Source organism: Streptomyces sp. KL2 (assembly GCF_046529545.1).
Lineage (GTDB): Bacteria > Actinomycetota > Actinomycetes > Streptomycetales > Streptomycetaceae > Streptomyces > Streptomyces radiopugnans.
Window position 1 is genome coordinate 4,204,971 of the sequence record NZ_CP127170.1, and the last position, 226,489, is coordinate 4,431,459.

The 226,489-nt window shown below is 72.9% G+C and carries 199 protein-coding genes, 1 tRNA gene, 1 other RNA gene, 6 pseudogenes and 1 riboswitch (1 of these 208 running past the window's edge); of the genes and pseudogenes, 93 read left to right on the forward strand and 114 right to left on the reverse strand.

The window, feature by feature from the left end; genetic code table 11:
• From mmsA to QPK52_RS18900, 6 genes are all read right to left on the reverse strand, one after another.
• Positions 1-691, reverse strand: the 5' end (the start) of a protein-coding gene (mmsA, locus tag QPK52_RS18875) for a multiple monosaccharide ABC transporter ATP-binding protein (protein WP_410538650.1). It extends 875 nt beyond the left edge of the window; only the first 691 of its 1,566 coding nucleotides appear in the window; its start codon is at positions 689-691; the stop codon falls past the left edge of the window.
• A gap of 35 nt (positions 692-726) precedes the next feature.
• Positions 727-1,866 carry a multiple monosaccharide ABC transporter substrate-binding protein gene (chvE, locus tag QPK52_RS18880; RefSeq protein ID WP_410538651.1) on the reverse strand — a complete coding sequence of 380 codons (1,140 nt, stop codon included), beginning with the start codon at positions 1,864-1,866 and terminating at the stop codon, positions 727-729.
• 5 nt (positions 1,867-1,871) lie between these two features.
• The gene (locus QPK52_RS18885; RefSeq protein WP_410538653.1) at positions 1,872-2,906 is read right to left on the reverse strand and encodes a hypothetical protein; all 1,035 of its coding nucleotides are present in this window, start codon (positions 2,904-2,906) and stop codon (positions 1,872-1,874) included.
• Between the two features lie 92 nt (positions 2,907-2,998).
• A complete protein-coding gene (locus QPK52_RS18890; RefSeq protein ID WP_410538654.1) occupies positions 2,999-4,054 on the reverse strand; it encodes a zinc-dependent alcohol dehydrogenase in 1,056 nt (351 codons plus the stop codon).
• A 304-nt stretch (positions 4,055-4,358) separates the two neighbouring features.
• Entirely contained in the window at positions 4,359-5,519 is a 1,161-nt protein-coding gene (locus QPK52_RS18895; protein WP_410538656.1) for a mandelate racemase/muconate lactonizing enzyme family protein, read from the reverse strand.
• A 112-nt stretch (positions 5,520-5,631) separates the two neighbouring features.
• A complete protein-coding gene (locus QPK52_RS18900; protein ID WP_410538657.1) occupies positions 5,632-6,573 on the reverse strand; it encodes an SGNH/GDSL hydrolase family protein in 942 nt (313 codons plus the stop codon).
• Between the two features lie 342 nt (positions 6,574-6,915).
• Between QPK52_RS18900 and QPK52_RS18905 the strand changes: the two genes are divergently transcribed.
• Positions 6,916-7,410 carry a DUF3145 domain-containing protein gene (locus QPK52_RS18905; protein ID WP_093654684.1) on the forward strand — a complete coding sequence of 165 codons (495 nt, stop codon included), beginning with the start codon at positions 6,916-6,918 and terminating at the stop codon, positions 7,408-7,410.
• A 282-nt stretch (positions 7,411-7,692) separates the two neighbouring features.
• Here the strand turns inward: QPK52_RS18905 and QPK52_RS18910 are convergent, their stop codons facing one another.
• The 9 genes from QPK52_RS18910 to QPK52_RS18950 form a co-directional block, all read right to left on the reverse strand.
• Positions 7,693-8,955 carry a beta-ketoacyl-[acyl-carrier-protein] synthase family protein gene (locus QPK52_RS18910; RefSeq protein ID WP_410538658.1) on the reverse strand — a complete coding sequence of 421 codons (1,263 nt, stop codon included), beginning with the start codon at positions 8,953-8,955 and terminating at the stop codon, positions 7,693-7,695.
• 87 nt (positions 8,956-9,042) lie between these two features.
• The gene (locus QPK52_RS18915; protein WP_093654688.1) at positions 9,043-9,291 is read right to left on the reverse strand and encodes an acyl carrier protein; all 249 of its coding nucleotides are present in this window, start codon (positions 9,289-9,291) and stop codon (positions 9,043-9,045) included.
• A 71-nt stretch (positions 9,292-9,362) separates the two neighbouring features.
• The gene (locus QPK52_RS18920; RefSeq protein ID WP_410538659.1) at positions 9,363-10,367 is read right to left on the reverse strand and encodes a ketoacyl-ACP synthase III; all 1,005 of its coding nucleotides are present in this window, start codon (positions 10,365-10,367) and stop codon (positions 9,363-9,365) included.
• A gap of 13 nt (positions 10,368-10,380) precedes the next feature.
• A complete protein-coding gene (locus tag QPK52_RS18925) occupies positions 10,381-11,337 on the reverse strand; it encodes an ACP S-malonyltransferase (RefSeq protein WP_410540387.1) in 957 nt (318 codons plus the stop codon).
• Between the two features lie 100 nt (positions 11,338-11,437).
• Complete coding sequence (locus QPK52_RS18930; protein WP_410538660.1) at positions 11,438-12,640, reverse strand: PucR family transcriptional regulator; 1,203 nt, start codon at positions 12,638-12,640, stop codon at positions 11,438-11,440.
• Between the two features lie 114 nt (positions 12,641-12,754).
• Positions 12,755-13,690: an aldo/keto reductase gene (locus QPK52_RS18935; RefSeq protein ID WP_410540388.1), complete on the reverse strand. Its 936-nt coding sequence runs from the start codon at positions 13,688-13,690 to the stop codon at positions 12,755-12,757.
• 228 nt (positions 13,691-13,918) lie between these two features.
• Complete coding sequence (locus tag QPK52_RS18940; RefSeq protein ID WP_410540389.1) at positions 13,919-14,380, reverse strand: DoxX family membrane protein; 462 nt, start codon at positions 14,378-14,380, stop codon at positions 13,919-13,921.
• Positions 14,381-14,695: 315 nt separating this feature from the next.
• Positions 14,696-15,211 carry a lytic polysaccharide monooxygenase auxiliary activity family 9 protein gene (locus tag QPK52_RS18945; RefSeq protein WP_410538661.1) on the reverse strand — a complete coding sequence of 172 codons (516 nt, stop codon included), beginning with the start codon at positions 15,209-15,211 and terminating at the stop codon, positions 14,696-14,698.
• A gap of 342 nt (positions 15,212-15,553) precedes the next feature.
• Positions 15,554-16,792, reverse strand: coding sequence for an MFS transporter (locus QPK52_RS18950; protein ID WP_410538662.1), 1,239 nt, complete (start codon positions 16,790-16,792; stop codon positions 15,554-15,556).
• Between the two features lie 58 nt (positions 16,793-16,850).
• Between QPK52_RS18950 and QPK52_RS18955 the strand changes: the two genes are divergently transcribed.
• The 3 genes from QPK52_RS18955 (at position 16,851) to QPK52_RS18965 (ending at position 19,386) form a co-directional block, all read left to right on the forward strand.
• A complete protein-coding gene (locus QPK52_RS18955) occupies positions 16,851-17,456 on the forward strand; it encodes a CGNR zinc finger domain-containing protein (RefSeq protein WP_410538663.1) in 606 nt (201 codons plus the stop codon).
• Positions 17,457-17,896: 440 nt separating this feature from the next.
• The gene (locus QPK52_RS18960) at positions 17,897-18,661 is read left to right on the forward strand and encodes a class I SAM-dependent methyltransferase (protein WP_410538664.1); all 765 of its coding nucleotides are present in this window, start codon (positions 17,897-17,899) and stop codon (positions 18,659-18,661) included.
• A 50-nt stretch (positions 18,662-18,711) separates the two neighbouring features.
• Positions 18,712-19,386, forward strand: a complete 675-nt coding sequence (locus tag QPK52_RS18965) for a pirin family protein (RefSeq protein ID WP_410538665.1) — start codon at positions 18,712-18,714, stop codon at positions 19,384-19,386.
• Here the strand turns inward: QPK52_RS18965 and QPK52_RS18970 are convergent.
• Positions 19,377-19,829 carry a hypothetical protein gene (locus QPK52_RS18970; protein ID WP_410538666.1) on the reverse strand — a complete coding sequence of 151 codons (453 nt, stop codon included), beginning with the start codon at positions 19,827-19,829 and terminating at the stop codon, positions 19,377-19,379. The two genes, QPK52_RS18965 and QPK52_RS18970, sit on opposite strands and share 10 nt — an antisense overlap.
• 668 nt (positions 19,830-20,497) lie before the next feature.
• On the opposite strand from QPK52_RS18970, the gene QPK52_RS18975 reads away from it, so the two are divergent.
• From QPK52_RS18975 to QPK52_RS18995, 5 genes and pseudogenes are all read left to right on the forward strand, one after another.
• A complete protein-coding gene (locus tag QPK52_RS18975) occupies positions 20,498-29,176 on the forward strand; it encodes a DNRLRE domain-containing protein (protein ID WP_410538667.1) in 8,679 nt (2,892 codons plus the stop codon).
• A gap of 129 nt (positions 29,177-29,305) precedes the next feature.
• Positions 29,306-29,752 carry a hypothetical protein gene (locus tag QPK52_RS18980; RefSeq protein WP_143071718.1) on the forward strand — a complete coding sequence of 149 codons (447 nt, stop codon included), beginning with the start codon at positions 29,306-29,308 and terminating at the stop codon, positions 29,750-29,752.
• A gap of 383 nt (positions 29,753-30,135) precedes the next feature.
• On the forward strand, positions 30,136-30,405 hold the full coding sequence (locus QPK52_RS18985) for a hypothetical protein (protein ID WP_410538668.1): 270 nt from the start codon (positions 30,136-30,138) through the stop codon (positions 30,403-30,405).
• A 226-nt stretch (positions 30,406-30,631) separates the two neighbouring features.
• Positions 30,632-30,817, forward strand: a pseudogene (locus QPK52_RS18990) (RHS repeat-associated core domain-containing protein); the annotation flags it as partial.
• A 299-nt stretch (positions 30,818-31,116) separates the two neighbouring features.
• Complete coding sequence (locus tag QPK52_RS18995; RefSeq protein WP_410538669.1) at positions 31,117-31,572, forward strand: hypothetical protein; 456 nt, start codon at positions 31,117-31,119, stop codon at positions 31,570-31,572.
• 751 nt (positions 31,573-32,323) lie between these two features.
• Here the strand turns inward: QPK52_RS18995 and QPK52_RS19000 are convergent.
• Positions 32,324-33,190, reverse strand: a complete 867-nt coding sequence (locus QPK52_RS19000; RefSeq protein WP_410538670.1) for an ISAs1 family transposase — start codon at positions 33,188-33,190, stop codon at positions 32,324-32,326.
• 14 nt (positions 33,191-33,204) lie between these two features.
• Between QPK52_RS19000 and QPK52_RS19005 the strand changes: the two genes are divergently transcribed.
• The 3 genes from QPK52_RS19005 to QPK52_RS19015 all read left to right on the forward strand — a co-directional run bounded on the left by QPK52_RS19005 (position 33,205) and on the right by QPK52_RS19015 (position 36,237).
• Entirely contained in the window at positions 33,205-33,714 is a 510-nt protein-coding gene (locus QPK52_RS19005) for a hypothetical protein (RefSeq protein WP_410538671.1), read from the forward strand.
• 382 nt (positions 33,715-34,096) lie between these two features.
• Positions 34,097-35,767: an RHS repeat domain-containing protein gene (locus tag QPK52_RS19010; RefSeq protein WP_410540390.1), complete on the forward strand. Its 1,671-nt coding sequence runs from the start codon at positions 34,097-34,099 to the stop codon at positions 35,765-35,767.
• A 131-nt stretch (positions 35,768-35,898) separates the two neighbouring features.
• Positions 35,899-36,237, forward strand: coding sequence for a hypothetical protein (locus QPK52_RS19015; protein WP_410538672.1), 339 nt, complete (start codon positions 35,899-35,901; stop codon positions 36,235-36,237).
• A 189-nt stretch (positions 36,238-36,426) separates the two neighbouring features.
• Here the strand turns inward: QPK52_RS19015 and QPK52_RS19020 are convergent, their stop codons facing one another.
• Positions 36,427-37,806 carry an IS1380 family transposase gene (locus QPK52_RS19020; protein ID WP_410540391.1) on the reverse strand — a complete coding sequence of 460 codons (1,380 nt, stop codon included), beginning with the start codon at positions 37,804-37,806 and terminating at the stop codon, positions 36,427-36,429.
• Positions 37,807-38,226: 420 nt separating this feature from the next.
• Here QPK52_RS19020 and QPK52_RS19025 point away from each other — a divergent pair, with 420 nt between their 5' ends.
• From QPK52_RS19025 to QPK52_RS19035, 3 genes and pseudogenes are all read left to right on the forward strand, one after another.
• Positions 38,227-39,030, forward strand: a complete 804-nt coding sequence (locus tag QPK52_RS19025) for a hypothetical protein (protein ID WP_410538673.1) — start codon at positions 38,227-38,229, stop codon at positions 39,028-39,030.
• A 528-nt stretch (positions 39,031-39,558) separates the two neighbouring features.
• Positions 39,559-39,753 (forward strand): annotated as a pseudogene (locus QPK52_RS19030) (RHS repeat-associated core domain-containing protein); the annotation flags it as partial.
• Between the two features lie 832 nt (positions 39,754-40,585).
• Positions 40,586-40,948, forward strand: a complete 363-nt coding sequence (locus QPK52_RS19035) for a hypothetical protein (protein WP_410538674.1) — start codon at positions 40,586-40,588, stop codon at positions 40,946-40,948.
• A gap of 89 nt (positions 40,949-41,037) precedes the next feature.
• Here QPK52_RS19035 and QPK52_RS19040 read toward each other — a convergent pair.
• The 3 genes and pseudogenes from QPK52_RS19040 to QPK52_RS19050 all read right to left on the reverse strand — a co-directional run bounded on the left by QPK52_RS19040 (position 41,038) and on the right by QPK52_RS19050 (position 43,220).
• A pseudogene (locus QPK52_RS19040) lies at positions 41,038-41,830 on the reverse strand (IS5 family transposase).
• An 18-nt stretch (positions 41,831-41,848) separates the two neighbouring features.
• Entirely contained in the window at positions 41,849-42,316 is a 468-nt protein-coding gene (locus QPK52_RS19045; RefSeq protein WP_410538675.1) for a hypothetical protein, read from the reverse strand.
• Between the two features lie 86 nt (positions 42,317-42,402).
• Positions 42,403-43,220 (reverse strand): IS5 family transposase gene (locus QPK52_RS19050; RefSeq protein WP_410538676.1). Its coding sequence is split into 2 segments (ribosomal slippage): positions 42,403-42,878 and positions 42,878-43,220, totalling 819 coding nucleotides; the frame shifts between segments, so codons are not numbered across the junction.
• Positions 43,221-43,305: 85 nt separating this feature from the next.
• Between QPK52_RS19050 and QPK52_RS19055 the strand changes: the two genes are divergently transcribed.
• Together QPK52_RS19055 and QPK52_RS19060 are read left to right on the forward strand one after the other, a co-directional pair.
• Positions 43,306-44,105 (forward strand): IS5 family transposase gene (locus QPK52_RS19055; RefSeq protein ID WP_410540393.1). Its coding sequence is split into 2 segments (ribosomal slippage): positions 43,306-43,641 and positions 43,644-44,105, totalling 798 coding nucleotides; the frame shifts between segments, so codons are not numbered across the junction.
• Positions 44,106-44,297: 192 nt separating this feature from the next.
• A complete protein-coding gene (locus QPK52_RS19060) occupies positions 44,298-44,690 on the forward strand; it encodes a hypothetical protein (RefSeq protein WP_410538677.1) in 393 nt (130 codons plus the stop codon).
• Between the two features lie 858 nt (positions 44,691-45,548).
• Here the strand turns inward: QPK52_RS19060 and QPK52_RS19065 are convergent.
• Positions 45,549-46,298, reverse strand: coding sequence for a transposase (locus tag QPK52_RS19065; RefSeq protein WP_410538678.1), 750 nt, complete (start codon positions 46,296-46,298; stop codon positions 45,549-45,551).
• Between the two features lie 342 nt (positions 46,299-46,640).
• On the opposite strand from QPK52_RS19065, the gene QPK52_RS19070 reads away from it, so the two are divergent.
• From QPK52_RS19070 to QPK52_RS19085, 4 genes and pseudogenes are all read left to right on the forward strand, one after another.
• On the forward strand, positions 46,641-47,837 hold the full coding sequence (locus QPK52_RS19070; RefSeq protein WP_410538679.1) for an IS110 family transposase: 1,197 nt from the start codon (positions 46,641-46,643) through the stop codon (positions 47,835-47,837).
• Between the two features lie 493 nt (positions 47,838-48,330).
• Positions 48,331-48,555: pseudogene (locus QPK52_RS19075) on the forward strand (RHS repeat-associated core domain-containing protein); the annotation flags it as partial.
• Between the two features lie 538 nt (positions 48,556-49,093).
• Entirely contained in the window at positions 49,094-49,594 is a 501-nt protein-coding gene (locus tag QPK52_RS19080; RefSeq protein ID WP_410538680.1) for a hypothetical protein, read from the forward strand.
• A 204-nt stretch (positions 49,595-49,798) separates the two neighbouring features.
• The gene (locus tag QPK52_RS19085; RefSeq protein WP_410538681.1) at positions 49,799-50,560 is read left to right on the forward strand and encodes a hypothetical protein; all 762 of its coding nucleotides are present in this window, start codon (positions 49,799-49,801) and stop codon (positions 50,558-50,560) included.
• A gap of 98 nt (positions 50,561-50,658) precedes the next feature.
• On the opposite strand, the gene QPK52_RS19090 is transcribed toward QPK52_RS19085, so the two are convergent.
• Complete coding sequence (locus QPK52_RS19090; RefSeq protein WP_410538682.1) at positions 50,659-52,242, reverse strand: N-acetylmuramoyl-L-alanine amidase; 1,584 nt, start codon at positions 52,240-52,242, stop codon at positions 50,659-50,661.
• A gap of 877 nt (positions 52,243-53,119) precedes the next feature.
• Between QPK52_RS19090 and QPK52_RS19095 the strand changes: the two genes are divergently transcribed.
• Positions 53,120-53,575, forward strand: a complete 456-nt coding sequence (locus QPK52_RS19095; RefSeq protein ID WP_410538683.1) for a hypothetical protein — start codon at positions 53,120-53,122, stop codon at positions 53,573-53,575.
• A 69-nt stretch (positions 53,576-53,644) separates the two neighbouring features.
• Here QPK52_RS19095 and QPK52_RS19100 read toward each other — a convergent pair whose 3' ends face one another.
• From QPK52_RS19100 to QPK52_RS19110, 3 genes are all read right to left on the reverse strand, one after another.
• Positions 53,645-54,997 carry an SGNH/GDSL hydrolase family protein gene (locus QPK52_RS19100; RefSeq protein WP_410538684.1) on the reverse strand — a complete coding sequence of 451 codons (1,353 nt, stop codon included), beginning with the start codon at positions 54,995-54,997 and terminating at the stop codon, positions 53,645-53,647.
• Positions 54,998-55,345: 348 nt separating this feature from the next.
• Positions 55,346-56,059: a type 1 glutamine amidotransferase gene (locus tag QPK52_RS19105; protein WP_410538685.1), complete on the reverse strand. Its 714-nt coding sequence runs from the start codon at positions 56,057-56,059 to the stop codon at positions 55,346-55,348.
• Between the two features lie 68 nt (positions 56,060-56,127).
• The gene (locus QPK52_RS19110) at positions 56,128-56,946 is read right to left on the reverse strand and encodes a serine hydrolase domain-containing protein (RefSeq protein ID WP_410538686.1); all 819 of its coding nucleotides are present in this window, start codon (positions 56,944-56,946) and stop codon (positions 56,128-56,130) included.
• Positions 56,947-57,045: 99 nt separating this feature from the next.
• Here QPK52_RS19110 and QPK52_RS19115 point away from each other — a divergent pair, with 99 nt between their 5' ends.
• Positions 57,046-57,543 carry a MerR family transcriptional regulator gene (locus tag QPK52_RS19115; RefSeq protein ID WP_410538687.1) on the forward strand — a complete coding sequence of 166 codons (498 nt, stop codon included), beginning with the start codon at positions 57,046-57,048 and terminating at the stop codon, positions 57,541-57,543.
• A 378-nt stretch (positions 57,544-57,921) separates the two neighbouring features.
• Here QPK52_RS19115 and QPK52_RS19120 read toward each other — a convergent pair whose 3' ends face one another.
• Both QPK52_RS19120 and QPK52_RS19125 read right to left on the reverse strand, forming a co-directional pair.
• Complete coding sequence (locus tag QPK52_RS19120) at positions 57,922-58,821, reverse strand: DUF4429 domain-containing protein (protein WP_410538688.1); 900 nt, start codon at positions 58,819-58,821, stop codon at positions 57,922-57,924.
• 293 nt (positions 58,822-59,114) lie between these two features.
• Positions 59,115-59,777: a TetR family transcriptional regulator gene (locus tag QPK52_RS19125; protein WP_410538689.1), complete on the reverse strand. Its 663-nt coding sequence runs from the start codon at positions 59,775-59,777 to the stop codon at positions 59,115-59,117.
• A 116-nt stretch (positions 59,778-59,893) separates the two neighbouring features.
• Between QPK52_RS19125 and QPK52_RS19130 the strand changes: the two genes are divergently transcribed.
• Together QPK52_RS19130 and QPK52_RS19135 are read left to right on the forward strand one after the other, a co-directional pair.
• Positions 59,894-61,495, forward strand: coding sequence for an MFS transporter (locus QPK52_RS19130; RefSeq protein ID WP_410538690.1), 1,602 nt, complete (start codon positions 59,894-59,896; stop codon positions 61,493-61,495).
• Between the two features lie 142 nt (positions 61,496-61,637).
• Positions 61,638-62,105, forward strand: coding sequence for a peptidase inhibitor family I36 protein (locus QPK52_RS19135; RefSeq protein ID WP_410538691.1), 468 nt, complete (start codon positions 61,638-61,640; stop codon positions 62,103-62,105).
• Here QPK52_RS19135 and QPK52_RS19140 read toward each other — a convergent pair.
• On the reverse strand, positions 62,086-62,907 hold the full coding sequence (locus QPK52_RS19140; protein WP_410538692.1) for a potassium channel family protein: 822 nt from the start codon (positions 62,905-62,907) through the stop codon (positions 62,086-62,088). The genes QPK52_RS19135 and QPK52_RS19140 overlap by 20 nt on opposite strands.
• A gap of 59 nt (positions 62,908-62,966) precedes the next feature.
• Between QPK52_RS19140 and QPK52_RS19145 the strand changes: the two genes are divergently transcribed.
• Positions 62,967-63,257, forward strand: a complete 291-nt coding sequence (locus QPK52_RS19145; RefSeq protein WP_410538693.1) for a hypothetical protein — start codon at positions 62,967-62,969, stop codon at positions 63,255-63,257.
• A gap of 104 nt (positions 63,258-63,361) precedes the next feature.
• Here the strand turns inward: QPK52_RS19145 and aceE are convergent, their stop codons facing one another.
• Positions 63,362-66,094, reverse strand: coding sequence for a pyruvate dehydrogenase (acetyl-transferring), homodimeric type (gene aceE, locus QPK52_RS19150; protein ID WP_410538694.1), 2,733 nt, complete (start codon positions 66,092-66,094; stop codon positions 63,362-63,364).
• Positions 66,095-66,514: 420 nt separating this feature from the next.
• Here aceE and QPK52_RS19155 point away from each other — a divergent pair, with 420 nt between their 5' ends.
• The 6 genes from QPK52_RS19155 (at position 66,515) to QPK52_RS19180 (ending at position 71,089) form a co-directional block, all read left to right on the forward strand.
• On the forward strand, positions 66,515-66,955 hold the full coding sequence (locus QPK52_RS19155; RefSeq protein WP_093654740.1) for a DUF3052 domain-containing protein: 441 nt from the start codon (positions 66,515-66,517) through the stop codon (positions 66,953-66,955).
• Positions 66,956-67,098: 143 nt separating this feature from the next.
• A complete protein-coding gene (locus QPK52_RS19160) occupies positions 67,099-67,557 on the forward strand; it encodes a peroxiredoxin (RefSeq protein ID WP_410538695.1) in 459 nt (152 codons plus the stop codon).
• A gap of 104 nt (positions 67,558-67,661) precedes the next feature.
• Positions 67,662-68,237, forward strand: a complete 576-nt coding sequence (locus QPK52_RS19165) for a TerD family protein (protein WP_410538696.1) — start codon at positions 67,662-67,664, stop codon at positions 68,235-68,237.
• Between the two features lie 143 nt (positions 68,238-68,380).
• On the forward strand, positions 68,381-68,956 hold the full coding sequence (locus tag QPK52_RS19170; protein ID WP_410538697.1) for a TerD family protein: 576 nt from the start codon (positions 68,381-68,383) through the stop codon (positions 68,954-68,956).
• Between the two features lie 70 nt (positions 68,957-69,026).
• Positions 69,027-70,196: a DUF475 domain-containing protein gene (locus QPK52_RS19175; RefSeq protein ID WP_410538698.1), complete on the forward strand. Its 1,170-nt coding sequence runs from the start codon at positions 69,027-69,029 to the stop codon at positions 70,194-70,196.
• A gap of 167 nt (positions 70,197-70,363) precedes the next feature.
• Positions 70,364-71,089 carry a Tellurium resistance gene (locus tag QPK52_RS19180; protein ID WP_410540394.1) on the forward strand — a complete coding sequence of 242 codons (726 nt, stop codon included), beginning with the start codon at positions 70,364-70,366 and terminating at the stop codon, positions 71,087-71,089.
• 73 nt (positions 71,090-71,162) lie between these two features.
• On the opposite strand, the gene QPK52_RS19185 is transcribed toward QPK52_RS19180, so the two are convergent.
• Positions 71,163-72,188 (reverse strand): TerD family protein, encoded by a 1,026-nt coding sequence (locus QPK52_RS19185; protein WP_410538699.1) that lies wholly within the window; start codon positions 72,186-72,188, stop codon positions 71,163-71,165.
• A gap of 180 nt (positions 72,189-72,368) precedes the next feature.
• Between QPK52_RS19185 and QPK52_RS19190 the strand changes: the two genes are divergently transcribed.
• The 4 genes from QPK52_RS19190 (at position 72,369) to QPK52_RS19205 (ending at position 77,693) form a co-directional block, all read left to right on the forward strand.
• Positions 72,369-73,538, forward strand: a complete 1,170-nt coding sequence (locus tag QPK52_RS19190) for an HpcH/HpaI aldolase/citrate lyase family protein (RefSeq protein WP_410538700.1) — start codon at positions 72,369-72,371, stop codon at positions 73,536-73,538.
• Complete coding sequence (locus QPK52_RS19195; protein ID WP_410538701.1) at positions 73,535-76,138, forward strand: phosphoribosyltransferase; 2,604 nt, start codon at positions 73,535-73,537, stop codon at positions 76,136-76,138. The genes QPK52_RS19190 and QPK52_RS19195 overlap by 4 nt, the downstream gene beginning before the upstream one ends.
• 128 nt (positions 76,139-76,266) lie before the next feature.
• Complete coding sequence (locus tag QPK52_RS19200) at positions 76,267-77,007, forward strand: HAD family hydrolase (RefSeq protein WP_410540395.1); 741 nt, start codon at positions 76,267-76,269, stop codon at positions 77,005-77,007.
• 14 nt (positions 77,008-77,021) lie between these two features.
• Entirely contained in the window at positions 77,022-77,693 is a 672-nt protein-coding gene (locus tag QPK52_RS19205; protein WP_410538703.1) for an O-methyltransferase, read from the forward strand.
• A 47-nt stretch (positions 77,694-77,740) separates the two neighbouring features.
• On the opposite strand, the gene QPK52_RS19210 is transcribed toward QPK52_RS19205, so the two are convergent.
• The 3 genes from QPK52_RS19210 to QPK52_RS19220 all read right to left on the reverse strand — a co-directional run bounded on the left by QPK52_RS19210 (position 77,741) and on the right by QPK52_RS19220 (position 80,225).
• Entirely contained in the window at positions 77,741-77,965 is a 225-nt protein-coding gene (locus QPK52_RS19210) for an FmdB family zinc ribbon protein (protein ID WP_410538704.1), read from the reverse strand.
• Between the two features lie 119 nt (positions 77,966-78,084).
• Entirely contained in the window at positions 78,085-79,392 is a 1,308-nt protein-coding gene (locus tag QPK52_RS19215) for a hypothetical protein (RefSeq protein ID WP_410538705.1), read from the reverse strand.
• Between the two features lie 50 nt (positions 79,393-79,442).
• Entirely contained in the window at positions 79,443-80,225 is a 783-nt protein-coding gene (locus QPK52_RS19220; protein ID WP_410538706.1) for a hypothetical protein, read from the reverse strand.
• A 172-nt stretch (positions 80,226-80,397) separates the two neighbouring features.
• On the opposite strand from QPK52_RS19220, the gene QPK52_RS19225 reads away from it, so the two are divergent.
• Both QPK52_RS19225 and QPK52_RS19230 read left to right on the forward strand, forming a co-directional pair.
• Positions 80,398-80,472, forward strand: a tRNA-Val gene (locus QPK52_RS19225).
• Between the two features lie 832 nt (positions 80,473-81,304).
• Positions 81,305-81,865, forward strand: a complete 561-nt coding sequence (locus QPK52_RS19230) for a cysteine hydrolase family protein (protein ID WP_410538707.1) — start codon at positions 81,305-81,307, stop codon at positions 81,863-81,865.
• Between the two features lie 171 nt (positions 81,866-82,036).
• On the opposite strand, the gene QPK52_RS19235 is transcribed toward QPK52_RS19230, so the two are convergent.
• Complete coding sequence (locus QPK52_RS19235) at positions 82,037-82,588, reverse strand: adenine phosphoribosyltransferase (protein WP_410538708.1); 552 nt, start codon at positions 82,586-82,588, stop codon at positions 82,037-82,039.
• A 148-nt stretch (positions 82,589-82,736) separates the two neighbouring features.
• Between QPK52_RS19235 and QPK52_RS19240 the strand changes: the two genes are divergently transcribed.
• Positions 82,737-82,961: an e9imm peptide gene (locus QPK52_RS19240; protein WP_410538709.1), complete on the forward strand. Its 225-nt coding sequence runs from the start codon at positions 82,737-82,739 to the stop codon at positions 82,959-82,961.
• Positions 82,962-83,092: 131 nt separating this feature from the next.
• On the opposite strand, the gene QPK52_RS19245 is transcribed toward QPK52_RS19240, so the two are convergent.
• From QPK52_RS19245 to QPK52_RS19260, 4 genes are all read right to left on the reverse strand, one after another.
• On the reverse strand, positions 83,093-83,716 hold the full coding sequence (locus QPK52_RS19245; RefSeq protein WP_410538710.1) for an SMI1/KNR4 family protein: 624 nt from the start codon (positions 83,714-83,716) through the stop codon (positions 83,093-83,095).
• Between the two features lie 174 nt (positions 83,717-83,890).
• On the reverse strand, positions 83,891-84,265 hold the full coding sequence (locus tag QPK52_RS19250; protein ID WP_410538711.1) for a VOC family protein: 375 nt from the start codon (positions 84,263-84,265) through the stop codon (positions 83,891-83,893).
• Positions 84,266-84,550: 285 nt separating this feature from the next.
• Positions 84,551-84,832: a hypothetical protein gene (locus QPK52_RS19255; protein ID WP_410538712.1), complete on the reverse strand. Its 282-nt coding sequence runs from the start codon at positions 84,830-84,832 to the stop codon at positions 84,551-84,553.
• A 133-nt stretch (positions 84,833-84,965) separates the two neighbouring features.
• On the reverse strand, positions 84,966-86,480 hold the full coding sequence (locus tag QPK52_RS19260) for an alpha/beta fold hydrolase (RefSeq protein WP_410538713.1): 1,515 nt from the start codon (positions 86,478-86,480) through the stop codon (positions 84,966-84,968).
• 85 nt (positions 86,481-86,565) lie between these two features.
• Between QPK52_RS19260 and QPK52_RS19265 the strand changes: the two genes are divergently transcribed.
• The 3 genes from QPK52_RS19265 (at position 86,566) to QPK52_RS19275 (ending at position 88,766) form a co-directional block, all read left to right on the forward strand.
• Positions 86,566-87,492, forward strand: coding sequence for a MerR family transcriptional regulator (locus QPK52_RS19265; protein ID WP_410538714.1), 927 nt, complete (start codon positions 86,566-86,568; stop codon positions 87,490-87,492).
• A gap of 139 nt (positions 87,493-87,631) precedes the next feature.
• The gene (locus QPK52_RS19270) at positions 87,632-88,042 is read left to right on the forward strand and encodes a RidA family protein (protein ID WP_410538715.1); all 411 of its coding nucleotides are present in this window, start codon (positions 87,632-87,634) and stop codon (positions 88,040-88,042) included.
• Between the two features lie 142 nt (positions 88,043-88,184).
• Positions 88,185-88,766, forward strand: coding sequence for a tellurite resistance TerB family protein (locus tag QPK52_RS19275; RefSeq protein ID WP_410538716.1), 582 nt, complete (start codon positions 88,185-88,187; stop codon positions 88,764-88,766).
• 65 nt (positions 88,767-88,831) lie between these two features.
• Here QPK52_RS19275 and QPK52_RS19280 read toward each other — a convergent pair whose 3' ends face one another.
• From QPK52_RS19280 to QPK52_RS19310, 7 genes are all read right to left on the reverse strand, one after another.
• Positions 88,832-89,650 (reverse strand): GvpL/GvpF family gas vesicle protein, encoded by an 819-nt coding sequence (locus tag QPK52_RS19280; RefSeq protein WP_410538717.1) that lies wholly within the window; start codon positions 89,648-89,650, stop codon positions 88,832-88,834.
• Positions 89,647-89,961: a gas vesicle protein K gene (locus QPK52_RS19285; RefSeq protein ID WP_093654800.1), complete on the reverse strand. Its 315-nt coding sequence runs from the start codon at positions 89,959-89,961 to the stop codon at positions 89,647-89,649. The genes QPK52_RS19280 and QPK52_RS19285 overlap by 4 nt, the downstream gene beginning before the upstream one ends.
• 69 nt (positions 89,962-90,030) lie before the next feature.
• A complete protein-coding gene (locus QPK52_RS19290) occupies positions 90,031-90,951 on the reverse strand; it encodes a gas vesicle protein (RefSeq protein WP_410538718.1) in 921 nt (306 codons plus the stop codon).
• Between the two features lie 10 nt (positions 90,952-90,961).
• A complete protein-coding gene (locus QPK52_RS19295; RefSeq protein WP_410538719.1) occupies positions 90,962-91,534 on the reverse strand; it encodes a gas vesicle protein in 573 nt (190 codons plus the stop codon).
• 99 nt (positions 91,535-91,633) lie between these two features.
• Positions 91,634-92,131, reverse strand: a complete 498-nt coding sequence (locus QPK52_RS19300) for a hypothetical protein (RefSeq protein ID WP_410538720.1) — start codon at positions 92,129-92,131, stop codon at positions 91,634-91,636.
• A complete protein-coding gene (locus tag QPK52_RS19305) occupies positions 92,128-92,607 on the reverse strand; it encodes a DUF6415 family natural product biosynthesis protein (RefSeq protein ID WP_410538721.1) in 480 nt (159 codons plus the stop codon). Before QPK52_RS19305 ends, QPK52_RS19300 begins: the two co-directional genes overlap by 4 nt.
• 215 nt (positions 92,608-92,822) lie before the next feature.
• Complete coding sequence (locus QPK52_RS19310) at positions 92,823-94,007, reverse strand: helix-turn-helix domain-containing protein (RefSeq protein ID WP_410538722.1); 1,185 nt, start codon at positions 94,005-94,007, stop codon at positions 92,823-92,825.
• A gap of 98 nt (positions 94,008-94,105) precedes the next feature.
• On the opposite strand from QPK52_RS19310, the gene QPK52_RS19315 reads away from it, so the two are divergent.
• Entirely contained in the window at positions 94,106-94,651 is a 546-nt protein-coding gene (locus QPK52_RS19315; protein WP_410538723.1) for a flavoprotein, read from the forward strand.
• Between the two features lie 129 nt (positions 94,652-94,780).
• Positions 94,781-95,647 carry an effector binding domain-containing protein gene (locus QPK52_RS19320; protein WP_410538724.1) on the forward strand — a complete coding sequence of 289 codons (867 nt, stop codon included), beginning with the start codon at positions 94,781-94,783 and terminating at the stop codon, positions 95,645-95,647.
• Positions 95,648-95,799: 152 nt separating this feature from the next.
• On the opposite strand, the gene QPK52_RS19325 is transcribed toward QPK52_RS19320, so the two are convergent.
• Complete coding sequence (locus QPK52_RS19325; protein WP_410538725.1) at positions 95,800-96,243, reverse strand: ATP-binding protein; 444 nt, start codon at positions 96,241-96,243, stop codon at positions 95,800-95,802.
• Positions 96,244-96,413: 170 nt separating this feature from the next.
• Between QPK52_RS19325 and QPK52_RS19330 the strand changes: the two genes are divergently transcribed.
• The 3 genes from QPK52_RS19330 to QPK52_RS19340 are packed head-to-tail and all read left to right on the forward strand — an operon-like array spanning position 96,414 to position 98,358.
• Complete coding sequence (locus QPK52_RS19330) at positions 96,414-97,253, forward strand: helix-turn-helix domain-containing protein (RefSeq protein ID WP_410538726.1); 840 nt, start codon at positions 96,414-96,416, stop codon at positions 97,251-97,253.
• 3 nt (positions 97,254-97,256) lie between these two features.
• Positions 97,257-97,493 carry a DUF397 domain-containing protein gene (locus QPK52_RS19335; protein ID WP_093654814.1) on the forward strand — a complete coding sequence of 79 codons (237 nt, stop codon included), beginning with the start codon at positions 97,257-97,259 and terminating at the stop codon, positions 97,491-97,493.
• Between the two features lie 43 nt (positions 97,494-97,536).
• Positions 97,537-98,358 carry an SAM-dependent methyltransferase gene (locus QPK52_RS19340; protein ID WP_410538727.1) on the forward strand — a complete coding sequence of 274 codons (822 nt, stop codon included), beginning with the start codon at positions 97,537-97,539 and terminating at the stop codon, positions 98,356-98,358.
• Between the two features lie 194 nt (positions 98,359-98,552).
• On the opposite strand, the gene QPK52_RS19345 is transcribed toward QPK52_RS19340, so the two are convergent.
• The gene (locus tag QPK52_RS19345) at positions 98,553-99,209 is read right to left on the reverse strand and encodes a DedA family protein (protein ID WP_410538728.1); all 657 of its coding nucleotides are present in this window, start codon (positions 99,207-99,209) and stop codon (positions 98,553-98,555) included.
• Positions 99,210-99,391: 182 nt separating this feature from the next.
• Here QPK52_RS19345 and QPK52_RS19350 point away from each other — a divergent pair, with 182 nt between their 5' ends.
• Positions 99,392-100,150 (forward strand): superoxide dismutase family protein, encoded by a 759-nt coding sequence (locus QPK52_RS19350; protein ID WP_410538729.1) that lies wholly within the window; start codon positions 99,392-99,394, stop codon positions 100,148-100,150.
• On the opposite strand, the gene QPK52_RS19355 is transcribed toward QPK52_RS19350, so the two are convergent.
• A complete protein-coding gene (locus tag QPK52_RS19355) occupies positions 100,116-101,945 on the reverse strand; it encodes an alkaline phosphatase D family protein (RefSeq protein WP_410538730.1) in 1,830 nt (609 codons plus the stop codon). The genes QPK52_RS19350 and QPK52_RS19355 overlap by 35 nt on opposite strands.
• 97 nt (positions 101,946-102,042) lie before the next feature.
• Positions 102,043-102,705: an HNH endonuclease family protein gene (locus QPK52_RS19360; RefSeq protein ID WP_410540396.1), complete on the reverse strand. Its 663-nt coding sequence runs from the start codon at positions 102,703-102,705 to the stop codon at positions 102,043-102,045.
• An 870-nt stretch (positions 102,706-103,575) separates the two neighbouring features.
• Between QPK52_RS19360 and QPK52_RS19365 the strand changes: the two genes are divergently transcribed.
• A complete protein-coding gene (locus tag QPK52_RS19365; RefSeq protein WP_410538731.1) occupies positions 103,576-104,157 on the forward strand; it encodes a TMEM165/GDT1 family protein in 582 nt (193 codons plus the stop codon).
• Positions 104,158-104,321: 164 nt separating this feature from the next.
• Here the strand turns inward: QPK52_RS19365 and QPK52_RS19370 are convergent, their stop codons facing one another.
• From QPK52_RS19370 to QPK52_RS19415, 10 genes and pseudogenes are all read right to left on the reverse strand, one after another.
• Positions 104,322-105,059: an HAD-IA family hydrolase gene (locus tag QPK52_RS19370; RefSeq protein ID WP_410538732.1), complete on the reverse strand. Its 738-nt coding sequence runs from the start codon at positions 105,057-105,059 to the stop codon at positions 104,322-104,324.
• A gap of 147 nt (positions 105,060-105,206) precedes the next feature.
• Entirely contained in the window at positions 105,207-105,986 is a 780-nt protein-coding gene (locus QPK52_RS19375) for a peptidoglycan-binding protein (RefSeq protein ID WP_410538733.1), read from the reverse strand.
• A gap of 264 nt (positions 105,987-106,250) precedes the next feature.
• Complete coding sequence (locus QPK52_RS19380) at positions 106,251-106,622, reverse strand: antibiotic biosynthesis monooxygenase family protein (RefSeq protein ID WP_410538734.1); 372 nt, start codon at positions 106,620-106,622, stop codon at positions 106,251-106,253.
• Between the two features lie 236 nt (positions 106,623-106,858).
• Entirely contained in the window at positions 106,859-107,464 is a 606-nt protein-coding gene (locus QPK52_RS19385) for a hypothetical protein (protein ID WP_410538735.1), read from the reverse strand.
• A complete protein-coding gene (locus QPK52_RS19390) occupies positions 107,461-108,150 on the reverse strand; it encodes a hypothetical protein (protein ID WP_410538736.1) in 690 nt (229 codons plus the stop codon). Before QPK52_RS19390 ends, QPK52_RS19385 begins: the two co-directional genes overlap by 4 nt.
• 36 nt (positions 108,151-108,186) lie before the next feature.
• On the reverse strand, positions 108,187-109,140 hold the full coding sequence (locus QPK52_RS19395; protein WP_410538737.1) for an ECF transporter S component: 954 nt from the start codon (positions 109,138-109,140) through the stop codon (positions 108,187-108,189).
• Positions 109,137-110,789 (reverse strand): ABC transporter ATP-binding protein, encoded by a 1,653-nt coding sequence (locus QPK52_RS19400; RefSeq protein ID WP_410538738.1) that lies wholly within the window; start codon positions 110,787-110,789, stop codon positions 109,137-109,139. The genes QPK52_RS19395 and QPK52_RS19400 overlap by 4 nt, the downstream gene beginning before the upstream one ends.
• Positions 110,786-111,966, reverse strand: a pseudogene (locus QPK52_RS19405) (CbiQ family ECF transporter T component). The gene QPK52_RS19400 and the pseudogene QPK52_RS19405 overlap by 4 nt, the downstream one beginning before the upstream one ends.
• A complete protein-coding gene (locus tag QPK52_RS19410; RefSeq protein WP_410538739.1) occupies positions 111,963-112,652 on the reverse strand; it encodes an SCO2322 family protein in 690 nt (229 codons plus the stop codon). The pseudogene QPK52_RS19405 and the gene QPK52_RS19410 overlap by 4 nt, the downstream one beginning before the upstream one ends.
• The gene (locus QPK52_RS19415) at positions 112,649-113,977 is read right to left on the reverse strand and encodes a prenyltransferase/squalene oxidase repeat-containing protein (protein WP_410538740.1); all 1,329 of its coding nucleotides are present in this window, start codon (positions 113,975-113,977) and stop codon (positions 112,649-112,651) included. Before QPK52_RS19415 ends, QPK52_RS19410 begins: the two co-directional genes overlap by 4 nt.
• Before the next feature lie 161 nt (positions 113,978-114,138).
• A riboswitch (cobalamin riboswitch) is annotated at positions 114,139-114,223 on the reverse strand.
• A gap of 494 nt (positions 114,224-114,717) precedes the next feature.
• Between QPK52_RS19415 and QPK52_RS19420 the strand changes: the two genes are divergently transcribed.
• From QPK52_RS19420 to QPK52_RS19440, 5 genes are all read left to right on the forward strand, one after another.
• The gene (locus tag QPK52_RS19420; protein ID WP_410538741.1) at positions 114,718-116,304 is read left to right on the forward strand and encodes a peptidoglycan-binding protein; all 1,587 of its coding nucleotides are present in this window, start codon (positions 114,718-114,720) and stop codon (positions 116,302-116,304) included.
• 337 nt (positions 116,305-116,641) lie between these two features.
• Entirely contained in the window at positions 116,642-119,386 is a 2,745-nt protein-coding gene (gene lanKC, locus QPK52_RS19425; RefSeq protein ID WP_410538743.1) for a class III lanthionine synthetase LanKC, read from the forward strand.
• Complete coding sequence (locus QPK52_RS19430; protein WP_093654844.1) at positions 119,383-119,508, forward strand: SapB/AmfS family lanthipeptide; 126 nt, start codon at positions 119,383-119,385, stop codon at positions 119,506-119,508. Before lanKC ends, QPK52_RS19430 begins: the two co-directional genes overlap by 4 nt.
• Before the next feature lie 159 nt (positions 119,509-119,667).
• Positions 119,668-121,497 (forward strand): ABC transporter ATP-binding protein, encoded by a 1,830-nt coding sequence (locus tag QPK52_RS19435; protein WP_410538744.1) that lies wholly within the window; start codon positions 119,668-119,670, stop codon positions 121,495-121,497.
• Between the two features lie 5 nt (positions 121,498-121,502).
• Positions 121,503-123,419 (forward strand): ATP-binding cassette domain-containing protein, encoded by a 1,917-nt coding sequence (locus QPK52_RS19440; RefSeq protein ID WP_410540397.1) that lies wholly within the window; start codon positions 121,503-121,505, stop codon positions 123,417-123,419.
• Positions 123,420-123,509: 90 nt separating this feature from the next.
• Here QPK52_RS19440 and QPK52_RS19445 read toward each other — a convergent pair whose 3' ends face one another.
• A complete protein-coding gene (locus QPK52_RS19445; RefSeq protein WP_410540399.1) occupies positions 123,510-124,115 on the reverse strand; it encodes a LuxR C-terminal-related transcriptional regulator in 606 nt (201 codons plus the stop codon).
• A 155-nt stretch (positions 124,116-124,270) separates the two neighbouring features.
• Positions 124,271-124,891 carry a TetR family transcriptional regulator gene (locus QPK52_RS19450; protein ID WP_410538745.1) on the reverse strand — a complete coding sequence of 207 codons (621 nt, stop codon included), beginning with the start codon at positions 124,889-124,891 and terminating at the stop codon, positions 124,271-124,273.
• 302 nt (positions 124,892-125,193) lie between these two features.
• Between QPK52_RS19450 and QPK52_RS19455 the strand changes: the two genes are divergently transcribed.
• The 3 genes from QPK52_RS19455 (at position 125,194) to QPK52_RS19465 (ending at position 128,451) form a co-directional block, all read left to right on the forward strand.
• A complete protein-coding gene (locus QPK52_RS19455) occupies positions 125,194-126,543 on the forward strand; it encodes a glycosyltransferase family 4 protein (RefSeq protein WP_410538746.1) in 1,350 nt (449 codons plus the stop codon).
• Positions 126,544-126,628: 85 nt separating this feature from the next.
• On the forward strand, positions 126,629-127,387 hold the full coding sequence (locus QPK52_RS19460) for a class I SAM-dependent methyltransferase (protein WP_410538747.1): 759 nt from the start codon (positions 126,629-126,631) through the stop codon (positions 127,385-127,387).
• On the forward strand, positions 127,384-128,451 hold the full coding sequence (locus QPK52_RS19465) for a prenyltransferase (protein ID WP_410538748.1): 1,068 nt from the start codon (positions 127,384-127,386) through the stop codon (positions 128,449-128,451). The genes QPK52_RS19460 and QPK52_RS19465 overlap by 4 nt, the downstream gene beginning before the upstream one ends.
• A gap of 132 nt (positions 128,452-128,583) precedes the next feature.
• Here QPK52_RS19465 and QPK52_RS19470 read toward each other — a convergent pair whose 3' ends face one another.
• The 6 genes from QPK52_RS19470 to QPK52_RS19495 form a co-directional block, all read right to left on the reverse strand.
• Complete coding sequence (locus QPK52_RS19470) at positions 128,584-129,510, reverse strand: DUF5336 domain-containing protein (RefSeq protein ID WP_410538749.1); 927 nt, start codon at positions 129,508-129,510, stop codon at positions 128,584-128,586.
• A gap of 116 nt (positions 129,511-129,626) precedes the next feature.
• Entirely contained in the window at positions 129,627-130,532 is a 906-nt protein-coding gene (locus QPK52_RS19475) for an N-acetylmuramoyl-L-alanine amidase (protein WP_410538750.1), read from the reverse strand.
• A gap of 22 nt (positions 130,533-130,554) precedes the next feature.
• Complete coding sequence (locus QPK52_RS19480) at positions 130,555-131,211, reverse strand: class I SAM-dependent methyltransferase (protein WP_410538751.1); 657 nt, start codon at positions 131,209-131,211, stop codon at positions 130,555-130,557.
• A 142-nt stretch (positions 131,212-131,353) separates the two neighbouring features.
• A complete protein-coding gene (locus tag QPK52_RS19485; RefSeq protein WP_410538752.1) occupies positions 131,354-132,451 on the reverse strand; it encodes a lytic murein transglycosylase in 1,098 nt (365 codons plus the stop codon).
• A gap of 225 nt (positions 132,452-132,676) precedes the next feature.
• Positions 132,677-132,835 (reverse strand): hypothetical protein, encoded by a 159-nt coding sequence (locus tag QPK52_RS19490; protein WP_410538753.1) that lies wholly within the window; start codon positions 132,833-132,835, stop codon positions 132,677-132,679.
• A 74-nt stretch (positions 132,836-132,909) separates the two neighbouring features.
• Positions 132,910-134,139, reverse strand: coding sequence for a hypothetical protein (locus QPK52_RS19495; RefSeq protein WP_410538754.1), 1,230 nt, complete (start codon positions 134,137-134,139; stop codon positions 132,910-132,912).
• A 172-nt stretch (positions 134,140-134,311) separates the two neighbouring features.
• Between QPK52_RS19495 and QPK52_RS19500 the strand changes: the two genes are divergently transcribed.
• Genes QPK52_RS19500 through QPK52_RS19510 form a run of 3 tightly spaced genes read left to right on the forward strand, consistent with a single transcriptional unit; the run spans position 134,312 to position 137,330 of the window.
• Positions 134,312-135,199, forward strand: coding sequence for a Nif3-like dinuclear metal center hexameric protein (locus tag QPK52_RS19500; protein WP_410538755.1), 888 nt, complete (start codon positions 134,312-134,314; stop codon positions 135,197-135,199).
• On the forward strand, positions 135,196-135,939 hold the full coding sequence (locus QPK52_RS19505) for a zinc ribbon domain-containing protein (RefSeq protein WP_410540400.1): 744 nt from the start codon (positions 135,196-135,198) through the stop codon (positions 135,937-135,939). The genes QPK52_RS19500 and QPK52_RS19505 overlap by 4 nt, the downstream gene beginning before the upstream one ends.
• Complete coding sequence (locus QPK52_RS19510) at positions 135,939-137,330, forward strand: bifunctional RNase H/acid phosphatase (protein ID WP_410538756.1); 1,392 nt, start codon at positions 135,939-135,941, stop codon at positions 137,328-137,330. The genes QPK52_RS19505 and QPK52_RS19510 overlap by 1 nt, the downstream gene beginning before the upstream one ends.
• On the opposite strand, the gene eda is transcribed toward QPK52_RS19510, so the two are convergent.
• Together eda and yaaA are read right to left on the reverse strand one after the other, a co-directional pair.
• The gene (eda, locus tag QPK52_RS19515; RefSeq protein WP_410538757.1) at positions 137,305-138,021 is read right to left on the reverse strand and encodes a bifunctional 4-hydroxy-2-oxoglutarate aldolase/2-dehydro-3-deoxy-phosphogluconate aldolase; all 717 of its coding nucleotides are present in this window, start codon (positions 138,019-138,021) and stop codon (positions 137,305-137,307) included. The two genes, QPK52_RS19510 and eda, sit on opposite strands and share 26 nt — an antisense overlap.
• A 93-nt stretch (positions 138,022-138,114) precedes the next feature.
• Complete coding sequence (gene yaaA / locus QPK52_RS19520; RefSeq protein ID WP_410538758.1) at positions 138,115-138,912, reverse strand: peroxide stress protein YaaA; 798 nt, start codon at positions 138,910-138,912, stop codon at positions 138,115-138,117.
• A gap of 147 nt (positions 138,913-139,059) precedes the next feature.
• Here yaaA and QPK52_RS19525 point away from each other — a divergent pair, with 147 nt between their 5' ends.
• The 3 genes from QPK52_RS19525 (at position 139,060) to rnpB (ending at position 141,567) form a co-directional block, all read left to right on the forward strand.
• Positions 139,060-140,424, forward strand: coding sequence for a DUF2254 domain-containing protein (locus QPK52_RS19525; RefSeq protein WP_410538759.1), 1,365 nt, complete (start codon positions 139,060-139,062; stop codon positions 140,422-140,424).
• A 196-nt stretch (positions 140,425-140,620) separates the two neighbouring features.
• On the forward strand, positions 140,621-140,977 hold the full coding sequence (locus QPK52_RS19530) for a hypothetical protein (protein ID WP_410538760.1): 357 nt from the start codon (positions 140,621-140,623) through the stop codon (positions 140,975-140,977).
• Positions 140,978-141,148: 171 nt separating this feature from the next.
• Positions 141,149-141,567: RNase P RNA component class A (rnpB, locus tag QPK52_RS19535), an RNA gene on the forward strand.
• Positions 141,568-141,620: 53 nt separating this feature from the next.
• On the opposite strand, the gene QPK52_RS19540 is transcribed toward rnpB, so the two are convergent.
• The 3 genes from QPK52_RS19540 to QPK52_RS19550 form a co-directional block, all read right to left on the reverse strand.
• Positions 141,621-141,797 carry a hypothetical protein gene (locus tag QPK52_RS19540; protein ID WP_410538761.1) on the reverse strand — a complete coding sequence of 59 codons (177 nt, stop codon included), beginning with the start codon at positions 141,795-141,797 and terminating at the stop codon, positions 141,621-141,623.
• Between the two features lie 510 nt (positions 141,798-142,307).
• On the reverse strand, positions 142,308-143,138 hold the full coding sequence (locus QPK52_RS19545) for an SDR family NAD(P)-dependent oxidoreductase (RefSeq protein WP_410538762.1): 831 nt from the start codon (positions 143,136-143,138) through the stop codon (positions 142,308-142,310).
• A gap of 116 nt (positions 143,139-143,254) precedes the next feature.
• Positions 143,255-143,386: a hypothetical protein gene (locus QPK52_RS19550; protein ID WP_410538763.1), complete on the reverse strand. Its 132-nt coding sequence runs from the start codon at positions 143,384-143,386 to the stop codon at positions 143,255-143,257.
• 509 nt (positions 143,387-143,895) lie between these two features.
• On the opposite strand from QPK52_RS19550, the gene QPK52_RS19555 reads away from it, so the two are divergent.
• The 3 genes from QPK52_RS19555 (at position 143,896) to QPK52_RS19565 (ending at position 145,924) form a co-directional block, all read left to right on the forward strand.
• Positions 143,896-144,486: a Uma2 family endonuclease gene (locus QPK52_RS19555; RefSeq protein WP_410538764.1), complete on the forward strand. Its 591-nt coding sequence runs from the start codon at positions 143,896-143,898 to the stop codon at positions 144,484-144,486.
• A 124-nt stretch (positions 144,487-144,610) separates the two neighbouring features.
• Positions 144,611-145,069 (forward strand): cupin domain-containing protein, encoded by a 459-nt coding sequence (locus tag QPK52_RS19560; protein ID WP_410538765.1) that lies wholly within the window; start codon positions 144,611-144,613, stop codon positions 145,067-145,069.
• 102 nt (positions 145,070-145,171) lie between these two features.
• Positions 145,172-145,924 (forward strand): HAD family hydrolase, encoded by a 753-nt coding sequence (locus QPK52_RS19565; protein ID WP_410538766.1) that lies wholly within the window; start codon positions 145,172-145,174, stop codon positions 145,922-145,924.
• A gap of 23 nt (positions 145,925-145,947) precedes the next feature.
• Here QPK52_RS19565 and QPK52_RS19570 read toward each other — a convergent pair whose 3' ends face one another.
• Both QPK52_RS19570 and QPK52_RS19575 read right to left on the reverse strand, forming a co-directional pair.
• On the reverse strand, positions 145,948-147,171 hold the full coding sequence (locus QPK52_RS19570) for a lactate 2-monooxygenase (RefSeq protein ID WP_410538767.1): 1,224 nt from the start codon (positions 147,169-147,171) through the stop codon (positions 145,948-145,950).
• 23 nt (positions 147,172-147,194) lie between these two features.
• A complete protein-coding gene (locus tag QPK52_RS19575) occupies positions 147,195-148,133 on the reverse strand; it encodes a PhzF family phenazine biosynthesis protein (protein ID WP_410538768.1) in 939 nt (312 codons plus the stop codon).
• A gap of 163 nt (positions 148,134-148,296) precedes the next feature.
• Here QPK52_RS19575 and QPK52_RS19580 point away from each other — a divergent pair, with 163 nt between their 5' ends.
• Positions 148,297-149,928: an alkaline phosphatase D family protein gene (locus QPK52_RS19580; protein ID WP_245769796.1), complete on the forward strand. Its 1,632-nt coding sequence runs from the start codon at positions 148,297-148,299 to the stop codon at positions 149,926-149,928.
• A gap of 105 nt (positions 149,929-150,033) precedes the next feature.
• Positions 150,034-151,389, forward strand: coding sequence for a multidrug effflux MFS transporter (locus QPK52_RS19585; RefSeq protein ID WP_410538769.1), 1,356 nt, complete (start codon positions 150,034-150,036; stop codon positions 151,387-151,389).
• A gap of 115 nt (positions 151,390-151,504) precedes the next feature.
• On the opposite strand, the gene QPK52_RS19590 is transcribed toward QPK52_RS19585, so the two are convergent.
• The 4 genes from QPK52_RS19590 to QPK52_RS19605 form a co-directional block, all read right to left on the reverse strand.
• Positions 151,505-152,722 carry an NAD(P)/FAD-dependent oxidoreductase gene (locus tag QPK52_RS19590; RefSeq protein ID WP_410538770.1) on the reverse strand — a complete coding sequence of 406 codons (1,218 nt, stop codon included), beginning with the start codon at positions 152,720-152,722 and terminating at the stop codon, positions 151,505-151,507.
• Positions 152,719-152,928: a ferredoxin gene (locus QPK52_RS19595; RefSeq protein WP_093654899.1), complete on the reverse strand. Its 210-nt coding sequence runs from the start codon at positions 152,926-152,928 to the stop codon at positions 152,719-152,721. Before QPK52_RS19595 ends, QPK52_RS19590 begins: the two co-directional genes overlap by 4 nt.
• Positions 152,929-153,023: 95 nt before the next feature.
• Positions 153,024-153,977 carry a pyridoxamine 5'-phosphate oxidase family protein gene (locus tag QPK52_RS19600; RefSeq protein ID WP_410538771.1) on the reverse strand — a complete coding sequence of 318 codons (954 nt, stop codon included), beginning with the start codon at positions 153,975-153,977 and terminating at the stop codon, positions 153,024-153,026.
• A gap of 97 nt (positions 153,978-154,074) precedes the next feature.
• A complete protein-coding gene (locus QPK52_RS19605; protein ID WP_093654901.1) occupies positions 154,075-154,539 on the reverse strand; it encodes a VOC family protein in 465 nt (154 codons plus the stop codon).
• Between the two features lie 146 nt (positions 154,540-154,685).
• Here QPK52_RS19605 and QPK52_RS19610 point away from each other — a divergent pair, with 146 nt between their 5' ends.
• The gene (locus QPK52_RS19610; RefSeq protein WP_410538772.1) at positions 154,686-155,282 is read left to right on the forward strand and encodes a CGNR zinc finger domain-containing protein; all 597 of its coding nucleotides are present in this window, start codon (positions 154,686-154,688) and stop codon (positions 155,280-155,282) included.
• A gap of 157 nt (positions 155,283-155,439) precedes the next feature.
• Here the strand turns inward: QPK52_RS19610 and QPK52_RS19615 are convergent, their stop codons facing one another.
• The 8 genes and pseudogenes from QPK52_RS19615 to QPK52_RS19650 form a co-directional block, all read right to left on the reverse strand.
• On the reverse strand, positions 155,440-156,171 hold the full coding sequence (locus tag QPK52_RS19615; RefSeq protein WP_410538773.1) for a maleylpyruvate isomerase family mycothiol-dependent enzyme: 732 nt from the start codon (positions 156,169-156,171) through the stop codon (positions 155,440-155,442).
• A gap of 95 nt (positions 156,172-156,266) precedes the next feature.
• Positions 156,267-157,955 (reverse strand): AMP-binding protein, encoded by a 1,689-nt coding sequence (locus QPK52_RS19620; protein WP_410538774.1) that lies wholly within the window; start codon positions 157,953-157,955, stop codon positions 156,267-156,269.
• On the reverse strand, positions 157,952-159,946 hold the full coding sequence (locus tag QPK52_RS19625; RefSeq protein ID WP_410538775.1) for an FAD/NAD(P)-binding protein: 1,995 nt from the start codon (positions 159,944-159,946) through the stop codon (positions 157,952-157,954). The genes QPK52_RS19620 and QPK52_RS19625 overlap by 4 nt, the downstream gene beginning before the upstream one ends.
• A 6-nt stretch (positions 159,947-159,952) precedes the next feature.
• Positions 159,953-161,284, reverse strand: coding sequence for a methylaspartate mutase (locus tag QPK52_RS19630; protein ID WP_410538776.1), 1,332 nt, complete (start codon positions 161,282-161,284; stop codon positions 159,953-159,955).
• The gene (locus QPK52_RS19635) at positions 161,281-161,781 is read right to left on the reverse strand and encodes a cobalamin B12-binding domain-containing protein (RefSeq protein ID WP_410538777.1); all 501 of its coding nucleotides are present in this window, start codon (positions 161,779-161,781) and stop codon (positions 161,281-161,283) included. The genes QPK52_RS19630 and QPK52_RS19635 overlap by 4 nt, the downstream gene beginning before the upstream one ends.
• A 167-nt stretch (positions 161,782-161,948) precedes the next feature.
• Positions 161,949-162,371 carry a cupin domain-containing protein gene (locus QPK52_RS19640; RefSeq protein ID WP_410538778.1) on the reverse strand — a complete coding sequence of 141 codons (423 nt, stop codon included), beginning with the start codon at positions 162,369-162,371 and terminating at the stop codon, positions 161,949-161,951.
• 287 nt (positions 162,372-162,658) lie between these two features.
• Positions 162,659-163,363, reverse strand: a complete 705-nt coding sequence (locus tag QPK52_RS19645) for a substrate-binding domain-containing protein (RefSeq protein WP_410540401.1) — start codon at positions 163,361-163,363, stop codon at positions 162,659-162,661.
• 48 nt (positions 163,364-163,411) lie between these two features.
• Positions 163,412-163,645, reverse strand: a pseudogene (locus QPK52_RS19650) (LysR family transcriptional regulator); the annotation flags it as partial.
• Between the two features lie 214 nt (positions 163,646-163,859).
• Here QPK52_RS19650 and QPK52_RS19655 point away from each other — a divergent pair.
• Together QPK52_RS19655 and QPK52_RS19660 are read left to right on the forward strand one after the other, a co-directional pair.
• Positions 163,860-164,474: a CGNR zinc finger domain-containing protein gene (locus tag QPK52_RS19655; protein WP_410538779.1), complete on the forward strand. Its 615-nt coding sequence runs from the start codon at positions 163,860-163,862 to the stop codon at positions 164,472-164,474.
• Positions 164,475-164,737: 263 nt separating this feature from the next.
• Complete coding sequence (locus tag QPK52_RS19660) at positions 164,738-166,093, forward strand: vanadium-dependent haloperoxidase (RefSeq protein WP_410538780.1); 1,356 nt, start codon at positions 164,738-164,740, stop codon at positions 166,091-166,093.
• A 138-nt stretch (positions 166,094-166,231) separates the two neighbouring features.
• Here the strand turns inward: QPK52_RS19660 and QPK52_RS19665 are convergent, their stop codons facing one another.
• Positions 166,232-166,882 (reverse strand): CGNR zinc finger domain-containing protein, encoded by a 651-nt coding sequence (locus QPK52_RS19665; RefSeq protein WP_410538781.1) that lies wholly within the window; start codon positions 166,880-166,882, stop codon positions 166,232-166,234.
• A 66-nt stretch (positions 166,883-166,948) separates the two neighbouring features.
• Here QPK52_RS19665 and QPK52_RS19670 point away from each other — a divergent pair, with 66 nt between their 5' ends.
• The 3 genes from QPK52_RS19670 to QPK52_RS19680 are packed head-to-tail and all read left to right on the forward strand — an operon-like array spanning position 166,949 to position 168,732.
• Positions 166,949-167,512 (forward strand): HPP family protein, encoded by a 564-nt coding sequence (locus tag QPK52_RS19670; RefSeq protein ID WP_410538782.1) that lies wholly within the window; start codon positions 166,949-166,951, stop codon positions 167,510-167,512.
• Positions 167,513-167,558: 46 nt separating this feature from the next.
• Positions 167,559-168,209 carry a pyridoxamine 5'-phosphate oxidase family protein gene (locus tag QPK52_RS19675; protein WP_410538783.1) on the forward strand — a complete coding sequence of 217 codons (651 nt, stop codon included), beginning with the start codon at positions 167,559-167,561 and terminating at the stop codon, positions 168,207-168,209.
• A 4-nt stretch (positions 168,210-168,213) separates the two neighbouring features.
• Entirely contained in the window at positions 168,214-168,732 is a 519-nt protein-coding gene (locus QPK52_RS19680; RefSeq protein ID WP_410538784.1) for a beta-class carbonic anhydrase, read from the forward strand.
• A 255-nt stretch (positions 168,733-168,987) separates the two neighbouring features.
• Here QPK52_RS19680 and QPK52_RS19685 read toward each other — a convergent pair whose 3' ends face one another.
• The 3 genes from QPK52_RS19685 to QPK52_RS19695 all read right to left on the reverse strand — a co-directional run bounded on the left by QPK52_RS19685 (position 168,988) and on the right by QPK52_RS19695 (position 170,586).
• A complete protein-coding gene (locus QPK52_RS19685) occupies positions 168,988-169,446 on the reverse strand; it encodes a type II toxin-antitoxin system VapC family toxin (RefSeq protein ID WP_410538785.1) in 459 nt (152 codons plus the stop codon).
• Positions 169,436-169,705 (reverse strand): type II toxin-antitoxin system prevent-host-death family antitoxin, encoded by a 270-nt coding sequence (locus QPK52_RS19690; protein ID WP_410538787.1) that lies wholly within the window; start codon positions 169,703-169,705, stop codon positions 169,436-169,438. Before QPK52_RS19690 ends, QPK52_RS19685 begins: the two co-directional genes overlap by 11 nt.
• 479 nt (positions 169,706-170,184) lie before the next feature.
• Entirely contained in the window at positions 170,185-170,586 is a 402-nt protein-coding gene (locus QPK52_RS19695) for an ATP-binding protein (RefSeq protein WP_410538788.1), read from the reverse strand.
• Between the two features lie 297 nt (positions 170,587-170,883).
• Here QPK52_RS19695 and QPK52_RS19700 point away from each other — a divergent pair, with 297 nt between their 5' ends.
• On the forward strand, positions 170,884-171,957 hold the full coding sequence (locus QPK52_RS19700; protein ID WP_410538789.1) for a small ribosomal subunit Rsm22 family protein: 1,074 nt from the start codon (positions 170,884-170,886) through the stop codon (positions 171,955-171,957).
• A gap of 117 nt (positions 171,958-172,074) precedes the next feature.
• On the opposite strand, the gene ddaH is transcribed toward QPK52_RS19700, so the two are convergent.
• The gene (ddaH, locus tag QPK52_RS19705) at positions 172,075-172,935 is read right to left on the reverse strand and encodes a dimethylargininase (protein WP_410540402.1); all 861 of its coding nucleotides are present in this window, start codon (positions 172,933-172,935) and stop codon (positions 172,075-172,077) included.
• 402 nt (positions 172,936-173,337) lie between these two features.
• On the opposite strand from ddaH, the gene QPK52_RS19710 reads away from it, so the two are divergent.
• Positions 173,338-174,075 (forward strand): bifunctional DNA primase/polymerase, encoded by a 738-nt coding sequence (locus QPK52_RS19710; RefSeq protein WP_410538790.1) that lies wholly within the window; start codon positions 173,338-173,340, stop codon positions 174,073-174,075.
• A gap of 55 nt (positions 174,076-174,130) precedes the next feature.
• On the opposite strand, the gene QPK52_RS19715 is transcribed toward QPK52_RS19710, so the two are convergent.
• The 4 genes from QPK52_RS19715 to map form a co-directional block, all read right to left on the reverse strand.
• Positions 174,131-175,084, reverse strand: coding sequence for a hypothetical protein (locus tag QPK52_RS19715; RefSeq protein WP_410538791.1), 954 nt, complete (start codon positions 175,082-175,084; stop codon positions 174,131-174,133).
• A gap of 220 nt (positions 175,085-175,304) precedes the next feature.
• Positions 175,305-176,951, reverse strand: a complete 1,647-nt coding sequence (locus tag QPK52_RS19720) for a cellulase family glycosylhydrolase (protein WP_410538792.1) — start codon at positions 176,949-176,951, stop codon at positions 175,305-175,307.
• A gap of 144 nt (positions 176,952-177,095) precedes the next feature.
• Positions 177,096-177,761 carry a heme oxygenase (biliverdin-producing) gene (locus QPK52_RS19725; RefSeq protein ID WP_410538793.1) on the reverse strand — a complete coding sequence of 222 codons (666 nt, stop codon included), beginning with the start codon at positions 177,759-177,761 and terminating at the stop codon, positions 177,096-177,098.
• 122 nt (positions 177,762-177,883) lie between these two features.
• Positions 177,884-178,741 (reverse strand): type I methionyl aminopeptidase, encoded by an 858-nt coding sequence (gene map, locus QPK52_RS19730; RefSeq protein ID WP_410538794.1) that lies wholly within the window; start codon positions 178,739-178,741, stop codon positions 177,884-177,886.
• 53 nt (positions 178,742-178,794) lie between these two features.
• Between map and QPK52_RS19735 the strand changes: the two genes are divergently transcribed.
• Positions 178,795-179,022: a hypothetical protein gene (locus tag QPK52_RS19735; protein ID WP_410538795.1), complete on the forward strand. Its 228-nt coding sequence runs from the start codon at positions 178,795-178,797 to the stop codon at positions 179,020-179,022.
• A 267-nt stretch (positions 179,023-179,289) separates the two neighbouring features.
• Here the strand turns inward: QPK52_RS19735 and npdG are convergent, their stop codons facing one another.
• A complete protein-coding gene (gene npdG, locus QPK52_RS19740; protein WP_093654946.1) occupies positions 179,290-180,006 on the reverse strand; it encodes an NADPH-dependent F420 reductase in 717 nt (238 codons plus the stop codon).
• A gap of 330 nt (positions 180,007-180,336) precedes the next feature.
• Between npdG and QPK52_RS19745 the strand changes: the two genes are divergently transcribed.
• Positions 180,337-180,609, forward strand: coding sequence for a hypothetical protein (locus QPK52_RS19745; RefSeq protein WP_410538796.1), 273 nt, complete (start codon positions 180,337-180,339; stop codon positions 180,607-180,609).
• On the opposite strand, the gene QPK52_RS19750 is transcribed toward QPK52_RS19745, so the two are convergent.
• The 3 genes from QPK52_RS19750 to panB all read right to left on the reverse strand — a co-directional run bounded on the left by QPK52_RS19750 (position 180,596) and on the right by panB (position 182,927).
• Positions 180,596-181,372, reverse strand: a complete 777-nt coding sequence (locus QPK52_RS19750) for a site-2 protease family protein (protein WP_410538797.1) — start codon at positions 181,370-181,372, stop codon at positions 180,596-180,598. The two genes, QPK52_RS19745 and QPK52_RS19750, sit on opposite strands and share 14 nt — an antisense overlap.
• Before the next feature lie 63 nt (positions 181,373-181,435).
• Complete coding sequence (locus tag QPK52_RS19755; protein ID WP_410540403.1) at positions 181,436-181,897, reverse strand: Hsp20/alpha crystallin family protein; 462 nt, start codon at positions 181,895-181,897, stop codon at positions 181,436-181,438.
• 166 nt (positions 181,898-182,063) lie between these two features.
• Positions 182,064-182,927: a 3-methyl-2-oxobutanoate hydroxymethyltransferase gene (gene panB / locus QPK52_RS19760; RefSeq protein WP_093654952.1), complete on the reverse strand. Its 864-nt coding sequence runs from the start codon at positions 182,925-182,927 to the stop codon at positions 182,064-182,066.
• 173 nt (positions 182,928-183,100) lie between these two features.
• Here panB and QPK52_RS19765 point away from each other — a divergent pair, with 173 nt between their 5' ends.
• The 4 genes from QPK52_RS19765 to QPK52_RS19780 all read left to right on the forward strand — a co-directional run bounded on the left by QPK52_RS19765 (position 183,101) and on the right by QPK52_RS19780 (position 188,344).
• On the forward strand, positions 183,101-184,846 hold the full coding sequence (locus QPK52_RS19765; RefSeq protein WP_410538798.1) for an MFS transporter: 1,746 nt from the start codon (positions 183,101-183,103) through the stop codon (positions 184,844-184,846).
• 17 nt (positions 184,847-184,863) lie between these two features.
• A complete protein-coding gene (locus QPK52_RS19770) occupies positions 184,864-185,454 on the forward strand; it encodes a TetR/AcrR family transcriptional regulator (protein ID WP_410538799.1) in 591 nt (196 codons plus the stop codon).
• A 314-nt stretch (positions 185,455-185,768) separates the two neighbouring features.
• On the forward strand, positions 185,769-186,815 hold the full coding sequence (locus QPK52_RS19775) for an endonuclease/exonuclease/phosphatase family protein (RefSeq protein WP_410538800.1): 1,047 nt from the start codon (positions 185,769-185,771) through the stop codon (positions 186,813-186,815).
• Positions 186,816-187,057: 242 nt separating this feature from the next.
• Entirely contained in the window at positions 187,058-188,344 is a 1,287-nt protein-coding gene (locus QPK52_RS19780) for an MFS transporter (RefSeq protein WP_410538801.1), read from the forward strand.
• 128 nt (positions 188,345-188,472) lie between these two features.
• Here QPK52_RS19780 and QPK52_RS19785 read toward each other — a convergent pair whose 3' ends face one another.
• Positions 188,473-190,227: an NAD+ synthase gene (locus tag QPK52_RS19785; RefSeq protein ID WP_410538802.1), complete on the reverse strand. Its 1,755-nt coding sequence runs from the start codon at positions 190,225-190,227 to the stop codon at positions 188,473-188,475.
• Between the two features lie 359 nt (positions 190,228-190,586).
• Here QPK52_RS19785 and QPK52_RS19790 point away from each other — a divergent pair, with 359 nt between their 5' ends.
• From QPK52_RS19790 to QPK52_RS19800, 3 genes are all read left to right on the forward strand, one after another.
• Positions 190,587-191,219, forward strand: a complete 633-nt coding sequence (locus QPK52_RS19790) for a GNAT family N-acetyltransferase (RefSeq protein WP_410538803.1) — start codon at positions 190,587-190,589, stop codon at positions 191,217-191,219.
• A 96-nt stretch (positions 191,220-191,315) separates the two neighbouring features.
• Positions 191,316-192,677 (forward strand): type I glutamate--ammonia ligase, encoded by a 1,362-nt coding sequence (glnA, locus tag QPK52_RS19795; protein ID WP_093654966.1) that lies wholly within the window; start codon positions 191,316-191,318, stop codon positions 192,675-192,677.
• Positions 192,678-192,744: 67 nt separating this feature from the next.
• A complete protein-coding gene (locus QPK52_RS19800) occupies positions 192,745-195,837 on the forward strand; it encodes a bifunctional [glutamine synthetase] adenylyltransferase/[glutamine synthetase]-adenylyl-L-tyrosine phosphorylase (RefSeq protein ID WP_410538804.1) in 3,093 nt (1,030 codons plus the stop codon).
• A 90-nt stretch (positions 195,838-195,927) separates the two neighbouring features.
• Here QPK52_RS19800 and QPK52_RS19805 read toward each other — a convergent pair whose 3' ends face one another.
• The 3 genes from QPK52_RS19805 to QPK52_RS19815 form a co-directional block, all read right to left on the reverse strand.
• On the reverse strand, positions 195,928-196,773 hold the full coding sequence (locus tag QPK52_RS19805; protein ID WP_410538805.1) for a phosphatase PAP2 family protein: 846 nt from the start codon (positions 196,771-196,773) through the stop codon (positions 195,928-195,930).
• A 36-nt stretch (positions 196,774-196,809) separates the two neighbouring features.
• Positions 196,810-197,880 (reverse strand): LacI family DNA-binding transcriptional regulator, encoded by a 1,071-nt coding sequence (locus QPK52_RS19810; protein WP_410538806.1) that lies wholly within the window; start codon positions 197,878-197,880, stop codon positions 196,810-196,812.
• A gap of 111 nt (positions 197,881-197,991) precedes the next feature.
• The gene (locus tag QPK52_RS19815) at positions 197,992-199,332 is read right to left on the reverse strand and encodes an extracellular solute-binding protein (RefSeq protein ID WP_410538808.1); all 1,341 of its coding nucleotides are present in this window, start codon (positions 199,330-199,332) and stop codon (positions 197,992-197,994) included.
• A 239-nt stretch (positions 199,333-199,571) separates the two neighbouring features.
• On the opposite strand from QPK52_RS19815, the gene QPK52_RS19820 reads away from it, so the two are divergent.
• The 7 genes from QPK52_RS19820 to pulA all read left to right on the forward strand — a co-directional run bounded on the left by QPK52_RS19820 (position 199,572) and on the right by pulA (position 213,387).
• The gene (locus QPK52_RS19820; protein WP_410538809.1) at positions 199,572-200,852 is read left to right on the forward strand and encodes an extracellular solute-binding protein; all 1,281 of its coding nucleotides are present in this window, start codon (positions 199,572-199,574) and stop codon (positions 200,850-200,852) included.
• 38 nt (positions 200,853-200,890) lie between these two features.
• Positions 200,891-201,910, forward strand: coding sequence for a carbohydrate ABC transporter permease (locus QPK52_RS19825; protein ID WP_410538810.1), 1,020 nt, complete (start codon positions 200,891-200,893; stop codon positions 201,908-201,910).
• A gap of 5 nt (positions 201,911-201,915) precedes the next feature.
• Positions 201,916-202,842 carry a sugar ABC transporter permease gene (locus tag QPK52_RS19830; RefSeq protein ID WP_410538811.1) on the forward strand — a complete coding sequence of 309 codons (927 nt, stop codon included), beginning with the start codon at positions 201,916-201,918 and terminating at the stop codon, positions 202,840-202,842.
• 57 nt (positions 202,843-202,899) lie between these two features.
• Positions 202,900-204,555, forward strand: coding sequence for a glycoside hydrolase family 13 protein (locus QPK52_RS19835; RefSeq protein ID WP_410538812.1), 1,656 nt, complete (start codon positions 202,900-202,902; stop codon positions 204,553-204,555).
• Positions 204,552-205,649 carry a LacI family DNA-binding transcriptional regulator gene (locus QPK52_RS19840; protein ID WP_093655010.1) on the forward strand — a complete coding sequence of 366 codons (1,098 nt, stop codon included), beginning with the start codon at positions 204,552-204,554 and terminating at the stop codon, positions 205,647-205,649. The genes QPK52_RS19835 and QPK52_RS19840 overlap by 4 nt, the downstream gene beginning before the upstream one ends.
• 448 nt (positions 205,650-206,097) lie before the next feature.
• Positions 206,098-207,807 carry a carbohydrate-binding module family 20 domain-containing protein gene (locus QPK52_RS19845; protein ID WP_410538813.1) on the forward strand — a complete coding sequence of 570 codons (1,710 nt, stop codon included), beginning with the start codon at positions 206,098-206,100 and terminating at the stop codon, positions 207,805-207,807.
• 186 nt (positions 207,808-207,993) lie between these two features.
• A complete protein-coding gene (pulA, locus tag QPK52_RS19850) occupies positions 207,994-213,387 on the forward strand; it encodes a pullulanase-type alpha-1,6-glucosidase (RefSeq protein WP_410538814.1) in 5,394 nt (1,797 codons plus the stop codon).
• Between the two features lie 108 nt (positions 213,388-213,495).
• Here pulA and QPK52_RS19855 read toward each other — a convergent pair whose 3' ends face one another.
• The 9 genes from QPK52_RS19855 to QPK52_RS19895 form a co-directional block, all read right to left on the reverse strand.
• Positions 213,496-214,371, reverse strand: a complete 876-nt coding sequence (locus QPK52_RS19855) for a DUF4253 domain-containing protein (protein ID WP_410538815.1) — start codon at positions 214,369-214,371, stop codon at positions 213,496-213,498.
• Between the two features lie 10 nt (positions 214,372-214,381).
• A complete protein-coding gene (locus QPK52_RS19860) occupies positions 214,382-215,077 on the reverse strand; it encodes a TetR/AcrR family transcriptional regulator (protein WP_410538816.1) in 696 nt (231 codons plus the stop codon).
• A gap of 139 nt (positions 215,078-215,216) precedes the next feature.
• Positions 215,217-218,402 carry an alpha-N-acetylglucosaminidase TIM-barrel domain-containing protein gene (locus QPK52_RS19865; RefSeq protein ID WP_410538817.1) on the reverse strand — a complete coding sequence of 1,062 codons (3,186 nt, stop codon included), beginning with the start codon at positions 218,400-218,402 and terminating at the stop codon, positions 215,217-215,219.
• A gap of 215 nt (positions 218,403-218,617) precedes the next feature.
• Positions 218,618-219,670, reverse strand: a complete 1,053-nt coding sequence (locus QPK52_RS19870) for a phosphatidylinositol-specific phospholipase C domain-containing protein (RefSeq protein ID WP_410538818.1) — start codon at positions 219,668-219,670, stop codon at positions 218,618-218,620.
• A 207-nt stretch (positions 219,671-219,877) separates the two neighbouring features.
• A complete protein-coding gene (locus tag QPK52_RS19875; protein WP_410538819.1) occupies positions 219,878-221,023 on the reverse strand; it encodes an alkaline phosphatase PhoX in 1,146 nt (381 codons plus the stop codon).
• 265 nt (positions 221,024-221,288) lie between these two features.
• Positions 221,289-221,732, reverse strand: coding sequence for a subtilase-type protease inhibitor (locus tag QPK52_RS19880; protein WP_410538820.1), 444 nt, complete (start codon positions 221,730-221,732; stop codon positions 221,289-221,291).
• A gap of 314 nt (positions 221,733-222,046) precedes the next feature.
• On the reverse strand, positions 222,047-223,690 hold the full coding sequence (locus tag QPK52_RS19885) for a phytoene desaturase family protein (protein WP_410538821.1): 1,644 nt from the start codon (positions 223,688-223,690) through the stop codon (positions 222,047-222,049).
• Between the two features lie 50 nt (positions 223,691-223,740).
• Entirely contained in the window at positions 223,741-224,298 is a 558-nt protein-coding gene (locus QPK52_RS19890; RefSeq protein ID WP_410538822.1) for a hypothetical protein, read from the reverse strand.
• Entirely contained in the window at positions 224,295-224,762 is a 468-nt protein-coding gene (locus tag QPK52_RS19895; protein WP_410538823.1) for an SRPBCC family protein, read from the reverse strand. Before QPK52_RS19895 ends, QPK52_RS19890 begins: the two co-directional genes overlap by 4 nt.
• A gap of 211 nt (positions 224,763-224,973) precedes the next feature.
• On the opposite strand from QPK52_RS19895, the gene QPK52_RS19900 reads away from it, so the two are divergent.
• Positions 224,974-225,909, forward strand: coding sequence for a Gfo/Idh/MocA family protein (locus QPK52_RS19900; protein ID WP_410538824.1), 936 nt, complete (start codon positions 224,974-224,976; stop codon positions 225,907-225,909).
• Here QPK52_RS19900 and QPK52_RS19905 read toward each other — a convergent pair.
• Positions 225,890-226,441: a hypothetical protein gene (locus QPK52_RS19905; protein WP_410538825.1), complete on the reverse strand. Its 552-nt coding sequence runs from the start codon at positions 226,439-226,441 to the stop codon at positions 225,890-225,892. The genes QPK52_RS19900 and QPK52_RS19905 overlap by 20 nt on opposite strands.
• Positions 226,442-226,489 lie beyond the last annotated feature (48 nt).

A 226,489-nucleotide genomic window follows, 5' to 3' on the forward strand; every position in this document is an offset into this window, starting at 1 on the left:
CGGGGGAGGGGCGGACGGCGAGCGTCTCGACCGTCCGCCCGTCGCGCAGGACGGTGACGGTGTCCGCCACCTCGCGGATCTCGCCCAGCTTGTGGGAGATGAGGATGCAGGCGATGCCCTGGGAGCGCAGCTCCCCGATGAGGCCCAGCAGCTTGGCGCTGTCCTCGTCGTTGAGGGCGGCGGTCGGCTCGTCCAGGATCAGCAGCCGCACCCTCTTGGCCAGCGCCTTGGCGATCTCCACCAGCTGCTGCTTGCCCACGCCGATGTCGGCGACGCGGGTCTGCGGGTTCTCGCGCAGCCCGACCCGCCGCATCAGCTCGGCGGCGTGGCGGACGGTCTCGTTCCAGCGGACGACGCCGCGGGAGGCGTGCTCGTTGCCCAGGAAGATGTTCTCGGCGATGGACAGGTAGGGCACCAGCGCCAGTTCCTGGTGGATGATGACGATGCCGCGCCGCTCGCTGGCCCGGATGTCGCGGAACGCGCACGGCTCGCCCTCGAAGAGGATCTCCCCCTCGTAGCTGCCGTGCGGGTGGACACCGCTGAGCACCTTCATCAACGTCGACTTGCCGGCCCCGTTCTCCCCGCAGACCGCGTGGATCTCCTTCGGCCGGACGGTGAGATCGACCCCGGACAGCGCCCTGACCCCGGGGAAGGTCTTGGTGATCGAGCGCATTTCCAGAACGCTGCTCATGGCTGCTCCTCGGTGGTGAGGCGGGGCGGACCGGGCTACTTGAGCTGGTCGGCGGTGTAGTAGCCCTCGTCCACGAGCAGCTCGGTGTTGGACTCGTCGATGCTGACCGGCTCCAGCAGGTAGGCCGGGACGGTCTTGACGCCGTTGTCGTAGGACTTGGTGTCGTTGACCTCGGGCTTGTCGCCCTTCAGCACGGCGTCGGTCATCCGCACGGCCTGCTCGGCGAGCTTGCGGGTGTCCTTGAAGACGGTCTGGGTCTGCTGGCCCGCGATGATCGACTTGATGGACGCCAGCTCGGCGTCCTGGCCGGTGACGACGGGGTAGGGCTTGGCCTTCGTGCCGTAACCGGCGCTCTTGAGGGCGGAGATGACGCCGATGGAGATGCCGTCGTAGGGGGAGAGGACCGCGTCCACGCGCTCGCTGCCGTAGTAGCGGCTGAGCAGGTCGTCCATGCGCTTCTGGGCGGTGCCGCCGTCCCAGCGCAGGGTGGTGACCTGGTTCATCTCCGTCTGGCCGCTGCGCACGGCCAGCCGCCCGTCGTCGATGCGGGGCTTGAGGACGCTCATCGCGCCCTTGAAGAAGAAGCCGGTGTTGTTGTCGTCGGGCGATCCGGCGAACAGCTCCAGGTTGTACTTCCCGCCTCCCTTCCCGCCGTCCTCCTCCAGCCCGAGGGCGTCGACGATGTAACGGGCCTGGAGCTCGCCGACCTTGAAGTTGTCGAAGGTGGCGTAGTAGTCGACGCTCCCGGTGCCGCGGATGAGGCGGTCGTAGGCGATGACGGGGATGCCCGCCTCCTCGGCCCGGCCGAGGACGTCGGTGAGCGAGGAGCCGTCGATGGCGGCGACCACCAGGGCCCTGTGCCCCTTGGAGATCATGTTCTCGATCTGCGCGACCTGGTTCTCCACCTTGTCGTCGCCGTACTGCAGATCGGTCTCGTAGCCCGCGGCCTCGAACCGCTTCACCATGTTCCGGCCGTCGGCTATCCACCGCTCGGAGGACTTGGTGGGCATGGCGATGCCGATGGTGCCGCCCTCGGCGGCGTCGCCGGCGCCGCCGTCCCGGCCGCCCTCGGAGTTCTGGCCGCAGGCGGTCAGGGACAGGGCGAGGGCGGCGCAGGCGCCGACGGCGGCTCTGAGCGCGCGTTTGCGGGTGCGGGTGCGGAAGCGGTCGGGCATGGTGGTCAGTTCCCTTCGGACGCGGCGGACACGGGGGACACGGCGGACACGGGGGGCACGGGGTTCCCGGGTTCGTCGGGGAAGCGGTTGAGGGGGCCGGGCAGCCGGGAGCCGGCCGGGGACATCCCGTCCCCGGCGCCGAGGCGGGCCAGCAGGTCCAGGGCGAGCCGGCCGCGGCGGACCCGCTCGCGGGCGGTGTCCAGGGTCGCGTCGCGCAGGTGCGCGCCGTAGGGGTAGATGGCGGGGGCCTTGCTGAGCCCGAACTTGAGGTAGACCGGGGCGCCGCGCCGGATCAGCTCGGCGGCGTCGTACATCCGCACATAGCCGCCGAGGTCGTCCGGGGCCTCCAGGTAGAAGTCCATCGGGGCGCGGCTGACCCGGCGGATCTCGGTCAGGTGCTCCAGGGTCAGGTCGGAGGGCACGTTGATCGAGTCGGCGCCCAGCCGCTCGAAGACGGCGTAGGAGGCCGGGTTCACCGGGCCGATCAGCGCCGACACCTTGAGGGTGGTGTCGGCCGGCAGGACGCCGCGCGTCCGCATCCGGTGCAGCGTGTGCAGTACGCCCTCGTCGGCCACCAGCAGGCAGCGCACGCCGAGTTCGGTGGCGCGTACGGCGTCCTCGACGCATCCGGCGAGCGCGTCGTGGCCGCGGGCGCGCAGCCCCGCGCCGCCGGAGGACGTACGGGTGCCGGCACCGGTGTCCCAGGTGCCGCGCGGACCGGTGAACAGGCACAGCTCGACGTTCCGTTCGGCGCAGGCGCCGGCCATCTCGGAGATCTCGGCGTCGGTCAGCATCCACACGCCGCTGCCCTGGCTGATCCGGTGGACGGGGACGTCCAGGGCCTCGGCCTCCTTCAGCACGGTGGCCAGGGCCTCGGGCCCCTCGACGGAGGGGATCTCGGTGCGCCAGGTGCCGCCGTCGGGGAAGGCGTGCGGGGAGGAGTCGGAGGGGCTCCGGTCGGGACAGGGGTGGCCGAGGGAGGCGAGGGCGGCCTCGCCGGGGCGGCGGGGGCCGGAGGGTTTGATGGACGCTTCGGTCACGATGCTCCCTGGTTCGATCTTGTTCGACATCTCGTACGGCGTTCGCGGTCGAGGGTGCGGGCCGGGGCCGCGGGCGGCCGGAAAGGGCGGGGTCAGGGCCGCAGCAGGACCTTGCCGACCCCGGGATCGCCGCCGCCGACCAGCGCGACGGCCGCGGCGAAGTCCTCCAGCGGCAACTCGTGGGTGATCAGGGGCGCGGGCGCGAGCAGCCCGGCGTCGAAGGCCCGTACCGCATGGGCCCAGGCGGCCGGCGGGGCGCCGAAGACGGACCGGACGGTGAGCTGGCTGACGGACAGGTGGACGGGGTCGATGCCCCGCGCGCCCGGCCCGGGCAGCCCGGTCAGCACCACCCGCCCGCCGCGCCGGGCCAGCAGACAGGAGTCGTGGGCGGTGGTGGGCGCGCCGGCGGTCTCCACCACCAGGTCGTAGCGGCCGTGCAGGCTGCCGGCCTCCGCCGGGGCGCACACCCCGGTGGCGCCCATGGGCAGCGCCTGCTCGGCGCGCCCGGTGCGGGGATCGACGACCAGCAGCTCGGCGGGGGAGACCGCGGCCAGCAGCTGCACGGCCAGCAGACCGAGCGTGCCCGCCCCGACCACGGCGATCCGCTCGCCGGAGCGCGGCCCGCCCGCCAGCACCGCCGCCGCCACCACGGCGGCAGGCTCCAGCAGGGCGGCCGAGCGCAGGTCGGCGCGGTCGTCGAGGACGTGCAGCAGCCGGGCGGGCAGGACGAGGAAGTCGGCGAAGGCGCCGGGCCGGGTGAAGCCGGTCTCGTCGTAGCCGCCGGTGCACAGGCTGGTGGCGCCCTCGCGGCAGCGGTCGCAGACCAGGCAGGCGCGGAACCCCTCGCCCACCACCTTCCGCCCCACCAGCGCCGGATCGGTGCCGGGGCCCACCGCCTCCACCGTGCCGGACCACTCGTGGCCGGGCACGACGGGGTAGCGGACGTAGCCCTCGGCCCGGGTGCCCGCGTACACCTCGCGGTCGCTGGCGCAGACCCCGGCCGCGTACACGGCCACCCGCGCCTCGCCCGGCCCGGGTTCGGCGCGGGGCGCCTCCACCAGCCGGTGGCCGCCGGGCCGCTCCACGAGGACGGCGCGCCCGGTACGGCGGACGCCGTCCGGCGCCGGGGCGTGTGCGGGTGCGTTCACCACTGGCTCCTCCCCGCGCCGCGCGGACCGCCGGCGCCCTGTGCGCCCGCCGGAAGGCGGACGGCCGCCCCCCGCAGTGGATTCTGCGCCGGATGCCCGGGCATGTCACCACCGCCCGCGAGACCGCCCCCCGCAGGACCGGGTGCCGCAGGACCGGACGCGCCGCACCGGCCCGCGCCGCACCGGCGGCCCCGGCGCGCAAGGGCCCGCGCGCCATCCCCGGCTGCCGGAGGCGCGCCCGCGCACCGGTGTGCGGCGGGGGCGTGAGGCCGGGCCGGTGCGAGCCCCCGGCACGCGCCCCGCCTCACGACTGCGCTCCGCGCGGATCCCGCTTCTCCCAGCCCTCGGCCCACAGGTCGAAGTGGGCCTGCTGCTGGGGGAACTCCGCGGCCGCGTCGGTGTCCAGCTCCACCCCCAGTCCGGGGGCGTCGGGGAGGGAGAAGTAGCCGTCCACGACCTCCGGCGCTCCCTTGACCACCTTCTTGATCTCGGCGTCCGCGAAGTCGTTGAAGTGCTCCAGGATCTTGAAGTTCGGTGTGCAGCCGGCCAGTTGGAGGGAGGCGGCCGTCAGCACCGAGCCGCCCACGTTGTGCGGCGCGACCAGCATGTAGTGGGTCTCGGCGGTGGCGGCGAGCTTGCGGGTCTCCAGGATGCCGCCGATGTGGCCCAGGTCCGGCTGGATGATGTCGGCGGCCTGGGACTCGAACAGCTCGCGGAACTCGATGCGGTCGTGGATGCGCTCACCGGTGGCGATGGGCATGTCCACCTTCTCGGCCACCTTGGCCAGCGCCTTGAGGTTCTCCGGCGGCACCGGCTCCTCCAGCCAGCTCGGCCGGAACGGCTCGACCTCGCGGGCGATGCGGACGGCCGTGGCGGGACTGAAGCGGCCGTGCATCTCCAGCAGCAGCTCGCACTCCGGCCCGATCGCGTCCCGCACCGCCTCCACCAGCGCCACCGAGCGCAGCGTCTCGGCGTGGTCCAGCTCGAAGTGGCCGGTGCCGAACGGGTCGAGCTTGAGCGCCCGGTAGCCGCGCCCGACGACCCTCAGCGCCGCCTCGTGGAAAGCCTCCGGGGTGCGCTCGACGGTGTACCAGCCGTTGGCGTACGCCTTGACCCGGTCGGTCACCCTCCCGCCCAGGAGCTGCCAGACGGGCACGCCCAGCGCCTTGCCCTTGATGTCCCAGCAGGCCATCTCCACGCAGGCGATGCCGGACATCACGATCTCCCCGGCCCGCCCGTAGTCGCCGTACTTCATGCGCCGCACCAGGTCCTCGACCGCGAAGGGGTCGGATCCGGCGATGTGGTTGGCCTCGGCCTCGCGCAGATAACCGACCAGGGCGTCGGTGTGCCCGAGCATCCGGGTCTCGCCGACGCCGGTGAGTCCCTCGTCGGTGTGGACCTGGACGTAGGTCAGGTTGCGCCACGGAGTACCGACGACATGCGTGCTGATCCCGGTGATGCGCACAGCGGCTGCCCTTCTCTGTCGTTCGATATTTCGTCAGACGTTCGAAATGCTGGCGCGAATGTAATGACGAGGCTCGACCGGCGTCAATGGGGCGGACGCGGATTTCCGCCGCTCAGGCGGGCGGACGCTCGGCGGTGATCTGCCGGTGGGCGATCTCGGCGAGCGCGCGCTGGCCTTCCAGTCCGGGGTGGAACCAGTCCCAGGCGCTCAGCTCGCGGGCGGTGAAGCGGTAGCCGTGCACCGCCCCGCCGTCGTGCCGGCAGCGTGCATCGCGCTCGCAGACCTCCGCCAGCGCGGCGTTGTACGCCCGCACCCGCGCCGACACCTTCGCCCGCCGCTCCGCCGCCGCGGCGTCCGAGGTCTGCGCACCGCCCAGCATCGACGGGCAGATGCCGAGCTTCCACACCTGCGCGGCCACCGGGTGGGACCGGCCCAGGGACCACAGCCGCTCCAGGTCCGGCACGCCGGCCACGTACACCTGGGTCTTCGGCGAGGCCCTGCGGAGGGTGCGCAGCGCCTCGGCGAAGTCGGCGCGGAACTCCTCCACCGGCGTCATCCGCTCCACCGTCGGCCGGCAGGCGTCGTTCGCGCCGATCAGCACCGTCACCAGCTCCGGCCGGTGCGCCGCCGCCTCGCGGGCCTGGGCGGGCAGCTCGGCCATCAGGGCACCGGAGCGCGCGTGGTTCCAGGTCGCGGTGGCCGGGACGCCCAGCCGCCGTGCCAGGCTGTCCACCTCCGGGGAGGTGCCGGTGGCCCAGGATGCCTCCGGGCAGTCGTCCAGCAGCGAGCAGGCGTCGAAGGCACGGGTGATGGAGTCGCCCAGGGCCGCCAGCGAACCCGGGCCGGTGTCCCAGGAGGGGGAGGGCGACGGGGAGGGGCGGGCGCCGGCGGACGCGCCCCGGGAGTGCGGCGCACCACCGCCGGAGCCGTCGCACGACACGGCGAACACGACGAGGGCCACGATGGCGGCGACCGCGGCGCAGACGGCGGCCGGCAGCCCTCCGCGGCGGGCACGTCCGGCCGGCGGACGGCCGGGCGGCGTGTTGTCTCGCACGTGTGCTCCCCCCGTTTCTTCCCGTGTCCCGGTGGGGTGATGGTTCGGACGGGTGGGTTGACCGCCTCGGCCGACGGTACGTCACCCCATGGGTGCCGTGGCACGGTAGCTTTTGCCATGACGGTCCGAAAATGGCCGCCGGACACGTTTGACAGATTACATCGCGTCACTTGCTGTCCCTTTTAGGGAGAATCGGCACGGATAGTGTTTACTGTTCGTAACTTCGGGAGCCGGAGGACACGTGACCGATGGGACAAGATGTCAACCGGTGACCCGGCGCATGGCCGGCAGGGATTCGAGGCCGCCACGGAAGGTCGCACTCGAACCACACAGGAGGTCCCGGTGACGACACGTGGAGTTCTGTACGTCCACTCCGCCCCCCGCGCGCTGTGCCCGCACGTCGAGTGGGCCGTGGCGGGAGTACTCGGCGCCCGCGTCAGCCTCGACTGGATCAAGCAGCCCGCCTCACCGGGCACCTGGCGTGCGGAGCTGTCCTGGCAGGGCGAGCCGGGCACCGCCTCCAAACTCGCCTCGGCGCTGCGCGGCTGGCGCATGCTCCGCTTCGAGGTGACCTCCGAGCCCTGCTCCACCGCGGAGGGCGAGCGCTACAGCTCCACTCCCGAGCTGGGCATCTTCCACGCGGTCACCGGCATGCACGGCGACATCCTCATCCCCGAGGACCGGCTGCGCGCCGCCGTGGACCGCGCAGCGCGCGGCGAGACCGAGCTGGAGGCCGAGATCTCCAAGCTCCTCGGCAAGCCCTGGGACGACGAGCTGGAGCCCTTCCGCTACGCGGGCGAGGGCGCCCCGGTGCGCTGGCTGCACCAGGTGGTCTGACACCGGCGCGGCCGCGCGGCGACGCGGCCGTACCCACCGGGCCCGGAGCCCGCCCGGACCGTACGCCCCGCCCGGCCGAGCCCGGCGGACCGGACGGTGCCCGCCCGTCCCCCGGCGCCGACGCCATGGGCGCGGTGACGGCTCACGGCCTCCCGCGCCGGCCCGGCCTCCGCCTTCTGCGACCGACCCCCGCCCGGCTCCGTGTCCTCCGCACGCCCGTGGGCCCGCCGGACGGTGTCCGGCGGGCCCACGGGCGGTGCTCAGGCCGTGCTCAGGCGGTGTTCACGCCGTGCGGAAGGCCACGACGACGTTGTGGCCGCCGAAGCCGAAGGAGTTGTTGATCGCCACCAGCGGGCCCTCGCCCAGCGGGCGCGGTCCGCCGGTCACGATGTCGGCGTCGATCTCCTCGTCCAGGTCGTCGACGTTGATGGTCGGCGGCGCCGTGCGGTGGTGCAGAGCCAGCACCGTCGCCACCGTCTCGATGCCGCCCGCGCCGCCCAGCAGGTGACCGGTCATGGACTTGGTGGCGGAGATGGCCACATGGTCCAGGTCGGAGCCCAGCACCTTGCGCAGCGCCTTGATCTCGGCGACGTCGCCCTGCGGGGTGGAGGTGGCGTGCGCGTTGAGGTGCGCGACCTCCGAGGGCTTCAGGCCGGTGGCCTCCAGCAGGCTCTGCAGGGCGTCGGAGATGCCCCGGCCGGTCGGCTCGGGCTGCGCGATGTGGTGGTTGTCCGCGGACAGGCCCTGGCCCAGCACCTCGCAGTAGACCTTCGCGCCGCGCCGGGCCGCGTGCTCGGCCGACTCCAGCACCACGACGCCCGCGCCCTCGCCGAGCACGAAGCCGTCGCGGGCCTTGTCGTAGGGGCGCGAGACCTTCTCCGGGTCCCCCTCGTTCTTCGACAGCGCCATCATGTTGGCGAACGCCGCGATGGGCAGCGGGTGGATGGCCGCCTCGGTGCCGCCCGCGACGACCACGTCGGCGCGTCCGGTGCGGATCATCTCCACGGCGTAGCCCACCGCCTCGGCGCCCGAGGCGCAGGCGCTGACCGGGGTGTGCACGCCCGCCTGGGCGCCCACCTCCAGGCCCACGTTGGCCGAGGGGCCGTTGGGCATCAGCATCGGCACGGTGTGCGGGGAGACGCGGCGTACGCCCTTCTCCTTGAGCACGTCGTACTGGTCGAGCAGGGTGGTGACGCCGCCGATGCCGGAGGCGACGACGGCGCCGAGCCGGCCCGGGTCCACCTGGCCGTTCTCCCCGGCCCTGCCCTCGAAACCGGCGTCCGCCCACGCCTCGCGGGCCGCGATCAGCGCGAACTGCGCCGAGCGGTCCAGCTTGCGGGCGAGCGGACGGGGCAGGACCTCGGACGGGTCGACCGCCGCCTGCGCGGCGATCCTCACGGGCAGTTCGGCGGCCCACTCCCGCTCCAGGGCCCTGACCCCGGAGCGGCCGGCGAGCAGGCCCTCCCACGTCGATGCGCTGTCGCCACCCAGCGGTGTGGTTGCGCCGATACCGGTGACGACCACGGTGTGGTGGGTCGCGTTCACAGGAATTTCTCCACTGGTAGGGGAAGTGCGGTCATCCGCCACCGCGGAACGGGTGGCGACAAACGCTTCAACGGGCGTGCGGACCGGTCAGTCCTGGTGGTTGAGGATGTAGTCCACCGCGTCGCCGACGGTCTTGAGGTTCTTGACGTCGTCGTCCGGGATCTTGACGCCGAAGCGCTCCTCGGCGGCGACGACGACCTCGACCATGGACAGCGAGTCGACGTCCAGGTCGTCGGTGAAGGACTTCTCCAGCTGGACGTCCTCGGTCGGGATGCCGGCGATCTCGTTGACGATCTCGGCGAGACCCTCGACGATCTCTTCCTTGGTGGCGGCCATGATGGCGCTCCTTCGTGTTGTGTTACGCGTGGTGTGTTGCGGTCCGGTGTGCTGCGATGCGGAACATCCGGCTAGGGGAGGGTAACGACCGTCGCCGCGTAGACGAGACCCGCCCCGAAGCCGATGACGAGTGCGGTGTCGCCGCTCTTCGCCTGCCCGGTCGCCAGCAGCCGCTCCATGGCGAGCGGAATGGATGCGGCCGAGGTGTTGCCGGTGGTCTCCACATCGCGGGCGACCGTGACGTGCTCCGGCAGTTTGAGGGTCTTCACCATCGAGTCGATGATCCGCATGTTGGCCTGGTGCGGGATGAAGACATCCAGGTCGTCGGCGGTTATGCCGGCCGCCTCCAGCGCCTGCTGGGCGACCTTGGCCATCTCGAAGACGGCCCAGCGGAAGACCGTCTGGCCCTCCTGGCGGATCGCCGGGAACTTCTCGACCTCGCCCTCGCGGTAGTCGTCCCACGGCACGGTCTGCGAGATGACGTCCGCCTTGTCGCCCTCCGAACCCCACACCGCGGGGCCGATGCCGGGCTCCTCGGACGGGCCGACGACGACCGCCCCGGCGCCGTCGCCGAAGAGGAAGGCGGTGGTGCGGTCCGTCAGGTCCGTCAGGTCCGACAGCCGTTCGACGCCGACGACCAGCACGTACTCCGCGCTGCCCTCCACCACCAGGCCCTTGGCGATGGTCAGGCCGTAGCCGAAGCCCGCGCAGGCCGCGGAGATGTCGAACGCGGCGGCCTTGCCGGTGCCCAGCCGGTGGGCGACCTCGGTGGCGATCGAGGGCGTCTGCTTGAAGTGGGAGACGGTCGAGACCACGACCGCGCCGATCTGCTCGGGGCCGATCCCGGCGTCCGCCACCGCCTTGCCCGCCGCGGCGAGCGTCATCTCGGCGACGGTCTCCTCCGGTCCGGCCCAGTGCCGGGTGGCGATGCCCGAACGGGAGCGGATCCACTCGTCGGACGAGTCGATGTGCTTGAGGATCTCCTCGTTGGGCACCACACGGGTCGGACGGTAGCCGCCGACACCGAGGATGCGCGCGTACGGCGCGCCCTTCGCGGGCCTGATCTTCGCGGTCATGCTCTCGGAGCTCCTATCGACTGCTGTCCGGCTGCTGGGCCGTGGGAGAGGCGTGCTCGGCGATCAGCTCACGGGCCGCGTCGAGGTGCTCGGGGGCCTTCAGGGCCAGAGTCTTCACACCCGGCAGGGCACGCTTGGCCAGGCCGGTGAGGGTGCCGCCGGGGCACACCTCGATCAGGGCGGTGACGCCCATCTCCCTGAACGTCTCCATGCACAGGTCCCAGCGCACCGGTCCGGCGACCTGCCGCACCAGCCGCCGCACGATCTCATCGCCGTCGGCGACCGCCCGTCCGTCCCGGTTGGAGACGTAGGGCACGCGCGGGTCCTTGGGCGACACGCCCTCGACGGCCTCGGCCAGCGCGTCGACGGCCGGGGCCATGTGGTGGGTGTGGAAGGCGCCCGCGACGGACAGCGCCTTGACCATCCGCGCCCCCTCCGGCTTCTCCTCGGCAAGGGCGGCGAGCTGCTCCGCGGTGCCGGCGGCGACGATCTGGCCGGCGCCGTTGACGTTGGCCGCGGTCAGGCCCAGCCGCTCCAGATGCGCCGTCACCGTCTCCGGGTCCCCGCCGATGACGGCGGCCATGCCGGTCGGGGTGACGGCGGCGGCCTCGGCCATCGCCCGGCCGCGGGTGCGCACCAGCGCCATCACGGCCTCGGGGGTGAGGACTTCACCGATCGCGGCGGCGGTCAGCTCGCCCACGCTGTGGCCCGCGACGGCGCCGAGGGAGTCCAGCGGGACGCCCTCCAGCAGCGCCTGTGCGGAGACCAGCCCCGCGGCCACCAGCAGCGGCTGGGCCACGGCCGTGTCGCGGATCCGCTCGGCGTCCGCCTCGGTGCCGTAGTGCACCAGGTCCAGGTCGATGGCGGCCGACCACTCACGCAGCCGGTCGGCGACACCGGGGAGTTCGAGCCAGGGAGTCAGGAAACCGGGCGTCTGGGCGCCCTGTCCGGGAGCGACGAGTACGAGCACTCTCACACTCTCTCTTGTCGACGGAGGTCCACGCCGGTGGGGACCAGCACGAAGAACGGTCAGGGGAATTGTGGAAGGCCGACAAAACCGATGGGCATGACTATATCTGCCCACCCCCGTCTGCCAGACGACCCAGGATCAGCGCGACGCGCAGCGTGAACGCCGAACGGACGTCCGAGGGAGACCATCCGGTGACGTCCGTCACACGTCGCAGCCGGTAGCGAACGGTGTTGGGGTGCACGAACAGCATCCGCGCGGCCCCCTCCAGACTGCTCGCCTGCTCCAGGTAAACACTCAAGGTCTCCAGGAGGGCGGCTCCGGCCTCCTGAAGCGGTCTGTAGATCTCCTCCACCAACAGCGCCCGCGCGGTGGGATCCGCGGCCATCGCGCGCTCGGGCAGCAGATCGTCCGCCAGCACCGGGCGCGGCGCGTCCGGCCAGGCGGCGCACGCCTTCAGCCCGGCGGCGGCCGCCTGCGCCGAACGCGTCGCCGACAGCAGGTCGCCCACCACGGGGCCGGCCACCACCGGGCCCGCGGCGAACGGGCCGATCAGCGACTTGGCGACGTGCAGCGGATCGTCCGAGCCGCCGGCGATGACCACCAGCCGGTCGCCCAGCACCCCGGTCAGCACCTGGAGCTTGGCGTGCCGGGAGGCGCGCCGGATCGCCTCCACCGTCAGCTCGCTGTCCCCGTCGGGCGCGGTGCCCAGCACGACGGTCACGTGCTCGGGGGAGTTCCAGCCCAGCGCCGCGGCGCGGGAGACGGCCCCCTCGTCGGCCTCCCCGGAGAGCACCGCGTTGACCACCAGCGACTCCAGCCGCGCGTCCCACGCGCCGCGCGCCTCGGCGGCCTGCGCGTACACCTGGGCGGTGGCGAAGGCTATCTCGCGGGCGTAGACCAGCAGCGCCTCGCGCAGCACGCTCTCGTCCCCGGGCGCGGCGACCTCGTCGATCGCCGCCTCCACGACCTCGATGGTGGTGCGGACCATCTCCACGGTCTGCCGCAGCGTGATCGCCCGCGTCAGTTCGCGCGGCGCGGTGCCGAACACGTCCGTACTGATCGCCTGGGGCGTCTCGGGGTGCCGGAACCACTCGGTGAACGCCGCGATGCCCGCCTGCGCCACCAGGCCGATCCACGACCGGTTCTCCGGCGGCATCGCCCGGTACCAGGGCAGTTGCTCCCCCATGCGCGTGAGGGCCGCGGCGGCCAGCTTGCCGGAGGACTGCTCCAGCCGCCGCAGCGTCGCGGGGTGCGGATGGGGGCGCTGCTTGTCGGGTGCTGGTGTCTGAGTGGGTTCTGGCACGGGACAAGACTGCCCTATTGGTACGGCCGTATGGGTGGCGGGTGTCGGATCCGTACAACGAAAGGGGGTGGCGGCGGGGGCGGGGACGCGGCCGGGCCGGCCCCGGGGCCCGCGTCAGGCCCATGGGAGCCGGGAGCGGCGGGCCCAGTACTCGCCCGGAGCCTCGGCGAGCCCGGCCAGCCGCGCCAGGTGCCCCTCCTCCAGGCGCACCTCCACCGCGCGCAGGTTGCTCTCCAGCTGTCCGGCGGTCGCCGCGCCGGACAGGACGGTGCCCGCCCACGGCCGGTGCAGGACCGCGGCCAGCGCGACGGCGTCGGGGGAGGCGCCCGTCTCGCGGGCGACCGCCTCCAGGACGGCCAGGGGGCGGGAACCGGGCTCCAGCAGCCGCCCGTTGGCCAGTCCCTCCTTGACGATGACCGTGCGGCCCGCCTCGTACGCCTCGGCCAGGGCGGGTCCGGCCGACGGCTCCAGGAGGTTCCAGGTGGCCTGCACGCTGCGGAAGAGCGGCTCGCCGTCCACGGTGACCTCCAGAGCGGCCCGTACGGCCTCCCCCTGGTCCGGCCCGCTGGTGCTCACCCCCACGGTGACGCCCTCGGCGGCGAGCGCGGCCAGCCGGCGGTGCAGGGCCGCGTCGGTGAGGGCGGGGCTGCCGGGGGTGACGGAGTGGACCTGGTACAGGTCCAGCCGGTCGCCGAGCAGGGCCCGGGTCTCGGCGAGCTGCCGGTCGTAGGTGGCCGGGCTGTGGTCCTTGACCTCGTGCACGGGCGCGTCCACCGACCAGTCGGCGGTGTAGGTGTAGCCCCACTTGCTGCCCACGACCAGTTCCTCGCGCCGTTCGCCGCCGGCGCGCAGCCAGTCGGCGAGGAACTCCTCGGCGCGGCCGTAGGAACGTGCGGTGTCGATGTAGCGCACTCCCGACTCCCAGGCGAGGTCGAGCAGTTCGCAGGTGCGGCGGCGCAGCTGAGCCACCGTCCGCCCGGCGGGCAGATCGCGCCCGCGCCCGAGGTTGATGTATCCGGGGCGGCCCACGGCGGCCAGCCCCAGTCCCATCCGCGAGGCGGGCGTGCGGTGCGGGCGAGCGGGATCCAAGGTCACGGTCGTCGGCCTCCCCGGTGTGCGGCTGCGTGCCCGCCCAGGCTATGCGGCTGTGCGGGCGCGGGGCGGGAGCGAGGCCGGACGAGGAGGTGCACTCCGGCGGCGGCGAGCCGGAGGGGCGTGATGCCCGGCGGCGAGTGCGGCGGCAGCCCGGCCGCCCGCGCCCCGCACGGGCCGACGGCCTTACAGGGGGCGTGACTTCCCGAACGCGAAGCCCCGCTTCGTTCTCGGACGACTCAGTTCTTCGGCCGCCACGGTGAGACAGGCGGCGACCAGGACGATGTTCTTGATGATGTACTGCCCTTCCATGGTCGGTACCACCGAGTCGCTCTGCCACATCTCGCCGGGAAGGACGAAGAGTGCGGAGAACACCCCGGTCATATGGGCGAAGAAAGCCGCGAGAGCCGGGCGGAGGAGGAATCCGGTGGTGAGCCCGATCCCTATCGCCAACTCGCACAACGCCAGTGATGTGCGCACCGTGTCCGGCTGCATCAGGCCGAAGGTGAGTTTCATGGCAGCCCTGACGGCGACACCCTCCGCAGGGCTGGTCGCCGGAAACAGCTTCAGTGCCCCGAACCAGAGGAACACCAGCCCCACCGAAATCCTCAGAATCGCGGTGCCGTGGCACTGGAACCGGTCGGCCAGAGCGCGTAAACGGTCGGATTCCCGCGAATTTCCCGGGGCGGCGGTTCCGTGTGGTGCGTGCTCCGTTCGCTCCGAGAGAGCTCCGCTTTCCCCGGGGAGGGGAGAACTTCGGAGAGGACTCCGCCCATCGGATTTCTTCAACATCGCCCGTACTCTCCCGTGGTTCGGTGCTCGCCGGTGAAACCGCCGTACCCGCGGTTCACGCGAGCGCTTCCCGTGCCGGTGATCACCGGCACGCCGGGGCTCCGCCCGGGCACCGGGCGCCCGGAACGCCGGCCGGCCGCCCCGCGCGGAGGCGGCCGGCCGGTCCCCGCGTCAGCGGATGGAAACGTCCACGCAGGCGTAGAAGGCGTTCGGGGTGTCGGCGATGTTCCACACCGCGAGCACCTTCTGCCGCCCGGTCAGGCTGCCGAAGTCCACCTGGTGGGTGACGGTCGAACCCGGCTGGGCGCCGCCGTCGTTGAATTCCGCGATCTTCCGGCCGCCCGCGTAGTACTGCCAGGTGCTGGTGGCGTGCCGCGCAGTCAGGCGCCAGTTGAAGCTTGTGGTGCGGCTGACCGGGGTGACTCGCCACCCCTTTCCGTCGTTGTCGAGTTCGGCGAACGCGGCGTTGCCGCCGCTGCAGCTCATCAGGCCCTTGGGTCCCTCGACGCTCTGCGGCTCGTACTTGATCGGGCCGCAGGAGACGATTCCCGCGGCGCACTGGGCCTGTCGGCTCGGGGGTGAGGAGACGTAGCCGTGCGCGTTCGCGGTACCGGCCGGCAGGCTCACGGCGAGAAGCGGGGCTATTCCCGCTCCGATGGCCGCGGCGAGCATCTTCCTGTTCCTCATGTCGGCTCCTTCGGGTCGGAGGCCCGGCTTTTCCCCCGTCGGGCCTCACCTTGGGCAGCGCAAGGACGAGGAAGCGCAATCGCGTGGGCGCGGCGACCGATCGTGGGGGCACCGGCAGACGACACTCCGCGACGCATTTCCTTTCCCCGCTTGGTCTAGACCATACTCTTTGATAATTCTCGGTCAAGAGGGCAGGGCGGACGAACCGTTACTTCCGCGAACCGGCGCGTAACCTCGGCGGAGGGCGGCGGGGCCGGTACCCCGCACCGGCGGCCGCACGGATCCGCGGACCCGCGAGGCGGGAGCGGGCAGCGGCTGCGCGTGCCCGCCCAGGCCGTGCGGCTATGAGGGCACCGGGAGGGAGCGAGGCCGGACGAGGAGGTGGACTCCGGCTGCGGCGAGCTGGAGGGCCGCGATGCCCAGCAGCGGCAGGTGCGGCGGCAGTCCGGCCGCGGCCCCGGCGAGAGCCGAACCGCAGGCCGCCGCCGAGATCTTCAGCCCGGCCCCGATGGTGAAGACCTGGGCCCGCACCCCGGGCGGGGAATGGTCGGCGCGGATGCGCAGCGTGGCGCTCAGCAGCGGCCCCTCGAAGACGCCCGCCACCGCGAACAGCGCCGTCTGCGCGGCGAACGAGGGCGCGGCAGCGGCGGCGGCCAGCCCCAGGCCCGCACCGGTCAGGCAGAAGGGGACCAGACGCCGGGCGGGGAAGGAGCGCAGCCACCGGGCCACCGCCAGGGAACCCGCCAGCGCCCCGAGCGCCAGCGCCGTCATCAGCACGCCTCCGGCGTCCGGGCGGCCCCGGTCGCCGGCGAGGAGCACCGCGGTGGTGGTCAGGCCGCCGACGCCGACGAAGGCCAGGGAGGTGGCTGCGGTGACCGCGCGCAGCTCCCGCACGTGCCACACCGCCGCCAGGCCGGCCCCGAGATCGGCCCGCAGCGCCGTCCGGGACTTCGGTCCGGGCGCCGCGGCCCCGTTCCCGTTCCCGTCCGCGCCCTCGTCCGTCCGCCTGTACGGCAGTGTCGCCGCGGTGGCGGCCGCGCCCGCCGCCGAAGCGGCCAGCAGCACCACGGCCGGGGCGGGCGAGACCAGCGCGGCGACCGTGCTCACCAAGGCGGGGCCGGCCACCGAGACGGCGTTGTAGGTGGCCGCGTCCAGGGCGTACGCGCGGTCGCGTTCGGCCCCCTCGGGCACCAGGCGGGCCACCAGGGCGGACAGTCCGCCGGTGGCCACCGGACCGCAACCGCCGCCGAGGGCGGCGACGGCCAGCACCACGGGCAGGGGCGCGCGTCCGGTCATCACCGCCAGAGCCGAGATGCCGGCAGCGAGACCGCCCAGCGCGCACAGGTAGAACAGCCGTGGGTCGCGGGCCCGTTCGGCCAGCGCCCCCGTCAGCGGCGCGGCCAGTACGTGCGGCGCCATCCAGGCGGTGAGCACGAACGCGCCCTGGGCGGCGCTGCCGGTGCGGTGCAGCGCCAGCATCACCACGGCCACCGCCATGCCCTCCTCGGCGAGCCGCGCGAGGAAGGCGGTGGCCAGATAGGGCCTCAGCCCGGTGTGCGGGCGCACAGGCACCTCCAGCATGTAACGCCATTTTGGAAAAAGACGTTACCCTGTGTGTGAGCGGCGAGGGGAGAGACAGGTGAACGACGTGGTCACCGGACGCGGATTCCAGCCGGCCCGGCGGCTGGTCGATCTCACCAACGCGCTCCGCGCCGACCCGGAGCTGCCGCGGGAGGAACTGGCCGAACTGCTCGTCCGCCACGGTGAGCGGCCCGAGGACCTCGCCGAGGAGGCGTTCCCGCCGGCCTGCGCGGCCGAACTGCGGTCCGCCGTCGCCCGTATGGCGGCCGTACTGGCCGAGACCGACACCGGCCGGGCCGCCCGCACGCTCAACGGGATCCTCGCCGAGTGCGGTGCCCGCCCCCGCCTGACCGACCACGGCGGACGCCACCCCTGGCACCTCCACGTCGACCGGGACGAGGACGCGGGCTGGGCCGACTGGTTCCTGGCCGCGAGCGCCCTGGCCCTGGCGCAGATCGTCACCGAGCACGGCCGCGCCGCCTGGGGCGAGTGCGCCGCCCCCGGCTGCTCCGCGTTCTATCTGGACACCGGCCCCGGCAGCGCCCGCCGCTACTGCTCGGCCACCTGCGCCTCCCGCGCCCGCGTCGCGGCCCACCGCCGCCGCCGGAGGGAAGGGGAGGGCAACCCGGCCGGTCGGCGGGAAGGGCGAGGCGATGTGAGGTGAGGTGAGGCGAGTGAAGCGGAAGAGTCGTCCGCCTTCCGGGAGCGCCGGCGGTCAGCGAGGGGCGTGCTCTCAGAGACCGAAAGCGGTCAGGTGCCGGGCGGCGAGGTCATCGCGCGATATGCCCGGGCGCTGGGCGGCAGTCTCACGGCGGTCGCCGTCTTCGACGACGGCGACCTGGGCAAGGTGGGCTGGGCCCGGCCGCTCGTCCGCACGGCGGGACCCGCGGAATCCGTGGAGAAAGCCGCTCCGGACGGGCCGGGAAAGGCACTGCGGCGGTCTTCGGCGGGTGCACCGGCGGAAGGCCTCACCGGGCCGGAGGTGTTCCCCCGACCGCCCCCGGCCGGCCCCTTCAGGCGGTCGCGCACGGGGCCGGGGCGAGCCGGCCCCGCTGGCGTCCTGAGCTCTCCGGGCATACGTTCCCCGTCGGGAGGGGGTGCGGTATGGACCGGAGCATCCGCACGGTGGAGGACGTACTGAGGCTGCTGGACGGGCTGTTCACTCCGGGGGCCGACCGCTGGACGGCCGGTGCCGCTTCATGGTGGGACGGCTTCTACGCGGACCGTTCGAAGCCGGTGCCGTTCTTCGCGGCGAAACCGGACGAGAGCCTGGTCTCGTACCTCGACCGTGGTCTGGTCGTCCCGGGCCGAGCCCTCGATCTGGGCTGCGGGCCAGGCCGCAACGCCCTCCACCTGGCCTCCGCCGGATTCGAGGTGGACGCCGTCGACGTCTCTCCGCGGGCCCTCGCCTGGGCCGAGGAGCGGGCCCGTGAGGCGGGAGCGGGGATACGGTTCCACCTCGGGGACGCCTTCACCCTCGCCGAGGACGAACTCTGCGGCCCCTACGACCTGATCTGCGACTCCGGCTGCTTCCACCACCTGCCGCCGCACCGCCGCGTCAGCTACCTCGCCCTGGTCGAGCGCGTACTGGCCCCCGGCGACCACCTCGCCCTCACCTGCTTCGCGGCCGGGCCCGGGGGAGTGGGCTGCGAGCTGCCGGACGCCGAGCTGTACCGCCCGTCCGGCTCCTCCGGCTCGCCCGTTCCACCCGGTCTCCACGGCGGTCTGGCCTACACACCGCAGTCGCTGCGCCGGATCTTCTCCGGGCTGACGGAGGTCGAGTCGCGCCGCATGCACGGCGAACCGCCCGAGTCCCCCCGCTTCGGCGAACCCTTCCTGTGGACGGCCCTGTTCCGCCGGGCGGCGTGAGGGCGGCGGCCGTCGTGTGGGATGTCCGGCCGTCCGCGTACCGTGGAGGAATGCTGCACATATGGCGCGATGCGGACCGTTACCGGGGCGGGGACCCGGCGGCCGGCATCGAGACACGGCACGCCTTCTCCTTCTCCGGCTTCTACGAGCCGTCCAACACGCGCTTCGGGCTGCTGGTCGCCTGCAACGAGGAGCGCCTCGCGCCGGGCGCGGGCTTCGCCGAGCACCCGCACGCGGACGTGGAGATCGTCTCGTGGGTGGTCGAGGGAGAGCTGACCCACGAGGACTCGGCCGGCCGCCGCGTGACCGTGCGGCCCGGGGACGTGCAGCGACTGAGCGCCGGCCGCGGCATCCGGCACGTGGAGCGCAACGCGGGGGGCGAGCCGCTGCGGTTCGTGCAGATGTGGCTGGTGCCGGGGGTGTTCGGGGGCGAGGCGGAGTACGAGGTCGTGCGCGGCATAGCGGACGGCACCCCGTACGCCCTGGACCGTGCCGACGCGGTGCTGCACGTGCGGCGGCTGGGCGCCGGGGAGCGCACCGCGGTGCCGGACGCGCCGTGGGTGTACGTGCACGTGGTGCGCGGCGGGCTGCGCCTGGGCGGTGAGTCGCTGGAGGCGGGCGACGCGGCGCGGATCACGGACGCGCAGGGGCTGGAGGCGTCCGGGGGCGGGACCGGGGCCGAGGCGCTGGTCTGGGAGATGCACTCCGAGCCGTCCTACGGCTGAGACCGCCCCTCCACGGCGGGCTCCACGGCGGAATCCCGTACGGCCGGCTCCGGGGCCGGGAGCGCGCCGGAGCAGGTGGCTCGCCCGTAGGACCCGAAGGCGGTGGAGCGCTGGACGTGCCTGCCGCGGATGGCGAGGGCGCAACTGGCCTCGCCGCCCTTCTCACCGAGGAGGATGCTGACGATGGGCTCCTTGCCCAGGGGCACCTCCACGGTCTTCTTCCACGGCAGCGTCACGTCCGAGGCGACGGTCGCCTTCCCGGCCTCGCTGCGGGCGAGATAGGTGATGTCGGCCGTGCCCTCCCCCCGCACCTCGTAGGTGACCTCGGCGGTGGGGACGGCCCGCTCCCCGGGCTCGTCCTCGGTGTTCAGGACGCCGTAGCCGACGAGGCCGGCGCAGGCGAGCACCAGGGCGGCGGCGACGGCCACCACGCGCCGGTCCACGCCCCGTTCGGACGTGCCCTCCGCGGTTTCGCCGCCGGCGGAATCGGCGGGACCGGTTTCCGGGATTTCCGTGGCATCGGATTTCTCCGCGCTTCCGGCCTTGTCCCTGACCTCCGTGACCTCCGGCGCCGGAATGTCCGGGCGGCCGGGCGAATCCCCGGGCCGCGCATGCGCCCGCGTGCGGTCCTTTTCCTCGTCCGGTGTGTCCGGGGGCCCGGACATGTCCTTGCTCATGACGATCCCCTTCCGAGAACGCGGACATGCGAACACGGCGTTCTACACCATGCGCGACGCCCGTGGCCAGTGGGGGAACAAAGCATCCCAATCCATCCCATCGATCCGTCTTGGTCTGCGGCGATGAGGTACTGAACCTGCGAAGTGCCCGTTATATCCGCACGCTTGACGAGGAATCTGAAACACGCGTAGAACCCTCCGTCGGCTGCGAGAGCCGTCGTGACCGGCGGGCGACGCATTCCTTGGCGGAATCCCTTTCCCGGGGTTCCTCCTGGGGGTGCTTCGTCCGGTCCCCACGCCGTAACGCCGATTTCACGGCCATGTTCCGTCCGTAGGCCGCCCCGTTTTCCGGGGTGGTTGCTTCGGCCTGCCCGCATTCCGCGCGTACGCGAGCGCGGGAGACGCGGGACCGGCCGGGAAAGGAATTCGGCAGGATGAGAAAGCGGTACCGAAGACTGCTTTCCGGACTCGTCGTGTCGGCCGTCATGGGCACCCTGCTGCCGCAGGTGGCGTACGCGGCCCCGGCGTCCGGAGACGGCGACGACGGCGGCAAGGGCGTCGTCGACACCGTCGCGGACTGGTTCTCCGGCGACGAGGACGACGGCGAGGCGGCCCCGCCCGCCGACGGCAGGGCGGCGCTGCCCAGCCGCGAGAAGCTCCCCAGGGGGAAGAAGGCGCCGGCGGCGAAGCGCGTCAAGGAGCTGACCGGCAAGCGCACCGCGCACGCCCGGTTCTGGCAGCTCTCCGACGGGCGAGTCGAGACCGAACTGTCGGCCGTCCCCACCTCCTACCGCTCCGGGTCCGGCGAGAAGGCGGAGTGGAAGTCGATCGACACCGCGGTGCGCCCCAGCGACGCCGAGGGGTTCGAGTTCGCCAACACCGCCAACACCGGCCGCAGCTGGTTCGGCTCCGACCCCAGGCGCCTGATGCGCTTCGCCAACGAGACCGGCCAGGGCGTGACGATCGGCCTCCAGGACGCGACGGGCGCGAAGCTCAAGCCCAGGGCCGAGGGCGACACCGTCACCTACGCCGGCGCCCTGCCCGGAGCCGACCTGTCCTACGAGGTGGGCCCGGGCCGGGTGAAGGAGAACATCACCCTGGCCGAACGACCCGACGAACCGGTGTCGTTCACCTTCACCCTGGACGTCGACAAGCTCACGCCCAAGGCGCGTGAGGACGGCTCGATCGCCTTCTACGGCGAGCACCCCGGCGTGCCCGTGATGGAGATCCCCGCCGCGTACATGACCGACGCGCGCAAGGACGCCTCCTCGCCCTACGGGTACGCACACAGCAACGACGTCACCCAGAAGCTCACCCGCCACGGCGACGACTGGCGGCTGACGGTGACGCCGGACGCCGACTGGCTGGCGGCGAAGGAGCGGCGGTACCCGGTGGTCGTCGACCCCACCGTCTCCATCGCCCCCACGCCGGCGCAGTCGCAGGACGTGATGGTCCTGTCCGACCAGCCGTCGGTCAACTTCAACGCCAACTGGAAGCTCGCGGCCGGCCGTACCGACACCGGAACCGCCCGCTCGCTGGTCAAGTTCCCGCTGGACGAGATCCCCGCCGGGGTGGAGGTCGACTCCGCCCGCCTGGAGATGTACTTCGACCAGACCCACACCACCGGCGGCACCGACGTGCCCGTCCGGGTGCACCGGGCCACCGGGGCGTGGGACGAGTCGACGGCGACCTGGTCCAGCACCAGCTCGCTGGTGGGCGAGCTGTCGGGCACCAGCGTCCAGGTCGACGACGGCGACCCGGCCACGGCCGCCTCCGGCTCCTGGCCCGCGTCCGGCTCGACGCTGACGCAGTACGCCGTCGGCGGCGACTACCGCTACAACAAGGACGGCACGGCCGGGGACACCTACGCCTGGCAGCCGAAGGTCGAGGACACCGCCACCTACCGGGTGGACGTCCACTACGTCGCGGCCACCGACCGCGCCACGAACGCCCCCTACACCGTCACCCACCGCGACGGCTCGGCGACGTACACCGTGGACCAGTCGGCCGGCACGGGCGGGCAGTGGACCTCACTGGGCGGCGGCAAACAGCTCCCCTTCACCAAGGGCACCACCGGCAAGGTCGTGCTCGGGGACGGTCCGGCCTCCACCTCCACCGCCGTCATCGCCGACGCGGTGCGGCTGGTGAACCCGGCCGAGATCTGGAAGAACGTCGGCGAGTACAACCAGTGGCACAAGTTCCCCGTCACCGACACCGTGCAGAAGTGGGTCTCGGGCACCGCGGCCAACCACGGCTTCGTGATCAAGGCGCGGGACGAGTCCTCCTCCGGCCCGCTGGGCGGCCCCCGCTACGAGGCGGCCGACGGCGACTACGGCGGTGAGACCTCGACCTACCCGCGGCTGACCGTCACCTGGGGCAAGACCGGCACCGCGCTGGACTCCCCGACCGTCGTCCACGGCACCGGCCCGGAGCTGCACTGGAAGGCGTACAAGAACACCAGCGGCGACTCCGGTCTGGACATCGTGGAGTACCAGCTGCACCGCTCCAGCCAGCAGACCTTCACCCCGTCGGCGGCCACCCTGGTCGCACCGGTGGACAAGGCGGTCACGTCCTTCACGGACACCACCGCGACCCCGACACCCGCCGACCACGCGGACGAGATCGGGCGGTCGTACTACTACCAGATCGCGGTCAAGACCAAGAGCGGCGAGCTGCTCGGTTCGCCCACCCGGGTCGTGGGCATCCCCAAGGCCGGCCGCACCATGAAGCTCATCCAGGCCGGGCAGAGCGACACCACCCTCTCCAGCGCCCAGCCGGACACCAACCAGGACACCATCGAGTCCTGGGGGGTCGGCCAGAAGTGGCTGAGCGTCGGCAACAACTCCGCCACCTACGGCACCACCCGCTCGGTGCTGGAGTTCCCGACCTCCGACATCCCCACCAGCGCCACCGTGCTGGAGTCCCGGCTGTTCCTGTGGGCCTCGCAGACCACCACCGGCAGCGACGGGGCGGTCTACGAACTGCGCCCGCTGACACGGGCCTTCGACGAGACCACCGCCACCTGGAACAAGGCGTCCTCCTCCACCGCCTGGTCCAACCCCGGCGGCGACTACGGCTCCACCGTCTCCGATACCACGGCACAGTGGGGCAACGAGGTCGGGCGCCACTGGTGGGACGCCACCTCGATGACGCAGGGCTGGGTGAGCGACCCGGCCGCCAACAAGGGCGCGATGCTCAAGCTCGCCGACGAGTCCTCCACCGGCCCGCAGGAACGCAGCCTGTTCCTGTCGGCGGAGGCCGCCGACCCGCAGCTCCGCCCGCTGATCCGCGTCATCTACGTCGACTCCACCGCCGAGAAGACCTACTACGCGCCGCAGACGCCGTCCCGGATGATCCCCGGTGACACCGACACCGTCGAGGTGACGGTCACCAACACCACCGGCTCGGAGTGGACGGCGACCGGACACGAGCTGTCCTACCGGTGGGCGCTGCCGGACGGCACCGACGCCACCACCGGCGGCAACCAGATCGCCACCGCCCTGCCGAGGAACCTCGCGCCGGGCGAGTCGGCGACGGTGCGGGCTCAGGTCAAGGCGCCGATCAACTCCGACTCCGGCAACAAGCGCCTGGACCACGTGCTCACCTGGGACGTGCGGAACAAGAGCACCGGCGCCTGGGTGTCGGACGGCGGGGGAGTCCCCGGTCTGGCCCAGCACGTGGCGGTGGAGGACCCGACCTCCAACCAGCTGGGCCTGGAGAAGTTCTACTCCTACGCGGGCAAGAACACCGGCGCCGGCTCGACGGTGATGAACAACCTGTACGCCGGCAACAACGTCTGGTCCTACAGCGCGTTCTCCAACCCCGGCCGCGGCCTGTCCACCTTCGCCCGGTTCTCCTACAACTCCCTGGACACCTCCGACACCGTCCTCGGCCACGGCTGGTCGGCGCAGCTGGCCGCGCCGATCCGTTCGGGCGCGGCGCTGGACTTCCACCCCAACCCCGACCCGACCACCGTCACCCTCCCCGACGGTGACGGCACCGCGCACACCTTCCGCAAGCAGGACGACGGCACCTGGAAGGCCCCGGCCGGGGTGCACTACCTGCTCCAGCAGAAGGCAGGAGTGGACTGCAGGCCGTCGGCCGACGGCGACCCGCGCGCCTGGTCGATGACGCGGCCGGACCGCACACAGTTCTTCTTCGACTGCGACGGCTACCTGTCGGCGATCACCGACAAGAACGGCAACACCCAGACCTACACCTACGAGGAGCGCCGCTCCAACAACAAGCCGGTCAAGTTCCTCAAATACATCACCGACCCGGCCGGCCGGCAGAGCCTGACGGTCGACTACTACGACAAGGGCCAGGACTACCCCTACATCGACGACGCCGGTGCGAAGCAGTCCGGCACCAACTTGACCAGCCCGAAGATCATCGACCACATCGCGTCGATGACCGACGTCTCCGGGCGGAAGCTGACCTTCGTCTACAGCGACAAGGGCCTGCTCGGGGAGCTGACCGACGGCGCCGGCAGCACGCAGCCGAAGGTGTTCCGCTTCACCTACGACGCCACCCAGGGCAACAAGAACGTCAAGCTCGTCAAGGTCACCGACCCGCGCGGCAACGCCACCTCCTTCGACTACTACGACCCCAGCGAGGGGGACGACCCGAAGTTCCACTGGGCGGCGCAGACCATCACCGACCGCCTCGGGCACGACACCGGCTTCGTCTACACCGACCCCGACGGCACGGCCGGCTCCACCATCCAGACCCGGGTGACGGATGCGGAGGGCAACGCCTCCACCTACCTCCAGGACGGCTACGGCCGCCCCACCCAGGTGACCAACGCCAAGTCCCAGACCACCAAGCTGTCCTGGGACGCGGACAACAACGTCACGCGCCTGGAGGAGAACAACGGCGCGGTCACCACCTACGCCTACGACCCCAAGACCGGCTACCCCACCGAAACCAAGGACGCCGAGGCCAACGCGGCCGGCACCCCGGGCACGACGATGGAGTACGCCACCTCGCTCAACGGCCATGCGGCCGACCTGTGGCGCAAGGTCTCCCCGGAGGGCCGTACCTGGCAGTTCGGCTACGACACTTTCGGCAACCTGACCTCGGTCACCAACCCCAAGGGCACCGCCACCACCACCGCCGACGACTACACCACCACCTACACCTACGACACCCGCGGCCAGCTGAAGACGGCCACCGACGCAGGCGGCAACACCACCACCCACGGCGAGTTCGGCCCGACCGGCTACCCGGAGCTGATCACCGACGCGCTGAACAACACCACCTCGTTCGTCTACGACGAGCGCGGTCAGGTGCTGGAGAGCACCGACGCGCTGGGCAAGACCACCACGCAGACCTACGACGTCTTCGGGCGTCCGCTGGTCTCCACCGTGCCCAAGGACCAGGATGCCGGTGAGGTGATCACCACCCCGGCCCCGGTCTACGACGCCAACGACAACGTCACCGAGTCCACCGCGCCCAACGGGGCGGTCTCCACGGCCGTCTACGACAGCGCCGACCAGCTCACCTCGGCCACCGCGCCGAAGGACACCGACACCTCGGACGAGCGCAGGACGACCTACGCCTACGACAAGGTCGGCAACCTCCTGACGACCACCGAGCCCAAGGGCAACCTGACCACCACGGCCGGCGACTACACCACCACCAACGCCTACGACGCGATCTACCAGCTCACCTCCGTGGTCAACGCGGCGGGCGACAAGATCAGCTACAGCTACGACGACGTCGGCAACCTGGTGAAGGTCACCGACCCGAAGAAGAACGCGAGCACCGATCCGGACGATTTCACCACCGCCTACGCCTACGACCTCAACCACCGCGTCACCACGGTCACGGACGCGGCCGGCCACACCACCTCGCGCGCCTACGACAAGGACTCCCTGGTCGTCTCCACCACGGACGCCGAGAACAACACCACGCTCGTCACCTACGACGAGCGCGGCATGACCACCGAGGTCAAGGTCCCGCACGCCAGGGACGCCTCGAGCACGATCACCTACCGCACGACGAAGTACGAGTACGACGAGGTCGGCAACCGCACCAAGGTGATCACCCCGCGGGCCACCGCGGCCGGGACGACGGAGGCCTTCACCGCCCGGACCGAGTACGACGCGCTGAACCGCCCGGTCAAGCAGTTCCAGCCCTACGACCCAGACGACTCCCGCTACAACGACCCCAACGTCTACACCAAGACGGTGTACGACGCGGCCGGCAGGGTGAAGTCGACCTCGCTGCCGCCCTCCCAGGGACAGTCGGTCCGCAACGACACCACCTACACCTACTACGACCACGGCCTGGTGAAGTCCTCCACCGACCCGTGGGACATCGTCACCACCTACGACTACAACGACCTGGGCCGGCAGACCGCCCGCACCCTCACCTCGGCCGGCGGCTCCTCCTCACGCACGATGGGCTGGGGCTACTACCCCGACGGCAAGCTGAAGTCCCGCACCGACGACGGCGTCCCGGTCGGCCGGCACGTGGTGCTGGTCGACAACTCCGACACCCACAACACCGACTCCACCGGCACCTGGACGAAGGCGGACGCCGACGGCCAGCAGGGCTACGACCACGCCGTCCACACGGCCGGCACCGGCACGGACGCCTTCACCTGGACCCTCAACATCCCCGCCGACGGCACCTACACCGCCTACGTGAAGTACCCGCAGGCGGCGGGCGCGGCCACCTCCGCGACCTACACCGTCACCCACGCCTCGGGCACCACCGAGGCGACGGTGGACCAGACCAGCGGCGCCGGCACCTGGGTCTCCCTGGGCTCTCACAGCTTCACCCAGGGCAACGCGGCCAAGCTGGAGCTGTTCGAGAACGACGGCGGCACGGTCGCCGCCGACGCGGTGAAGCTGGTGCGCGACACCAGCGGTGAGACCGACACCGAACAGCGCGACTTCTCCTACACCTACGACGCGAACGGCAACCTCACCCAGATCACCGACGGCTCCTCCGGCGCCGACATCGACACCTACCGGATCGCCTACACCGGCCTCAACCAGGTCCACCAGGTCGAGGAACTGGCCGCGGGCACGGTCAAGGAGACCACCTCCTACACCTACGACCCCAACGGCCTGACCAAGACGCTGACCAACCCCGACCAGTACTCCGCCTACGGCTACGACATCCGCGACCTGGTCGACGAGGTCTCCGTCGGGACCAGCCCCCTCGACACCGACCCCAAGGTCACCACCTTCACCTACACCCCCCGCGGCCAGAAGCTGCGCGAGACCAAGGACAACGGCAACACCGTCGACCACACCTACTTCCTCGACGGCGCGCTGAAGACCCAGGTGGAGAAGAAGGCGGGCGGCACCCTGGTCTCCTCCCACACCTACGCCTACGACCCCAACGGCAACAAGGCGCGGGACGTGGCGAAGAAGATGAACGCCGACGACCACACCGCCTACCTGGAGTCCACCACCGACTACACCTACGACCCGGTCGACCGGCTGGCCACGTCGGTCAAGACCGGCAACGGCGCCGGCACCGACACCTACGTCCACGACGCCAACGCCAACGTCATCAGCCAGACCGTGGGCGGCACCACCACCACCTACGCCTACGACCGCAACCGGCTGCTGAGCGCCACCTCCGGCGGCTCGACCGCCTCCTACGACTACGACCCGTTCGGCCGGCTGAGCTCGGTCACCTCCGGCGGCCAGATCATCGAGTCCAAGACCTACGACGGCTTCGACCACGTCACCGAGCACACCAAGCTCGACGACACCGGCGCGCGGAAGACCACCACCTACACCTACGACCCGCTGGAGCGCACCGCCTCCAAGACCGCCGACGGCACCACCACCGACTTCGACTACCTCGGCCTGTCCGGCGAGGTACTGGACGAGGAGGTCGCCGGCAAGGTCACCAAGTCCTACCAGTACAGCCCCTGGGGCCAGCGCCTGTCCCAGACCAAGCACAACGCCGACGGCACGGCCGAGGACGGGTACTACGGCTACAACGCCCACACCGACGTCGAGACCCTCACCGACGCCACCGGCGACACCAGGGCCACCTACGGCTACACCGCCTACGGCTCCAACGACACCTCCGAGTTCACCGGCATCGACAAGCCCGACCCCACCGACCCCACCAAGGAGGCATACAACCCCTACCGATACAACGCCAAGCGCTGGGACTCCGCCACCGGCACCTACGACATGGGCTTCCGCGACTACAGCCCCGGCCTGAACCGCTTCACCACCCGCGACATGTACACCGGGGCGCTGGCCGACATGCACCTGGGCACCGACCCCTTCACCTCCAACCGCTACGCCTTCACCGCCGGCAACCCCATCAGCCGCATCGAACTCGACGGACATCTTCCCTGTGCTGATGGAGTCAAGGCATCCTGTGGCATCGCTGCGGCTGGTGGTGCTGCATGTCTGATGGCCTGTCTGGCGAACCCTAATCCAGGAGCTTCTAAACCTCGCGCGAGCATACCCAAGGTAGATAATGGGAAATTGCAAAACATCATCGAGGAACTCTACCTGCGAAAGGGGGAGAATAAGGGCCTGGGGGATGGGAGAACATCGACGGCACTAATCCAGGAATTCAACACAGGAAAGCCCGCCAAGGACGGGTCGCGGAGATGGCACCTGGAGAAGGCGTCAAATAAACTGGCTGGACTCGCCTCCCTCCTGGAGGAAGACCGAAAGAGCCGAGAGAAGGGTAATGCACTCCTCTCCGACGCCGACTTGAAGGTGGCACGCAAAGAGGCAGCGGACCTATTCGATGCACTCAACTCGAATGATGTCACCGGCAAGGTGTCCCAGATGGTTCAGAATGATGCCGAGCTAAGGAAGACTCTGGTTACCAACAGAGAGAGGGTTTTGAAGGCGCAGTCGTTGAGCGACATCACGGGCCAGGACTTCAGGGCCGTCGGCAGGAATCCCGCTCCCAAGCCGCATGGAGAGCCCAAGAATGTTCGGGGGTTCTACAAGACCTTTGGCATAGCGGGAACAGGGCTTGGGCTCTTGCAGGCGCCAGAGTACATCAGGGAGTACGGCTGGATTGATGGCAGTTGGGAGATGATCAGGGACGGCATGGATCCCTTCGGGCTCCATGACCTACTAGAGCCGCAAGGACCGGCTCCTATGGCGTAGGAGCGATGGCGCACCCGGGTACCCGGCGTGGTGTGCCAGAGTGGTGGCGGCCCGTTCTCATGGAAGCATGACCGGGCCGCCGCCGTCGCGCCCTAGCAGTCCTGGTATTTCGATACTACCTTGAGGTGATTGGAAACTGTGGCAATTTGCAACAGAAGCAAGATTCCTGCCTTGTTGTTCAGAATGGTCCCGGAGAGCGGAGAGGCGATCTCCGTTTTCTTGGGGAGGCCAACCGAAGAGGTGATCACGGGAGAGATCGAGTGGTTCGATCTGTATGATTTCCTCTCTGGAGTGGCGTATCGAGGAATCATTCTCCCTGAACTTCGGAGGCAGGTCCGGAATGCGGAACTTCTTAGCAGGTGCTTTGAGTTCGTAGAGTTGCTTCTTATGAGCCCTGTAGACTCCATCCATGCCGCAGCCTACTTCGAAGTCATCGAACCGTTGCTCGGCGACGAGCAACTCGTTGTCGCTTCGCTTCCCCTATTGGGCGAGGAGGCCGCTCGGCTCATGCTGAGCGAATTGGATGCCACCAGGGTATCCGACGCCACCCGCAAGGCGATCGCGGAGTATCTGTAAACGAGATGCCTTATTCGCGAAAAATGGATCTTTCCCAACCTTATTGATCAGAAACGGTTCGGTTTCTGGGTCGTTGGGGACTGTAAAAAACGTTCGGGGCTGTTCCGTATTCGGTGGTGACGGTGAGTGCTCGTCTGTGATCATTGAGCGTGCACGATGCGGACATCCAGAATGTGGGAGCTTGGTATCAAGGAGGTCCTTACTCGGGAACCGGTCCTAGCTCTAGGGCATACGGCAGGAGGATCGTCGAATGGCAGCCGATGCTGACGGAGCTGCTTAACTGAGGTTCAACTCTGTGGTGCACGTCAATCTGCTTCGGCGCGCGCCACTGATTCTCGGCCGCATTCATTCAAAGGGTTGTCAAGGTGAGTAAGAGCGTAAGCTTGGAGCTTTGGCTGCGAGGCTTGTTCGCGGCAGGTGTTTACCTTGCGGCAACGGCCTTGATGGGTTTGTCGATCTTCGCTGTCGAGGGTGAGCAGACCGGCCCAGGCGAGGCTGATTCCACTGCGGGGGCTTATTTCTGCCTGGTGCTAGCAGCGGCGCTGCTTGCGCTCGTTACGTGGATGACCTGGAGAGGGAAGATCGCGCGGGTGTTCTGCCTGCTGTTGGCAGCGCTCATCGTGGTCATGTGGTTCCTGGTGTCAAGTGCCTGACCTGTTTTTCCGCCCACTGGACTCCGTCCATGACGGGCGGCGGCCTCTTGCTCTGGAAGTTTCGTCTCACAGGTTCTGGCGGGTCGATGACTGATTTGTTCGGAACCGACGTGTTCATCGCGCACTTGCAGTGCAGCGGCCACGGGTGAGGCACCGGATGAAGTAGGAGCCTCTGGGTGCGTTGACTCCCCCGGAGAGCCATGGCTCTCCGGGGGAGTCTTGCCGGGACTCCGCCACCGGCACCTACAGCATGGGCTTCCGCGACTACAGCCCCGGCCTGAACCGCTTCACCACCCGCGACATGTACAACGGCGCCCTGGCCGACATGTCCCTGGGCACCGACCCCTTCACCTCCAACCGCTACGCCTTCACCGGCGGCAACCCCATTTCATTTATCGAGCTTGATGGCCACAGAGAGGCCCCGATAGGTGACGGAAGCGCCGCCCTGACGCAAGGTAGTACAGTAGATGGCCGATCGGTTATATACGCGCCTTCGGCATTGGTCACATCCTCAGCGATGCGGCTGATAACGCGGAATCAGCAACCGCCCTCCAAGCGGTAAACGACGATCTCAGGGCAGCCGGGGTCTACTATGACCCGGCAACAGGAACGGGCGAGAGGTACTTCTTCCAGGACGATGCGAACCCGACGGGCAAGGGGGTCATCGAGGATGGAAACGGGAACCTGAGGAACCTAGGCACAACCTCCGACATGATCAGAGTATCTTGGGTCAATGGAGAAATAGTAGACGTACAGGATTACGACGCCACAGGAGCCAAGGCGAGTCAGAGCGTCGACATGATCGCACCGACCATAAGCAACAAGATGGACCCGAACAAGAAAAAGCAGGCGAACAACGTTATTTTTGTCGCGAAGACCGAGGCTCAGGCCGAGGCGGTGGCAGAACGCTTCAAAAACGATTCCCGCGTTAGAGTGATTCACTCAGGCAGCGGGTTCGATAGTGGGAGAGTTTTCAGCTCCGTGACCGGTGGCCCTAATGTGCAACGAATGAGCCCAAGGATGCGGGGTTTCCATGCGCTGGGCGTGGTGGGCAGCCTCATGCCCCTCGCGCAAGCCAACAGCTACTTCCGCAGCTTCGGCTTCTGGGGCGGGCTTCGAGAGATGGGCGAAGATGTCATCGACCCGTGGGGAGTTCTCGACACATAAGGCCCCCTCCGAGAAGTTCGGTGTGCGATCCTACGACGAAATACTGTGCGTGAGTGAATTTGGCGTAACGAGTTAGATGCCACCGCTGGACCGTGGTCCAGCGGTGGCATCCGTCGCTGTTTCAACTTTTCCAATTTCGATAAGGAGGATAAGATGGCGGGGATTAGAGTAGTGGCGTGCTTGCCTGCGGGCGCCGAAGAGAACCTTGAAGCCTTGCTAAGGGATTCTCTCGCTCCCTTTGAGATGTATTCTGGTTTTGAATGGCGAGAAATATGGGATCGATGGACGATTCGCGGTGGTAGCGACGCAACGGGATTCTTGATCGTCCCTGGCTTCGAAGATGATCCTAGGCTAATTCATGATTTCCCTCGCTACGATGGAAAGATCCTTCCGAGCCTGCCGGGCAGATGTGCCGGGGGGCCTAAGGGAATGCTTCGCGTTTCGGATTCCTGGGACGAATGGAATTCGAATCTGTTGACGCTTGACGGCTGGTGGATCGAGAGAGGAAACCCTGTGCATGGCGCCTGTGTATCCCCTGAACTCTGTCCACATATGCGAGATGGATGGAGGTATGAAAGGAATCCCCTCGGCTATCTGGAAAACTTGGATTCGAACGTGATCCTGGTGAAGCTTCTGTGTCACGGCTGACCTGTGCCATAATTTTGGATATCGAAACTATGTTTGTTTCGGTCAGTCACAGTCGCAGCCTCCGTGGCAAGGTCTTTGAGAAGTGATCTTGTGTCCGGGTTCGTCAGGTCAGTCCGAGGGTGGTGAGGGGTCGCTGGTGGTCACGGCCGGTGCGGCGGAGGGCGGCGACGATGTTGGTGTTGCCGTCCTGGCGGTGGACGCCGATGGCGAGGTTGCGCAGGCCGGCCATGATGCGCGGGAGACGGCCAGTACGGATCTTGGAGTCGTCCTCGCGGAAGATCCGGTCGCGGACGTGGTGCAGCAGGTTTTCAATCTTCCAGTGCCCTCTGATCCAGGCAGCCAGTTCGTTGCCGGTGACCGCGCCGGGCGGCAGGTTGGTGATCAGGTAGATGCGCTCGATGGTGAGCTTGCTGCTGGTGAAGTCATGCCTCCAGCGAACGATGTGGAGGGCCTGCTTCACATCGGGGTAGTCGATGTGGGCGAAGGCGACGGTCTTCAGGCGCCGGATCTCCGTGCGGTAATGGGACCAGGCGCGGTCGTGGTGGTCGAGCGTGATTTCCCGCCAGGGCAGCCGGTGGACGCGGTCGAACAGGCCGGGGTGGTTGGCCTTGACCTGGGCGATGTAGTGGGCGCCGCGTCCACGGAGGTAGGTGCCGTAGGTGTGCTGGGTGTGCAGGGCGTCGGCGGTGATGACCGTGCCGGTCGGGTCGATGGTGTCCAGCAGGGGCTGTAAGCGGGGGATCTGGTTGCTCTTACCGGTGACCTGTCGCTGGGCGAGGACGTGACCGGTGTGGCCCATTGTGGCGAGCAGGGTGACGTGCGGGGCGGTGGGAGTGCGTGAGCCGCGCAGAGCCTTGCCGTCGACGGCGATCGCCCGTAGCCCGGGCTCGGTCGGGGTGGCGCGGGTGGTGAGGAAGGCGCCGGTCGCCCGATCCAGGGCGTCGCCGTCGAGCTGGACAAGAAGAGACATCACAGGGTGTGGGGGTGCGGGACGACACCGTCTACACCTACTACGACAACGGCTGGACGCGGTCGGCCACCGACCCGTTCGGCATCACCACCAGCTATGACTACAACAAGCTCGGCCAGCAGACCCGCAACACCCTCACCTCCGCGGGCGGCTCCTCCTCCCGCACGATGACCTGGGACTTCTACCCGTCGGGCAACCAGAAGGCCCGCTCCGACGACGGCGTCCCGGTCGGTAGGCACGTGGTGCTGGTCGACTCCTCCGACACCCACAACACCGCCGTCCAGGGCGTGTGGGAGTCCTCCCAGGCCACCGACCAGTGGGGCTACAACCTGCGCACCCAACCACCCGGCCGGCGACGGCAGCGCACGGTTCGTGTGGCAGCTGACCATCCCCGCCGACGGCACCTACGAGGTCTTCGTCCGGCACGGCGACGTGACCGGCGCGGCCGACGACGCCCCGTTCACCGTCACCCACGCCTCCGGCGAGGCCCAGCACACCGTGGACCAGTCCACGCGGGCCGGTGAGTGGATCTCGCTGGGGTCGTACTCCTTCACCGAGTCCGCACCGCAGAAGATCACCCTGACCGACGGCGCCACCGGCACGGTCGTGGCGGACGCGGTCAAGCTGGTGCGCGACAACACCGGCGAGACCGACACCGAAGAGAAGGACTTCACCTACCGCTACGACGCCAACGGTCTGCTGACCGAGGTCAGGGACCTCTCCCCGAACGCGGAGATCGACACCTACACGATCTCCTACGACGGGCTCAACCAGATGGTGAAGGTGGAGGAGAAGTCCTCCGGCACGGTGCGCGACACCACCGCCATCACCTACGACGCCAACGGCAACATCACCAGCTCCACCCACGACCTGACCTGGTCGAAGATCGAGTACGACATCCGCGACATGGTCGCCAAGGTGATCAACGCCGACTCCCCGACCGCAGACAGGCAGCAGGTCTCCACCTTCACCTACACCGACCGACGCCAGCCGCTGAAGCAGGTCAAGCCCAACGGCAACACCGTCGACCACACCTACTTCCTCGACGGCGCGCTGAAGAGCCAGGTGGAGAAGAAGGCGGGCGGCACCCTGGTCTCCTCCCACACCTACGACTACGACCCGTTCGGCCGGCTGAGCTCGGTCACCTCCGGCGGCCAGATCATCGAGTCCAAGACCTACGACGGCTTCGACCACGTCACCGAGCACACCAAGCTCGACGACACCGGCGCGCGGAAGACCACCACCTACACCTACGACCCGCTGGAGCGCACCGCCTCCAAGACCGCCGACGGCACCACCACCGACTTCGACTACCTCGGCCTGTCCGGCGAGGTACTGGACGAGGAGGTCGCCGGCAAGGTCACCAAGTCCTACCAGTACAGCCCCTGGGGCCAGCGCCTGTCCCAGACCAAGCACAACGCCGACGGCACGGCCGAGGACGGGTACTACGGCTACAACGCCCACACCGACGTCGAGACCCTCACCGACGCCACCGGCGACACCAGGGCCACCTACGGCTACACCGCCTACGGCTCCAACGACACCTCCGAGTTCACCGGCATCGACAAGCCCGACCCCACCGACCCCACCAAGGAGGCATACAACCCCTACCGATACAACGCCAAGCGCTGGGACTCCGCCACCGGCACCTACGACATGGGCTTCCGCGACTACAGCCCCGGCCTGAACCGCTTCACCACCCGCGACATGTACACCGGGGCGCTGGCCGACATGCACCTGGGCACCGACCCCTTCACCTCCAACTGCTACGCCTTCACCGCCGGCAACCCCATCAGCCGCATCGAACTCGACGGCCACCGCCTCGCCGAATGCGACCAAGCCGGCTACAGCTGCACCATGAACAGCGCCGGCGGCTGGGACGTCAGCGTCAGCAATGAAAACATTTCCCCGGCGGAGGGAACAGCAAAGTATACAGGCAGCAAGGAAGATGCCGAACGGCTTCCCAAGGAAGTGGTTTCATGGGGCATCACATATGCTCGACACTATGGCGTCAATGAAGAGCTGACAGTCGCCCTGTTGATGCAAGAGCAACCCTTCTACACCGGCTGGCCGGGCGTGCTGGGAGACTTGACCGCGGAGGCTTACTCCACTCTAGGCGCGTGGACGAACAAGGCGGGAAAGGACCCCAGCGTGGGACCTGCGCAGATGAAGGCAGCGACGGCACGCGACACACTTCTGGAAGCAGGTTACTCAGATTTCAAGGAGGTCCCGCTTGCCACGATGAGGCACGCCCTATCGGTTAACGTCGAATTCGCCGTCTCCGTGGCTGTACTTAAGCTTAAGCTCGCACAGAAATCCGGGATGGACGACAAGCAGGCATATATAGGATACTCACTCAGCGACGATCAGGCGCAAAGGCTCCTCGACCCCGGATCGAAACTAGTGCAAAATAGCTCCATCCTGTCGAGTCGCTCTGCTCGATATGATGCGAACATCTCCCATCTCACAGGATCTGGTAAATCAATGACCGATTTGTTTGGAATCGGCAAGCTTCCAACACCGCAGTACGGTGATCCAGGTGGATTGTGCGTTAACCCTTTGCGAGGATGTTCATGAGCATGAGGAACAGGTGGTTCGGAGCAGGGGTGCATCGTGGCGCGCTGGTGGCTCTTGTGCTGGGGGCGGTGGTGCTGGGTGTTCTCGCCTACCGTGCTTGGTGGAGTGTTCCAGAGGCACCCAGACAGGCTGTGGAGGGGATCGAAGGGGGCGGTGTCCTGGTCGTCGCGCACGAGCAGGACACCAGTCCGGGCAACGACTGGACGGAGGACTACCTGCTGCTGGAGGTGAAGGGATCTTCTCCTCTCGACAGTGTCAGGCGCGCCCTGGAGGGGCAGGGCTGGGAGGTGCGCGAGCCGGAAGGTGGAGACCTCCTTCTGGTGGCGGACAAGCCCGAGGCCGGGCTGACGCTCAGCCGCTACTCCGAGGAGCGCTGCGGCATCCCGAGTGAGAAGTGCGGGATCTTCCGGGAGAAGGCCGCAGGCCGGTCCGGATCGCTTTTCACCGTATCGGTCATGCCTTACGTTTAAAACGAAAGGGTAGAAAAAGACGTTAGCCTGGATCTTTCGTGAGGGTCCGCCGACGGAGTCGGCGGACCCTCACGCGTTCTGTTTCTGAGTCCGGGCAGGCCGAGGGCCCGGCTGTCGCGTCGGGTGGGCGCCGGGTTCCACTGCTCCGGGTCGGGGTGGTGCTGCTCGTCGGGACGGGGAATCTGCTGGTCAGCCGGGGTTGGGCAGGAGTGCGAGCCGTTCGAGTGCGGCGGTGATGTGGCCGGTCCAGGGCCAGTGCCGGGCCAGGCGGAGGATGCGGCGCCGACCGGTGGTGACGAGCTGGCCGGCCGCGGAGAACAGGCGCAGCCGCAGGCGGCGGGGCTCCCAGAGTCTTACCTGGCCGGTCAGGGCAAGCATCGGCATCCAGGCCAGCAGATCCAGGGCGAGCTGGACGATCTCCAGCCAGACCTTGTTCTGGGCGGTGCGGTGCAGGGGCAGGTTGCGCAGGCCGGTCGCGCGGGCGGCCCGGATGCGGTCCTCGGCCCTCGCCCGCAGCTGGTGGCGCAGCTCCAGCTCGGCGATCGGCCGGTCGGCGGTGTTGGTGGCGAAGCAGGTCAGCCGATGGCCGTCCGCGTCGGTGATCCTCAACTGGGCCCCGGGGTGCGGTCTTTCCTTGCGGACGATCAGCCGCATGCCCGCCGGCCAGCCGGTGAGGACATCGCCGGCCAGTTCGGCGACCCAGGCCCCGTCACGGATCTCGCCGCCGGTCTCGACGGCCGGCGTCCAGGCCGAGGCCGGGATCTTCAGGACATGCTGGTGGATCGCGCCGGTGACCGTCATGCCGACCGAGTAGGACAGCCACCGCCCGCGCCGGGCGAGCCAGGCCACGAACTCATGGGTGCCGCCGGCGGAGTCGGTCCGGATCAGGGTCCGGCGTCCGCGCCGGTAGGTCTTGGGCAGCTGGGCCAGGGCGAGTTGGGCGGTGGTGATGTGGTCGGCGGCGGTGTTCGAGCCCGCGTTCCCGGGGCGCAGGAGGGCGGCGACCGGCTCGCCGGTGCCGCCCGGGCCGTGGTCGACGAAGGTCGTCAGCGGGTGGTGGCCGTAGGTCTTCTTCCAGGTCGCGGCCGCGTCCTGTTTGTCGGAGTGCGCGGTCACCAGGACCCCGTCCAGGTCCACGGTCACGTGTCCGTCGGTGTCCGGAGCCCGGTGGCCGACCAGGGACCAGACCCGGCTGCGGACCTCGGAGCGTGCGGACCGGATGGCGGTCAGGGCCTTCTCGCCGGAGGCGGCGAGGGTGTCGATCAGACGGGAGACCGTCGGGTCGGAGGCGACCGGGCCGAAGACGGCCGGCTCGGCCCGCAGCATGCCGACGTCCGCGAGGCAGTCCCCGCCCAGCGCCACCGCCAGGGCGACGTCCAGCAGGATCTTGCCCGGGTCGTGGACCGCCCGCGGCTTGCGCCACGGTGCCAGGGCTGCGGATATCGCGGTGTCCAGGCCGGTGGTGCGGACGGTCTCCACCAGCAGGACCGAACCGGCCTGCGAGACCACCGCCCGGCCGCCGCCCTCGAACGGCTCGCCCTCCTGCCCAACCCCGGCTGACCAGCGGATTCGCCTGTCCCTACGAGAAGAGGGCCCAGCCCGGAGCAGTGGAACCCGGCGCCCACCCGAGGCGACACTCGGGCCCTCGGGATGCTCGCCATCAGCCACCGAAAACGAGACGGTCCGCCGACTCCGTCGGCGGACCCTCACGAAAGATCGAGGCTAAGCATGTGAAGGGGTGAGGGCGGGGGTGTGCGCTGCGCACCCCCGCCCTTGCTTAGAAGCATATTGAAATATCCAGGCCGGCCTGGAGACAGGTGGACATCGAAAGGCGTGAGTGTCATGGTTAGTTCCAGTGCTGGGGGGACGGAACTCGGCCGGGGTCTGCTGGCCGAGTTGACCGTTCACTCCGACGATCCTGCTGTTCTTTTCCGAGTTGCGGAGGACTGGCTCACCAACGGTGTCATCTAAGCCTCCGGAGGAATCGGGATGGAGGACGTTGAATCATCGGTCAAGGTGTCTGCGAAGGGTTACAAGAAAATCCCCGCCGCCTTGCTGGTGGGAAGGCATGGAGGAGTGAGGGGTCTTGTCTCGGTATCGCCGAGCGACTCCTGGGATGTGCTGTACAACCCTTACATTCCCCAAGTTCGATCCTGGATCTCGCAAGAGATCGAGAAACGAGCGGAGTCGATCAGTGTCGACATTGGCTCCTTCCAAGGAGAGGGGGAATCTGGATCCCCCCACACGCGCATGTCTGTGGCTTTCGACGAGGACTTGGAAGAGTACGTAAGGCTTCGATACCATGTCGAGGAGGAAGCGTTGACTGATCCGGTCGCGGGTGCCTATTCTCAGCGGCGCGTGACGACGGTTCTCCGTGAATTCTCCAAGCGGTACCCGGTGGTTTTCGGTCACCTTTCCTATGATGATCCGGATGGGAAGACGGAGCTCGAAAAGTTTCTGCGCGGGGTCCAGGGAGACCCTGCCTCGAACATTCTGAAATCACCCGACAGGCTGCGGGGTTACTCCTGGGTCATGGTTGTCCCGGAGGAGATCGCAGCGGGGCTCGGGGGTGCCGACACGCTAGGCGGCGCAGAAGCGTTCACTGAAATCGAATCCCTTCCCAGTGGTTCACTTTGGCTGCAGGCAACGGGTGACTACACGGATTACTGCGGTGAGAGGGTCCGGAATGTCTGGCGGGCCGTACGGGGCTCTCTGATTCCCGGAGAACCGCAGCCTCCCAGAGTTGTACCCGGCGGTACGCCGACCCATATGGTGGTGTTCGGTGGCGACTGAGTCCGTGAAGGTGAAGTTCCTCAGAGTTTATAACACCGATCTGCTTCGGCGCGCGCCACTGATTCTCGGCCGTATTCATTCAAAGGGTTGTCAAGGTGAGTAAGAGCGTAAGCTTGGAGCTTTGGCTGCGAGGCTTGTTCGCGGCAGGTGTTTACCTTGCGGCAACGGCCTTGCTGGGTTTGTCGGCCTTCGCTGTCGAGGGTGAGCAGACCGGCCCAGGCGACGCTGATTCCACTGTGGGGGCCTACTTCTGCCTTCTGTTGGCAGCGCTCATCGTGGTCATGTGGTTCCTGGCGTCAAGTGCCTGACCTGTTTTTCCGCCCACTGGACTCCGTCCATGACAGGCGGCGGCCTCTTGGTCTGGAAGTTTCGTCTCACAGGTTCTGGCGGGTCGATGACTGTTTTGTTCAGAACCGACATGTTCATCGCGCACTTGCGGTGCAACGGCCACGGGCGAGGCACCGGATGAAGTAGGACCCTCTGGGGGCACTGACTCCCCCGGAGAGCCATGGCTCTCCGGGGGAGTCTCGCTGGGACTCCGCCACCGGCACCTACGACATGGGCTTCCGCGACTACAGCCCCGGCCTGAACCGCTTCACCACCCGCGACATGTACACCGGCGCCCTGGCCGACATGTCCCTGGGCGCCGACCCCTTCACCTCCAACCGCTACGCCTTCACCGGTGGCAACCCCATCAGCCGCATCGAACTCGACGGCCACGTCAACGCCTCCATGGACACCGGCGTTGCCGGCTGGACCGAGGTCGGCGGAGGAGACCTCACCGCACCCGGTGAAGGTAAGTACTACAAGAACGACACTCCGATTGACGCACCCAAGCAGAGAAGTTACGATGACCGCCCCTTTAATACGTCAAATTGGCTCACAAAGCTGCTTCACCATGACTACAACCTGCTACTGGCCTCGACTATGAGCACCGGTGCCAGCGCATTGCGTCACGTTTATGGATTTGAACGTGCCGCCGAAAACCTGGATCATTGGCTAAGCGCTTCGGGTGAAGCTAAGCAAATCAGCCCCAAGGAGATGCTGGACGAGTTGCCCAGCTTCAAAAAACTGGTCAACGAGCACATCACCAAAGGTAGGAAGTCTGGTGGAGACTTCGACAGTGGATGGCGGTCGGCTGAGGTCACCAAGTTCATGGCGCTGGGAGACAAGGGGCCAGAAGTGCAGGATTGGTGGTACGCGATGGACGGCTTCCAGTATCGAGTTCGGTCCGGCGACTCCAATAATACGATCACCGTAGAGGTGTTTAAGCGATACAACTGGGGTAACGTGGCTGGCGGTGAACCAAAAGGGAATGTGGGGCCCGGTCGCATGATCAACCAGAACGAGCTGGCGCGGTTGCACGCCGATGGCTATGCCCAGGACTTCAATGTTTGGGGCTCGTACAGTTACTCAGCGGGCGGATGAGATGACGTATCGTCGCTATTGGCGCGGAGTGGCCTGCACGGTAGTGGCAGTGGTATTGACTACTACCTCCTGCAAGCAGGAGGAGAATGAGAGCTTTCCGGGTGCCCTTCCAGGCTCCATAACAGACGTGAGTTCGAAACAGGCATTTCGCAATTACGGCATCAACATTCCGGAACGTGCAAGAAAACTGCGATATTATGCATGGGCCGCAGTTGATGCCTACCCGATGGCGACACTTTTCTCGGTAAAGTGCGAAGCCGTGCCGGAATTCGTCTCCGAGAACCGACTAAAGGAAGTTCCTGATCTTAGCCAGGAGACGATCGGGGTCGAAGTCTTCGCTAAGGATCACGGTTGGGTCGACTCCGGCACCGGGGACACCCGATACATCCGCGCTCCGAGCAGATCCCAGCCCCAGCGTGTCGAAGTGCTTATTCACCAGGCAGGTCAGGACTGCAGGGTGTACATCGACGCGCAAACCCCTACGGCTTGAACCATCTGTGCTGGACGAGGAGGTGGCCTTGCCGGCCACCTCCTCGTCCAGCACCTCACCGGACAGGCCGAGATGGTTAACAGGTCATCTCATTTGGTGAGTCGTCGGTAGCAGATGAGAGTGCAGGCGATGCTGGTGAAGGCCAGGAAGTGCTCGGCTTTGCGCTCGTAGCGGCGGTGGAGTCGGCGGCAGCCGGCGAGCCAGGCCATCGTGCGTTCGATGGTCCATCGGTACCGGCCCAGCCGATGCGAGGACTCGATGCCCTTACGGGCGATGCGATGCCGGATACCCCGCTGGGACAGCCATCGCCGCAGGTGAGCGTAGGCGTAACCCTTGTCTCCGTGGAGCCTGCCGGCCGGCGCCGGCCGCGGCGGGAGCGGATCGGCGGTATGCCCTCCACCAGTGGGATCAGGGCTTGGCTGTCGTGGGTGTTGGCGCCGGAGATGCCGACCAAGAGGGGCAGACCGGTCCGCTCGGTGATCAGGTGGATCTTCGGCCCGTACTTGCCCCGGTCGACAGGATTCGGACCGGTCAGGTCCCCCTTTTCATCGCCCGCATGCTCACCGAGTCGATCGCGCAGCGGGTCCAGTCCAGTTCACCCCGGCAGCCGAGTTCGTCCAGGACCAGGCGGTGCAGCTTGGCCCACACCCGGGCCCGGGTCCACTCGGTGAACCGGCGGTGGGCCGTCGCCCCGGACGGCCCGAACGACGCGGCGGGCAGCTGCTGCCACGTACACCCCGAGGTGGCCACGAACCCGATCGCGGCCAACACCTCCCGGTCGCCGTACCGGCGCCGGCCACCACCCTGCGGCCGCGACGGCGCCTCCGGCACCACCCGCTGGAACAGCTCCCACAGCTCATCCGGCACCAGCCGCTCAGCAATCCCCACGACCTGTCGCGCCTACGACTTGCTTGAGCAGTCGGCCTCGGTCCAGGTCGCCTGGAGGTCACGGCAGACAATGGTGAGCGTGCCGTCCCAGCAGGCGATTTCGTGACTGCAGCCGTCCCCGTGCGGCAGGATCTCGTCGAGAATCACAGTCCCGAGGTCCGTCCCTCGGCCCTCGTCGGCAGGATCGATGACGAATCTGGACACCCCTGCGTAGCGGATGACGAGGTCGTGGTCATGTTTCCAGCAGTTGTGCTGGAACTCGACCTCCATCTCCTCGCCGTCGGCGCCCCGGACGGCCCCAAGCTTCAAGTCCTTCACGCATCGCATGCTCTGGAAGTCGTAGTGATCCGTGTCAGTGGCGAAGGCCCGGGCGCCCGGCGGCAGATCACCAGAGATCGAGGGCAGGCGCTCCAGGTACCGAGCCGGGTCCAGGATCCCTGACAGGTTGCCGACCTGCGCATCGAGATTGACGTACTCCACTGGTCTTCGCCTCTGCTCGTGGCTTCCTACTGGCCGACGAATCGTCGCACGGAATCACCAAATGAGACGACGTCTTAGAGCGTGTCCTATGTGGTGAGGCGGATCAACCGCTTGTAGCAGCAGAGGGCGGCGGCCAGGCCGAGAAAGGCCAGGTAGTTGCGGGAATGGCGCTCGTAGCGGGGTGACAGGCGGCGGTAGCCGGTCAGCCAGGCCATCGTGCGCTCGATGACCCAGCGGTGGCGCCCCAACCGCTCACTGGAGTCGATGCCCTTGCGGGTGATCCGCACGGCGACGCGTTTGCCGCGGAGCCATCGGCGCAGGTCAGGGTTGTCGTAGGCCTTGTCGGCGTGGAGCTTGCCGAAGGTGTAGTCGCGGCCTCGGCCGGGGTCGTGTCTCGTGTGGAGACCGGCCAGCATGGGCCTCAACCCTTGGCTGTCGTGGGTGTTGCCAGTTGAGATGCCGACCACGAGGGGCAGTCCGGACCGGTCGGACAGGATGTGCATCTTGGTACCCGGCTTGCCCCGGTCCACGGGGCTCGGACCTGCAAGTTCGCCCCCCTTTTAGCCCGCACGTGGGCGGAGTCGAGAACGATGCGGGAGAGGTCCAGCAGGCCCTGGTCGGCGAGTTTGTCGAGCACCACCTGGTGCAGCCGGCCCCACACCCCGGCTCTGGACCAGATCAGGAAGCGGCGGTGGGCGGTGGACTTGGAGATCCCGAAGCACGGCGGCAGCGCCCGCCAGGCGCAGCCGGACACCAGCACGTAGATGATCGCGGCGAACACCGCCTCATCAGGAGTGTTCTGGGTCCCGCCGCCCTGCGGCCGCACCCTCGTCGGCGGCAGCAGCGGCCGCGCGAGCTCCCACAGCCCGTCCGGAACAATCCATCCCCACCGGTCACTCCCCATGCCCGGACAACGACCGGCCCGCCACATAGGACACGCTCTAAGAAGCTATCTCATTTGGCTGGGTAGGCTCTTGGCCGTGGCAGGGATCGTTGAGCGGCTGGTGCCGGATGAGTTGTGGGAGCTGTTCCAGCGGGTGGTGCCGGAGGCGCCGTCGCGGCCGCAGGGCGGCGGCCGTCGCCGGCACGGCAACCGGGAAGTGCTGGCCGCGATCATCTTCGTGGCCACCTCGGGGTGTACCTGGCAGCAGCTGCCCACCGCATCGTTCGGGCCGTCCGGGGCCACGGCCCACCGCCGGTTCACCGAGTGGACCCGGGCCCGGGTCTGGGCCAGGCTGCACCGCCTGGTCCTGGACGAACTCGGCGCCCGCGGCGAGCTGGACTGGTCGCGGTGCGCGATCGACTCGGTGAACATGCGGGCGATGAAAAGGGGGACCTGACCGGTCCGAATCCTGTCGACCGGGGCAAGTACGGGTCGAAGATCCACCTGATCACCGAGCGGACCGGTCTGCCCCTGTCCGTCGGCATCTCCGGCGCCAACACCCACGACAGCCAGGCCCTGATCCCGCTGGTGCAGGGCATACCCCCGATCCGCTCCCGCCGCGGCCGACGCCGTCGCAGGCCCGGAAGGCTCCACGGAGACAAGGGCTACGACTACGCCCACCTGCGAAGATGGCTGTCCCAGCGGGGTATCCGCCACCGCATCGCTCGCAAGGGCATCGAGACCTCGCAGCGGCTGGGCCGGCACCGCTGGGCCATCGAACGCACCATGGCCTGGCTCGCCGGCTGCCGACGCCTCCACCGGCGCTATGAGCGCAAGGCCGAGCACTTCCTCGCCTTCACCAGCATCGCCTGCACCCTCATCTGTTACCGGCGACTCACCAAATGAGATGGCTTCTAATTGGTAGCTGCCCTGTGCCGGAAGTTGACTAGGGTGTGAGTGATCGCTGATGGAGCGCCCCTTCAGGAATAGAACTCGAAGGGGCGCTCCGCTGAGAGATTTTTGAGGAGGTGTGATTCCTTGGTGGGAAGCTCGCAGAATGGCGAGTCAAGGAGCTCGCGTCCCACGGACTCTGCGCTGGTGCGAGGATTGCTTTGGGAGTTCTTTCCGGAACAGCGACTGGAAATCCTCGCCCTGGAGGAAGAGGAGCGGGAGTACGCCCTCTCGAGTGGTTGCGACCCGGTGGAAGTCGGAGCTTATACGCTCACCAGCGAAGTCTTCGTCCAAGGAGTGCTCGCGCCGCTCTTGGCCGCAACCCTTCCGCTGGACGAGGATGTCGCACATCGATGTGCTCAGTTTCTGGAGCACCTCCTGGGAAGTGGGAGGCCCTCCATCCGTGAGATGGTAAGTACTAGAGTTACCGACCACTTGCTGGGTTATCCGGAAAACTGGAAAAAATTCCGGAAGTATGCCGGCGATTTTTTGCTCCGTGAGGTGGGGGAGAGGCAGCGGTATTACAAGGGGCCATTTTGAGAGATTTCGACGGTCCGGCCTGGGTGATGGCTCCGACCCGGCTGGGACAGGCCTTCGTGTACCGTAGGGCGCGCCAGTGCTGTTTGAGCTCGGCAGCAGTTCGTTCGTCGATCGCGCGGACGCCGCGCAGTAGCCGGTTGTAGGCGCGGGTATCCGGCGCGAGTGGTAAATCGATGTCGGGGTGCGGACGGAACGGGGTGTGAATGCCCTTGCCGGCGCCGGTGTAGCCGACGTCGGCCAGTGCGGCAGCCCGGCGCGGGCCTCCGCGTGCAGGGCGGGCAGGGGGCGTGGATCCGAGCGGCACGCAGGTCGTGCTCGGCCGCCGCATACGGACCCCAGGGAAATATCGTGGACTCTTTCTCGTGCACGGCGGTCAACTTCCAGACCGGCATCGGCTCGAAGTGCTAGAAGGGGCACAGCGGTGGCTACTCTTTCAGAAATACAAACCCTGTTGGGTGAACCTCGGTTCAACTGGCCAGATCCGGCGCCGTGGATCGAGCTGGAGCAGGAACTCGGTATCGGATTTCCCGCGGACTTCCGTGAGATCGTGGACGCCTACGGTTCGATCGAGATCAACGGACAGTTGTATCTGAAGCATCCCGCCAGCCACCTTCTTCACGATCTGGGAACGATGATCAGGAGGGATCTCGACCTCTGGCGTGACGAGGATATGGTGGAATTTCTGCCGAGTCCGGTAGGGGCGAACCCCGGCGAATTGGTGCCGGTGGCGACGGCCACGACGGGCGAGACGGTTTTCCTGTGCGTTCCCGACACCCCATCGTCGCCCTGGCGCGTGGTGGTCCAGGAGTTCGACAGTCCGGCCTGGACTCTCTATGAGATGACGTTCAGTGAGGTTTTTCAGCGTTGCCGCTCCAGGGTGAGGACGGCTGCGGTGATTGACGACATTCGATTCGGGCTGCATCGGGCCCTGCGGAAGACCCGCCAGGACTTCAGTCGTGCCATGCCGCGTTCGACAGGGGCCCGAGCCTGAGCCAGCGCGCGGTTGACCGTGCGCTGGGTCGGCGACAGCTCGCCGCCGGGTGGCCGTTTGCGGCCGGTGGTCACCCAGGGGCCGGCACCCTGGTAGGCCCGGTCGGCCAGCACGGGTACCCCCTGCCGCTCGCAGATCCGGATGATCCGGTGGGTGCGGGCCGCGGTCAGGTCGTGGGCACGGCCCGGCAGGGCCGGCGAGATCCACAGCACATGGCCGGTCGGGTCGGTGACGACCTGCACGTTCACTCCGTGGCGCCGGTGCTTGGTGGAGTAGTCGGCCCGGCTGTTGCCGGTCCGGTCGCACTCGGCGAGGGTGCCGTCGAGCAGCACGTAGTCCGGATCGCTCTCGCGCAGGGCCTTGAGCAGGCCGGGGGCTCGGGTGGCGAGCAGATCGATGACCGCGGCGGTGTAGGCGTGGGCGGTGCCCACGGAGATGCCGAAGCCGGCGGCGATCTGCGCCAGTGTGTCGTGCTTGCGCAGGTAGACCAGACCCACCAGGGCGCGCTGGTGGGGCGGGAGCTTGCAGCGGCGGTCACCCTCCCGGGTGACGATGAGCATCGTGACCCACTCGACCAGCGCGTGCGGCAGGTCGAGTGCGGCAGGATAGGGAACCAACGAGGCTCCTGTGCCGATGGGTTGAGACGTCGAACACCTCCCTCAACGGTACGGGAGCCTTGTGCGTTGCGGCCGGCCCGCCCGTCACCCACACGGGGCCCAAACTGAAAGGGCTCCCTACCTTTCTGGTGGGTTCGGTCCCGGTCATTCGTAGGATCGGGAGGCCCTGAGGTCCGGGTGTGGCTCAAAAAGCTCATGCCGCTCGTGTGGCTTTCACTGATTGGCCGCCCGGCACCTCGCGACGACACGGCCACTCATTGGGATGCGCGAGCAGTCGCTTCGTAGGGACACGTCGGCGTGGTCGTCCGCAGGGCCGAACCGGGAACGGCATGAGGAGGCACGATGCCCGAGCTGTGGGCGGGGATAGACGCGGGGAAGGCCGAACACCACTGCACGGTGATCGATGCGGAGGGGGCCAAGGCACTGTCTCGGCGGGTGGCCAACAGCGAGCCGGATCTGCTGGAGCTGGTCGGCGATGTCCTGGAGCTGGCCGATGGCGGGCCGGTGACTTGGGCGGTGGATCTGAACGCCGGCGGGGCCGCGCTGTTGATCGCCTTGCTGACCGCGCACGGCCAACGGCTGCTCTACCTCCCCGGCCGGACCGTCCACCATGCCTCCGGCTCCTACCGGGGCGAGGGGAAGACGGACGCGAAGGACGCCTTCGTCATCGCCGACCAGGCGAGGATGCGTCGCGATCTGCAGCCGCTGCAGGAGTGGGACGAGATCGCCGTGGATCTGCGGATCCTCACCGCCCGCCGCTACGACCTGACCGCCGACCGCACCCGCACCATCAACCGGCTGCGCGCCCAGCTGCTGGAGTACTTCCCCGCCCTGGAGCGCGCCTTCGACTACAGCACTTCCAAGGCCGCCCTCACCCTGCTCACCGGCTACCAGACCCCGGCCGCGCTCCGCCGCATCGGCCAATCCCGCCTGGCCACTTGGCTCGCGAACCGCAAGGTCCGAAGCGCTCAGGCGGTCGCGGCGACCGCGGTCCAGGCGGCCCAGACCCAGCACACCGCCGTTCCCGGGGAGAGGACGGCCGCCCACACCCTGGCCAAGGAGCTGCTGGCCCTGGGCGAGGAAATCGCGCGGACCGACGCATTGATCGAGGCCCGCTTCCGCGAACACCGCCACGCTGAGACGATCACCAGCATGCCCGGCATCGGCACCCTGCTCGGCGCCGAGTTCCTCGCCTGCACCGGCGGCGACCTGGACGCCTTCGGCAGCCCCGGCCGACTTGCCGGGGTCGCCGGCCTGGCGCCGGTCCCCAAGGACTCCGGCCGCATCAGCGGCAACCTGCGCCGACCCCGCCGCTACCACCGCCGCCTGTTGCGCGTGTTCTACCTTTCCGCCCAGGTCGCCGCCCGCTGCTGCCCGACATCCCGGGCCTTCTACCAGCGCAAACGCATCGAGGGAAAGACCCACAAGCAGGCCGTCCTCGCCCTGGTCCGACGCCGCCTCGACGTGCTGTGGGCCCTCATTCGCGATCAGCGCACCTTCACCACCGAGCCGCCCCGACGCGACCTCGCGGCAACCTGAATCGCCCCACATGCCCGGCCAGCGAGCTTGACAACCACCATTGGGAATCAGTGAGTGGTTGCTGGCTTATCTCAAGGGTAGGGACATGACGTTGTGTTCTCGCAACCTCGCGTCTGACGGGCCGTTCTGGGAGTTCCTGCCCTGAGAGAACGCGGTGGCGCCCCTTCAGGAAAGGGGCGCCACCGCGTTCTTGATCCGAAGCTCGAAGGGTCCTGTTCGAAGACGCAGCGAACGTGCGGGCCGCCGAATATCCGCGCACGGTGTGCGGCTGGCGCTGGCGGCAGTGGAAGGAGCGGTGGTTCCCGGCGGCGAGCCGGTCCCGGGCCCGGCCGTGCAGAGGTACGCCGACGACCACTCGGCGTACCTATCCTCGACCACCACCTACACCTACGACGCCTTCGACCGCACGGTGATGGAGACCACCTCCGGTACCAGCGGCAAGACCAAGGCCTTCGTCTACCTGGCCATGGACGACCAGGTGCTGCGCGAGGAGGAGCCGTACAACGCCTACCGGTTCAACGGGCACCGCTGGGACGCCGCCTCGGGCACCTACGACATGGGCTTCCGCAACTACGACCCGGGCCTGAACCGGTTCCTGACCCGCGACCTGTACGGCGGGGCACTGGCGGACATGGGCCTGGCCACCGATCCGTTCACCAACAACCGGTACGCCTTCGCCGGCGGCAACCCCATCTCCTTCGTGGAGCTGGACGGGCACCTGTTCGGGATGTCGTGGTCGGACATCGGTCACGCCACGCTGGACGTGGTGGGCATGGTGCCGGTGGTCGGCGAGGCCGCGGACGTGGCCAATGGCCTGTGGTACATGGCCGAGGGCAACTACGTCGACGGTGCCCTGTCGATGGCCGCCGCCATCCCCGGCGTCGGCACCGCCGCGACCGCGGCGAAGTGGGCCGATAAGGGCGCGGGTGCCGCCGGCGCGGCCAACGACGCCCGCAAGACCACCAAGGCCGCGCCCCAGTCCAAGCCCGCACCCAAGCCGAAATCGGAGTCCAAACCCAAGCCGGCGAGCAAACCGAAGTGCGAGACCAACAGTTTCACCCCCGGCACGCGGGTGCTGATGGCCGACGGCTCCACCAAGAACATCGAGGACCTCAAGAGAGGACATCGGGGACGGCCTGGGGAAAATACTTCAGGAGAATAGAGACCTGCCCAGTCTGCCAGGGCCTCTACCCGCCCGAGAACTTCGTGTCCGGGGTGCTCTCCGCTCGCGAAGGACCATGGAACAGGAGGAGGCTGTGAAGGCGTGGCAGGTGGAGGCGGCGCGGCACGACTGGAGCGCTCTGCGGTGCGGGTGCGGTGAGACGGGCGCTCATCTGCCTCGGACGTTCGACTGGCTGATGTCGGCCCGGGCACCGGGGGAGGTGACGGAGGGCTTGCTGAGCGGTCATCTGGAGGAGCAGCCGATGCTCTTCCGGGTCGCCCCGTCGGCGGTCCCGGTGATCCTGGCGGCGTTGGCCGAGGAGCCGCCGCGATTCGTGCGTGGGCGTCTGCTGAGTGTCCTGGGCTATCTGGTGGCCGGGGAGTCGCACCGCAGTGAGGCGGAGGCCGGGTTCCCGGACCTGGCGGAGGAGTGCCGCAGGGCCGCCGGTGAAGGGCTGTGGGTGCTCTACCGGGAGGCGGCCTCGGGGGACGCGGAGGCGGCGCTGGACGTCCTGGAGTTCGCCGATCCGGACCAGCGCCGGTTCCACCACTTCCGCTCCGCCCTGGAGCGGTGCACGGGGGAGCGCCGCTCCTGAACCGGGCACTGAACCGGGCGGCGGGGTGCGCGGGCTTGATCGCTTGTCCGGTCCGCCGACGGTGTGACAGCGTGTGCCGACCGTGGAGCACGGAGCGACGGATGTTCCGCCGGGCGGCGGCCGGTGATCGTACGGGGCCGCCTCGGCGTTGGATCCCCGCGTGTGCGCGAGACGGTGAAAAGACAACGGGAGATGGGAAGTTCGGTGGGGAAGAGCAGAGTCCTCCTGGTGGCCGCGGCGGTGGCGCCGCTGCTGGCGCTCACGGCGGCGTGCGGTGGTTCGGACGACGCCCCCGGCAAGGACGCGGAGAAGCGGCCCGGGAGCGGGAGCAGCGCGTCGCCGGAGGCGGGGGAGCAGGATGGGAAGGCCGCGGGGCCGGTCCTCGACGAGGCGGCGCTGAAGAAGGCGCTGCTCGCCGACGGCGAGGTGAAGGGCTATCAGGTAGCCGCCGCCGACCAGGAGCCGCTGACGCCGGAGGCGGACCGGGCCGAGTGCCGGCCGCTGGCCGATCTGACCGCCTACGGCACCGGACGTACGCCCCGGGCGCGGGCGTTCGCCTCCCAGGGGTTCGCCGGGTCGGGGCAGGAGACGGCCGGGCGGATCGTGTCGGTGTCGCTGCTGTCCTACGACGGCGACGGCGCGGCCCGTACGGTGGAGGGCGTGCGGTCGGCGATCGAGGCGTGCGGCGACGGTTTCACCACCTCGGGCAACAACGGTGGGGAGACGATCCGCTACACGGCCGTGGAGGAGATCGAGGCGCCCGAGAGCGGTGACGAGGCGGTCGCGGTGAAACTGGTGGGTGAGGCGGAGGGCACCGAGGTGCCGATGCACTTCGCGCTGGTGCGTTCCGGGGCGTCGCTGGCGCAGTTCATGAGCCTGAACATCAAGTCGCCGTCGGGCGCTTCGATGCCGCGGGACATCGTCACCGCGCAGGTGGACAAGCTCGCCGGGGCCGCGGCCGGCTGAGGGGGCGGTAAGTGAGGGACCGGCCGCCCCGGTGTGCGGGGCGGCCGGTCCCGGTCCTGTTCCTGGTTCCGGTTCCGTTGTTCGGGCGCGGGGGTGGGTCAGGAGGACGCGGCGGCCTTGGTGCGGATGGCCGGGAGCTGCGAGTAGAGGTTCGCCCCCGGGCACAGGGTCGCGTAGCCGTCGCGGTGGCCGGAGATCCGGTACAGCGTCGCCCGCTCGCCCTTCTTCCAGACGCCGGTGTCGGCGGCCGCGGTGAGCGTCACCTTGCCGGCCGGGTCCGCGCCGTACAGGCCGAGCTTCCAGCCGGAGATCCGGGCGATGGCGTCCAGCGCGGCCTGGGTGGGCCGGCCGCCGTCCTCGTAGTTGCCGAGCAGGGAGACGCCCGCGGAGTAGCCGTTGAAGCCGTAGGTGTGGGCGCCCTGGACGGCCTTGTCGACACCGCCCGCGCGGCCCTCGAAGATCGTGCCGCACTTGTCGACGAAGAAGTTGTAGCCGACGTCGTTCCAGCCGTTGGTCTTGACGTGGTAGGTGAGGATGCCGCGGATGATCGAGGCCGACTGGGCGCAGGTGTAGTCGTTCGTGCCGGCGGTGTGGTGGACGAAGACGGCGTCCACCCGGCTCAGGTAGGAGGGCGGGTCCTCGACCAGCGACTCGTCGGCGCCCCACTGGGCGCGGCTGACGATCCGCGGTGCCTGCGTCCCGGACGGCGAGGGGGCCGGGGCGGTGGTGGACGGCTCACCGGTGGGTTCGGTGCTGGGCCCGGTCGTGGGGCTCTGGGTGGGTTCGGTGGAGGGTTCCGGGCTCGGCTCCCCGGTCGGCTCCCCGGTGGGTGCCGGTTCGGTGGAGGGTTCCGGGCTCGGCTCTCCGGTGGGTTCGATGGAGGGTTCGCCGGAAGGTTCCCCGGTGGGCTCGGTGGAGGGTTCGCCGGTGGGCTCGGTGGAGGGTCCCGGGCTCGGCTCCCCGGTCGGTTCCCCGGTGGGGGCCTCCGTGGTGGGCTGCTGCGAGGGCTCCGGGCTGGGCTCGGGATCCTCCGTGGCGGGGGCGGAGGCGGACGGCTCCGTGGAGGGCTCGCCCTGGCTGGGCTCCGGCTCCGGCTCCGGTTCCGTCGAGGGCTGCTGCGACGGCTCCTGCGAGTTCCCGCCCCCGCTCATGTCGCCGACCTTGCGCCAGCCCTTCCCGATGTCCTCGCCCAGGATGCCGGGGTCGATCATCACCAGGCGGAGTCCGCCGGGCAGTTCGGCCGACTCCCCACCGTCCGCCATGACCCGGGCCTCGACCCCGTCGGACGTACCGACCCACAGGGGCTCGGAGGCCCCGCGCACTCCGCTGTCGTCGCCCTCGTCGGTCTCCGGCGGCCGTATGTCGAGGTCGAGGTCCTGCCACCGCGTCCACTGTCCGGTCTCCGCGCTGCGGGTGCGGATCTGGGCGGTGCCGTCGAGTTCGGCCTCCGGGTCCTCCCAGGAGACGCCGAGCATGGAGAAGGGCCGGGTGTCCTTGCGCGGCACCGAGCGCTTCCCCGGATCGCCGCCCTGGAACGTCTCGGTGTAGGCGGCCACGGGCCGCATCCCCTCGCCCCGGGCCTGTTCGCCCGAAGTGCCCGAGGTGGCGGTGACGGCGACCGTCGTCACCACCGATCCCCCGAGCACGACGGAGCCGACCGCCAGCCAGGTCCGGCGCTTCATGCCCGCCGGCCTGCGGCTGCGGCCTCTGTTCGATCCCACGTGTTCCAAACCCCCTCTGGAAGATCCCGGTGCGTCCGGTGGCCGCCGCTCTGTCTCCGCCTGTTCGGCGGCCGGCGGTTCCGCGCCCGGACGCGGACAGTGGGCGGGCACGGCCGTACGAGCGGCACGGGCCGCGCGCGGCGACTCGTCGTACGCGCCGGGGTGCTGTGGACGCCGGCGGTTCCCGCCCCCCGCGGCCCGCCCTGCCGTCCCCGAGGCGCGGTGACGGGCCCCGGTCCAAGGCGGCGGCGCCGCGACCGGTACGTACGGCAGGCCGGCGGGGCGCGGCCGGCCGTCCACTGTCGGACGGGCCGGTTATACCCCAGAGGATCACCGTGCGTCACTCGTGGGGACAAAGGCCGGAAAAGGGTGCGAAGCGGTGTGGTGGGGAGGGGCGGGGGCAGACGGCCGCCGGTTCCGGTGCGGGCGGCGGCCGCCGCCCGCACCGGAACCGGGCCGGACGGGGAAGCCCGCTGCCATCAGGGGGTTCGCGGGATCCGTTACCGGGGGCCGAGATGGGCCCGGCGGACGGGACGAGGTTCCGCATGGCCGCCCGGGGGAGCGGACGCCCCGACGCCGCCAGGACTCCGCCGGGCCTTGTGTACGGCTGAAGTTCACGCGGAATTCCTCTGGGTGCGAAGGTGGCGCGGCCCCCTGCCCGGCCCGGCGCCGGAAGGCTTCGCTGACACCGCGTAAACGTGAATACCGCCACACCGCGAGGGCGTGACCAGGCAGTATGCGGCGGCGCTTGGTGAGGGGGAGGGGAATGGGCCCCTCCCTCGGGCGGCGTCCGGCGTACCGCTGCCCGGTGCCGAGCCGAATGCGAGGGGAGACGCTCATGGGCACGGAGACCGCGGCGAGACCCACGGCCGGAAGGATGCGCGGGCATGTGGCGGAGTTCGTCACGGACCTGACGTCGGGGAGGGCCGGGCATCGACTGCCCCTGGACTACTCCGTGGACAGCCTGCGCATCGTGGACGCGGTCATCGAGGGCATGCGCCGCCGGGGTGCGGAGCCCGCCGGACGTGTGGCGGAGGTCCTGTTCGGTCTGGGCGGATACCTGGGGGAGGTGATGGTCCGGCAGGCCGGGGCGGTGTGGGTGGACTTCGACACCGGGCAGCGCGAGCGGTTCGGGCAGCCGGTGGGCGTGCGGATGCCCGACGGGCGCGTGTGGAACCCGCTGGGCAGGGTGGCCAACCGCTTCGCGTACGGCTCGCGGGAGTCGGTGCGGACGTTCTTCCTGCTGCTGCACGGCCGGGACCGGCCCGGCGAGACCGGCTCCGACGCCGCCTGACGGCTCCGGCCCGTCCACGGCCGCACACGGCGGCCGTGGACGGGCCGGGAGCCGGTGGAACCGGCCGGATCAGCGGAACAGGCGCCCGGGTACGGCGGCGGCCAGCCGGCCGTAGCCGGCGGGGTTCAGGTGGAGCCAGTCGCCGTCGTGGAGGTCGGGGCGGAGCCGCTCGGGGTCGGCGGGGTCGCGGACGGCGCGGTCGAAGTCGATGACGGCGTCGAAGCGGCCGCTGGTGCGGATCCAGTCGTTGACCTTCCGCCGGGCGCTCTCGCGGTGCCCGGCCGGGTCGTCGTACATCTCGTTGCCGCCGAAGGGGAGCAGCGTCGCGCCGTGGACCTCGATGCCGTGGGCGTGGGCGCGGATGACGATCTGCTCGTAGGCGGCGATCAGATCGGCCGCGACCCGCTCCTGCGCGGCCTCGGTGGCCGCCGCGGTGCCGATGTCGTTGACGCCCTCGAAGACGATCAGCGACTCCACCCCGGTCTGCGCCAGCACGTCGCGGTCCAGCCGGGCCAGGACGTTGGGGCCCAGTCCGTCCTCGAGGACGCGGTTGCCGCCGGCGGCCTGGTTGAGGACGGCGAGGCGGGCGGTGCCGCGGCGGGCCTGGAGCCGGTCGAACCACTGGTCCGGCCAGCGGTCGTTGCCGTTGGTGGTGGAGCCGCGGCCGTCGGTCAGGGAGTCGCCCAGGACGGCGACCGCCCGGGTGGACTTCGCCGACCACGTCTCGACGCCGCTGAGGAAGTACCAGTGGTTCGTCGCCGTCGCGCCCGGCAGGTCCTCGGCCGCGACGTGGTCACCGCGCAGGAGGTGGGAGGTGGTCCGGGAGCCGGGGTGGGAGGTGATGTCGTTCGACGCCTGGCCGTCGGCCAGGTAGAGGGTGACGGCGAGGTTGGTCCCCGGAGCCACCTTCATGTCCACCGGGTCGGAGACGACCTGGGCTCCGACGGGGACGAGGGCCGAGGGCCTGCCGCTGAAGGTCAGCGGGCGGGAGGTGCCCGGGCGTATCGCGTCGGTCCCGGCCTTCCCGCCCTCGGGGAGGGCCACGGAGGCGGCGGTGATGGGCAGGCCGGTGCCGCCGAAGGCGTTGGAGAAGCGCAGCCGGACCCTGTCGCCGCCGACCGTGACGCGGACGGTCTGCCGCAGCGTGGTGTCGTCCATGACCAGCCCGTCCTCGGTGAAGGGGGCGGGCGGCATGTTGTGGGGCTCGGTGAGCTGCGGCATCGACGTCCAGGTGTTCACCCAGTGCCGTGCCGCTCCGCGGGCGTCCCGCGACGCGGAGTCGGCGGAGGCGTGGGTGCCGGTGCGGTCCCCGGTGCCGGGGGCCGCGGTGTCCAGGGCGCCGGTGGCCTGGGAGGTCAGAAGAACGGTCGCCGCCAGGGCTCCCGCGGTGAGCAGGCTCGTCAGGGACGATCTCCGTCTCATGGGCTGTCCGACCTCCAGGTTCCGTTGCCGTCCGGTGGGCGTGAGCGACCCTAATCGGCGCGGGCGGAAAGACAAGAGGAATTCGTGAACTCGCTTGATTAATTTGCTCGATGAGGCCGCGCAGAGGTGCCGGGGCCCTCGGACGGGGTCTTGAGGGCCGCCCGCGGCGGGGGAGGCGGGGGGTGTGCGGTGCCCGGGGGTGCGGCGGCGTAGAGCATCACGGTGGTGGCGGCGGGTACGCCGGCCCGCCCGGCAGGCCCCGGTCAGGAGGGTGGGAGTGGGGCGCCGACGGCGGGGAGAGCGTTTGCGGTCGTGTCCGCGACTTCGCCCGGCAGGGGCCGTACCGGCTCAGCCGCCGCGCACGAGCGAGGCGAAGCGGAGTGCGACCGTGCGCCACACCTCGGCCGACGCGGGCTCGTCGGCCTCCGCCCGGCGCACGGTCTCGGCGGGATCGAAGCCCAGGCGCCGCAGCCGCTCCGGATCCCACTCCCGCACCTGCGCGGCCGTCGCCTCGGGGTGGAACTGGGTACCCCACGCCCGGCCGCCCACGGCGAACGCCTGGTACGGGCACCGCTCGCTCCGCGCCAGCCACCGTGCGCCGGACGGGAGTTCGGTGATGGCGTCGACATGGTTCTCGATCGCGGCGGTACGCTCGGGCAGGCCGTGGAAGAGCGGATCGTCCGCCGCCTCGGGCCGCAGCGCCAGCGGTGTGCTGCCGATCTCCGGCTCGCCGTGCTCCCCCGCGACCGCGCCGCCCGCGACCTGGGCCAGCATCTGGCCGCCCAGGCAGATCCCGAACACCGGGACGCCGCCGTCCAGCGCCTCGGCGACCAGGGAACGGGCGGGGGCGAGCCAGGGGGCGCGCGCGTCGTCGTCCGGCAGATAACCGCCGCCGAGGACCAGGAGGCCCCGGTGGCCGTCCAGCCGGGCGGGCAGCGGCTCGCCGTCGTACGCGCGGACGACGTCCAGCGCCAGGCCGCCCTCGGCCAGCCAGGCGCCGAACCGGCCCGGCCCGCCGCTCGGGGTGTGCTGCACCGTCAGGACGCGCGGTCGCCCGCTCATTCGCCGCTCCTTCCCGTGTCGGGCCGTGCCGGCCCGCACCGTCGAGGCCGGTCCGTGTGCCTCGTGCCTCAGTTCCCTCGGAGCTCGGCCAGCACCGCGTCGGCGAACGGCGGCCACGCCTCGATCGCCCAGGGGCCGAACGCCCGGTCCGCCAGGGCCACACAGGCGGCGCCCGCGTCCGGGTCCACCCACAGGAACGTACCGGCCTGCCCGAAGTGGCCGAAAGTGCGCGGGGAGGAGGAGGCGCCCGTCCAGTGCGGGGACTTGCCGTCGCGGATCTCGAAGCCCAGGCCCCAGTCGTTGGGCTTCTGGTTGCCGTAACCGGGCAGGACGCCGGGGAGACCGGGGAAGGCCACGGACGTGGCCTCGGCGACGGTGCGCGGGTCCAGCAGGCGCGGGGCCTGGAGTTCGGCGGCGAAGCGGACCAGATCGGCCAGGGTGGAGACGCCGTCCTTGGCCGGAGAGCCCGGCAGGTCGGTGGCGGCCATGCCCAGGGGGACGAGGACGGCCTGGCGCAGATACTCGGGGAAGGGGATGCCGGTCGCCTTGGCGATGTGGTCGCCGAGCACCTCGAAGCCGGTGTTGGAGTAGATCCGGCGGGTGCCCGCGGCGGCCATCGTGCGGTGCTCGTCGAAGGCCAGGCCGGAGGTGTGGGCGAGCAGGTGCCGCACCGTCGAGCCCTCGGGACCGGCCGGCTCGTCCAGCTCGACCGCGCCCTCCTCGACGGCGATCAGCGCCGCGTACGCGGCCAGCGGCTTGGTGACCGAGGCGAGCGCGAAGCGGTGATCGGCGGGGCCGCGCGTTCCGGCCACCGTGCCGTCGGCGGTCACGACGGCCGCCGCCGCCGTCGTGACCGGCCAGTTCTCGATCGTGCGCAGGCTGTCCATGCCCCGAGCCTAACGTGGGGCGCCGCGGGCGGACGTGGCGGGACTTCACCCTCGTTATCCGCTTGCCTGGAGCGCACTCGAACTCCGTAGCGTTCCCCCATGACCGTGACGCAGACGCAGGTGCAGACGAGGACGGACACGGACGCCGGTGGGGAGGCCGGGGAGCTGCCGGCGGACGTGTGCGCGACGGCCGACGTGCCCCATCCGCGGCCGGACGGACGGGACCGCTACACGATCAGCGAGGTCGCCTCGATCACCGGTCTGAGCGCCCACACGCTGCGCTGGTACGAGCGGATCGGGCTGATGCCGCACATCGACCGCTCGCACACCGGGCAGCGCCGCTTCACCAACCGGGATCTGGACTGGCTGGCCTTCGTCGGCAAGCTGCGCCTGACGGGAATGCCGGTGGCGGACATGGTGCGCTACGCGGAGCTGGTGCGCGCGGGCGACCACACCTTCGAGGAGCGGCAGGAGCTGCTGCGCGCGACCCGCGAGGACGTCAGGCGCAGGATCGACGAGCTGCGGAGCACACTGGCGGTCCTCGACTGCAAGATCGACTTCTATGCGGACGCCCGGCGGGCGTCGGAGAGGTTCTGAGGGACCGGACGAGCCAGGAGAGGGCCGGACGGATCGCCGCGGCGCGGCTCGGCGCGGACGGCCCCGAGGCGGGCGTCCAGGGCTGGGCTGCACGGGCATGAGCTCCGCCTACGGGCCGGCGGACGCCGACGGGGCCCGCACCGCCCTCGAGCGGGCCCCGGAACCGGGCGTCGCGCTCTACGACACCGCCGACCTGTACGGCTTCGGCGAGAAAGGTGAGGTCGTCGCGCCCTTCCGGCCGCGCCGGAGCCGATCGCCGACCGCGTGGCCGACGGGCGCCACGCCGACCCGGGGTTCACCTCGGCGGGGCGGGAGTGGGGCAGGGACCCGGCGCACCTCGCGGTCCGGCGCGGTTCACGGCTCGGCACGGCTGACGGCTCACAGCTCGGCGAGGAGGTCGGCCTTCTTCGCGCTGAACTCCTCGTCGGTGAGCAGCCCGGCTCCGTGCAGCTCGCCCAGGTGCCGGATGCGGTCGGCGATGTCGGCGGGGGCGGGCCGGACCGTGGTGACCGGGTCCGCCGTGCGGGTGGCGGGAGCCGCAGCCGCCTCCAGGACCGGTGCGGGCTCGGCCGCCCGTACCGCCTCAAGCACCGCGGCCGCCAGCGGCAGCGACTCGTGCACCAGGCCGTAGCCCAGGCCGAAGACGACGGCGGCCGGGTCCTGGTCGGCCTCCGGGCGTTCCCGGTCCTCCGCCTCGCCGCGGCGGACCAGCCGCAGATGGCCGCCCACGACCTCCGGCGAACGCCACTGGACACCCCGCAACTCGCCGACCGGGAAAGACTGGTCGCCCGCCTTCCACTTCGCCGAGGAGGCCCCGGTCCAGAACCAGCGGAAGGACACCGCCCGGCCGTCGAAGGAGACCTTGCCGTCGTATGCCTTGAACTGCAGGGGAGCGGCGGGCGCGGCGACCAGGTGGCGGTCGGCCGGCTCCTGCGCCCGGGGGCCGAGGACGGAGGTCAGCTCGCTGACCCGGGCGGCGGCCAGCGGCTCGTGCTCGGCGGGGAGCACCAGGCGGTACGGGTCGCTGGTCTCCCTGAGCTGCCCGGCGGCGGCCTCCATCAGCGGATCGGCGCCCGGGCGCGGCTCGGCGCGCAGCACGACCGTGCCCCGTCTGGTGCCGGGGACCAGCTCGGCAGACCTCAGCGCCTCGTAGGGGACGCGCCGCTCACCGAGCACGTGGAACAGCTTCGGAGTGCGGATGCCCCGTTCGAAGCGGATGAGCACGGAGTCGGTGTCGAACTCCCAGGAGGAGTTAATTCCGGCCAGCACGTCACCCATACGGGTCATCGTATGCGTCGGTGCCCGGGTCTTCCTCTTCAGCCGCGCCGCATGCGTCACACCTCGTCCACCCGCCGGCAGCCGTCCGTACCGACGGCCGCCATGTTCGGCCGGGACGGCGGTGGCGCACACAGGGCGTACCGGGCGTACACGGGGAGCGCCGGGTGAGGGGACGGCCGTCACCGCCGCGCCGCCCCGGGGACGCCTGGTCGGACCCGCCCGCCGGGCGCCCCGTCCGCGTCTCGGGGGCGTGGATCCACCCGAGCGGGTGAACCGCGGTGGGGCGCCCGGTGTCACCCCCGGTGCGCAGGAGCGTCCTCCCCGCTTTTGCCGGCGGGCCGCCAGTCCTCCGCCAGAGCGGGGCCGAGCCGGTCGAGGTGCTCCTGGAAGACCCTGCGCGCGCCCTCCACCGTGATGTCCGGGCCGGCGGCCCAGCGGCGTCCCGCGAGCCGGAGCACGCCGGCGAAGGCGGCGACCAGTACCCGCGGCCGCGGATCGTGTTCGGGATCGACCCCGGCACGGCGGGCGACCTCGGCGGCGAGCCGCTCCTCCTGCTCCGTGGAGTGCCGCAGATGGGCCGCCACCAGGGCGGGGGTCGTCTCGATGACCTGCCACATCCTCATGTAGACCCCGAGCGGTACGACCTCCTGGATGGCGTCGCCGATGCGGTTCCAGGCGGTGCCGAGCGCGTTGCCCAGGACCTGCAGGGGCGCCTCGTCGGCGGGGCGCTCCCGGACGGCGGCGAAGAACCGCTCCTCGACCGTCCGCAGGAGGGCGAAGGCGACCTCCTCCTTGCTGGCGAAGTAGCGGAAGAACGTCCGCTGGGAGACGTCCACGGCGGCGGCGATCTCGTCGATCGTGGTGCGCTCGTATCCCTGGGCGACGAACAGTTCGTGCGCCGTGCGGACCAGCGCGTCCCGGGTGCGCTGCTTCTTGCGCTCGCGCAGTCCGGCCACCCGGCCACCTCCTGCCGTCTCGAAAGGTGCCGGTCACCCTACCTGTGAGCTGGGCTTAAACCGGTCGGCACATAATCGCTTCGAAAGTGTCAGCCGCTGACATTAGGCTCCCGGCCATGACTTCCAACACCGTCTCCGCCACTCCCGGCGCACCGGAGTCGGACACGGCGCCCGGCCGTGCCGGACTGCGCGGCCACCCCTGGCTGACCCTTCTCGCCGTGGCACTCGGCGTGGTGATGGTCACCCTGGACGGCACCATCGTCGCCATCGCCAACCCGGCCATCCAGAAGGATCTCGGCGCCTCGCTCGCCGAAGTCCAGTGGATCACCAACGGCTATCTGCTCGCCCTGGCCGTAGCGCTGATCACCGCCGGAAAAATCGGGGACCGCTTCGGCCACCGCCAGACCTTCCTGACGGGCATCATCGGCTTCGCCGCCACATCCGGCGTCATCGGACTGTCCGAGGGCGTCACGACGGTCATCGCCTTCCGGGTGCTCCAGGGGCTGTTCGGCGCCCTGCTGATGCCCGCCGCCCTGGGCCTGCTGCGCGCCACTTTCCCGGCCGAGAAGCTCAACATGGCGATCGGTGTCTGGGGCGCGGTGATCGGCGCCTCCACCGCGGCCGGGCCGATCGTCGGCGGCCTGCTGGTGGAGCACGTGAACTGGGAGTCGGTCTTCTTCGTCAACGTCCCCGTGGGGCTGCTGGCCGTGCTCCTGTGCCTGGCGATCCTGGTGGACCACCGGGCGGAGAACGCCCCCGGGTCCTTCGACGTCCCCGGCGTCGTCCTGCTGTCGGGCGCGATGTTCTTCCTGGTGTGGGCCATCATCAAGGCGCCCGAGTGGGGGTGGGGCGACAACGCGACGGTGTGGTCCCTGGTGATCGCGGCAGTGACCCTCCTGGCCTTCCTGGTCTGGGAGACCGTGTCGGGCGAACCCCTGCTGCCGCTCAGGCTGTTCCGCTCCGTCCCGCTCTCGGCGGGCACCGTGCTGATGGTCCTGATGGCCTTCGGTTTCATGGGCGGCCTCTTCTTCGTCACCTTCTACCTCCAGAACGTCCATGGGATGAGCCCGGTGGACAGCGGACTCCACATGCTGCCGCTGACCGCGATGATGATCGTCGCCTCGCCCGTCGCCGGAGGGCTGATCACCAAGGTCGGCCCACGCCTCCCGATGGTCGGCGCGATGCTGGTCACCGCGGTCGCGATGTTCGGCCTGTCCACCCTGGAACGGGGGACCGGCGCCCTCGAGATGTCGCTGTGGTTCGGCCTCCTCGGTCTCGGCCTCGCCCCGGTGATGGTGGGCGCCACCGAGGTCATCGTGGGCAACGCCCCGCTGGAGCACGCCGGGGTCGCCGGCGGTCTCCAGCAGGCCGCGATGCAGGTCGGCGGCAGCCTCGGCACGGCCGTCCTGGGCGCGGTGATGGCTTCCCGGGTGCACGAGACCCTGCCCGTGAAGTGGGCCGAGGCCCAGCTCCCCCCGCTGCCGCCGCAGGACGCCGAACGGCTGGGGAAGGCCGCCGAGCTGGGCATCGCCCCGCCCGCCCCCGACGGCACCCCGGCGCAGGCGGCCGAGGCCATGGCCCGGGCGGTGCACGGCTCCTTCCTCTCCGGCCTGGGACTGGCCTTCACCCTCGCCGGGATCGTGGCCGTCCTGGCCGCGGGCGTCGCGCTGTTCACCAAGGGCGGCCAGCATGACACGGCTCCCTCGGTGCATGTCTGACGCGGCGGAAAGCTGTGGACAACCGGGTGGTTGTGGACAACTCCGTTACCCGTCCCGGTGAAACGGCCGGTCTGCGCTTGGCAGGCCGGCCGACCCGTGTCGAAGCTGATCGCACGACGACCGACACGGGGGAGAGACCCACATGCGTCACGTACACCGCGCTCGCCGCGCCCACACCCGCCGCATCCACGCCAACCGCGTCCGCACCCTCGGCAACCGCGGCCGCAGGGTCCGCCGGGCCGCACTGCCCGCGGCCCTGGCCGCGACCGCCGCGGTGCTCACGGCGCTGACACCGCAGACCGCCGTGTCGGCGGCAGCACCGGCGCCGCGCCTGGGGGAGTGCGCGGCCGGGGAGCTGTGCCTGTGGGAGCGTGCGGACTTCAAGGGGCCGCGCCGCACCCATGAACTGGCGGACACCGACATCGAGAGCTGTGTGCCGCTGCCACGGGGCACCTCCGCCGCCTCGCTCGCCAACCGCACCGGGCGGCCCGTCACGGCCTACCAGAGCGCGGAGTGCGCCGAGACCGGCGAGTTCGACACCTATCCGTCGGGCAGTTGGGCGCCGCGGACGGACTACCGGGTGCGGGCCGTCAAGATCTGGGAGAGCTGACGTGGCCCGCCCCGTCCGCCACCGCCCTGTCCGTCACCGTCCCGTCCCCGGGCCCACCCGAGCCCGTGAGCCCGCCCCGCAGCTCCGCGACCTCCGCCCGCAGGGCGCGTACCTCGGCCGTCAGCTCCTCGATCGCCGCCGTCTGCTGCCGCTCGGCGGCGTCCTCCTCGTCGAACCGGGCGATGAACCAGGCGGCGATGTTGGCGGTGACCACACCGAGCAGAGCGATCCCGGAGAGCATCAGCCCGATGGCCAGCAACCGGCCCAGGCCGGTGGTCGGCGCCAGGTCGCCGTAGCCCACCGTGGTCATGGTGGTGAAGGACCACCACACCGCGTCACCGAGCGTCCTGATGTTGCCGTCCGGGGAGTTCCGCTCGACCTCCAGCACGGCCAGCGAGCCGAACACCAGCAGCCCCAGGCACGAGCCGGCCACATAGGTGGTCACCCGCACCCGGGAGGCCATCCGGGTCCGCTGCCCCACCAGCAGCAGCGCGGAGACCAGCCGCAGCAGCCGCAGCGGCTGGAGCAGGGGAAGCAGTACCGCCAGCAGCGCGAGCGGCTGGCTGCGCACGAAGGCCCACCGCCGCGGGGCCAGCCGGAGCCGTACCGCGTAGTCCAGCGCGAACGCCGCCCATACTCCCCACTCCACAATCCGGCACGCGTCCCGCACCCACGGAGCGAGGTTCGTGTGCACGATCGGTACGGCATAGGCGACGGCGAAGAGGACCGACAACAGCAGCAGTGGTCCCTGCGTCCGGCGCTCCCAGCGTTCCTTGGCCCGTATGTCCGCCATGCCCGGCATCGTACGGGGGTCCCGGGGTATCCGAAGCCTCAGCCGGTCCGACGACCCTGGGAGGGAAGATGACGGGCACGCGGTACTTCGAAGGCAAACGGCGCGGCGGCGGGGATCTCACCGGGGACGAGCGTTCGACGTTCGGTGTCATCGGCGCGGTCTGCGCGGTCGTCGGGCTCTTGGTGATGGGGTTCGTGCTCGGTCCCATCGCGATGGTCTGCGGCTGGCTCGCCATGGGGCGCCGCTGGAACACCCGGTCGAAGGCGGCGGTGGTGGCCGTGGTCCTGGGCGCGCTGGACACCGTCTTCGGCCTGATATGGGTCTTCGCCGCCTCCGGTTCGTGGGGGCTGTGGGCGTGACGGCGCGCTATGCGTGACATGCCTCGGCCCCGGCATGGAAGCCGGGGCCGAAGCATGTCACGCGGCACGTCGGCGCGGCCCGCGACCGCAGCAGCGGCCGGGGGTCAGGCGTCCCCGCCCGCCGGGCCCGGGTCGGCGGCGGCCACATCGAGCAGCCGGTACCGGTCGATGGCCTGCTTGAGCACCGAGCGGTCCACCTTCCCCTCCCCGGCCAGCTCGGTGAGCACGCCCAGGACGATCGACTCGGCGTCGATGTGGAAGAAGCGCCGTGCCGCGCCGCGGGTGTCGGCGAAGCCGAAACCGTCCGCGCCCAGCGACTGGTAGCGGTTCGGCACCCAGCGGGCGATCTGGTCGGGCACCGAGCGCATCCAGTCCGAGACGGCCAGCACCGGGCCCTCGGTCCCCTGGAGCTTGCGGGTCACGTACGGCACGCCCTGCTCCTCCTCCGGGTGCAGCAGGTTGTGCTCCTCGACCGAGACGGCCTCGCGGCGCAGCTCGTTCCACGAGGTCGCCGACCAGACGTCCGCCCGGACGTCCCAGTCCTCGGCGAGGATGCGCTGCGCCTCCACGGCCCAGGGCACCGCCACGCCGGAGGCGAGGATCTGCGCCGGGATCGACCCGGCCTCACCCTGCCGGTACCGGTACAGCCCCTTGACGATGCCCTCGACGTCCACGCCCTCGGGCTCGGCGGGCTGCTTGATCGGCTCGTTGTAGACGGTCAGGTAGTAGAAGACGTCCTCGGCGTTCTCGCCGTACATACGCCGCAGGCCGTCCTGCACGATGTGGGCGATCTCGAAGCCGAAGGCCGGGTCGTAGGCGACGCAGGCCGGGTTGGTGGAGGCCAGGAGCTGGGAGTGGCCGTCGGCGTGCTGCAGACCCTCGCCGGTCAGCGTGGTGCGGCCGGCCGTCGCGCCGAGCACGAAGCCGCGCGCGAGCTGGTCGGCCATCTGCCAGAACTGGTCGCCGGTGCGCTGGAACCCGAACATCGAGTAGAAGACGTAGACCGGGATCAGCGGCTCGCCGTGGGTGGCGTAGGCCGAGCCCGCGGCGATCAGCGAGGCCGTGCACCCGGCCTCGGAGATGCCGTCGTGCAGCATCTGGCCGTTGGGGGACTCCTTGTACGCCAGCAGCAGCTCGCGGTCCACCGACTCGTAGGTCTGGCCCAGCGGGTTGTAGATCTTGGCCGACGGGAAGAACGAGTCCATTCCGAAGGTGCGGTACTCGTCGGGGGCGATCAGCACGAACCGCTTGCCGATCTCCTTGTCCCGCATCAGGTCCTTCAGCAGCCGCACGAACGCCATCGTGGTGGCGACCTGCTGCTGGCCGGAGCCCTTCTTCACCGTGGCGTAGGTCTTGTCGCCCGGCAGCACCAGCGGCTTGGAGCGGTCCACGCGCCGGGGCGTGAAGCCGTCCAGCTCGCGCCGCCGGTCGTGCATGTACTGGATCTCCTCCGAGTCCCGCCCCGGGTGGTAGTAGGGGGGCAGGCCGGACTCCAGCTCCTTGTCGGAGATCGGCAGGTGCAGCCGGTCGCGGAAGCGCTTGAGGTCCTCGACCGTCAGCTTCTTCATCTGGTGGGTGGCGTTGCGGCCCTCGAAGTTCGGGCCGAGCGTCCAGCCCTTGACCGTCTGCGCCAGGATCACCGTCGGCTGGCCCTTGTGCTCCCGGGCCGCCTTGTAGGCCGCGTACACCTTGCGGTGGTCGTGACCGCCGCGACCCAGGTGCAGGATCTGCTCGTCGGTCATGTTCTCGACCATCTTCCGCAGCCGGTGGTCGCCGCCGAAGAAGTGCTCGCGGATGTACGCGCCGGTCTCGGTGGCGTACGTCTGGAACTGGCCGTCGGGGGTGGTGTTCAGCTTGTTGACCAGCACACCGTCGCGGTCCTGCGCCAGCAGCGGGTCCCAGGAGCGGTCCCAGATGACCTTGATCACGTTCCAGCCGGCGCCGCGGAAGGCCGACTCCAGCTCCTGGATGATCTTTCCGTTGCCGCGCACCGGGCCGTCGAGCCGCTGGAGGTTGCAGTTGACCACGAAGGTCAGGTTGTCCAGGCCCTCGCGGGCGGCCAGGGAGAGCTGCCCCAGGGACTCGGGCTCGTCCATCTCGCCGTCGCCCAGGAAGGCCCACACATGGCAGTTGGAGGTGTCGGCGATCCCGCGCGCCTGCATGTAGCGGTTCATCCGGGCCTGGTAGATCGCCCCGATCGGGCCGAGCCCCATGGAGACGGTCGGGAACTCCCAGAAGTCCGGCATCGACCGCGGGTGCGGGTAGCTGGACAGACCGTCGGGCGCCTTCGACTTCTCCTGGCGGAACCCGTCGAGCTGTGCCTCGGTGAGCCGGTCCAGCAGGAAGGCGCGGGCGTAGATGCCGGGAGAGGCGTGGCCCTGGAAGAAGATCTGGTCGCCGCCGTCACCGCCGTCCTTGCCGCGGAAGAAGTGGTTGAAGCCCACGTCGTACAGCGAGGCAGAGGAGGCGAAGGTGGCGATGTGGCCGCCCACCCCGATGCCCGGCCGCTGAGCGCGCGAGACCATCACGGCCGCGTTCCAGCGGGTCGCGTTGAGGATCTTGCGTTCGATCTCCTCGTTGCCGGGGAAGAACGGCTCGTCCTTGGTCGCGATGGTGTTGACGTAGTCCGTGCTGCGCATCTCCGGCACGGCCACACGCTTCTCGCGGGCGCGCTCGATGAGGCGGAGCATCAGGTAGCGGGCACGTTCCCGGCCCCGCTCGTCGACGGCGGCGTCGAGCGAGTCGAGCCACTCCCGGGTCTCCTCGGGATCGAAGTCCGGGACCTGGCTGGGAAGGCCACCAATGATGATCGGGTTGCGATCGGATCCGGAAGCCACGCTGTTCCTTCGCTGTTCGGTCTTGCTCTGCTGGGATGTCGCGCCGTCTCCCATCGTGTACCGCCGGGGCGGATACGTCATCTCTACCGAGGGGTAACCCCGCTCCGTGAGACGCCCGGGTGCCCGGGCCGTTGCGGCCGGGGCGTGAGTCGGCCGAACGGCAACCCTACGCCCAAGAGGGCCGCGGTCCACGCACGGTCGTTCGACCCTGGCCTTATTCGCCATTGATTGGGGCAAAATAGGCGTACGGGTGTGCCGTGCACCACAGCGGTTCAGGTGGTGTGAGGCGACACGTCAACGTTTGGGCGGGATCAGCGGCCGGGTACTTGCGCGATCGGTCCGGCCCGTGTGGACTACGCCCAATGCTCCGCGCGCCCGCGCGGGCACCAGCTACTTTCGAAAGATGACAGGAGGCAATCCGTGAGCGCGACCGCGGACCACGCGGAGGAGCGGACCAACCCCGCCGCGAGGCTGGGTTTCCAGCCCGGGCAGGTGGTCCAGGAGCTCGGTTACGACGACGACGCCGAGCAGGCCCTCCGCGAGGGAATCGAGGCCATCACGGGCCAGGAACTCGTCGACGAGGACTACGACGACATGGCCGACGCCGTGGTGCTGTGGTTCCGCGAGGATGACGGCGACCTGACGGACGCGCTGGTGGACGCCATCACGTTGGTCGAGGACGGTGCCCCGGTCTGGCTGATGACGCCGAAGACCGGGCGGCCCGGGTACGTCGAGCCGAGCGAGATCGGCGAGGCGGCCCAGACCGCGGGCCTGGCCCAGACGAGCACCGTCAACGCCGGCAAGGACTGGACCGGCAACCGCCTGGTCACCCCGAAGACCGCCCGCACCGGCAAGCGGTGACCCAGCACTGACCGCTCCCGGCCTCCCGAGGGCCGGGCCGAGCCCCCGTACGGCACCCGCCGCACGGGGGCTCGGCGCTTTTCGGGGGCCCAGGGGCCCTGCGTAGGGTGGGGGCGTCACCTACACCGAAGGGAAACGCGTCCATGGCGATCGAGGTGGGCAACAAGGCCCCGGAGTTCGAGCTGAGGAACCAGCACGGCGAGACCGTGCGGCTCGCGGACTTCAAGGGGGAGAAGAACGTCGTCCTGCTCTTCTACCCCTTCGCCTTCACCGGGGTGTGCACCGGCGAGCTGTGCGCCCTGCGCGACGAGCTGCCCCGCTTCGTCAACGACGACGTCCAGCTCCTGGCCGTCTCGTGCGACTCCCCGTTCACGCTGCGCGTTTTCGCGGAGCAGGAGGGGCTCGACTACCCGCTGCTGTCGGACTTCTGGCCGCACGGCGACACCGCGCGCGAGTACGGCGTCTTCGACGAGGAGAAGGGGTGCGCGGTGCGCGGGACCTTCATCATCGACAAGGAGGGCGTGGTGCGCTGGACGGTGGTCAACGCGCTGCCCGACGCACGCGATCTGAACGAGTACGCGAAGGCCCTCGAAAGCCTGTAGAGCTCTGCGAACGCCGGGAACCGATCACTAGGATCGGCTCGTTATCGAACGGCATCCACGCAACAGGGGCACATCGTGCTCCTCATGACCAACCGGGAGGACTCGTGGGAGTCAGCCTCAGCAAGGGCGGCAACGTCTCGCTGACCAAGGAAGCCCCCAACCTGACCGCCGTGATCGTCGGTCTCGGCTGGGACGCCCGCACCACGACGGGCACGGACTTCGACCTGGACGCCAGCGCGCTGCTGACGAACACCGAGGGGAAGGTCGTCTCCGACCAGCACTTCGTCTTCTTCAACAACCTCACCAGCCCCGACGGCTCCGTGGAGCACACCGGTGACAACCTCACCGGTGAGGGCGAGGGCGACGACGAGGTCATCAAGGTGAACCTCGCGGGAGTGCCCGCGGAGGTCGCCAAGATCGTTTTCCCGGTGTCGATCTACGAGGCCGAGACCCGCCAGCAGAGCTTCGGCCAGGTCCGCAACGCCTACATCCGCGTGGTCAACCAGGCCGACAACAAGGAGCTGGCGCGCTACGACCTGAGCGAGGACGCCTCCACCGAGACCGCCATGGTCTTCGGTGAGCTGTACCGCCACGGCGCGGAGTGGAAATTCCGGGCCATCGGCCAGGGTTATGCCTCCGGGCTGCGCGGCATCGCGCAGGACTTCGGGGTGAACGTCTGAGACCTGTCGGTCACCCCCTGCCGTCGGTCGGTTCCATCCGATCCCGGCAGTCTCCGGCGCCGCAGACTTCCATGCCCGGGAGGTATGCGGCGCCGGGTGTTCCGGGAACACTGGGCGCATCGCATCGGGAGAGGATCAGCAACATGGGCGTCACGCTCGCCAAGGGGGGCAATGTCTCCCTCTCCAAGGCCGCACCGAACCTGACCCAGGTCCAGATCGGTCTGGGCTGGAAGGCCCGCTCCACCACGGGCGCGGACTTCGACCTGGACGCCAGCGCGCTGCTGTGCGCGGGCGGCCGGGTGCTCGGCGACGAGTACTTCGTCTTCTACAACAACCTCAGGAGTCCCGAGGGATCGGTCGAGCACACGGGCGACGAGCTGGTCGGCGGCACGGGCGGCGACGACGAGACGATCCTGGTGGACCTCACCCGGGTGCCCCAGCAGGTCGACAAGGTGGTCTTCGCGGTGTCGATCCACGACGCCGAGACCCGGCGGCAGAGCTTCGGCCAGGTCACCGACGCGTACATCCGCGTGGTGAACCAGTCCGACGGCAACGAGCTGGCGCGCTACGACCTCACCGAGGACGCCTCCTCCGAGACGGCGATGATCTTCGGGGAGCTCTACCGGTACGGGGGCGAGTGGAAGTTCCGGGCCGTCGGCCAGGGGTACGCGTCGGGGTTGCGGGGCATCGCCCTAGACTTCGGAGTAAACGTTTCGTAAAGCAGGCCGCGCAGCGGCTCCACCACCCACGGTGTGGGGGGATTCCCACCGAGAGAAGATTGGGTAATCAGTGGTTCTAAGGACATTCGGCTGGTCCTTCGGCGTCACCGCCGCCGGGCTCGTCACCGCCTTCTTGTTCGGGGGGTGGGAGGCGTTCGCCCTGGTGGGAATCCTCTCCATCCTGGAGATCTCGCTGTCCTTCGACAACGCCGTCGTCAACGCCGGCGTGTTGAAGAAGATGAACGAGTTCTGGCAGAAGATCTTCCTCACCATCGGCATCCTCATCGCCGTGTTCGGCATGCGCCTGGTGTTCCCCATCGTGATCGTCTCCGTCTCGGCCCAGCTGGGGCCGATCGAGGCGGTCGACCTGGCGCTCAACGACCAGGAGCGGTACGAGCAGCTGGTCACCGACGCGCACCCGTCGATCGCGGCCTTCGGCGGCATGTTCCTGCTGATGATCTTCCTCAACTTCCTCTTCGACAAGGAACGCGACATCCACTGGCTCAAGGTGATCGAGCGCCCGCTGGCCCGCTTCGGGCAGGTCGAGGGACTCGCGGTGGTCGTCGCCCTGATCGCCCTGCTGCTCTCGGGATCCGTTCTGGGCACCCACGCCGTGCTCTACGACGGACACGCCGACGAGTCCGCGACGGTCTACCTCGCGGGCATCGGGGGCCTGCTCACCTACCTCATCGTCAACGGCCTCTCCAGCCACTTCGAGAACAAGATCGAAGAGGACGAGGAGCAGGAGCACGAGGCCGAGGAGGCCGCCCGGCGCGCGGGCAAGCAGGCCCCGGTCGTCCTGCTCGCCGGCAAGGCGGCGTTCTTCATGTTCCTCTACCTGGAGGTACTGGACGCGTCCTTCTCCTTCGACGGCGTCATCGGCGCCTTCGCCATCACCAACGACCCGGTCGTCATCGCGCTCGGCCTGGGCATCGGCGCGATGTACGTCCGGTCCCTGACCGTCTACCTGGTCCGCCAGGGCACGCTGGACGAGTACCGCTACCTGGAGCACGGCGCCCACTACGCCATCGGCGCCCTGGGCATCCTGCTGCTGATCACCATCAGGTGGCACGTCAACGAGGTCATCACCGGCCTCATCGGCGTCGCGCTGATCGGTACCGCCTTCTGGACCTCCCTGCGGCACAACCGCAGGGACGCCCTGCAGGGCGGAGGCGAAGGCGAGGGCGGAGGCGAGGGCGGCAGCCCGGCGCGGAAGCCGGAAGTCCCCTCGGGCGTGTGACGGCGGCCCGATTGCGGAACGCTCTGTGCGGGGGCGGCCACGAGACGTCTCGTGGCCGCCCCCGCGGCGTGACGCCGCAGACACGGTCATGGCACGGTCATGGGACGGTCCGCTCGGAGTGGGGGTAGGAAGTCATGGTCTCCCTGTGGGAGAACTGGCGCAGTGGCATGCGCAGGGGTCCGAAGTTCGACACGGTCGGCGGCTCGACGACATACGCGGTCGAGCTGACCAAGCGGCACTCGGCGATCTCGCTCACCCGGCAGGGCGCCGACAGCGGTCATCTGCAGATCAACCTCTCCTGGCGGATGCGCTCGTCCGACTTCGACGGACGGCGGCGGAGCGGCGGTCTGCTGCGCAACCCGCTCCAGGCGTTCAAGCCCGAGCCGGTGCAGGGGCACACCCAGGGCATGGTGACGGTCGACCTCGACCTGGCCTGCATGTACGAGTTGAAGGACGGCTCCAAGGGCGTCGTCCAGCCGCTCGGCGAGCTGCTGGGGGAGATCAACGCACCCCCGTACGTCAAGCTCAGCGGAGACAACCGGTTCGGCGGCTCGTCGGGCGAGACCATCTACGTCAACCTCGACCACAAGGACGAGATCAAGCGGCTGCTGGTCTTCGTCTACATCTACGACGGAACCCCGGCGTTCGACCGCACCCACGCCGTGGTCTCGCTGATCCCCAGCAACGGCCCGCGCATCGAGATCGGCCTCGACGAACGCGCCCCCGAGGCCCGCTCCTGCGCGGTGGTGCTGATCGAGAACGACAACAAGGGACAGCTGGTGGTCCGCCGGGAGGTGCGCTACGTCTACGGCTTCCAGTCGGAGCTCGACCGGCTCTACGGCTGGGGCCTGCAGTGGGGGCGCGGCTACAAGAAGAAGGCGGGCCGGGCGTGATCCGCGGCCGGGCCCGTGCGCTCCCGCGCGGGCCCGGAGCGGCCCGCGCGGGCAGGTGCGCCGGCCGGCTCGGCTAACGACCCACGAACTGCGGCCCCTGCGGCGGCAGGGTGAAGGCCGGGTCGGGCGTGCCGGGCCGGTGGGCCGGGGGCCGGGCCGGCGGCGGTGGCACGTGCGGATAGCCGTACGCGGGCTGCGCCGGGGGGACCCCCGGCGCAGGCTGAGGCGCGTGGGGCTGCGGGTAGCCGTAGCCGTGGCCGGGCCCCGGGGGCGGCCCGGCCGGCACCGGGGCCGTCGGGTGCGACGCCGCCGCGGGCTCCGGCTGGGGCTCGGGTCCCGGCTCGGGGCTCGGACCGGGCTGCGGCTCCGGCTCGGGCAGCGGTTTCGGCCCCGGGGTGGGGCCGGGGACGGGGCGCGGCGGCGGAGGGTTCGGCCCGGGCGGCGGCTCGGGGTGCGGCTGCGGCTCGGGACGGGGCTCGGGCATCGGGTCCGGCGGGGGGAAGCCCGGCTCCGGGGGCGGCTGCGGGATCGTCTGCTCCGGCTCACCGGGAACGGCCGACTCGGCCTCCTCCACCGAGATGCCGAAGTCCGTCGCCAGTCCGACCAGCCCGGTGTCGTAACCCTGCCCCAGCGCGCGGAACTTCCAGCCCTCCCCTCGCCGGTACAGCTCGCCGCAGATCAGCGCCGTCTCCGAACCCGTCTCGGGGCGGATCTCGAAACGGGCGACCGTCTCACCGCCGTCGGCGTCAACCACCAGCAGCACCAGGTCGCGTACGTCGGCGAAGGTGCCGCCGTCGGCCGACGCGGACAGCATCACCCGGTCCACGGACGGGTCGAGACGGCCGAGATCCACCTCGATCGAGTCCGTCAGCCCCTCCGGCTCGCGCCTCTTGGGCAGGTACCGCACCAGCCCGGAGGGGTGCCGCGGCTGGTTGTAGAAGACGAAGTCCTCGTCGGAGCGCACACGTCCGTCCGCGCCCAGCAGCAGCGCGGAGGCGTCGACGTCGAGGACGCCCGTGCCCGGTGTCCAGCGCAGTACGGCGCGCACGGCCGTCGCGTGGAGCTGGATGTTCGACCCCTTCAGCATCGCGTGCGTCATAGCGCCATCCTGCCTGTCGCGGCCCGCCGGTACAACGTGGGTGCCTCGGCACCCCGGGTTTATGCGTAAGTAATGCTATGTTCATGCGTTCGAGTAACTTTTGAGCCACGTGCGTGCTTACGATGATCGGCCGGATCTCGCTCATGAGAGTCATGGGGCCGGTGACGGAACGGGGGTCCTGTGCGGCACTTCGGTCACCTTTCGCCGCAGGTGCGGCGAGAACTGTTCCACAAGGAACCGGCCGAGTTCTCCTCGCAGTCCCCGGCCCGTCTGCTGTCGGTGGCCCTCGGCGCCACCCTCTACAGCCCCGCCACCCGCCCCCGGCTCGCCGACGACGTGCTCAAGCAGGCCCGGCGGGGGGTGGTCTCCATGGTGCTCTGCCTGGAGGACTCCATCGACGACGCCGAGGTGCCCGGCGCCGAGGAGAACCTGGTCCGGCAGTTCGCCGAGCTGGCCGCCGCCTCCGGCGCCGGTTCCGCCGAGCCCCCGCTGCTGTTCGTCCGCGTCCGCGAGCCCGCGCAGATCACCTCCCTGGTCCGGCGCCTGGGGCCCAGCACCCGCCTGCTGTCCGGTTTCGTGCTGCCCAAGTTCACCGAGGAGCGCGGCATCCCCTTCCTGGAGGCGCTCACCGCCGCCGAAGCCGACTGCGGGCGGCGGCTGTTCGCCATGCCCGTCCTGGAGTCCCCCGACCTCCTGCACCTGGAGACGCGGGCGGAGACGCTCACCGGGATAGCCCGCACCGTCGACAAGTACCGCGACCGGGTCCTGGCGCTCCGCCTGGGCGTCACCGACTTCTGCTCCGCCTACGGACTGCGCCGCAGCCCCGACATGACCGCCTACGACGTGCAGATCGTCGCCTCGGTGATAGCCGACGTGGTCAACGTGCTCGGCCGGGCCGACGGCACCGGCTTCACCGTCACCGGGCCCGTGTGGGAGTACTTCCGGCTCCAGGAGCGGATGTTCAAACCGCAACTGCGCCAGAGCCCGTTCACCGGCCGCGCCGAGGAACTGCGCGCCGCGCTGATCGAGCACGACATGGACGGGCTGCTGCGCGAGATCGACCTGGACCGGGCCAACGGCCTGCAGGGCAAGACCTGCATACACCCCTCCCACGTCGCGCCCGTCCACGCCCTGTCGGTGGTCAGCCACGAGGAGTTCAGCGATGCCACGGACATACTGCGCCCCGAGCGATGCGGTGGCGGAGTGCTGCGTTCCGCGTACACCAACAAGATGAACGAGGTGAAGCCGCACCGGGCCTGGGCCGAGCGCACCCTGCTGCGGGCCGAGGCCTTTGGCGTCGCGCGCGAGGGCGTGGGGTTCGTCGAACTGCTGGCGGCTGGGAGCATATGAGCCACACGGACGAGGACGACCACGGCCATGACCGAGGCCAGGGCGAGGGGTACGGCAGGGTGACGCAGGCGGCGGACGCGAACGGACGCGCGGGCGAACGGGAGACCGGAGCACCGGGAGGGACGGCCGAACCCGGCACCGGGCAGCGGCGCGGGCCGAGCGGGCCGTGGCCCGGCGAATGGGTCGCCCGGCGGCTGGGGGTACGGCTGGAGGCCCCGCCCGGCGAGGAGGACGGACGACTCCGTGACCTGCTCGGCCTGGCCCTGCGGCGCAACCCCCGCCGGGCGCACCTGCTGGTCTCCCAGGTGCTGGGCAAGCACGTCCCCCAGCTCCCCGGGATCGTCCACGGCACCGGCCTGGACCTGGGCAGACGCGTCGGCGAACTGCTGGGCGCGGACGCCGGCCGCGCGGTCGTCCTGGGCTACGCGGAGACCGCCACCGCCCTCGGCCACAGCGTCGCCGACGGCCTGGGCACCGCCCCCTGCCTCCACTCCACGCGCCGCGCCGTCCCCGGCGCGGAGCCGGTGGGCGGCTTCGAGGAGGAGCACTCCCACGCCACCTCCCACCTGCTGCTGCCGGAAGACCCGGAGCTGCTGGCCGGAGGCGGGCCGCTGGTCCTGGTGGACGACGAGTTCTCCACCGGTACCACCGTCCTCAACACCATCACCGCACTGCACCGCGCCTTCCCGCGCGAGCGGTACGTGATCGTGGCGCTGACCGACCTGCGCGGACCGGAGGACCGGGCCCGGCTGGAGAAGTTCGCCGCCGACCTCGGCGCCCGTGTCGACGTGGTGGCCCTGGCCACCGGCACCGTACGCCTGCCCGACGGCGTACTGGAGCGCGGCGCCGCCCTGGTCGAGGCACACGAGGGCCCGCCGCCGCGGCCCGCGCCCGGATTCGGCCCGGAACAGGTGCACCGTGTCGACCTGGGCTGGCCGCAGGGCCTGCCCGACGGCGGGCGGCACGGCTTCACCCCCGCGCACCGCGCCCGGCTGGAGGCCGCCCTGCCGGCGATGGCCGACCGGATCGCCGCCCGCCTCCCCGAGGGGGCGCGCAGGGTGCTCGTCCTGGGGTGCGAGGAGCTGATGTACGCGCCGCTGCGGCTGGCCGGCGCCCTCACCGGCGCCACCGATGCCGAGGTCCGCTACTCCACCACCACCCGTTCGCCCGTCCTGGCGGTCGACGAGCCCGGCTACGCCATCCGCACCCGCCTGGTCTTCCCCGCCCACGACGACCCCGCCGACGGCACCCCCGGCCGGCCGGGCGACCGCTACGCCTACAACATCGCGGGCCAGGGCTTCGACGCCGTAGTCGCCGTCGTGGACTCCGCCGCCGACACCCCCGCCCTCCACGCCCCCGACGGCCTGCTGGCCCACCTCGCCGCCCACACCGGCCGGGTGCTGCTCGCGGTCGTCCCCTCCCACCGGCCGCTGCCCGCGCCACTGCGCGGCCCGCACTTCTCCTCCTACGCGCCCGAGGACGTCGGCTGGCTGCTCCAGGACCTCTCCGATGTCACCCTGGAGGCGCCCACCGAGGAGCGCGAGGAGGCCATCCAGTCCGGCGGCGCGCACTACGCCGAGTCGCTGCCGGTGGAGTACCAGCCCAGCCGGGAGTACCAGCGGCTGTTCCACCAGGCGCTGGAAGCCTCCGCGGACCGGATAGCCCGCGCCGTCGGCGCCGTCACCGACACCCTGCTCACCGAGCGGGGCGGCCTCGGCGGCGCGGGAGACCGGGGCGGCCGTGAGGGCGGCATCGTACTGGCCTCCCTCGCGCGCGCCGGTACGCCCGTCGGGGTGCTGATGCGCCGCTGGGCCCGGCACGTGCACGGCCTGGACCTACCCCACTACGCCCTCTCCATCGTCCGCGGCCGCGGCATCGACACCACCGCCCTGCGCTGGCTCGCAGCCCACCACGACCCGGCCGACGTGGTCTTCGTCGACGGCTGGACGGGCAAGGGCGCCATCACCCGCGAACTCGCCGACGCCCTGCGCCCCTTCCCCGGCTTCAGCCCCGAACTCGCCGTCCTGGCCGACCCCGGCGGCTGCGTGCGCACCTACGGCACCCGCGAGGACTTCCTCATCCCCTCCGCCTGCCTCAACTCCACCGTCTCCGGGCTCGTCTCGCGCACCGTGCTCCGGGCCGACCTCGTCGGACCCGACGACTTCCACGGGGCCAAGCACTACCGCGAACTGGCCGGAGCGGATGTCTCCGGTCTCTTCCTGGACACCGTCGCCAGCCGCTTCGACGCCGTACGCGCCGACGTGGCCGCGGACGTGGCGGAACTGCTCGCCGCCGACCGCGCCCCCACCTGGGACGGCTGGAGGGCGGTGGAGCGCATCAGCGACGAGTACGGCATCGGGGACGTCAACCTCGTCAAGCCCGGCGTCGGCGAGACCACCCGGGTGCTGCTGCGCCGCGTCCCCTGGCGCGTACTGGCCCGGCGCGGCGCGGGCGCCGACCTGGACCACATCCGGCTCCTCGCCGAGCAGCGCGGCGTACCCGTCGAGGAGACCGACGACCTGCCCTACTCCTGCGTCGGCCTCATCCACCCCCGCTACACGCGCGGCGCCACCGGCGCCGACGGGAGGGCCGCCCGATGAGCCGCCCGACGAGCCGCCCGGCGGCCGGCGCCGCGACCGGGCCCGCGGCCCCGGAGCGGCACACGGCCCTGGTCGCCAGCGACCTGGACCGCACCCTCATCTACTCCGCCGCCGCCCTCGGCCTGACCATGCCCGACGCCCGGGCCCCGCGGCTGCTGTGCGTGGAGGTCTACCAGTCCAGGCCGCTGTCGTACGTCACCGAGACCGCCGCCGCCCTGCTGGCCGAACTCGCCGCCCGGTCCGTCTTCGTCCCCACCACCACCCGCACCCGCGAGCAGTACGGGCGCATCCGCCTGCCGGGCCCGCCCCCGCGCTACGCGATCTGCGCCAACGGCGGCCACCTGATGGTGGACGGCGAGTCCGACCCCGGGTGGCACGCCCGGGTGCGGCGCGCCCTGGAAACCGACTGCGCGCCGCTCACGGAGGTGCGCGCCCGCATGGTGGGAGCCGCCGACCCCGGCTGGCTGCTCAAGGAACGCGTCGCCGAGGACCTGTTCGCCTACCTCGTCGTCGACCGCGAGAAGCTGCCCGACACCTGGGTGAAGGAACTGGCCGACTGGGCCGGACCGCGCGGCTGGACGGTCTCCCTCCAGGGCCGCAAGCTCTACGCCGTGCCGCGCCCGCTCACCAAGAGCGCCGCCGTCGCCGAGGTCGCCCGGCGCACCGGCGCCGAGCACGTCCTGGCCGCCGGCGACTCCCTCCTCGACGCCGACCTGCTGCTGGCCGCCGACACCGGCTGGCGGCCCGGCCACGGGGAACTGGCCGACCTGGGCTGGACCGCCCCGCACGTCACCGCCCTGCCCGAGCGCGGAGTCGCGGCAGGGGAGCGCGTACTGCGGGAGTTCCTCGCGCACACCGGGCGGGCCTGAGCGAGGATGCGGGCATGACATCACCGGCATCCCGCGACAAGCGCCCCCTCCAGACCGCCGAGCTGTACAGGTACGTGCTCGACCACAACCCGCCGCTCGACCCCGTCCTGCGCGACCTGGTGGAGACCACGCACGCCCGCTTCCCCGACCGGGCCGGGCTGCAGTCGGCCCAGGAGCAGGGCCCGATGCTGGCCTTCCTGGTACGGCTGGTCGGCGCCCGCCGCGTCGTGGAGGTCGGCACCTTCACCGGCTTCTCCGCCCTCGCCATGGCCCAGGCCCTGCCCGAGGACGGCACGCTCATCGCCTGCGACATCTCGCGCGAGTGGACGGACCTCGGACGCGAGGCATGGGCCAGGGCGGGGGTGGCCGACCGCATCGACCTGCGCCTGGCCCCCGCCCTGGACACGCTGCGCGCCCTGCCCGCCGAGGAGGGGATCGACCTGGCCTACCTCGACGCCGACAAGGAGAACTACATCGCCTACTGGGAGGAGCTGGTGCCGCGGATGCGGCCGGGCGGACTGATCGTCGCGGACAACGTGCTCTTCCACGGCGAGGTCGCCGACCCGGAGGCCACCGGCAACGCCGCTGCGATCCGGGCCTTCAACGACCATGTCCTCGCAGACGACCGGATGGAGTCGATCATGCTGACGGTCGCCGACGGCGTGACCATCGCGCGCAGGCTGTAGCCCGCGCGCGGCCGCATCCGCCGGCCTTCCCCACCGGCCGCCTCACGTCAGCCGCAGCAGCCGCCCCCGCAGCACCCTCCGCCCCCGCCGCCCGCGCTCGGCGCCGGGGCGGAGGACCGGGCGGCGGCGCCGCCCACGGCGACGGTGGACAGCAGCTTCACCGTGTCGTCGTGGCCCTCCGGGCAACTGGCGGGCGCACCGGACTCGGCCATCGGGCGGTTCACTTCGAACGTGGTGCCGCAGGCGCGGCAGCGGAACTCGTATCGGGGCATACGAGCAGGATAAGCGGCGGCCCGGCGATCGCGGGAAGCCTGTGGACAGCGGCCGCGGCACCACGGCGGGACCGGGCCGCGCGCCACCGGGCCGTCCACGGCCGCGTGCACCGCGCGGCTCAGCCGCCCGCCGCCCGCTCCTCGCGTATCCGGCGCACCACGTCCGCCACCGTCTCGCGGATGGCGTCCAGCTCCGTCACAAAGCCCCACCAGTCCGGATGCCGCCCGGACAGCCCCGCCACGGCCCGCTCCAGCCGGGCCACCGCGCCGTCCAGCGGACCCGCGTGCCGGGGATCGGGGTGGCTGCGCCCGGCCATCGCCAGCCGCTGGGCGTCCCGGATGGCGAAGCGTGTCCGCTCCACCTCACCGCTGTGGTCGAAGGAGACCTCGTTCAGCCGCCGCAGGCGCTCACCGGCCGCCGAGACCGCCTCGTCGGCGTCGTTCAGCAGCGCCCGCACCGTCGACAGCCGGGCGGTGGCATCCGCCCACCGCTGCTCCTGCCGGGCGGTACGCGCCTCGGCCAGCTTCTCCTCCGCCTGCCGCACCGCGCCCGCCACCTGCTCCGGCACGTTCTGCAGGTCCTCCCAGCACGCGACGGTGAACCGCCGCCGCAGCTCGCTCAGCACCGGTCCGACGTTCTCCGCCCGGTGCCGCAGCGCCTCGGCTCGGGTGCGCAGGGAGGAGAGCCGCCGGTCGGTCTCGGCCGCCCGCTCCGGCAGCAGCTCGACCTCCCTGCGCACCCCCTCCGCCTCCCGCAGCACGCGCTCGGCCCGCTGAAGGGTGTCCCGCACGCCGTGGCGCGCGGCGCCCTCGTTGAGTCTGGTCAGCTCGGGGGAGAGGGCGGCCAGCCGGGCCGCCGCCTCGTCGGCCCGCAGCCCGGCGGCGCGTACGGCGTCCAGCGCCTTCGTCGCGCCCAGCAGCGCCTGCCGGGCCCGCTCCACCTCCGGGGCCAGCCGGGCGAGCTGCGTCTCGGCCTTCTCCAGCAGCGGACCGAGCCCCTGGCCGAACCGCTCCAGGTCCGCGCGGGTGCGCTCCAGGTCCTCCCGCGTCCCGTCCAGGGCCCGGCGGGCGCGGAAGGCGGCGTCGCCGTCCAGCTCGTCGCGCTCCAGGTCGTGGGCGTCCACGGTGGCGATGTACTCGTGGCTGACCTGGTCGATCCGCCGCCCGAACTCGGCGAAGTCCTCGACGGCCCGGCGCGCGGCCGGGGAGTCGTCGACGGCCGCGAGGGTCTCGATGGAGATCCGCAGATCCCGCTGGGCGGTGTCCAGTTCGTAGAAAGCGGTGGCCGCCGCGTCCTTCGCGGCCTGGGCCTCGGCGCGCCGGCTCTCGGCGCGCCCGCCGCCTCCCCAGCCCCAGCGGCGTGCGCCGCCGTTCATCGCCGCCACGTGTGTCCTCTCCCCGTACGCCCTCGCCGGCCCGGCTGCCATTCTCCCACCCGGCCCAGGGGAACACACGAGGGGCGATCGGGGCGATCACCTCACGACCGGTCCTGCCGGCTCGCGGGGCGTACGGTCACATCGCCGCCTGCGGCGCGGGCGGTGATGGCGGGGTCACCCACGCCGCCCCGCGGCACCTCCACCCGGGTCCCGCCGTTGTCGGCCGCGGCGTCCACGCGGTACGCGGCGCGGGGCACCTCGACGGTGACCGAACCGTTGCGGCCGCGGGCCTCCACCCGCTCCGGCACCCGCACCAGAACCAGCCTCAGCCCGCCGTCGTCGGCCTCGGCGGTCACCTCGCGGGAGCCGATCCCGGTGGCCTCGACGGAGCCGTTGTCGCCGCTGAGCTCCAGAGGCCCGGTGACATCGCGGACCCTGATCCCGCCGTTGTCGGCAAAGACCGCGAGCGCCTCACGGAACCCACGCGCGGTGACGTCCCCGTCGCGGCCCTCGATCCGTACCGCGAGCCGGTGCGGCACCTCCACCCGGTGCCGGATGTCGCAGCTCGCGAGCCCGGAGCAGGCGGGCCCCAGCGAGAGCGTCCCGCCCTCCATCGACCACCGCGCCCCGGTGCTGCCACCGTAGGCGATCCCGTCGAACCACCGGGTCACCCGTACGTCGGCCCGGTCCGCCGCCACCACCTCCACGGGGGAGTCCTCGACCTCGACCACCAGCGTCTCCGCCTCCTTCCCGACCTCGAAGACCCGCTGCTCGGGCGGCACGTCACCGGCATCCACGCACCCGGCCACCCCGGCGGTGGCGGCGACCGCGAGGACGACGGCGACCAGGGCGCGTACGGTGCTGCGGCGGGTCTCGGTGGTCATGGACGGTCTCCGTATCCGTTCGGCGGGGCTGCCCGGCGGCGCCCTGTCGACGCTATGGACTCCCGCCCGCCGACGGCATCCGGCGCCCCACCGGACCCGGGGTGGGGACAGCCCCCGCCTCCCCGCGTTTGTGGCACACACGGCGCGGCACGGTACGCTGTGGGCTCACCCCGGGCGCATAGCTCAGCGGTAGAGCGCTGCCCTTACAAGGCAGATGTCGGCGGTTCGAACCCGTCTGCGCCCACCAGGGAGAAGCCCCCGGCCGAACGAGGCCGGGGGGCTTTGACATCAGGTTCTGATGTTGCCAGCCGTGGCCGGGCCGTCGCGCGGCTACAGGCCCTCCACGTTCAGCTCGTCCGCCAGGGTCCGCGGGGTCGCGGGCGGCTGGAGGGAATGGAGCAGTTCGACATGGCCGCCCTCGACGTCCCGCCGAACACGGGCCTTGCTGGGATCCGACGGCTGCTCGACCGGGGAGAGGCCGAGTGGTGGTGGGGCGTGGAGGAGGATGTGTCACCGAAGCACGGTCGGCAGTCCCACCAGGCCGATGAGGCACCCGCATGCCGTGGGTTCTGTCCCGCTGTCGTACAGCAGCGGAGTACCGCAACCAGCGCGACCGCAGCCGACCGTCAACAGCCCCGGACGGCCGACTGACCTGGCGAGAAGGCCTCGGGGCCGTTCCGCCGGTGGTTCGCATCGAGGAGGCATGGCGCGGCTCTCGGGCCGTGCCACTCTCGTGTCAGAACGGGCGGAGACCCACGGGGAATCGAGGTGTGGAGCAGGCAGCATGGCCGCACTGCGCCAAGCCAGGGAACCCGCAGCTCGGGCCCGCGAGCGCCCTACCTCGCCCCCCAAGCGGTGATTGCTCGCCCGCCTGCCGTCCACCAGCGCCGTCCACCAGTGCGCTGCCGTCTTCGGCGAAAGCCGTGCAGGGCAACGTCATTCACCATGCGTCGCACGAACTGCCGGCTGAGCGCCTGCGCCCGTCCTATCCTGCCCGACAGACACACCACCGACCTGCCCGAGGGCGCGGAGAACCCGGCCCGTCCCAACGCCGAACCGACTTCGTCACCGGAGACGACATGAGCAGCGCCCTTCTCGTGATGGACGTCCAACAGGCCGTCGTGGACATCGCCGACGACGGTTCCGGGTACCTGCCACGCCTTCGCAGGGCGATCGACGGAGCCCGGGCGGCCGGCATCCCCGTGATCTACGTGGTCATCGCGTTACGTCCCGGCTTCCCGGAAGTCGGCACGCGCAACAGGGCTCTCACCGCCATCGCACGGTCCGGCCTCTATGTCGAGGGCGCCCCCGGCACCGAGATCCACCCCGAGGTCGCGCCCCGGCCGGGCGACGTGGTGGTCACCAAGAGACGAGCGAGCGCGTTCTCGGGCAGCGATCTCGACGTGGTGCTGAGGGCGCGCGGTGTCGAGAGCCTCGTGCTCACCGGCATCGCCACCAGCGCTGTGGTGCTGTCCACCCTGTGCCACGCGAACGACCTGGACTTCGGCCTCACCGTCCTCTCCGACGCCTGCCTGGACACCGACCCGGAAGTGCACCGGGTCCTCGTCGAGCGACTGTTCCCGCAGTGGGCGGCTGTCGTCACCGTCGACGACTGGCTCAAGACGATCCCGTCTCAATAGCGGCACGCCAGGTGGACGACAACACCGGCGGTTGGCTGCGGAGCGGGCGGGTGGGGTTTCGTGGTCGTGGGCCAGGCGGCGGTGGTGCATGAGCCGGACCAGGGTGCGTTCGACGACCCGGCGGCGGGGCCGGACGGTGAAGGTGTGGCTGGAGGCGCGCCGCTCGCGCCTTCACCCCAGTTCCCGATCCCGCAGGAGTCCTCGGAGGCCGAGGTCGCGACGTGCGGAGGGGTCGGTGCCGTCCACCAGGACGACCGCCCCCGCCCAGGTGGCGCCCGAGTCCTCCACCAGACGGCGTGCTGCCTGGGCGGTGGCGGAGGTGTCGGCCCAGTCGTCCACGAAGAGCACCCGGTGCGCGGAGCACAGCCGGCGGCGCCGTATGCCCCACTCGACGGTACGGCCCAAGTGGTCCGGTGGCGTGCTGCGCAGCAGGACCTGGTCCCCCAGTTCCGCCTCGCTCAGCCCTCTGCGCATCTCGACGAAGCCCGCACCCAGGGAGACCGCCACCAGAGGCCCGAGGAGAAACCCCGTGGCCTCGGGTGCGAGTACGGTCGTGATCCGGTCCCGGGAGGAATGCAAGTCGGCGAGCGCGGGCCCCAGTTCGCCCAGGACGGACGGGTCGGCCCACCACTGGGAGACATCCGCCCGGCCCTCCTCGCTTCGCCAGGCGAACGCCTCCCGGAGCCGGTGTCGGAGATCATGGTGCTTGTGCTGCTTGCCCACGAGCGGCATGGTCTCACCAACTCGGCAGCGATACGGGAGGGGAAGCCGGGCGGGCTGGACGTCCGTCCGCCGCGCGGACGCGGACCGATCACGGCCTGGCGGACAGGGCGGAGCTCCGCATCACCCCACATCGGACGGAGGACCACGTATGACCGGTCGTGGCATGACCCGCGAGGAGGCACTTCTCCTGGTGCGGCGCCTGATGGAGGGCGACTACGCCGACGAGGCCGAGGGCGATGCGCTGGTGGACGAGCTCGAACGCGGCCTGGCCTGCCCCCACGTGGGCGACTACCTCTACTGCGACCGGGGGCCTGAGATCACCGCCGACGAGGTGGTCGACCGAGCCCTGGCATACCGGCAGGCCGCCCGGTGACGGTCATCCGGCAGGACGCGCCTGAGCGCGCCCGACCGCAGCGCCGAGGTGGGGATGTGCCTCGCTGATCGTGGTGTGCGTACCGCCGCCCGGACCGGGGCGGACCGGGGTCCCCCGTCTGCGGGGCCCGGTCACCGCAGCGGTGCGAAGTCCCAGGACAGCCTGTGTTCTTCGTCCACCACGGGTGTGTGGCCGTCGAGGGACTCGCCGGTCTCGAGGGATGTGGCGATCCGCTCCATGAGTACGGGCAGGGACGTCCACATCTCGTGTGACCCGCGCATGACGCCTTCCACGGCCTCGACTTCGTGGACGCGCCCCCGGTCGGTCCCGGGACGGTGGTCCAGTACGAGGCAGCCTCCGCGGATGTCCCGCGCGATGGGGATCAACTGCGGATGTCCGTACAGGGCGCTGCTGATCCCGGTCTTCATGAAGTGGTGGACCACCTCCTCCTCTCCCTCCTCATCCGCCGCACGCTTGTCGTAGAAGCCGGTGAGGAGTCTCCACTCGGCCGCTGTCTCGCGTGCGCTCAACGGTCTGTAGGAGCCCGGCAGCAGCCAGGAACGCTGGTCGAGGAGGCCGTCGTGCCGCAGCAGCGACTGCACCAGGGGTCTCAGCAGTGGTCGGCCGACGAGGCGTTCGACTTCGGCGATGTCCGCCGGATCCGCGGGCGGCGCCAGCGCGGTGCGGGTCGCCGGGGCGCGTCCGGCCAGCCAGCCCTCGATTCGCGTCCACGACTCACTGATCGGTGCTGTCATGGCAGGGCATCCTGTCACCCGGTGCTGACAGCCTCCGGGGAGCGGCCGGACGGTGGCCGTGGGCTCGGCCCGTACGGCCCGGGGCCGGCCCCGGGCCGTACGAGGTAACTCGGCGGCGGCAGGCGGCGCATCACCGCCTGGTGTCAGCGGCCGTGGCCGGCCGCGCCCGCCCGGTTACAGATACGGCCGGGTGATCAGTTCGATCGCGTGGCCGGAGGGGTCCTTGAAGTACACCCCGCGGCCACCGTGTTCGTTGTTGGTCTCGCCCGGGCGCCGCATCTGCGGATCGGCCCAGTGCTCGACACCGCGCTCGCACAGCCGCCGGTACGCCCGGTCGAACAGGTCGTCGTCGACCAGGAACGCGTAGTGCTGCATCTGGATCTCCACCGGCGGCTCGGCGAACTGCAGCAGCACGCCGTCGGTGAGCTGGATGTTGGTGAACACGCCCCAGGACGGTGCTTCCGGCAGTTCCAGGAGCTCCCGGAAGAACCGGGCCGACTCCTCGCGGTCCCTGGCGGCGATGATGGTGTGGTTGAAGGTGACTGTCATTCGGCTGACCTCACTGTCGCTCGGCACGGAGAGATGGACTCGCGGTGCGCGGGCGCGGGGAGGTCCGCGTGCCGAACCGTGGGGGTGCCTTCCGCGCCCCCGCCGTGCGGTCAGCCCTCCACCGGATAGCCGATCCGTGTGTGGCGTGGCGCCGGTCCGGTGTTCACGTCGGGCGACGTTACTCGGTTCCGCCGGCTACGCCAACAGGGAGTGGGAGCGGTCCGTTCACGGAGCGCGGCGACCGCCTTCAGGGCTGGGTCGGAGCCGCCAGGGGGCTGCCGGGCGTCATACGCAGTCGCACGAAGCCCCGTAGAGGACCAGGGCGACGAGAACGAACGCGGTGACGGACACCGTGGTGAGACGCCCGCGCCGGACGGGCCCCGCGGGCCGGAAGACCTCCCGTGCGCCGTAGCCGGCGAGAAGCAGGAAGCCGCCGAGCGAGCCGCCCGCGACGAGGGGGCTGATCCTCCAGCCCGCCAGGAAGACGGCGGCTCCCGCTGCGAGGACGAGGCAGGCGACCATGGCGAGCACCGCCTCGAACAGCACCTCGCCGATGAAATCGGCCACGCAATCGCCTGCCTTCCTGGCCGCACGCGCGACGCGTCCCCCCGCCACGTGACCGCACCTCTTCCGCTCGGAACGAGAACCCCGTACGGGAGAGGACTCCCGGCGGCCCGCCGAGGGTTCCGCCGCGGGCGGGTCAGTTCCTCAGGTGGCCCATTACGGACCGCACCGCACGGTCCACGGCCTGGCGGGCCGGTTCGGTGTGGTCGACGGTTTCGAAGCCGTGGTGGCCGCCGGGTACGTCGATCACCTCCACGGCGGCCTCGCGGTGCTCCGCCGCGACCAGGAACTCCTGGACGGTGGCAGCGAGTTCGGGGAGTTCCAGTTCCACCCGGGTCAGCACCACCGGCAGCCGTCCCGCGGTGCGCAGCGCGGTCGCGGGATGGAAGCGGGAGGCGTCGACCGGCCAGCCCGGCGGGGGAGCGAGCAGGGGGTAGGTGGCCGCCACGCAGCGCAGCCACGGCGGCGGCGCGGCCAGCCAGTCGGCCGACAGCAGCCCGCCGCCGGAGAAGAACCACAGCGCGATCCGGTCCCCGTCCACGCGAGGGTCGGCCCGTACGAGGCGGACGGCCTCGCGGACGTCCTCGGCGGCGCGCCCGTAGTCGGCGATGCCGTGCAGCCGGTGGTCCACCGTCGCGCCGACCGCGCCCAGGCTCGCCGCGTACCGGGCGTAGCCGGTGAAGATGGGCCAGTCCCGGGGGGTCGGGCGCGCGTCGGGCGGAACCGGGCCGCCGTGGACGAACACCACCGCCGGGCGGGGTTCGTCGGCGCCGGGCAGATGGAGGTCGACCCGTCCCGTCCGCTCGCGGCGCGCCTGCGGCACGTCCACGATGAACGGTCGCAGATGCGCGGGCCGTTCGTCCGACGGCGGGGAGATCCGGCGCCCCTCTCCGGCGGCGGCCCGCAGCAGCACGCCGGCCAGTTCGCCGGGGGCGGAGAGCATCGGCCAGTGCCCGGTGGCGAGTTCGAAGAAGCCCACCCGGGGGTCGGCGAGCGCCCGGAAGCGGGGGTCGCCCAGGCCCACCATGGCCTCGATCGCGGCGATGCCCGGTCCGTTGGCGGTGCACAGGACGCCTGTCGTCGGCATCTTCGACACGGCCTCGGTCAGCCGGAGCGGCTGGGTGAGCGTGCCCGCGGGCTGGGGTGCGGCGAGGCGGGCCAGCCGTTCCAGCGCCTCCCCTGGTACGCCGGCGGTGCTGCCCCAGCGCCGCCAGCCGTCCGGGGACGGCGGAGGGAGCAGCCCGTCCCCGGGCCCGCCGCCCCGCCCGGTCTCGCGCGGGAGCCGCTCGCGGACCGTGCCGTCCGGCACGAGGGCGAGGGCCGGGTCGCCGTCGCGGGGGACGCCGGTGTCCAGGTGGACGATCCGGGCGATCCGCTCCGGGCGCCGTCCGGCGGCGCCGAGCACCGGGTGGATGCCGTAGCAGTGCCCGACGAGCACCACCCGTGGCGCGTCCAGCCCGTCGATCAGCCGCACCAGGTCGCCGATGTGCGTCTCCAGATCCGTGCCCGGTCCCGCCGGATCGCCGGGGCCGCCCATGCCGGTGAGCGTCACCGGGTACGCCCCGGCCCCCGACCCCCGCAGCCGGGCGGCCACCTCCTCCCACACCCAGCCGCCGGTGTGGGCGCCCGGCACCAGTACGAACGCCGTCATGGCCGTCTCCTCCCCGCCTCTTCCGAGCGCGGGCCGCCCGCGCTCGCCGATACGGTAGGAACTCCCCCTGAGGGAGGTTCAAGCCTTGTCGCCCGACGGCCTGTGGAGCATCGGGGAACTCGCCGAGCAGGCGGGCACCACCGTCAAGACCGTCCGCTTCTACTCCGACCGCGGGCTGCTGCCCGAAGCCGGCCGCAGCACCGGGGGCCACCGCCGCTACGGTCCCGAAGCGCTCGACCGGCTCCGTACGATCCGCTCGCTGCGCGCCCTCGACGTGCCGGTTCCGGAGGTGGGGCGGGCCCTGGAGCGGGAGGACGCACTGGAGGACGTCGTCGCCGGGCGGCTGCGGGAGGTCGGCTCGCAACTGGCCGCCCTTCGCTGGCGGGAGGCGGCCCTCCGTCTGGTGCGGGACTGCACGGCCGAGGAGCGCGCCGACCGTCTGCGGCTGGTCGGCGCCGTGTCCGCGCCACCCGGCACGGCGGCACTGGCGCGTTTCTGGCGGGGCTGGCTGCCGCCGCGGCTCCCGGCCCGGCTGGTCTCCGAGATACTCGAACACGCGATCCCCCAGCCTCCGGACGACCCGACCCCGGCCCAGGTGCTGGCCTTCGCCCGGCTGCACGCCTTCGTCTCCGGCCCCTGCCCCGGCACCGGCCGGCACTGCCGTCCGGCGGCGCACCGGCCGGAGGAGGGCTACCGCCCGGCCGTGCTCTACGGCGGCCTGGTCGAGGCGTACGGACTGGCGGCCGAGCCGATGCGGGCGGGACGGCCTCCGCACCGGGGCGAGGCGCTGGACTGCTTCGTCTCCGCCTACGCCCGCTCACGCGGCACGAGCGACACCCCCGGTTTCCGGCGCGGGCTCAGGACCCGGCTCGCGGCCGATCCCCGTATCGACCGCTACTGGCAGCTCGTCGCCGAGGTGACCGCGCCGCCGGCCGGCCCGCCGGAGCCGACGCCCGGCGCCGCCCACGACTGGCTGCTCGCCGCCCTGTCGGAGGAGGAGGCGACCGCCTGACGGGGTGCCCGGCAGGGCGGTTTGCCGCCCGTTTATCCGGAGGAGCCGACCCGGGGGGCTGTGGCAGGCTGGCTGCCCGGACCCGGGACCCCCGAGACCTCCGAGCCCCGAACCCTGAGAAGCGCCGAAAGGAACCGCCGTGGCCCGTGCCGTGACCCTCATCCGCTCCGGCTCCCTGTCCGACGTCGCCGAGTACGCGTACGCGGCCACCGCGCCCGCCGAGGCGCGGCTGGTCTTCCTCGCCGGGGCGTGCCCCCTGAACGAGGACGGATCCACGGCGGCGAAGGGCGACTACGCCGGGCAGGCGGCGAAGGCCGTGGAGAACATGCGGACCGCGCTCGCCGACGCGGGCGCCTCGATCGAGGACGTCATCAGCACCCGGGTCCTGGTGGCGTCGAGCCGCCAGAAGGATCTGGTGACCGCCTGGGAGGTCGTCCGGGACGCCTTCGGGGACCACGACGTGCCCAGCACCCTGATGGGGGTGACGGTGCTCGGATACGACGACCAGCTCGTGGAGATCGAGGCCGTCGCCGCCGTACTCGGCTCCTGAACCGGCAACCGGCCCGCCCCGAAAGGGTGATCCGACCGTCCCCGGAACCCGGGCGGGCCCCGGGGACGTTGGGATGGCGGACGGTGAACGAGGAACTGCGGCCCGCACAGGACGGGCGGCGGCCGAGGACGGGATGACGCCAGTGGCGATGTGGGATCGGCTCAAGGACCAGGCCAGGAACCTCCAGCAGTCCCGGGGCGGGCAGGGAACGGGCGGACCGGGAGCCGGAGGGCCGGGGGCGGCAGGCCAGGGCCACGGCTCCCGTCCCGGCTCCGGCGGAGGGTCGAAGGCCCAGCTGGTGGGCCTGCTGAAGTCCCAGCTCGCCTCGGCGAAGGCCGAGTTGAAGAGCGGTGCGTACCGGGACGCGAGCATGGCGATGTGCGCGCTGGTGGCCGCCGCGGACGGGCATGTGGACCCGTCGGAGCGGCAGCGGATGGAGTCGATGATCGTCGGCAACGACGTTCTGCAGAACTTCCCGCCCGAGCAGCTGCGTCAGCGGTTCAACCGCCATGTGGACCGGCTCACGGCCGACTTCCAGGCGGGCAGGGCGGAGGCGCTGCAGGAGATCGCCAAGGCCGCCAAGAAGCCGGCGGAGGCCAGGGCCGTCGTCCAGACCGGCATCGTCATCGCCGGTGCCGACGGCCACATCGACCAGTCCGAGCAGCAGGCCATCCGGGAGGCCTGCGCCGCGCTGGGGCTCTCCCCGGAGGAGTTCGGCATGTAGGGCGCGGCCGGTCCCGCGGGCGGAGGCGCTCCGGCCGCGGGACGGGTCCGCTGGACGGACGGTGTCTAGGCCCGCTCCGGGGCGGCGGGTTCGCGGGGGCCGTCGGGGAGGTCGGCGAAGGTGTAGGGGGGCCAGGGGCCGAGGAAGCGGATGCGGGCGGCGGGCTGCTCGTCCCGGACGGCCGCCAGTACGGTGCCCACCGCCTCGATGTCCCCCGTGCGCACCAGCAGGGCCGCCGAGAGGACGTCCGCCTCGCCCGGGTCGCGCACGCCGCGCGAGCGCTCGCGCATGTCCTCGGCCACGGCCAGCAGTCTGCGGCGCACATCCGCGTGGAGGGCGTCGGCCAGGCGCTCGGAGGACTCCCGGCGCAACTGCTCGAGCTGCTTGGCCAGCAGGCGGCGCAACCCGGGGGAGCGGCTCTCCATCTCCGCCTCCAGGGCGCGGGCGCGCTCGTCGTCCCGGGCGGACTCCGTGCGGTCGACCGTGATCTCCACCCGCAGCTCCGCCCGGCCGTCCAGCGCCTCGAGCCGGGAGCGGAGTCCGGCCGCGCGGGAGGTGAGCCAGTCGCGCAGCCGCTCCTCGGCGGTGCGGGGGTCCCGCGGTGAGGGGTCGGGGGCGACCAGGACGTTGAAGGTCATCGGCAGGAGCGCTCCGGTGCGCTCCCACACGGCGACCACCGCCCGGTCCTGCTCGGCCACCCGCCGCCGCACGTCCTCGTCCGGGCCCTGGTAGGGGACCGGCTCCGCGTCGTGGACCAGTGCGGCCAGTCCCGTGCCCGGGGCGGCCAGCAGGCGCAGGGGGTGCCCGTCGACTCCGGTGACGCCGTCGGCGGCGCCGGGCCGGTCGGGCGCCACCGCGTACACGTACAGGGCCGACTCCGTCACCGCCGCGCCTCCTCGGCCCAGCGGGCGGGGTTGACCAGCTTGTCCACGACGTCGTCCACCACCTCGTCCAGACCCCGGTGCAGGTCGGCGACGGAGTCGGTGATGCCGTGGTCGGACTTGATCTCCTCGATCGCCTCGTCCAGTTCCAGCAGGGCGTCGCCCAGGCGCTCGAGTTCCTCCTCGGTCAGGTCGCCGCCGTTCATCCGGCGCAGCGCCTGCCGTTCCAGGGCCTCCTGGATCACCTCGACCAGGGTGACGACCAGGGACAGCACCCCCTGTTTGAGGCTCTTCTCGTCGACTGTGATGGCCATGGTCTTCTCCGTCCTTCCCTTCCCGCCCGCTTCTCGCCCGCTGTCCTGCGGGGCCGCCGTCCGTGTGCGTCAGGCCGAGGGCAGTGGCTCCGCGCCGCGCAGCGACTCCAGCGCCCCGGCCCAGCGCCCCGGTTCGTCGGCCGTGAGCGTCACCGGCCCCTGCGAGGCCGTCTCCACGGTGATCACCGTCCCCCCGCCGGCCGGTGAGCCGCCCGGCTCGGTGCGGACGGCGGTGATGTCGTCGGCGGGCAGGACCAGGGCGGGACGGGAGTCCAGCGGCGACTTCCACATCAGCCCGTCAGGCGTGAGCCTTCCCTGCCCGCCGCGCCACAACGGGCCGTCGCGGCGCGGCTCGTGGTACCAGAGGTGGCCTTCGAGGATCGCCCGGCCGCCCCCGTCCTCCGCCGCCGGGCCGACGGGGGAGGTCTCCAGCGGGCCGGGGCACGTGGCGGCCAGCAGGGCGCGCAGCCTCTCCGGCTCGGTGCAGGACACCAGCGTCTGACGGCCGTCCGCGAGGACGACGCGCAGCCTGGTGCGCTGTTCGCCGCCGATGGTCCGCTCGGTCTCCGGCCGCACCGCGCGCACCTCCGCCAGCTCCGTCTCCCACAGCACCTCGCGCGGTTCGCGGCGCAGTACGACCAGCCGCCGGTCGGTGAGGTGGACGGTGCCGGGGCGCCAGGTGGTCTGGAAGCCGTCCTCCAGCAGGTGGCCGCCGCGCATGTGGAAGACGTGCCGTTCCCCGGCGCGCAGTTCGAGTTCGCGGCGTCCGGTGGAGCGCTCGGCCCAGGCGCGGGTGTCCTCGTCCCACCGGCGCAGCATGCCGTACTCCAGCATGGTCTCCATGCCCGCTATCGCGGCGCGCAGGCTGACGCCGATCAGCGGGATGTCGGCCACCGAGACGATGAGGTCCAGGTGGAGGACGGCGCCCTTGTTCAGCAGGACCTCGACGAGGTCGTCCAGCGTCACGCGCGGGTCCCTGGTGGGCTTCATCGGCGGGCGTTCAGCCGTCACGGCCACCGCCCCCGCCGCTCTCCGGATCCCCGCCGTTCTCCGGATCCCCGCCGTCGTCCGGGCCGCCGCCTCCCGGGCCGCCGTCGTCCGCAAGGGCGCGCGGGGCGGCGCGGCTCTCGGCCAGCCGGGCCCGGGCGCTGCGCCAGCCGCACCACGGGCACATGTCCTCCAGCAACTGGCTCACCGGCGAACGCTTCCCGCACTCGGGGCAGGTGTCCCTCTCCTCGCGGGCCTCGCGCCAAGCGGCCGTCTCGACATCGGTGCCGGAGGGGAACTCCAGCCCGTAGCGCGCGGCGGTCTCGAAGGAGGCCAGCGCCGCCCGCAGCCGGATGCCGAGGAGTTCGACACCGGCCACCGACACCATGATGTCCGCGTTGAGCACCAGCCCCTTGTCGAGGAGGGTCTCCACCACGTGGGCGAGGCTTCCCTCGCCGTCCCGCCGCGGTTCCAGCGGCTGCTGGGGCGTCAGCGTCCGGGCCCGCGGCGCCGCGGGGACGCGCGGCGGCGCGGGCCGGACCGTGCCGGTCTCGGCGGGAACGCCTCTCTCCTGGTAATCGCTCACCCCGTTACGCCTATCCGGGTGACCGGCTCCCATGCGTCCGCGGCGCCGGATCGACCGGGAGCACGCCGGATCAGCCGGGCGTACGGTGCCGGGCCCCGCTCACCCGGACGTCTCCGCGGCGGCCGCGGCATCGGCCGCCGCGGCGGCGCGGGCCCCGGCGTAGGCGTCACGGAGGTCGGGTCCCCAGGCGGGTGCCCGGTCCGAGGGGCGGACGATCCAGCCCCGGTTGCCGACCCGGTCCGGTTCGACGACGTCCGGGTGCGGCAGCAGCACCAGGGTGCCGCGGCCCAGGACGGACATGCCGGCGACCTCCCAGCCGTCCGCCGAGCCGAGGGCGACGACGAAGTCCGCGCCGAGCGGGGTGGAGAGCACGGGGCCGAGCGGAGCCCGTGCCGCCCGCATCCTGCGGACCGTCTCCCCGGCGAGGGGCAGCGGGACGCGGACCACGTCCCAGGCGATCCCGGCGGGCACCTCGCCCAGCGCGCCGTGCTCCCAGGCGGCCAGGACGGCGGGGACGCGGCCGGTGGGGTCCAGCCAGCCGGTCGGCGGAGGCTGGACGGCGGTGCCGGCCGGTGCGGGGTGCGGGGAGATGGTCACGGTGTCGCCTTCCTGTTCCACTCGGGGGTCTGACGCAGCAGCCATCGGCAGTCGTGTGCGAGGGACCTCACCTGCTGCCGTGCGGAGTGCAGTCCGCCGTCCAGCTCCCGTCCGGCCTGGTTGGTTATCCAGTCCAGCCGGGCCCGGTAGCGCAGCCACTGGGCGGTGCTGGGGCGCAGGACGGCGGCGCGGGCCCGCGCGATCGGCAGCAGCAGCCTGATGTGGTCGCGCAGCAGGGCCTCCAGCTCCACCAGTTCCCCGTGGCGCAGGGGCGCGCTGCCGTGGGCCAGGGCGCGGCCTATGGTGCGCTGGACGGCGGCGGCGTCCACCAGGGCGGCCGCCTCCGGCGGATCGGCCAACGGGGCCTGCGGGCCGGTCTCCTCCGGGCCGGTCCGACCGAACGGGCCGGTCCGGCCGAGTGGTTCGCAGGCCGCGGGTGGGGCCGCGGGTGGGGTGGCGTCGGGTGTCGTCTGCACGAATTCCCCCGGACTTCGTCATGGTCGCTTACGGACACAGAGTGGCGGCGCGGCCGGCCCTCAACTGTCACTCTTCGGTGACAGGTGCCGCCCATGTGTGCGCACGGGGGCGCACGCCCCGGTGTGCGTGACCGCCCCTCACCGCCCGCCGTCGCGCCCCCGGCCGCCGTGTACGGGTCCTCCGTGCGCGGGCCCGCGCACGGAGGACCCGGCCGTCAGACGCCGACCCACGCGGCCATCCGCGTCAGGGCGTCCGGCGACCTGCGCCGCAGGTTCAGCAGGCCGCGCACCGTCTCCCGCACCCGGGGGTGGAAGCGGGTCTGCTGGGGCGCCAGCGTGCGCGCCTGCGCCAGCGAGGCCAGCGCCGCCTCGATCCGGCCGGTCTCCATCTCCGCGCGGGCCCGGTCCACCAGCAGCGCGGCCCGGCGGGAGGCCGCCCAGCCGCGCGGCGGGCGCACGGCGCGCGCCGCGCTCAGCGCCGCGTCGTACTGGCACAGCTCCAGCCGGGCGAAGACCTCGTGCGCCCCCACGTTCGCCGGTCCGAAGGACAGCCAGTGCACCGCTCCCACCTCGCCCGTGCGCCGGGCGATTTCGCCGGCCCGCGCGAGATGGGACTCCACGGCCGCCGCGTCGCCCGCGCGGGCCGCGATCACGGCCGCGCCCAGGTGGAGCTGTCCGGCCACCGCGAGGCTCTCGGTGCTCTGCCCGGCCTGGCGCAGCAGATCGTGCCCGACCGCCACCATGCGCAGGCCGATGCGGTGTTCGGCGTCCCGGCTGCGGTAGGACAGGGCCCGCTTGTACTGGCGGATCGCGCCGAGCAGCGGATCGCCGGCGTGCTCGGCGGCCCAGCCCATCCGGTCCAGCGCCACGACGGCCAGGTCGTAGCTGCCGAGCTTCGTCGTCACGTCGTGCGCGCTGCGGTACGCCGACGCCAGGGCCCGCCACAGCTCGGTGCTCGGGTGCTCCCGGCAGGAGACGGTCAGGTCCGCCAGGAGGCCCGGCAGGCCGGCGGCCGCCTGGTACAGCCGGGCGCCGCGCACGTCGCGGCACAGCGCGTCGGCGGCCGCGACCAGTTCGGGCGCGGGGAGGACGGGGCCGCAGGAGTCGGTCGGCAGGTCGTACAGGTCGAGGGCCTCGCGGATGGGCCGGACCAGGCCGTCGACGCGGTCGGGCCGGGGGGAGTGAGCGGGCTGTCCCGTCAGGGTGGCGACATCGGTGCGCAGCGCTCTGGCCACGGCGGCCACGAACTGCGGGGAAGCGCTCTTGTGGCCGCTCTCGACATGGCGCAGAAGGCTGTAGGAGTAGGGGATGCGCTGGGCGAGCCCCTGCTGTGTGAGTCCGGCGCGCTTGCGCTGGGCGGCGATCCGGTTACCGATGTGCTCGTCGTCGGATGCGGGCATACCGGGTCCCTCCGTTTCTCGCGGCATCTGAACGGTACCCGCGACCCGCCGCCCGTCCCAGTGAGTTCGCGCTGATCAGGTGTGGTGAACTGCGGAGCATGAGGAACCGAGTCATGTACCTGTTCGGTTGCGCCTCCCCGCCCGTCGTCTACATCGACCGCGCGATCCGCGACGCACAGGCGCGGGGGTGGCAGGTGTGCCTGGGGCTGACGCCGAGCGCACGGGAGTGGCTGGAGGACCGGCTGCCGGAGCTGGAGGAGCTGACCGGCCACCCGGTGCGCAGCGCCTACCGCTCCTACGGCCGGCCCGAGACGTGGCCCAGGACGGATGTCGTGGTGGTGGCGCCGGCGACCCTGCACACGATCAACGCCTGTGCGCTGGGCATCACTTCGACATTCGTCGTGGGCTTCACGGCGGAGGCGATGGGCAAGCGCATCCCGCTGGTGGTGATGCCGTGCCTGAACTCCACCTACGCCCGGCACCCGCAGTTCGAGCGCTCGCTGGAGGTCCTGCGCGGGGAGGGCGCACGGGTGCTGTACGGCCCCGGCGGCTTCGTGCCGAACCCGCCGGGGCAGGGGCGCCCCGAGGAGTACCCGTGGCACCTCGCGCTGGACGCGGCGCACGAGGCGGTGGAACGGCGCTGACGGGCGGCGCGCGCCGCCCGGAACGGCCTCCCGGGAGGGCCGGCCCGATGATCCCGGGCACAGGAGGTCGGGTACGGCCGCGGGCCGCCTCCCTAGCGTGGGCGGCAGTACAGAGGAAGGGGGCCGGGAGTGCTGGAGCGGCTCAACCAGGCCATGGAGCACATCGAGCGGAACCTCGGCCGGCCGGTCGACGCGGCCGAACTGGCGCGGATCGCGCTCACCTCGGAGTACCACCTGAGGCGGCTGTTCTCCGCGCTGGCCGGTATGGGGCTGTCGGAGTACGTCCGCCGCAGGCGGCTCACCGTCGCCGGCGCCGAGGTGCTCGCCGGGGAGCGGACGCTGCTCGACATCGCGGTGCGCTACGGCTACGGCTCGGGCGAGGCGTTCGCCCGCGCGTTCCGCGCCGTGCACGGTGTCGGGCCCGGTGAGGCCCGGCGGACGGGCGCGGCCCTGCGCTCCCAGCCGCGGATGTCCTTCCGCCTCGTCGTCGAAGGGAGCGGTGACATGCGGTACCGGATCGTGGAGAGGGAGGGGTTCAGCGTGGTCGGGAGGAGGGCGCGTGTCCCCCTGGTGCACGAGGGAATGAACCCGGCGATAGCGGAGTTCGTGCGCGGTATCGGCGGTGGGACCGTCCGGCGGATGGAGGAGCTGTCCGACCGGGAGCCGCGCGGCATCGTGAACGTGAGCCACGGCGTCGCCGAGGGCCGGGAGGAGGGCAGCGAACTCGACTACTGGCACGGGGTGGTGACCGGCGCCGAGCCTCCGGAGGACATGGAGGCCCTCGCGGTCCCGGCGGGGACGTGGGCGGTCTTCGAGAGCGAGGGGGAGTTCCCGCAGGCGGTCCAGTACCTGTGGCGGGACGTCTTCACCCAGTGGTTCCCGTCCAACCCGTACCGCGCCAGGCCGGGCCCGGAGATCGCGCGCACCCGCCTGTCGGAGGACGGGAAGCGGGCGCGGGCACAGCTGTGGATCCCGGTGGAGCGGACAGCGGTCTGAGGACGGCGGCCCGCCGCTCCACGGGCGCCCGCCGGCAGGGGAAGGCCCGAGCCGCCCCCACGCGGCTCGGGCCTGGTCCTTTGCAGGGCCCGGGTCCCCTCCCCTCGCCGGGAGGGGACCCGGGCCCTTGCGGTCATCCGGCTCCGGACGGCTCAGGGCCGGATGACGGCCCACACGATGTGGCCCAGTCCGAGTCCTGCGGACTCCACCCCCCAGGCCTGTGTGAGCGATTCGATCAGCTGTAGTCCCCGGCCGCGCTCCTCGTCGGCCCGGGGGAAGCACAGGACCGGGGTGCTGGCGTAGCTGCCCTGGTCGCGCACCTCGACGCGTATCTGGTTGTCGGCGACGTACAGCAGACAGCCGATGCGGTCGCTGTCCGTGTGCAGCACGGCGTTGGTGAACAGCTCGGAGACCACCAGCCGTGCCGTGTGGCAGGCCTCCGGGGTGAAGCCCCACTGGAGCAGGCGCTCGAAGACGCGGTCGCGGGCGTCGGTGACGGAGAAGGGCTGGGCCGGCAGTTCGAATGTCTCCTGGCGCAGGTCAGGGCACACGCCGACCGGTCCCGGGAGGGTCATCGTGCCTGGGGAGAGCGCCACGGCCGTCCGCCTTTCCGTCCGTCTGACTGTGGGGGACCCTCACTATCCTCGCTGCGGTAGGCAGAAGGCAAGAGGCGTCTTGCAAATTGCAGAATATTCGAGGCAGGCTGCATGCGTCATAGACGGTGTGTCAGACTCTCTGTCCGACCAGGGGTTTCGAGGGAGGGAACGTGGCGACCGTCGGGCGGATCGTGCTCGGTCTGCGACTCCGCGACCTGCGGGAAAGGGCCGGGTGCTCCTTCGAGGAGGCCGCTGCCGCGCTCAGCGTCAACGCCGCGACGGTGCGACGGATGGAGAAGGCCGAAGTCGGCCTGAAACCGCTGTTCGTGGAGAAGCTGCTGGAGACGTACGGCGTCGGACGGCAGGAGATCGACTCCTTCCTGGCGCTGGTGGAGGAGTCGCGCAAACCGGGATGGTGGCACCGTTTCCGTGACGTACTGCCCGACTGGTTCGGCCTGTACGTCAGCCTGGAGGGTTCCGCCTCCGTCATCCGCGGCTACGAGCCCCACTGCGTCCCCGGCCTGCTCCAGACCGAGGACTACGCCCGCGCCCTGCTGCGCACCGGCTTCCCCAACGCGCCCGAGGACGAGCTCGAGCGCCGGGTCGCGCTGCGCATGGGCCGGCAGCGGCTCCTCACCGGATCCGGCGCCCCGCGCCTGTGGGTCGTGATGGACGAAACGGTCCTGCACAGGCCCGTCGGCGGGCGGGAGGTCATGCGGGCGCAGATCGACCGGCTCCTGGAGGCGGCCGGACTGCCGAACGTCACCCTCCAGGTCCTGACGTTCGAGGCGGGCCCGCACCCGGGCATGTTCGGGCCCTTCCAGCTTTTCCGCTTCGACATACCGGAACTGCCGGACATCGTCTACACCGAGAGCCTCACAGGGGCCGTCTATCTGGACGAACGCCCCGACACGGCCGCCTACCTGGAGGTCCTGGACCGCATGGGCGCGCAGGCCGTATCAGTACGACACACCGAGGAGCTCCTCGGTGACATTCGCAAGGAGTTCTGACCGATGGGTCACATTTACAACGGGATGCCGGCCAAGGAGCTCGGGACCGAGGGCTGGCACAAGCCGTGGAGCGGCACCAACGGCGGCAACTGCGTTGAAGCGATGAAGCTCGGCGACGGACGGGTGGCCCTGCGGCAGTCCAGCGACCCCGACGGCCCCGCATTGATCTACACCTACCAGGAGATCGAGTCCTTCATCCGCGGCGCCAAGCTCGGGGAAGCCGACTTCCTGCTCGCCTGAACCGCACCACCACCGACCACGACCACCCCCCACGGGAGAACAGATGACCGCCCAGGGCTTCTCCGCCGACGACATCGACACCAGCAGACCGCACTCGGCGCGTATGTACGACTACTTCCTCGGAGGGAAGACCAACTACGAGGCCGACATCCAGGGCGCCGAGGCGGTCATCTCCTTCTGGCCGGGGGTGCGCACCGGAGCCCGCGTCAACCGCGCCTTCATGCACCGGGCTTCCCGGTGGCTGGTGCGCGAGGCGGGCATCCGGCAGTTCCTCGACGTCGGCACCGGCATACCCACCGAGCCCAACCTCCACCAGGTCGTCCAGGCCATCGCGCCCGAGGCCCGGGTCGTCTACGCCGACAACGACCCCATCGTGCTGCGCTACGCGCAGGCGCTGCTGCGCAGCACCCCCGAGGGACGCACCGCGTACCTGCACGCGGACGCGACCGACCCCGACTCGATCCTGAACCACCCAGAGCTCCACGAGAACTTGGACCTGAGCCGGCCGGTCGGGCTCTCCCTCAACGCGCTGCTCCACTACATCAGCGACGAGAGCAGGCCGCACGAGATCGTCGCGCGGCTGGTGGACGCGATCCCGTCGGGCAGCTACCTCACCCTCACCCACTGCACCCCCGACCTCGACCCCGAGACCTGGGAGCGCCTGAACAGCCTCTCCATGTCCGGCTCCGCGGCCTCGGCCAAGGCCCGGACGCGCGAGGAGATCCTGCGGTTCTTCGACGGGCTGGAGTTCGTCGAGCCCGGTCTGACCGTGCCGCACCGCTGGAGGCCGGAGCCGGACCAGCCGCTCGCGGACGTCTCCGACGCCGAGGTGTCCCTCTACGCGGCCGTCGCCCGCAAGCCCTGACGGCCGACGACTGACGGCCGACGGCCTTCCGCGCCCGTCGCGGGCCGGCTCCCGCCGCGGACGCCACGCGCCCGCGGCGGGAGCCGGCCGGGGCGGTGCGCATGCGGTGTGCGCGGTGCGTGCGGGCGGGCCGGGCAGGCGGGCGACGGGCCGTCATATCCGTTCCGGGCGGCCGCCCGGAACGGACGGGCGCGTCAGGAAGCCGGTGCCGCCGGCACCGGCCCGCGCCGCACCAGGAAGGTCGCCAGGGCGCCCGCGCCGAAGAGGGCCAGCACCGAGACCGCCGTCCCCAGCCACGTCGCCCCGAGCCACTGCCCGCCCACATAGCCGGCGCCGACGCCGTACCCGGCCCAGGCCAGACCCGCCAGGGCCGACCACGGCAGGAACTCCCTGGTGCGCCGCTGCTCCACGCCCGCGACCAGGCTCATCACCGAGCGCCCGCCCGGGGCGAACCGGGCGAGGACGACCAGGGGGCCTCCGCCGCGCGCCAGTGCGTGGCCGAGCCGCTCCCGGGCTCCGGACAGCTGCCGTGAGCGGGCGACGGCCCGGGCGAAGCGGTCACTGCCGCGCCGGGCCAGCCGGTACACCGCCAGGTCGCCCAGGACCGACGCCGCGGCCGCGCACAGCACCAGCGCGCACACCGTCGGAAGCGGGGCGTTCGGAGCCGGTGCGGCGATCGCGGCCGCGTCGGCCGCCGTGCCCGCGGCCGTCGCGCCCGCGGCGGTGGCCGCGGCCGCGATCACGATGACGCCGCTGGGCAGGAAGGGGAGGAAGACGTCGAGCAGCACCGACAGCGCTATGAGCACGTAGATCCAGGGAGCGTAGATCAACTCCCCAAACGTTTCCTGCACGTTCACCCCCCGGTGCGGTCACTGCCGCAGGGCGGCCCACCGCCGATCAGCGTACGCCCGCGTCACCCGTGAGGATCAGCTGGGGTGTTGCGGCACGTCATCTCCCCGCGGTCGCGCCGGAGTCGGCGGAGCATGGGCGGCCGTAAGGAAACGGCACGACGAACCGAGCAGGAGGGGCCGACATGCTCAGGGGCAGGAAACCGGCGAACAGCACGGCGAACGGGACCGGGAACAGGACCGCGAACAGGACCGCGGGCGGAGCGGCGGGCAGGACGGCTGCCGCGGCGGTCGCGACGGCCGCTGCGGCTGCGCTGCTGACCGCCGCGGGACCGGCGGGCGGCGCGGGAGCGGCCGAACCCGCCGAGGCGGCCGAGGTCCTCGGCGCCGTCGAGTCGGCCGCCGACATCGGCATCGGCGGTTTCGGTATCGGGGGCAGGCACCGGGTGGTGTGGGCCAACGCCGAGTTCGCCCCGCCCGGGAAGTCCACCGTGCCGGCCGCGGTGACGTACGACCGGGCCCTCGTCCCCGTCGGAGCCCGGGTCTCGGTGGCCCGGCACGACAGCCGCCGGGGCATGACGGTCGCGCTGGAGGCGCGCGGACTGCCGGAGAACCGCGGTTACGGGGCGCACGTCCACACCGAGCCGTGCGGTCCCCGGCCCGGGGACTCCGGCCCGCACTACCGGAACGTCCCCGTGCCGCGGGGCTCGTCCGCCGGACCCCGCCACGTCAACCCCGAGAACGAGGTCTGGCTGGACTTCACGACGGACGAGCACGGCGAGGGCAGGGCGCTGTCCAGCCACATGTGGCGCTTCCGCGCCGGCGAGGCTCGGTCCGTGGTGATCCACGAGCACCGCACGCGGCACGAGCCCGGGCGCACCGGTGACGCGGGCAGGCGGCTGGCCTGCGTCACCCTGGGGCTCGATCCGGAGCCCGGGAGGTAGGGGCGGCGGCGCCGGGCGGTTCCGGCAGCGGCGTCCGGCCGGGATCCCCGCCGAACTCGCGGTCGAGCCCCCGGTCGAGGACCTTCTCCAGGGCGGCTCCGCCGTCCCCGCCGCCCTCCCGGCCGCGGGGCCGCGCCCGGTCCAGCCGCAACCGGGCGCGGCGCCCGCTCAGGGTGAGCGTCATCAGCTGGTTGCCGAACCACGGCCCGCCCGTCCGGCGCCACTCCACCGGCGGCCGGCCCGTCCGCCCGTGCCGGGCCAGGATCCGGCCCAACAGCCGCCCGGTACGGCTCCAGCCGAAGCGGAACCCCCAGCGCAGCACGGCCGGGACGCCGTTGTGCATCGGCGAGCAGGTCAGCTGCGCCACCCGGGACCGCACCGGCGGTGCGAAGCGGGGCTCGGCGGTGTACGCGTGGTGCACGTCGCCGGAGAGCACCAGCACCGTGGCCGGGGCCTCTTCGCCCCGGCCCGCCTCCGCCAGCAGCCCGGCCAGTTCGCCGAAGGACCCGGGGAAGGCCGCCCAGTGCTCCAGGTCGGCGGCCTGCCGGATCCTCTCGCCCAGCCGTGCCCAGCGCGGCCCCCGCTCCCCGCGGCACAGCGCGGCGCTCCAGGCCTCCGCGTCGTGCACGGCCGGCGGCAGCAGCCAGGGCAGGGAGGAGCCGACGAGGAGGTGGTCGTAGGTGCCGCGCCCGTCCGCGACCTGCTCGCGCAGCCACCGCGTCTCGCTCTCGTCGAGCATGGCCCGCTCCGGCTCGGGCAGGACGCGGGCGGCCCGGGTGTCCACCATCAGCAGCCGGGTGCGGCCCAGGTCGCGGCGGTAACTCCAGCGGGCGGCGGCCGGGTCGGAGTCGGCCCGCTGGGCGAAGGCGCGCAGCAGGCCGGCCGCGTCGCCGTCCGCACCCCGCACGGCCGCGTACAACTCGTCGCCGGCCAGCTCGGCGGGGGAGAGGTTGCCCAGGTGCTGGTGGACCCAGTACGAGGTGAGCCCGCCCAGGACGCGCTCGCGCCACCAGGGGGCGGCGCGGATCTCCCGCTGCCAGGCCTCGCTGGTGTTCCAGTCGTCGATCAGGTCGTGGTCGTCGAAGATCATGCAGCTGGGGACGGTGGACAGCAGCCACCGCACCCGGGGATCGAGCCAGGACTCCTCGTACAGCCAGGTGTACTCCTCGTAGTCCGCCACCTGGCCCCAGGGCGCTTCCCGCAGGCTGCGGCGGGCGGCGATCCTGCGGCGGATCACCTCGGAGGTCTCGTCCGCGTACACCTGGTCGCCCAGCAGGAGCAGGACGTCGGGGCGCTCCACGGCGCCGGCCAGGACGTCGCGGGCCAGGGCGTCGAGGGCATCGGGGCCGATCGCGCCGTGCGCGGAGGCGGAGGGGCGCGCGGCCCAGCGGCAGGAGCCGAAGACGACGCGCAGCGGGCGGGTTTCCCCGGGAACCCCGCCGTCCTCCGCCTCACCGCCGCCCCCGGCGGCGCCCTCCGGGGGGAGGGTGCGGATGGTGCTGGGCGGGAAGGGGGAGCCGGGCGGCGGCCAGACCTGCTCGCCGTCCAGCAGGACGCGGTAGGGGGTCTCGGTGCCGGGGCGCAGTCCGGTGAGGGGCACCAGAGCGTAGTGGTGGCCGGCGACCTGCCAGGTGCGGGCGGCGGCGCGGACCTCCACCCGGCCGTCGTCCGTTCCGTCGTCCGCCCCGCCGCCGCAGCGCACCTCGGCCTCGCAGGGGCGGTCGGTCTCGACCCAGACGGTCGCCGAGTCGGTGTCGGCGTACCGCAGCAGCGGACCCAGGCGCAGTGCGGTCATGCGGCCGGCCCTCCCTCCGTCGGTTCCGGCAGGTTCGACCCTAGGGGAACGACGGGGGAGGGCCGGGAGTTTCCGCGCGCTGGGGGCGTGCGCCCGGTCAGCAGCCGCTCAGCACACCGCTGAGCCTGCTCTTCTCGGCGGAGTCCACGGACAGGCCGTAGCTGTGCTTCACCCAGACCCACATCCGGGCGTAGGTGCAGTGGTAGGAGGAGAGCGGCGGCATCCACTCCGCGGGGTCCTTGTCGCCCTTGGCCTGGTTGACGTTGTCGGTCACGGCGATGAGCTGGGCGATGGACAGGTCGTTGGCGAACGACTGCCGCTTGGAGGTGGTCCAGGAGCTCGCGCCCGAGCGCCAGGCCTCGGCCAGCGGCACGACGTGGTCGATGTCCACGTCGGAGGCGGCGTACCAGGTGGCGCCGTCGTAGGGCGAGTACCAGCGGCCGCTGGTGGCCGCGCAGCTGCTGTCCTGCACCACGTTGGTGCCGTCGCGCTTGAGGACGACCTCGCGGGTGTTGCAGGTGCCGCTCTGGGTGATCCAGTGCGGGAACTTGTCGCGGCTGTAGCCGTCCGACGAGCCCTCGGCGCGCACCGTCAGGGAGGCGAGGTAGGAGCGGGCGGTGGACGCGCTCGGCGGGGTGGGGGGCGCGGCCTGGGCGGTGGGGGCGCTCAGGAACAGCAGACCGGCGCAGAGGGCGAGGAGTGCGCCGAGGGTGGTGGATCGACGCGCGTAGAAGCCGCGCCGCGAAGCGGGCAGGCGCATGCCGTGCATACGAACTCCCTGAAGATGGGGGGAAGTTGAGTGGAAGAACGCCGTCAGGGTGGCGCCGAAAGGTTTCCTCCCAGCGGGCGCCAGATGACAGAATGGCGACATGAGCACGTCAGATCAAGACCGCTGCCCGGACTGATCGACGCGCTCGACGCACCCGGCCCGCGTGCGGAGCCGGCGCGGAGCGCCGGAGCCGCCGTGCCGCCCGGCACCGCGCCGCCGCGGCCCGGTCCGGCCTCCGTCCGGGCCCGGTGGCCGGGCCGTCCCTCCGCCGCCCTTCACCCGCCGCCCTTCGCCCTTCGCCCGGCGGGGCCCGGCCCTGCGGGCCCGAGAGGCCGCCCGCTGCCGCCGGGCGTCCGGCCGACCGGCTCCTTCTGTACGGTTCCGCCGCCCGTCACCCGCCGGACCGGTCGCGCCGCCGGCCGGAGCCCGCCCGAGGGCGGTGCGGGGCGGGACGGCCGAGGCCGTGGCGCCGGTCACACCGCCGGTGCGGCGCACTGCCGGGCGGGCGCGGGCGCCGTGCCGGCGTCCGCGCTGGTCACGGGCGGTGGCCCCCGGCCGGGGCCACCGCGCGCGGGCGGCCCGTACCGCGGCGGCGGGCGCGGGGAGGCGCGCGGCATCACGTAGGCTGGTCGGCGTCTGAAGGGGAGTAGCTCTTCGCCGGACCGTCGACATACTGGCCGCGCCGTACCCGTACGGCCGGCCCGGCGCCCGGAGCCGGTGCCCGCGCACCGTGCCAGCGAGACCTTCGGCCGCAGTGTCCACGGCTTCACACAAGCCGCCCACGACGCTGCCGTGCCGAAGCGTGCTCGCCCCCGCGGGCCCCTCGGCAGGGCGGCCCGACCGATGAGGGGTCCCTCTCGCATGTTCAGCATCACCGCCGCCGCAGTGACCTTCGGCGTCGTCTTCCTCGCCGAACTGCCCGACAAGACGGCGCTCGCCGGACTGGTGCTCGGCACCCGCTACCGGGCCTCTTACGTCTTCGCCGGCGTCGCGGCCGCCTTCGCGCTGCACGTGGCGCTGGCCGTGGCCGCGGGCAGTGTGCTGACCCTGCTGCCGCAGCAGCTGGTGCAGGGGATCACCGGCGCGCTGTTCCTGGCGGGCGCGCTGATGCTGCTGCTGAAGAAGGACGACGGGGACGAGGAGATCCGCAGGCCCTCCGACCAGTCCTTCTGGAAGGTGGCCGGCAGCGGCTTCATGCTGATCCTGGTCGCCGAGTTCGGCGACCTCACCCAGATCATGACGGCCAACCTCGCCGCCCGATACGACAACCCGCTCTCGGTCGCCCTCGGCGCGGTGATCGCCCTGTGGTCGGTCGCGGCCATCGGCATCCTGGGCGGGCGCGCGCTGATGCGCCGGGTGCCCCTGCGCCTGATCTCCCGGATCGCGGCGTGCGTGATGCTGGTGCTGGCAGCCCTCAGCTTCTACGAGGCGTTCACCGGCTGACCGGCTGACCGGCCGACGGGCCGCGGGCCCGCCGGCCCGCAGCCGGCGGTGCCCCGGCCGGGCGGCCGGGGCACCGTGAGTGATCACGCCCCCCACCCGGAACCGGCGGGGAGGAAGGTTCCAGGCGGGGGGCGTGTGTTCGGGGGAGGGGAGGCGGCGCGGGCTCAGCGGGGCCCGGGCGCCAGGTGCAGGCGCAGTCCGCCGCCGGGCAGGGGCTCGACGCGCACCCCCTCCAGCGTCGGCACATGGGCCGTCGGCCCGAAGGCCGCCGCCCGGGGTCCGACGCCGACCACCCGCATGCCGGCCGCGCGGCCCGCCGTGACACCGGCCTCGGAGTCCTCGAAGACCACGCAGTCCTCCGGTGCGAAGCCCAGTTCGGCCGCGGCCTTCAGGAAACCCTCCGGATGCGGCTTGCTGGCGCCGACCGACTCCGCGGTGATCCGCACCGGCGGCATCCGCAGGCCCGCCGCGTTCATCCGGGCGGTGGCCAGGGGGACGCTGGCAGAGGTCACCAGCGCGTGGGGGAGGTCCTCGATCGCCGCGAGGAAGGCGGCGGCGCCCGGCACCGGCACGACGCCCTCGGTGTCGGCGGTCTCCCGCTCCAGCAGGCGCCGGTTCTCGGCGTGGTTGACCTCCATCGGGCGGTCGGGCAGCAGCTCGGCCATCGTGGCGTAGCCCTGCCGGCCGTGCACCACCTTCATGACCTCGTCCCCGTCCAGGCCGTGGCCCGCGGCCCAGTCGCGCCAGACCCGCTCGACGGCGGCGTCGGAGTCGACCAGGGTGCCGTCCATGTCCAGCAGCAGTGCGCGGGCCGCCAGCGGTGCGGCGGCCGTGCCCGCCGGGCGCCGGGCGTCCCGGACGTCCTGGGCTTTCGGGGAGGAGTCCGGGGTGTCCGAGGGCATGGCGGGTGGCTCCAACTGCTGGGAAGGCGGGACAAGTGGCCCGCCCGCCGGGTCAGGGGCCCCCGTGGTCAGGCACGGGGAACGGGCGGAGCCACTTTGTTCCTTCACGATACAAAGCATTCCGCGTTTACGCCACCCCGCCCGGCGTCAGCTTCTCTGCGTGGCCCTCTCCAGGGCCCGCCGGGTGTGCGGCCCGTAGACGCCCTCCGGGTCCCCCCGCACTCCGTACCAGGTCTGGAACGTGGACACCCCGTCGGTGACCTCGCCGTCGTACACGCCGTCCAGGCCGTGCTCCCGGGCGTCGTAGGTGCCCACCGAGGCCAGCCGGTACTGCAGTTCGGCGACCTCCGGCCCCGAGTCGCCCTCGCGCAGTGTGCGCGGCCGGCCGTCGCCGTCGCCGTCCCAGCCGCCGTCCCGGTCGTCCCCGCCCGGAGTGGTGGGGGCGGGGGGCGGCGCGGGGGCGGTGCTCGTGGGCGCCTCGGCGGTACGGGAGGGGGCGGGGGAGGAGGGCGGCGTACGGCTCTGCGACGGACTCGCGGAGGCGGAGGCGGAGGGGGAGGGGGAGGGCGAGGCCGTGGCCGACGGAGAGGCCGAGGGGGACGCGGAGTCGTCGGCGCCGGCGGACTCCTCGCCCTTGCCGTCGGTGGGCACCACCGCGGTCGGGGCGCCGCCGCGGTCGCCGAACCGGGCCTCGCCGAAGGTGTCGTCCCCGCGCGTGAACAGCCCCGCCACCAGTACGCCCGAACCCACCACGGCCACCGCGGTCCCGCCCACGGCCAGCGCCAGGCCGCGCCCGATGCGGCGGCGCGGGGCGGCCCGGCCACCGGTCACCAGCGGCAGGGGCGCCGTGTCGCCGTCCGCGTGCCGGGCCCCCTCGGTGAACATCGCCAGGTCGGCAGGGTCCGGTCCCCGGTCCGGCTGTGCCACCGGCCGCGGCAGCACCTCGACCTCGGCGCACCGGCAGCTCGCCCGGCCGGAATCGTCCGCGGGTCTGTGGCATATGGGGCAGATGGGCGTATCCGCCACTGCGAGCTCCCCTCCCTCGGAAAGTGCCACAGAGGTTACTGGATGCCCTCCGCCCCCTTTGTGCCCGCCGGTCACCTCCGTCCGCCGGGGCCCGCGGGGCCCGCGCGGCGCGCTGCCGACCGGCCCCGGGCGAGGCGCCCGGGGCCGGTACCGGGGTCCGGTTGCTCAGCCCTCCGTTCCAGCGGTGTCCGCGGCGGGCTTCGGGGCCGCCTGCTGGACGACCTCGAAGGTCCAGACGGTGGAGTCGGACGCCGCCGGGCCCCGGCCCGCGCCGCCGCCCGGACGGCCTCCGCCGCCGCTGCCGCCGCCCTGGTGCGCCGACTTCATCGGACCCGACATCCACGCCTGGAACGCGGCCTCGTCGCGCCAGCGGGTGTAGACGAGGTACCGGTCGGTCCCCTCCAGGGGGCGGAGCAGCTCGAACCACTCGAAACCGTCGGAGGACTCCACCGCCCCCGCCCGGGAGGCGAACCGCCGCTCGAGTTCCTCCCGCTGCTCGGAGGGGACGGTCAGGGCGTTGATCTTCACGATGCTCATGCCCCCATCGTGCCTTCCGCCCCGGTCCGGAGGCGCGGCGGCACGGCGTTCGTTCCGGCTTGTGGTGCCGTGCGGCGGATGTCCCGGGCGGACGGCCGTCCCTGCGCCCGTTCGCGTACGCGCCGGCGCGGGCGGCGTACGGACATACGGCGGCGGCCCGGCCCCGATGAGGGCCGGGCCGCCGAGAGCGCCGGGTGCGGCAGCCGCGATCCGGCGGTCGCGTCACGGCCTGCGGGTCAGAGCCGCATGAGCCGGTCGGCGGCGTCACGGTACTCCCGCAGCGCCCTGCGCAGATCCTCCGTGCGCTCCGCGGAGTCCTCGCCGTGCCAGGGCTCGCGCAGCTCGCGCCGGCGTTCGGTGAGCAGATCGGTGATACGGCGGGAGATCTCCTCGAACACGGCGTCCGCCTCCTCGACCGAGCGCCGCGGCCCGTCGACGAAGCCCGTCACCGCGTCGTGCAGCCGCCTGCCGAAACGCTCGCGCTCCTCGGGGGTCAGCAGGCCCGCGCCGCCGTTCCCGCCCTCCGGGCGGTGTCCGTGCGCCTCTGCGCGCGGGTCCCCGTGCGCCGGTGCCGCCGCTTCCGCTCCCGCTTCCGTTCCGGTACCCGGTCCCGCCGTCCCGCCGGCCGTCCCGGTGCTCTTCCCGAGCGGCCCGTGCGGGGAGGAGGCGGAGGCGCCGTGCCCGCCCGCCCGGTCGGCGGACCCGGCCGCAGTGGCCGGTGCCACCGGTGCCACCGGCTCCGTCCGGTCGACCGGGGGCGCGTCGTCCGTCCACTCGGGCCGGCCGGCGCGGTCGGCCAGCGGGGCCCGGCGTTCCCGGGGGATGTGTCCGTTCGTGCTCATGCCCTGCCTCCGGAGGTGTCGTGGCGGCGCAGCGCCCCGGGGAGGTGCAGCCGCTCGGAGAGGCGGCCGTGGCCCCGCGACCCGGTGCCGCCGGCGTGCGTGCGGTCGCGGTCGTGCTCGTGCCGCGGCCCGCCGCCGTGCGAGTCGTGCGCGGACCGCTCCATCAGGTCCTCGTACAGGGCTCGGGCGTGCACCAGGGCCTCGCGCAGCCGCTCGGTGTCGGCCTGGCCCTCGCGGGCCAGCACGGCCACGGCGTGCACCTCGCGGTAGCCCTGGACGCGCCGGGGGTGGTGGACGGAGAGCGCGGAGACCTGCTCGTCGTACCCGTCACCGGGGAAGCCGCGCGCCTCGGCCAGCCGGCTCAGCAGCCGGTCGGCGGAGGCGACCGCCTCCACCGGCGCGTCCACGAACCGCTCCTGCACGGCGGCCCACTGGGCCTCGTACTCCTGGCGCTCCTGCGCGGTCAGCGGCTTCGTCCGCAGCTCGCCGTGGCGCTGGAGCCGCTCCCGCAGCTCCCGTTCGGCGGCCTTGGCATCGCCGTTGTGCTGGGCGACGGTCCGCTCGTACTCGGGGCCGAACCGCCGCTTCACGGAGTGCGGTCCGCCGCCGCGCCTGACGAGGAACAGGACGATCGCGAGGACGACGACCGCCGCCACGATCAGTGTGATGATCAAACCTGTGGACATGGCTCGCCTTCCACGAGTGTCCCCTTGCTCGGGCTGTCAACTCTCCGCGTTGCCGCCCTCGCTGCGTGCAAACGGGGCCCCGGTGAACGCCGCCGGGGCGCCGAACGCCGCCCGCCGTGTGGCGCGGCGCAGCGCCCGCAGCACCGTGCCGCCCACGGTGAGGGTCAGCACCACGGTCAGCAGGGCACGGGGCAGGTCCCAGCCGAGGGAGGTGGCCAGGACGTAGGCGGTGAACTTGGCCAGCTTCACCTCCAGCGGGTCCCCCGGGACATGGGAGATCCCGCTGGCCAGCCCGCTGATGAACGGCCAGCCCTGGAGGTTCATCACCACGCCGTACAGCACCGAGGCGACGGCCCCGTACGCGGCGAGCAGCGCCAGCTCCCGGCGTCCGCGCAGACTGTGGGGGCCGGGCAGCAGGCCCGCGCCCATCGCCACCCAGCCCATCGACAGCATCTGGAACGGCAGCCACGGCCCGACCCCTCCGGTCAGCAGCGCCGAGGCGAACATCGACACCGCGCCCAGGACGAAACCGAAACCCGGCCCCAGCACCCGGCCGGAGAGCACCATCAGGAAGAACATCGGCTCCAGGCCCGCCGTCCCCGCCCCCAGCGGGCGCAGCGCGGCGCCCGCGGCGGCCAGCACGCCGAGCATCGCGACGGCCTTGGCGTCCAGCCCGGTGTCGGCGACGGCCGCCACCGCCACGGCCAGCAGCAGCGGCAGCAGCGCCGCGAACAGCCAGGGCGCGTCCCCCGAGTGGGCCAGCCCGGAGGCGGAGTCGGCCAGCAGCGGCCAGCCGAAGGCGGCCACGCCGACGGCCGAGACGATGCCCAGGGCCGCCGCGGAGCGCGGCCCGATCCGTACGGCGCGCACCTGGCGGTCGGTGCGTCCGGCGCGTTCGGCGCGGTCGGTCCGCGCCCGGCGTCCGGCCCGCTCGGTGCCGGAGGGCCCGGGGGCGTCCGGGGCGCCCGGGGTGTCCGAAGTGCCGGTCATACGCCCGCCCCCGCCTCCTCCAGCGCCGCCCGCACCTGGCCGACCGTGAGCCAGCGCCGGGGGGCGAGGATCTTCGCGGTCTGCGGCGCGAAGGCGGGGGATGAGGTGACGACCTCGGCGCTCGGGCCGTCCGCGACGACCTCGCCGTCGGCCAGGATCACCACCCGGCGGGCGAGTTCGGCGGCGAGTTCCACGTCGTGGGTGGCCAGGACGATGGCGTGGCCGTCCTCCGCCAGCGCGCGCAGCACGCCGGTCAGCCGCTCCTTGGCCGCGTAGTCCAGGCCGCGCGTCGGCTCGTCCAGGAGCAGCAGGGGAGGGGCCGCGGTGAGGACGACGGCGAGTGCCAGGGCCAGGCGCTGGCCCTCCGACAGATCGCGCGGGTGGGTGCCGTCGTGGACGTCCGGCAGCAGGGCGGAGACCAGGGCGCGGCAGGTGCCGGGCTCGGCGCCCGCGTCGCGGTCCGCGCCGGCGCACTCGGCGGCGACGGTGTCGGCGTACAGGAGGTCGCGCGGGTCCTGCGGCACCAGGCCGACGTGGCGCAGCAGTTCGGAGGGCCGGGTGCGGTGCGGCACGGCACCGGACGCGCCGCCCAGGCGCACCGTGCCGCGCGCGGGCTCGTACATGCCGACCAGGGTGTTCAGCAGGGTGGACTTGCCCGCGCCGTTGCGGCCCATCAGCGCGATCGTCTCGCCCGGCCGCACCGTCAGGTCGACCTTCTCCAGGGCGGTGATCCGGCCGCGGCGTACGGACAGGGAGGAGACCTCGGCCAGCGGTTCGCCGCGGCCGGATCCGTCCGGCCCGCCGCGGCCGGCGGGCGTCTCCGGCGGTTCCAGAGCGTCCAGCCGCTCCCGCAGCCCGGCCGCCCTGCGGCGCGCGTCCCGCACCGACAGCGGCAGCGGGGACCAGCCGGCCAGCCTCCCCAGGGCGACGACGGGCGGACGGACCGGCGAGAGCGCCATCACCTCGGCCGGCTCGCCCAGCACCGGCGCGGCGCCGGGCGCGGGCAGCAGCAGCACCTGGTCCGCGTACTGCACCACGCGCTCCAGGCGGTGCTCGGCCATCAGCACGGTGGTGCCCAGGTCGTGCACCAGCCGCTGGAGGACGGCCAGCACCTCCTCGGCGGCGGCCGGATCGAGCGCGGAGGTCGGCTCGTCCAGCACCAGCACCTTGGGGTGGGTGGTCAGCACCGAGCCGATGGCCACGCGCTGCATCTGCCCGCCGGAGAGGGTGGCCAGGGGGCGGTCGCGCAGATCGGCCAGGCCCAGCAGGTCCAGGGTCTCCTCGACGCGGCGGCGCATGGTGTCCGGCGGCAGGCCCAGGCACTCCATGCCGTAGGCGAGCTCATCCTCGACGGTGTCGGTGACGAAGTGGGCCAGCGGGTCCTGGCCCACGGTGCCGACGACGTCGGCCAGTTCGCGCGGCCGGTTCTCGCGGGTGTCGCGGCCGTCCACGGTCACGCGGCCGTGCAGGGTGCCGCCGGTGAAGTGCGGCACCAGCCCGGAGACGGCGCCCAGCAGCGTGGACTTGCCCACGCCGGACGGGCCGACGACGAGCACCAGCTCGCCCTCGGGCACGGTGAGGTCCACCCCGTGCACGGCGGGGGCGGCGTCGTCCCCGTAGGTGACGGAGACCTGGTCGAAGCGGATCATGCGCGGGTCGTCTCCTTCGCCGGCGGGGTCTGCCCGGTGCGGGAGAGGGACCCGGCGTCGGTTTCGGTTCGGGGGGCGGGCACGGGGGCGACGAGGGCCGGGAGCAGCCCGGCCAGTACGGCCGCGGCGGGCCACAGCGGCAGCTCGGGCGCGGTCAGCGGCACCGGGGGCGGGGCGAGGGCATCCGGCAGGCGGGCGGCGGCCCAGACCACGGCCGCGCCGACCGCCGCGCCGGACGCCGACACCAGCCAGGCGCGCGCCCCCAGCGGTCGGGCCGGTAGCGGCTGCGCACCGCGCGGCGCCCGCCCAGCCACAGCCCGCCGAGCGCGGCGGCCAGCCCGAGCAGCAGCACCGGCAGCCCCAGAGCCGCGCCCTGGGCGGCCAGCAGCCCGTACGTCCCGGCGCACACGCCCAGCAGCCCGCCCAGGGTGAGGGCGGCGGTGGTGCGGCGCACGGCGGGCGGCACCCGCGCGGTGCGGCCGTAGCCGCGCGCGTCCATCGAGGCGGCCAGCGCCACCGAGCGCTCCAGCGCGCCCTCCAGGACCGGCAGCCCGATCCGCAGCACCGCACGGATGCCCTTGTCGTCGCGGCCGCGCAGCCGGCGGGCGGCCCGCAGCCGGCGGACGTCGGCGATCAGATGGGGGGCGAACGTCATCGCCACGACCACGGCCATCCCCGCCTCGTACAGCGCGGCGGGCAGGGACTTCAGCAGCCGGGCGGGGCTGGCCAGGGCGTTGGCCGCGCCGACGCACACCAGCATGGTGGCCAGCTTCAGCCCGTCGCGCAGCGCGAACACCAGCCCCTCGGCCGTGACCCGGCCGCCGATGCGCACGCCCTGCGCCCAGTCGGGCAGTGGCACCTCGGGGAGGGTGAACAGCACGGTCGTGCCGGGGATCGGGGAGCCGAGGAAGACGGCGAAGAACAGCCGGATCACCAGCACCGCCAGGGCTATCTTCAGGAAGGCGCCGTAGCCGCGCGCCCAGGGCGCGTCGGTGCGGCGGGCCGCGACGACGTACGCCGTGACGGCGACGATCAGCGCCAGCAGCAGCGGGTTGGTGGTGCGGGAGGCGGCCGTGGCCAGCCCCAGCGCCCAAAGCCACCACGCGCCCGCGTGCAGCGCGTTGGAGCGCGTCGCACGCGGGGCGCGCAGGGCCGACAGGGGCTGACGGAGGGTCATGACCGGCGCCGGCGGGCCTGCCAGACGGCCGCGGCGGCGAGTACGGCGACGACCGCGCCGCCCCCGGCCAGCCCGGCGGAGGGGCCGCCGTCCCCGGAGGCGGCGGTGTCCCCGGGGGCGGTGGCGTCCCCGGGGGCGTCCGCCGTCTCCGCCGCCGGGCCGGAGACCTGCTCACCGCAGCCGGTGCGCGGATAGCCGGCGATGGCGCACAGCAGCGAGTCGGAGTTGTACCGCAGCGGCTTCAGCACGGCGGCCAGCGCGTCGGCGGCGGTCCCGTCCTCGGGTACGCGCGCGCACTCGGTGCGGCTCCGGGGCGGCCTCTCGCCCTCCGGCGCGTCGGCCCGGGTGCCGAAGTCGATGCTCAGCGCGATCCGCTTGCCGCCCTCCCCGGCCTCGGCGCCACCGCAGATCTCCTCGAAGTCGCCGGTCCCGCGGGGCTTGTCGGCCTCGGCGGAGTCCTCGCTCACGGCGAACCGGAAGCCCAGCACATCGCCGTCCTCGGGCCGCAGTGTGCCCGGACCCTGCGTGGCGTACGTCCACCGGTCGCCGTCGCGTTCCCAGAAGGACCAGTAGCGGTAGCCGGCGGCGTGCGCGGGGGCCGCGCCCACCGCGGCCGGAACGGCGGTGAACACGGTGGCGAGCACGGCGGTGAACACGCCGGCGAGCACGGCCCGCGGCGCGGTCACTGCGCCCGCCTCCTGCGGTTGCTGAGCAGGAAGCCGACGACCGCGCCGGCGGCCAGGCCCGCGCCGATGAGGGACCACATCACCGGCGAGCCGCCGCCGTCGCCCTCCTCCGCGGCGTTCCGGCCGCCGTCGTTCCCGCCGTCCTCGCCCCCGTCGGCGCCGGAGGGGACGGACACCGGGGCCGGGCCGGTGGCGTTCAGCCGCTCGACCAGGTTCACCCCGCCGAAGTCGGCCGGGTCGCCGCCCGCGGCGCGGGCGGCCAGGACGAGCTGGCCCAGCGCGGCCGGGCTGCCGGTGGCCTTGTCCCAGGAGCCGAGGTTCTTCTCCAGCCAGTTCAGGGACTTCGCGGCGGCGTCGCGGTGACCGCCCGCGGCCAGGGCGATCACGGCGTCGGCGGTGTTGCCGTAGTCGGGCTGCTCCTCGGCGCCGGGCATGGCGGACTTCAGATGCCCGCCGCCCGCCTCCAGCACCCGCGTCAGATAGGCGGCGCCGGCCTCGGCGGCCTCGGCCGGGGTGCGCCCGCCGTCGCCCCCGCCGTCCTTCCCGCACTCCAGGGCCCTCGCGGCGCCGCGGTCCTCGCCGCCGCTCCTGCCGCCCTCCTCGCCACCCGGCCCGGTGGCCAGTCCCTCGCCCCGGGCGGCCAGTACGGCGGCGGCCGTGGCGTCGTCGTTCGCGGCGAGACGGCCCTTCTCGTCGGGCTGGTAGGCGAAGGCGCCGCGCTCGTCCTTCCCGGCGTCGCAGCCGAGCTGGAAGCCCAGGAGGGAGTCGTAGGGGGACTTCTCCCCCTTCGCCGAGAGCGTCTTCGCCGGGTCCTCGCCCGCGGCGTCCAGGGCGCCGATCACGACGGAGACGGAGTTGGCGTCGCTGGGGCTGCCGGGGTTGAAGCCCCAGCCGCCGTCGTCGTTCTGGACCAGCCGCAGCCACTCCACGGCCCGCTCCACCCGCTCGCCGTGGCCGCCGAGGGCGGCCAGCGCCTGGACGGCGGCGGCCGTGGCGTTGACGTCGGCCACCGTCTCGGCGGTGCACGCCTCGGTGGGGTCGGGACGGTAGGAGGCGAAGGAGCCGTCCTCGCACTGCTGGCCGGTCAGCCACTCCACGGCCTTGGACGCGGGCTTCACCCCGACCGCGTCCTGGGCCAGCAGGGCCGTCGACTGGCGCCACACGCCGTCGTACTGCGGGTCGTCCTTCCCGTACAGCCCTGACGGGAGGTCCCGTTGCGCCGGGGCCTGCGCGGACGGCGACTCGTCGGCGACGGCGGCGGGGGCCGCGACCGCGCAGAGCACGGTGGAGGCGGCCAGGGCCGCGGCGGTGCGGCGCAGGGACATGGGCGGGTGCCTTTCTCGTGGCGCAGCCGTGCACGGCCGGCCGGCCGTGCTCACCGCACGGGGCACACCGGGCTCGGCTCCGCATTCCTCGACGGTGCCGGTGCCGGGACCGCGCTCCACCGCGCGGCGGGGACGGCCCCGGGAGCCTCTCGTGCCCGGGCGGGTGCTCCGGCTGTACGGCGGACGGGTGGGTGTGTCCGCCTGCTCACGGTTGCGGGTCAGCGCCGGATTCGCACCGGCTTCCCCCGATCGGGCACAGGACGTTCTGCGGCTCACTCTAACGGGCGTGGTTCCGGCCGGGCCGCAGGTGGGAGCGGGATCACACCGGCGGCCCGGCCCGCGGTGCGCGACGGGGGAGTTCCGGCAGGTTTCCCCCGTCCGTTCCGCAGTCATTTCCAGTGGTTCACACCAAAGAACTCCCATCGTTTCCCGTGCATTTCGTTGACGCGCGTAGCGCGGATCCGCCACCCTCTGCGGGGGCGCGAATACCCCGGCGCGGGGACGGTCGCGCCGGGGGCCGTCCGCCCAGGCGGTACGGGCTGTCTGGCTGACCGGGAGCCCTTTCCGGGGTTTTCCGGAGCCCTGCGCGGAATTCCTGTCCGATGGTGGACGGAGCCATCGGGTAAATCCGGGAATTACTTGACGTGTACATGTCTTTCAGGGTAGGAATTCCTTCCGACCACCGGCGTGAGCGAGCAGTGAATGCTCACCCCCCACGCACATGCTGACCGGGAGGAAGAATGCTCCGACGTTTCACCGCCTGGAGACGGGCGGGCACATCCGTGCTCGGCGGCCTGGCCGTCGCGGCGCTGGTCGCCACGGGCCAGCCCGCGGGAGCCGCCCCCGCCGACCCGGCGCCGCGCGCCCCGATGAACCGGGCGTTCGAGCGGGCGGCCGACGAGTTCCAGGTCCCGCGCGACCTGCTGGTCGCGGTGGGCTACGGGGAGACCCACCTCGACGGCCACGGCGGCGAACCCAGCCACGCGGGCGGCTACGGCGTGATGCACCTGGTCAGCAACCCCGAACGCCGCACCCTGGAGAAGGCCGCCGAGCTGACCGGCGAGCCGGCCGCCGACCTCAGGAAGGACACCGCCGCCAACATCCTCGGCGGCGCCGCCGTCCTGCGCTCCTACGCCGACGAGCTGGGCCTGGACGCCGCCGACCGCCGCGACGCGGACGCCTGGTACCCGGCGGTGGCCCGCTACGGCGGCGCGGACGACGACCGTACGGCCCGGCTGTACGCCGACACCGTCTACGACTTCCTGGAGGACGGCTTCAGCGCCCTGACCCCGGCCGGCGAGCGGGTCACCGTGGGGCCGCGGGAGACCGAGCCGGAGCGCGGCCGCTACGCGAAGGTCCCCCCGCCGGGCGCCCCCGCGTCCGCCGAGGCCGGCACGCTGAGCACCGACTACCCGCCCGCGCGGTGGGTTGCGGCCCACTCCAGCAACTACACCCCCGGCCGCTCGTCGGCGATCACCCACGTGGTCGTCCACGTCACCCAGGGCTCCTACGCCGGCTCGATCAGCTGGTTCCAGAACCCCAGCTCCAACGTCAGCGCCCACTACGTGATCCGCTCCTCGGACGGCGAGGTCACGCAGACGGTCCGCGACCGCGACACCGCCTGGCACGCCAAGTCCGGCAACCCGTACTCCATCGGCCTGGAGCACGAGGGCTACGTCGACAACCCCTCCTGGTTCACCGATGCCATGTACCGCTCCTCGGCCGCGCTGACCCGGCACCTGTGCGACCGCTACGGCATCCCCAAGGACCGGTCGCACATCGTGGGCCACGTCGAGGTGCCGGGCAACGACCACACCGACCCCGGCCCCAACTGGAACTGGACCTACTACATGCAGCTGGTCCGCGACGGTGACGCCACCGCCCCCGTCCAGCTGGACTTCACCTCCTACAGCACCCTGCGCAGCGGCTCGACCGGCGCCCAGGTGAAGGCCGTCCAGCACCTGCTCAACCAGCGCGGCTTCGACGCCGGCACGGTGGACGGCGTCTTCGGCCCCGGCACCGAGAGCGCCGTGCGGGCCTTCCAGAGCAGCCGCTCCCTGACCGCCGACGGCGTCGTGGGCTCCCGCACCTGGACCGCCCTGCTGTCGGCCGGTACCAAACCCGTTCTCAAGCGGGGGAGTTCGGGCGCGGACGTGGAGCGGCTGCAGCGCTCCCTGACCGCCGCGCTCGGCCGCACCGTGGGCATCGACGGCGCCTTCGGCCCGAACACCGAGACCGCCGTGCGCGACTACCAGAGCAGCCGGGGTCTGGCCGTGGACGGCATCGCGGGCAGCGGCACCTGGGGCGCGCTCCAGGCCGGCCGGTAGACCCGGGAACCACCACCGGCTCCGGCACGTCACACCGGTCCGCACCGCCGCCCGGCGGTGCGGACCGGTGCCGTTGCGCCGTCCCGCACCGTCTTTCGCCGCGTCCCGGGAGGCCGCGGAGCCCCTCCCCCGGCAGGACACCCGGCAGGACCGCGGCAGGACCGCGGCAGGACCGCGGCAGGATCCGCGGTGGAGTCCGCGTCGAGCCCCGCGGCGGAGTTACTCGTGAGTTCCTCACGGCCGACTCGTGACAGCTGTGACTGTCCCGCCCCTCCGGCGCCGTGGAAAGGTCTTCCCCAGACGCCGCCGGTGACCGAGAAGAGCCGAAGGGGGAGCGATGAGCAAGGGCTACGCCGTCTTCTGCGACGCCGACCGCCACTTCTACGACACCCCCCACCGCCTCCCGGACGAGGCCGGGCGGGCCGGCACCTACGAGGCCGCCCGCCGCCCCGCTCCCGCCGGCTGGCAGCGCCACCGCTCCGGCGACTGGCTGGCCCTGCGCCCGCTGGACGCCGAACTCCCCGCCCAGGGCTGGAAGGTCCACGTCTCGGCCTGCCTGGACAACGCCGAGCGGATCCTGGACAAGGTGTGGGACTACTGCGTGTCCCGGGGCGTGGCCTTCAAGTTCATGCCCAGCCGCTACCTCCTGCACAACCGCAACGCCAAGTACGCCGACCGCGGCGCCAGCGGGAAGTTCGTCACCGTCTACCCGGCCGGCGACGAGCAGTGCCGCACCATCGCCGAGGACCTCGACGCGCTGCTGGCCGGCGAGAGCGGCCCGTACATCCTCAGCGACCTGCGCTGGGGGAACGGCCCGGTGCACGTGCGCTGGGGCAGCTTCACCGAGCGGCACTGCTACGAGGACGGCGAGCTGCGTCCGGCCGTCGAGGACGCCGAGGGCCGCCTGGTGCCCGACCGCAGGGACCCGGCCTTCCACGTCCCGGACTGGATCACCCTCCCCGACTTCCTGCGGCCCCATCTGGAGGCCCGCGGCGCGGCGAAGGTCGCCGACATCCCCTACCGCATCGAGAAGGCACTGCACTTCTCCAACGGCGGGGGCGTGTACGTCGGCACCGACAGCCGCACCGGCGAGAAGGTCGTCCTCAAGGAGGGCCGCCCCCACGCCGGCCTCGCCGCCGACGGCGCCGACGCCGTGACCCGCCTGCGCCGCGAGAAGGAGGCGCTGGAGAGGCTGTCCGGCCTGCCCCAGACCCCCGAGGTGCGCGACTGGTTCCAGCTCGGCGACCACTGGTTCCTGGTGCTGGAGTACGTCGAGGGCCGGCCGCTCAACAGCTTCTTCGCCCTGCGCCACCCGCTGATCGAGGCGGATCCCGCTCCGGAGGCGATCGCCGGGTACACCGAGTGGGCCCTGCGCGTCCACCGGCTGGTGGAGGAGGCCGTCGAGGCCGTCCACGCCCGCGGCGTCGTCTTCAACGACCTGCATCTGTTCAACATCATGGTCCGCGAGGGCGACGACGGCGGAATCTCGGTGACGCTGCTGGACTTCGAGGCCGCGGCCCACATCGACGAGGGCCGCCGCCAGGTCATCGCCAACCCCGGCTTCGTGGCTCCCGCCGACCGCAGGGGGTTCGACGTCGACCGCTACGCCCTGGCCTGCCTGCGCATCGCGCTCTTCCTGCCGCAGACCAGCCTGCTGGCGATCGACCGGGGCAAGGCGGCGCACCTGGCCGAGCTGGTGGCCGAGGAGTTCCCCGTGCCGCGCGGGTTCCTCGACGAGGCCGTGGCGGAGATCCTCCGCGGCTGGGAGGCCCCGGCGCCCTCCGGCGCCGGGCACGGGCCGGGCGGCACGGCCCAGGAGGGGACGGCGGGCGCCGCGACGGGCGCACCCGGGCAGGGTTATCTGCCCGTCCATCCCGCCGACTGGCCGCGCAGCCGCGACTCGATGGTGCGGGCGGTACTCGCCTCGGCCACCCCCGAACGGGAGGACCGCTTCTTCCCCGGCGACATCGCCCAGTTCGCCGCCGGCGGCGGCGCGGGCTTCGCCAACGGCGCGGCCGGCGTGCTCTACGCCCTGGCCGAGACCGGCGGCGAGAGGTGCCCGGACGCCGAGGACTGGCTGCTGCGCAGGACCAAGGAGCCCGCCTCCGGCACCCCGCTGGGCTTCTACGACGGACTGGCCGGCATCGCCTGGACCCTGGAGCGCTTCGGCCACACCGACCGGGCCCTGGAACTGGCCGGGACGGTCGTGGACCAGCCCTGGGACGATCTGGCCCCCGACCTGCACGGCGGACTGGCAGGCATCGGCCTGGCCCTGGACTCCCTGGCCGCCTCCACCGGCGAGAGCGCCCTGCACGAGGAGGCGCTGCGCTGCGCCCGCCTCGTCGCCGACAAGGGCGGACACGGGGCCGCACGCGCCGGGAACGGCGCCGCGGCCCGGTCCTCCGCCGGGCGCGGACCCCGGGCCGGGCTGCTGTACGGCTCGGCCGGCCAGGCACTGCTCTTCCTGCGGCTGTACGAGCGCACCGGCGAGCCCGGACTGCTCGACCTCGCCGCCGACGCCCTCCGGCGCGACCTCGACCGCTGCGTGACGGGCGCCGGCGGCGCCCTCCAGGTGGACGAGGGCTGGCGCACCATGCCCTACCTGGGCGAGGGCAGCGTCGGCATCGGGATGGTGCTGGACGACTACGCCGCCCACCGCGACGACGAGCGGTTCGAGCGGGCGCGGCACGACATCCTCAAGGCCGCCCGCTCCAGGTTCTACGCCCAGCCCGCCCTGTTCCGGGGCGCGGCCGGGATGATCCTGCACCTGGGCCGCACCACCGTCGGCGACCCCGGCGCCCACGAGGCGGACCTGCGCCGCCAGATCGCCTCGCTGACCCGGGCCGCCGTCCCCTACCAGGGCCTGCTGGCCTTCCCCGGCGAGCAGATGATGCGCCTGTCGATGGACCTCGCCACCGGCACGGCCGGCTGTCTGCTCGCCCTGGGCAGCGCGCTGCACGACACCCCCGTGCACCTGCCCTTCCTCCCGCCGCCCCCCAGGCGGCCCCAGAGCCGGTCTCTCGTCAGGGAGGCCGTACCGGAAGATCCCGTCCCCACGGAAACGAAAGGAAAAGAGAAATGACGCTTCTCGACCTGCAGACCCTGGAGACCTCCGAGGACAAGGGCACCGTCGCGGGCGGCGGCTCCGAGGCCAGCCTGCTGCTGTGCGGCGACAGCTCCCTGAGCGTCACCACCTGCCGCTGACCCCGGCGCCGCGGGATCCGGTCCCGCGGTCGTGAAACGGTCGACGCGGTCCCGGGCGGTCACAGCGCCCGGGACCGCATCGCCGTATCCCAGGTCTACCCCGGCCGCCCCGCGCGTACCCCCGCCGCGCCGCCCACGGACGCGAGGAGCCAACCGCCCATGGCGCCCCAGCCCGCCGCAGACCCCGCCGGCCCCGCTGATGCCGCTGCCGCCGGCACCGGCGCCCCGGCCGACCGGGTCCTGACGGCCGCGATCCGCCACAGCGCCGGACGCGCCGCGGCGATCTGCCTGCTCGCCGCCGCCTCCGCCGCCGCTTCCGTGGCCCTGCCCGCCGCGCTCGGGCACACCCTCGACCTGGCGCTGGACGGCTCCGGGGAGGCCGCCCGCTGGACGGCGCTGTGCGCGCTGCTGGTGGCGGCCGAGGTGCTGCTGGACGCGGTGAGCGCCCATCTCACCGGCACCACCGACGCCCGCTCCACCGCCTGGCTGCGCCGCCGCGGACTGGAGCACCTGCTGGCCGTGGGCCCCCGGCGGGTGGCCCGCTTCCCCCACGGCGACCTGGTGACCCGGCTGTCGGGCAACGCGGCCGAGGCCGGCGCGGTACCCGCCGCCGCCGCCACCGCCGTCTCCTCGCTCCTCACCCCGCTCGGCGCCCTGGTGGCCCTGCTGCTGGTGGACCCCTGGCTCGCCGCCGCCTTCTGCGCCGGGGTCCCCCTGCTGGTGCTGCTGCTGCGCGCCTTCGCCCGCGGCTCCTCCGACAGCGTCTCGCGCTACCAGCGCGTCCAGGGCGAGATCGCCGCGCGCCTGGTCGAGGCCCTGGCCGGCGCCCGTACCCTCGCCGCCGCGGGCACCGCCGGCCGCGAACGCGCCCGCGTCCTGGCCCCGCTGCCCGAACTGGCCGCCCAGGGACGGCGGATGTGGCACGTGTACGGGCAGGCCATGGTCGGCGGCGGCGTCCTGGTCCCCCTGCTGACGATCGCCGTCCTGGCGGTGGGCGGGGTGCGGCTGGCCGCCGGGGAGCTGAGCGTCGGCGAACTGCTGGCCGCCTCCCGCTACGCGGCCCTGGCCGCCGGGGTCGGCGCGGCCACCGGCCGGATCGGCGCCCTGGTGCGCAGCCGCGCCGCCGCCCGCCGTGTCGGCGAGCTGCTGGCCGTGCCCCCGGTCGCGTACGGCTGCCGCACCCTGCCGCCGGACGGCACCGGACGGCTGGAGCTGCGCGGTGTCACCGCCGTGCGCGGCGGGCGCGAGGTGCTGCGCGGTGTCGACCTGGTGGTGCCCGGCGGCGCCACGATGGCCGTGGTGGGGCGTTCCGGCTCGGGCAAGTCCACCCTCGCCGCGCTCGCCGGGCGCCTGGCCGACCCCGACGAGGGGCACGTGCTGCTCGACGGCGTCCCGCTGGACGGACTCGGCCCCGCCGAGCTGCGCCGCGAGGTCGGCTACGCCTTCGAGCGGCCGGCCCTGTTCGGGGACACCGTCGGCGAGGCGGTCGCCTTCGGTGCGTACGACCCGGGACCCGGAGCCGTCGAGGACGCCGCGCGGGCGGCCAGCGCGGACGCCTTCGTCCGCCGCCTGCCCGCCGGTTACGGCACCGCGCTCGCGGACGCGCCGCTGTCCGGCGGCGAGTTCCAGCGCCTGGGCCTGGCCCGCGCCTTCGCCCACGCGGGGCGGCTGCTGGTGCTGGACGACGCCACATCCAGCCTGGACAGCGTCACCGAGCTCCAGGTGAGCCGGGCGCTGACGGACCGGGTGCGGGCCGGCACCCGGCTGCTGATCGCGCACCGCGTCTCCTCCGCGGCCCGCGCGGACCTGGTGGCATGGCTGGAGGACGGCCGGGTGCGGGCCGTCGGACCGCACGAGGCCCTGTGGGAACTGCCGGAGTACCGGGCGGTTTTCGCGACCGGGGACGGCCCTGACGTCCCGGGCGCTCCGGGCGCGTCCGGCGGCCCGGCTGCCCGGGCGGCCCGCGCCGCGGCGGAGGAGCCCCGGTGAGCCCGGTGAGCCGTACCGCCCCGGGCCCGGCCCGCCGCCTCCTGCCGCGCGCCGCGCGCTTCCTGCGGAGCCGGCGGCGCGTCCTGGCCCGGCTCGGCGGCTGGTCGCTGCTGGAGTCCGCGCAGACCTTCCTGGTCGGCTACGGCGTGGCCCAGGCCCTGGACCGCGGCTTCCTGGCCGGGAGCACCGGGACGGGGCTGGCCTGGCTGGCGGTGGCCGCCGCGGCGACCGTCGTCGGCGGCCTGGCCGTACGGGGGGTCTTCCGCGGGCTGGCCGACCTGGTGGAGCCGCTGCGCGACGGGCTGCTGCGCCGGGTGGTGACCCGCGCCCTGCACGGGGCGGTGGCCGAGCCGGCCCGGGCGGACAGCTCCTCCGTCTCCCGCCTGACCCACCAGACCGAGCTGGCCCGGGACAGCTTCGCCGGGCTGGTGCTGGTGCTGCGCTCCTTCGTCTTCACCGCGGCCGGGGCCCTGGCCGGGCTGGCCTCCCTCCACCCCCTGCTGCTCCTGGTGGTCCTGCCGCCCCTGGTGCTGGGGCTGCTGCTCTTCACGGCCACGCTGGTGCCGATGGCGGCGCGCCAGCGGGACTTCCTCGACGCGGACGAGGCCCTCTCCACGCGCTACGGGGCCGTCGCCGCCGGGCTGCGGGACGTCGTGGCGTGCGGAGCCGAGCGGCGCACCGCCGGGGAGGCGGACGCGCTGGTCGCCACCGAGGTGGAGGCGGCCCGTTCGCTGGCCCGGTGGGCCGCCGCCCGCACCGTGGCGCTGGGCGTGGCCGGGCACCTGCCGATCGTGCTGCTGCTGTTCGCCACCCCGTGGCTGCTGGAGCGGGGACTCACGGCGGGCGCGCTGCTGGGCGCGCTGACGTATCTGACCCAGTCGCTGCTGCCGGCCCTGCGCACCCTGATGAGCGCCCTGGGGGCGGCGGGCACCCGGCTGCTGGTGATCCTGGACCGGCTCGTCGGGGAGGACCCGCCGCACGGCGCGCCGGCCGCCGCGAAGCCGGCCACCACCCCCTCCGCGGCCCTGCCCGCCGCCCGGTCCGGTGTCGTGGAGTCCGCCGCGACCTCCGCGACCTCCGCCGAAACCCCCGCAGAAACCCCCGCCCCCGCCCGGCCCGCGGCCGGCTCCCGGGTGGAGCTGCGCTCGGTCACCTTCGCCTACGGCCCCGGCGCCCAGCCGGTGCTGCGCGAGGTGGACCTGACCGTCGAACCCGGCGAGCATCTGGTCGTCGTGGGCCCCAGCGGCATCGGCAAGTCCACCCTCGCCGCTCTGGTGGCGGGCCTGCTCACCCCCGGCCGGGGCGAGGTGCTGGTGGACGGCGCCCCTCCCCGCGCCGCCGGTAGGGGCGCCGGCGAGCTGGCGCGACAGCGTGTGCTGATCCCGCAGCAGGCGTACGTGTTCACCGGCACCCTCCGCGAGAACCTGCTCTACCTGTGCCCGGACGGCCTGCCGGACGGGGCGCCGGAGGACGGCCCGGAGGAGGAGAGGCTGGCCGCGTCGGTGGCGGCGGTCGGGCTCGGCCCGCTGGCCGACGGGCTGGGCGGGCTGGACGCGGTGATCGACCCGGCCGCCCTCTCCCAGGGGGAGCGGCAGCTGATCGCGCTGGGGCGGGCCCATCTGTCACCCGCGCCCCTGGTGCTGCTGGACGAGGCCACCTGCCATCTGGACCCGGAGGCGGAGGCGCGCGCCGAGCGGGCGTTCGCGGACCGGCCCGGCACGCTGGTGGTGATCGCGCACCGGATCAGCTCGGCGCACCGGGCCGACCGGATACTGGTGATGGACGGGGCCCGCGCCACCGCCGGAAGCCACAGCGAACTGCTGGGCCGCTCACCGCTCTACCGCGACCTGGTGGGGCGCTGGCACACCGGCCGCGACGGCCGGCCCGCCGTCAGGCCGGGGCGCGAGAGCGCCCCGGCCTGACGGGCCGGCCGAGCCCGGCCGGCGGGCGTGCCTGAGCGCGCCCGCGCACACGCATGCGAGCGCCCGTCCGGGCCGTCACCCGGCGGACGCTCACACCCAGCCCGCGCCCTGCGATATCCGTATGGCGTCGACCCTGTTGCGTGCCCCGGTCTTACGGGTGATCGCCGACATGTAGTTGCGTATGGTGCCGTGCGAGAGGTGCAGGCGCCTGGCGATCTCGGAGACCGTCGCCCCCTTCGCGGCCAGTGACAGAACGCTCAGCTCTCTTGCTGTGAGGGGCATTTCGGCAGAGCGCAGCAGGTCGTGGGCGAGGGACTCGTCCACGTATCTCTTCCCTGCGGCGACGTGCCGGATGCCCTCGAGTAACTTCTGCGGAGTGGCGTCCTTGTTGACGAATCCCAGGGCCTGTGCGTCATAGGCGCGGCGCAGCGCGCCGGGGCGTCCGGGAGTGGCCAGAACCAGTAGCCCGCATTTTGCCGAGGTCATATGCCGACACAGTTCCGCCATGCCGGCCACGTCCGGGGCCCCGGGGCCGTCCAGGTCCACGACGCACACGTCCGCCCGCAGGGCCCGGAGCCGGCCGGGGTCGCTGGACCAGGGGACGTCACGCACTTGCAGGTCGGATGCATCGTTGAGCAACGCTGCCAGCCCGGATCGCAGCAGGCCGAAATGGTGCACCAGCAATACCTGAATCACGTTCGGATCCTCCAGTGCCCTGATCGGGGGACGTTTGTCGAACACCCGTCAACGAATACCTGTAAATGGCACTGATTAACGCAGAGTTTCGGCCAGTACCGGTTGGTAACGGGAGCGCGGGAGGCGACTGGGGGGCTTGCGAACCACGGATCGAACTACCGGCGCACTTCATTGGTCGTTTCCGCGGCGATCAATATGCAAACCGTTTCGATGTCTTCTTGGACCTGTTCGATCGAAATGCGTCCGGAGAGCCATCCGATCAGTGCCGAATGCCAGGTATGGGCGATGACGCGGACCGCCGAGAGCCGCTCCGGCGTCGGCGCCCCCCGCGCTCCCACGGCGTCCAGGATGATCTCGGTGGTGAGCCGGGAGACCGCGTCGACCTCCGCACCGGCCGAGCGGTCGGCGAAGGTGAACGCCCGCAGCATGGCATCCGCCAGGTTCGGTTCCCGCTGGAGCGCGCGGAAGGCGCGCGTCAGCGTCACCGCGACCCGGGCGGCGGGCTCCGGCTCCTTCGGCGGGTGCCGGTGCAGCGTCTCGTGCAGCCGCTCCAGCTGGTCGTACATGGTGGCGACCAGCAGATGGACCTTGGAGGGGAAGTAGCGGTAGAGCGTGCCCAGCGCGACGTCCGCGGACTCGGCGACCTCGCGCATCTGCACCGCGCCGAAGCCCCCGCGCCGCGCCAGCCCGGCGCTGGCCGCCAGAATGCGGCGGCGGCGCGCCTCCTGGCGCTCGGTGAGAGGCGGGGCGGAGGGGAAGCCGGGATGTGCCGTCAAGTCTCTCCTGCCGTCTGTCCCGTCGGGCCCGGGCGGCTCCCGCCGCGGGTCCGGGCCGTTCCAGGGGCCCGGGAGACCGCATCCTCGCAGGACGGAGCCGTGGCGTGAATCACCCGGACCGGCTCGGCCCGGAACTTCTACCGGCCGGTAATCTTGCGAGCCGGACCCGCTCCCGGAACCGGACGGGTCCGGGGCGCGGGCCGAGCGCGCCCGGGGCATCCTTGAAACTTGTTCCAGATTATCCCCGGCGGTTACGCTCCGGCGGAAAATCGCCGCGAGGACCTTCGAGAAGGGGGCCGTGAGTGACGGCAGAGGCCACCTGGGGCGCCGCGCCCGGACCCCTGGCGGGCGAGGCCGCCGACGGCGGCCGGCCGCTGCGGATCGCACTGCTCACCTACAAGGGGAACCCGTTCTGCGGCGGCCAGGGCGTCTACGTGCGCCACCTGTCGCGTGAGCTGGCCCGGCTCGGCCACCGCGTCGAGGTGATCGGCGCCCAGCCCTACCCCGTACTGGACCAGGAGGAGGGCCTGCCGGGAGAGGTCTCCCTCACCCGCCTGCCCAGTCTCGACCTCTACCGGCAGCCCGACCCCTTCCGCACGCCGAAGCGCGACGAGTACCGCGACTGGGTCGACGCGCTGGAGGTCGCCACCATGTGGACCGGGGGCTTCCCCGAGCCGCTGACCTTCTCGCTGCGCGCCCGCCGCCACCTGGCCGCCCGCCGCGGCGAGTTCGACGTCGTCCACGACAACCAGACCCTCGGCTACGGCCTGCTCGGCCTGGAGCGGCTCGGCTTCCCCCTGGTCACCACCGTCCACCACCCCATCACCGTCGACCGCCGCCTGGACCTGGCCGCCGCCGAGGGGTGGAGGCGCCGGGCCTCGGTGCGCCGCTGGTACGGCTTCACCCGCATGCAGAAGCGCGTCGCCCGGCGGCTGCCCACCGTGCTGACCGTCTCCGGATCCTCCCGCCGGGAGATCACCGAGGACCTCGGAGTGCGCCCCGAGCGCATTCACGTCGTGCCCATCGGCGCCGACACCCGGCTGTTCTCGCCCGACCCCGCCGTCCCCGAGATCCCCGGCCGCATCGTCACCACCTCCAGCGCCGACGTCCCCCTCAAGGGGCTGGTCCACCTCGTCGAGGCCCTGGCCAAGGTCCGCACCGAGCACCCGGACGCGCATCTGGTCGTCGTCGGCAAGCGCCCGGAGAAGGGACCGGTGGCCGAGGCGATGGAGCGCTACGGGCTCGGCGGCGCTGTGGAGTTCGTCAAGGGCATCAGCGACCGGGAGCTGGCCGACCTGGTGCGCGGCGCCCAGATCGCCTGTGTTCCCTCCCTCTACGAGGGCTTCTCCCTGCCGGCGGCCGAGGCCATGGCCACCGGCACCCCCCTGGTCGCCACCACCGGCGGCGCCATCCCCGAGGTCGCCGGCCCCGACGGCCGGACCTGTCTGGCGGTGGAGCCGGCCGACGCCGGCGCGCTCGCCGCGGCGCTGGGCAGACTGCTCGGCGACGCGGAACTGCGGGCGCGCCTGGGCGCGGCCGGACGGGAGAGGGTGCTGCGCCGCTTCACCTGGGAACAGGCCGCCCGCGGCACGGTGGAGCACTACCGGGCCGCCGTCGAGGCCCGCGGACCCGCCGCGACCGCCCTCCACTAGCCGCCGCCCGCCGCCTCCGGCCCGTCACCCCGGCACACCACAGCGCACCGCACCACCCGCACCGCACCGAGGAAGGCAGACACCAGTGCTGACCGTGGACTTCTCCCGCTTCCCGCTCGCCCCCGGGGACCGGGTCCTGGACCTGGGGTGCGGCGCCGGACGCCATGCCTTCGAGTGCTACCGGCGCGGCGCCCGCGTCGTCGCGCTGGACCGCAACGCCGAGGAGATCCGCGAGGTCGCCAAGTGGTTCGCCGCCATGAAGGAGGCCGGCGAGGCCCCGGCGGGCGCCGAGGCCACCGCGATGGAGGGCGACGCCCTGGCACTGCCCTTCCCCGACGACAGCTTCGACGCCGTGATCATCTCCGAGGTGATGGAGCACATCCCCGACGACAAGGGCGTCCTGGCCGAGATGGTCCGGGTGCTGCGCCCCGGCGGCCGGATCGCGGTGACCGTGCCGCGCTACGGACCGGAGAAGGTCTGCTGGGCGCTGTCCGACGCGTACCACGAGGTCGAGGGCGGCCACATCCGCATCTACCGCGCCGGTGAACTGCTGGCGAAGATGCGCGGAGCGGGCCTGAAGCCGTACGGCACCCACCACGCGCACGCCCTGCACTCCCCGTACTGGTGGCTCAAGTGCGCCTTCGGGGTGAACCGGGACGGCGACGACGCCGCGCTGCCGGTACGCGCGTACCACAAGCTGCTGGTCTGGGACATCATGAAGAAGCCGCTGGCCACCCGCCTCGCCGAGGAGCTGCTCAACCCGGTGATGGGCAAGAGCTTCGTGGCCTACGCCACCAAGCCGCACCTGCCCGCCGGCGCCGTCTCCGGTCAGGGGACGGCGTGACGAGCCCGGGCCGCACCGAACGGCTGGTCCTGCCCGGCGTCCTGACCGCCGAACAGGCCGAGCGGACCGTCGCGGGCATCGCCGCCCTCCAGCGCGAGGACGGCGCGATCCCGTGGTTCCGCGGCCACCACCTCGACCCCTGGGACCACGTCGAGGCCGCCATGGCGCTGGACGCGGCCGGGGAGCACGCGCGGGCCGAGGCCGCCTACCTCTGGCTGGCCGAGCACCAGAACGAGGACGGCTCCTGGTACGCCGCCTACGCCGACGGGGACGCGGCCCGCCCCACCGACCTGGGCAAGGAGACCAACTTCTGCGCCTACGCCGCCGTCGGGGTGTGGCACCACTACCTGGCCACCGGCGACGACACCTTCGCGGACCGCATGTGGCCGGTGGTCCACGCGGCCGTGGAGTTCGTCCTGGAACTCCAGCAGCCCGGCGGTCAGATCGGCTGGAAGCGGGAGGCCGACGGCACCCCCGTCACCGACGCCCTGCTGACCGGCTGCTCCTCCATCCACCAGGCGCTGCGCTGCGCGCTGGCCCTGGCGGAGCACCGCGAGGAACCGCAGCCGGACTGGGAGCTGGCACTGGGCTGGCTGGGCCACGCGGTGCGCCACCACCCCGAGCGCTTCCTGGACAAGGACCGCTACTCGATGGACTGGTACTACCCCGTCCTGGGCGGCGCGGTGACCGGAGCCGCGGCCAAGGAGCGCATCGAGTCCGGCTGGGACCGCTTCGTCGTCCCCGGCCTGGGCGTGCGCTGCGTTCTGCCCAATCCCTGGGTGACCGGTGGCGAGAGCGCCGAACTCGCCCTGGCCCTGTGGGTGATGGGGGAGTCCGACCGGGCGCTGGAGATCCTGCGCTGGATGCAGCACCTGCGCGCCGAGGACGGCCTGTACTGGACCGGCTACGTCTTCGAGGACGAGGCCTTCTGGCCGGAGGAGCTGACCTCCTGGACCGCCGGCTCGCTGCTGCTGGCCGTGGCCGCGCTCGGCGGCGACGAGGCCACGGTGGCGGTCTTCGGCGGCGAGGGGCTGCCGGCCGGGCTCGAGCCGGACTGCTGCTGAGCCGGAGCCGGCCCGGTGGCCCGATCCGGGCCGGCTCCGGCCACCGCCGCCGCACGCGACAGGCCCCGTCCGGTACCGGACGGGGCCTGTCGCGTGTCTGCCCGCGTGTTCGCCGCGCGACCGCGCGGGGGATCAGCCGCGCTGGATGCCCGAGGTGTCCTGCAGGACGCCGCGGCGGCCGTCCTGCGTCTGCGCCACCAGCGCCTGGCCGCGCTGCTCCACCGCCAGGTACCAGGTGCCCGGAGCCAGCTCGGCGACCGGTGCGGGGGAGCCGTCCTCGCCGTACAGCGGCCGGGCGACCGGCACGGCGAACCAGAACGGCTGGAAGTTCGGGTCGGCCGGAGCGCCGCCGCCCGCCGGGGCCGCCTGCTGCTGCGCGGGCCGGCCCCCGCCGTACGGCTGGTGCGGCTGCCCCTGCACCGGCTGTCCCTGCATCGGCTGGCCGGGCTGTCCCGGCTGCGGGCCGCCCGGGTAGCCGTAGCCGCCCTGCGGCTGCCCCTGCATCGGCTGGCCGGGCTGTCCCTGCTGGACGCCGGGGTAGCCGTAACCGCCGGCCTGCGGGCCCGGGCCGTAGGGGTTCGGGGCCTGCGGGGAGGGGGCCGGCAGCAGCGGGGCCCTGAGCGCGCCCACGGTGTTGCCCAGGACGGCGAAGGCCGCCATGAGCAGGCCGCCGATGAGGGTCAGCCAGGCGCCCGCGCCCAGGTCGATACCCCGGTTGAGGTTCTGGTTCTCCGGGTCCGGCGCGATGGTGGCGAACATCGACCACAGTGCCGCCCAGCCGACGAAGACCGCCAGCGCGGTGCCCCACTGGTCGAGGCCGAGCCCCGCCACCTTGCGGTCGCCGGGCAGCACCCGCCCGGCGACGAGCAGGGCGGCCGCGATCAGCGCAGCGAGCGTCACGGTCGGCAGCAGCGGGAAGAGTGCGGGCTCCCAGCTGCTGACCGTGCAGTTCTCGGTGCAGTTGTCGGCCTTGAAGAAGGCGAGGAACGAGGCGATGAACAGCAGCACCGCTGCTCCGACAACCGCGCCATCGCTTCGGGTGAGCGAGCGGATGTTCACGTAATATCCTTAATCGGTTTCGTCATGGTCTGGTCAGACGGGGGCGGGCCCTATCGTACGGAAGGACGCTCCGCGGAGTCCGGCGGGTTCTCCCGGCCCCGGCCCGTCCCACCGGCTCACCCACCGGTTCGCGCGCTGTCGCGCTCGCCGAGCAGGAAGGCCCTGACGCCTTCGGCGATGCCGCGGGCCGCACGCTGCCGCCACTCCGGGTCGGCCAGCCGCCGGGCCTCCCGCGGATCGCGCATGTTGCCGCACTCCAGGAAGACCTTCGGCACCCGGGAGAGGTTCAGCCCGCCCAGGTCGTCACGGACGACCAGGCCGGTCTCGGCCACGGAGCCCCCCAGGTAGTCGGCGGGCCCGGACCCCGTGGCCTCGGCGAAGGCGCCGACAAGGTGCTCGCCCAGCCGGCGCGAGGGGCCGGTGATCCGCCGGGTGTCGGCGGAGCCCTCGGTCACCCGCGCCGGGAGGATGACGTGGAAGCCCCGGTCGCCCTCGCCCGAACCGTCGGCGTGCACCGAGACCACGGCGTCGGCCCCCGCCTCGTTCCCGGCCCGGGCGCGCTCGTCCACGCACGGTCCGTACGGGCGGTCGCCGTCATGGGTGAACTCCACCTTCGCGCCCAGCCCTTCGAGGAGGGTGCGGGCGCGGCGGGCGACGTCGAGGGTGAAGGACGCCTCCGCGTAGCCGGAGTCGGTGGCCGTGCCGGTGGTGTCGCACTCCTTGCGGTGCGTGCCGGCGTCGACCCGGCGCGCGATCTCACGGGTGTGCTCGCGGTTGTCCGGGTTGTGCCCGGGATCGAGCACCACCACGGCGCCCTCCAGGGGTCTTCCCCGCCCGTCCGGCTCCTCGGGGGAGGGGCCGGACGAGGGTGTACCGGGCGCCCTGGAAGCCTCGGGGGCACCGGGCGCGCCGCCCGCGTCCGCGTCCCGCACCGACTGCCACGCCAGCCGGCCCGCCAGGCAGACGGGCAGCACGATCGCGAGAGCCACGAGGAAGGTGGACAGCCGCCGGCCGAGGGACATGATCGGATCGTAGCGCCGCGCCTTACAGACCCGGGCCCGTACGCCGCAGAACGCGCAGCGAGCGGACCGCGCGCTCCTCGGCGAAGGCGCCGGACTCCAGCGCGCGGCGGTAGATCCGGTACGGCGCCTGGCCGCCGTCGGCCGGGTCCGGGAAGACGTCGTGGACGACGAGCAGCCCGCCCTCGGCCAGGTGCGGGACCCAGCCCTCGTAGTCGGCCGCCGCGTGCTCGTCGGTGTGCCCGCCGTCGACGAAGACCAGGCCGAGCCGCCCGCCCCACACCGACGCCGCCCGCGGCGAGCGGCCGACGAGCGCGACGACGTACTCCTCCAGCCCGGCGGCGTGCAGGGTGCGGCGGAAGAAGGGGAGGGTGTCCATCAGCCCCACCTCGGGATCCACCAGGGAGGGGTCGTGGTACTCCCAGCCCGGCTGCTGCTCCTCGCTGCCCCGGTGGTGGTCGAGGGTCAGGACGGTCACGACGCCGTCCGCGCGGCGGGCGGCGTCGGCCAGCAGGATGGTGGAGCGGCCGCAGTACGTGCCGATCTCCAGCAGCGGCAGCCCCAGCCGCGCCGCGTCGCGGGCGGCGGCGTACAGCGCCAGTCCCTCGTCGGCGGGCATGAAGCCCTTCGCCGCCTCGAAGGCGGCGAGGACCTCGGGTGCGGGTCGCGCTGCGGAGTCCATCGGTTCGCTCTCCCTGTCCTGCCCGGTCCTGCCCTGTCCTGCCCGGTCCGGCCGGTTCCGGCCCGCCCGGCCCCTGTGCCGCCGCCCCATGCTGCCCTACGCGCCGCCGGCCCGGTGAGGTGGGTCGGGAGCCGCCCGGCGGTCAGGGCAGGCGCAGGACGGGGGCGTCCCCGGATGCCGGACCGCCGTCCCCGGCCGGAGGGGCGGCGGTGGGGCCGGGGAGGAGGTCGCCGACCCGGTCGGGGACGTCGAGGCGGTCCGGCGCGGACGTCTCGGGCTCCGGCTCGGCCGTCTCCTTCTTCCGGGGCGGCTTCGACGGCTCCGCCTCGGGTGTGGGAGCGGGCGCGGACGACGGGCGCGCGCCCCCCTCTCCACCGGCGCGTTCCGGCTCGCCGGAAGCCGTGCGCGACGGCTTCGGGCGCGCGCTCTGCGGTGCGGCCTGCCCGGCGGGGCTGTCGGGGACGGTGAAGTGGCCGCCGCGGAAGTACGCGAACCACGCCAGGACGGTGCGCAGATACGCCTCGGAGCGGTTGTAGCCGAGGATCGCGCGGTTCAGGTCGGCCGGGTCCGACAGGTTCCTGCCGCCCGCGCACAGGTAGCGCCCGGCGGCGAGGGCGGCGTCGTGGATGTTGTTCGGGTCCTCGCGCCCGTCGCCGTTGCCGTCCGCGCCCCAGGCGGCCCAGGTGGACGGGATGAACTGCATCGGCCCGACCGCGCGGTCGTAGACGGTGTCGCCGTCGTACGCGCCGCCGTCGGTGTCCGAGATGCGCGCGAAGCCCACGCCGTCGAGCCGGGGGCCGAGGATGGGCGGGGCCGCCGTGCCGTCCGCCGTCACCCGCCCGCCGCGTGCGTGCCCGGACTCCACCTGCCCGATGGCGGCCAGGAGCTGCCAGGACAGCCGGCACCTCGGGTGGCTGAGGGCGAGCGCCGCGTCCGCCCTCCGGTACGCCTCCAGGGCCGTGACCGGAATGCCCCCGCGCCGGGCGGCCGGGAGGAGCGGGGAGGGGGCGGGGGAGCCGGTCCCGGCCGAGGGGCCGGGGGTCCGCAGCGGCGGCAGTTCGGTGAGGTAGGGCCCGTCGCCGGAGACGGAAGCCCTCGGAGCCGCGGCCCGTCCGGCCGCGGGTGAGGGGTGGGCCGCCGGCACGGGGGGCTGCGAGGCGGTCAGTGCCGCCACGGCCGCCGCCGTGACCGCCGTCCCCCTGACGCTCCTGCGTATGCGTCCGTTACGTCTCCTCGCCATGGGCCGGTCTCCTCCGCTCGCTCGTCCGCGCCGTCCGCGGCCCGGCCGCCGCGCGGCGGCGGCCTCTCCTCATCTGCTCTACGGCGGGGGAGGGGAGGTCCGTCGCAGCGGGTGGAGACGAGGCGGCGGAGGGGGGGAGGCGGGGGAGGCGGACGGAAGGGCCCCGGGTGCCGCGGTCTTCCGCGGCACCCGGGGCTCACGAGGACGTGCCGGAGCGGGGCGGGATCAGTCCTCCCGCGGCTCCTCCTGGGCGGGGCGGCGGTGGCGTCCCTGCGCGGGCACCCTGGCCTCCTCGCCGACGGCGGCCGGACCGCGGTGCCGGCCGTGGTGCTCGCCGGTCCCGGTGCTCGTCTCGCTGCTCGTCTCGGTCTGGGTCTGGGACATCGCGGAAACACTCCGTGGAGTCGGGGTGTGGACTTGAGGTCGTTTCCTCCGTACCCGACCAGATCGTAGTAGTTCTACGATCTTCGCTCCGCCCCGGTCCGGGCCAGTGGCGCCTGCTGGAGCGGCACCGGTGTGAAGGCCGCCGCCCGCACCGCGAGCGGACCGCCGGCCTCCGCCGAACCGTCCCGCGGTGAGCGGCCATCCTCCGGCGGGCCGTCCCCCTCCGCGGAGCGCTCCGCGCGCTGCCGGGGCAGCGGCCCGGACTCCGGGGGCGGCGTGATCCGGGCCAGCCCGCACTGCGTCCGGCCCGTCCGGCCGACGGCGTACGGCAGCCGCAACTCGCCGTCCGCCGTCCACAGGCCCGTCCCCCGCACCCACCCCACCGGGGCGGGCAGATGCCGCAGCCTCCGCTGGGAGGGGCGCCACACCGCCACCCACGTCCCGTTCGGCCCGTCCGCGCGCAGCGCCACCGCGCAGCCCTCGGGGGTGAGGGCCTGGCCGGGCTGGACGGCGAACGGGGTCAGCGCGACGCCGGGCGGGCGCAGGGCGTCGGGGAAGCGCACCGGCCGGTGACTGCCGAGCACGCCCCAGCCCAGCCGTACCTCGCCCGGCGCGTCGGAGCGCAGGAGCAGCAGACCGCTGTCCGGATCGGCCAGCAGCAGCCGGTCGTCGCTGTCGTCGGTGAGCTCCAGCAGCGGGAAGACCTCGCCGCCGCGCCCCAGATCGACGGCGACGGTCTTGGTACGGCCGGCGGCGTCGGTGCGGTCCAGGGCCAGCAGCCGCCCCTCGCGGTCCAGCCAGACGCCGCCCGAGCAGCGGCCGGGCACCCCGGCGACCGGCTCCGGGCCGCGGCCGCCCCCGTGTACCAGCCACACCGTCGAGCCGTGCTCGCCGGGTGCGAGCGCGTGGACCGCCGAACCGTACGGACCGTGCGAGCCGCCCGGGGCGGGCGGCAGCAGCCGCAGCCGCTCGCAGCCCACCGAGCCCAGCGGGAGCTCGCCGGTGCCCGGGCCGGTGGGGTAGAGCAGCGCGAGGTGGTGCCGGCCGTCCGCCTCCCGGCAGATCAGCACCCGCCCGTCGGGCAGCGGCAGCACCTGGGCGCCCGGTCCCTCCGGGCGGGGCCCCGGCAGCGGGACCGCGTACGGCTCCGGGCCGTCCAGCGTCCAGCGCTCCGGGATCCGGCCGCGCCCGTCCCCGGCCGGCGCGAGCCGGGCCGCGTAGGAGCCGTCCGCGGCGATCGTGAGGCCGGGGTGCGCCTCCCTTCCGCCCTCGCTCCGGACAGCCTCGACGACACTGATCGTCATCAGCCCATCACCTCCGGTGAGGACGGTAGTTTTCGCACCCCCCGCCGGACGGTCCGAGCCGGACGCCTTCACACGTACGGGGGACGGCGGGCCGTTTCGCGGGGAGAGGAGGCGTCCGGTGTGCTCCGCCCGGCCCCGCATACCGGGCCGCGCGGCAGGTAACCTCTCACCCGTGCCTGCACTCTCCGATGTCATCGCCGCACTCGACGAACTGTGGCCCCCCGAGCGGGCCGAGCAGTGGGACGCCGTCGGAACGGTCTGCGGAGACCCCGATGCCGAGGTGAGCGCAGTGCTGGTCGCCGTCGACCCGGTGCGGGAGACCGCCGAGGAGGCGGTGGAACTCGGCGCCGAACTGCTGCTGACCCACCACCCCCTCTACCTGCGCGGCACCACCACGGTCTTCGCCGGCGCCTTCAAGGGCCGGGTCGTACACGACCTGATCCGGGCCGGCACCGCCCTCCACGTGGCGCACACCAACGCCGACCGCGCCGACCCCGGTGTCTCCGACGCCCTCGCCGAGGCCCTCGGCCTGCGGATCACCGGCCCGCTGGTGCCCGACCCCACCGATCCGGCCGGACGGCGGGGCCTGGGCCGGATCTGCGAACTGGACGCCCCCGAGCCGCTGGCCCGCTTCGCCGAGCGGGTGGCCGCACGGCTGCCCGCCACCGCGCAGGGCGTCCGGGCCGCGGGCGACCCCGGCCGGCCGATCCGCACCGTCGCGGTCTGCGGCGGCTCCGGCGACAGCCTCTTCGACCAGGTGCGGGCCGCCGGCGTCGACGCCTACGTCACCGCAGACCTGCGCCACCACCCGGCCTCCGAGGCCGTGCAGCACGGCGGCCCCCACGCGGGGCCGGCGCTGGTGGACGCCGCGCACTGGGCCACCGAGTGGCCCTGGTGCACACAGGCCGCCGCCCAGCTCGACGCCGTGTCGCAGCGGCACGGCTGGGGACTGCGCGTCCACGTCTCCCGCACGGTCACCGACCCCTGGACCGTCCACGCGGCGTCCGCCCCCGCCGAGGGTGCCGCCCCCACCACCACCATCACAGGAGCCCCCAACTGAACGCCGAGCCCGCCGACCAGATCCGCCTCCTCGACGTCCAGGCCCTCGACCTCCGGCTCACCCAGCTCGCCCACCGGCGCAGGAACCTGCCGGAGCACGCCGAGATCGAGGGACTGAACGCCGACCTCTCCCAGGTGCGCGACCTGCTGGTCGCCGCCCGGACGGAGGAGAGCGACACCGCCCGCGAGCAGACCAAGGCGGAGCAGGACGTCGACCAGGTGCGCAAGCGCGCCGCCCGCGACCAGCAGCGCCTGGACTCCGGCGCGGTCACCTCGCCGAAGGACCTGGAGAACCTCCAGCGCGAGATCGCCTCCCTCTCGCGGCGCCAGAGCGACCTGGAGGATGTCGTACTGGAGATCATGGAGCGCCGCGAGTCCGCCCAGGAGCGCGCGGCCGAGCTCGCCCGGCGGACCGACTCCGTCCAGGCCCGGATCGACGACGCGGTCGGGCGGCGCGACGCGGCGCTGGCGGAGATCGACGCCGAGGCCGCCGCGGTCACCAAGGAGCGCCAGGTGGTGGCCGCCTCGGTCCCGGCCGACCTGATCAAGCTCTACGACAAGCTGCGCGAGCAGCAGGGCGGTGTCGGCGCGGCCCGCCTCTACCAGCGGCGCTGCGAGGGCTGCCGCCTCGAGCTGAACATCACCGAGCTGAACGAGATCCGCCAGGCCCCGGCCGACGCGGTGGTGCGCTGCGAGAACTGCCGCCGGATCCTGGTGCGCACCCCCGAGTCGGGACTGTGATGCCGGGCTCCCAGGACTCGCCGGACTCCCGGGACGCCCCGGGATCCCGCAGGACCTTCGTCGTGGAGGCCGACGGCGGCTCCCGCGGCAACCCCGGCCCGGCCGGCTACGGCGCGGTCGTCCGCGACGCCCGGACCGGGCAGACGCTGTCGGAGGCGGCCGAGTACATCGGCACCGCCACCAACAACGTCGCCGAGTACCGGGGCCTGATCGCCGGGCTGCGCGCGGCCCACGCGCTCGACCCGCAGGCCCTGGTACGGGTGCGGATGGACTCCAAACTGGTGGTCGAGCAGATGTCGGGCCGCTGGAAGATCAAGCACCCCGGCATGCGCCCGCTGGCGCTGGAGGCCGCCTCGGTCTTCCCGCCGGACTCGGTCACCTACCAGTGGATCCCGCGCGAGGAGAACAAGCACGCCGACCGGCTGGCGAACGAGGCCATGGACGCGGGCCGCCGCGGCGAGGCGTGGCGGCCGGCCGCATCCACCGCCGAACTCGACGCCGGCGCCCACGCCGACACCCTCCCCGGCCTCACCGGGGCCTCCGGGTCCCCGGCCACCCCCGAGAGCTCCGCCGAGGCGCGGGCGGCGGCGCGGGCCGCCGTACGCCAGGCCGTGCGGGAGACCCACCGGACGGCGGCCGCCGCCGAGCGGGGCGCAGGGACGGACGATCCGACGGCCCTGACCGCGGCCGACGAGCTGCCCGTGGAGCACGCGGCGCCCGCCGGGCGCGGGGAGCCGGGCACCCCGCAGGTGGGCTGGGGCGCCGACATGGGCACCCCCACCACCCTCGTCCTGCTGCGCCACGGCGAGACCCCGCTCACCCCCCTCAAGCGCTTCTCCGGCAGCGGCGGCACCGACCCGGAACTGTCGGCGACCGGGCTGCGCCAGGCCGAGGCGGCCGCCTCGGCCCTCGCGGCGCGCGGCACCGTCCAGCACGTGGTCAGCTCGCCGCTGGTGCGCTGCCGCCAGACCGCGCGGGCGGTCGCCGACCGGCTGGGGCTGGGGGTCGAGATCGAACACGACCTGCGCGAGGCCGACTTCGGCGCCTGGGAGGGGCTGACCTTCGCCGAGGTGCGCGAGCGCCACCCGGACGACCTGGACGCCTGGCTGGCCTCGCCCGAGGCCGCCCCCACCGGCGGCGAGTCCTTCGCACGCGTCATCCGCCGCGTCGAGTCCGCCCGCGACCGGATCCTGGCCCGCCACGCCGGCCGCACGGTCCTGCTGGTCACCCATGTCACGCCGGTCAAGGTGCTGGCGTGCACGGCCCTGGGCGCACCGCCCGAGGCGCTGTTCCGCATGGAACTGTCGGCGGCCTCGCTGTCGGCGGTGGCGTACTACGCGGACGGCAACGCCTCGCTGCGGCTGCTCAACGACACGGGCCACCTGCGCTGACGTCCCCGCCATCCGCGCCGCCGGCCGTGTCCGCGGCCGTCTCCGCGGCCGCGGCGGCGCCCAGCCGGGCGGCCTCGCGGGCCAGGCGCTCGACCCGGTCCCAGTCCCGCGCCCGCACCGCGTCCGGCGGCAGCATCCAACTGCCGCCCACACAGGGCACGTTGGGCAGCGCCAGATAGTCCGCCGCCGAATCCGGCCCGATGCCGCCCGTCGGGCAGAACCGGGCCCCGGGCAGCGGTGAGGCCAGCGCCTCCAGATACGCCGGGCCGCCCGCCGCACGGGCCGGGAAGAACTTCATCTCCGCCACCCCGCGCTCCAGCAGCGCCATGACCTCCGAGGCGGTCGAGACCCCCGGCAGCAGCGGCACGCCCGTCTCCCGCGCCGCCGCCAGCAGCCGGTCCGTCCAGCCGGGGCTGACCAGGAAGCGGGCGCCGGCGTCCCGCGCCGCCACCGCCTGCTCCGGGGTGAGCACCGTGCCCGCGCCGACCACGGCCTGCGGCACCTCCGCCGCGACCCGGCGCACCGCCTCCACCGCGCCCTCCGTCCGCAGCGTGATCTCGACCGCGCGCAGCCCGCCCGCCACCAGCGCCCGCACCAGCGGGACGGCCTCGGCGGGACGGGTCTCGCCGAGGACGACGACCGGCAGCACCGGGCCGAGAGCGAGTACGGACGGTACGGGGTCGGCTGTCATGGCGGCCATCCTGCCCACCCCGCTCACCTACCGCAACGCTCATTGCGCATCGTGCAACGAAACGGAGTCCGGTCGGAGTTCGGCCGGAGTCCGTCAGAGTTCGGTGACCACCACGTCCAGCCGCCACGGTGCCCCGCCCTTCGCCGGAGGCTCCGCTTCCACCGTGTATCCCAGGCCGCGCAGCGCCTCCGCCAACTCCGCCGGGTCGCCCGGCTCGACGCCCTCCCGCAGCAGTGCGCGGACCATCCGCCCCTTGGTGGCCTTGTTGAAGTGGCTGACCACCGACCGCTTCTCCACACCGCCGACGATCCTGGACTGGAGCACCCGCACCGTCGCCGTCCGCCCGGCGAGATCGCCCTTCGGCTTCCACATCGCCCCGTACGCCGCCGACCGCAGGTCCAGCACCAGCCCGTCGCCCGCAGCCTCGGGCAGCACCGCCCCCAGCGGCTCCCGCCAGTACCGGCCCAGCGATCCCAGCGCCGGCAGCCTCACCCCGCCCGAGCAGCGGTAGGGCGGAATCGGGTCGCCGATCCGCACCGCACCCCACAGCCCCGAGAACACCAGCAGCCACCGCCCGGCCCGCTCCCGCGCCGCCGGGCCCAGCGTGCCCAGGTCCAGCGCGTCGTAGAGCACACCGGTGTAGACCTCGCCCGCGGGGCGCGTCGGGGCCCCGTGCAGCGCCGCGTTCCTCGCCACCTCGCCGCGCAGGCCCTCGCTCAGTCCGAGCACCTCGCGCGCCTTGTCCTCGTCGGCCGCGCACAGCTCCACCAGCTCCGCCAGCACCGCCTCCCGCGCGGCCGTCAGCCCCGGCAGCGACAGCGCTCCCAGATCGAGCGCGGGGCCGGACGCCCCGGCGGCCTTCCCCTCGGACGGCGGCAACAGTACGAGCACGGCGGTTCTCCTCACTTGCGGGTCGCGCGGTCCGGCGGAGCGCACGCTTCCGCCCGGCGCACCAGCAGGGTATGCCGTCCCGCCGGACCGGCCGCTTCGGCCACCGCGCGAGGCTTCGGCCGCCGCCGCCGCGGTACCCGGCCGGGCGTGAAGCTCCTCCAGCGCAACCGGAACCCCCGGGCGGAGTCCTCCCGCTCGCCGCTGTGGACGTGGCCCACCGTGGGCGGTGCCACCGCCCTCGTCGCCGCGATCCTCCTGGAACGCATCCGGCCCCGTCCCGGGACCGGACCGGCCGGCCTGTGGCCGGGCGACCACTCCTCGGCCTCCACGATGCTCCAGGTGGTGGCCACCTCGTCGGTCACGGTGGCGACCCTGTCCTTCAGCGTCACCGTGGTGACGCTGCAACTGGCCTCCCAGCAGTTCTCCCCGCGGCTGCTGCGGCGCTACGCCCACGACCGGGTGCTCAAGGCCGTCCTGACGGTGCTGCTCGCGACCCTGGTGTTCGCGCTGACGACCCTGGCCTTCATGAACTCCGACGAGGCGCTGCCCGTCGTCGCGCTGCTCCTGGCGTCCGCGCTCGGCGTCGCGTCCCTGGCGGCCGTGCTGGGCTTCCTCAGCCACATCGTCCGCGAACTGCGGGTGGACTCCATGATGCTCGACGTCCACGACGAGACCGGCGAGGCGATCCGGACGTTCTACCCCGTCCGCGGCGACCCGCGTCCGCGCTCCCCGGACGAGCTGGACCTGGACGAGGCGCGCGGCGTGACGGTGTACGGGCGGAGCAGCGGGTTCGTACGGCTGGTCGACGTCGAGGCGCTGGTGGCGTGCGCGCGCCGCGGCGACACCGTCGTCCGGCTGAGCGTCCGCCCCGGCGACCTGCTCGTCGCCGGGAACCCGATCGCCACCGTGTGGGCGCGCGACCCCTCCGCGGCAGCGCCCGACCCGTACGCCGACGGCACGGCCGACGTGATCGACGGCGTCCTGCGACTCGGCTACGAGCGGACCCTCGAACAGGACGTGGCCTTCGGCTTCCGCCAGCTCGAGGACATCGCGGTCAAGGCGATGTCCCCGGGGATCAACGACCCCGTGACCGCGTCCACCGCCGTGGGCCACATGGCCGACCTGCTGGTGAGGATCGCCGGTCGCCGCCTGGGGCCGACCCTGCACGAGGACGAGGACGGCATCGGGCGGGCGGTCGTGCCGGACCGGGACCTGCGGTACTACCTCGACCTGGCCTGCGGGCAGCTGCGCCGCTTCTCCGCGGGGGAGCCCACCGTGCTGGCGGCCGTACTGCGCATGCTGCGGGACCTGGCGGCGGCCCTGCCCGGCGAGGACGGGGAAGCGGCGGAGGTGCGGCAGGCCGCGGACCTGGTACGGGACACCATGGACTCCTCCGTCGGCCCGGCGGACGCCGAGCGGGTCCACGACCTGCACCGGCGCGTCCTGGCGGCCCTGGACGGCCGTACGGTCGAGGCGTACGCCGACCGCAGCGGCGAGACACGGTCGATCTAGTGGCCGCGGGGCCACCGGGGGCCGCGGGGCGCCGCGCGGAGAGCGAACGAGGAGGCATGACGGGTGCGCGGGCGGGCACCCGCCCGCGGAAGAAGCCGCCCGACATGGCCGGAATGTGAACTCCGTCCTCCGGGTGGCAGGGACCGACTCGTACGGCCGTCCGGGCCGCCGGGACGGCCGGGGAAGCAGGGACACCATGGCCGAACAGGACAAGCGGCACGACCAGGACCTGGCGGAGGTCGCCCGGGAGCGCAACCGCCACCTGTCGGGGGAGACCGCCAAGGGCCGCGTCGACCCGGCCGCCGCCGGCGGACGGGCCCGGGAGGAGGGCACCTCCCGGGGCAAGGGCTCTCCGCGGAAGGGGAAGGGGAACGTCCGGGGCACCGAGGGCATGCCGCGCTCCGGCGCGGACCTCGGCGACCGCGGCACCGGCGGCGAGGCCGCCCGCGAGGCGATCGGAGCCGACCCCGCCAAGTCCGGCGGCGAGGTGGAGGACCGCAGCACCGGGAAGTCCACCCGCGAGGAGACGCTCGGCGACGAGGGCAAGTCCTGAGGGCCGACCCGGCAACGACCCGCCCGCAGCGCGGCCACCGCCGCGTGCGGGCCGCCGGCGTACAGGCGCAGCACCCGCGCCCGCTCCCGGCCGCGTCGCGCAGCCCGTACCCCCGGTGGCCGCGCGTCCGCGCCGCTCCCTGCGGCGGGATAGCATGGGCGGTACGGCAGACGAGTCGTGCGGGCGGTCGCGGCGCGAACCCCTACGGGGGTGAACGTCGAGGAACGTCCGGGCTCCACAGGGCAGGGTGGTGGGTAACGCCCACCCGGGGTGACCCGCGGGAAAGTGCCACAGAAAACAGACCGCCGGGGGCCTCACCGCCCCCGGTAAGGGTGAAACGGTGGTGTAAGAGACCACCAGCGCCCAGGGTGACCTGGGCGGCTCGGTAAACCCCACCCGGAGCAAGGTCAAGAGGGGCCGCCGCCCGAACGGGACGGCGGCCCTGCGCGGACGACCGAGGGCGGCCCGCCCGAGTCCGCGGGTAGACCGCACGAGGCCGGTGGCGACACCGGTCCCAGATGGATGGCCGCCTCCCGGCGGGCCGCGAGGCCCACCGGAGACAGAACCCGGCGTACAGCGCGGCTCGTCTGCCACCGGCTTTCCCGGGCGCTCCTTCGAGGTGCGCTCCGGCCGCCGCGCGCGACTACCCGACGCGGTCGAGGAACTTCGGCGCGCGCTCCGCGGGCAGCCCGGCCGCCTCCCGGTCGTAGGACGGCAGGCCGCCGTCCGCGAACAGGTGCCGGTCGCCGGGGTAGAGGAAAACCTCCGCGTCACCGGCCCTGCGGGCCAGGCCGCGGGCCGCCTCCAGATCCGCCCTCACCGGCGAAGAACCCGTCGGCCTCCGTGCCGTGCACCTGCACCGGCAGCCCCTTCGGCCACTCGCCGCCGAACTCGGAGACCGGGACGCAGGCGTGGAACAGCAGCGCGCCCCTCGCCCCGGCGCGCGTCCGGGCCGGCATCCGCGCGGGCAGGACGCCGAGGGGGGACCCCGCGTAGACCACCTCGCCGGGCAGGTGCTCGGCGGCGGCCCGGCCGCGCTCGACGATCGTGCCGAACCCCGTCTCCCGCGCGTACGCCGCGCCCTCCGCCAGACGGTCGAAGACCGCCCCTCGTACAGGTCCGGCAGGTGGACGGTGCGCCCGGCCCGCTCCGGCTCCCGCGCGAACTCCCGCACCCCGGACGTCAGTCCGTGCGTGTGGTGGAACAGCACCACCTCGGTCGCACGGCTCCCTCGCCGCGGCGGCACCCGGGCGGTGCCGCCGCATCGGGTGTCGCAAGGGGCGCCGACATCCCCCGGCGGTCCCGGGAGGGGAGTGGAGGACGAGGTACCTCAGCCCGGCCGAGGAGCCTCGGGTCGGCACGGGGCGTCCTTACCGGCACTGGTCGGCAGCACCGCCTCCGGGGACTCGGGCAGGGTCTGTCCGCCGTCGACGGTGATGACCTGCCCGGTGATGAACGACGCCCGTTCGCCGGCGAGGAACTCCACCACATCGGCGATCTCCTGCGGCCGGGCGAGGCGGCCCAGGGGAACGGTCGCGGCCATCTGGGCGAGGTAGGCCTCCCCCAGCTCCCCAAGCCCCTCGGTCATCACGTTGCCGGGAGCCACCGCGTTCACGGTGATGCCGTACGGGGCGAGTTCCAGCGCGGCCGTACGCATGAAGCCCAGCTGTGCGGCTTTGCTCGCGCCGTAGTGGCTCCAGCCCGGGAAGCCCGTGAGCGGGCCCGTGATCGAGGACGTCAGCACGACCCGGCCGCGCCCCGACTGCCGCAGCAGCGGCACGCACGCCGCGACGGCGAGTATCTGGCTCTCCACGTTGGTGGCGAAGACCTCGCGCACGTCGGCGTGCGTCATGTCCGCCAGCGGCCTGTTGGGGAAGACACCGGCGTTGAGGCACAGCACGTCCAGGCCGCCGAGCGATGTCCGGGCGGACTCGGCCAGCCGATGCGCGAAGTCGCGCTCGGTGACATCCAGAGCCAGCCCCTCCACGGCCTGTCCGGCACGGCGCCCGGCTCTCCGGAAGGTCTCCAGCGCGTGCCCCGGGACGCTGCGCCCGGTCAGCAGGACGTCCGCCCCGGCTGTCACGAACGTGGAGGTGATCGCGGCGCCGATGCCGCGTGTGCCACCGACGACGGCGACCTTCGCGGGTAAGGGATTGTCCATATGGCCTGCCTCGTCTCCTGCGTGGGCGAAGAATGTTCCGCCGTGAGCGGCGTCATGCCCGGCCTCGACACACTGGGCAGCACATGGGCCGCGCAGGTCTGCGCTGCACGTGGCGATCAGTCGGGCAGCGGCAGTTCGGCGAGCATCACGGCGAAGAGCGGGGAGTCCGCGAAGGGCTGCTGCTCGCCGACCTTCCGGTAGCCCCAGGACTCGTACAGAGCTTGCACCTTGGGGTGCTCGACGTCCACGGAGAGGACGACCAGGTCCTCGTCGCGCTTCGCCGGCAGCCCGTGGTGCAGGAGCCGGGATCACCGCCCCAGTGGTCCACGGACCAGGGGAAGCGCTGGACGAACGGGTCGTCCATCCGGTCGGCGTAGGCGTCGGCGTGCACGTCCAGAAGGGTCTGCCGGATACGCGGAAGGTCCTCATGGGGGTGGTGACGCAGGGCCAGGCCGGTGGCGGTCGTCGGCCTCGGTGCGGCGCGGCGGCCTGCGCGGCGGGCGCCGTCCCGGCCGTTCCGGTCGCACAGGCCGCCCCCGACGAGCCGCCCGCCGCCTTGGACGACGCCCGGCCCGGGGCCGGGCGACCGCGTCCGGTGGGGGAGGAGCGGAAGACGCGGTCGCACCGGCCCGCCCGCCACCCCGGTCACCCTTTCGGGCGGTTGCCGGACTTCCCGGCTCCTCCCGCGCGGGAGCGCCGTTGCCGTGCGCACGGGGCGGGCGCCGCCGCTACGGTGGAGATCGGAAGGAGAACCGTGATGACCATGGCCATCGATCGGTCCGCACAGACGAACGGCTCCGCGCAGATGAGCGTCGAGGAGTTCGAGCAGCTCGAAGCCGCCGCCCCGCAGACGGTGAAGCTGGAATTCGTACGTGGAGAGCTGAGGGTCAAGCCGGTGCCGGACGGGGATCACGGAGAGATTGTCATGTGGCTGCTGGAGCGCTGTATGGCACAGCGGCCCGAGCTGCGCCTCTACCCCGAGCAAGGGCTCGTCGTGGAGAGGTACGGCAGTGGCCGGGCCCGGCCGGACGGGGTGCTGGCCCCGAAGCGGTACTTCGCCGGGCGCGGCGAGTGGTCGGACCCCGCCGGTGTGCTGATGGTCGTGGAGGTCACCTCCACCCGGCCCGGCAGGGACCGCACCGAGAAGCCCGACGGGTACGCGGCGGCGGGCATCCCGGTGTACCTGCTGGTGGACCGCGAACGCCATGAGCTGGTCGTGCACTCCAACCCGGAGAAGGGCCGCTACAGGGATGTGCACACCACGGCAGGCCTCGGCGAGGAGCTGCGGCTGCCCGACCCGGTGGGGATCGTGCTGGAGACCGGGGAGCTCAAGGAGCTGATGGCCTGACGGCCCGGGTACGTGTCCGGGCCGCCGCCGTCCGCACCGCCGCCGTACGCGCGTCGGACCTGCGTCCCCGTCCCGGCGCCGGTCACCGCCGATAATGCCGGTACGCGACGGAAGGACTACTCCCATGAGCTCCGAGGCGTTCAGGGACCACGGGCCGCGCCCGCACGCGCTGGACATCGAGCAGGCGACCCTGACCAATGACCGCTTCCGCACCACCTTGTGGACCGGCACCAACCTCCAGCTGACGGTGATGAGCGTCGAGCCGGGCGGCGAGATCGGCCTGGAGATGCACATCGACCGCGACCAGTTCCTGCGGGTGGAGGCCGGGCGGGGCCGGGTGCTGATGGGGCCGGAGAGGGACCGGATGTCCTTCGACCGCGAGGTCGTCGACGACTGGGTGGTCCTCATCCCGGCGGGGACCTGGCACAACGTGGTCAACACCGGCCAGGAGCCGCTGAAGCTGTACTCCCTCTACGCCCCGCCCGAGCACCCGCACGGCGCCGTGCACCGCACGAAGGCCGACTCGGACGCCGCCGAGGAGGCGGAGCGGGCCGAGGGGCCCGGGGAGTACGCCGGAGAATGACCGATCGGCGCCCTTGGCGGGGGTGGGGGCGCGTGCCATGCTCGCGGCGCGGTGAGGCCGGACGGCCGCCGGGGAGCACGGGCGGGAGGACGGGGGAGCGGCATGGCGGTGGTGCGCGGGGTGCTGTTCGACGTCGACGACACGCTGTTCGACTACTCGGGTTCGGACGAGGCCGGGCTGCTGGCCCATCTGGAGGCGGAGGGGCTGCACGACCGCATGCCCGGGCCCGCCGCCCTCGCGCTCTGGCGGGAGATCACCCGGGCCGAGTACGCCCGCTACACCGCCGGCGAGACCACCTTCGCCGCCCATCGGTGCGCCCGGGTGCGCCGGTTCCTGGCCCGCCTCGGGCAGCCGGGCGCGGAGGACATGCCGGATCGGGAGGCCGGCGCCTGGTTCGCCGGGTACACGGCCCACCGGGACGCCGCGCGCAGGGCGCTGGAGGGCGCCTCGGCCGTACTGACCGAGTTCGCGCCCCGCTACCGCCTCGGCGTGGTCTCCAACTCCTCCCTGCCGCACCAGCGCGGGAAGCTGGCGGCCATCGGCCTGCTGGACTACTTCGGGGACGCGCTGGTCTGCTCCGAGGAGCACGGCGAGGCCAAGCCCGCGCCGGGCATCTTCCTGGCGGGCTGCGCCCTGCTGGGCCTGGAGCCGCACGAGGTGGCCTACGTCGGCAACGACCACGCGGTCGACGCGGTGGGGGCGCGCGACGCGGGCCTGCACGCGTACTGGCTGGACCGCGGGGACACCGGCTGGGGCGGCACAGGGGAGGGCGCGCCCGCCGAGGGCGTGCGCGTCATCCGTTCCCTGACCGAGCTGCCCGCCGCCCTGGCCGCCCCCGCCGCGCCCGCCGGCTGAGGCACGGCGGGCGCGCACCGCGTTCAGGCGTGCCGCAGTGCCTCCGGTGACAGCTCCGACGGCGTGCGGTGGCCGGACAGGCCCAGCGTCAGGTCCAGGTCGGCCAGCAGGGAGCGCAGCACGTGCCGTACGCCCTCCTCGCCGCCGTGCGCCAGGCCGTAGGCGAACGGGCGGCCGACCAGCACCGCCCGCGCGCCCAGCGCCAGCGCCTTGACGACGTCCGCGCCGGTGCGCACCCCCGAGTCGAACAGCACCTCGATCCGGTCGCCGACCGCCTCGGCGATCTCCGGCAGCATGTCCAGGGAGGCCACCGCTCCGTCCACCTGCCGGCCGCCGTGGTTGGAGACCACGATGCCGTCCATGCCGGCGTCGGCCGCCCGCCGGGCGTCGTCCGGGTGCTGGACGCCCTTGAGGACGATGGGGCCGTCCCAGTGCTCGCGCAGGAACGGCAGCCGCTCCCAGGACTTGTCGGTGCCGGTGAACATCGGCACCCACCGCAGCACCGCCGGGATCAGGTCCTCCTCCGGCGACTTGTCCAGCCCCGCGCGGAAGGCCGGGTCGGAGAAGGGGATCGCCGTGCCCACGCCCCGGATGAACGGCAGGTAGGACAGGTCCAGGTCGTGCGGGCGCCAGGCCAGGGTCCAGGTGTCGAGGGTGACCACGAGCGTGGTGAAACCGGCCGCCCCGGCCCGCCGCAGGATGCTGACGCAGACGTCGTCCTCGTTCGGCCAGTAGAGCTGGTACCAGCGCGGCCCGTCGCCGCTCGCCCGCGCGACCTCCTCGATGGTGTGGGACGAGGCGGTGGACAGGATCATGGGCACGCCCAGGGCGGAGGCGGCCCGCGCGGTGGCCAGTTCGCCGTCGGGGTGGACGATCGACTGCACGCCGACGGGCGCCAGCAGCACGGGCGCGGGCATCTCGGTGCCCAGCACGGTGGTGCGCAGATCGCGCACGGTCGCGTCGCGCAGCATGCGCGGGACGATCCGCCGGCGGTCGAACGCCTCCCGGTTGGCGCGGTCCGTCGCGCCGGACCCGGCCGCCCCGGCCACGTACCAGAACGGCCCGTCCTCCAGCCGCTCGCGGGCCGAGGCCTCCAGGGCGGTGAGGTCGGTGGTGAACGGCGGGAGCTGCCCGCCCAGGCCGTTCAGGTAGATCTCGCTCTGGTACGCGCCGAAGTTCGCGCCCTGCCCGCCCTGGGCTTCCTGCGCTGCGCCCGGTATCCCGGCCGGTCCGCCCGACTCGCCCATGTCCTGTCCGCCCTTCCCTCGGTTCAGCCGATGCGGGCCGCCGCTCCCGACACCCGCACGCGCGGGTCGTCCTCGCGCAGCTCGACCTCCAGCAGTCCGGGCCGGCCCATGTCGTGCCCCTGGTGGAGGGTGAGCACCGCCGGTGCGGTGATCAGGCCCAGGGCGCGAAGATACCCGCCGAAAGCCGCCGCGGCCGCCCCCGTGGCGGGATCCTCCACCACGCCCCCGACCGGGAACGGGTCGCGGACGTGGAAGACCGTCCCCGGCCCCGTCTCTGTCCCCGTCCCCGCCTCGCCGCCCGGCTCCCGCTCGCGCCAGACCAGTTGGAGGGTGGTCAGGTCCAGCCGCAGCATCAGCGCCCGCAGCCGCTCGAAGTCGTAGTCCAGCGCGGCCAGCCGCTCGCGGGTCGCGGCGGCGAGCACCAGGTGCCGGGCTCCGGCGTAGGCGATGCGGGCGGGCAGCTCCCGGTCCAGCTCGCCGGCGTGCCAGCCGAGCGCGGCCAGCGCCTCGGCCAGGTCGTCCTCGCCGATCTCCGCCACATACGGTTCGACGCTGGTCAGCGTGGCGCGCAGGACGCCGCCGTCCTCGGCGACAGTGACGGGCACGGTCCCGGCCGGGGTGGCGAAGACCAGGTCGCCCGGCCCGATCCGCTCGGCGAGGGCGACGGCGGCGGCCACCGTGGCGTGCCCGCAGAAGGGCACCTCGGCGGCCGGGCTGAAGTAGCGCACGGTGAAGCCGCGCCCCGGAGCCGCGTCCGGCCCTCCGTCCCGGCCGGGCGGCGGGGGAGTGAGGAAGGCCGTCTCCGAGTAGCCGACCTCGGCGGCGACCGCGAGCATCCGCGCATCGTCCAGGCCGCTCGCGTCGAGGACGACTCCGGCCGGGTTGCCGCCGTCCGGGTCGGATGAGAAGGCGGTGTAGCGCAGTACGTCCGGGGCTCCCGGCCCCGTCTCCCTGGTGGTCATGCCCGGCCCAACCCCGCGCCGCCCGGCCCGTATTCCGCACCGCCCGCGTGGAGCGGAACGCGTCCCGCCGCACGGTTCGCGTCACCCGCCCGCCATAAAAGCGTCGTGTACGCGCCAACGTGTTGCCGCCGCGCCGCCGCCCCGGAACGCTCCAATCATGTGCATGACGCACTCACCGAGCGCCGACACAGAGCTCAGAGCCGCCGCACGCCATCTGGGCCGCCGCCGGTTCCTGACCGTCACCGGAGCGGCCGCCGCCCTGGCCCTGAGCACCAACCTCCCCTCCACCGCCCACGCCGCCCCCGCCCTGGACCCCGGCCGGATCACCGACGACCCCTTCACCCTGGGCGTCGCCTCCGGAGACCCGCGCCACGACTCCGTGGTGCTGTGGACCCGTCTGGCCCCCCGGCCGTACGAGCCGGACGGCGGGCTGCCCGCCGAGCGCGTCACCGTCGGCTGGGAGATCGCCCGCGACGAGCGCTTCCGCCATGTGGTCGCGCGCGGCGCCGCCACCGCCCACCCCGAGTTCCACCACACCGTGCACGTGGAGGCCGAGGGCCTCGCCCCCGGCCGCGACTACCACTACCGCTTCCGCGCCGGCCGCTGGATCAGCCCCGCCGGCCGCACCCGCACCGCCCCCGCGCCCGGCGCGGTGCCCGCCTCGCTGAACTTCGCCCTCGCCTCCTGCCAGGCCTACCACCAGGGCTACTACACCGCCTTCGGGCACATGGCCCGCGAGGAGGACGTCGACGCCGTCCTCCACCTGGGCGACTACCTCTACGAGTACGCCGTCGACTCCGCCGGCGGCGACCGGAAGTACACCGACCGCACGCTGCCGGAGGCGTTCGCCCGGGAGACGGTGACGCTGGAGGACTACCGGCTGCGGTACGCCCTCTACAAGACCGACCCCGACCTCATGGCCGCCCACGCCGCCCACCCGTGGATCGTCACCTGGGACGACCACGAGACGGAGAACAACTACGCGGGCGGCATACCGGAGAACAACGTGCCGCCGGAGGAGTTCCTCATCCGCCGCGCCGCCGCCTACCGCGCGTACTACGAGAACATGCCGCTGCGCCGCCCCCAGCGCCCCCAGGGCCCCGACCTGAGGCTCTACCGGCGGCTGCACTACGGCCGCCTGGCGCAGCTCGACGTGCTCGACACCCGCCAGTACCGCGACAACCAGGCGAACGGCGACGGCTGGAAGGTGCCCACGCCCGAGTCGCAGGACCCCTCGCGCACCATGCTCGGCGCCACCCAGGAGCGCTGGCTGGCCGACGGCTGGCGCCGCTCGAAGGCGCTGTGGAACGTGGTGCCGCAGCAGGTCGTCCTCTCCCGCCGCCGCAACCGGATCGAGGGCCCCTGGCCGGTCTCCATGGACGCCTGGGACGGCTACCCCGGCGCCCGCGAGCGCTTCCTGGCGGGTGCGGAGGCGGCCGGCGTGGACAACCTCGTCGTCCTCACCGGCGACGTCCACGTCCACTACGGGCTGGACATCAAGCGCGACTTCGACGACCCGGACTCGCGCACCGCCGGTGTGGAGATCGTCACCTCCTCCATCACCAGCGGCCGGGACGGCGCGGAGCGGCCCGCCAACTGGCAGACGCTGATGACCGCCAACCCGCACATGCGCTACTACAACGGGCGGCGCGGCTACGTGATGCTCGGCCTGGACCGCGAGCGGCTGCGCGCCGACTACCGCACGGTGTCGGCCGTGACCGTCCCCGGGGCGCCGGTCACCACCGCGGCGTCCTTCGTCTCGCCCGCCGGGGAGCCGGGGCTGCTGCCGGCCTGATCCGGGCGCCTGGGACGGTTTTGTCCGGATGTTGAACAAAGGGGGTGCGCCGGGGCCGGGAAACCTGGGATGATTGGACGGTTTCCGTCGAATCTGGAGAGGTGAATGACCGACCCCGGCCCGTCCCCGGCCGCCGCCGAATCCGAGATACCCCAGCAGCTCCCCGCGCCCCCGGCCCCCGGCCGTCCGGACCCCGGGCGGGGCCCGGCCCGCGCCCCGCGGCCGGACCGGCCCACCGGCCCCGCCCGCGCCGGGCTGCTGATCACCCTCATCCTCGGCGGCCTCACCGCCCTGCCCGCGCTGTCGATGGACATGTACCTCCCGGCGCTGCCCGACGTCGGCGCCGTCTACGGCAGCCCGGCCGCCCAGGTCCAGCTCACCCTCACCGCCTGCCTGCTGGGCCTGGCCGTCGGCCAGCTCGTCATCGGCCCGATGAGCGACCGCTTCGGCCGCCGCCGCCCGCTGCTGGTGGGCATGGCCGGCTACGTCCTGGCCAGCGCCGCCTGCGCGCTGGCGCCGGGCATCCACTCCCTGACCGCCTTCCGCATGCTGCAGGGTCTGGCGGGAGCCGCGGGCATCGTGATCGCCCGGGCGGTCGTGCGCGACCTGTTCGACGGGCTGGCCATGGCCCGCTTCTTCTCCACCCTGATGCTGATCTCCGGCGCCGCCCCGGTCCTGGCGCCCGTCTTCGGCGGGCAGGTGCTGCGGTTCACCGACTGGCGCGGCGTCTTCCTCGTGCTCGCGGCCTTCGGCCTCGTCCTCACCCTCGTCACCGCCTGGCGGCTGCCGGAGACCCTGCCGCCGGCGCGCAGGCACGGCGGCGGCGTGGCCGACGCCCTGCGGACCATGCGCGGCCTCTTCGCCGACCGGGCGTTCACCGGCTACCTGCTGGTGGGCAGCTTCGGTTTCGCGGCACTGTTCGCGTACGTGGCCGCCTCGCCGTTCGTCATCCAGGAGATCTACGGCGCCTCGCCCCAGACGTTCAGCCTGCTGTTCATGGTCAACTCCATCGGCCTGGTGGCCTTCGGCCAGGTCAACGGCAAGATCCTGGTCGGGCGCGTCTCCCTGGACCGCGTCATCGCCGTCGGTCTGGTCGTGATCCTGCTCTCGTCGGCCGCACTGCTGGTGATGACCTCCGGCCTCCTGGGGAAGGCCGGACTCGTCCCCGTCTCCGCCGGCCTGTTCGTCCTGATGTCGGCCATGGCGCTGGTGCTGCCCAACGCCAACTCCCAAGGGCTGATGCGCACTCCGCACGCCGCGGGCTCCGCCTCCGCCCTGCTGGGCACCTCCCAGTTCCTCGTCGGCGCCATCGCCTCCCCGCTGGTGGGCATCGCGGGCGAGGACACCGCGGTGCCGATGGCGGTGGTGCAACTGGTGTGCGCGCTCGTCGCGATCGTCTGCTTCGCCGCGCTGTGCCTCCCGAAGCGCGGGCGGGGGCGCGTACGGGCCCGGCGGGGTTAGGCAGCGGCGGGGAGCGGCGGGGAACGCCGCCCCCGCGGCCGTGTGCGGCCGTGCGCACGGGGCCCCGCGACCGGCCGTCTGCGGGACCCCGTGCCGTTCGGAGCGCTCGGGCCGCTCAGAGTGCCGCCGCGGCGCGGCGGTGCCGGAGGGCGTCGGCCAGCCGGGGGCGGTAGGCGGCGAGCCGCCGGGTGCGGTTGGCGGTGAGGACGCCGACCAGTTCGCCGTCGCGGTGGTAGGTGACCTCCAGGCGCCGGCCGGGCACGTCGTACTCGACGGTCCGCGCCTCGTCGGCCAGGTGCGGGAGGCCCAGCGAGCGGAAGCGGACCCCGTACTGGTCGGACCAGAACGAGGGCACCGCGACGGGGGGTTCGGGCAGCTCGCCGCCCCCGGCCGGATGCAGCAGGACGCGGGCCGCGACGGCGGCGTGCTCCACCGCGGCGCTCCAGTGCCCCAGGTGGAGCGTGCCGTCGGTCAGGGGGTGCGGGCGGCGGGAGGCGTCGCCGACGGCGAGGACGTCAGGCACCACCGTGCCGTCCTCGGCGAGGGCGCGGCCGTGCTCGTCGCAGACGACGGCGCCGTCCAGGAGCAGCCCGCTGCCGCGCAGCCAGGCCGTGTTGGGCACGGCGCCGAGGGCCAGCAGGACGGCGGTGGCCGGGACGTGGGTGCCGTCCTCCAGGTGGGCGCCGGTGACGCGGTCGGCGCCGGTGAAGGACCGGAGCGTGGTGCCGGTGCGCAGTTCGACGCCGGCCTCGCGGTGCAGCCGGGCGACGAAGCCCCCGGCGACCGTCCCGATGCCGCGGGCCATGGGGAGTTCCTCGGCCTCGACGAGGGTCACGGGCACCCCCAGTTCCGCCGCGGTGGCGGCGGCCTCGGAACCGAGGAACCCGGCGCCGACGACGAGCAGCCGGGCGCCCTCGGCGGCGAGTTCCCGGCGCAGTGCGCGGGCGTCGTCGAGGGTGCGCAGCGTGTGGACGCCGCCGGGCACCGGCGCGGGCCAGGGCCGGGCCGCCGCGCCGGTGGCGACGACGAGGGCGTCCCAGTCCAGGCGGCTGCCGTCGGCGAGGGCGAGCGTGCGGTCGGCGAGGCGCAGGGCGGTGGCGGCGACACCGGTGCGCAGTTCGACGCCGAGGCCGTCGGTGGGCGGCAGGGCGATGTCGCCGATCTCCCGTTGCCCGGCGAGGAGCTGCTTGGACAGCGGAGGCCGGTCGTAGGGGGGATGGGGCTCGTCGCCGACGAGGGTCAGCCGGCCGTCGAAGCCCTGGTCCCGCAGGGCGCGGGCGGTGCCGGTGCCCGCCAGGGACGCGCCCACCACGACGATGTGGCGCGGGCTCATGCGGCGGTCCCGTCGGTGTGGAGGGTGACGGCCCGGACCGGGCAGGCGGCGGCGGCCTCCCGGACGGCCGCGCGGACCGCCTCGTCGGCGGGGACGTCCTCGACGACGAGGAGGTTGTCGTCCTCGTCGAAGGAGAAGTGCTCGGGGGCCGCGAAGACGCACTGGCCGTGGCTCTCGCAGCGGTTCATGTCGACGTGGATGCGCACGGATCACTCCTGGTGGTGCCGGTGTCGGTGGTGGTCGCGCCGGCGGACCGGGCAGAGGGGGAGGGCCGGGGTACGGCCCGGGGGTGAACGGGACGTCAGACGGCGCTCGGCACCCTGCCCGCGGTCACGGGAGGGTTGAAGCGCGAGAGCGCGGGCGGGCTCCAGCCGGCGGGCAGGGTGCCGGGGAGTTCGGCGACGCCGGTGACGGTGAACTCGACCGCGCGGCCGGTGCCGGCGGGCCCGGCGCCCCCGTCGTCCCCGGTGTCCCAGACGATCTCCGCGGCGCCGGTGAGGTGGAGGGTGGTGCCGGTCGCGTAGTCCGGGACCACCAGGCCGGCCCTGGGGTTGAGCAGGAGGTTCCCCAGCGTCAGGAACATCGCGTTGCCGGTGTAGTCCGGCCAGCGGACCCGGGTGGGCGACAGGACCTGGAGGAAGCCGGGGTTGCCGCCGCGGTGGGAGGCGTCGGCGCGGCCGTGCTCGTCGGCGGTGGCGATGAAGAAGGTGTCGGCGCCGGAGAGGAACCGGCGCTGGCCCTCGTCGAGGCGGTCGCTCCTGCGGGCCGGGGGCCGGGCCTCCGCAGGCCGTCCGGCGTCCGCCTCCGGCGGGGTGCGCTTCTGGATGTACTTGGGGCAGTTGGCGACCACCTGGTCGAGGTCGACGAGGAGACCGCCGTCCTGCGGGCGGGAGGTGCCGTTCATCCGCATGCGCCGCCGGGTGGCGGCTTCGATGGCGAGCATCCCCAGGTGGACCGGGCGCTCCAGGACGGTGGCCAGGGGGTCGTCCGGGGCCGGGCGGGCCGCGATGGACAGGCTGTGCTCGTCCCGGGCGCGCAGGAACCCCGCGGGCCCGGTGAGCACGGTGGCCCAGACGTCCCCGCGGTCGTCGGCGGCCCCGGCGACCAGCAGGCGCTGCCCCGTGAGGAAGGCGGCCGCGACGGGCGGCACGGTGCCGCGGATCGCGCGCCCGGAGACCTCGGCCTCCTCCTTGAGGCCGGCACGCAGCTGGGCCTCGCGCTCGCCGCGGTGGTAGGGGCCGGTCACTGTGGTCACTCCTCGGGACGTGCGGTGGGTCGGGGGAGGGGGCCGGGCGGCTGCCGCCGGTCGGGGAGAGAGGCGGCGGGAAGCCGCCCGGCCGTGTGGTGGCGGCTCAGAAGAAGCCGCAGGTGGGGGCGGAGGCGACGGGGGCCGCGGCGGAGTCGGCGCCGGTCGGGGCGTAGATCTCCAGCCGGATGCCGTCGGGGTCGGTGAAGAAGATCCCTCCGGAGGCGGCGCCCTCGCCGTGGGGGACGACGCCGTCGTACTTGAACTCGGCGCCCAGGCTGCGCAGCACCTCCTCGGCCGAACGCACCTCCTCGACCGTCTCCACCTGGAAGGACAGGTGGTGCAGGCCGGACAGGCCCGGGGCGTACTCGCCCTCGCTCTGCTGCCACAGGGTCACCATCAGGCGGCCCTCGCGGCCGAGGAAGGCGAAGGCGCGGCCGGGCTCGCGTCCCTCTCCCTGGACCTCGAAACCGAAGACCTTCCGGTAGAAGTCCAGCGAACGGTCCAGGTCGGTGACGTTCAGACCGATGTGCCCGGTCTGCAGGGCGGCGGGAGCGGCGGTTGCGGACATGACGGAATACCTCCAGCGCGGCGTCCGGGGCCATCCCGGACTAACCGTTGATCTGAACTTTAGTGGTTAGGTTCGGGGGCTGCAACTCCCTACGGAGCGATAGCCGGTTAGGCTGGGGTGACGAACAGCCGACGGAAGGAGCTCGCATGGGTGCCGGCGCGGGATACACGGGCCCTCCGTCCCGGGCGGCCGGTGCCGACCCCAGGCCCCTCCAGGGCGAACCGCTCAGCCTGGACCTGCTCAACACCCGGTGGATCGACGGCGGAACCCGGCACGACCTGCTGGACGGCCTGGACGGGTTCGGCGTGTGGCTGGCCGGCCACGACCTGCTGGAGAGGACCGGCGGCGCCACCCCGGCCGCCCTGGCGGCCACCCTCGGCGCCCGCGAGGCGCTGCAGGCCGTCGTCGCCGACCCCGGCGACGACCGGGCCAGGGACGGACTCAACGCCGTCCTGGCGCGGGGGCGCGTCCTGCGCACCCTCGGCCCCGAAGGACCGGTCGAGCGGGCCGAGACCGACGACCCCGCCTGGCTGGCGGCCTGGCTGGCCGCCGACGACTACCTGCGCCTGGTGCGCACCGCCCCCGACCGCATCCGGGCCTGCGCCAACGACGAGTGCGTCCTGCACTTCTACGACGTCTCCAGGAACGGCACCCGCCGCTGGTGCTCCATGTCCGGCTGCGGCAACCGCGCCAAGGCCTCACGGCACTACGCGCGCACCCGCCACCGCGAGGGCCGCGAGTAGACCCGCGGCCGAACGCCCGGACACGGGCACGGGCACGGGCACTGGCACTGGCACGGGCACGGGCAAGGACACGGGCACCGGGTGAGGGTCCGGGCGCGAAGGAGCGGCCCGCACCGGGAAGCCGTCCGGTGCGGGCCGCCGTGCCCCTCGGGGCCGGTCACATCCAGGCGGGGAGCGCGGGAAGCCCGCCGGAGGAGCACCGCAGTCCGTCGCCGTGACCGCGGCCCGCCAGCCAGGCCGCCAGGGCGTGCGCGGGACCCGTCACCCGTACCGGGGCGCCGGGGCCCGCCCCCGCGGCGAACCGCTCCCCGGTGTCCGCCGCGCGCAGCTCCAGGGGCGGGCAGTCCCCGCGGCCGGACCGGGCGGATGCCAGGGAGGCCAGCAGGAACCGCGCGTCCTCCCCGGGCCAGTCGGCCGGGGAGTACCCGGCCGCCAGGTCCACGTGGTGGATCAGCACCTCGCGCAGCCGGTGCCCCGGCAGCATGCGGGCCGGCAGCCGGTCGCCGTTGCGCAGGACGACCTCGGCCGCCCACGCGCCGTCGTCCAGCCGCCGGGCGTGCCCGACGAACCCGTCCCCGGAGCGGGCCAGGTCCGCCAGGTGCTCGGCGGCCGGGCGGTGCGCGTCCCGCTCGATGTCGGCCTCGCGCGCGCCCCCGTCCGCGTACATCGGGCGGGGGACACCGGTCTGCGCCCAGGTGAGGAGGTTGCGCAGCCCGTCGGCGTTGCGGGCCACGTGGGCGCAGACGTGGCCGCGGGTCCAGCCGGGCAGTGCCGAGGCCGCGGCCAGGCCCGCGTCGCCGAGCGAGGCCACCGTGGCCCGCAGCTCCTCCTGGGCGGCGGCGACGCGTTCGATGAGGGCGGCGGTGCCGGCCGGCGTGGAAGTGTCCATGGTCTCTCCGTCGTACGGTGACGTCGTGGTCGTACCGGGACCGCGCCCGGCCGGCGCCCGGGCACGGCGCCGGCCGGAGCGGTCGTCGGCCCGGATCACCCGGCGGCCGCCACCGCGGGAGGCCGCTCCCGCCGGAAGTCGGCGGTCCCGCTGCGCTCGCGCAGCTCGGCCCGGCGGACCTTGCCCGACGCGGTGCGCGGCAGCCGGTCCGCGAAGGTGATCAGGTGCACCTGCTTCTGCGGGGGCAGCTCCCTGTCGAGGTGCTCGAACAGGGCCTCCGCCGTGGCCCGGTCGCCGGAACGGAGGGTCGCCGGGACCACGAACGCCTTGGCCACCCACTGCCCGATCGGGTCGGGGTGCGGCACGACGGCCGCGTCGGCGACCGACGGGTGGGCCAGCAGCACGCGCTCCAGTTCCAGCGGGGAGATGCGGTGGTCGAATGACTTGAACATGTCGTCGGCCCGCCCCACGTAGCGGAAGCTCCCGTCAGCCCCGCCCACCACCAGGTCACCGGTGTGGTACAGGCCGCCGGCGAAGGCGGCCGCCGTACGCCGGTCGTCGCCCGCGTACCCGGCCATCACGCCGACGGGCCGGTCCGCCAGGTCGACGCAGAGCTCGCCGGTCTCCCCCGGCGGCAGCGGGTCGCCCGTCTCGGGGTGGACGACGACGGCCCGGTAGCCGGGCATCGGCCAGCCCATGCGGCCGGGCACCGGCGTACGGCCGGGCGGGGTGCCGAGCTGCCCGGTGGTCTCGGTCTGGCCGTAGCCGTCCCGGATGCCGATCCCCCAGGCGTCCCGCACCGTGCGGAAGACCTCCGGGTCCAGCGGCTCCCCGGCGCTGGTGGCCTCGCGCAGTACGGGCGGGCGCCGCCCGACGCCGTGCCGCACGAGCGCGCGCCACACGCTGGGCGGCGCGCAGAACGAGGTCACCCCCCGGCCGCGCAGCACCTCGAGGACGCGCTCGGGGCCGCTGTGCCCGGCCGCCAGGGCGACGATCTGCGCCTCGGCGTTCCAGGGGACGAAGAAGGAGCTCCAGGCGTGCTTGGCCCAGCCCGGCGCCGAGATGTTGAGGTGGACGTCGCCGGGCCGCAGGCCGTTCCAGTACATGCCCGAGAGATGGCCCACGGGATAGCTCAGGTGGGTGTGGAGGACCATCTTCGGCAGCGATGTCGTACCCGAGGTGAAGTAGCAGAACAGCGGGTCGCCGGCGGCGGTGGCGGCGTCCGGCCGGAAGTCCTCCGGCGCGGAGCGGGAGTGCCGGTAGCCGGTCCACCCCGCGGGCTCGCCGCCCACCGCGATCCTGCTCCACCGCCCGGGCAGCCCGTCGAACCGGGAGGCCAGCGAGGCCTCCGCCACGACGTGCCGGACCCCGGCGCGGGTGAGGCGGTCGGCGAGTTCGGCCGCGGAGGCGGTGACGTAGGTGGGGACCACCACCGCGCCGAGCTTGATCGAGGCCAGCACCGTCTCCCACAGGGCGGGCCGGTTGTCCAGGGCCACCAGCACCGGGTCGCCGCGGCGCACGCCCTGGCCGCGCAGCCAGTTGGCCACCTGGCCGGAACGGCGGGAGAGCTGGGCGAAGGACAGCTCGGCCTCCTCCTCGCCGATCACCCGCAGGGCGGGGCGGTGGTTGTCCCGCGCCATCGGATCGAACCAGTCGAGCGCCCAGTTGAAGGTCTCCGGCCGGGGCCAGGTGAACTCCCGGCGGGCGGCCTCCAGATCGTCCCGGTGCCGCAGGAGGGTGTCGCGGGCCTGCTTGAAGAGCAGCCCCGAAGCGCCGAACGTCATGCCCGCCCCCCTTCGGCCGGTGTCCCCGAGGCGGCGCCGACGAGCGCCCGCCCGGCGGGCCGGGACTCCTCCGGACCGCCGGCGAGCAGGTCCGCGGCGATGGCGTCGGCGTCCCGGTAGAACAGGGTGCGCATCCCCGGGCGGCTGCTGCCCACCTGGGTGAACCAGCGGGTGTGCTCGGTGGGGATGCCCAGCGCGTACAGGTCGGCGCGGACCCGGCCCCCGGCGTCCAGGACGTGGAACGGGGCGCGGGTGACGGCGAGTCCGCCGGACTCGAACCGCTCGCCGTGGACGGAGTCGTCGACCACGTACTCCGAGACCAGGCCGTCCTCCAGCAGCCCCCGGACGAGGGGGGAGGTGTCGCGGCGCAGGTGCGGGGTGGGGATGCGGGCGTCGATCAGCACCCGCGCCGTCCGGGCGGAACCGGCCACCCGCGGGGAGGCGACGCGGAATCCGCCGGCCTCCTCGTCCGCGGTGTAGGAGGTGGCCGGGCCGGCGACCTCGACGACCCCGGCCTCGATGAGGGCCACCAGCTGCCGGACCCGGTACCGGGGAGGCCCGGCCGACAGCAGGGCGTTGACCGGCAGGAAGCGGCGCAGGAACGCCTCCTGGTGCGAGGAGGGGCGCAGTCCGCCGTAGTCGACCGCCTCCCGGACCACGTTGCGGATGTCGCGCAGGACGTCCAGGGCGGCCTTGAGCGGACCCTCGCCGTTGCCCAGGTCCGCCTCGGACAGGTCCCACCGCATGACGTCCAGGAGTTCGGCGCGGAAGGCCTGCGGGTCGGGGAAGTGCCGGTCGCCGAAGGGGCGGGCCAGTTTCTGCAGGTCCAGGGCGGGGAGGCCGTCGAGTCCGGCCTCGCGCAGCAGCTCCGCCGGGTTCCCGCCGGTGAGCAGCACGGAGGCGTGGCGCCCGGCGAACCTCTCGCCCGCCTCCTTCCCGTCGCGGGCGGTGACGTGGGCGGTCCAGTAGACGTGGTCGAGTTCCCGCAGGAGCAGGGGCAGCACGTCCTCGTCGAAGTCCAGACGGGGGCTGCCGGTCTCCGCCAGGCGCCGTTTGCGGGCCTGCTCCACGGCGTGGGGGGTGAGGAAGAGCGCGCGGTGGCTGTGGTGGGGCTCCTTCTGGTTCTTCCCGCGCGCCGGGATCGGCAGCCCGCTGCGGGAGCCGGCGACGATGTGCGGCTCGCGGCCGCTGGGCTCGTAGCGCATGGAGCCGTCGGGCAGGGTGGTGAAGGTGCCGCCGCGGCCGAGGGTGAGGGCGACCATCACGTCGTAGAAGGACAGTCCCATGCCCAGGACGCCGACGGTCGTGCCGGGCGGGATGGTGGCGGAGTCCAGGGCGAGGTCGGCGGCCGAGTCGCCGCAAAGGTAGTGGACGCCGGGGCGGCCGGCGGCGAAGTCGAGCATCTCCCGCTCGAAGTCGTCGGGTTCGTTGCGGGGGTGGCCGGTGGCCAGGACGAGCCGGTCGACCCCGAGCGGCGCGGGGTCGTTCTCGCGCACCAGTTCGTAGCCCCCGCCGGGACGCGGGCGCGCCCTCAGGATCCGGTCGTGCACCGGGACCAGTTCGGCCTCCTCGGGCAGGTGCTCGGCGATGGTGCGGTAGACCGAGCGCAGGTACTGCCCGTAGCGCAGCCGGGAGGCGTAGTCGTTCGGCCCGAGGGGCTCCTCGCCGTGGGTGCGGGCGCGCTCGGCTATCCACTGGCCCAGGCTGGGGCCCGCGCCGGGCCGGGCGGGGCCGCCGTCGGGCTCCCCGGAGTACATGGTCACCTGGCCGACCACGGTGTTCATGGTGAACCAGCCCTGCTGGTCGGTGCGCCACACGCGCCCGGCGCCGACCTCGACCGCGTCGATGGCGTAGACGCGCAGTCTCCGGCGCGGTGCGGGCTCCTCCCGCAGCCGGACGGCGAGTCGCTCCAGCACGGACAGTCCGCGCGGGCCGGTGCCGATCACCGCGACGGTGAGCGGCTGCGGATCGTCATGGGGAAGTCCGGTCACTGTTCCTCACTTCACTTCCTGTCGGGTCCGGCCCGCGGCCGGCAGGGAATCGTGCGGCGCCGCAGGGTCCAGTGCCGCGCGGTCGAAGGTGTTCTGTACGTGCGAGAGCATCCCGAGCAGTTCCTCGGCCCCGACCGACGCCGCCGTGCCGCCGGGTACGTCCCGGACGGGCATGCGGCCGGCCGAGGACCACCGCAGCCGGCCCCGCCGGTCGATGTGGCTGCGGGCGAGCTGGGCGTTGTCGGCGTGCAGGCAGTAGGGGACGTCGAGATACCCCCGGGCGAACGCCGCCGGGAGCGCGCGGTCGATGTCGGAGTGGAGTTCCAGGACGGCCTCGACCATGTCCCGGGCCTCGCCGAGGAGTTGCTCCGCCTCGCCCTCCTCGGGCCGGTCGGCCGGGGTGGTGGCCGCGGTGCGGGCCGCCTCGGCCGCCGTCTCCAGGGCGTGGACGTTGTCCTCGACGGTGGGGATGCGGTGCGCCTCGGCGGAGGTCTTGACGATGAGCCGCTCCGTGCCGGTGACCGCGGCCAGACGCGCGCTCTCGCGCAGCAGTGCCAGGGCGCCGGGGACGGTGCGGGGGAAGACCCCCATGTAGGTGTAGAGCACCACGTGCCAGTCGGTGTCCCCCAGGTACTCCCCGGCCAGCCGGCGCAGTGCGGCCAGCGCCGCCACGTCCTGGGGGAAGCTGGTCTGCTGGGCGTAGCTGAGCGAGATGCTGCGCAGGCCGTGCCGGCGGAAGAAGATCCCCTCCAGGACGGACAGGGCCACCAGCAGGCTCGGCGGGCACAGCTGCCCGAGCATGCAGCCGCCGAAGCTCTCCAGATGCGCGCCGGGCACCCGCTCGGCCAGGACCTCGCAGCTTCGGGCCCATGCCTCGACGGCCTCGGTCAGCGGAGTGCGGCTGTAGGGCAGGCAGTAGGAGACCGGCCCGCCCTCCGTGGCGTCGAGGCCGGCGTCGATCAGGGCCCGGACGATGCCCAGGGGCAGCGGGGAGCCGTGGCGCACCTGGATCGCGAAGTCCCCGGCGCCGGCCGCCGCGATCATCTCGCGGGTGGTCCGGCCCCCGTGGGCGACGATGGGGAAGCCGTTGAGCTCCTCGTCCCTCTCCAGGGCACGCGCTGCGGAGGCGTGGTCGCCGACCCTGGTGTAGCTGTCCAGGGTGATGGTGCCGACCGTGCGGGCGCGGGCGCCGCGGACGGCCCTGAGACCGGCGCCCATCTGCTCCACGGTGGGGAACCCCATGCGGGGCTGGACGACCAGTTCACCGGCCGAGCGCGCCGCGGCCACGGCGGCGGCGAACGAGCCGGTGGGCCCCGTGCGCCCGACGACTGCGCTCACAGGGCCGGGACCGCGGAGGCGGCCCCGCGCAGGGCGCGGGTGCCGGGCGCGGCGAGGTAGCGGCGGAACTCGCCGATGCCCACGGAGTCCTCGAAGACCGCGTCGAACCCCGCCTCGGTCAGCGCCTGGGCGTGGCTGCCGCCCTCGGCCCCGCGAGTGCCGAGCTTGCCCCCGATGACCACGGGCAGGTCGGCCAGATCGGGTTCGGCGCGCAGCCGGGCGATGAGGCGGCGGCCGTCGAGGTGCCCGTGCCCGTTGACGCTGCTGATGACCACCATGTCGGGGCGGTGGCGCCGGCACTCGGCGATCAGGAGGTCGTCCGGGACGCAGGCACCGATGTTGGTGACGGAGTGGCCGTACTCCTCGATCAGGAGTTGGAGGAAGACCAGGTTCCAGGTGTGGGAGTCGGAGGAGACGCTGGAGACCAGCACCCGGCGGGGGCCGGCGGTGCCGGTGAGCGGCTCCGGGGTTATCACCGTGGGGGCGGCAGCGGACATGATGTGCGTATCTCCTGTGGCGAGACGTTGAGTGACGGAGCGTCACGTGGCGTGACGAGGCGCGAGGTGACGAGACGCGAGGTGGCGTGGAGCGGCGGACGGCGCGGGCCGTTCCGGGCCCCGGGGCCGGCCCCGGGACGGAGCTCCCGGCCCCGGGACCACGCGGGTCACGCCTGCGCGGCGACCGTGTCGGCGACGGGCCGGATGGGCCGGTCCGGGGTGCGGGCCGCGGCGGGCCGCGTACGGATGGCCAGCACGGTGCAGCCCTCCCGGCTGGACATCTGATGCCGGGTGCCGGGGGCCTCGACGATCAGGTCGCCCTTGGTGTACGACGGGCCGTCGCTGTGGTCGAGGACGCCGTCCAGGACGAGCATCAGCTCATAGCCCAGGTGCTCGTGGAAGTCGCCGTGGGCACCGGGCGGGAAACGCAGGAGCAGGCCGACGGAGTCCTCGCCCTTCTCCTCGTCGGGGGCCCACAGGACGTGGTGCTCGACCCCGGCCCGGCCGGGCTCCTTCCAGGGCACCCACGAGAGGTCGGTGAGTTCGAAGCCGCTGCGGAAGACATTGGGAATGAATTCGATGTCGGACATCTTTTCCTCTTGTTCGCATGCAGGTCGTCAACCGTCCCGGATATCCTCCGGGGTGGTTTCCAATACCTGGAGAAAACCTTCGAACACGAGGTTATCCGCACTGTGCGGCCCCACCTGGAGAGCTGTCGATTTCCGGTATCGAGGTTTCCGATACCCCTTTTCGCGCATTTCCCGGAGGGGGCCGGGCGCGGGGTGCGGCCGGCGGCGCGGAACGCGAAGCCGCCCGGCGCCTCCGGGCGCCGGGCGGCTGGAGTACGGCGGCCGGCCGCCGCGCGGCCGGGCCGGGGTCAGGCCGGGATCGGGTCGGCGGCCGGTTCCGGCGCGCCCGCCGGGAGGCCGCCGCGCGTCCGGCGGGCCAGGCTCAGGAAGGCCGAGACGGCCGGGGAGCGCCAGTCGCCGCCCAGCAGCAGGGCCTGCACGTGCACCAGGGCACTGGGCAGGGAGTCGATCACGGCCAGTCCCTCCGGCGCCGAACCGCAGCCGACCGCGGCCTGCGGGACCATGGCGACCCCCAGCCCGCCGACTGCCAGGCCGAGGGCGCCGCGGGTGGAACCGGTCTCCGTGAGGGTCGGCGCCTCCCCCAGCACCGAGGCCAGATGCTGCGGCAGGACCTCCTGGGAGGCGCAGTCGGGGTCCACCACCAGGACCCGGTCCACGGGGGAGGGGGCGCCCGCGCGGGAGGCGACCGGCCCGACGGGCACGAAGGGGACGGAGAAGAGCACCTCGCGCAGCAGGCCGCCCGTCGTCCCGGCCTTCCGCTCCTCGATGTCGCGGGTGAAGGTCAGCCCCACGTCCACGCCTCCGGAGGCCACCGCCGCCTCCACGTCCCCGGTGCTCATCACCTTCAGGGAGAGGTGGATCCGGGGGTACCGGTAGCGGCATTCCCGGACGATCTCCTGCAGCTCGTACTCCATGAGCGGGGCGGTCGCCCCCACCACGACCCGTCCGGCCGGCTCGCCCTTGTTCTTGAGCGCGGCGGCCATCTCGTCCATGACGCTTAATATGCGCCCGACGTAGACGCGGAACGTCTCACCGGCGGCCGTGAGGCGAACACCGTGCGGTAGGCGGTGGAAAAGCGGGGACCCCACCCTGCTCTCCAGGGACCTCACATGCGCTGTCACACTTGACTGGGAATAGCCGAGGTTCCTGGCGCTTTTCGTCAGGCTGCCGGTCCTGGCCACTTCCCAGAAAGTCCTGAGTTGATAGACGGAAAAATCCATGCGAAATCCCCCACGGCAGTGCTCTGGTGGCCTGCACGGTCGCAAGTGGACCATCGATCCGGGGTCCCGGCTCCGGCCGGCGCGACGGCGGCACGTCCCGGCCGCCTCCCCGCGCTCCGGCGGCCGCCCACCCGGCCGCCGTGCCGATCGCACCCCGTCCCCGACTCGATGCCCCCGCCCCCGTGAAGCGAACTTGTGATCGACGTTGGTCTGTGCCTGCGCAACAGATGAAACGCTAGCATCGCGATTAGACCATTAGGAGATGTCAGTGGCAAAAGCCGTTGTCACGAACAGTAGCCGTAAGGCGCAGACCGAACCCCTGCCCGTCGAGTTCGCCAACACGCTCTCCGCGGCCAGGGGAAGCACCGTGGAGGGACTCGGCTCGCCCGCCGATCTGGAGGCGTGGCTGTGGCGCCACCGGGACCTGTTCCCCGACCCCGGCCCCCTGCGCGAGGAGACCGCGCTCCGCGCCAGCGAGCAGCAGCTCTCCCACGCGTGCGTCCTGCGCGACGCCGTCCGGCGCCTGATCGCGGCACGGGTCGACCGGAAGGCGCCCCATCCGTGGGACATCGCGCACGTCAACCGTGCTTCCGGCATGAGTCAGGCGTGGCCCGTCCTGGTCTGGCAGGGCACCCGGGCGCCCGGCGCGGACTCCCTGTGCACCGCGGACGCCGTCACCCACGCGCTGTCGCTGATCGCCCGGAGCCTGGTGGTCCTCCTGGCCGGTGAACAGGGCGCGCTGCTGCGCAGCTGCCGGGCCCCGGGGTGCGTGCTCTTCTTCTACCGGCACCACCCCCGCCGCGCGTGGTGTTCGAGCGGCTGCGGCAACCGCGCGCGGGTCGCCCGGCACCATGCGAGGCACTGCGCAGACAACAGAAAGTGACGAAAAGCCCGTCGGAGCCCGGCGTGCGCACGGCGGTGAAGAGGCAAAAATTCATTAGCCCACAACATCGGCCGAACGTTGCGGACACCTCGGCGACCCTCATCGGAGTGGCCGATCGCAGGCATCGGGGACGTGATCCGGAGAGCGCTCCCCGCGCCGTTAGCGTCCTCTGCGAGGCCCTGTCACGGACGGCCCGGCGGTGTCCGCACCGCCGGGCCGTCCCGCAGGACGGGCCCCTCCCCAGTCATGAGAGGACTATCCGCATGTCCGGAATCGCTCCGACGCGCCGCCGCATCATGGTCAGGGCCGCCGCCGCTGCCCTGGCGATCAGTGGCCTGGTCTCCGTGTCCCCCTCCACCGCGGTCGCCGAGACCCCGCCGGAGAAGACCGACCGCGTCATCTACTGGAACAACGTGCTCCTGGACGCCTTCCGCCAGGTCGGCGGCCACCCCGGTCCGCTCACCCGGGGCGGCGCCATGCTCAACACGGCCCTCTACGACGTCGCCAACTCCATATCCGGAGAGGGCAAGCCCTACCTGACGGACGTGCCCGAGGCCCGGTGGAGACACGGCTCCCTCAACAGCGCCCTCGACTACGCCGCCTACCACGCGCTCGAAGGCGCCTACCCCCAGCTCGACTTCGGCGACGAGCTCGCGGCCGCCCTCGCGCTCCCCGACTCCGGCACCAGGACGCAGAAGGAGTTCGGCAAGTCGCTGGGCACCAAGGTCGGCAACGCCATCGTCGCCGCCCGCGCCAACGACGGTGCGAACGACAACACGCCGTACGTGCAGACCGACGCGCCCGGCTACTGGCGGCCGACCGCTCCGGGCGCGGCGCCCGCCGGCGCCAACTGGGGCAAGGTCAAGCCCTGGATCCTGCGCAGCGGTTCGCAGTTCCGGCCGCAGGAGCCGCTGGGCTTCGGCGACCGTGCGGAGCTGCTGGCCAGCGAGGCCTACGCGAAGCAGGTCGACGAGGTGCGGCGCCTGGGCGGCGCGACCTCCACCGAGCGCACCGCCGACCAGACCGAGATCGCCCGCTTCTGGGCCAACGACGCCGACGGCACCTACAAGCCGGTGGGCCAGCAGTACGAGCACGCCATCATCATCCAGCAGAGCCTGCGGCCCGACGACAGCTCGTACCGGACGTCTAAGCTGTTCGCCCTGCTGTCGATCGGCCTGGCCGACGCGGCCATCTCGGTGTGGGAGTCGAAGTACCACACCAACCTGTGGCGTCCGGCGACGGCGATCAACCTCGCCGACACCGACGGCAACGACCTGACCGTCGCCGACCCGAACTGGAAGCCGCTGTCCGCCAACGCGGCCGGCGTGCACTTCTCGCCGTCCTTCCCGAGCTACTCCTCCGGCCACTCGGGCATCGCGGCCGCCTGGGCGGGCATCCTGCGCTCCTACTACGGGACCGACAAGATCAGGTTCACCGGCACCACCGACGACCCGAACGCCGTCGGTGTCACCCGCAGCTTCACCAGTCTGACCCAGGCCGCGCAGGAGAAGGCCGACAGCCGCTTGTACGCCGGCGTCCACTTCCGCATGGACAACGACGCCGCGCTGGCGCAGGGCTACCGGATCGCCGACTACGTCTACGCCAACGCGCTGAAGTGACCCGCCCGGCCGCGCGCCCCGGAACGCCTCCGGCGGCGCCCCGGCCGGCGCCCTCCGCCTCCCCGTCCACCGCGGGGAGGCGGAGGTGATGGCGGAGGCCGCGGTGACGGCCGTTGCGGCGGCCGTGGCGGTGATGGTTCAGGACCGCCGCTGCCTGTGGTGGCGCGCGACGCGCACCCGGTTGCCGCAGCCCGGAGTGCACCACTCCCGGCGCCGGTGGGTCCTGACGAAGTACAGGATGCAGCCCGGGGCCGCGCAGGCGCGTACGTCGTGCCGCCCCGGGCCCGTCAGCAGCTCCACGCCGGAGACGGCCACCGTGCCCAGCAGGATCCGGTGGGGGTCCGGTTCGGCCCAGCGCACCACCGGGCCGTCCTCCGTCCGTTCCCCGAACTCGGGCCAGCTCACGGCCAGGCGCGCGGCCCGGTTCACCACGGCGACCGCCTGCTCGTCGTAGGGCTCCTCCGCGACGCAGGCGCGGCTCAGCTCCCTCAGCGCCTCGCGCAGCCGCCGGAACTCCTCCAGACGGGAGGCCGCCGCCGGGGCGGACGCCCGCCGGGCCGGCTCCCGGGGGAACGCCTCCGCGTGCTCCGCGAGCCAGAGGTCCAGGTCGGCCGGGGTGGCCAGCGCGTCCACCAGGCTGCCGCGCAGCCCGCCGTGGATGAACGTGGTGTTCACCAGATCCAGTGCCAGTGGTTCCCCGGCCAGAGGGGGCCGGGGCGTCTTGGTGCTCTCCGTCTCTGCCGCCCTCCTCGCCGACCCGGGTTGTCGCCCCATCCGCGATAATGCCATACTCCCGATCTAATGGATTAGATCCCCGTCACACCATTACCAGGTGACGACTATCCGGAGGTCTCCGTGACTGCAGAAACGCCCGTCGGCACCGCGCCGGCCCCGGCCGTCCCTCCTCAGCCGGCACCGACCGCCGCCCCCGGGCGACTGAGCAGCCGGGCACCTGCCCGCCCGCCCCTGCTCACCGTCTCCGTGGCCACCGCCGGCTCCGTCGCCGGACTCGTCCTGCTGGTGGCCGTCGGCGCCTGGCTGGACCAGGTCTGGCTGATCCCCCCGCTCGCGGCCAGCTCCGCCCTCGTCTTCGGGGCCCCCGCGCTGCCCCTCGCGCAGCCGCGCAGCGTCGTCGGCGGCCAGCTCCTGTCCGCGCTCACCGGATTCGCCGTACTGGCGGTGGCCGGAAGCTCCGCATGGGGAGCCGGAGTCGCGGGCGGTCTCGCGCTCGGCGTGATGATGCTGGCCCGCACCCCCCACTCGCCCGCCGCGGCCACCGCCGTGATCGTCGTCGCCCAGTCGCCCGACCCGCTGCTCTTCCTGGTGCTGCTGGCCGCCGCGTCCGCGCTCCTGGTCGCCGTCGGCGTCGCCACAGGCCGGCTGCGCACCGCCACCCGCTACCCCGCCTACTGGTGGTGAGGGGCGGCTCCTCCTGCCCCGTCCCGCCCCCGCACCGAGGACCGCGATGACCAGCCGCTACGCCCAGGTCGCCTTCACCCGGAACGTCCGGCGCCACCAGGAGGCGCACAGCAGCCGCAGGGCCTACGCCCGCATGGAGCAGGGCCCGGCGGACGCGGACCTGCTCGGCCCCGACGAGATCGCCTTCATCGCCGAGCGCGACAGCTTCTACCTGGCCAGCGTCGGCGAGACCGGCTGGCCCTACGTCCAGCACCGGGGCGGCCCGCCGGGATTCCTCCACGCCCTCGACCCCGGCACCCTCGCCTTCGTCGACTACCGGGGCAACCGCCAGTACATCACCGTCGGCAACCTCGACCACGACGACCGGGTCTCCCTGCTGTTCATGGACTATCCGGCGCGGGCCCGGCTGAAGGTCTACGGCCGGGCCCGCGCCGTGGATCCCCCGGAGGCGGGCGACCTCCTGGCACGGCTGCACCCGGCCGGCGTCCGCAGCCCGGCCGAGCGCCTGATCGTCGTCGACGTGGAGGCGTACGACTGGAACTGCCCGCAGCACATCACCCCGCGCTACACCGCCGAGGAGGTCGAGCGAGCCGTGGAACCGCTGCGGCGGCGCCTGGAGCAGCTCGAACGCGAGAACGCCGCACTGCGCGGCGGCGCCCCGGCGAGCGTCCTGCCACCCCATCCCGCGAAACGGTGACCACATGACCAGAGACCAGAGCGCGACCGACGGCTACCTCGCCCACAACTCCGCCCGCGCGGCGGCCCCCGGCGAACCGCTGCCCATGCCCCCCGCCCGCCGCACCGCCGTCGTCACCTGCATGGACGCGCGCCTGGACGTGTACGCGGTCCTCGGCCTCTCCCCGGGGGACTCGCACGTCTTCCGCAACGCCGGCGGCATCGTCACCCAGGACGTCATCCGCTCCCTGGCCGTCAGCCAGCGCCTCCTGGGCACCCGGGAGATCCTCCTCGTCCACCACACCGACTGCGGCATGGCCGCCTTCACCGACGAGGAGTTCCTCGGTGCGGTGGAACGGGACACCGGCGCCAGGCCCGACTGGGAGCCCGGCAGTTTCACCGACGCCGCGGACAGCGTCCGGGAGTCCATGGCGCGGGTGCACGCCAGCCCCTTCGTGCCCCACAAGGAGTCCGTGCGCGGCTTCGTGCTCGACCTGAGGACGGAACTGCTCGAAGAGGTGCACGCGAAGACCCCGGTGGGCTGATCCCCGCAGCCCGCCGGGCCCGCGGCCGCCGCGAGCCATCGGCCCGGTGCTCCGGTCCTCCCGGGCGGTGACGCCGTCCGGGAGGACCGCGCGTCAGCGCGGGCGGCCGGGAAAGCGCCCCGGGCGGCCGGGCTGATGCCGGGGACGGGGGGCCGGCGGGGCGCTCGCTGCCGCGGGCATCCGCCGGTCCGGTCGCGGTGCGTGTCACAGGCCGTGGACCGGTGCTGACGCCAACGGCCTCACCGTGGCTGTGGCTCACCGCTCGTGCGGCACCACCGGGCGGGTCACGGGGACCACGGTGAGGAGATCGTCCAGCCCCTTGAAGTCGTCCGGGTTGGTGGTGAAGAGCGGCAGGTCCTCGGCCACCGCCACGGAGGCGATCATCAGGTCGGCCACGCGGCGCCTGGGCTTGCGGCCGGCGGAGATCACGGCGGCGCAGACCCGGCCGTAGGCACGGGCCGCTTCCACGCCGAACGGGATGGGGTCGAACTCGTTCTCCGCCCGCTGGAGCACGTCGAGTCTCCTGGCGCGCTCGGCGTGCTCGTCGTAGTCGCTCTGCTCCTCGTTCCGCCGCACCTCGTGGGGGCCGGCGGACAGCTCTGCCAGGGTGATGCCGCTGATCGCCATCTCGGCGGGCAGTTCCTCGGGATCCACCCACCTGCGCAGGATCATGATGTTTGTGTCGATCAGGCCCTGCCGGTGCTCAGCGGGCATAGGGGTCGTCCGCCTCCTGCCCGGCCGTGCGGTCCTGGTCCGCGCGGAAGGCGTCCAGGGAGACGCCGGGAGCGGTGCGGGACATCGCCGCGAACTCCGCCCGGGGGACGAACCGCCTGCGCCGCCGCAGCGGGACCAGTTCGCCGATCTCGTGGCCGTCGCGGGTGACGGTGAACGACTGTCCGGCCTGGACGGCGTCCATGATCTCTTTGGACCTGCTGCGCAGGTCGCGCTGGGTGATCTCGGGCTGCGCGGTCATACGGCTCAGGATACGCCGGGTGTGCCGCGCCGTGCTACCTGGTGGCACGGCCGTGTGCCGATATCACGGCGGACGGCGCTCACGGCCGACGAACCCCTGTGACGCCCGCGGCATCCGGTCCCTGCGGGGCAGGCGGCCGAGGAACGCGCCCCGGGCGGCGGCCAGCGCCGCCGAAGCCTGCTCCAGCGTTCCCCGTCCCCCTCGCGATGCGCGGGCCCGCGCGGCACGGTGGCGCCGCCTGTGGCGCCACACCGCGTCATCAAGGGGGGAGCGTTCTGTTCCCGCCGTCGGTTCCGGTGCGGAGTTTCCCGGAAAACACGAACGTCCCTGCCTGCCGGCCGAGTTGGGGAAGGAGTCGGCTGCCGCCCGGATTTCGCAGGCAAATGGCACGATGTCGTGGGGAGTGTCCCGTTCCGTGGTTTCCGTGTCGCCATTCCCGTGTGTGGGAAGGCGGGGCGTGCCGTTGCCGGGCCCGTGTGTCAGGCGGTCCGGATCGGGAAGGACGCCCGGATCGTCTTGCCCTCGCCCGGGTGGAGGGTGACGGTGACGTCGGTGGCCAGCTCGCGCACCAGCAGCCAGCCGAAGCCCCCGGGGACGGAGGGGTTTATCTGGACCGTCCTCGGCCGCCGGACGCTGGCGTCCGAGACCTCCACCAGTACGCCGCCCTCCACGGAGTCCAGGCGGAAGTCCGTCACCCCTCCCGCGTGGCGGACCGCGTTGGACACCAGCTCCGAGACGCCCAGCAGCACGGCGTCCACGTCGGCCTTCGACGCGTTCGGCTCGGCCGCCCGGAGGAAACCGCGCGTTATCTCCCGCGCCCGGTCCCCGGACTGCGGTGAGCGGTTCGTCAATCGCTCCGGTGGGCGGCCTTCCCTGTGCATCGGTCCTCCTCGATTCAGAGCTGCTTTCCCAACTCCACTGCATCGTCTGCCCCCCGAGTGCGCAGCCGAACACAATCGAATCCGATGATCCGGATTCCCTCACGGAAGAAGGAGGGAATGCCACGAAGGTATGCAACGGCCTGTGGCACATGCGTGACAAGAAAGGGTGGTCGGCGACCCCCGGGAGCGCGGACGGGAACGAGCCCGCGGGAATCCGCCGGAAGGGAGATCCCGCCGGGCGGCGGGGCGGGCGGCCGGACGGCGGGCACGGGTGACCGCCCGCCTACACTTGGCCCGGTGTTCGCCCCCCTCCACATCGACGACGAGCTGCGCGACGCGCTCGCCCGCCTTCTCGACGGGCTGCCGCCCAGGCAGGCCGCCGGGGCCGTCGAGCGACTGATCACCGGCTACCGGGGGAACGCCTCCGCCGGCGCCCCGGTCCTGCGCGACCGCGGCGACGTCGTCGCCTACGCCGCCTACCGCATGCCCGCCACCTTCGAGGCCGTCCGCGCCGCCCTGGACGCCCTCGCCGACCGGGCCCCGCATCTGGATCCGGCCACCCACCTGGACGTGGGCGGGGGGACGGGCGCGGCCGTGTGGGCCGCCGCCGCGGTCTGGGGCGACGGCGCGGCGGACACCGGGGTCGCGCGGGCGACCACCGTGCTGGACCGTTCCGACCCGGCCCTCGCCCTCGGCCGCGAGCTGGCCGCCGGATCCGCCTCGGCCGCCCTGCGCGGGGCCGAGTGGCGGCAGGGACGCATCGGCTCCGCGCCGGGACTGGACGCGGCCGACCTGGTCACCGTCTCCTACGTACTGAACGAACTGCCCGAGGACGCCCGGCATCCGCTGGTGGACGCCGCCGCCGCGGCGGCCCGGCGGGCGGTGGTGGTCGTCGAGCCCGGCACCCCGGACGGCTACCGGCGGATCATCGAGGCGCGCGGACGGCTGATCGGTGCCGGGCTGCGCGTCCTGGCCCCCTGCCCGCACAGCGGCGCCTGCCCGATAGAGCCGGGCTCGGACTGGTGCCACTTCGCCGCCCGCGTCAGCCGCTCCTCCCTCCACCGGCAGGTCAAGGGGGGCTCGCTGGCGTACGAGGACGAGAAGTTCTCCTACGTGGCCGCCGTCCGCCCCGGCGCGGACGGCGGCCCGGGCGGCACGCCCGCCGCGGCGCGGATCGTGCGCAGGCCGCAGATCCGCAAGGGCCAGGTCCTGCTCGACCTGTGCACCGGGCCGGACGCCGAACGCGGCGGGCTGCGGCGCGAGACCGTCACCAAGCGCCGCGGTCCGGCGTACCGCGCCGCCCGGGACGCGCAATGGGGCGACGCCTGGGACGGCGGCGGGGACGAGGAGCGGGACGGCGGCGGGCGCTGACGGCCCGGCGGCGGGGGCGAGGGCGGGACCCGCGGGAGCGGGAAGGCGATCGGCCCACCCGCTCCCCACCCGTCCCGCCCCCGCCCGGACCTGCCCCGCCCGGACCCGCGGCCGGGATCAGCCGCGCAGCTCCGCCGTGCAGCACTTCACACTGCCGCCGCCCTTGAGCAGCTCGCCCAGGTCGACGCCGACCGGCTCGTAACCGCGCTCGCGCAGCGGCTCGAACAGCCCCACCGCCGCCTGCGGCAGCAGCACGTGGAGCCCGTCGCTGACCGCGTTCAGGCCGAAGGCGCGGGCGTCGTCCTCCCCGGCGGTGATCGCGTCGGGGAAGAGCCGGGCCAGCACCGCCCGGCTGCCGGGCGAGAACGCCTGCGGGTAGTACATGACGGCGTCGTCGCGGGTGTCGTCCAGCACGCACAGCGCCGTGTCCAGGTGGTAGAAGCGCGGGTCCACCAGGTCCAGGCCGATCACCGGGCGGCCGAAGAACTCCTGAGCCTCCGGGTGGGACAGCGGACTGCTGCGGAAGCCGCGCCCGGCCAGCAGCCAGGAGGCCGTGACGGCGAAGTCGCCCTCGCCCTCGTTGACGTGCTCCGGCTCGCGCACCTCCGTGAAGCCCCGCTCCCGGTACCACTCCCGGTGCACCGCGGCCTCCCGCGTCCGTTCCGGATGGGCGAAGCGGGCGCCCAGCACCCGGCCGTCGACGACGAGCGCGCCGTTGGCGGCGTACACCATGTCGGGCAGCTCCGGGTCGGGCACCAGTTCCTCGACGGTGTGGCCGAGCGCGCGGTAGGTGTCGCGCAGGCGCTCCCACTGGGCCACGGCCAGCGGGAGGTCCACGGGTTTGGCGGGGTCCATCCACGGGTTGATGGAGTAGGTGACCGCGAAGTACGCCGGTGGGCACATCAGATAGCGGCGGGGTGTGTACACGGAGGGCTCCTCACAGGATCGCTGTGTGCCGGAGGTGTCGCGCTGTGTCAGCACATGGTCCACCCGGCCGGGCCCTCCTGTCCCGTAGGAGAGGAGGATTTCCGCTGTACGGCGCAGAACCGCCTCCCGGCGGGGCGGGCGGGCTGTGACCATCGCGACCGCCGTTCGATTACTCATCGGGGGCGCGGAAGGAGCAGGATGGAAACGGCCGCCCGGGATCCGCGGATTCCGCCCGGCCGAAGGCGCTCGGTTTCGTACCCTCGAAGCCCACGGCTCTGGTCGCGAGTGGAGCGGTACGCGGCCTCCGCTCCCCTCCCGCGAGGAGGGGGCCTCCAACCCGGAGGCCGCGGTCCGGACCGCCCCGATGCCTTGCGAGACTGGCCGAAAGCACCGCAAACCAGGGAAGTGATTCCCCCACAGGCCGAGGCCGGTGGTTCCCGCGCTAGGAGTCCGATGGAACGCGAAAGCAGATTCTCCCGGTGGCTGCGCCGACGCTCCCGCGGCGGCGCGCACGCGAGCGCCGTGCAGGAAGCGGCCCGCGTCCGGGAGGACCTGCTGCTGACGGCCGCCGCCGCGGGCTTCCCCCTGGCGCCCGCCGCGCACCCCGAGGGCTACGGCTGCTCCTGCGACCGGATCGGCTGCCCCACTCCCGGCCGGCACCCGGTCTCCTTCGCCTGGCAGACGCAGGCCACCACCGACCCCGAGCAGATCGCCCGCTGGGCCGCTGGCCAGCCGTCGGCCAACTTCATCACCGCCACCGGCCGCACCCACGACGTGCTGGACGTGCCCGTGGGCGCGGGACGTGCCGCGCTGGAGCGGCTGGAGGACGCGGGCGTCGAGGTCGGGCCGGTGGCGGTGTGCGGCACCGACCCCTGGTCGGGGCGGATGCTGTTCTTCACCGCCACCCGTGGCACCCCGGAGGACGAGGACGAGTGGTGGCCGTGCGAGCTGGACTGCCATCCCGAGACCCTGGACGACCATCCGGGCCTGCGGTGGCACTGCCGCGGCAGCTACGTGCTCGTACCCCCCGCCCGGCTGCCCGGCGACGACCCCGAGCCGGCGGTGGGCTGGCTGCGCGCCCCCGAGCGCCCGCTGCCCGACCCGCTGACGCTGCTGGAGGCGCTGACGGACGCGTGTGCCGCGCACGCGCAGGAGGAGCCGGACCACGCCGCCCCCTGGCCGGTGCGCTGAGCCGGTGCCCTGACGGCGCGCGGGCCGCGGGCACCGCCCGGGGCCGCCGCCCGGGTCACTCGCCCTTGGCGCCCGTCAGGCGCTGGAGGCGGTAGACCAGCGTGACCTTCGGGTCGGCGGCGTCGGCGGGGGGCACGGCCGCCGCCTGGAGGCCGAGGCGGACGTATGTCACCGACTGCTGCGGCGTCCCTTCCATCAGGGCCTTGACGTAGGGGTCCTTGACCTGCGGCTTGTAGCCCTGGGGGACGGTCTGCCGCATCTGGTGGTGGGTGGTGAAGAAGACCAGCGCCCCGCCGTCCTCGGTGCGCAGCCCCACCGGCGCGAACCGTGCGTCCCGGGCCGGGAGGTCGGCCCACTGGGTGCGGGCGCCCGGGTTCGCCGCCGTCTTCCTCCGCTCCTGGCGCAGGCCGCTGGTGGCCGGGCCGTCGGCGAAGGTGTCGCCGCCCTCGCGCAGATAGTCCGTGTACGCCTTGCCCAGGTCCTTCGGCGCGACGGCCAGCCGGGCCGACGCGCCCGCGGGGACGGCCCGCACATGGCCCTCGCCGTCCTCGGCGAACTCCGGCACGGCGGAGGCGTCCAGCACCGACAGGTACGACGCCTTCCACTTCTCCTCGACGCCGTTGCGGGTGAAGACCAGCAGCCAGCGCTTGCCGGGGCTCTGGCTGGAAGCGGTGTCGGCGACGAAGAACTTCGGCCAGCCGGCCTGCCGCGGTATCAGGAAGCGGGGGTCGGTCAGCTCCAGGTCCCGGTGGTCGGGACTGCCGTCGGGGTGGACGGCGCGGCGGGCCCGCAGCCCGGCCTGGTCGACGGCGCCCAGCGCACCCGTCTCGATGGTGGCGTTCAGGGAGGCGTCGTGGGTGCGGTTGGCCTCGTTGTTGGTCTCGGTGAAGTGGCCGAGTACCTTCGCGGCCTCCGCCTCGGTCACCGCCGGGACCACGGCCCTCTCACCGTGCACCGTGACGCAGCCCGGCAGCACCGCCAGTCCGGCCAGCACCGCCGCCAGCGCCACCGCGCCCCTGAGCCCACGCGCCCTCGTCCGCACTCTCCTCGACCCCTCCCGGACCATCACGAGGCTTCTCCGGCCCGAACCCTACCGGTGCCCCGCGGGGGCCGGACGACGGGATGGGCCGGGGCGGGCCGGGCCCGGGATGCGGCCAACCCGGCCCCGCCCCGGGCCGGTTCGGACCGGTTCGAAAGGGCGGGGCCGGGGAGCCGTCACACCGGACGCGTCAGGACACCGCGCAGGCGGCGCCGTCGAGCGTGAACGCGTCGGGGGCGGTGTTGCCGCCCCGCCAGGTGCCGGTGAAGCCGATGGTCACCGAGCCGCCCGCCGGGATGTCCGCGGTGTACGAGGCGGGCTTGACGGTGACGGACGCCCCGCTCTGGCTGGAGGTGCCGCCCCACATGTTGGTGATGGTCTGGCCGTCGGCGAACCGCCAGCCCAGCGTCCAGCCGTTGACCGCGGAGGAGCCGGTGTTGCGGAGGGTCACCTCGCCCTGGAAGCCGCCCGGCCACTGGCCGACGATTCTGTAGGCGACCGAGCAGGAGCCCGGCGCGGGGTCGCCGCCCCGGCTCGTGGTGACGGTCACCGTCGCCGAGCGCTCGGAGCGGTTGCCCGCCGCGTCCCGCGCGTACACGGCGAAGGTGTAGGAGGTGCCGGCCGTCAGACCGGTGATCTGCGCCGAGGTGCCCGCGACGCTCCGCACGGCCGTCTCGGAGGAGCCGTCGACGCGCACCACGTCGTAACCGGTCACCCCGGTGTCGTCGGAGGAGGCCGCCCAGGACAGGGTGACGCCGGTGGAGGTCACGCCGGAGGCCGCTGGGGCGCCCGGCCGGGTGGGGGCGGTGGTGTCGCCCGGACCGCCGGAGCCGCCGTAGACGGTGGCCTCCTTCGCGGTCGCGGCGATGCCGTTCGGGCCGTTGAAGAGGCGCCGGCCCCAACTGGTCATGGAGTTCGGGTCGAAGCCGTTGACCATGTCCAGGTACTCGACACCGCCGCCGTTGCCGCTCCAGGACCAGCCCAGGTAGCCCAGGCCGAGCTGCTCGGTGGTGGCCAGGATCGCGTCCTCGTCCGGGTTTCCGTCACTGTGGTCGTGGCCGAACTCGCCCACCAGGATCGGGAGCCCGGCGTCGACGAAGCGGCCCAGGTAGTCCCGCACCTCGGCGGCGGTGTCGAAGACGCCGTACATGTGGATGGAGAACACGGTGTTGCGGTCGGGGTCGGCGGCGAAGACCGAAGCGGCGTTGTCGCGCATGGTGAACGACCAGTCCTGGCCCCAGTTGGGGGCGTCGACCATCAGCGCGTGGTCGAACCCGGCGTCGCGCAGCTTCCGGATGGCGCCCCTGGTGTCGTCGGCCCACCTCTGGTAGCCGCTGTTGCCGTGCGGCTCGTTGCCGATGTTGACGACGATGTAGTCCTCCTGGCCCTCCAGCGCGCTTTTGACGCTGATCCAGTAGTCCGCCGCCTGGTCCAGGGAGGCCGCGCCGCTCTGCTCGCCGTAGCCGGTGGTGTCGTGCACCTCCAGCACGCAGATCAGCCGGTTGGCCTTGCACTCGGAGACGACGTTCGCCACGTCGGAGGCGTCGTTGCGCGTCCAGCGGTCGCCGCTGCTGAGCACGACGCGCACGGTGTTGGCGCCCTTGGCCTTGATGTGGGCCAGGGAGTCGAGCTCGCCGGTGTACCAGGTGTGGGCGTGGTTGACGCCCCGCATCACGAAGTCGTTCCCGTTGCCCTCCAGCAGGCGCCCGCCGCTGACGTGGAGGCCGGTGGCGTCCTCCGGGGCGGCCTGCGCGGCCTGGCCCAGACCGGACAGCGGCAGCAGTAAGCCGAGGAGGGCGCCCGAGGCGGCGGCCCTGCGGGTGGTGCGTGGTCTCATCTCTCACTCCAGTGAGCCGTATGGCTGACAACGATGTCAGACCGGGGGGCGAGCACCCCCGCGGTCTGGTGTGGAAGCGCTCCCAACCAACCGCCGACGCCGATGCCGCGTCAAGAGGTGTGACACGGATCGGTTCCGGATCCGTCAGGCGCTGAGCGGGAACTCCTCGCCCAGCTCGCGGAAGACGGCGGTGTTCAGCGCGAAGGCGCGCCGGCACTCCTCGGCGATCCGCTGCTTCTCCAGGTCGTCCACCGGCACCGCGTCCAGCGCCGCCCGGTACTCGCGCTTGAACGCGGCCGGGTTGTCGATCCCCTCGAAGACGTAGAAGCGCACACCGTCGCCCTTGCGCGCGAAGCCCCAGGCCTTCTCGGCCTTCCCCCGGATGATCTGGCCGCCGGACAGATCGCCCAGGTAACGGGTGTAGTGGTGCGCGACGTAACCGCCCGGCCACTCGCGGACCAGGCGGGCGACCCGCCCGGCGTACGCGGCCGTCGCGGGCAGCGGGACCAGCGACCCGCGCCAGCCCTCCCCGCCGTGCAGATGGGTCAGATCGCGCTCCAGTGAGGCGGTACGGGCCAGCTCGGGCCGCAGGAACGGTCCTGCCACCGGGTCACCGGCCAGCCCCTCCGCTCCGTCCTCCAGCGCGCGGTAGACGAACCACAGCTGCTCGGTGTAGCGCCGGTAGGCCTCCACCCCCAGCCTGCCGCCCAGCAGGGCGCCCATGAACGCGGACCCCTCCGCCTCCGTGTGCTGCTGCCGGGAGGCCTCGCGGATGAGGACGGAGAACGGAGTCGTGGCGGACGCGACCAAGGCGGGCCTCCGGGGACCAGACGGCGAAGAGGACGGCACCACCGGGATGCCGCCGGACCCGACCGATTCTCGCCGACCGGACCCGCAAGTCAACGTCTTCCCGACAGCTTGTCGGAAAACCGTCAGGGAAGCGTCAGGATCTCGGCCCCCGAGTCGGTGACGACGAGCGTGTGCTCGAACTGCGCCGTCCGCTTCCGGTCCTTGGTCACCACCGTCCAGCCGTCCTGCCACATCTCCCACTCGTGCGTGCCCAGCGTCAGCATCGGCTCGATGGTGAACGTCATGCCGGGCTTCATCACCGTCGTCGCCCGCGGGTCGTCGTAGTGGGGGATGATCAGGCCGGAGTGGAACGAGCTGTTGATGCCGTGCCCGGTGAAGTCGCGCACCACCCCGTACCCGAAGCGCTTGGCGTACGACTCGATGACCCGCCCGATGACGTTGATCTGCCGGCCCGGCCGCACCGCCTTGATCGCGCGGTTCAGCGACTCCCGCGTCCGCTCCACCAGCAGCCGCGACTCCTCGTCCACGTCCCCGCACAGGTAGGTGGCGTTGTTGTCCCCGTGCACACCGTGGACGTACGCGGTCACGTCCAGGTTCACGATGTCGCCGTCGCGCAGGACGGTGGAGTCCGGGATGCCGTGGCAGATGACCTCGTTGACCGAGGTGCACAGCGACTTGGGGAACTTCCGGTACCCCAGCGTCGAGGGGTAGGCGCCGTGGTCGCACAGGTACTCGTGCGCGACCTCGTCCAGCTTGTCGGTGGTCACGCCGGGGGCGATGTGCCTCGCGGCCTCCGCCATGGCGCGGGCGGCGATCCGCCCCGCGATCCGCATCTTCTCGACCGTTTCGGAGTCCTGCACCTCGGGGCCGGTGTACGGCGTGGGGGCGTCCTTGCCCACGTACTCCGGGCGGGGGATCGAGGCGGGCACGTTGCGGTGCGGGGAGAGGGTGCCGGGAACGAGAAGCGACTGGCCAGACATGTGCGCGAGTCTAACCGCGGTAGGCGGCGCCCAGGCGGGGCAGCATGGATCACATGGCACTCTTCAAGCGCAAGGCGACCGGCAAGCCCGGCGAGTGGTTCTACTGCCTGGAGCACCGCAAGGTCGAGGAGGGCCCCGAGTGCCCGGCCAAGGACCGCCTGGGCCCGTACCCCTCCCGCACCGAGGCCGAGTACGCGATGGAGACCGCCCGCGAACGCAACGTCCGGTGGGAGAACGATCCCCGCTGGAACGATCCCGCCGCGCGGGACGACGCGGACTGACGGGGGCGCGCCGTCCCGGCGCGGCGCCGGGCCGCCGGCGGGACCCGGCCCGTGCCGTCCCGCGCCACCACGCGCCCGCACCCGGGCGACGGCGGGAGGGGACGGGGAGGGGCGGACGTTCCGGACACTCAAGTGCTGTTTGCGGCCAATCGCCGGGGCACGCAACGGTGTACGGAAACGGCCGTAAATAGCACCGTCCGGAATGTTCGCCCCGGACCGGCCCCGACCCCCGCACGTACCCGGCCCCCACCGCACCCCGGCCCACGCTCAGATGTCGGTGAGCCGCACCCCCGCGTGCGCCTTGTAGCGCCGGTTGACCGAGATCAGGTTGGCGACCAGCGACTCCACCTGGTGCGCGTTGCGCAGCCGGCCGGCGAACACGCCGCGCATCCCCGGGATGCGCCCCGCCAGCGCCTGGACGATCTCGCAGTCGGCCCGTACCTCCCCCAGCACCATCACGTCGGTCTCGATCTCCTCGATCTCCGGATCCCGCAGCAGGACGGCCGACAGGTGGTGGAAGGCCGCGGTCACCCGCGAGTCCGGCAGCAGGGCGGCTGCCTGCTCCGCGGCGCTGCCCTCCTCCGGCTTCAGGGCGTAGGCGCCCTTCTTGTCGAAGCCGAGCGGGTTGACGCAGTCCACGACGAGCTTGCCCGCCAGTTCCCCGCGCAGGCTCTCCAGCGTCGCGGCATGCCCTTCCCACGGCACCGCGACGATCACCACGTCGCTGCGGCGTGCGCACTCGGCGTTGTCCGCGCCCTCCACGCCCAGGCCCAGTTCCTCGGCGGCGGCCCGCGCCCGCTCGGCGGTCCGTGAGCCGAGGATCACCTTCTGGCCGGCCCGGGCCAGCCGGTACGCCAGGCCGCGGCCCTGGTCACCGGTGCCGCCCAGCACACCGACCACCAGGCCGGAGACGTCCGGCAGCTCCCAGGGGTCCTTGGCCGGGGCCTTCTTCGGGGCGTCTGCGGAAGCATCGTTCGAGGTCATGCTCCGATCCTGCCAGGGGCCCGGTGAACGGGCACCACCAGGGTTTACGGGGCCGGGGTGCGGTGGGGGCCGGGTACGTGCGGGGGTCGGGGCCGGTCCGGGGCGAACATTCCGGACGGTGCTATTTACGGCCGTTTCCGTACACCGTTGCGTGCCCCGGCGATTGGCCGCAAACAGCACTTGAGTGTCCGGAACGTCCGCCCCTCCCCGTCCCCTCCCGCCGTCGCCCGGGTGCGGGCGCGTGGTGGCGCGGGACGGCACGGGCCGGGTCCCGCCGGCGGCCCGGCGCGGCGCCGGGACGGCGCCCCGGCGCGGGGGCGGTGGGGGCGGATGGGGGACAATGGGACCGTCGTAACGCCGCAACCTCTGGAGCCCGACCCCATGGCCCCCTCGTCCCCGACCCGACGACTCCCCCTGTTCGCCCTGGTCGTCTGCGGCCTCGCCGTCGTCGCGGCGGTGGTGTCCTTCGCGAAGGGGGCCTGGCCGGTGGGGATCGTCTGGGTCCTGCTGGCCGGGCTGTCGTCCAACATGGCCTGGTACTACGTGCGCCGCGCCAAGCTGGAGCGGGCCGCGGCCGAGGCGAACGGCGTCAACGGGGGATGAAGACGTTCTGGGGCTCGCCCTCCCAGAAGCGGAAGTACTCCAGCCCGTAGGCGACCTCCTGCCAGGAGACGCCCAGGGCCTCCATCACGGTGTCGATGCCGCTCCAGAAGACGGCGTTGACCTCCGGGATCCACAGGCAGGCGAAGACCGCCAGGAGGCCGAAGGGCGCGAAGGGCTCCATTTGGCGGCGGGCCCTGAGCGGGAGCCACGGTTCGAGGACGCCGTAGCCGTCCAGGCCGGGTACGGGCAGGAAGTTGAGGATCGCGGCCGTGACCTGGAGCATCGCCAGGAAGGCCAGCGCGCAGCGGAACGCGATCGGCGCGTCGTCCAGCAGGCCCAGGAGGAAGGGCGCGGCCAGGGCGAGGGCGAGGGCGGCGTTGACCAGCGGCCCGGCCGCCGAGATCAGGCTGTGCTTGAGCCGGCCGCGGACGCGGTCGCGCTCGATGAAGACCGCGCCGCCGGGGAGGCCGATGCCGCCCATGATCACGAAGACCACGGGCAGGACGATGCTCAGCAGGGCGTGGGTGTACTTGAGGGGGTTCAGGGTGAGGTAGCCCTTGGCCCCGACGGATATGTCGCCGCCGTGCAGCGCGGTGCGCGCGTGCGCGTACTCGTGCAGGCACAGGGAGACGATCCAGGCCGAGACGACGAAGAGGAACACCGCGACGCCGGTGTTCGCCGCGTAGTCCGCCCACACGCCCCAGGCCGACACCCCCATGACGGTGACGAGCCCCAGGAACACGGGGCTGACCTGTCTGTTCATGGGGCCCGACCGTACCCGGCACGATCGCCGGGGCGCGAGCCAGGGGCCCGCGCCCCGGCCGGCCTACTGCGCGCTGATGTCGATCGTGCGCCGCTTGCCCTGGGGCGACTTCGGGATGCGCACCGTGAGCACCCCGTCGGCCAGGTCGGCCGAGACCGCCTCGTCGTCGATGTCGTGCGGGACCATGGTGCGGTAGGAGAACCGGCCGGTGCGGCGACTGAGCACCTTCCCGTGGTGCTCCTCCTGGAGTTCGCCGGTGATGTGCAGCTCGTTGGCGTCCAGTTCCACCGAGACGTTCTCGCGCGGGACGCCGGGCAGCTCGGCCCGCACCAGGTAGGCGTCCTCGGCCTCATCCTCCTCGACCAGTGGCACCCAGGGCCGCTCGCCGGTGGGCGTGGTGCCCTGCTGGAAGAACCGGCCCACCTCGGACCACAGGTTCTCGAACTCGCTGCGCGGGTCGCGCCGGCCCCAGCCCGGCTGCTGCCGTGCCGGGCGGTGGGCCCCCTCTCCGCGCCGTACTGGCATCTTCACGGGAGTGTCCTCCCTCCTCGTCGCCTGTTCGTGCGTCGGGGCGGGTATCCGGGCACGGCCGAACATAACGGGCGGCCCGCCGACAGGGCCGGAAGGCCGTCGGCGGGCCGCCGCGGGGGACCGGTGGCGGCCGGTGGGGGAGGGCCGGCCGTGCCGCCGGTCAGTGGAAGGTGTGCTCCTCGGCGGGGAAGGCGGAGCCGACCACGTCCTGGGCGAACTCGCGCGCCGCGTCGCCGAGCGTCTCGCGCAGCCGCGCGTACTGCTTGACGAAGCGCGGCATCCGGCCCGACGTCATGCCGGCCATGTCCGTCCAGACCAGCACCTGGGCGTCGCAGTCCGGGCCGGCGCCGATGCCGATGGTCGGGATGCTCAGGGAGCGGGTGACCTCCGCGGCCAGCTCCGCCGGGACCATCTCCATGACGAGGGCGAAGGCGCCGGCGTCCTGGGCGGCCTTGGCGTCGCGCAGCAGCCGGTGGGCGGCCTCTTCGCCGCGGCCCTGGACGTAGTACCCGCCCAGCGCGTTGACCGACTGCGGGGTCAGGCCCAGGTGGGACATCACGGGGATGCCGGACTGCACGAGCAGCTCGGTCTGGGCCAGCGAGCGCTCGCCGCCCTCCAGCTTCACAGCGCCGGCGCCGGCCTCCTTCACCAGCCGGGTGGCGTTGCGCAGGGCCTGGACGGGGCCCTCCTGGTACGAGCCGAAGGGAAGGTCGGCGACGACCATGGCCCGCCGGGTGCCGCGTACGACGGCGGCGGACATCATGGCCATCTGCTCCATGGTGACGGGCACCGTGCTGTCGTAGCCGAGGTGGCAGTTGCCCGCCGAGTCCCCGACGAGCAGGACGGGGATGCCCGCCTCGTCGAAGACGGACGCGGTCATCGCGTCGTACGCGGTGAGCATGGGCCACTTCTCGCCGCGCTCCTTGGCGGCGGCCAGGTCCCTCACGGTGATGCGTCGCTGCTGCGTTCCGCCGTACAGCGCCTTGCTGCTGCTGTCGGCTGCCTGCTGCTGGGCATGCGTCATTGCGCCGGCTCCTGTGTTCGTCGTCTCGAGGCGCCCTCACGGCGTCCCCGGATCCGCGTCCATGGTGGCACTCCCGCCGGGCAGGAGGGAAGAGGGGCCGCTGCGGCGCGACACGGGAGAGCACATAACGATACGAGACGGACTCGTATCGTAAACACCCTATGCTGGACCGTATGAGCGCAGCGAGCCCCGCAGCACCACCGCAACCGACGGTCCCGGAGGCCGTGCACCGCAGGCGCTGGGCGATCCTGGCCGCCCTGATGTTCAGCCTGCTGATCGTCGTGCTGGACAACTCGATCCTCAACGTCGCGATGAAGACCATCGCGACCCCGCCCCCCACCGGCCTCGGCGCCACCCAGAGCCAGCTCGAATGGGCGGTCAACTCCTACACCCTCGTCTTCGCGGGACTGCTGTTCACCTCGGGCCTGCTCGGGGACCGCTACGGGCGCAAACGGATGCTGCTGGCGGGCCTGGCGCTGTTCGGCGTCGGCTCGGTGCTGGCCGGACTGTCCGACTCGCCCGGCGAGCTGATCGCCTTCCGCGCGCTGATGGGCTTCGGCGGCGCCTTCGTGATGCCCTCGACGCTCGCCATCCTGATGAACGTCTTCGAACGCGACGAGCAGCCCAGGGCCATAGGGATCTGGGCCGGGGGCGTCGGCCTGGCCATCGCCATAGGGCCCATCACCGGCGGCGTGCTGCTGGAGCACTTCTGGTGGGGCTCGGTCTTCATGGTCAACGTGCCCATCGTGATCGCCGCGCTGATCGCGATGGCCGTGCTGGTCCCCGAGTCCAGGGACCCCGCGCCCGGCCGCCCCGACCCCCTGGGCGTACTGCTGTCGGTCGTCGGCCTGGTGCTGCTGGTCTACGGCATCATCAAGGGCGGCCAGCTCGCCGACTTCACCGACCCCGAGGTGCTGCTCACGGTGGGCGGCGGCATCGCCGTCCTGGCCGGCTTCGTCCTCCACGAGAAGCGCAGCGACCATCCGGCCCTGGACATCGGCTACTTCCGCAACCCGGCCTTCTCGGCCGCCGTCACCGCCGTGGCGCTGGTCTTCTTCGCGCTGATGGGCGTGACCTTCTTCATGGTCTTCTACACCCAGAGCGTGCGCGGCTACACCCCGCTCCAGACCGGTCTGCTGCTGCTCCCGCTGGCCGTCGCGCAACTGGTCTTCGCCCCCCGGGCCCGGCTGGCCGTGGAGCGGTTCGGCGCCCGCGCTACCTGCACGGGCGGCATGCTGGTGATCGCCGCGACCACGGCGTCGTTCCTGCTGCTGGACACCGACACCCCGATCTGGATCCTGGAGGTCCTCTTCTTCCTCCAGGGCGCCGGCATGGCGCACATCATGCCGCCCGTCACCGTCACGGTCATGCAGTCGCTGCCGCGCCGGAAGGCGGGCTCCGGCTCGGCGGTCAACAACGTCTTCCGGCAGGTCGGCGGGGCACTGGGCGTCGCGGTGCTGGGCTCGCTGCTCTCGGCGGCCTACCGGGGCCGGATCGACGGCGAACTGGCCGGGGTGCCGGGCCTGTCCGAGGGCGCCCGGCACGCGGCGGGGGAGTCCATCGAGGCCACCCGGGCGCTGGCGGAGCGGATGGGGCCGGCGGGCCGGGCACTGGCCGAGCGGGCCGACGAGGCGTTCGTCCAGGCCATGCACATCACGGTCGTGGCCTCCGCCGCCGTCGCACTGGCCGGTGCGGTCGTCGTCGCGCTCTTCATGCCGGGCAGGCGCGGGGCGCCGGGCGGCTCGGACGGGGCGCGGGGGCCGGAGGAGGGCGAGAGGCACCGGGGGAAGGGCCAGGAGGGGAGGAAGGGCGAGCGGGGCGGGAAGGACGAGGGGGAGGTGCGGAAAGAGGCCGAAGGTGCGAGTGTGACCGGGGCGGGGCGCGAGCGGGCCGCCCCGGAGGCGGAGGTGGAGCGGTGACGGAGGAGGGGACTGCGGTGGCGCGCGCCGTGCGCGGCAGGCCGCGCAGCGCGGCCGCCGACCGGGCGATCATCGGGGCGGTCCTGCGGCTGCTGGAGCGCGGGACCGGCGTCGGCGCGCTGTCCATGGAGGGGATCGCCCGTGAGGCGGGCGTGGGCAAGGCGACCGTCTACCGCCGCTGGCCCGGCAAGGACGAGCTGCTGCTGGACGTCATGCGGGCCCTGGACGAGCCCCCGCCCGAGGTGCGCGGCCGGTCCGTGCGGGAGGATCTGGTGGAGATCCTGGAGGGGCTGCGGCGCAAGGGCCTGGCCAAGCGGGACTCGGCGCTGCTGCGCACCATGATGAGCCACTTCCACAGCCATCCGAGGCTGTGGCAGGAGTACCACGACACCGTGATCCGCGTCCGCAGGGAGACGCTGCACGCGGTGCTGAGGCGCGGCGTGGCCGAGGGCGAGATCCGCGCGGACCTGGACGTCGAGCTGCTGGGGGAGCTGTTCGTCGGGCCGATGCTGTCGCGGGCGCTGCTGCACGAGTGGCGGGAACTGCCCGGGGGACTGTCCGAGCAGATCGTGGACGGGGTACTGGACGGCGCCCGGCCGCGCGGCTGAGAGGGTCGGTTCTCCGTTTCCCGTTTCCCGCTTTCCGCTTTCCGCGTTCCGGTGGCGCGGTGCCGGGGTGTTCTCGTTGGCCGTGCGTGCGCGCATGCGGGCCTGTGCGCCGTGCCGGAATGTGCGTGTTTCGTTACAGTGGCGGGTGCTGCCGGAAGGTCAGGAACCCGCCGCAGGACCGCGTTCGTCCTGGCAGACGTACAGGCGTACGGGCCGCCCAGCGCGGCCGGCGCGCCCAGCAAGCAAGACCGGCCGCCACCCGGGACGCCGGACCGGGGCGGCGGCCTCGCGACGATGGCAAGTGAGGACGGCGGATGGCACGGGCGTACATGACCGAGGCGGGGTCGGAGACGGCGCGGGGCGAGGTGGACGGGCGCCCTGGTCCGGCCCCCTCCTCCGCCGTCCGGTTCCGGCGCTTGATCGCCCGGCTGGGCGGCGAGGGCCGGTGGCGCCGCGGCCTGCTGCTCGCGCTGTTCTCCGTGCTGGTCGCGCTGCTGATGGCGCTGCACTCCAGGGTGCCCAACCGGGTCGGCAACCTGGGCAGCCTGCTGGAGACCTTCCTGCCGTGGGTCGGTCTGGCGATCCCCCTGCTGCTCCTGGCCGCGCTGCTGCGCCGTTCGGCCATCGCGCTGGTGGCGCTGCTGCTGCCCGCGGTGGTCTGGGTGGACATGTTCGGCGGCCTGGTCACCGACAAGCGCGGCACCGGCGGGGACCTGACGGTGGTCACCCACAACGTCAACGCCGACAACCCCGACCCCGCCGGTACCGCGCGGCAGTTGGCGCGCAGCGGCGCCGAGGTGCTGGCCCTCCAGGAGCTGCCGGGCCGGTCGGTGGCGGAGTACGAGAAGGCGCTGGCGGACGCCTACCCCCACCACACGGTGCAGGGCACGGTCGGGCTGTGGAGCAAGTACCCGATCGACGACGCGGAGCCGGTGGACATCGGGATCGGCTGGACGCGGGCGATGCGCGCCACCGTCGCCACGCCGAGGGGGGACGTCGCCGTGTACGGCGCGCACCTGCCGTCGGTGCGGGTGAAGTTCGAAGCGGGGTTCACCGCCCGCCAGCGCGACGTCGCCTCCGAACTGCTGGGCGAGGCCATCGCGGCGGAGTCCGTCGGACGGGTGGTGCTGCTCGGTGATCTCAACGGGACGATGAACGACCGGGCGCTGGCGTCCGTCACCTCCCAGATGCGCTCCACACAGGGCGCGGCGGGCGCCGGGTTCGGGTTCAGCTGGCCGGCGTCGTTCCCGATGACCCGGATCGACCAGATCATGGTGAAGGGGGTCGAGCCGGTGTCGTCGTGGACGCTGCCGCCGACCGCCAGTGACCATCTGCCGCTGGCGGCGTCGGTGCGCTGGTAGGGCTGCGGGGCGGGCGAGCGCCCGGGTCGGTTCCGGTTCCGGGTTCGGCCGCGGAGGGTTCCTGGGTTCCGGAGGACGGCCCGCCCCGTGTGGGGCGGGCCGTCCGCTGCTTGTAGCACGGCTGTCACCTATTTGTTTTGTCTAGGAACAAAAAGACTGCGAGACTTGGTCGCATCCGGAGCACACCGACTCCGTTTCTCCGTCCCGCTGCGCATCCGCCCCTCGCGTCGAAAGGCTCTCCCATGCCCCTGGCCCTGCTCGCCCTCGCGGTCGCGGCCTTCGGGATCGGCACCACGGAGTTCGTGATGATGGGCCTGCTGCCCAACGTCGCGGACGACCTGGGCGTCTCCGTGCCCGCCGCCGGCCATCTCGTCTCCGCCTACGCCATCGGCGTCGTCATCGGCGCCCCGCTCCTGGCCGCGGTCGGGGTCCGCGTTCCGCGCAGGCGGATGCTGATCGCGCTGATGGGTCTGTTCACCATCGGCAACCTCGCCTCCGCCCTCGCTCCCGGATACGGCACGCTGCTGGCCGGACGGGTGCTGGCCGGGCTGCCGCACGGCGCGTTCTTCGGGGTCGGCGCGGTCGTCGCCGCCCGCCTGGTGCGGGAGGGCCGGCAGGCGCGGGCCGTGGCCACGATGTTCCTGGGGCTGACCGTGGCCAACATCGTCGGCGTGCCCGGCGGTACGGCGCTGGGGCAGCAACTGGGGTGGCGCGCGACCTTCCTGGTCGTCACCGTGATCGGGCTGGTCGCGATGGGGGCGCTGGCGGCGCTGGTGCCGCACCTGCCGCTGGAACGGCGCGGCGGTGGGGCGGCGGACGCCGGTGCCGGTGCCGGTGGCGCGGTCCGTGAGCTGCGCCGCGAGGTCCGGGCGCTGGGGGACCGGCAGGTGATGCTCGGGCTGCTGACGGCCGTCTTCGGGTTCGCGGGCGTCTTCGCCCTCTACAGCTACCTCGCCTCGATGGTCACCGAGGTGACCGGGATGGCCGAGTCGTCGGTCACGGTCGTGCTGGCGCTCTTCGGTGTGGGCATGACGCTGGGGGCACTGGCCGCGGGGCCGCTGACCGACCGTGCGCTGCGGCCCACGCTGTACGGGGCGCTGGGCGCGCTGGCGCTGGTGCTGGTGGCCTTCCGGTTCACGGTCCACGTGCCGTGGGCGGCGATGGCGACCGTGGTGGTGATCGGTGCGGTGGGGTTCATGACCACCACGCCGCTGCAGATGCTCGTGATGGAGAAGGCGCGCCACGCGCCGACGCTCGCCGCGGCCTCCAACCACTCCGCGTTCAACCTGGCGAACGCGGGCGGCGCGTGGGCCGGCGGCACGGCCATCGCGGCGGGCTGGGGATGGACGTCCCCGGCGCTGGTGGGCGCCGCCCTGGCGGTGGCGGGCCTGGTGATCGCCGTGGTGGCGGGGGTGCTGGACCGGGGGGCGTCCCCCGGGCGGCGGTCGCGGGTGGTGGCTCGCGGAGCGGGTGCGCGCGACGCGGGTGGCCGTGGGGTCGGTGACCGGGGCGGGGCCGGGGTCCGCTGAGGCCGGGGCCGGGACCGGGACCGGCGGGTGTGCGGGTGCGCAGGGCGAGGTCCGGAACCCGCCGTTCTCCGGGTACGGCGCGGGCGCCCCGGCGGTGGGGGCGCCCGCGCCGTCGCGGGAGGCCCGCGTCAGCCGGTCTCGCGCCAGTGGTTGGTGATCGGCAGGCGGCGGTCCTTGCCGAAGCCCTTCGCGGAGATCTTCGTGCCCGGCGGGTACTGCCGCCGCTTGTACTCGGCGGTGTCCGTCATGCGCAGGACGCGGGTGACGGTCTCCTTGTCGAAGCCCTCGGCGATGATCTCCTCCCGTCCCCGGTCCAGGTCCACGTACAGCTCCAGGATCCGGTCCAGGACGTCGTAGTCGGGGAGGGAGTCGGTGTCCACCTGGTCCGGGCGCAGTTCCGCGCTCGGCGGCTTGGAGATGGAGTTCTCCGGGATCGGCGGGGTCTCGCCGCGTTCGGCCGCGGCCTTGTTGCGCCAGCGGGCGAGGCGGAAGACGGTCGTCTTGTAGACGTCCTTGATCGGGCCGTACGCGCCGACCGAGTCGCCGTAGAGGGTCGAGTAGCCGACCGCCAGTTCGGACTTGTTGCCCGGCGCGAGCACGATGTGGCCCTCCTGGTTGGACAGGCCCATCAGCAGGGTGCCGCGCAGCCGGGCCTGGAGGTTCTCCTCCGCCAGACCGGTGAGGCGCAGTGACTCCATGTACGCGTCGAACATCGGGACGATCGGCACGGTGCGGAAGTTGAGGCCGGTGCGGCGGGCCAGTTCGGCCGCGTCGTCCTTGGAGTGCTCCGAGGAGTAGCGCGAGGGCATGGAGACGCCGTACACATTCTCCGGGCCGATCGCGTCGCAGGCGATGGCGGCGGTCAGGGCGGAGTCGATGCCGCCGGACAGCCCGATGAGCACCGAGCGGAAACCGTTCTTCAGGACGTAGGCGCGCAGACCCGTGACGAGGGCGGTGTAGATCTCCTCGTCGTCGTCCATGCGGGGGGCCTCGGCCCCGGTGACCTGCGGCTCGTACGGAGGGAGGGGGGAGGCGGAGAGGGTGCGGTGGTCGATGCGCAGACCGTCGGAGACGTTGCCGGAGGGGGGCTCGGGCGCGGCGGCGGGCAGGTCGAGGTCGAGGACGACGCAGCCCTCCTCGAACTGCGGCGCCCGCGCGACGACCTCGCCGTCGGCGGAGACGACGATCGAGTCGCCGTCGAAGACCAGGTCGTCCTGGGCGCCGACCATGGCCAGGTAGGCGGTGGTGCAGCCGGCCTCGCGGGCCCGGCGGCGCACCAGGTCCAGGCGGGTGTCGTCCTTGTCGCGCTCGTAGGGGGAGGCGTTGACGGACAGGAGCAGGCCCGCCCCGGCGGCGCGGGCGGCGGGCACCCGGCCGCCGTCCTGCCACAGGTCCTCGCAGATCGCCAGGGCCACGTCGATGCCGTGCACCCGGATCACGGGCAGGGTCTCGCCGGGGACGAAGTAGCGGAACTCGTCGAAGACCCCGTAGTTGGGAAGGTGGTGCTTGGCGTAGGTCAGCACGACCTCGCCCTCGTGGAGGACGGCCGCGGCGTTCCGGGGCGCGCCGGCGGGCTGGCCGTAGCGGGGCTGGGCCTCCTCCGCCCGGTCGAGGTAGCCGACGACCACGGGCAGCCCGCCCAGCCCCTCGTCGGCCAGGCGGGCGGCGAGGGCGGTGAGGGCGGACCGGCTGGCCTGGACGAAGGACGGGCGCAGGGCCAGGTCCTCGACGGGGTAGCCGGTGAGCATCATCTCGGGGAACGCCACGAGGTGCGCCCCCTGCTCGGCGGAGTGCCGCGTCCAGCGGACGACCGCGTCCGCGTTCCCGGCGAGGTCGCCGACGGTGGAGTCGATCTGGTTCAGGGCGAGTCGTAGCTGAGGCACACGGTCAGTCTAATCGTCGTACTGACGCGATCCCGGGAGGCGGGGGATCGGCCGGGATACCGCGTGTCGCACCCGTTCGGGTGAAGGCCGCCGTCTGCGTGATCGCCGGGATCCCCGTCCGCGTCACCGCCGGCCGCCGCAACCGGCGGGTGCGTGTGCCGACCGAGCCGGAGCACGGGATACCGGGTGCGCGCGGTGCGTCCGCCGGGCGAGTCCTCCGCGCCGCCGGAGCCGGTGGGCGCTCCGGCGGCGCTGGAGGCGGACCGGGCGCCGGCGCTGGGGCAACTCCGGAGGGTTGTCGTACGGGACCCGCGCGGCCATGCTGGGAGCGCTCCCAGTGCGGGTGGAAGGAGGCATCGGTGGGCGAGAGCAGGGGCGGGCCGTTCGTACGGCCGTACCGGCCGCGGGACCGGGAGGCGGTGTACGACGTGTGCGTGCGCACCGCCGACGCGGGCGGCGACGCGCGGGGGATCTACCGGGACCCCGATCTGATGGGCGACCTCTTCGCCGGGCCGTACGTGTGGCTCGGGCCGCACCTGGCCTTCGTGCTGGACGACGGCGGGCGCGCGGTCGGGTACGCCATCGGCACCGCCGACACCGCGGCGTTCGCCGAGGCGTTCCGCCGCGAGTGGCTGCCGCGCGTGGCCGGCAGGCATCCGAGGGCGTCGAAGCCGGTCACGCCGGACGAGCGGATGACCGAGCTGCTGTACACGCCCGAACGGATGGTGCTGCCCGAACTCGCCGACCATCCGGCGCACCTCCACATCGACATCCTCCCCGCGTACCAGCGCGCGGGGCACGGGAGGGCGCTGATGCGCGCGCTGCTGGACGCCCTGTGCCGGGAGGGGGCCGGGCGCGTCCACCTGGGCATGCTGACGGCGAACACCGGCGCACGGCGCTTCTACGACCGCCTCGGCTTCTACGAGCTGACGGTGTCCGATCCCGGCCCGCTCACCTATCTGGGCAGGTCCACGGAGACCGGCTCGGCGTAATGTGACGGTAACCCCTCACCGTGATACTGGTGTGCGGGCCGCTCCTTTCCCGGGCGGTACGGGGGAGGGCCGTCTGACCAGCGAGGATGGGTGACCATGGACAAGCAGCAGGAATTCGTGCTCAGGACGCTCGAGGAGCGCGACATCCGGTTCGTCCGGCTGTGGTTCACCGACGTCCTGGGCTTTCTGAAGTCCGTCGCCGTCGCGCCCGCGGAACTCGAGCAGGCCTTCGACGAGGGCATGGGATTCGACGGGTCCGCGATCGAGGGCTTCGCCCGCGTCTACGAGTCCGACATGATCGCCAAGCCCGACCCGAGCACGTTCCAGATCCTGCCCTGGCGCGCCGAGGCCCCCGGCACCGCACGGATGTTCTGCGACATCCTGATGCCGGACGGCTCCCCCTCCTACGCCGACCCCCGCTACGTCCTCAAGCGGGCCCTGAACAAGACCTCCGACCTGGGCTTCACCTTCTACACCCACCCCGAGATCGAGTTCTTCCTGCTCAAGGACAAGCCGGTGGACGGCACCCGGCCCACCCCGGCCGACTCCTCCGGCTACTTCGACCACACCCCGCAGCACGTCGGCCAGGACTTCCGCCGCCAGGCGATCACCATGCTGGAGTCGATGGGCATCTCGGTGGAGTTCTCCCACCACGAGGGCGCCCCGGGGCAGCAGGAGATCGACCTGCGGTACGCCGACGCCCTGTCGACGGCCGACAACATCATGACGTTCCGGCTGGTGATGAAGCAGGTCGCGCTGGAACAGGGGGTGCAGGCGACCTTCATGCCCAAGCCGTTCTCGGAGTTCCCCGGCTCCGGGATGCACACCCATCTGTCGCTGTTCGAGGGCGACCGCAACGCCTTCCACGAGTCCGGCGCCGAGTACCAGCTCTCCAAGGTCGGCCGCTCCTTCATCGCCGGGCTGCTCAGGCACGCCGGGGAGATCTCCGCCGTCACCAACCAGTGGGTCAACTCCTACAAGCGCATCTGGGGCGGGGCCCAGCGCACCGCGGGCGCCGGCGGCGAGGCGCCCTCCTACATCTGCTGGGGGCACAACAACCGCTCCGCGCTGATCCGCGTGCCGATGTACAAGCCGGGCAAGATGGGCTCCACCCGGATCGAGGTCCGCTCCCTGGACTCCGGCGCCAACCCCTACCTGGCCTACGCGGTGCTGCTCGCCGCCGGGCTGAAGGGCATCGAGGAGGGCTACGAGCTCCCCGCCGGCGCCGAGGACGACGTGTGGGCCCTGTCGGACGCCGAACGCCGCGCGATGGGCATCGAGCCGCTGCCGCAGAACCTGGGCGAGGCGATCGCGCTGATGGAGCGCAGCGAGCTGGTCGCCGAGACCCTGGGCGAGCACGTCTTCGACTTCTTCCTGCGCAACAAGAAGCAGGAGTGGGAGGAATACCGCTCCGAGGTCACCGCCTTCGAGCTGCGCAAGAACCTGCCGGTGCTGTAGCGGGCCCGCGGGACGCGGGGCAGTACGGCAGGGCGGTACGGCGGCAGCGGCGAGAGGCAAGGCCACGGTGGTGCAGGGCGGTCGGCGGGACAGCCGGTTCGGGCGGTTCGTACGGCAGGGGTTCACCGATCCGGGGGCGGCCGGCCGCCTGCTGGACTCGCCCGCCCTGGCCCGGGTGCGGGACGACGCGGTGCTGCTCGACGCGCTCGGCGCCACCGCCGATCCCGACCAGGCGCTGCTGTCCTTCGTCCGGCTGGTGGAGGCCCAGCCGGACGACGCCGCGCGGCAGACGCTGCTGGGCACCGTGCTGGCCGCCAAGCCGCTGCGCGACCGGCTGCTGGGAGTGCTGGGCGCCTCCGAGGCGCTCGGTGACCACCTCGCGGGCCACCCGGACGACTGGCAGGCCCTCCACTCCTACGAGACGGCCGATCTCCACCCGGGCGTCGAGGAGTTCGAGGCCGCGCTCGCCGGTGCGGACGGTCCCGACGAACTGCGCGTCGCCTACCGCCGCGCCCTGCTCACCATCGCCGCCCGCGACGTCTGCGGCACCACGACCGTCGACGAGACCGCCGCCGAGCTGGCCGACCTGGCCACCGCCACCCTGCGCGCCGCCCTGGCGATGGCCGGGCGCGAGGAGCCGGGGGACGCGCGGGCGTGCCGGCTGGCCGTGATCGGGATGGGCAAGTGCGGCGGCCGTGAGCTGAACTACGTCTCGGACGTGGACGTCGTCTTCGTCGCCGAGCCCGCCGGGGGAGCCGGCGGGGCGGCCGGGGACGGCGGTGACGGGGAGGGTGAGGCGCTGCGCGCCGCGACCCGGCTCGCCGCGCGCATGATGCGGATCTGCTCCGACACCACCGCCGAGGGCACCATCTGGCCGGTGGACGCCAACCTGCGTCCCGAGGGGCGCAACGGACCGCTGGTGCGTACCCTGTCCAGCCATCTGGCGTACTACCGGCGCTGGGCCAAGACCTGGGAGTTCCAGGCCCTGCTCAAGGCCCGCCCGGTGGCCGGCGACCTGGCACTGGGCCGCCAGTACACCGAGGCCCTGGCCCCGATGGTGTGGCAGGCCGCCGAGCGGGAGAACTTCGTCACCGACGTGCAGCAGATGCGCCGCCGGGTGGTCGCCGGGATCCCCGCCGCGCAGCTCGACCGCGAACTCAAGCTCGGCCCCGGGGGCCTGCGCGACGTGGAGTTCGCCGTCCAGCTCCTCCAGCTCGTCCACGGGCGCAGTGACACCGCCCTGCGCAGCCCCACCACGCTGGCCGCGCTCGGCGACCTTGCGACGGGCGGGTACGTGGGCCGCCAGGACGCGGCCGCGCTCGGCGACGCGTACCGCTTCCTGCGCGTCCTGGAGCACCGCATCCAGCTCCAGAAGCTGCGCCGCACCCATCTGATGCCCCGGGACGAGGCCGAACTGCGCCGCTTGGGCCGTTCCCTGGGCTTCCGCCAGGACCCGGTGGCCGAGCTGACCCGCGCCTGGAAGCGGCACGCCGCGGTGGTGCGGCGGCTGCACGAGAAGATCTTCTACCGGCCGCTGCTGGACGCCGTCGCCCAGCTCGCGCCCGGCGAGATCCGGCTGTCGGCCAGCGCCGCCGGGCAGCGCCTGGAGGCGCTGGGCTACGCGGATCCGGCCGCCGCCCTGCGCCACCTGGAGGCGCTGACCTCCGGGGTCAGCCGCAAGGCCGCCATCCAGCGCACCCTGCTGCCGGTGCTGCTGGGCTGGTTCGCCGACTCCGCCGACCCCGACGCCGGACTGCTGGGCTTCCGCAAGGTCTCCGACGCGCTCGGCCAGACGCCCTGGTACCTGCGGCTGCTGCGGGACGAGGGGGCCGCCGCGGAGAACCTGGCCCGGGTGCTGTCGGCCGGGCGGCTCGCCCCCGACTTGCTGCTGCGCGCCCCCGAGGCCGTCGCCCTGCTCGGCGACCCGGGCGGACTGCGTCCGCGCGGGCGGGAGGCGCTGACCCAGGAGGCGCTGGCGGCCGTCGGCCGGGCCGACGGGCCCGAGCAGGCCGTCACCGCCGTCCGCGGGGTGCGGCGGCGCGAGCTGTTCCGTACCGCCGCGGCCGACGTCATCGGCGCGTACAAGGCCGGGGGCGGTGGCGAGGGTGGTGCAGGCGGTGTTTCGGGGGGCGGCGCCGGTGGTGCGGAAAGTGCGGGGGAGGGCGCGCCGTCGGGCGCCGACGGCATGGCGGACGCCGTGGACCGGGTGGGGGAGGCGCTGTCCGACCTGAACGCCGCCACCGTCGCCGGCGCCCTGCGGGCGGCGGTGGACGCCCGCTGGGGCGACACCCTGCCCACCCGCTTCACCGTCATCGGCATGGGCCGCTTCGGTGGCCGCGAACTGAACTACGGATCCGACGCGGACGTGCTGTTCGTCCACGAACCGCGCGAGGGCGTGGACGAGCGGGAGGCCGGCGAGGCGGCGCTCGCCGTCGCGGGCGAGATGCGCCGCCTCCTCCAGCTCCCCAGTTCCGATCCGCCGCTGCTCATCGACGCCGATCTGCGGCCGGAGGGCAGGAGCGGCCCGCTGGTGCGCACGCTGGCCTCCTACGGGACCTACTACCGCCGCTGGTCGCAGGTGTGGGAGCGGCACGCGCTGCTGCGGGCCGAACCGGTGGCGGGCGACGCGGACCTGGGCCGCCGCTTCATTGAGCTGATCGACCCCCTGCGTTACCCGGAGGACGGCCTGGGGGAGGACGCGGTGCGGGAGATCCGCCGCCTCAAGGCTCGGATGGAGAGCGAGCGGCTGCCGCGCGGCGCCGATCCCACCACCCACACCAAGCTGGGCAGGGGCGGGCTGTCGGATGTGGAGTGGACGGTCCAGCTCATGCAGTTGCGCCACGGTGCGGAGGTGCCGGGGCTGCGCACCACCCGCACCCGGGCGGCCCTGGCCGCCGCGCGGGACGCCGGGCTGATCGGCGAGGAGGACGCCGCGACCCTGGACGAGGCGTGGTTGCTGGCCACCCGGGTGCGCAACGGGGTGATGCTGGTGCGCGGCCGGCCCGGCGACACCTTCCCCTCCGAGGCGCGCGAGCTGGCCGCCGTCGGCCGCTACCTCGGCTACGAGCCGGGACATGTGGGCGAGATGCTGGAGGACTACCGGCGTATCACGCGCCGTGCCCGTGCGGTGGTGGACCGGTTGTTCTACGGGGTGGAGTGAGGGTTCCGCCGTCGCCCGGGTGCGGGCGGACGGTGGCGCGGTCCGGGGCCGGGGGCGAGGGGTGTTCTCGTGTCGTCCCCGCGGTGAAGGCTAGGAGGATGCGGGGACCAGGCGGGGGAGGCGGTGGGCCGGTGCGCCGTACCAGGCGCAGGAGATCGCGAAGCCTATGCCCAGGCAGACCAGCCCGCCCACCGCGTCCAGCCAGAAGTGGTTGGCGGTGCAGACGATGACCACCAGGGTGAGTGCAGGGTAGAGCCAGCCGAGGATCTTCACCCACAGCGGTGCCGCCAGCAGGGCGAGGGTGATGCCGCACCACACGGACCAGCCGATGTGCATCGACGGCATGGCCGCGTACTGGTTGGAGACGTTGGCCATGTTGCCCGAGGCCATCGAGCCCCAGGTGCCGTGGACCTTGACGGTGTCGATGAAGTGCACGCTCTCCATCAGCCGCGGCGGGGCCAGGGGGTAGAGGTAGTAGCCGAGCAGGGCGACGGCCGTGGTGGCGAACAGGACCGTGCGGGTGGCGGCGTAGCGGCCCGGGTGTCTGCGGTAGAGCCAGACCAGGACGCCGATGGTGACGATGAAGTGCAGTGTGGCGTAGTAGTAGTTCATCGTCACGATCAGCCATGTGACGCTGTTGACCGTGTGGTTGAGGGACTGCTCCACGGCGATGCCGAGGGCGCGCTCGACCTCCCACAGCCAGTCGGCGTTCCGCAGGGCCTGCGCCTCCTGCTCCGGCACGGCGTTGCGGATCATGGAGTACGTCCAGTAGCTGACCGCGATCAGCGTGATCTCGAACCAGATCCGGGGCCGGCGGGGCGCGCGGATGCGCTGCGAGACGGTGCGGCGCGGAGCCGGAACAACCGTGCGTTCATCTACCGGAGCGACAGTGGTCACTCCGGCTTCTTCTGTCGTCCTCGCGATCGGAGCCCCCATGGTGCGCCAGTCTGCCAGAATCCGGCCCCCCACCGATCATCCCCCGGGTCGGTCCCGGTCGCCCTCGGTCCTCCCTGAGACGGACCCCCGACCCTGAGGCGCGGAGGCGGTGGATCCGCGGACGACCAGCTCGGGCAGGAAGACGAACTCGCTGTGGGGGGCGGGGGTGCCGCCGATCTCCTCCAGCAGCGCCCGTACCGCCGCCTGGCCCATCGCGGTCACCGGCTGGCGGATGGTCGTCAGGGGCGGATCGGTGAAGGCGATCAGCGGGGAGTCGTCGAAGCCGATGACCGAGACGTCGCCGGGAACGGCCAGGCCGCGCTGCCGGGCGGCCCGGATGGCGCCGAGCGCCATCATGTCGCTGGCGCAGATCACGGCGGTGCAGCCCCGGTCGATCAGGGAGCCGGCCGCCGCCTGGCCGCCCTCCAGGGTGTACAGCGAGTGCTGGACCATCGACTCCGCCTGGCTCCGCGAGAGCCCGAGCTGCTCCTGGAGGCTGGTGGTGAAGCCCTCCGTCTTGCGCTGGACGGGCACGAACCGGGCAGGTCCCAGGGCCAGTCCGACGTGCTCGTGGCCGAGCGAGACGAGGTGGGTGACGGCCAGTCGCATCGCGGCCCGGTCGTCCGGCGAGACGAAGGGCGCGCGGACCTTGGGGGAGAAGCCGTTGACCATCACGAACGGCACGCCCTTGCCGCGCAGCTGCTCGTAGCGCTGCATGTCGGCGGTGGTGTCGGCGTGCAGTCCGGAGACGAAGATGATGCCCGCCACGCCCCGGTCCACGAGCATCTCGGTCAGCTCGTCCTCCGTCGAGCCGCCGGGGGTCTGGGTGGCCAGGACGGGGGTGTAGCCCTGACGGGTCAGCGCCTGTCCGATGACCTGGGCGAACGCCGGGAAGATCGGGTTCTCCAGCTCGGGGGTGATCAGCCCGACCAGCCCCGCGCTGCGCTGGCGCAGGCGCATGGGCCGTTCGTATCCCAGCAGGTCCAGTGCGGCGAGGACGGACTCGCGGGTGGCCGGGGAAACGCCGGGCTTGCCGTTGAGGACGCGGCTGACCGTCGCTTCGCTGACCCCCGCCTGGGCTGCGATGTCAGCTAGCCGTGCGGTCACAGCACCGGACTGTACCGGTCATGTGTCCGACTGCCCACCGTACCCGGGAGTTCGCCCGGATAGGTGTGGTTTCGCCCCCCGGGGGGACGGGGGCGAAACCGGAGGCGGGTCTCACCGTTCGACGCTGTAGCCGGGCAGCAGCCCGGTGCTCCACTCCTCGGCGGTGCGGGTCAGCCCCTCGCGTGCGGTCTCCTCGCCGCGCAGGATGGCCGTGTAGTGGGACTGGAGGGCGACGAAGAGCTGTCCGCCCTCGGGGAGGGAGGGCCGGGCCACGGCCTTGGTCAGCGCCAGGTAGAAGGAGTTGCGGACCGGGTCGGACAGCACCTTCCCGGTGTAGGCGGCCGTACGGGTCGGCAGCAGGCCCAGGGCGAGGGCGGTGCTCTCCTGCTGCTTCGCGTCGGTCATGTACTTGACGAAGAGGTACGAGGCGTCGGGGTTCTCCGTCTTCGCGGAGACCACGAGGTTGTGGCCGCCGGTGGGGGAGCCCGCGGTGCCCGATCCGCCGGCCGGGACGGCGGCGATGCCCAGGTTGTCGCGGTCCTCGAACTCGGGGGAGGAGAAGATGTCGGCGGTCGCCCAGGGACCGTTGATCATCATGGCCGCCTCACCGCTCTTGAAGGCGTTCTGCATGGCGGCGTAGGCGTCCTTCTCCGGCGGCTTGGGCGCGGCGCCGGAGGAGACCAGGTCGGCGGCGGTGGCCATGCCCCGGACCGAGTCGGGGGAGGCGACGGTGATCGTACGGGAGGCCACGTCGACCAGGTCGCTCTTCTCGCCGTACAGGAACGGCAGCGAGAAGAAGGGGTCGGGGTTGAGGACGATGCCGTCGGCCCCCGTCTCCTGCTTGATCTTCAGCGCGGCGCCCTTCAGGTCCTTCCAGGTGGCCGGGGGGCGGCTGATCCCGGCCTCCTCGAAGATCCGGCGGTTGTAGAGCAGGGCGAGGGTGTCGGTCACCTGGGGGACGCCGTAGACGCCGCCGTCCTCCAGCATCACGCTCGCGGTGGTGGTCGGCAGGAAACCGGACATGTCGGTGTCCAGGGCGGGGGTGCCGGTGAGGTCGGCGAGGTGGCCCTCGGCGGCGAAGCCGATCGTCCAGCCGACGTCCGCGCGCAGTACGTCGGGGGCGCCCCGGCCGGACTCCACGGCGTCCAGGAACCTCTGCTGGGCCTGGTCGAAGGGGACGGAGACGTGCTCGACGTCGATGTTCGGATACTTCTTCTCGAAGGCGGCGACGAGTTTCGCGAAGTGCGGGGCCTCGGCCTCGCCCGAGGTGTCCCACCAGGTGACGCTGCCGGACACGGTGGGGGCGCCGTCCTCCGGGGAGGCGCCGAGGACTCCGCAGGCCGTGGCCGTCAGAGCCAGGGACAGGGCGGCGGCCAGCGCGGCGGCGGTCCGGCGGGACCGGCCGGTCCGGCCGGCCGAACCGGGCGCACCGGCCTGTATGTGACTTTCCATCGTGATCTTCCCGTCCGTCCTCAAGCGGAGGATCCGCAGTGGAACGCGGAGGAAGGTAGCAGGAGTGCAACTTCTTGCGGAAGTCGTTGCAGACTCGTTTGCAGAAAGTTGCCGCAAGGTCTTTCTAAAAGATTGCACCGCTGTTACGTTCCTCGTCAGCCCGGCGCCGCGACCGCGCGGCCCGCGCGGAGTACGCCAGTGCCCCCGCGAGACGGGCACCGGATCATGGAGGAGTTCACATGCGGCGTGGCATAGGGACCACCGCACTGGTCGCGGCCATCGCGCTCGCGGCCACCGCCTGCGGCGGCGGCGACAGCGGCGACGGCGAGAAGAAGAACGCCAGCGGCGAGCTGTCGGGCACCGTCGAGTTCTGGGACACGTCGGGCGACGCCGAGAAGGCCTTCTTCAAGAAGGTGGCCGAGGAGTTCGAGGAGAAGCACCCCGAGGTCGACGTCAAGTACGTCAACGTCCCCTTCGGCGAGGCCAGCAACAAGTTCAAGAACGCCGCGGGCGGCGGCTCCGGGGCCCCCGACGTGATGCGCACCGAGGTCGCCTGGGTGGCCGACTTCGCCAGCCTGGGCTACCTCGCCCCGCTGGACGACACCGCCGCGGTCGACAACAAGGACGACTACCTGCCGCAGGCCTGGGGCAGCACCCAGTACGACGGCAAGACCTACGCCGTGCCGCAGGTCATCGACACCCTGGCCCTGTTCTACAACAAGGGTCTGCTGGAGAAGGCCGGCGTCGAGGTCCCGCAGTCGGTCGAGGAGATCAAGGACTCCACCGACGCGTTCAAGAAGAACGACGTCACCCCGTTCTACCTGCGCGGTGACGACCCGTACTGGTTCCTGCCCTTCCTCTACGGCGAGGGCGGCGACATGCTCGACGCCGAGGCCAAGAAGATCACCGTCGACGACGAGCCCGGTGCGAAGGCGTTCGAGGTGATGAAGGACCTGGTGGACTCCAAGGCCGCGATCACGGACACCACCAACGGCTGGGAGAACATGCAGAAGTCCTTCAAGGACGGCAAGGTCGCGATGATGGTCAACGGCCCCTGGGCCATCGAGGACACCCTCGCGGGCGAGCAGTTCAAGGGCGACGAGGACAACCTCGGGGTCGCCGCGGTCCCGGCCGGCGGCGCCGGCCAGGGCGCCCCGCAGGGCGGTCACAACTACTCGGTCTACGCGGGCTCCGACAACCTCGACGCCTCCTACGAGTTCGTCAAGTACATGAGCTCCGCCGAGGTCCAGAAGCGCACCACCGAGGAGCTGAGCCTCCTGCCGACCCGCGCCTCGGTGTACGAGGAGAAGACCGTCAAGGACAACCAGATGGTCCAGTTCTTCAAGCCCGCCGTGGACAAGGCCGTCGAGCGCCCCTGGATCGCCGAGGGCAACTCCCTCTTCGAGCCGCTGCGCGTCCAGATGGCCGACGTGCTGACCGGCAAGACCAAGCCGGAGGCCGCCGCGAAGAAGGCCGGCGAGGAGTACGCCAAGCTCCTCAAGGACGGGGACTGGAAGTAAGGGTCCGGAAGAGTTCAGGGAGAGGCTGACCGACGACCATGGCTGTCGAGACCGGCCAGTCGGTGGCACCGGCCGCGGGCGGAGACGCCCGCGGCCGCGGCCGCGGGACTGGCGAGAAGTCCAAAGAGGCCCCCGGACCGCTGCGCCGCGCGCTGGCGACGCACTGGTACGCGTGGGCCATGGTGGCCCCCGTGGTGATCGTCATCGGGGTGATCATCGGCTATCCGCTGGTCCGGGGCATCTGGCTGTCCCTGACCGACGCGGACGAGGCCAACGTCGCCCGCACCATCGGCGTCAACGAGATCGAGGCCACCTACGAGTTCATCGGTCTCGAGAACTACAGGGCCATCCTCACCGACAGCGTCTTCTGGGACCGGCTCGGCTGGACGGTGCTGTGGACGGTCGGCTGCGTCTCCGTGACCTTCCTGCTGGGCCTGGTGCTGGCCACCATGCTCAACCGGAAGCTGCGCGGCCGGGCCGCGTACCGCATCGCGATCATCCTGCCCTGGGGCATCCCGGCCTTCGTCTCCGTCTTCGCCTGGCAGATGCTGTTCAACGAGAAGAACGGCATCCTCAACAGGATCCTGGAGGGCGGGGGCATCGACGCCGTCCCCTGGCTGGGCGACCCCACCTGGGCGAAGATCTCCGTCATCGCGGTCAACGTCTGGCTGGGCGTGCCGTTCATGCTCGTCGCCCTGCTGGGCGCCCTCCAGGCCATCCCCTCCGAGCTGCTGGAGGCCGCCGAGGTGGACGGCGCGAACGCCTGGCAGCGCTTCCGCAACGTCACCCTGCCGGGCATCCGCTCGGTCAGCAGCACCGTGGTCCTGCTGAGCACCATCTGGACGTTCAACATGTTCCCGGTGATCTACCTGCTCACCCGCGGCGGCCCGGGCGACTCCACCGAGATCCTGGTGACCTACGCCTACCGGCTGTCCTTCCTCAACAGCCCGCGCGACTTCGCCACCTCCGCGGCCTGGGGCGTGCTGATCCTGCTGCTCCTGATGCTCTTCGCGGTGTTCTACCGCCGTTCGCTCCGCAAGCAGGGAGAGGTGTGGTGACGACGATGAACACCACGGGAACCACCACCGCGACCACGACCCCCGACCCCGTCACCACCGCGCCCGTGCCGCCGGCCGGCGGCGGGCGGCACGGGCGGGTGCGCGGGCGCGGCGAGCGCGGGCCGCTGGCCTCCGTCGCGCTGCACGCGGGCCTGCTGACGGCGGCCCTGGCCGCGGTCTTCCCGCCGTTCTGGCTGCTGGTGACGTCCTTCAAGCCCAAGACGGAGACCTTCACCACCTCGCTGGTGCAGAACTTCACGCTGGAGAACTACACCCACGTCCTGGGCGAGACCTACTTCCTGACCTGGTTCTGGAACTCGGTGGTGGTCGTGGTGATGACCACGCTGCTCGGCGTGTTCATCTCCGCCACCACCGGCTACGCCGTCAGCCGCTTCCGCTTCCCCGGGATGCGCCCGCTGATGTGGACCCTGCTGATCACGCAGATGTTCCCGATGGCGATCCTGATCGTGCCGCTGTACAACCTGATGGCGCAGCTCGGCCTGCTCAACCAGCCCGTCGGGCTGATCATCACCTACCTGACCATCGCGGTGCCGTTCTGCGCCTGGATGATGAAGGGCTTCTTCGACACCATCCCGGTCTCCATCGACGAGTCGGGGCGCGTGGACGGCCTCAACCCCTTCGGCACCTTCTGGCGGCTGATCCTGCCGCTGGCCAAGCCCGGCCTCGCCGTCACCGGCTTCTACAGCTTCGTGACGGCCTGGGCCGAGGTCGCCTACGCGTCGGCCTTCATGACCGGCGAGGAGAACCTCACCCTCGCCGGCGGCCTGCAGACCTTCGTCAACCAGTACGTCGGCGACTGGGGCTCGATGACCGCCGCCGCGGTGATCATCGCCGTCCCGGCCGCGATCGTCTTCGGCATCGCCCAGCGGCACCTCGTCGCCGGACTGACCTCCGGCGCCGTCAAGTCCTGACCCGCCGCCCACCCGTCCGGCACCTCGCGTCCCCCCACTCACGACACCAGGGATGACATGACCCAGCACTCATCAGCCCCCGCCACCGGTACGGCCCCGGCCATCCGCACGGAAGCCTCGGGAGAGCCGACCGGCTGGTGGCGCGACGCGGTGATCTACCAGGTCTACCCCCGCTCCTTCGCCGACGGGAACGGCGACGGGATGGGCGACCTGGCGGGCGTCCGCGCGCGGCTGCCCTACCTGGCCGACCTGGGCGTCGACGCCGTCTGGCTCAGCCCCTTCTACGCCTCCCCGCAGGCCGACGCCGGCTACGACGTCGCCGACTACCGCGCCATCGACCCGATGTTCGGCGACCTCCACGACGCCGACGCGCTGATCCGCGACGCCCACCAGCTGGGGCTGCGGATCATCGTGGACCTGGTGCCCAACCACTCCTCCGACCAGCACGAGTGGTTCCAGCGCGCCCTGCGCGAGGGTCCCGGCTCGCCGCTGCGAGACCGCTACCACTTCCGCCCCGGGCGCGGCCCGAAGGGCGAGGAACCCCCGAACGACTGGGAGTCCATCTTCGGCGGCCCGGCCTGGACCCGCACCGAGAACCCCGACGGCACCCCGGGGGAGTGGTACCTGCACCTCTTCGCCCCCGAGCAGCCCGACTTCAACTGGGAGAACGAGGCCGTGCGGGACGAGTTCCGCTCGGTGCTGCGCTTCTGGCTGGACATGGGCGTGGACGGCTTCCGCATCGACGTCGCCCACGGACTGGTCAAGGCCGCGGGGCTGCCCGACATGGGCCGGGCCGGACAGCTGAAGCTGCTGGGCAACCAGGTGCTGCCCTTCTTCGACCAGGACGGCGTCCACGAGATCTACCGCTCCTGGCGGCGCATCCTCGACGAGTACCCCGGCGAGCGCATCGGCGTCGCCGAGGCATGGACGCCCAGCCCCGAGCGCACCGCGCTCTACCTGCGCGCCGACGAGCTGCACCAGGCGTTCAACTTCCACTACCTGAACACCGCGTGGAACGCCGAGGCGCTGCGGGCGGTCATCGACGAGTCGCTGGACTCCATGCGCCCGGTCGGCGCCCCCACCACCTGGGTGCTGTCCAACCACGACGTGGTGCGCCACCGCACCCGGCTGGGCGGCGGCCTGGCCCGCGCCCGCGCGGCCTCGCTGCTGATGCTGGCGCTGCCCGGCTCGGCCTACGTCTACCAGGGCGAGGAGCTGGGCCTGCCGGAGGTCACCGACCTGCCCGACGAGGTGCGCCAGGACCCGTCCTTCTTCAAGGACAACGGCCAGGACGGCCTGCGCGACGGCTGCCGCGTGCCCATCCCGTGGACGCGGGCCGGGTCCAGCTTCGGCTTCGGATCCGGCGGCAGCTGGCTGCCCCAGCCCGAGCAGTGGGCCGAGCTGTCGGTCGAGGAGCAGACCGGCGACCCCACCTCCACGCTGGAGCTGTACCGCAGCGCGCTGGCGGTGCGCCGCGAGCACCCGGCGCTGGGCGCGGGCGAGAGCGTGGAGTGGCTGGAGGACTTCCCCGCCGGGGTCCTGGCCTTCCGGCGCCGTGCGGCCGACGGCTCCGGCCGCGACCTCGTCTGCACGGCCAACACCACCGACCGGCCCGTGGAGCTGTCCGCGGCGCCCGGCCGGCTGCTGCTGGCCAGCGGCGAGTACGAGGGCGGTGCGATCCCGGCCGACACCACCGTCTGGTGGGAGGTATGACAGAGACCGGTACGGCGCCCGCGCAGGTCCCCCAGCAGGGGGGTCCGGCCGCGGGCGCCGTCCCCGGCAGCGTCCCCGGAACCGCCCGGCTGGCCGACATCGCGGCCCAGGCCTCGGTCAGCGAGGCCACGGTCAGCCGCGTGCTCAACGGCAAGGCGGGCGTGGCGGCCGGCACCCGGCAGAAGGTGCTGGCGGCCCTGGACGTGCTGGGGTACGAGCGGCCGGTGCGGCTGCGGCAGCGCAGCGCCGGCCTGATCGGGCTGGTCATCCCGGAGCTGACCAACCCCATCTTCCCCGCGTTCGCCCAGGTCATCGAACAGGTCCTGGCCGGACACGGCTACACCCCGGTGCTGTGCACCCAGATGCCCGGCGGCGCCACCGAGGACGAGCTGGTCGACCAGCTCGTCGAGCGCGGTGTCAACGGCATCGTCTTCCTCTCCGGGCTGCACGCCGACACCACCGCGGACCCGGGCCGCTATGTGCGGCTGTCCGGGCGGGGCGTGCCGTTCGTGCTCATCAACGGTTTCAACGAGCACGTCAGCGCCCCCTTCGTGTCGCCCGACGACCGGGCGGCGGCCCGGATGGCGGTACGCCATCTGGTCGACCTGGGCCACGATCCGCGGCACATCGGCCTGGCGGTCGGCCCCGTCCGGTACGTACCGGTGCGGCGGAAGGCCGAGGGGTTCACCGCGGCGCTGATCGAGCAGGGCGTTCCCGCGGCGCGGGTGCGCGAGCAGGTCCAGCACACGCTGTTCACCCTCGAGGGCGGCCACGCCGCGGCGGGCGCGCTGATCAGCGCGGGCTGCACGGGGGTGGTGTGCGGCAGCGACCTGATGGCGCTGGGCGTGGTGCGGGCGGCCCGGCAGCGCGGGCTGGAGGTCCCGCGCGAGCTGTCGGTGGTCGGCTTCGACGACTCCGAGCTGATCGCCTTCACCGATCCGCCGCTGACGACCGTGCGCCAGCCGGTCAAGGCCATGGCGAGCGCGGCGGTGAACGCGCTGCTGGAGGAGATCGGGGGGAACCCCGTCCAGCACTCGGAGTTCGTCTTCCAGCCCGAGCTGGTGGTGCGCGGCTCGACCGCCCCGCCGTCGTAGGACCGGGCACGTGTACCGCCGGGCGTCGGCGGGCACCCGGCGGTGCGCGACCTGACAGCCCCGCCGCCGGGTGCCGGCCGGCGCCCGGCGTGCGTCTCGCGGACCACCGCCGGGTGCCGCCGACGGGGCGCGCGGGCACCCCGGCCCGGCCGGCCGGGCGCGTGGGGTCCATGTGCCTGGTCCCCCGGCCGACCGGACCGGGAGTGTGGTCGAACGTAGCACCGTGCAATATCTTGCGAAAGAGATTGCGCGGAGACGACGGTCGTGTTTCCCGCGGGTGTCCAAAGCCTTGACGCACTTCCGAGGCCCGTCTACGGTCTCCAGCGCGAAGACTTTCAGGCGTTTTCAGTCTTCTTGCAGCAAGAGCATTCACTGCTCCACCGCCTCACGGGCGCGGCGCGTTGCCCCCAGGCAGGCACTCGCATCTGCTTCCCCCACAGGAGGAAACGTGGCCAGGAGATCCGCAGCCGCCGCACTCGCGCTTGTCGCGGGCATGGCAGGCTCCCTCATCGCCGTGCCGGGACCGGCGCAGGCGGCCCCACCCGGGACCAAGGACGTCACCGCCGTGATGTTCCAGTGGCGCTTCGACTCGATCGCCAAGGCCTGCACCGACACCCTCGGCCCGGCCGGCTACGGGTACGTCCAGACCTCGCCGCCCCAGGAGCACATCCAGGGCAGCCAGTGGTGGACGTCCTACCAGCCCGTCAGCTACAAGATCGCCGGCCGGCTCGGCGACCGCGCGTCCTTCAAGAGGATGATCGACACCTGCCACGCGGCCGGTGTGAAGGTCGTCGCCGACGCGGTCATCAACCACATGTCCGCCCACGCGAGCGGCACCGGAACCGGCGGCACCTCGTTCGCCAAGTACGACTACCCCGGTATCTACAGCGGCTGGGACATGGACGACTGCCGGTCGGAGGTGAACAACTACCGGGACCGGGCCAACGTCCAGAACTGCGAGCTGGTGGGTCTGGCCGACCTCGACACCGGTGAGGACTACGTCCGCGGCCGCATCGCCGCCTACCTCAACGACCTGCTCTCCCTGGGCGTGGACGGCTTCCGCATCGACGCCGCCAAGCACATGCCCGCCACCGATCTGGCCAACATCAAGTCCCGCCTGTCCAACCCGAACGTCTACTGGAAGCACGAGGCCATCCACGGCGCCGGCGAGGCGGTCTCGCCCACCGAGTACCTCGGCAGCGGGGACGTCCAGGAGTTCCGCTACGGCCGTGAGCTCAAGCGGGTGTTCAACAGCGACAAGCTCGCCTACCTGAAGAACTTCGGCGAGGGCTGGGGCTTCATGGAGTCCGGCAAGTCCGGGGTCTTCGTGGAGAACCACGACACCGAGCGCGTCGGCGACACCCTCAACTACAAGGACGGCGCCAACTACACCCTGGCCAACGTCTTCATGCTGGCCTGGCCCTACGGCTCCCCGGACGTCCACTCCGGCTACGAGTGGTCCGACAAGGACGCCGGCCCGCCGAACGGCGGCAACGTGACCGCCTGCTACAGCGGAGGGTGGAAGTGCCAGCACGCCTGGCGCGAGATCTCCTCCATGGTCGCCTTCCGCAACGTCTCGCGCGGACAGGCCGTCACCAACTGGTGGGACAACGGCAACAACGCCATCGCCTTCGGCCGCGGCTCCAAGGCGTACGTCGCCATCAACCACGAGGGTTCCGCGCTCTCGCGGACCTTCCAGACCTCCCTGCCGTCGGGTGACTACTGCGACGTCCAGAGCGGCAGGAAGGTCACCGTCAACGGCTCCGGCCAGTTCACCGCCACCCTCGGCGCCAACACCGCCCTCGCCCTGCACACCGGCGCCCGCACCTGCTCCGGCGGCGGCACGGGCGGCCCCGGGGACACCGCCGACGGCGCCTCGTTCAACGTCAACGCCACCACGACGATGGGCCAGAACATCCACGTCGTCGGCAACCGCGCCGAACTGGGCAACTGGAACACCGCGAACGCCCCCAAGCTGGACCCGGCGGGCTACCCGGTGTGGAAGCTGGACGTGGACCTGCCCGCCGGAACGTCCTTCGAGTACAAGTACATACGCAAGGACGCCGGCGGCAACGTCACCTGGGAGAGCGGTTCCAACCGCACCGCCACCGTCCCGGCCGACGGCAGGGTCGTCCTGAACGACACCTGGCGCAGCTGACCCCGCACGGCGTCAGCCACCGAACGGCCGCCCGGTACCGGCTCACTTCCCCGCCGCCGGGCCGGGCGGCCCACGCCCCTCCCCGCCCCGGACTCCCCCCGCCGGCCACCCCACAGGTCACCCCCACACGCAGCGCACACGCACCACGCACCACGCACAGATCACCGCACCCGAGGAGAGCGACCCGTGACAGGTCCCCTGGCGCGCAGAGGAGCGGCCGCGAGCATCGCGGCCGCGATCCTGGCGACGCTCATCACCGCGGCGGCCCCCGCCAAGGCCGCACCGCCGCCGCCGTCCGACGCGAAACTGGCCGCCGAGCCCACACGGCACGACCTGACGCGGGAGCAGTTCTACTTCGTCCTGCCCGACCGCTTCGCCAACGGAGACCGCTCCAACGACCGCGGCGGGCTGGAGGGCGACCGCCTGGCCACCGGCTACGACCCCACCCACAAGGGCTTCTACCAGGGCGGTGACCTCAAGGGCCTGACACAGAAGCTGGACTACATCAAGGGCCTGGGCACCACCGCCATCTGGATGGCCCCCATCTTCAAGAACAAGCCGGTGCAGGGCGAGGGGAAGAACGCCTCGGCCGGCTACCACGGCTACTGGATCACCGACTTCACCCAGGTCGACCCGCACTTCGGCACCAACGACGACCTGCGGGACCTGATCGACGCCGCCCACGCCAAGGGCATGAAGGTCTTCTTCGACGTCATCACCAACCACACCGCCGACGTGGTGGACTACGAGGAGAAGTCCTACTCCTACCTGTCCAAGGGCGCGTTCCCCTACCTCACCAAGGACGGGAAGCCCTTCGACGACGCCGACTACGCCGCCGGGGGGAGGTTCCCGCAGACCGGCCGCGACTCCTTCCCCCGCACCCCGGTCGTCCCGGAGGCCGAGAAGGACGTGAAGGTCCCCGGCTGGCTCAACGACCCGGAGATGTACCACAACCGGGGCGACTCCACCTTCGCCGGGGAGAGCGCCCTGCACGGCGACTTCCACGGCCTGGACGACCTGTGGACCGAGCGTCCCGAGGTCGTCGAGGGCATGAAGAAGATCTACCAGCGGTGGGTCGGGGACTTCCAGATCGACGGCTTCCGCATCGACACGGTCAAGCACGTCAACATGGAGTTCTGGACCCAGTGGGCCACCGCCCTGGACGCCTACGCCGCGAAGAAGGGGCGCGACGACTTCTTCATGTTCGGCGAGGTCTACTCCTCCGACCCCGCCCAGATGGCCCCCTACGTCACCCGGGGCAAGCTCGACGCCACCCTCGACTTCGGCTTCCAGGAGGCCGCCCGCTCCTACGCCTCCCAGAGCGGGCCGGCGGCCAGGCTGTCGGACCTGTTCGCCCAGGACTACCGCTACACCACCGGCCGCTCCAACGCGTACGAGCAGGTCACCTTCACCGGCAACCACGACATGGGCCGCTTCGGGACCTTCCTGCGCCAGGACAACCCCGGCGCCGGTGACGCCGAGCTGCTGAAGCGGGCGCGGCTCGCCAACGAGCTGATGTTCCTCAGCCGCGGCAACCCGGTGGTCTACTACGGCGACGAGCAGGGCTTCACCGGCGCCGGCGGCGACCAGGACGCCCGCCAGACCCTCTTCGCCTCCAGGACCGACGCCTACCTGGACGAGGAGAAGAACGACCGGATCGGCACCGACCGCACCCACGCCGAGGACGCGTACGACACATCCCACCCCCTGTACCGCTCCATCGCCGCCCTGTCGAAGCTGACCCGGGAGCACCCCGCCCTGCGCGACGGCGTCCAGACCGAGCGGTACGCGCAGACCGGTGACGGCCCCGGCGTGTACGCCTTCACCCGCACCGACGCCGGGCAGCGCACCGAGTACCTCGTCGCCGCCAACAACGGTGCGAAGGCCCGCACGGTCGAGATCCCCACCGGATCCCCGGCCACCGCGTTCCGGCAGATCCACGGCGGCGACGACACCGTGCGCACCGGCCCGGACGCGAGGCTGACCGTCACCGTCCCGGCCCTGTCCACCGTGGTGTTCAAGGCGGCGAAGCCGCTCCCCGCGCCCGCCGCCGCGCCGACCGTCGAGCTGAAGGCCCCCGCGGCGGGCGCCACCGGCACCGTCGAGATCACCGCGAACGTCGGGGGAGGAGACGGCGGCGGGCTGAACCGCGTCGTCTTCGCCGCCCAGACCGGCGACGGGAAGTGGCACACCCTCGGCACCGCCGACCACGCCCCCTACAAGGTCACCCAGCACATCGACCGGGACGTGAGGGCGGGAACGCCGCTGCGCTACAAGGCCGTCGTGGTCGACGCCAAGGGCCGCACCGCCTCCGACACCGCCTCCTCGGCCGCCGGCCAGGCCCCGCCGCCCGAGAAGCCCTCGGCGGTGGAACGGGACTGGGCCGTCGTCCACTACCAGCGAGCCGACGGCGACTACGACGGCTGGAAGCTGGTCGCCGGCGACCGCACCGCCGACTTCACCGGCCGCGACGCCTACGGGGCCTTCGCCTGGGTCAGGCCGGACGACGGCGAGGGCAGGCTCTCCTTCACCATCACCAAGGACGGTGCGGTCGACGGTCCCGAGCGCACCGTCGACCTGGCGAGGACCGGCGAGGTGTGGGTCGAGCAGGGCAGTGACCAGACGCTGTCCGAGCGGCCCGAGGGCGTCTACCCGCCGCAGGACGAGAAGAAGGCCGTACTGCACTACCACCGCGCCGACGGCGACTACGACGGCTGGGGCCTGCACACCTGGACCGGCGCCGCCGAGCCCACCGACTGGTCCAAGCCGCTGATGCCGGTGGCCAGGGACGCCTTCGGCGCCACCTTCGAGGTGCCGCTCGCCGAGGGCGCGACCTCGCTGAGCTACATCATCCACAAGGGCGACACCAAGGACGAGAACGCCGACCAGTCGCTGGACTTCGCCACCCACGGCCGCGAGGTCTGGAAGCTGTCCGCCACCCCCGGCTACCTGCTGCCCACCACCGGCAGCGCGCCCGACCTGGACCTGGCCGGGGCCGGGGCCCAGTGGATCGACCGGGACACCGTCGCCTGGAAGGTCAAGGCCACCGGCGCCACCAGCCAGCAGCTCGCCTACGACACCCGCGGCACCATCGCGGTCGAGGACGGAGCGCTGAACCACGAGGGCCGCTGGCTGCGCCTTGCCCCCGTGCCCGGCGGACTCACCGACGCGCAGAAGGAGAAGTTCCCGCACCTGAGGGACTACCCCGCCTTCCGCATCGACCCCCGCGACCGCGACCGGGTGCGCACCGCCCTGCGCGGCCAGGTCGTCGCCACCCAGCGCAACACCGAAGGCGCCCTGCTGGCGGCGACCGGGGTGCAGATCCCCGGCGTGCTGGACGACCTCTACGGCGCGAAGGCGGCGAAGGCCGACCTCGGCCCGGTCTTCGACCGAAGCGGCCGCCCCACCCTGTCGGTGTGGGCGCCCACCGCGCAGAAGGTCTCCCTCGAACTGGACGGCCGTACCGTGCGGATGCGGCGCGACGACACCACCGGCGTGTGGAGCGCGCACGGCAACCGGAGCTGGACGGGCAAGCCGTACCGCTACCACGTGACGGTCTGGGCGCCCTCGGTGGGCAAGCTGGTCACCAACAAGGTCACCGATCCCTACTCCACCGCCCTGACCACCGACTCCGGCAGGAGCCTGGTCGTCGACCTGTCCGACCCGGAGCTGGCCCCCAGGGGCTGGAAGGAGCTGGACAAGCCCGCCCCGGCACCGCTGCGCGACGCCCAGATCCAGGAACTGCACATCCGCGACTTCTCCGTCGCCGACCCCACGGTGAGCGAGAAGCACCGCGGCGGCTACCTGGCCTTCACCGAGGGCTCCGCCGACGGCATGAAGCACCTGCGGAAGCTGGCGGACGCGGGCACCTCCCACGTCCATCTGCTGCCCTCGTACGACATCGCCTCCATCCCCGAGCGCGCCGCCGACCGGGCCGAGCCCGCCTGCGACCTGGCGGCCCTGCCCGCCGACTCCGCGAAGCAGCAGGAGTGCATCGGGAAGATCCGCGACAAGGACGCCTACAACTGGGGCTACGACCCGCTGCACTACACCGTGCCCGAGGGCTCGTACGCCACCGACGCCGAGGGCACCACCCGCACCGTCGAATACCGGAAGATGGTCAAGAGCCTCAACGAGGCCGGGCTGCGGGTCGTGCTGGACGTGGTCTACAACCACACCATGGCCGCCGGGCAGGACGACAAGTCCGTCCTGGACCGCATCGTGCCCGGCTACTACCACCGCCTGCTGGAGGACGGCACGGTGGCCACCTCCACCTGCTGCGCCAACACCGCGCCCGAGCACACCATGATGGGCAAGCTCACGGTCGACTCCATCGTCACCTGGGCGAAGCAGTACAAGGTGGACGGCTTCCGCTTCGACCTGATGGGCCACCACCCCAAGGCCAACATCCTGGCCGTCCGCGAGGCGCTGGACGCCCTGACGCCCGAGAAGGACGGCGTCGACGGCAAGAGCATCATCCTCTACGGCGAGGGCTGGAACTTCGGCGAGGTCGCCGACGACGCCCGCTTCGTCCAGGCCACGCAGAAGAACATGGCCGGCACCGGCATCGCCACCTTCTCCGACCGGGCCCGCGACGCGGTGCGCGGCGGCGGCCCCTTCGACGCCGACCCCGGGGTCCAGGGCTTCGCCAGCGGCCTGTACACCGACCCCAACTCCTCGGCCGCCAACGGCAGCGAGGCGGAGCAGCGGGCCAGGCTCCTGCACTACCAGGACCTGATCAAGGTCGGGCTGTCCGGCAACCTCGCCGGCTACACCTTCACCGACACCTCCGGCAGGCAGGTCAAGGGCTCGCAGGTCGACTACAACGGCTCGCCGGCCGGATACGCCGACGCCCCCGGCGAGGCACTCGCCTACGCCGACGCCCACGACAACGAGACCCTCTACGACGCCCTGGCGTTCAAACTGCCCAAGGACACCCCGGCCGCCGACCGGGCCCGTATGCAGGTGATCGCCATGGCCACCGCCGCCCTCTCCCAGGGGCCGGCGCTCAGCCAGGCGGGCAGCGACCTGCTGCGCTCGAAGTCGCTGGACCGCAACTCCTACGACTCCGGCGACTGGTACAACGCCATCCACTGGAACTGCGAGGCCGGCAACGGCTTCGGCCGCGGCCTGCCGCCGGCCTGGGACAACGAGGACAAGTGGCCGTACGCCGAGCCGCTGCTGACCGCCGCCACGCTCACCCCGTCCTGCGGGGAGATCGACGGCGCCTCCGCCGCCTACCGCGACCTGCTGGAGATCCGCTCCACCGAGAAGGCCTTCAGCCAGTCCACGGCGGCCGGAGTCCAGCGGGCGCTGTCCTTCCCGCTGTCGGGCAAGGAGGAGACCCCGGGCGTGATCACCATGCGCGTGAAGGACGGCGACCGCGACCTGGTGGTCGTCTTCAACGCCACCCCCGAGCGGCAGACGCAGACCGTCTCCGCGCTCGCCGGCGCCTCCTACGCCCTGCACCCGGTGCAGGCCGAGGGCTCCGACGCGGTGGTGAGGAGCGCCGCCTTCGACGGCGGCAAGGGCGCCTTCACGGTGCCGCCGCGCACGGTGGCGGTGTTCGCCGCGCGGTGACCCGGACGGGGGAGTAGACGGGAGACGCTTCGGGGCGGGGCCGGGAAGGACGGCGCCGCCCCGAAGCGCGTTCCACGCCCGCCCCCTGCCCGGCCGTCGCGGTCCGGCTCACTCCCACCAGAACGACCACAGGTTCCGGCCGGTCAGCCACTCCCGCGCGTAGCGCGCCAGCGATCCGGCGCCCTGCCGCACCACCGAGGGGCAGAACGCGTAGTGCTCGGCCGCCACCGGCAGGGCCTGGGCCGTGGTGCGGGGCGGCTCCGGCACCGACAGGTGCAGTACGTCCGGCTCCAGCGCCACCACCCGCGTACCGAAACGCTCCTCCCAGGAGTGCAGCACCGAGTCGTACCCCTCGGTCTCCGCGCCGGACGCCAGGGTGCCCGCCCAGCCGATCGCGGCGGGTATGCCGGCGCTCCGCGCCGCCGGGACCAGGGCCACCCGCGGACGGCGCAGGGTGCCGTGCGCCACCAGCGCGCGGGCCACCCGGGCCGCCGCCGCGTCCGGGTCGCCGCCCGTGCCGAAGGGGCGCGCGGGCTTGGGCGGGCGCCTGCCGTAAGGCCGCAGCGCCGGCACCGCCCCGGCCTTCCGGCCGGCCGGCTCCCGTGCGGCGTGCTCCTTCCACCAGGCGGCCAGCACACCGGCGGCACCGGCACCCGCACCGGCCGCGGCAGAACCGGCGGAACCGCCGCCCGTCCCGCCGCGGCCGCCTCCGCCCCGCTGCGGGGGCAGCAGATCGTCCTCCACGGCGGTGCCGCGGACGTGCGCTCCCAGCAGCACGGGCCACAGCCCGGTGGCGTCCCGCACCGGGAGCAGCCGCTCCCAGCTGTCCGGCCCGGCGGGCTCGTCGGCGCGCCACAGCAGCGGCTCGGGCAGCCTGCCGAGCACCGTCCGGTCGACCAGCGTGCCCGGCGGCAGCGCCGCCGAGGCCGCGAGCGAGCGCAGGCGCGCCCCTTCGGTGCTCGGTCCACGGGTCACATGAGTCACGACGTCGAAACTACCCGCCGCCGGCACTCCCGGGAACGAGCGCCAGCAGCCGGGCCACCAGCTCCGCGAACGGACCGTCGGCGGGCTCCTGTTCCACGACGCGGCGGAGCACTCCGGCGGTCTCCTCGTCGAAAGCGGCCGTCACCGCGGCCAGGGCCAGCAGGTCGTGGACGAGCTGCCGTTCCAGCTCCCGGCGCGGTATCGAGCGGTCGGCCAGCCAGCTCAGCGCCGTGGTCTCGGCGACACCGACCCAGGTGCGGATCACCAGCGACATGCGGGGCCCGGGGTCGGTGAGTTCCAGATGGGCCAGGAGCTGGTCGTACGCGGCCTGCCGCACCTCCTCGACCACGGCCTCGCTGCGCACCGAACCGCCGCGCAGCAGGGCCGAGAAGCCAGGCGCGTGCTCCTCGGCGAAGTCGAAGTAGCGCCCCATCACCAGCAGCAGCCGCAGGCTGAACGGGCCCTCGCGCGGTACCTGGAAACGGGCGGACAGCTCGTCGGCCGCACGCCGCACCGCCGCCTCGTAGAGGCTGTACTTGCCCGGGAAGTAGTGGTAGACCAGCGGCCTCGATATGCCCGCCGCGGTGGCGATGTCGTCGATGGAGACGTCCTCGGGCGGGCGGTCGCTGAATAACTTCAGTGCGACGTCGATCAGTTGCTGCCGACGCTCCTCGACACCCATCCTGCGGCGCACCCCGGTGGTCATGGGAACACCCTAGCGAGCGCCGCGTGCCGGCGGCCGCCCGTCCGTGTGCGGAGGCGGCGGCGCCCGTGCGGGGGCGGCACCGCCGGGTACGCCGGACGGTCCGGAGGGGCCGGGCGCGGTCACACCCGGCCCCCTCGCGTCAGGCCGTGCGCCACCCGGAGAACTCCACCGTGCCGGCCCCGCCGCCCGCCGCCGTCATGCCCAGCCCGGCGTCCTGCCGCCCGGCCGCGCCGGGCACCCGCACCGTCGCCACCGTCCGCCAGTTCGCGCCGCCGTCGGTGGACAGCTCGCCGGTGTAGTCGGCGCCCGCGCGCCGCAGCCGCAGCAGCACCGGGGCCTTCACCCCGGTGATCCGGCGGTAGGAGTCCAGCGTGCCGTCGCCGCTGGAGTCGTACGACAGCACCACCCCGTTGGCCGGGGTCACCGACAGGTTGACGAAGCCCGGCGATCCGGCCCGCGCCAGGTCGTTCCGGACCAGGATGCCCGCCCTCGCCCACGGCCCGGTCTCGTCCTGGGAGTCGACCCGCACCGTCACCGAGCCGCGTTCGCCGAGCCCGCCCGGCCGGTACACGGCGCCGAACTCCGCGGTGCCCCGCCACAGGTCCGCGCCCCCGCCGTGCACGGCGTACCGCGTGCCGAGACGGCCGAAGACCGCCCCGTTGGTGGATACCGTGCGCAGTCCCGCCGGCAGCGGCCCGGCCAGGAACAGCGAGCCGCCGTGCCCGGCGCGGACCCGTCGCCCGCCGCCCTCGGGCCCGTACAGCGCAGTCAGGCCGTACGACAGCTCCCGCAGCGGTGCGGTCAGCGGCCGGCCGGGGGCGGTCACCCGCCAGCGGACCCGGGCCCGCCCGCCGGGCGGCACGCGGTCCACGGTGGTGGGGTCCAGCGGCACCGCCTGCAGACCCGTGGAGCCGGTGGACAGGGCGAACTCGACCGGGCCCGCGGCCCGCAGTCCGTTGGTGTTGGTGAAGGAGGCGGTCAGCATCCCGCGACCGCCCGGCTCCAGCGCCCCCGGCTCCAGCGCGGCCTCCAGCCGCCCCTGGTAGGGCGCGCGGGCGAGGCTGTCGCGCACGCGCAGCGCGGTGGCGTACGGATCGCCCGACGGCCGCAGCGGATACTCCCGGCGCTCCCGCGTCCAGGGCTCCTCGACCGCGTACCAGTCGATCGGCGCGGGCCGCCGGCCCGAGGCCAGAGCGGCGTCCAGTTCGTCCAGCAGCAGCCGCCAGCGCGGCAGGTGGAAGTCGCCCGTCAGCCCCTGCCAGTCGCGGTTGGCGTAGTCGTGCAGCTTTCCGGCGTCGGCGGTGGCCCGCTCGCCCCACACCGTCAGCAGGGCCCGGGCGGTGCGCTCCAGCTCCGCCTCCTCCTCGGGGGAGGCCGCCATGCGGCGGGCGGCGTCCGTCCACGGACCCAGCAGGAACATCCGGTGTGTTCCGGCCAGTTCGTCGGTGAGCGTCATCAGCCGCAGCCACAGCGCCGACAGTTCCCGGAAGGCCCCCAGGTCGCCGCCCTCGTAGGCGGTGCGCAGCTGGGGCAGCAGCACCCGGCTGCGGTTGGCCAGGGCCTGCCGGGCGACGTCCACCAGGTCGTGGCGGTAGGCGTCGCCGCCGCGCAGGGCGGGGGCGGTCTCCAGCAGTCTGTCCAGGGCGGCGTCGAAGCGCGCCGGGTCGTAGGTCAGCTCGGTGGGGCCGTACTGCCCGGCCCGGGTGGCGGCGAGGTCGGGGCGGGCGGCGAAGAGGCTGTCGTGGGCGAAACCGTAGAGCCTCGCGTGGTGCCGGTAGGCGGTGTCGTGCAGCGCCCGCCAGGCGTCCCGCGCCCGCGGGTCGGCACCGCCGTAGCGGTACCCGGCGTACCGGGCGAACCAGCCTGGCAGGTCCACCGGGCCGGTGCGCCAGGCCAGTTCGGAGAAGAAGTCGAAGGCGGCCGGGTCGCGGTCGGCGGCCTCCGGCAGGTACGCGGTGCCCGCCAGGGCGCTGCCGGGCTTGTCGCGCCAGGCGTGGAAGCGCTCGTTCCACACATGGGTCTTGGCCCCCAGCGTCGTGCGCCCGCCGAAGTTGGGGATCGCGCCGAAGCAGTAGGGGGTGCCGTTCCAGTCGGCCTCGCGGTCGTGGACGGTCTCGGTGCGCTCGGAGATGCCGTCGACGATGAGCATCCGGCTCTTGTCCACGGCGTCCACCAGCTCGCGCCGCGGGTTGTCCTGCCAGCCCAGGATCACCCACACCGCCTCCGGGTGGGCTCTGCGCAGCGCCCTCTCCACCCCGCGCGCGGCCTCGGCCACCGGCACGTCCCCGGCGCTCCCGCCCTCGTGCAGCAGGTCCATCTTGAAGTGCGACGCCTCGCCGAACAGCTCCTGCTGATGCCGGTAGAAGGAGGCGGCGACATCGGCGAAGACGGGGGTGCGCGGGTCGAGCCAGTCGGGCCGGGCGAAGCCGTGCCAGGTGCCCTGCGGGACGGTGCGGGCGCCGGGGACGCGCCCGGCGAAGTCCCTGGGCACCGAGCCGTAGTAGCCGGGCAGCACCGGGTGCATGCCCAGCTCCCGCAGCCGGGCGGTGATGCGCCGGCCCAGCTCCACGCGCCGCCCGATCAGCTCCGGGCTCGGCGGGCCGCCGTAGCCGCTGAGGTTCTGCAGGTGCCACCAGGGCTGGTGGGAGGGGGCGGGCAGCCAGCGGCGGGCCTCGGCGTCGGAGTAGCCGAAGTCCTTCAGCAGCCGGTGGTAGACCGCCTCCTGCCCGGCGATGACCATCACCTGGTTGCAGCCGTGCAGGGCGAGCACGTCGATCAGCCGCTCCCAGTAGGGCCAGTCGGCGTAGGGATGGGTGTAGCCGTCGTTGGTGTCGTTGAGCGCGAAGCGGTTGGGCAGCGTGGTGGAGCGCTCCAGGGGGCGCTCGGGCGCGGGCAGGGTGGCGGGCAGGCCGAGGTTTCGCCCGGCCCAGGAGATGTGCGCGGAGCAGACCTCCTTGAGGTACCAGTGGACGCCGGTGAGCAGTACGGCCGGGCTGGTGCCGGACACCTCCACCCGCCCGGCCGCGCCCGCGACCCGGAACCGCTCGGTGCCGCCGGGCGCGGCCGACGCGGCCAGCCGGAACTGCGCGGCGTGGTCCGGCAGCAGCCGCCGCAGCGCCGCGGCGGCCGGCTCGACGGAGAAGGACGGCGCGGCCGCCGCAGCGCCGCCGCCCATCGCCAGGCCCGGGCCGACCGCGGCGGCGAGCCCCGCCGCCACCGTCCCGGCGCCCAGCACCGTGCGCCGGGTGAGCCCCGCGGCGCCCGTGCCCTCCACCGCCTGCGCCGCCTCGGCCGCGTCCGGCCGGCCCTGAGCCAACAGTTTCATGGAACACCTTTCGGAGAAGGGAATCCGCCTTCGCCCGCCCTCGCCGCCGCGGCCCGCCGGAGATCTCCGGCAGCCGTACGCCTGGGGCAGCCGTACCAGGCCGCCGCGCCGCGGAAACGGGTCACCGGCCGGGACAACACGCACGGCGACCGCCGTCTGCGGCGCGGACGGCCCCGGCGGGAGCCCGCCCGCGCCGCCGCGGCGGCCAACCCCCGTCAGCCGCGCGGCAGTACGGCGGACAGCACGGCCGGCAGCCGGGTCCAGTCGGAGGTGACCACGCTCGCCCGTTCGGCCGCCAGCAGCGCCACCCGGTCGAGTGCCTGGGCCCGGGTGGGGTCGGTGGGGCTGATGGCGGGGGCCACGGCGTGGGCGTCGGTCATCACCAGCAGGTAGCCGTGCCGGGCGTACCAGGCGGTGTCGATGCCGCCGGAGACGTACGCCGAGGCGTCGCCGTCGAAGACCACGAACCAGGGGCGCAGGGAGGCGTCCGCGTAGCGGGTGCGCGGGTCCCCGGCCGCCGCGCGGTGCACGGCGGGGAAGGCGGTGGCATCGCCCAGCCGCCCGGCGGCGGCGAGGTCGCGCAGGTGGGCGGCGTACTCGCGGTCGGTCCACAGGGTGTCGAAGGGGTTGGACTCCTCGACGGTGCCGGGGATGAGGTGGATCAGGAACTTCCCCGCCAGCGCGTCCCGCGCGGGCCAGCCCCCACCGCGCACGGCGTCGTCGAGGGTGGCGTGCCCGGCGGCGAGGTCGCCGGGCCGGTAGAGCGCGTCGCCCAGCTCCCGGGTCACCAGGGCGTCGAACTGCGCGGGCCCGCGGCCGCGGTCGCCGGCGAAGCCGTCCTTCATCTCGATCTTGATCAGCACCGGACGGTGCCCGGGGTTGGCGTCGTGCCAGGCCCGCATGTCGGCCAGGCAGCCGGCCAGGCTCTGGTTGCGGGGTCTGGAGCGCAGCTCGGCGGGGGAGGAGGCGTTCTCGCAGTTGTTGTCGTTGGCCAGCGGGCCGTCGTGGGCCACGCGCCAGCCGCCCGAGTACTTGGCCCACACGTCCAGCTCCAGCAGCGAGGCGCCGGAGTCCAGGGCGTCGGCGAAGTAGGTGTACTTGTCCTTCTCGTAGGCGTTGTGCACGCCGACGGAGGTGGTGCCGGAGTACGGCAGCGCGCCGGTGTCCGCCGCCCCGGCCGGGGCGGCCGCCACGAGCACCGTACCGATACCGGCCGCCGTCACCGCCGCCACCGCCGTCACCAGCCGGCTTCTCCACTGCTGCGCCATCTGCGCCGCCTTCCGTGTGGGGGGAGGGTCGAATCGCGGTCACAGTAGGGGAGTTGGGCCGGCCCGGGGAGGGAGCGCGCATGGCGCGCAGGCGAACGGCGGGCGTACGGCCGCCCCGCGTCCCGGGACGCACGGCGCCGGGGAGCGGGGCGGCCGGTGAGCGGGCCGCCGGGCGCGCAGGGGGAGGGCGGGCGTGTACGGGTGCCGTCAGCGCCGGAAGGGACCGGAGACCTCGAACGTCATGCCGCCCAGACCGGCCGGATCGCCCAGGGTGCCGCGCTGGGAGGAGAAGTACAGCCGGGAGCCGTCCGGGGAGAAGGCCGGGCCGGTGATCTCGGAGTCGCCGTGGCCGTCGAGCCGGATCACCGGTGCCACCGCGCCCTCGGGCGTGATGACGTTGATCTCCATGTTGCCGCCGTCCTCCGCCACGTACAGATCACCGCCGGGGGTGCCGGTGATGTTGTCCACCCCGTCCAGCGGGGAGTCCGCGTCGTAGGCCACCGACAGTTCGCCCCGCTCGGCGTCGTAGGCCCACACCCGGTTGTCGCCCTTGGTGGTGAACCAGCAGGTGCCGTCCGCGTAGTGGCAGCCCTCGCCGCCGTCGAAGCGGCGGGCGGAGCCGACCTGGTGGCGTGTCTGCCTGCCGAACAGCGGCGCCGACGGGTCCGGGACCTCGCGCCACTCCACCCCGCCGCCCGCCGACTCGCACAGCACGTCCAGCCGGCCGCGCGACAGGTCGCCCCAGACCTCGGGGGTGTAGCGGTAGAAGCAGCCGTCCGGCTCGTCCTCGGTCAGGTAGACCACGCGCCGGTCCGGGTCGCACGCGGCGGCCTCGTGCTTGAAGCGCCCCATCGCCTTGTGCGCGACCGCCTCGCGCCGCCCGTACGGGTCGGTCTCGAAGACCCGGCCGCGCCAGGTCTCCTCGCACGACAGCCAGGTCCGCCACGGGGTCGCCCCACCCGCGCAGTTGAGGTTGGTGCCCTCCAGGACGCGGTAGGCCCGGTCGACCGAGCCGTCGGCGCGGAAGCGGATCGCCGAGGCGCCGCCGACCAGGGGGACCTCGGAGTTGGAGACGTAGATCCACCCGTCGCCGTCCGGGTAGCAGGCGCCGCCGTCGGGCGCAGGGTGCCACAGGATCCCGCCGACCGGCAGGCTGGAGCGGGCCACGATCCGGCTGCGGAAGCCCTCCGGCAGCGCCACCCCGTTGGCGTCGGGCGCCCGCAGGGGCCCGTACGGGCCCGCCGCCCCCGCGGCGGAGGTCCCCGCGGTGGCGGCACCCTGCCACAGGGCGCCGGAGAAGGCGACGGCCCCCGCGCCGGCGGAGGCGGTCCTCAGGAAGGTGCGTCGCTGCATTCGGACTCCAGGCGTGTGAGGGAGTGCGCGAGGGACGTGTACACGTCACCATTGCGCGCCGGCGGCGGCAGGCGAAGGGAGCCGGGGGAGAAGATCCGGTGAACAGCCGTTCACACGCGCGGCCCGGTGCCGGCCCGGCGTCCCCGCCCGCGGCCCGGAACGCCGCCGGCCCCCGGGTGCGCGATCGCACCCGGGGGCCGGCGGTCGTGGCCGCGGTCTCGCCGCGGTCTCGCCACGGCCTCACGGCGGCCTCGTCACGGAGGTGTCAGAAGGAGAAGACCGGGCCCGTGGCGCCCTCCATGACGCAGGAGTTGGCGAAGGTGCGCTCGTAGGAGACCTCGCGGCCCTCCCAGAAGCCCTCGGCCTTGATCGTCACCGGGTCCCAGATCATCGGGCAGATCCGGTCGGTGTCGGTCTCGACCAGCGCACCCACCTCGCCGTCCACCGAGCGCAGCGCGGCGCACGCGCGCCCCGGGGCCGGGTGGGTGCCGGTGGGGCCCGGCGGGCAGGTGAGCACGGCACTCCGCCGCTCGGGGGCCGTCGCGGGGTCCTCGCCCCCGGCGACGGTGAGCGCCAGGACCGAGGGCCCGGACGGCCTGTCGGACCCGGCGGGGGCCACGGGCCCGGCGGTCGCGGTGGCCGCGGGGCCCGCCAGGCAGACCGCGGTCAGGGCGGCGCCCAGGCCCAGGCCCTTGGTGGCGTACCGCATGTCGAACACTCCCTGGGTCTCTCGGGAACAGATTCCGGAGGAACGACTTGCCGGATGCCATAACGGGACACATCGGGGCGATCGGATTCGGTCACCCTCCGCTGCGCTGCGTTCCGGCGCGCGTCATCGTTCCTGGCCGGAGCCGCGCCGGCGGCTCCGGACGGGCACCGGGGAAACGGGCGGAGGGCGGGCGGGGGCATATGACACCCCGACGACGTGCGCGCTCTTCTCCGGCCGCCGTGCGCCGCGTTCCCGACTCGGCCGGAAGGCGACGCCCCCGGGCGCCGGGCGCACGCCGTACGGGGCCCGGGCCCCTACCCGAGGCGGCCCCGCGTCCGCATGGCCGCGCGCTGGGCGGCGGCCTGGGCCGGGCCCGTGACGTAGTGGGCCAGGGGACGGGCGGCGGCCAGGGCCGCGCGGGCCGCGTTGGAGCCGCAGGCGCCGTGGACGCCGCCGCCCGGATGGGCGGAGGCGGAGGCGAGGTAGAGGCCGCGCACCGGGGTGGCGGGACGGCCGGTACCGGGAACGGGCCGGAAGAGGAGCTGCTGGTGGACGGCCGCGGTGCCGCCGTTCAGCGCACCGCCGACCAGGCTCTCGTCACGCGCCTGGAGATCCGGCGGGGCCATGACGCGGCGCTCCTTGACCAGTTCGCGGAAGCCCGGGGCGCGGCGCTCCACCTCCTCCTCCAGCCGGTCGGCCATGGCCTCCCGCTCGCCCGGCCCCCAGTGGCCCGTGATGCCGTCGCCGCCCGCGTCGCCGCGCACCCGCTGGGGCAGGTGGGTGTAGGCCCAGGCCGACTCGGTGCCCCGGGGGGAGCGGGTGGGGTCGGCGGTGGTCATCTGGCCCAGCAGGCAGAACGGCCGGTCCGGCACCAGGCCGGTGGCCAACTGGGCGCTGTGGCGGGTGAGGTGGTCCATGCCGTCGGCCAGGTGGACGGTGCCCGCGCCGGCGGCCCCGGGGGAGGACCAGGGGATGGGCCCCGACAGCGCCCAGTCCACCTTGAACGTCGAGGTGTCCCACTGGAAGCGGCGGATGTCGTCCTGGAGCCGCAGGGGCAGGTGCTCCCAGTCGACCAGCCCGCCGTACAGCGCCGGGGCGGGCACGTCGGCCAGGACCGCCCGCCGCGCCCGTACGGCGTCGCCTCCGGCGGTCCGCACGCCGAGGGCGCGCCCGTTCCGGACCACCACCCGCACCACCCGGGCGCCGCAGCGCACCGTCCCGCCCCGCGACTCCAGCCGGTCCACCAGGGCCGTGGTGAGGGAGCCGGCGCCGCCGGCGGGCACCGGCCAGCCGTACTGCTGGCCCAGCATCGCCAGCAGCCAGCCGTAGACCGCGCCGGCGGTGGACTCCGGGAAGAGGTCGGTGTGCAGCGCGCACCCCGCCAGCAGCATCGGCCCGCCCTGGCCGCCGAACTCCTCCTCGCCCAGGCGCCGCACCGGCAGCAGCAGCGTGCGCAGCAGCCGCAGCCCCCCTGCCGCGCGCAGGCGGGCCAGCAGCGACAGCGCGGGGCGCACCGGCGGGAAGGGGTTGAGGAGGGCGTCCAGGAGATCCGGGCCGAGCCCGTCCCACAGGCGCGTCAGCCGCAGGTACGCCTCCCCGTCGCCGGGCGCGAAGGCCTCCAGGCTCGCGGCGGTGTCCTCCCGGTCGCGGTGCAGTACGGGGCAGCGCCCGTCGGGCAGCGGATGGGCGAGCACGGACGGCGCGTGGCTCCACTCCAGGCCCCAGCGCTCCAGCTCCAGGCCGCGGATGACGGGCGAGGCGGCGGCCAGCGGGTGGAAGGAGCTGAACAGGTCGCTGACGTAGTCGGGGTGGACGCCTCGGTCGCTGCGCACCGCGCCGCCGGGCTCGGGCTGGGACTCCAGGACCAGCACCCGCCAGCCCGCGTCGGCCAGCAGGTTGGCGGCCACCAGCCCGTTGGGGCCGGACCCCACCACGACCGCGTCGTACGCCTCGGACATCTGCGGACAGCCTCCTGTGGAGCGGCGGGTGTACGGGAGCGGGGCGGCGGTCAGGCGCCGGACGGGGCGGTGCCGGTGCGTGTGGTGCCGGTGCGTGTGGTGCCGGTGCGTGTGGTGTCGGGCCGGGCCGTGTGGGCGGGATGGCCGTGGGTGCGCCTGGCCTCCTTCATCTCCGCCTCGTACAGGTGCTTCAGACCGCCCGTCAGCCGGTCGCGCACCCTCTCCTCCAGCCGTGCGAACGGCTTGTAGTAGTGCGAGTCGTAGCCCTCGACGATCTGGAAAGTCCAGTGGCCCGGGATCACGTTGCGGCCCAGGATCTCGGTCTCCAGCAGCTCCGCCTCCTCGGCGTGCCCGGCCTCGCGCAGCAGTTCCACAGCCTCGCCCAGCAGCAGGTCGGAGCGGCCGGTCATCTGGTGGAAGGAGTACAGGTGGCCGCGCGCCCGCTCGGTCGCCTCCAGCGCCTCGGTGACCTTGCCGACGGCCTCGACCGTGGCGTCGTCCACGCCCGGCGGGCGGCGGTGCGCCCTGTCGGGCCGGTCGTCGGGCCTGTCGTCGGGCCGGTCGTCGGGGCGCCCGGCGGCGCGGTCCGCGGTGCGGTCGTCCGTCACACGTGCCTCCCCGCTTCCCGGTCCGCCTCGCTCCGCCCGGACTCCACCACTTCCCGCAGCCGCGACAGCATCAGCCGGTGCCGCAGCTGGAGCGCCACGTCCAGGGGCGCGGTGTGCAACTTGGCCACCGCGCCGCGCAGGGGGTGCTCGTCCATGGTGATCAGCGAGCCCTCGCCCCACGGCTTCACCGAGATCGCGATGCGGGCCGTGCCCAGCCGCCCCGCCGACGCCTCCAGCTCCAGGCGCCCGGGTGGCTCGCAGATGCGCACGATCGTGTGGCCGCGCTCGGTCAGCGGCCCCAGGCCGATCGTGTAGCGCAGGGACGTGCCCACCTCGGGCCAGCGGCCCTCGGACTCATGGGTCTCCCTGGTGCCCACGACCCATTTCTGGTACTGATCGGCGTCGCTGAGGACATCCCACACCCTCTCGGGTTTCCTGTTCACCCACACGTGTCGCACTGCCATGCGGGCCGGATACCCGCTTTTGCGCGAAGCATCGCCCGGGCGCGGCGGCCGGCCCCTTACGGACGAACCCGCCGCCCCCGCTCCCCACCCGCCCTCGCCGCCCCGGCCGGAGCGGGGTGTCGGGCGCCGGCGGGCGTCTGGCATGGTTGGCGGCGCCATCGCTCGTCTTTACCGGTACAGCGGACCGGTACGGCCAAGGAGACACCGGGACATGAGATTCGGCCTGCTCGGCACCGGCCCCTGGGCGGAACTCGCCTACGGCCCCGCACTGCGCGCCCACCCCGACGCCGAGCTGGCGGGGGTGTGGGGCCGCCGCCCGGAGGCGGCGGCGGAGATCGCCGGACGCTTCGGCGGCCGGCCCTACGACGACGTGGACGCGCTGCTGGAGGACTGCGACGCGGTCGCCGTGGCGCTCCCGCCGGACATACAGGCGCCCCTGGCCGTACGGGCCGCCGAGGCAGGCCGCCACCTGCTGCTGGACAAGCCCGTGGCCACCACCGTCTCCGCCGCCCGCGCGATCGCCGACGCGGCCGCCGCCGCGGGGGTGGCCTCGGTCGTCTTCTTCACCCTGCGGTTCCGTCCCGAGACGGCGGCGTGGATCGAGGAGCAGAGGCGGACGGGCGGCTGGCAGCTGGGCCGCGCCGACTGGCTCGGCGGCATCTTCGCGGAGGGCGCCGAGCCCAGCCCGTTCGCGGGCTCGCCCTGGCGGCGGGAGAAGGGCGGACTGTGGGACGTCGGCCCGCACGCCCTGTCCATGCTGCTGCCGGTGCTCGGCGACGTGGCCGACCTCGACGGGTCGGTGGCCGCCGTCTCCGGCGCCGGGCGGACCGCCCAGCTCGCCCTGCGCCACACCTCGGGCGCCTCCAGCACCTGCGCGCTCGGCCTCGCCGTCGCGCCCGCGGCGTCCGTGACCCGGGTGGAACTGCGCGGCACCGCGGGCGCGGTGGAACTGCCGGAGGGGGAGACGGACGCGGTCGCCGCCCTCGGCAACGCCGTGGACGCCCTGATCGCCTCGGCCCGCACCGGTGAGCCGCACCCGTGCGACATACGGTTCGGGGTGCGGGTGACGGAGATCCTCGCGGCGGCGCAGGCCCGGCTCGACGGGGCGCGGCTCGGCGAGGCCCGGCTCACGTCCGGCCGAGACTGACCCCGCAGCCCGCGCACAGCGTGTACGTCCAGTAGCCGTCGCGCCAGAGCTCGGTGCCGGCAGGCCCGGTGCACACCCAGCACACCGAGTGGCCGCCCGGCGCCGGCTCCTCGGGCGGCCGGGCGTACAGCACGCGGCGCACCACCACCGGCAGCGGCTCGGCCGGGTGGCGCCGGGGGTCGGGGCAGTAGGCCAGGCCGTGCCGCCGGCGCCGCTCCGCCTGCCACGCCTCGGCGCGGCCGGGCTGCCGCCTGCCCGCGCGCTTCTCGCGCACCCGGCGCCCGGCGTACGCGGCCTCGGCGGCCAGCCACACCTGCCGGGCCGCATGGAGCTCCTCGACGGCCCGCACCAGCGACTCCGGGTCCTTCCCGGGCCTGCCCGGGATGCCCGCGCTCCCGCACAGGTGGTGGTACGTCGCCCGGAAGCCGTACGGAGCGAAGTGCTGCAGGCACGTCCGCAGATCGCCCAGCCGGCGGTGGACGGGCCGTGCCGCGTCGTGCACACGGGCCCGGTGCGTACCGAAACTGCTCATCCTCGTCCCCCTGTCGTCCCATGGAGAGGATGACCGCACCCTGCCCCA

Excerpts from the sequence above, each read along its gene's own strand:
- chvE (WP_410538651.1), bottom strand. The coding sequence starts at position 1,866 with ATGCCCGACCGCTTCCGCACCCGCACCCGCAAACGCGCGCTCAGAGCC.
- QPK52_RS18915 (WP_093654688.1), bottom strand. The coding sequence starts at position 9,291 with ATGGCCGCCACCAAGGAAGAGATCGTCGAGGGTCTCGCCGAGATCGTC.
- QPK52_RS18920 (WP_410538659.1), bottom strand. The coding sequence starts at position 10,367 with ATGACCGCGAAGATCAGGCCCGCGAAGGGCGCGCCGTACGCGCGCATC.
- QPK52_RS18935 (WP_410540388.1), bottom strand. The coding sequence starts at position 13,690 with ATGGGACTGGGGCTGGCCGCCGTGGGCCGCCCCGGATACATCAACCTC.
- QPK52_RS18945 (WP_410538661.1), bottom strand. The coding sequence starts at position 15,211 with ATGAGGAACAGGAAGATGCTCGCCGCGGCCATCGGAGCGGGAATAGCC.
- QPK52_RS18950 (WP_410538662.1), bottom strand. The coding sequence starts at position 16,792 with ATGCTGGAGGTGCCTGTGCGCCCGCACACCGGGCTGAGGCCCTATCTG.
- QPK52_RS18960 (WP_410538664.1), top strand. The coding sequence starts at position 17,897 with ATGGACCGGAGCATCCGCACGGTGGAGGACGTACTGAGGCTGCTGGAC.
- QPK52_RS18965 (WP_410538665.1), top strand. The coding sequence starts at position 18,712 with ATGCTGCACATATGGCGCGATGCGGACCGTTACCGGGGCGGGGACCCG.
- QPK52_RS18975 (WP_410538667.1), top strand. The coding sequence starts at position 20,498 with ATGAGAAAGCGGTACCGAAGACTGCTTTCCGGACTCGTCGTGTCGGCC.
- QPK52_RS18995 (WP_410538669.1), top strand. The coding sequence starts at position 31,117 with ATGATCAGAGTATCTTGGGTCAATGGAGAAATAGTAGACGTACAGGAT.
- QPK52_RS19000 (WP_410538670.1), bottom strand. The coding sequence starts at position 33,190 with ATGTCTCTTCTTGTCCAGCTCGACGGCGACGCCCTGGATCGGGCGACC.
- QPK52_RS19010 (WP_410540390.1), top strand. The coding sequence starts at position 34,097 with ATGGTCGCCAAGGTGATCAACGCCGACTCCCCGACCGCAGACAGGCAG.
- QPK52_RS19025 (WP_410538673.1), top strand. The coding sequence starts at position 38,227 with ATGGAGGACGTTGAATCATCGGTCAAGGTGTCTGCGAAGGGTTACAAG.
- QPK52_RS19070 (WP_410538679.1), top strand. The coding sequence starts at position 46,641 with ATGCCCGAGCTGTGGGCGGGGATAGACGCGGGGAAGGCCGAACACCAC.
- QPK52_RS19090 (WP_410538682.1), bottom strand. The coding sequence starts at position 52,242 with ATGAAGCGCCGGACCTGGCTGGCGGTCGGCTCCGTCGTGCTCGGGGGA.
- QPK52_RS19095 (WP_410538683.1), top strand. The coding sequence starts at position 53,120 with ATGGGCACGGAGACCGCGGCGAGACCCACGGCCGGAAGGATGCGCGGG.
- QPK52_RS19100 (WP_410538684.1), bottom strand. The coding sequence starts at position 54,997 with ATGAGACGGAGATCGTCCCTGACGAGCCTGCTCACCGCGGGAGCCCTG.
- QPK52_RS19105 (WP_410538685.1), bottom strand. The coding sequence starts at position 56,059 with ATGAGCGGGCGACCGCGCGTCCTGACGGTGCAGCACACCCCGAGCGGC.
- QPK52_RS19110 (WP_410538686.1), bottom strand. The coding sequence starts at position 56,946 with ATGGACAGCCTGCGCACGATCGAGAACTGGCCGGTCACGACGGCGGCG.
- QPK52_RS19115 (WP_410538687.1), top strand. The coding sequence starts at position 57,046 with ATGACCGTGACGCAGACGCAGGTGCAGACGAGGACGGACACGGACGCC.
- QPK52_RS19120 (WP_410538688.1), bottom strand. The coding sequence starts at position 58,821 with ATGGGTGACGTGCTGGCCGGAATTAACTCCTCCTGGGAGTTCGACACC.
- QPK52_RS19130 (WP_410538690.1), top strand. The coding sequence starts at position 59,894 with ATGACTTCCAACACCGTCTCCGCCACTCCCGGCGCACCGGAGTCGGAC.
- QPK52_RS19135 (WP_410538691.1), top strand. The coding sequence starts at position 61,638 with ATGCGTCACGTACACCGCGCTCGCCGCGCCCACACCCGCCGCATCCAC.
- QPK52_RS19140 (WP_410538692.1), bottom strand. The coding sequence starts at position 62,907 with ATGCCGGGCATGGCGGACATACGGGCCAAGGAACGCTGGGAGCGCCGG.
- QPK52_RS19145 (WP_410538693.1), top strand. The coding sequence starts at position 62,967 with ATGACGGGCACGCGGTACTTCGAAGGCAAACGGCGCGGCGGCGGGGAT.
- QPK52_RS19160 (WP_410538695.1), top strand. The coding sequence starts at position 67,099 with ATGGCGATCGAGGTGGGCAACAAGGCCCCGGAGTTCGAGCTGAGGAAC.
- QPK52_RS19170 (WP_410538697.1), top strand. The coding sequence starts at position 68,381 with ATGGGCGTCACGCTCGCCAAGGGGGGCAATGTCTCCCTCTCCAAGGCC.
- QPK52_RS19180 (WP_410540394.1), top strand. The coding sequence starts at position 70,364 with ATGCGCAGGGGTCCGAAGTTCGACACGGTCGGCGGCTCGACGACATAC.
- QPK52_RS19185 (WP_410538699.1), bottom strand. The coding sequence starts at position 72,188 with ATGACGCACGCGATGCTGAAGGGGTCGAACATCCAGCTCCACGCGACG.
- QPK52_RS19195 (WP_410538701.1), top strand. The coding sequence starts at position 73,535 with ATGAGCCACACGGACGAGGACGACCACGGCCATGACCGAGGCCAGGGC.
- QPK52_RS19200 (WP_410540395.1), top strand. The coding sequence starts at position 76,267 with ATGCCCGACGCCCGGGCCCCGCGGCTGCTGTGCGTGGAGGTCTACCAG.
- QPK52_RS19205 (WP_410538703.1), top strand. The coding sequence starts at position 77,022 with ATGACATCACCGGCATCCCGCGACAAGCGCCCCCTCCAGACCGCCGAG.
- QPK52_RS19210 (WP_410538704.1), bottom strand. The coding sequence starts at position 77,965 with ATGCCCCGATACGAGTTCCGCTGCCGCGCCTGCGGCACCACGTTCGAA.
- QPK52_RS19215 (WP_410538705.1), bottom strand. The coding sequence starts at position 79,392 with ATGGCAGCCGGGCCGGCGAGGGCGTACGGGGAGAGGACACACGTGGCG.
- QPK52_RS19220 (WP_410538706.1), bottom strand. The coding sequence starts at position 80,225 with ATGACCACCGAGACCCGCCGCAGCACCGTACGCGCCCTGGTCGCCGTC.
- QPK52_RS19230 (WP_410538707.1), top strand. The coding sequence starts at position 81,305 with ATGAGCAGCGCCCTTCTCGTGATGGACGTCCAACAGGCCGTCGTGGAC.
- QPK52_RS19240 (WP_410538709.1), top strand. The coding sequence starts at position 82,737 with ATGACCGGTCGTGGCATGACCCGCGAGGAGGCACTTCTCCTGGTGCGG.
- QPK52_RS19245 (WP_410538710.1), bottom strand. The coding sequence starts at position 83,716 with ATGACAGCACCGATCAGTGAGTCGTGGACGCGAATCGAGGGCTGGCTG.
- QPK52_RS19250 (WP_410538711.1), bottom strand. The coding sequence starts at position 84,265 with ATGACAGTCACCTTCAACCACACCATCATCGCCGCCAGGGACCGCGAG.
- QPK52_RS19260 (WP_410538713.1), bottom strand. The coding sequence starts at position 86,480 with ATGACGGCGTTCGTACTGGTGCCGGGCGCCCACACCGGCGGCTGGGTG.
- QPK52_RS19285 (WP_093654800.1), bottom strand. The coding sequence starts at position 89,961 with ATGGCCATCACAGTCGACGAGAAGAGCCTCAAACAGGGGGTGCTGTCC.
- QPK52_RS19290 (WP_410538718.1), bottom strand. The coding sequence starts at position 90,951 with ATGAAGCCCACCAGGGACCCGCGCGTGACGCTGGACGACCTCGTCGAG.
- QPK52_RS19310 (WP_410538722.1), bottom strand. The coding sequence starts at position 94,007 with ATGCCCGCATCCGACGACGAGCACATCGGTAACCGGATCGCCGCCCAG.
- QPK52_RS19315 (WP_410538723.1), top strand. The coding sequence starts at position 94,106 with ATGAGGAACCGAGTCATGTACCTGTTCGGTTGCGCCTCCCCGCCCGTC.
- QPK52_RS19335 (WP_093654814.1), top strand. The coding sequence starts at position 97,257 with ATGGGTCACATTTACAACGGGATGCCGGCCAAGGAGCTCGGGACCGAG.
- QPK52_RS19340 (WP_410538727.1), top strand. The coding sequence starts at position 97,537 with ATGACCGCCCAGGGCTTCTCCGCCGACGACATCGACACCAGCAGACCG.
- QPK52_RS19350 (WP_410538729.1), top strand. The coding sequence starts at position 99,392 with ATGCTCAGGGGCAGGAAACCGGCGAACAGCACGGCGAACGGGACCGGG.
- QPK52_RS19355 (WP_410538730.1), bottom strand. The coding sequence starts at position 101,945 with ATGACCGCACTGCGCCTGGGTCCGCTGCTGCGGTACGCCGACACCGAC.
- QPK52_RS19360 (WP_410540396.1), bottom strand. The coding sequence starts at position 102,705 with ATGCGCCTGCCCGCTTCGCGGCGCGGCTTCTACGCGCGTCGATCCACC.
- QPK52_RS19365 (WP_410538731.1), top strand. The coding sequence starts at position 103,576 with ATGTTCAGCATCACCGCCGCCGCAGTGACCTTCGGCGTCGTCTTCCTC.
- QPK52_RS19370 (WP_410538732.1), bottom strand. The coding sequence starts at position 105,059 with ATGCCCTCGGACACCCCGGACTCCTCCCCGAAAGCCCAGGACGTCCGG.
- QPK52_RS19380 (WP_410538734.1), bottom strand. The coding sequence starts at position 106,622 with ATGAGCATCGTGAAGATCAACGCCCTGACCGTCCCCTCCGAGCAGCGG.
- QPK52_RS19385 (WP_410538735.1), bottom strand. The coding sequence starts at position 107,464 with ATGAGCACGAACGGACACATCCCCCGGGAACGCCGGGCCCCGCTGGCC.
- QPK52_RS19390 (WP_410538736.1), bottom strand. The coding sequence starts at position 108,150 with ATGTCCACAGGTTTGATCATCACACTGATCGTGGCGGCGGTCGTCGTC.
- QPK52_RS19395 (WP_410538737.1), bottom strand. The coding sequence starts at position 109,140 with ATGACCGGCACTTCGGACACCCCGGGCGCCCCGGACGCCCCCGGGCCC.
- QPK52_RS19400 (WP_410538738.1), bottom strand. The coding sequence starts at position 110,789 with ATGATCCGCTTCGACCAGGTCTCCGTCACCTACGGGGACGACGCCGCC.
- QPK52_RS19415 (WP_410538740.1), bottom strand. The coding sequence starts at position 113,977 with ATGTCCCTGCGCCGCACCGCCGCGGCCCTGGCCGCCTCCACCGTGCTC.
- QPK52_RS19420 (WP_410538741.1), top strand. The coding sequence starts at position 114,718 with ATGCTCCGACGTTTCACCGCCTGGAGACGGGCGGGCACATCCGTGCTC.
- lanKC (WP_410538743.1), top strand. The coding sequence starts at position 116,642 with ATGAGCAAGGGCTACGCCGTCTTCTGCGACGCCGACCGCCACTTCTAC.
- QPK52_RS19430 (WP_093654844.1), top strand. The coding sequence starts at position 119,383 with ATGACGCTTCTCGACCTGCAGACCCTGGAGACCTCCGAGGACAAGGGC.
- QPK52_RS19435 (WP_410538744.1), top strand. The coding sequence starts at position 119,668 with ATGGCGCCCCAGCCCGCCGCAGACCCCGCCGGCCCCGCTGATGCCGCT.
- QPK52_RS19475 (WP_410538750.1), bottom strand. The coding sequence starts at position 130,532 with ATGTCCCTCGGCCGGCGGCTGTCCACCTTCCTCGTGGCTCTCGCGATC.
- QPK52_RS19480 (WP_410538751.1), bottom strand. The coding sequence starts at position 131,211 with ATGGACTCCGCAGCGCGACCCGCACCCGAGGTCCTCGCCGCCTTCGAG.
- QPK52_RS19485 (WP_410538752.1), bottom strand. The coding sequence starts at position 132,451 with ATGGCGAGGAGACGTAACGGACGCATACGCAGGAGCGTCAGGGGGACG.
- QPK52_RS19490 (WP_410538753.1), bottom strand. The coding sequence starts at position 132,835 with ATGTCCCAGACCCAGACCGAGACGAGCAGCGAGACGAGCACCGGGACC.
- QPK52_RS19495 (WP_410538754.1), bottom strand. The coding sequence starts at position 134,139 with ATGACGATCAGTGTCGTCGAGGCTGTCCGGAGCGAGGGCGGAAGGGAG.
- QPK52_RS19510 (WP_410538756.1), top strand. The coding sequence starts at position 135,939 with ATGCCGGGCTCCCAGGACTCGCCGGACTCCCGGGACGCCCCGGGATCC.
- eda (WP_410538757.1), bottom strand. The coding sequence starts at position 138,021 with ATGACAGCCGACCCCGTACCGTCCGTACTCGCTCTCGGCCCGGTGCTG.
- QPK52_RS19530 (WP_410538760.1), top strand. The coding sequence starts at position 140,621 with ATGGCCGAACAGGACAAGCGGCACGACCAGGACCTGGCGGAGGTCGCC.
- QPK52_RS19545 (WP_410538762.1), bottom strand. The coding sequence starts at position 143,138 with ATGGACAATCCCTTACCCGCGAAGGTCGCCGTCGTCGGTGGCACACGC.
- QPK52_RS19555 (WP_410538764.1), top strand. The coding sequence starts at position 143,896 with ATGACCATGGCCATCGATCGGTCCGCACAGACGAACGGCTCCGCGCAG.
- QPK52_RS19560 (WP_410538765.1), top strand. The coding sequence starts at position 144,611 with ATGAGCTCCGAGGCGTTCAGGGACCACGGGCCGCGCCCGCACGCGCTG.
- QPK52_RS19565 (WP_410538766.1), top strand. The coding sequence starts at position 145,172 with ATGGCGGTGGTGCGCGGGGTGCTGTTCGACGTCGACGACACGCTGTTC.
- QPK52_RS19570 (WP_410538767.1), bottom strand. The coding sequence starts at position 147,171 with ATGGGCGAGTCGGGCGGACCGGCCGGGATACCGGGCGCAGCGCAGGAA.
- QPK52_RS19575 (WP_410538768.1), bottom strand. The coding sequence starts at position 148,133 with ATGACCACCAGGGAGACGGGGCCGGGAGCCCCGGACGTACTGCGCTAC.
- QPK52_RS19580 (WP_245769796.1), top strand. The coding sequence starts at position 148,297 with ATGACGCACTCACCGAGCGCCGACACAGAGCTCAGAGCCGCCGCACGC.
- QPK52_RS19585 (WP_410538769.1), top strand. The coding sequence starts at position 150,034 with ATGACCGACCCCGGCCCGTCCCCGGCCGCCGCCGAATCCGAGATACCC.
- QPK52_RS19590 (WP_410538770.1), bottom strand. The coding sequence starts at position 152,722 with ATGAGCCCGCGCCACATCGTCGTGGTGGGCGCGTCCCTGGCGGGCACC.
- QPK52_RS19605 (WP_093654901.1), bottom strand. The coding sequence starts at position 154,539 with ATGTCCGCAACCGCCGCTCCCGCCGCCCTGCAGACCGGGCACATCGGT.
- QPK52_RS19610 (WP_410538772.1), top strand. The coding sequence starts at position 154,686 with ATGGGTGCCGGCGCGGGATACACGGGCCCTCCGTCCCGGGCGGCCGGT.
- QPK52_RS19615 (WP_410538773.1), bottom strand. The coding sequence starts at position 156,171 with ATGGACACTTCCACGCCGGCCGGCACCGCCGCCCTCATCGAACGCGTC.
- QPK52_RS19620 (WP_410538774.1), bottom strand. The coding sequence starts at position 157,955 with ATGACGTTCGGCGCTTCGGGGCTGCTCTTCAAGCAGGCCCGCGACACC.
- QPK52_RS19635 (WP_410538777.1), bottom strand. The coding sequence starts at position 161,781 with ATGTCCGCTGCCGCCCCCACGGTGATAACCCCGGAGCCGCTCACCGGC.
- QPK52_RS19640 (WP_410538778.1), bottom strand. The coding sequence starts at position 162,371 with ATGTCCGACATCGAATTCATTCCCAATGTCTTCCGCAGCGGCTTCGAA.
- QPK52_RS19645 (WP_410540401.1), bottom strand. The coding sequence starts at position 163,363 with ATGGACGAGATGGCCGCCGCGCTCAAGAACAAGGGCGAGCCGGCCGGA.
- QPK52_RS19660 (WP_410538780.1), top strand. The coding sequence starts at position 164,738 with ATGTCCGGAATCGCTCCGACGCGCCGCCGCATCATGGTCAGGGCCGCC.
- QPK52_RS19665 (WP_410538781.1), bottom strand. The coding sequence starts at position 166,882 with ATGGCATTATCGCGGATGGGGCGACAACCCGGGTCGGCGAGGAGGGCG.
- QPK52_RS19675 (WP_410538783.1), top strand. The coding sequence starts at position 167,559 with ATGACCAGCCGCTACGCCCAGGTCGCCTTCACCCGGAACGTCCGGCGC.
- QPK52_RS19680 (WP_410538784.1), top strand. The coding sequence starts at position 168,214 with ATGACCAGAGACCAGAGCGCGACCGACGGCTACCTCGCCCACAACTCC.
- QPK52_RS19685 (WP_410538785.1), bottom strand. The coding sequence starts at position 169,446 with ATGCCCGCTGAGCACCGGCAGGGCCTGATCGACACAAACATCATGATC.
- QPK52_RS19690 (WP_410538787.1), bottom strand. The coding sequence starts at position 169,705 with ATGACCGCGCAGCCCGAGATCACCCAGCGCGACCTGCGCAGCAGGTCC.
- QPK52_RS19695 (WP_410538788.1), bottom strand. The coding sequence starts at position 170,586 with ATGCACAGGGAAGGCCGCCCACCGGAGCGATTGACGAACCGCTCACCG.
- QPK52_RS19710 (WP_410538790.1), top strand. The coding sequence starts at position 173,338 with ATGGAACGCGAAAGCAGATTCTCCCGGTGGCTGCGCCGACGCTCCCGC.
- QPK52_RS19720 (WP_410538792.1), bottom strand. The coding sequence starts at position 176,951 with ATGAGACCACGCACCACCCGCAGGGCCGCCGCCTCGGGCGCCCTCCTC.
- map (WP_410538794.1), bottom strand. The coding sequence starts at position 178,741 with ATGTCTGGCCAGTCGCTTCTCGTTCCCGGCACCCTCTCCCCGCACCGC.
- QPK52_RS19735 (WP_410538795.1), top strand. The coding sequence starts at position 178,795 with ATGGCACTCTTCAAGCGCAAGGCGACCGGCAAGCCCGGCGAGTGGTTC.
- npdG (WP_093654946.1), bottom strand. The coding sequence starts at position 180,006 with ATGACCTCGAACGATGCTTCCGCAGACGCCCCGAAGAAGGCCCCGGCC.
- QPK52_RS19745 (WP_410538796.1), top strand. The coding sequence starts at position 180,337 with ATGGGGGACAATGGGACCGTCGTAACGCCGCAACCTCTGGAGCCCGAC.
- QPK52_RS19750 (WP_410538797.1), bottom strand. The coding sequence starts at position 181,372 with ATGAACAGACAGGTCAGCCCCGTGTTCCTGGGGCTCGTCACCGTCATG.
- QPK52_RS19755 (WP_410540403.1), bottom strand. The coding sequence starts at position 181,897 with ATGCCAGTACGGCGCGGAGAGGGGGCCCACCGCCCGGCACGGCAGCAG.
- panB (WP_093654952.1), bottom strand. The coding sequence starts at position 182,927 with ATGACGCATGCCCAGCAGCAGGCAGCCGACAGCAGCAGCAAGGCGCTG.
- QPK52_RS19765 (WP_410538798.1), top strand. The coding sequence starts at position 183,101 with ATGAGCGCAGCGAGCCCCGCAGCACCACCGCAACCGACGGTCCCGGAG.
- QPK52_RS19775 (WP_410538800.1), top strand. The coding sequence starts at position 185,769 with ATGGCACGGGCGTACATGACCGAGGCGGGGTCGGAGACGGCGCGGGGC.
- QPK52_RS19780 (WP_410538801.1), top strand. The coding sequence starts at position 187,058 with ATGCCCCTGGCCCTGCTCGCCCTCGCGGTCGCGGCCTTCGGGATCGGC.
- glnA (WP_093654966.1), top strand. The coding sequence starts at position 191,316 with ATGGACAAGCAGCAGGAATTCGTGCTCAGGACGCTCGAGGAGCGCGAC.
- QPK52_RS19805 (WP_410538805.1), bottom strand. The coding sequence starts at position 196,773 with ATGGGGGCTCCGATCGCGAGGACGACAGAAGAAGCCGGAGTGACCACT.
- QPK52_RS19815 (WP_410538808.1), bottom strand. The coding sequence starts at position 199,332 with ATGGAAAGTCACATACAGGCCGGTGCGCCCGGTTCGGCCGGCCGGACC.
- QPK52_RS19820 (WP_410538809.1), top strand. The coding sequence starts at position 199,572 with ATGCGGCGTGGCATAGGGACCACCGCACTGGTCGCGGCCATCGCGCTC.
- QPK52_RS19825 (WP_410538810.1), top strand. The coding sequence starts at position 200,891 with ATGGCTGTCGAGACCGGCCAGTCGGTGGCACCGGCCGCGGGCGGAGAC.
- QPK52_RS19830 (WP_410538811.1), top strand. The coding sequence starts at position 201,916 with ATGAACACCACGGGAACCACCACCGCGACCACGACCCCCGACCCCGTC.
- QPK52_RS19835 (WP_410538812.1), top strand. The coding sequence starts at position 202,900 with ATGACCCAGCACTCATCAGCCCCCGCCACCGGTACGGCCCCGGCCATC.
- QPK52_RS19840 (WP_093655010.1), top strand. The coding sequence starts at position 204,552 with ATGACAGAGACCGGTACGGCGCCCGCGCAGGTCCCCCAGCAGGGGGGT.
- QPK52_RS19860 (WP_410538816.1), bottom strand. The coding sequence starts at position 215,077 with ATGACCACCGGGGTGCGCCGCAGGATGGGTGTCGAGGAGCGTCGGCAG.
- QPK52_RS19865 (WP_410538817.1), bottom strand. The coding sequence starts at position 218,402 with ATGAAACTGTTGGCTCAGGGCCGGCCGGACGCGGCCGAGGCGGCGCAG.
- QPK52_RS19870 (WP_410538818.1), bottom strand. The coding sequence starts at position 219,670 with ATGGCGCAGCAGTGGAGAAGCCGGCTGGTGACGGCGGTGGCGGCGGTG.
- QPK52_RS19875 (WP_410538819.1), bottom strand. The coding sequence starts at position 221,023 with ATGCAGCGACGCACCTTCCTGAGGACCGCCTCCGCCGGCGCGGGGGCC.
- QPK52_RS19880 (WP_410538820.1), bottom strand. The coding sequence starts at position 221,732 with ATGCGGTACGCCACCAAGGGCCTGGGCCTGGGCGCCGCCCTGACCGCG.
- QPK52_RS19885 (WP_410538821.1), bottom strand. The coding sequence starts at position 223,690 with ATGTCCGAGGCGTACGACGCGGTCGTGGTGGGGTCCGGCCCCAACGGG.
- QPK52_RS19895 (WP_410538823.1), bottom strand. The coding sequence starts at position 224,762 with ATGGCAGTGCGACACGTGTGGGTGAACAGGAAACCCGAGAGGGTGTGG.
- QPK52_RS19900 (WP_410538824.1), top strand. The coding sequence starts at position 224,974 with ATGAGATTCGGCCTGCTCGGCACCGGCCCCTGGGCGGAACTCGCCTAC.
- QPK52_RS19905 (WP_410538825.1), bottom strand. The coding sequence starts at position 226,441 with ATGAGCAGTTTCGGTACGCACCGGGCCCGTGTGCACGACGCGGCACGG.